This window comes from Belnapia moabensis DSM 16746 (assembly GCF_000745835.1).
Taxonomy (GTDB): domain Bacteria; phylum Pseudomonadota; class Alphaproteobacteria; order Acetobacterales; family Acetobacteraceae; genus Belnapia; species Belnapia moabensis.
Genome location: NZ_JQKB01000005.1, coordinates 1 through 196,201, shown reverse-complemented (window position 1 = coordinate 196,201; position 196,201 = coordinate 1). Strand labels below are relative to the sequence as shown.

The window sequence follows — 196,201 nt, the reverse complement described above, 5'->3', positions numbered from 1 at the left end:
AAGGCCGGTCAGCCGCAGGAGGCTCTCGACGAAGCCAGTCGTCTGGCGCAGCGCCATGCCGAACAGCACCTTCATGGTCAGGCAGGTCTGGACAGCAGCATCGCTATAGAGGGGCTGTCGGCCCCGTTTACCGGTCGGCGCGGCTTCCCAGGTCATCTCGAGATCGAGCCAGATCGTTAGCGAGCCGCGTCGCTTGAGCCCGTCGCTGTAGGCAGGCCAGTTCCTGGTCTTGTAAGTCGGCGGTGTCGGTCTGCTCATGCCGTCCAGCTATCACGCTGGATTCACGAGATGAATCCCCCTCAGGCCATTTGTGCAACAGAGCCGTCTGGATGCGGACCTCGCCGGCATGGCGGGCCTTGGCCTCCAGGATGCCCTCAAGCATGGAGAGGCCGAAGGTGGGCGTGATGTCGGCATGGGTGCGGATCAGCGCCGTGCCGTGGGCGACGCAGCGGCGGATGAGGTTGCTCGCGCGCTCGGCGGGGGGCAGCGGCAGGTGGGGCATCAGGCGCTGGTCGGTCTCGATGCGGCTGGCGCGGGTGGGGCCGGCGGCATGGGGCATCCAGGGCAGGCCCATCAGCGTCTTGTCGAGGTGGAGGTGCCCGTCGGTCAATCCCGAGAGGAGGAGCTGGCCGCCGAGCGCATGGGTCGCCGCGGCCGGGGGCAGCGGGATGCCGGGGGACAGGATAGCGGCGATGCGGCCGCCGGCGCAGGCGACGGCCATGCCGGTGCGGCCATCCGGCAGGCGGGCTTCGGTCAGGAGGGTATCGACGGGATCCATGCCGGGCATGGGAGGCGAAAGCCACCCGCCCGGCAAGGTCCGTGGTTCAGCGCCCGGCGCAGACGGCGCGGATGGCGTCGGCGAGGGCCGAGAGGGCGCGGGAGGTATGGCCGGCGGCCAGCTCTTCCTGCGCGGCGCGGAGGCCGCTGGTCGCGGCTTCGAGCGGCGGGGTCAGCCCCTTCTCGGCGATGAGGCGGCGGAGATGCGCCTCGGCCAACGACAGGTTGACGGCGCCGGCCTTGGCGTGGTCGTCGCGCAGGTCATGGTCGGCGCCGAGCAGCAGGTCGCGCACATGCTCCGCCTCGGGCGAGCCGGGCGGCAGGGGCAGCAGGTTTGGGGCCGGCGGGTCCTTCATGTGGTCGAGCGCCGTCCGGCGCGGCACCAGGCTGGCGATGAAGGCGTCGAGATAGGGGTGTGGCTTGTTGGTTTGCATGGGCGGATGCCTTGCTGGGCGGCGTTGTCCGCCGCCTCCTGAATCTAGGCATTCATCGCGGCGAAGGATCAGCACGGCTGCGTGACGGCGCTGAAGCTTCGGTCACCCAAGGCTCATTCCTTGTAGTCGGACTCGCGCCGGTCGAGGATCCGCTTCAGCGCGGAGAAGTGCCAGTCGGCGTTGGAGCGGCCGCCATACTTGGTGGAGTTCTCGCGGAAGGCGGCGATGGTGCCGTCGATGACGGGCTGCGGCAGGTGGCGGAGCGGCTTGCCCGTCCACATGGCGTAGAGCTGCACCTGCGCCACGCGCTCGATGTAGTAGAGCCGGTCGTAGGCCTCGGCGACGGTGCGGCCGACGGTGGCGACGCCGTGGTTGGCCATGATGAGGATGGTCTTGTCGCCGACGACGCCGGCCAGCCGCTCGCCCTCGGCCGGGTCGTAGGCGAGGCCGGTATAGGTCAGGTCGTAGGCGGTGTTCAGCATGGTGCCGAGTTCGGTTTGGCCGATCGGCAGGATGCTCGGGTCCTCGAGGCGCGACAGGGCGCTGGCGAAGGGCATGTGGGTGTGGAAGACGGCGGCGGCATTCGGCAGCAGCCGGTGCATCGGCGCATGGATGCAATAGGCGGAGCGCTCGATCTCGCCCTCGCCTGAGAGGCGCGTGCCGTCATAGGCGATCTCCATGAAACAGCTCGCCGTCACCTCGGACCAATGGAGGCCGAAGGGGATCTGATAGTAGCGGTCGTCGGTGCCGGGCACACGGAGGGTGAGGTGGTTGAAGATGCCTTCGTTGAAGCCGTGCATGACGGCGAGGCGATGCGCGGCGGCGAGGTCGACGCGCGCCTGCCAGCGCTGGTCGGCGAGCGAGAGGTCCTCGGCGGGGAGGGATTCCAGCGGCATCGGCCTGCTCCTTCGACGGTGAAGCGCGGATGGTAGGCTTCTCCCGCCCGAGGGCAAGCGTTCAGAGCGCCGCCGCTGCCGCTTGCTGCCGCCGGCGCTCTGCCATCCAGACGATGGCCATCACCAGCAGCGCCCCGCCGCCAACCAGCGGCAGGTCGAGCCAGGGGACAGCGCTGGGGAAGGCGCGGAACAGGCTCGCCGCCGCATAGGAGAAGAAGAGGTCGAGGCAGAGGACGTTGAGGCTGTTCCGGCCCGCCGCCAGGTGAGCTTGTACTGCTCGAACCAGAGGAATTAGCCGGCGGTCCAGAGCGCGGCGGCCCAGACGAAGAGGCGGAGGACGAGAAGTTTCGACACGGCGGACGGCTCCGGCCGGTTGCGCCGGTGTCTTCGCCGCGCGGGAGCCCAAGGTTACCCGCTTCCGTCACGATCCCCGATCCTGTGACCGGGGATCATGGCTACCGCAGCCTAGTCGCAGCCGGGCGCGGCGATGCGATCGGCGGGGCCGACGATCTCGAAGCGATAGGGCTCGCTCGCCGCCGGGTCGATCGTCACCACGACAGCGCGGGTGTCGCCGTCGCCGGGAACCATGACTCGGGTGAGGTTCGGCGCCTCCGGCATCGGGTTGTCACGCAGCCAGAAGTGGCCGTCGCCATGCAGCAGGAGCACCGGCCGGCCGAAGTCGCGCGCCGCCGCCGCGAGGGCGTTGCGCGTGTCCACATGGCCGGCGACGGCGCCGCGGCCGCAGCGGTCACGGAAGTACATGTCAGCCTGCATGGCGACGACGACGGCGCGGCTGCCAGACGCCCGCGCGGCGGCGAAGCCCTGGCGCAGCCAGGCGAGATTGGCCGCGTTGCGCGCCGGGTACTCCTGTGCGGCACCGGGCGGCGTGCCGGGCCGGCCGTCCTGCGGCCGGTTGTTGTCGGAGCCAGGCACATGCAGGGTCAGGAAGGTGATGCCGTCCCGCTCCCACCGGGCATTCTCGGGATAGGCGCGGAAGCCGGGATCGAGATCGGACTGGCGGCGCAGCGGCATCGGCGCCTGGCCGAGGCTCACCGGCGCGCTGAAGAAGCGGGCGCGCAGCAGGCCCAGCCGCTCGACCGGGTCGAAGCCGCCGGCGCGCGGCTGCCAGCAATCGGTCCATTCGTTGTCGCCCGGCGTATAGACCAGCGGGCCGCGGATGCGGTTGAACCAGGCGGCGGTGCGATCGAGGATGATCGCATCCGAGCAGGCCTCGCCGCCCGCCTTGGTGTCGCCGAGGAAGATGCTGAAGGCGGGGCGCGCGGCGTTGATCGCCTCCGTCAGCTGTTCCACCCGCGCCAGTTCGGCCGCGCAAGCCTCGGCGCCGCCGCGGTTGCAATAGGGCATGTCACCGAAGGCGGCGAAGCGGAGCGGCTCGGCCGCGGCGGGGGCGGCGGCCGGGAGGAGAAGCGACAGGAGGAGCGGAATGAAAAGGCGCATGGCCGGACTCCTAGCCGAGGAGCCGCGGGCGGAACAGTGACGAAAGCCCTCCGGCTCACGCAGACGGGAAGGTTGGCTCCCCCGTTCGGGGGAGGCTGCACGGGCCATGGTGGCGCTGTCATGCCGACGCACCTCGGAGGGACCCCGATGCGCCATCTCGCCAGGCTTGCCGCCGCCGCACTGCTGTCCGCCCCGCTGCTCGAGGGTGATCCGGCGGTGGCTCAGCCGATGACCGACAGTTTCGACATGATGATCGCCATGCCGCACGGACGGGACCATCGGATTGCCCTCATGCTGGTGACGCCGCAGCCTGGGCGTGCCCTGCCGGCCGTGATCGTCCTGCCGGACGAGCTTGGGCTCGACGGCCGTACCGCGCGCCTCGCCGAGGCGATGCTGATGCGCGGCTGGGTCGGCATCGAGGTTGATCCCGAGCCGCTCTCTCCCGATGGCGCCGCGGTGCCGCCGCCGCCTTCGCCGCTCCGCCTCGGCCGGATGATGCGGGCGCTGCACGAGGCGTTGCAGACGGATGAGCGGATCGACCCGCGCCGCATCGCCGTCGTTGGCCTCGGGCCGGGCGGGCGGGCGGCGGTGCATGCGGCGCTCGGCGACGGCAGGCCGGGCTTCGCCGCCCACGCCGCGCTCTACCCGGATTGCGCCGCGCTCGCCGCCGAGCAGGAAATGCCGCCTGAGGCCCCTGCCCTGCTGGTGCTGCCCGGGGCGGAGGAACGGGAGGGCGCCTGCGACGGGCTCGGCGCCAAGGTGCAAAGGATGCCAGGCGCGACCTATGGCTGGGACCATATGATCGCCGGGGGAATGCGGCGCTGGACCAAGGCGGGCGGTACGCCCATCCATCCGGACTGGCCGACCACGCAGGCCGCCGAGGAGGTGCTGACCGGCTTCCTGGCGGAGGCCTTCAGCCGGGTCCGCTGACCCGCGGCAGGCGGGCGACCAGGGCGGCAAGCGCCGCCTGGCTGCGGGCACCCGTCGCGTCGAAGCAGCGGGCGAGATGGCTCCGTACCGTCTCGGGGGAGAGGCCGAGCGCGGCGGCCGTCGCCGGCACACCGGCCCCGGTGGCGATGCCGTGCAGCACCCGCGCCTCGGCCTGGGTGAGGCCGAAGGTGGCGCGCAGCATCTCGGGCCCCGGCGGGGTATCGGGGCCGCCGGCCAGCAGGGCGACGGCCGGATGGCCGGGTTCGTCCGTCAAGGGCGTCACCAGCACCGGCCAGCCCGGCTCGCCCGTAGGGCGGCTGATGCGCATCCGCCCGCCGAGGCCGGTCGCCATGGCGCGGCCAATGAGCTTGTGCAGCCGGCCTGTTTCGCCCGGCAGCGCAGCCAGAATCCGGCCTGGGCCGCCTGATTCGGGCAATAGCCGGAGGCCATCGGCTAGCCGCAGCAGCGCCTCGCCGGCGGCATTGGCATGGCGGAGGCGTGCGCCGGCATCGAGCATCAGCACGGCATGCGGCGCGGCATCGAGCGCGGCGGCAAGGCGTCGCTCGGCGCCGCGGCTAGCCTGAAGCGCGCCGGCCAGATCGAGCGCCTGCCGGAGATGCGGGGCGAGGCGGGTGACACGCCGCAGCGCCTCGTCCGGCGCATCCGCCGTCCGCGCATCAAGGCAGAAGGCGAAACCGCCGCCGCCGCTCCCGCCGCCCCAGGCGGCGTAGTTCAGCATGACATGGTCCTCGATACGCTGCGGCAGCAGGATCTCGGCATAGAGTGCGCTGCGCCGGACCTCGGCCACGGGCCACAGGGCGCTGGCCAGCAGCGGGTCGCCTTCCGGGAGCCACAGGATGCGGCGGGCATAGCCGTCGTCGAGATGCCGCTCGAGATAGAGCTTGCCGAGATCGGTATCGAGCCGACCGGTGATCATGAACGCCTCACCCTGATCGTAGCCGTGGCGGGTGACCATGCCGCCGATCGCGCCGACATGATCGGCTGCGCGGGTCAGGGCGGCAGGCCATAGCGCCGGGTCGAGCACCGCCTGGTTCACCGCCAGGAGCACCTCGTCGAAGCTGGCGCGCCGCATCGCCCTGCCTCCCATTTGCGAGAGGAAGAGACTGCCTGAAACGATGCGCAATCTTCATCACAAGCCCGGAAACCGTTGCGCAGTGCAGCATCACGAGTAGCGGAAGGCGGCGCGGTTGCCATTGGCGCGCCGCCGGGCTACCGCCCCCGCCCATGCGCACCGAGGATTTCGACTTCGACCTGCCCGAGCGGCTGATCGCCCAGGCGCCGGCCCGGCCGCGCGACGCGGCGCGGCTGCTGGTCGTTGGGCCCGAAGGGTTAGCGGATGGGGTAATGCGCGAGTTGCCTGGCCTGCTGCGCGCGGGCGACATCCTGGTCGTCAACGATACGCGGGTGATCCCGGCCCGGCTCCGCGGGAAACGCGGGGACGCCGCCCTCGAGATCATGTTGAACCGCGCTGAAGGCGGCGGCCTCTGGGAGGCGCTGGTGCGCAATGCCCGGCGGCTGCGGCCGGGGGATGCGGTCGCCATCGAGAGCGCGCCCGGCCTCGCCCCGCGCGTCGTCGAGCGGCGCGAGGGCGGCATGGTGCTCCTCGATTTCGGCCCGGACCAGGCGGCGCTGGCGGCGGCGCTCGAGGCCGCCGGCGAGGTGCCGCTGCCGCCCTATATCGCTCGGCCGGAAGGGCCGCGGCCGGAGGACCGGGAGGATTACCAGACCGTCTTCGCCGCCCGCCCCGGCGCGGTCGCCGCCCCGACCGCAAGCCTGCATTTCACCCCTGCGCTGCTGGAGGCGATCGCAGCGCGCGGGGTCGGCCGGGCGGTGGTGACGCTGCATGTCGGCGCCGGGACCTTCCTGCCGATGCGGGCCGAGGACCCGCGCGAGCACAAGCTCCACCCCGAATGGGGCGAGGTGACGGAGGAGGCCGCGGCCGCCATCAACGCCGCACGGGCGGCGGGCGGGCGCGTGGTCGCCATCGGCACGACGGCGCTGCGGCTGCTGGAAACGGCGGTCGGCGAGGATGGCGTGGTCCGGCCGTTCCGCGGGCTCACCGACATCTACCTGCTGCCTGGCCATCGCTTCCGCGGCGCCGACCTGCTGCTGACGAACTTCCACCTGCCGCGAAGCACGCTCTTCATGCTGGTTGCGGCCTTCGCCGGCACGGGGCGGATGCGGGCGGCCTATGAGCATGCGATCGCGGCTAGCTACCGTTTCTACAGCTATGGCGATGGCAGCCTGCTGACGCGCGAGGAGGCCCCATGACCCTGCACTGGACCCCCCTCGCCCACGACGGCGCCGCGCGCGCCGGGGTGCTGCACACCGCACATGGCACGGTCGAGACACCGGTCTTCATGCCGGTCGGCACCGCCGGCACCGTCAAGGCGATGACCGCCGATGCGGTGCGGGCGACCGGCGCGCGGATGGTGCTCGGCAATACCTACCACCTGATGCTGCGTCCCGGGGCAGAGCGGGTGGCGAGGCTCGGCGGCTTGCATCGTTTCATGGACTGGCGCGGCCCGATCCTCACCGATAGCGGCGGCTTCCAGGTGATGAGCCTGGCGGGTCTGCGCACCATGGACGAGGAGGGCGTTACCTTCCGCAGCCATGTCGATGGGGCGAAGCACCGGCTGACGCCGGAGCGGAGCGTCGAGATCCAGCGGCTGCTCGGCGCCGACGTGACCATGTGCTTCGATGAATGCACGCCGTTCCCAGCGACGGAGGAGCAGGTGGCCACCTCGATGCGCCTGTCCATGCGTTGGGCGAAGCGGTCGCGCGCAGCCTATGAGGCGCGGGAGGGACATGGGCTGTTCGGCATCGTCCAGGGCGGGGTGCACCCGGCGCTTCGGGCCGAGAGCGTCGCCGCACTGACGGAAATTGGCTTCGAGGGCTATGCGGTGGGCGGACTCGCGGTCGGCGAGGGGCAGGCGGCGATGTTTGCGACGCTCGATTGCACCACGCCGCTGCTGCCGCAGGAGGCGCCGCGCTACCTGATGGGCGTCGGCACCCCGGCCGACATCCTCGGCGCGGTCCGGCGCGGCATCGACATGTTCGACTGCGTGATCCCGACCCGCTCCGGGCGGACCGCACGGGCCTATACCAGCCGCGGCATGCTGAACCTGCGCAATGCCCGCCACGCCGAGGACCCCTCGCCGCTCGACCCGGCCTGCGGCTGCCCGGCCTGTACGCGGCATTCCAGGGCCTACCTGCACCACCTCATCAAGGCCGAGGAGATGCTCGGGCCCATGCTGCTGACTTGGCATAACATCCAGTACTACCAGGATTTGATGCGCGGGCTCCGCATCGCCATATGCGAGGGGCGCCTCGACGAGCATGCGGCGGCGCTGGAGGCGGGCTGGGCCCCGCTGCGCGAGGAGAATGATGGCTGAGGCGACCACCGACACCACCGGGCTGACCCTGCTCGGCCGCAATGCTGGCCTGCCGGTGAGCCCGGAGGAGGCACGGCTCGAGCGCGTGCCGAACCCGCATCCGGGGCTGCGCTATGTCGTGCGCTTCGCGGCGCCTGAATTCACCTCGCTCTGCCCGCTGACCGGGCAGCCGGATTTCGCGCATCTGGTGATCGACTACGTGCCGCGCGGCTGGCTGGTGGAGAGCAAGTCGCTGAAGCTCTATCTCGGCGCCTTCCGCAACCATGGCGCCTTCCACGAGGCCTGCACCGTCGCCATCGCCCGGCGGCTGGTTGAGGAGCTGGAGCCGGAATGGCTGCGCATCGGCGGCTACTGGTATCCGCGCGGCGGCATCCCGATCGATGTCTTCTACGCGACGGGGCCGGCGCCGGAGGGCGTCTGGGTGCCGGACCAGGGCGTGCCGGGGTATCGGGGGCGGGGCTGAAGTTCCGCCGCGAATTTCCTCGGCGCGCAGGAAGGGGAAGCGCGGCGTGACCATCGATCTGATCCGCGCCGAGGCCGGGCGCCTCGGCTTCGACGCCCTGGGCGTCACCACCGCCACCCTGCCGGAGGAGGCCCGCGCTCGGCTGAACCGCTTCCTCACCGAGGGCATGCACGGCACGATGGGCTGGATGGAGGCGCGCGCTGAACAACGGGCGCATCCGCGCGCGCTCTGGCCCGAGGCGGTGAGCGTCGTCTCGCTCGGCATGAGCTATGCGCCGGCGGAGGACCCGCTGGCGGTGCTCGCACGGCGCGACCGTGGCGCCATCAGCGTCTACGCGCAGAACCGCGACTACCATGACGTAGTGAAGTCCCGCCTCAAGGCCCTCGCCCGCTGGATGGTGGCGCGCTGGCCGGAGGCGCTGGTGAAGGTCTTCGTCGACACCGCGCCGGTGATGGAGAAGCCGCTGGCGCAGCAGGCCGGGCTCGGCTGGCAGGGCAAGCACACCAACCTTGTGAGCCGGCAGCACGGCTCCTGGCTTTTCCTCGGCGAGATCTACACGACGCTCGACCTGCCGCCCGATCCGCCCGGACAGGATCGCTGCGGGAGTTGCAGCGCCTGCCTCGAAATCTGCCCGACCCGCGCCTTCCCTGCCCCGCGGCGGCTCGATGCGCGGCGCTGCATCAGCTACCTCACCATCGAGCATCGCGGGCCGATCCCTGAGGAGCATCGCGCGCCAATGGGCAACCGCATCTACGGCTGCGACGACTGCCTCGCCGTTTGTCCCTGGAACAAATTCGCCCGCGCCCATAGCGAGCCGGCCTTCGCCCCGCGCGCCTCGCTCGATGCGCCGCGCCTGGCCGAGCTGGCGATGCTGGACGATGCCGGCTTCCGCGCGCTCTTCACCGCGAGCCCGGTGAAGCGCATCGGGCGGGACCGTTTCGTTCGCAACGTGCTTGTGGCGATCGGCAATTCCGGCGAGCCTGGCTTGCGCGCGACGGCCCAGGCTCTCACCGAAGATGCCGACCCGGTGGTGGCGGAGGCGGCGCGCTGGGCGGCCACGCGATTGGAGGCGGCATGATGCGGGAGGATGCGGCGCTCGTCCTGTTCAGTGGCGGGCAGGACAGCGCCACCTGCCTCGCCTGGGCGCTGGAGCGCTTCGCCCATGTCGAGACCATCGGCTTCGACTATGGGCAGCGGCACCGGGTGGAGCTGGAGGTGCGGGAGGGATTCCGCGTCCGCTTGCTGCGCGAGAATGCGGGCCGGGCGGCGAGGCTCGGCGAGGACCATCTGCTGGCGCTCGACGCGCTGCGCGCCGTCTCTGACACCGCGCTGACGCGGGATACCGAGATCGCCATGCAGGCGGATGGGCTGCCGAACACCTTCGTCCCCGGCCGCAACCTTCTCTTCCTCACCTTCGCCGCGGCGCTCGCCTATCGGCGCGGGCTGAAGCACCTGGTCGCCGGCATGTGCGAGACGGACTACTCCGGCTACCCGGATTGTCGCGACGACACGCTGAAGGCGCTTCAGGTGGCGATCAATCTCGGCATGGAGCGGCGATTCGTGCTGCACACGCCGCTGATGTGGCGCGACAAGGCGGCGACATGGGGGCTGGCGGCGCGGCTCGGCGGCGCGGCGCTGGTCGAGGCGATCCGCGAGGATACGCATAGCTGCTATCTCGGCGACCGCAGCAAGCTGCACGACTGGGGCTATGGCTGCGGCAGCTGCCCGGCCTGTGAGCTGCGGCGCAATGGCTGGGAGCGCTGGCGGCTTACGACGGGCTGACCGGGGCAGCGGGCGACGCCGGCCGGATCGTCGCGGTGGAGCAAAGCCGCTCCCGATCCTCGTCGCCCGCGGCCTGCTGCAACCGGCGAGCGGCCTACCGACCTGCGACAAGGACGACTTTAGGCGGCAGCAACAGTGGGCCGTGGCGACTCAGCGCTTCAGTTCGGTCTCGCTTTCCTCCGCTGGCGGCACCACCGTGACCTGGCCGCCACGGGCGTAGAATTCGGCCAACATGCGAGCCGCTTCGTCCTCGCTCGGCTTGCCGCCAGCCTGCTCGCTGCGGGCGCGCTGCTCGGCGACGCGGAAGCGCGTTCGTTGCATCTCCGCGCGACGGGTGGCTGCGGACACCACCTTGTCCTCGGAGGTCGGATCGGGTCGTTCGGGAGGGGAGGAGGCCATGCGGGCAAACTAACGAGCATGGCCACGGCGGGCCAGCGCCCGGGCGTCACGTCGCCGTCAGCCGCTGTCGATGGGGCCGGTGGAGCCGCTTCCTTTCCGGTCGAGGTTGCCCTGCCCGCTGCTCTAGCGATTCACCTGCCGCCGCGCCTCGGCGAGGCTGGCGAGGCAGCCGGCCTCGTCGCCGCGCCCGGCCTGGTCGCGGGCCTCGTTGAGCTTCGCCCTGGCCTGCACCACGCCATCGCCGCCTGCGCCGGCCTCGGCGGCGCGTTGCGTCGCCTGAGCTTCTCGCGGCGCAGACTGGAAAGGTCCGCTCGGCGGCGCGGGCTGGTTCGCCGGGGGCGGCTGCACCGCCTGGCTCTCGCGGGCTGCGGCGACGCCCTGCCCACCCGAGGAGGCGGCGGCCGCCTCAGCCCCGGCGCCGGAAACCTGCCGCTCCAGCGCCGCGATCTGGTCCGTGCAGGGCGAGGCGAGGGCCGGCCCGGCGAGCATCGCCAGGCCAAGAAAGGTCAGTACCGGCCTCATGTCGTCACCTGATCCCGGATCGGCAGCTGTCGTATCCGCTTGCCCGAAGCGGCGAAGACGGCATTGGCGATGGCCGGCGCAACCGGCGGCACCCCCGGCTCGCCGACGCCGCCGAGCGGCTGGTTGTAGTCGCGCGAGGGCAGCAGATGGACATGGATCTCGCGCGGCGCGCTGTCGATGCGCGTCAGCTCATAGGCGTCGAAATTGTTCTGCTGCACACGCCCGTCCTTGAAGCTGACCTCGGCCGAGAGAGCGAGGCCGGTACCCATGACGACGGCGCCTTCCATCTGCGAGCGGATGCGCTCCGGGTTCACCTGCGGCCCGCAATCGATGGCGATGTCAACCCGTGGGAAGCTCAGCTCGCCCCGGCTGCCGAGCTTCACCTCGACAGCGGCGGCAACATAGGAGACGAAGCTGTAATGCCCGGCGATGCCGAGGCCGCTGCCTTGCGGCATCGCCCTGCCCCAGCCAATGCCCTCGGCTGCCGTCTCGATCACCCGGCGCAGACGGCCGGTGTCGATCGGGTAGCGCTTCGGGTCCTCGCCATGGTTCCAGACATCGCCGAGCGTGGTCGGGTCGACGACGCGTGGTGCGCCGATCAGTTCCAGCAGGTAGTCCTTTGGATCCTTGCCCGCGGCATGCGCCAGCTCGGCGACGAAGGACTGGATGGCGAAGGCATGCGGGATGTTGGAAACGGATCGGAACCAGCCGATCCGCGCATGCGCCTGCGCCTCGGGGTTCTCGATCCGGATGTTGGGGAGGAGGAAAGGCGTGTTGACCAGCCCCATGCCGAGTTCGAGCGGCAGCTCATGCTTCGGGTCGGGCGCGAAGATGGAGCCGATGGTCGGCGCCACGCTCCGATGCAGCCAGGCGACCGGCTTGCCGGCGGCATCCAGCCCCGCCTCGATCCGCTCAACCGAGACCGTGTGGTAGTAGCCGTGATGCAGGTCGTCCTCGCGGGTCCATGTCAGCTTGACCGGGGCGCCGTCCATGGCCTGGCTGCACAGCCCCGCCTCAAGCACGAAGTCGGGCTTCGACTTCCGCCCGAAGCCGCCGCCGAGCAGCGTCACATGCACCGTGACCTTGTCCTCCGGCATCTTCAGCCGCTCGGCGAGGCGTGTCCGCGTCGCCTGCGGCGCCTGGGTGCAGGCCCAGGCCTCGCAGCGTCCGTCGACAATGCGCACCAGGGCGGCGGGCGGCTCCAGCGGCGTCTGGGCGAGGTGAGGGATGTAGTATTCCGCCTCGACGCGCTTCGCCGCGCCGGCCATCGCGCGGTCCACGTCGCCGGCGGTGCGGACGACCTTGCCCGGCTTGCGCGCCGCCTCCTGCAGCTGAGCGCGGTAGGTGTCGGAGGAATAGACGGCATGCGGCCCGTCATCCCAGGCGATCTTCAGCTTGTCGCGTCCCTGCATTGCCGCCCAGGTGTTGCGGGCGATGACGGCGATGCCGCCGAGCGGCTGGAACTCCGAGGGGATCGCCGGCGGGTCGATGGCCACAACCTTGACGACGCCCGGCACTTTCATGGTCTCGGCCGCGTCGAAGGAGGTCACCTTGCCGCCGAAGACCGGCGGGCGGGCGACGACGGCGTAGAGCATGCCTTCCGCCCGCGCATCGATGCCGTAGATGGCCTTTCCGGTGGTGATGTCGCGGTTGTCGAGAAGCTCCGTGCCTTCCTTGCCGATCAGGCGGAAATTGGCCGGGTCCTTCAGCCGGACGGTCGCGCGGTCCGGCACCGGCATGTCGGCCGCCGCCTTCGTCAGCGCGCCGTATCCGAGCGAGCGGCCGGACTTCTCGTGCAGCACCTGATGGTTCGCCGCCCGAACCTCGCCAACGGGCACGCCCCATTGCTTTGCCGCCGCCGCCTCCAGCATCGTCCGCGCCGCGGCACCGGCCCGGCGCATGGGCATGAAGAAGTGCCGCAGGCTGCGTGAGCCGTCGGTGTCTTGATTGCCGAACCGGCCCTCGTCGCCATCCGCCTGGGTGACGCGGACCTTCGACCAGTCGGCCTCCAGCTCCTCGGCGACGACCATGGGGATGGAGGTCCGCACCCCCTGCCCCATCTCCTGCCGGTGGCAGGTGACGGTGACGATGCCGTCCTCGGCGACGGCAATGAAGAGGCGCGGGTCGTCACGCCAGCCATTCGGCATGCCGTCGGCACCGAAGCCCGCCTGTTGCGCCTCGGAGCGTGGCAGGCCGATACCAAGGACGAGGCCGCCGGCGGCGAGCCCGCCCAGAAGGCCGCGCCGGCTGAGATTGACGATCATGGCCGCCCCCCCTTCGCCGCCTGCTTGATCGCCGCGCGGATGCGCGGGTAGGTGCCGCAGCGGCAGAGATTGCCGCTCATCGCCGTGTCGATGTCGTCGTCGCTCGGGTCCGGGATGTCCTTCAGCAGCGAGGCCGCCTGCATGATCTGTCCGGTCTGGCAATAGCCGCATTGCGCCACGTTGAGCGTCCGCCATGCAACCTGGACCGGGTGCTCACCATCGGGCGAGAGTCCCTCGATGGTCGTCACCTTGGCGCCGTCGATGGAGGAGACCGGCGTCTGGCAGGCGCGCACGGCATTGCCGTCGACATGCACGGTGCAGGCGCCGCAGAGCGCCTGGCCGCAGCCGAATTTGGTGCCGGTGAGGCCGAGCTCGTCACGCAGGAACCAGAGCAGGGGCATGTCGGGGTCGCCCTCGAAGCGCCGCTCCGTGCCGTTGATGGTCAGGGTCGTCATTGGGATCGATCCTCCCGTATCCGTGCGGTGGATCAAACCATCTACGGGCCAAGTGACGGCATGCCGTTGTCGCGATGGCTCAGCCCAGGCGCACCAACCCGTCCAGCGCCACGACCCCGCCCTCTGTCTCGGCGCGTATCAGCAGCGGATTGATCTCCGCCTCCTGCACCTCGGGCAGCGCGGCGAGCGCGGAGAAGCTGGCGACGGCCCGCGCCAGCGCGCCGAGATCGCCACGCGGCAGGTTGCGCCAGCCGGCGAGCGGCTTCAGCTCGGTCAGGTCCTCGATCATCTCCTGCGCTTCGGCCGGGGTGACCGGAGCGAGGCGGAGGGTGAAGCTGCGGCGCAGCTCCGCCATCACGCCGCCCATGCCGAGCACCACGACCGGCCCCACCTCGGGGTCGCGGCGGAAGCCGAGGATGACCTCGGCGAGGCCCTGCTGCATCGGCGCCGCCAGCACGCCGCGCAGCCGCGCCGCGGGGAAATGGCCGCGGGCGCGGTCCAGTAGCTCGGCCGCTGCCGCGCGCACCGCCGCTTCACCCTCGAGACCCAGACGAACCAAGCCGGCATCGGTCTTGTGGGCGATGTCGGGCGAGAGGATCTTCACGGCGTAGCGGCCCTCGCCGGTGAACTCCCCGGGCGATTGCAGCAATTGCAACTTCGGCACTTCAATGCCGAGGGCGGCGAAGAGGGTGCAGGATTCCGCCTCGTCCAGCACCCCGGCGGTGCGTCCGGCAAGCACCGCCCGCGGGCCTTTTACCGACTGCGCCGGCGCCGGCGGGCGGCAGCGCGGCGCCCGCCAGGCAAGGAAGGCATGCAGCGCATCGGCGCAGCTCTCGGGCGTGCGGAAGCCGGCGATGCCGGCCCGGTCGAGCACGGCCAGCGCGCCATCCGCCTGCGGCGCGCAGAAGACAGCGAGCGGCTTCGGCCCCGGTCCGGCGGCGAGGATGAACTCCTCCACATGGCTCTCCGGCTTCAGCCGCGCGGTGCTGCCGAGCACGGCGAGGACCGCATCGCAATGCCCGGAGCGCAGCAGCGCCCGCAGCGCCGCCGGGTACTGGCCCCTGGTGCCGCCCATCGGCAGGTCGATCAGCGGCGAGTCGGAGACGGGCACGCCCTCCGCGGCGAGGGCGGCGCGGAAGGACTCCGGTGGCACCGGCACCTCGTCGCCGAGCAGGCCGAGCCGGTCGACGATCATCCCCGCCCCGCCGCCGGTGCCGGTCAGCGCCGCGACGCGCCGCCGCGCGCCGGTGCCGGGCTTGTGGCCGAGCACAAGCCTCGGCAGCTCGACCAGCCCCTCCAGCGTCTCGACGCGGAGGATGCCGTGGTCGCGGAAGAAGGCTGCCGCCAGCTCATCGCCGCCGACCATCGCACCGGTATGCGAGACGGCGATGCGCCGCCCGAGCTCCGACCGACCGAGCTTGTAGGCGATGACAGGCTTGCCGAGCGCATGGGCGCGATGGGCGGCGCGGGCCAGCGCCTCCGCATCGCGGAAGGTCTCGAGGAACAGGAGGATGGCCCGGGTCGCCTCGTCCTCGACCAGGATCTCGGCGATCTCGCCGACGCCGAGGTCGCATTCGTTGCCGACCGAGGCGAGCTTCGAAAAGCCGAGACCGCGCGCGGCGCAGCGCGAAAGCAGCGCGCCCATCATGCTGCCGCTCTGCGAGACCATGCCGAGCCAGCCGGGCAGCAGCGGCTCCGCCTCCACCGCCGCGTTGACGGTGATGGGAATGGCATCCGTGACATTCAGCAAGCCGAGGCAGTTCGGCCCGACCAGCCGCATCCCGCCCGCCCGCGCGATGCCTACGATGCGGTCCTGCAAGGCACGCCCTTCCTCGCCGATCTCGGCGAAGCCGGCGCTGTAGATGGTGGCGGCGGGGATGCCGGCAGCGACGCAATCCTCGATGGCGTCCGGCACGGCGGCGGCCGGGAGCATGATCAGGGCATGATCGACCGGCCCCGGCGCGTCGCGCACTGAAGGATAGGCCGGCAGCCCGCCGATCTCGCGGCGCGAGGGGTTGATCGGCAGGATGCGCCCGGCATAGCCCGCCTTGGCGAGGATGCGCTGCGGGCGCGAGTTCGTCTTGGCCGAGTCCGGGCTGGCGCCGATCAGGGCGATGGAGCGCGGGTGGAACAGCGCTTCGGCGAGGCTGGCCGTGGTCATGCGCTCTCTCCCAGCGTGCTCGGGTGGAACAGTGCCTCGGGCGCGATGGGCTTCGCCGCCAGTCCGTCGGCGACGGCGAAGCGGATCATCGCCGCGACCTCCTCGCGGTTGCGGGCGAAGCCATAAGGCCATGGATCACCGCCCATGATCGCCGCCTGCTCCTCATAGGCGGCGGCGATCCAGGGCAGCGAGGCGCGCAGCACGTTGACCAGCTGCAGCTCGCCGAGCGCCAGGTCGCGGGCTTTGGCGAAGGCGCGATGAAGCTCCAGCGGCAGCCAAGGATGCCGCTCCGCCAGCTCCCGCCGCAGGGCGATGCAATGCATGATGGGGAAGAAGCCGGTAGCGCGGTGCCAGGCGATCTCCTCTGTCTTGTAGTCCGGGTAGAGCCGGGCGATGCCGGGACCGCTCGGCGGGCGTGGGGCGATGAGCGCGTCGATGGCGCCCTCGGCCAGCGCCAGGGCAGGGTCACGCCCGAGCGGCCGCACGTCGAATCCGTGTGGCAGGGTGATGGCGATGCGCTCGCCTCCCGTTCGCCAGGCGATACCGCGCGTATCGACGCCGTAATGCTCGCGCAGGATGCCGCGCACCCAGAGCGCCGCGGTCTGCTGGTATTCCGGCAGGCCGATGCTGCGGCCGGCGAGGTCGGCGGCGCTGCGGATGCCACGATCTGTGCGGATGTAGATTGCCGAGTGGCGGAAGGCCCGGCTCGGGAAGACCGGCACTCCGACATAGGCGCTGTCGCCCCGCGCCGTGGTGACGATGTGCGAGCCCATCGACAGCTCGGTGATGTCGAAGGCCCTGTCGCGCAGGGCACGGCGGAAGATGTCCTCCGGCTCGCCCACCAGCGGTACGAGATCGACGCCGGGGATGGTGACGCGCCCGTCCAGGAGAGGCCGCGTGCGGTCGGAGGCGTGGCAGGCGAGGCTGAGGGTCAATCGGCTCATGCGCGGGCCAGGGTCTCAGGGGTGAAGGGAAGCTGGCGCGGCCGGATGCCGAGCGCCTCGGTGATGCCGCCGGCGATGGCGGCGATGGTTGGCGCCATGCTGGCCTCCCCGGCACCGAGGAAGGCCTCCTCCGGCCGGTCGATTAGGGCGAGGTCCACCTTCGGCACCTCGGAGAAGCGGAGGATCGGGTAGCCCTCCCAATGGTCACTGGTGACGCTGCGGCGGTCGAAGCGCACCTCCTCCAGCAGCGCTACGGAGGCGCCGTGGATGGCGCCGCCCTCGAGCTGGTTCAGCACGCCGTCGGGGTTCACCGCCTCGCCCACATCCCCGGCGATCCAGAGGCGGCGGCAGAGGATGCGGTCCAACGCTTCCACCTCGGCGATGACGGCGGCCCAGGCTCCGGTGTTCTTGTAACGGGCGAAGCCGATACCCATGCCAAAGCCCTCGCGTCGCACCCGCCCGGCCCAACCTGCGAGGTCGGCCACCCGCCGCAGCACGGCGATGGCGCGCGGGTCGTCGAGATGGCGCAGGCGGTAGTCGAGCGGGTCGGCGCCGGCCAGCGCCGCCGCTTCGTCCATCACGCTCTCGATCGACCAAACATTGAGCGTGGCGCCGAGGCCGCGCAGCGCGGAAGTGCGGATCGGCATGTCCAGCAGCCGCGTCGTCTCCACGCCCATCACCGGGATGCGGTAGAGCGGCACCCCGTTGCGCGGCGCCCCGCCGCCCGCCGCCATGGCCGGGTTGATGCTCGGCTTCACCGGAAAGGGTGCGGCGAGCATGGAGGCCGAGAGCAGCGTCGGCTCCGGGTCGCGCCCCGGCCGGCTGGAATGGCCGTTGCTGACGATGTGGCTGCGCCAACCGACGAGGTTGCCCGCAGCATCGAGATCGGCCTCCACATCGGCCAGCATGGCCGGGGAGAAGGGCGCCCAGCCCAGTTCCTCCGCGCGCGACCAGAGCAGGCGGACGGGCGTGCCGGGCGCGGCGCGGGCCGCAAGTACCGCATCGAGCGCCACGTCATCGGCACCGTTATGGCCGTAGCAGCCAGCGCCCTCGCGGTGGCGGACGGTAATCAACGCCGGGTCGCAGCGCAGCGTCTTCGCCAGGTCGGCACGGAGGTTGTAGGGGCCTTGGCTGTGGGTGAAGACCTCGACGGCATCGCCATCCCATCGTGCAACGGCGCAGGAGGGGGCGATGGAGGCATGGGCCAGATAGGGCCGGTGGAAACTCCGGCGCAGCGTCTGCGCGGCGGGCGGCGCCGGCTCGGCGCGGCTGGCGACGCTGCTGCGCTCGCCGCGTGCCGCGGCCTCGCGCAGCCAGTCGATGAGAAGGGCCTGCTCGGGCAGCGTGTCCTCGGCTTCCCACCCGGCGCGGGCGGCGAGACGGGTGGCGGCGGCCTCGGCCTGCCATTCCGTGGCAGCGAGGACGGCCAGGAAGCTGCCATCCCGCACCACCCGCGCGTCGTCCGGCAAGGGACCGTCGCGCAACGCTACGAGCCGCGCTCCCCGCGCTGGCGGCCGCACCACCCGCGCATGCAGCATTCCCGGCAGGCGCAGATCATGGACGTAGCGCGCGGCGCCGAAAACCTTGTCCGGCAGGTCGAGCCGCGGGACGGAGCGGCCGACGATCCGCCGCTCGCCCGGCGCGCGGGGTCGCGCTTCGGCCGGCGCCTCGCAATCCAGCAGCGCCTGGTCGGCGAGCGACCAGTAGCTGCCGATCGGGCCGGCCGGGCCGTGGAAGATGCCATCCTCGATGCGGATCGCCTCCGGCGGCACGCCGACACGCTGCGCGATGACGCCGAGGAAGATCGCCCGCGCCGCCGCGCAGGCATGGCGCAGCGCGCCGCCGCTGTCCTGCGTCGAGAGCGAGCCGGAGGTGACGCCCTCATCGGGGCTGTCGGGCGTCGCGGCCGGCCGCGCCTCGATGCGGGCGAGGTCGACCTCCAGCTCCTCCGCCGCGATCTGGCTGAGGGTGGTGAGGATTCCTTGTCCCAGCTCCACCTTGCCGGGCGTAATGGTGACGCGCCCCTCGGGATGGATCGCCAGCCATTGGGAGAGGCGGCGGTTGGTGTTCAGGTTGCCTGGAAGACGATGCATCACGCCATTTCCCGCGCGGCCTGTGCCACGGCGCGGAGGATGCGATTGTGGCTGCCGCAGCGGCAGAGATGCGGCTCGAGCGCCGCGCGGATCGCGGATTCCTCGGGCATCGGATTGCGCGCCAGCAACGCCGCAGCGCTGACGAGGATGCCGGAGAGGCAATAGCCGCATTGGCCCGCCTGTTCGGCGAGGAAGGCCGCCTGCAGCGGATGCGGTGCTTCCGGCGTGCCGAGCCCCTCGACCGTCACCACCACCTTGCCAGCGACGGCGGCGGCGGGCACCGTGCAGGCGCAACGCGGCTCGCCGTCCACCAGCACCATGCAGGCGCCGCATTGCTCGTTGCCGCAGCCGAAGCGGGGGCCGGAGAGGCCGAGCGGACCGCGCAGCACATGCAGCAGGGCGACATCGTCAGGCATGTCGAGCGTGACGGCCGCGCCGTTCAGGGTGAAGGAGAGCATCGGTCTCAACCCATCTCGATCTTCGCCATGCGGATCCACTCCCGCTGCCGCTCGATGTCACGGCGAAGGAAGGCCTCGAACTCGGTGACCGTCATCGGCATCGGCTCTGCTCCGCCCTTCGCCATCACATCCCGTACCGCGGGCGAGGCGAGGACCTTGCCGACCTCCCCGTGCAGCCGCGCCGCGATGGGCGTCGGCAACCCGGCCGGCGCCATCAGCCCGAGCCATATCGAGGCCTCGAAGCCCGGCAACGTCTCCGCCACAGCCGGCAGATCCACCAGCAGAGGGCTGCGCGCGGGGCCGGTGGTGCCGAGGCCGATGACGCGGCCATTGACGATCTGCTCCCGCATGGTCGGGATGGCGTCGAACATGATCGGCACCTGGCCCGCGATCAGCGCCGTCCGCGCCTCGTTGCTGCCACGGAAGGGGATGTGGTTGAGCCGGATGCCGGCCATCGCCGCGAATACCTCGGAGGCGATGTGATACGGCGTCCCCGGCCCGGAGGAGGCGTAGTCGAGCTTGCCCGGCGCCGCGCGCGCCCTGGCGATCAACTCGGGCACCGTCTGGATGCCGAGCGAGGCATGCACCGCCAGGACGTGATAGGCGATGTTGATGGCGGCGACGGGTACCAGGTCGCGCATCAGCGCATAGGGCCGGTTCTGCAACAGCGTCTCGTTGGCAGTATGGGTGTTCGACATCAGCAGCAAGGTGTGGCCGTCGGGCGGCGACTTCGCCACCACATCCGTGCCGATGACAGCCCCCGCCCCCGGCCGGTTCTCGACGACGACCGGCTGGCCGAGCGCCGCACTTAGCGGATCGGCAAGGAGGCGAGCGGCGATATCGGCCGAGCCGCCGAGGCCGAAGGGCACGACGATGCGTACCGGGCGGCTCGGCCAGGGCTGCGCGGCACCAGGGCGCGGCTGGGCAAGGAGGCACGGCGCGGCAAGCAGCATGCGGCGGCGCATGGACGTTCCCTCAAGACCATTCTTGCCGCCGAGGCTACTCCCCCGCTGCAGCCTCCGCCAGCCAGTCCGGCCGCGGCAGGGCCATATAGGCGTTGCGCAGCGCACCGGACCAACCCTCCGAGACCGCCCGGAAATACGCGTCCTCCTCGGTGATCCGCCGCCTGAGCGTTACGCGGAAGCTGTCCGTTCCATAGAGCAGCAGGTCCACGGGCATGCCAACGGTGAGGTTGGAGCGCAGCGTGCTGTCCATGCTGATGAGCACCAGCTTCACGCCATCCATCAGCGGCGTGTCGAATCCGACGACGCGGTCGAGGATCGGCTTGCCATACTTGTGCTCGCCGATCTGGAGGAAGGGCGTGTCGGTCGTCGCCTCGATGAAATTCCCAGCCGCATAAACGAGGAAGAGCCGTGGCGGCCCGCCGGCGATCTGCCCGCCGAGCATCAGCGAGATGTCGAAGCGCACGCCTTGCGCCGAGAGCGCAGGGCCGTCAGCGGCATAGACCTCGCGCACCGCCTGGCCAACCAGCTGTGCCGCGCGGAACATGCTGGGCGCGCTGCGCAGGGTCAAGATCTCGCCGCCGAGGGAAACGCCTTCCTGCAGCCGGTTCCATACCGCCTGGGTGATGGCGAGGTTGCCGGCCGAGAGCATCGCCAGCACCCGCTCGCCAGGGCTCTCCTCGACCTGCATCTTGCCGAAGGTCGAGATGTTGTCGACGCCTGCATTGGTCCGCGTGTCGGAGAGCAGGACCAGCCCCTCACGCAGATGCAGGCCGACGCAGTAGGTCATCTCGTGCTCAATGCCGGATGTAGAAGGCGTCGATCTCGCCGCCGAGCGCCGCGACACGTTCGATCATCGTCGTGAGGAAGGCATGCAGCCCCTCCTCCATGATGGCGTCGATCCGCCCGTAGCGCAGCTGCGCCTGCAGAGTGCCGGCAAGGCGATGGCACTCGCCACGCCGCCCACCATGGCCGAGCGCGATCGCTTCCAGCGTCTCCGCCACCTCGGCGAAGCAGGCCATCAGGCTGCGCGGCAGCTCGGGGCGGAGGATCATCAGCTCCGCGATGCGTCGCGGGTTCAGCCGGTCGCGGTAGATCCACTGGTAGGAGCGCAGCGCCGAGACGGACCGCAGCACCGCCTGCCACTGCACGTAATCGACCGCGCCCTCCGCCTCCGCCGTCAACAGGTGGTGCTTCACGTCGAGCAGCCGCGCGGTGTTGTCGGCGCGTTCCAGCATGGTGCCGAGATGGACGAAGCGCCAGGCCTCGTCGCGCAGCATGGTGTCATGTGCCGCGCCGTTGAAGAGCGTGACGCGCTCGCGCACCCAGCTGAGGAAATCGGCGAGCTTCTCGCCTTCCATAGCTTCGGGCGGCAAGGCGCGGAGGTGGTTCCAGGTGTCGTTCAGCGCCTCCCACATGTCGACGGTCAGCGCCGTCCGCACCGCCCGCGCGTTGCGCCGCGCCGCCTCGATGGAGGGAAGGATGCCGGAGGGGTTCTCTGGGTCGAAGACCAGCCAGTGGACGACCGCCTCCGCCGTCGGCGCCTCGTATTTCCGGTAGAAGCTGGCATCGCTGCCCGAGGCGGTGACGAGCGAACGCCATTCATCCGCCTCCGCACCGAGCCGCGCGGTGAGCGCCGCCATGCGTGATGCGACGCCGAGGCCGCGGGCGACATTGCCGGCCCGCTCCGTGTAGCGCGCCAGCCAGAACAGGTTGTCGGCCGTGCGGCTGAGCATCAGCCGCCCACCGATTGCGATTGAGACTGGGATTGCGATTGAGACTGGGATTGCGATTGAGACTGGGATTGCGATTGAGACTGGGACTGCGATTGAATCGCGGCCTCGCCAGGCCCCTCGTCCTCAAGGATCCAAGTATCCTTCGTCCCGCCGCCCTGCGAGGAATTGACGACGAGCGAGCCCTCGCGGATGGCAACACGCGTCAGCCCGCCGGGGACGATTCGGATTTCCTTGCCCGAGAGTATGAAGGGCCTGAGGTCCACATGGCGCGGCGCGATGCCCTGCTCGACGACCGTCGGGCATGTGGAGAGCGCCAGCGTCGGCTGCGCGATGTAGTCACCGGGCTTTGCCAGGATGCGGGCACGGAATTCCTCCCGCACGTCCCGCGTGGCATGCGGGCCGATCATCATTCCGTAGCCGCCGGAGCCCTTGGCCAGCTTCACCACCAGCTTGTCGAGATTGGCGAGGACATACCTGCGGTCCTCCTCCCGGTCGCAGAGGAAGGTGGGCACATTGGCGAGCAGCGGCTCCTCGCCGAGATAGAAGCGCACCATCTCCGGCACGTAGGGATAGATCGCCTTGTCGTCGGCGATGCCGGCGCCGGGCGCGTTGGCGAGCGCGACATTGCCGGCGCGATAGGCCGACATCAGCCCCGGCACGCCGACCAGGCTGTCGGCGCGGAAGACCTTCGGGTCGAGGAACTCGTCGTCGATGCGGCGGTAGATGACATCGACGCGCCGCGGCCCCGCCGTGGTCCGCATGTAGACGATGTCGTCATCGACGCAGAGATCGGCGCCCTCCACCACTTCGACGCCCATCTCGTCGGCGAGGAAGCAGTGCTCGTAATAGGCGCTGTTGTAGGGTCCGGGCGTCAGCAGCACGACACAGGGGTCGGCGCCGGCGCGGGCCGGGGCGACGGCCTTCAGCGTCTCCAGCAGTTCCTCCGGGTAGCGGCCGACCGGGGCGACGCGGTGCTGGGCGCAGAGCTTGGGGAAGAGCCGCAGCATCGCCTCGCGGTTCTCCAGCATGTAGGAGACGCCGGAGGGCGTGCGGCAATTATCCTCGAGCACGTAGAACTCGTCCGGTCCGGTGCGCACCATGTCGATGCCAGCGACATGGGTGTAGACCCCACCGGGCGGCGCGATGCCGACCATCTCCGCGCGGTAGCCCTCGTTCTCCAGGATCAGGGCGGCCGGCATGCGGCCGGCGCGCAGGATCTCCTGCTTGCCGTAGACATCGGCAAGGAAGGCGTTCAGCGCACGCACCCGCTGGCGCAGGCCGAGCGCCAGCCGTTCCCATTCCGAGCGCGCGATGATGCGTGGTATGATGTCGAAGGGGATCAGCCGCTCCGGGTCGCCACCCTCGCCATAGACGGCGAAGGTGATGCCGATGCGGCGGAATAGCAGCTCCGCTTCCCGCCGCTTGGCGTCGAGCTGCTCCCGTGGAGTGGCGCGGAGCCAGCGGTCGATGTCGGCATAGGCGGCGCGGACGCCGTCCTCTGCCCGCATTTCGTCGAAAGCGGCGATTCTAGCCTGCGGCACGGACGATGCGGCCCCCATTCTGCATTCTCGTCTAAGCAAAGCAGCACGGACCGTGGTTCCGCCGCAAGCGTCCCGCCACGAGGTTTTGGCCATGCCGGCACCGCTCTGCCCAACCCATGGCCAGCCCCGCCCCGATCGCGGCGATTTTGGCGCCAGCCGTGAGCCGCCCTAGGATCGGCGTCGTTCCGGGAGGAGTGACACGATGACGGGTGCGGATGCAGTGGCCGCAGCTCTGGCGGCGGCAGGGGTGGAGCGCATCCATGGCGTGCCCGGCGGCGGATCGAGCCTGGCGCTGATCGAGGCGGCGGCAGCACGCGGCATCCGCTTCATCCTGGCGCGGCAGGAGAGCGCCGCCGTCATCATGGCGGCGACCGAGGCGGAGCTGACCGGCCGGCCCGGCGTCGCCCTGGTGACGCGTGGCCCAGGCGTCTCCAACGCCGCCAACGGCATGGCCCAGGCGAGCCTCGACCGCGCCCCGGTGCTGCTGCTGGCCGATGGCTTCACCGGCGCCGAGCGCGGCTTCGCCAACCACCAGTACTTCGACCATGCGGCGCTGCTGGCGCCGGTGACCAAGGGCGCCGCCCGCGCTGTCGAGCCCGGCGCCGCCGCCGGGGTGATGGCGGCGAGCCTGCTTGCCCTGGCGATGCAGGCGCCGCGCGGCCCGGTGCTGCTGGAGCTCTCTGCCGCCGCCGCCCGCGCCCCTGCCCTGCCCCCGCCGCTCGCCGAGGCCGCCCCGCCCGGCTTCGCCCCCGGCCCCGCCCTGGCCGAAGCGCGCCGCATCCTCGCCGCTGCCCGCCGGCCCGTGCTTATCGCCGGGCTGGAGGCAACGGAGCCTGCCGCTTGCGCCGCGCTGCGCGGGCTGATCGCGCGGCTCGGCTGCCCGGCCCTTGTGACCTACAAGGCCAAGGGCGTTGTGCCAGATGCCGACTCGCTCTTCGCCGGCGTCTTCACCGGCGGCGCGGCCGAGGCGCCGGTGCTTGCCGAGGCGGATTGCATCATCCTCGCCGGCGCCGACCCGGTGGAGTTCATCCCGCAGCCTTGGCGCTACGGCGCGCCTGTCATAGAGCTGGCCACGGCGCCGCGCCCCATCGCCTATCGCGTACCGGAGGTGGCGCTGCACGGCCCCATCGCCCCTGCGCTCGCCGCATTGGAGGCGCCGCGCAGCGCCTGGAAGGCGGAGGAGATCGCTGCGCATCGCCGCCGCTGGCGCGACGCGCTCGGCAACGGACCGAGCGGCAATCGCGGCCTCTCGCCGCAGGCGGTGGTGGAACTCGCTCAGGCCACCTGCCGCGAGGCCGGGGCCGAGCCGCGCATCGCCGTCGATGCCGGGGCGCATATGTTCCCTTGCACCAGCTTCTGGCAGGCCAGCCATCCGGGCGACCTGCTGATCTCGAACGGCCTCGCCACCATGGGCTTTGCGCTTCCCGCCGGCATCGCCGCAGCGATGCAGGACCCGGCTCGCGGCGCCATCGCCTTCACCGGGGACGGCGGCTTGCTGATGGCGCTCGGCGAGCTGGCGACGGCGGCGGTGCTTGGCGTGCGGCTCACCATCATCGTCTTCAACGACGCAACGCTCTCGCTAATCGACATCAAGAAGGACGGCCGTCGCATCCCCGAGGCGGCGCTCGGCTGGCCGGAGGCCGATTTCGCCGCGGCCTTCGCGGCCCTCGGCGGCACTGGCCTACGGGTAGGCAATGAAGCGGAATACCGTGAGGCGCTTGCTAACGCCCTCGCCGCGCCTGGCCCCGTGCTGCTCGACGTCCGGGTCGATCCAGCCAGTTATCCGAGCCAGATCAAAGTCTTGCGTGGCTAAACCTTGGCATTCTAAATCTCTGGGTTGATTGGCCCGTGCGGCTTCTCTCAACCCAAGAGCGAATTAATGTGCAAATGTCCGTGAATACGATATACCGTTCCTCACGGCGCCGTGAGGGTTTGGCGCCCGGAACATTCCCGGGAGCCTGAGGGCTCCTTCCACAGGGCCCTCCGTGGGCCGCCCCGAGTTCATCGGGGCAGAACGGACGGAACGATGACGACCGACGTGAACATCCTGATCCGGGGCCAGAGCAACGCGCTCCTTTTCGTCGCCAATGGCGGCGCGCGCGAACTCGAAAAGGATCTTGAGGCCAGCCTGCCGGGCGTCAACGTCAACATCATCCAGCATTACGGCGACAAGAATTCGACGATCCATTCCGGCACCGCCTTCCTGAAATGGGATACCGACGGCCAGCAGCAGGGCCTGTTGAACTACGTGAAGGCCCAGTCGACGGACATCAAGGACAACCCCACCGTTACGCTGTGGATGCACAACGAGTATGACGGCAACACCGGTGGCGTCACGACCGCCCACTGGATTTCCGAGGTGAAGACCGATGCCGCGCTGGTGCGCGACGTCCTCGACCAGTCCGCGGCGACGACGCCCTACGTGTTCACCTATGTCCCCTACAACTACGCCCAGGGCAACAGCCCGGCGAACATCCAGGCTGGCATGCGCCAGCTCTCGGCCGATCCGGCTTTCAACGCCATCTTCGACAGCACGGCGATGAACGGCCTGAGGATGGACGGCGACGGCTATGCCAATAGCAGCCATATGGGCCAGGGCGATGCGATCCTGGTCGCGGACCGCCTCGCCGTCGACATGAAGGGCATCGTCTCCAACCTCGCCAAGGGCGCGACATCCTCTCCGCCGTCGCCCCCGGTGACACCGCCGGTCAGCCCGCTGCCGCCGGGCGGCAACACCATGAAGGTCATCGGCTCCGGCCCCGACAGCCTGGTGCTGAAGATCAGCGAGGATGCCTACAAAGGCCATGCGCAGTACACCATAAGCGTCGACGGCAAGCAGATCGGCGGCACGCTGACTGCCAGCGCCTCGCACGCCGCAGGCCAGGCCGACATCATCACCGTGAAGGGCGACTGGGCTGCCGGTGCACACAAGGTGACGGTCAACTTTCTCAACGACGCCTGGGACGGCACCGCGGCGACCGATCGCAACCTGCATGTCGACAGCATCACCTATAACGGCAAGGCGCTCGCCAAGGGTTCGGCCGACCTGCTGAAGAACGGCCCTGTCGACTTCGCCTTCACCGACGGAAGCGTCCCCTCGGCCCCCACTCCGCCGCCAGCCGCCGGCAGCGCGGTGGTGAAGACCATCGGCACCGGCGCCGACAGCCTTGTGCTCAAGGTCAGCCAGGATGCCTGGCAGGGCAATGCGCAGTACAGCCTCTTCGTCGACGGCAAGCAGGTCGGCGGCACGCTGAGCGCCGGCGCGCTGCACGGCTCGGGCAACGAGGACACGATCACCATTAAGGGCGATTGGGGTGCGGGCGACCACAAGCTGACCGTGCGCTTCCTGAACGACGCCTCGGGCCCGGGCGGTGACCGCAACCTCTATGTCGATGACGCCAGCTACAACGGCTCCGCCCTCAGCAAGCATTCCGCGGTCTTCAAGATCAACGGCCCGAACGACTTCCGCTTCACCGAGACGGCGGACGGCCTCGGCGCCACCTTCAGCGGCACCGCGGGCAAGGATGTCTTCGCCGTTCAGCATGGCGACGGCGACATGGTGATCGCCAACTTCACCGCCGGCACCGACAAGCTGCAGTTCGAGGGCTTCGACAAGGCGACGATGCACATCATCGCGGCGAGCGAGGGCGGCGTCTCCGGCACGCTCGTCATCTTCGACGCAACGGCGGAGAACGTCTTCCTCCCGCACGTCAACAACCTGACCACGGCCGACACGCTCTTCGTCTGAGCCGGTCACGACAGCCCTGCCCCTTCCGGGGCAGGGCCCTCCTGCTTACAGGGCCGGTGCCTTACGGTGCCAGCCCGTCTCCTGCTGAAAGGCATCCGCCGCGCGCAGCACCGTCGCCTCGCCGAAGGGCCGGCCGGCGAGCTGCAACCCGACCGGCAGGCCGCGATCGTCGAAGCCGCATGGCACGCTGACCGTCGGCAGCCCAAGGTAGTTGAACGGGCGCGTATTCGCCGACACCGCCATGAAGCGCGACCAGTTCGACGGATCGGCGTCGATATCCGTCTCGGCCAGCGTCGGCACGCGAGTGCGCAGCGTCGGCGTCGCCACCAGGTCGTGGCCGGTCAGCGCCTCAGCAACGAATTGTCGCAGCAAGGGCCCGCGCCGCGACAGCGCCTCGACATAGAGATGCCCGGGGAAGGCATAGCCGCCATAGATCCGCGCGCTCAGATGGATGGCGTAGTCGTCCGGATGCTCGCGCATCCAGTTGGCATGGATCGCCGCTCCTTCCACGCGGCTGACCAGTGCCGTATAGGCGGCGATGGCACGAAGCGACGGCGCGGCGATGCGCGTGACGACCGCGCCCCGCGTCCGCAGCGCCTGGAGCGCCGCCTCGAAAGCCGCGACCACCGGCGCATCGGCGCCCTCGAGGAACCAGTTTTCGCAGACCGCAATGCGCATCCCGCGGATGTCGCCCGTCAGCGCCGCCTCGTAGTCCGGCACCGCCTCGCGCGCGCTGGTCGGATCGCGCGGATCATGCCCCGCCGTCACGCCGAGGAAGCGCGCTGCGTCGCGCGCCGTTCGCACAAGGGGCCCGACATTGTCGCAGGAGAAGGAGAGCGGCATCACCCCCGCCCGCGAGACGCGCGTCTGCGTCGCCTTCAGCCCTGTCACGCCGCAGAGCGTCGCTGGCAGGCGGATCGACCCGCCGGTATCCGAGCCGAGCGCCGCGTAGAAGAACCGCGCCGCCACACCCGCGCCGGAGCCGGAGGAGGAGCCGCCTGTGCAATAGGCCGGGTTCCATGGATTGTGGCAGTCGCCGAAATGCCGATTGTGGCCGGTCGGGTTCTGCGCGAACTCGGCCATGTTCAGGGTGCCCATGTCGATGGCGCCGGCGGCGTCCAGCCGCTCCAGCACCGTCGCCGTCGCCGCCGGCTTGTAGTCGCGGCGGATGTGGGAGCCGCAGCTGCTCACCTTTCCGGCACGGTAGTACATGTCCTTGTGCATCATCGGCACCCCGGCCAGCCTGCCGAGTGGCCGGCCGGCGGCGCGCGCCGCATCCGCCGCGGCGGCGGCCTCCAAGGCGGCGTCCCGGTCGAGGCGGATGACGCTGTTCACCACGCCGTCATGCGCCGCAATCCGCGCGAGGCAAGCCTCGGTGAGCGCGGTGGCGGTCACCTCGCCTGCGGCGAAGGCATCCGCCGCTTCGGTCATGGAGAGGGAGGCAAGGTCGGCGGCGGCGACGGGGGCGTTCACTGGCCAGGCTCCTTGCAGTCGCGCAGCGCGGCCTCGAAGCCGCTCGGCTCTTCCTCGAAGCCCATCCCGCCCCGCAGCGCCTCCAGCTCGGCGATCAACGCCGCATTGTCGGCGAGGCCGATGCGCGCCGCCTCGTTCGGCAAGGCAATCCCGCTCCAGCGGCCGATCGCCTCCATGGTCACCCGGTCCGGCTCCATCGCATCCCTCCTTCGCGTGATCGTGGGGTGAGATTAGCAAGCTGCATGCCTGTCCTTCCGCTCGCGGCCTTTCGCGAGATGGTGAGTCCAAGGGGTTTACCCGTTTCGGCGACGATCAGCGGGGCCGAAAAAGTCATCATGGCGGAGAGGCTGACCCTCTATTTCGTCAACAAGGCATGTTTGACGAAGCCAGGCGGCGGGCCTGCGCCACTGCCTTGCAGGGCTACTCCGCCAGCATCCTCAATGCGTCGCTGTCTTCGATGGCGTCACAGTCACCTGGCACGGCAAGGCCAGCTAGCCAAAGCCGCGCGACTGTGTCGGCCATCTGCCGCCAAAAGTAAGGAGAGCATCGTCGCCGCCAGGGCGACGAAGGAGCCGACGCCCGGTTTCTCCGGCTCCACGATGTTCAGCCCTGCGGAGCAGGCAGTGGCTTGCGAGATTTACATGCGGCGGATCGTCCAGGGCGGCATCAAGCGCGGCAGTCCTTCCCCCGATGCCGAATGGGTGGTGGCCAACTGCATCGTGCATGAGCCCGCCCATGCCTTGCTCAAAGCCAAGCCGCCCACCCTTGCCGAGGGCCACAAGCTGAAGGACGGCACCATCCGCAGCGACGCCGGCAGCAAGCCCCTCACGAAGCGGGATCGCCCTCCTGTGCCAGCAGTTGCGCCTTCCGAACAGGCCTCAGCGGCCTGGGCGCCGCGGCAGAACCCTATGCCGGTGCCAGGCCCGCCTGATTTTCCCGTTGAATCCGGCCGCCGGACATGGCACGCACCGCATTTCGTTACGGAGACGACGCGATGCGCTGGCTGGCCTTGACCCTTGCTCTCACCCTGACGCCTGGCCTCGCCGAGGCCGCCGCTCAACAACGCGAGCCGAGCCCCGCTCAGCGTGCCCAGCAGGCGAAAATGCGAAGCTGCTCCACACAGGCCGCTGGCCAGCAGTTGCGCGGCCAGCCGCGGCGCGACTTCATGAAGACCTGCCTGTCCGGTCGCGCCACGTCCTGACGAAGCTTGATCGGCGATCCGGTGGTCGCGGATCAGGCGCTACCCGGCGCGGCGCGTCAGCCGCTCGCAGCGATTGTTCTCGCCAACGCCGAGCTGGATGGTCGGCAGCAGGGCGAGCGGCGGGAAGATGAGGCCGAGCCCCACCGCCGCCCCGCCGCGCGCCGCCAATTCGCCGATCTCCGGCATGATCGAAGGGTTCTTGAAGGTTCCGCCGATGCCGATCGGTGTCGGCAGCGAGCCGATGGTAAAATGCTTGCTGTTGGTGCGAAGCCAGAGATCCAGTACCTCCCGGCCGAGGCTAGCCCTGCCGCCGCCGGTCAACACATAGCTGTCGGTGTCCAGCATCAGCGTCCGCGTCTCGAGCATGCCGCGCTGTAGGCCGAAATCCGCGATCAGGCATTCGATCTCGGTCCGTGCCGGGACGCCGAGCGCCGAGAGCAGCGCATTGCCGAATTGCAGGCCGGAGAGGTCGACCAGCAGCGCGGAGAGGTTGCCGCCGACCGTCACCAGCGTCAGCTCGCCATTGGCATTGCCGAGGAGTTCCGAGACCGAGCGCCCGGTGCCGTCGATCTTGCCGACGCCGCCCAAAGTCCCCGCCCCGCCTGCCCCCGCCGCCTGCATCAGGCGGGAGATGTCGACCCGTCGCAGGTCGATCTGCCCCTTCGCCCGCAGCGCGCCGTTCTCCTGCGGGGTCAGGGTGAAATCGCCTGAGAGGCGCCCTTGGCCGATGCCGAATTGCACCGGATGCAGGCGGATATTGCCGTCCTCGATATCGGCGGTGACGGCAAGGCTGTCGAAGGGCATCCCGCGTCCCTGGATCGCCGCCGCCCGGTAGCGCAAATGGATGTCCGCCGCCCGCAACCGGGGGATGCTGATCGGCTGGGTCGGCAGCAGGCGCGGGTTGGCCTCGGCCCGGGCGAGCGCCTGACGCTGCTGTGCCGTCTGCCCCGGCGTGCCGACGCGACCCGGCGTCGAGCCGACGAAGCCGCCGAGATCGGCCAAATCCACCTTGCGCGAAAACACGTCTGCATCCAGCACCGGCCGGTCCTTGCCAGGAGTGATGCTGAAGCGGCCATTGAGATCGCTGCTGCCGAGCCGCCCCTCGACATCGGTGAACCGGAAGGCCCGGTCGGCATAGTCGAGCTTACCGGTGACGCGGAACGGCGTCGTCGCCGGGATGGCGACGCCGGTGAGCGGCGCGAGCAGCGCCATGTCCGGCCCGTTGATGTCGAGCCGGATATCCGCGCCGGCCAGCGCCAGCGGGTCCTGCACCGTGCCGCGCAGCGTCACCTTGGTCGGCCCGTTGGCGAGGTCGAGACCGATCGGCCAGGGCCGCTCCGTGTCCCGCAGGTTGAGGATGGCGCCACCGCGCAACTCGGCGGTGATCGGCTGCGCAGCGTAGGTGCCCCTGGCGCGGGCGACGAGCCGCGACTCCTCGCCCGGCGGATCCTCAGTGGCGGCGGTGACGCGGAAGTCCGAGCGCAGCTTGGCAATGGCGACATGCGCCTCGCCATCGATCAGCCGCAGCGCGCCGATGCGCGGCCCCGGAGCATCACCGGTGGATGCGCCGCCGCCGAGATCGAAGCTATAGTTGTTCTGGCCGTCCGGCTTGCCGAGGACTTCGAGTTGCGGCCGTTCCAGCGTCACCGAGGGGATGACGATGGCGCGGCTCTCGATATAGGCGCCGACGTCGAGGTCGATGCTGGCGCGCCGCACATCGGCGAAGGGCGGTGCGTCCTCGAAGCCGGGCGGGTTGCCGATCTTCAACCCCTCCGCGCTGATGGTGCTGACACGGCCGAGCGAGACGTGCAGATGCTCGATCGTCACCTTCCGGCCGAGCTTGGCGCTCGCCTGCGCCTCGACAATCGGAATTAGCCAGTCCCAGCGGAACAGCGCAACGAAGACGCCGATCGCCAGTAACGGCAAGCCCAGTCCCAATGCCCAACGGCGCAAACGCATCCCACCAACCTCCGCAAGGACAGCGCGGCAGGCTGGTGGGAGTTCATCCCCTCAGGCGGCGCGGACGCCGTCGAGGAAGCGGACGGCCTCGCTGCGAAGGCGCAGGGCCTGTTGCGAAAGGTTCTCCGCAGTTGTCAGCACTTGCAGGAAGCGCCGCCGACCGTCTCGGTCGCCTGCGCGACGCCCTGGAAGTTGGCAACGACCTCCTCTGCGCAGTGCGGTCTGGGCAAGCTGCCGGCGATCTCGCGCGGCGCGGCACCCTGCTGCTCGAATGCGGTGGCGGTCTCGTCCATCTGCCTGGTGGTAACGCCTATCTGGCGCAGCAGCGCCTCCGAGCTGGTTCCGTGCCGCCGAGCTGCTTGCCGCCGAGGCGGAAGCGCAGCAGGGGGGCGGCGCACTGCCCCTGACCGGGCGGTGAGGGTTTCAAGTTCGGTGGCGGAATGCAACAGGACCCCGCAGGCTGCCGAAGCCGATCAATGCCCCGCATGCCGAGAAGATGCGGGTGCGGACGCCAAAGTTGGCCAAATGTAGGAGGGAGAACTCCAGAGGGCGGCCGGAGCTTTGCGGAGGATGGTCAGGGAAGCGGGATGGCGGTGTCCGGCGCGGTCAGGGCGGCGAGCACCATGGCGCGGCTTGCGGCGACCTGGTCGCGCATCCGCGCTGCTGCGGCGGCGGCATCGCCGGCGGCAAGCGCCTCGATCAGTGCACGGTGCTCATGGGCCATCTCGCCGCTGCGGTCGCGCCGGCGGAGGCCGAGAACGAGCATCCGGGTGCTTTCGTCGAGCAGCCGGCCGATCTGGCGGGCAAGGCGGGCATTGCCGGACAATTCCGCGATGGCGACGTGGAATGCGCGGTTGGCCTCAAGGAAGCCGAGGGCGGTTTCGGCCGCCTCGGGCCGGTAGCCGGCGGCGCATACGGCATCGAGCCGGGCGAGCGCCGCCGCGTCGCCGCGGGCGCGTGGGTCGAGGGCGGCGCGGCGGGCGGCCTCGGGCTCCAGCAGCAGGCGGAGGTCGAAGACCTCGTGGATGTCGCGGATGGTGACGAGCGAGACGACCCAGCCGCGGCGCGGCATCGCCTGGACCAGGCCCTCCTCCGCGAGGCGGGCGAGGGCGGCGCGGATGGGGGCCTTGCCGAGGTTGAGGCGGGCGGCGGTGGCGGCTTCGGACAGGGTCTCGCCCGGGGCGAGGCGCGTGGTGAGGATGTCGTGGCGCAGCAGCTCCAGCGCCCGTGCGGTGAGCGGCGCGGGCATGGGGATGGGTGCGAGGAAGGACATGCGGCGCGCCCCGGTTCTGTGGAGCGGAGATATTATACGGCGATGGATGATGCCGCAAACCATCGCACGATCTTTGTTCGGTATATCCAGAATCGCACCCGGTTTTGGATTTGAGGAATTGAGGCGCCTCAGTCCACGCTCGCGCCCGATCTGCGGATGATTTCGCCCCAGCGGGCGATGTCGCGTTCATGGATGCGGCGGAAGCCTTCCGGCGTCAGGTCGGCGGGGGGGCTGATGCCTTGGGAGTCGACCAGCCACTGGCGGAAATCGGGTGTGGCGATGATGCGGGCGATTTCGGTGCTCATCCGGGCCTGGATGGTGGGCGGCAGGCCGGGCGGGGCGAAGAGGCCGTACCAGGTGCTGGTCTCGAAGCCCGGCAGGTTGCAGGCCTCGGCGATGGTCGGCACGCCCGGCAGCGCCGGCAGCGGGGCCAGGGTGCTGGTGCCGAGGGCGCGCACCTGGCCCTGCTGCACCGGGCCGATGGAGGGGCCGCTCTGGTTGAAGAACAGGTCCACGTCGCCGGCGAGGAGCGCCGACATCGCGCCGGGCTGGCCGCGATAGGGCACATGGGTCAGGTCGATGCCGGTCGCGGCGGCGAATTGAGCGGCGGCGAGATGGGTCGAGGCGCCGTTGCCGGTGGAGGAGTAGTTCAGCGCGCCGGGGCGGGCGCGGGCGGCCGCCAGCAGGTCCTGGCAGCTTCGGTATTGCGGGCGCTTCTCCGGGCTGACCAGCAGGACGTTGGGGACGTCGCCGAGCAGGATGACATGGGTGACGTCGCGCAGCGCGTCGAAGGGGAGGTTGCGGTAGAGGCCGGAATTGATGGCATGCGTACCGGCCGTGCCGAGGAGAAAGAGGTAGCCGTCGGGCCTCGCCTTGGCCACGGCGTCGGAGGCGATATTGCCGCCGGCGCCGGTGCGGTTGTCGACGACGACAGGCTGGCCGAGGGCGCGGGAAAGCGGCTCAGCCAGCTTGCGGGCGTAGATGTCGGTGCCGGCGCCGTTCGGGAAGCCGCCGAGGATGGTAATCGGGCGATTGGGCCAGGCATCGTCGGCCCGGGCGAAGGTGGGGGCGAGGGTAGGCGACAGGGCCAGCAAGGCGGCGGCGATCCAGCGGAGCATCCCGGCTCTCCTTTCGGTTTCGACGCGTGCATGGTGTGGGATAGGCTCGGGGGATGAACAGTCCTTCCGGCCGCATCGCGCGCGGCGGCAAATCCATTTATGGCGCGCCCCTCGGCATCCTGATGCTGGAAGCCCGTTTTCCACGCATTCCGGGCGATATGGGCAATGGCGAGACCTGGCCCTTCCCCGTGCTGTTCCGCGTGGTGCGGGGGGCGACGCCGGAGCGGGTGGTGCTGCGCGGGGCGCGCGGGCTGCTGCCGGATTTCATCGCCGCGGCGCGCGAGCTGGTGGATCTTGGGGCGGAGGCGATTACGACCAATTGCGGGTTCCTGTCGCTGTTCCAGCGCGAGCTGGCGGAGGCGGTGGGCGTGCCGGTCGCCACCTCCTCGCTGATGCAGGTGCCCTGGGTGCAGGCAATGCTGCCGCCGGGGCAGCGGGTCGGCGTCGTGACGGTGAGCAAGGCGTCGCTGACGGAGGCGCATCTGGCGGCGGCGGGGGTGCCGCTGGATACGCCCATCGCCGGGACCGAGGGCGGGCGGGAGTTCTTCCGGGTGCTGATCACGGCAGAGAAGGACGACTTCGATATCGATCTTGCCGAGCGGGATGTCGTCGAGGCCGGGCGGGCGCTGGTGGAGGCGCATCCGGAGGTCGGGGCGATCGTGCTCGAATGCACCAACATGCCGCCCTATGCGGCGGCGCTGCGGGCGGAGGTCGGGCGGCCCGTCTATGACATCTACTCGATGGTGTCGTGGTTCCAGGCGGGGCTCAGGCCGCGGCGCTTCAATTCGCTCAATCGGGTTTAGGCGGCAGGCGGAGTCGGTGAGGCAAGGTGTTGGAATTGCTGGTCGCCGGGTGGAGAAATTGAGGGTTTTAAGGTTTTAAGGGATGGCCGGACGAGGCCCAGGCACAGGGTGGAGGGCATGACCCTTCCGCATCGTCCGATGGTCCTCTCTTTGATTATATTCCTATAATGCGGATCGGCGCAGGGGGCAAGCGCGATGGATGCGGAGGCGGAGTACAACAACCGGGCGCGGGTGCCGGAGAGCGGGGCGATCATCGCCGGCTGGGCGCGGGATGCGGCGGCCTTCCGCGCGTCCTGGGTGGAGAAGGAGCTGGGCGTCGCCTATGGGGCGGGGGAGCGGGAGAGGCTCGACCTGTTCCGGCCGGGGCCGGGCGGGGACTGGCCGGTCGCGATGTTCATCCATGGCGGGTATTGGCAGGCGCTCGACCGGAGCTTCGCCAGCCATTGCGCGCGGGGGTTGCTGGCGCGGGGGGTGGCGGTCGCGGTGCCGTCCTATGACCTGTGCCCGGGGGTCGCGTTGCGGGCCATCGTCGAGCAGATGCGGGAAGCCGTCGCGCTGCTGCACCGGCGGGGAGCCGGGCGGGTTATGGCGATGGGGCATTCGGCCGGCGGGCATCTGGCGGCGATGCTGATGGCGACGGATTGGGTAAAGCGGGGGCTGCCGGCGGGGCTGGTCTCGCGGGGGATGGCGATCTCGGGGGTGTTCGAGCTGTGGCCGCTGATCGGGACGAGCGTCGGGGCCGGGCTGAAGCTGGATGAGGCGGAGGCGCGGGCGCTCTCCCCTGCCCTGTTGGCGCGGCCGGAGGGGGCCGAGATCCATGCCGTGGTCGGCGGGGCGGAGAGCGGGGAGTTCCGGCGGCAGACGCGGGACTTCGCGGCGCATTGGAACGGCACGGCCGCGGAGTTGGCGGGGCTCGACCACTTCACGGTGCTCGAGCCGCTCGCCGATCCGGGCAGCGCGCTAGTGGAGCGCGCTGCCCAACTCGCTAGGTAGCTTAGCGATCGCGGCTCGGGGTGGTGCCGGTGCCCGTGGTCGTACCGGTGGTCGTGCCCGCGCTGCGGGTGCCGACCCGGTCGTCCTCGATCTCGACCTCGGTGCGGCGGACGGTGTCCTGCACCGTGCGGGTCTCGTCATCGGCGGTCTTGCGAATGACGACTTCCTCCGTCACCCGGGCCTCCTTGGCGATGACCGCTTCCTCGGCAGTCTCGGTGGCCTCGATGGTGCGCTCGCGGAAGGCGTCGGCACCGGCCTCCAGCGGGCGGTCGACCGGGCGGCGCTCCACCTGCACATGCTCCTGGTGCAGCGTCACCTGCTCCTGCACCGGGGTCTCGACGACATAGGAGCGGACGCGGACGCGGCCATGCGCGGTCTCGCGCTTGCCGACGCGGAGGCGCTCCTCGACGATGGGGATGCTCTCCTCGCGGCCGGCGCCGAGGCCGGTGCCCATCGTGCCGCCGGTCATGCCGGTGGTGGTGGTGGTGGCGGTCGGGGTGCCGGCATTGGCGGCGAGGTCGGCGCGGCCCATGGTCGCCTGCTGCGGCGTCGCGGGCGCGGTCTCGGTGCTCATGGTGCTGTGCTCGGCGATGTTGTCCTCGCTCCAGCCGGCGCCGCGCCACTCCTGCTCGCGGCTGTCGAGGTCGACGGCGCCAGAGGACTCGATCACGTCGGCGGCGGCCTCGAAGCGGTCCTCGGGGACGGTGGCCGAGAGGACGACGCTGCCGCGGCGCATCGCCTCCTCCAGCACGCTGCGGTCGGGGCCGGCGATGCCGAGCGAGTCGAATTCGCGGCTCTGATTGGCATTGGTGAAGACCGCGGCGCGGACGCCGCCGACCTTGGTGGCGAGGTCGCGGGACGCGGCATCGGCCTCGGCGGCGGAATCGAAGACGGCGGTGATGGTGCGGTTGCTCATGCGTTGGGCTTCCCTGTTTCTTCAGTTGTGCGAGGCGGCAGCCTCTCGATCTCGGCGTGCTGGCGGCGCAGCGTGACCGGCATCTCGACCGGCTCGCTGGCGCTGGTGCGGCGGAGGCGGATTTCCTCGCGCAGCACCAGGCGCTTCTCGACGACAAGCACCTCCTCGAGGACGGGGATGACGAGCACCCTGCCCTCGTCCTCCTCGCGCGGGCCGGGCGGCGCCTCGCCCTCGGCCAGCTGGCGGCCGATGGGGATGCGCTCGACCTCGACCGCCTCGGAGCGAAGATCGGCGTGGAGCTGGGTCTCCTCCGTCTCGGTGCGGAGGCGGACGCGCAGGCGCCCGGTCTCCACCTCGCGGCGGTGGATGCTCAGCCTTTCCTCGAGGACAGGAACCGCTTCAGTATCGTCGGAAGGCGGTATTTCGTTCTTCTCTGACACGTATTGCAATTCCCACGGCGTTTGCCCGCCTCGACTGGGTACACAACAGGACAAAGCTGGATTCGTTCATTGCAGGACTGGCGAGAATACGTCGTTGCCGGCAAGGCTTCTGCTTCGCCGCTTGCTCTGCGAAGCTGCTTGAGTGGCGAAGCGATATGGTTGAGGCTTAAAGCAATCAGCCGGGGGAGTTCGGGATGACGAAGATCGGCAGACGGGGCGTGCTGGGCGCCGCGGGTGCGGTGCTGGCGATGCCGGCGGTGCGGGCGCGGGCGCAAGCGGCGGGCGTGAAGATCGGGCTTGTCGCGGTGCAGACCGGGCCGCAGGCGGCGCTCGGGACCCAGCTCCGCGACGGCTTCCTCCAGGGGCTGAAGCATCTCGACGGCAAGCTCGGCGGGCTGCCGGCCGAGGTGCTGGTCATCGACGACGAGCTGCGGCCGGAGGTGGCCGTCACCAAGGTGCGGGCGGCGATCGAGCGGGACAAGGTGGATTTCGTTGTGGGCGTGGTGTTCTCGAACATCCTCGCCGCCATCGTCCGGCCGGTGACGGAATCCGGGACCTTCCTGATCTCGACCAATGCGGGCCCTTCGACGCTCGCGGGGCGCGGGTGCAACGCGAATTTCTTCACCACCTCCTACAACAACGACCAGGTCCACAGCGTGATGGGCCAGGCGGCGCAGGACAGCGGGTACAAGCGCGTCTTCGTGCTCACGCCGAACTACCAGGCGGGGCGGGATGCGGCGGCGGGGTTCAAATCGCGCTTCAAGGGCGAGGTGGTGGACGAGGTCTACGTCCCGCTGACGCAGCTCGACTTCTCGGCGGAGCTGGCGAAGATCGCGGCGGCGAAGCCCGATGCGGTGTTCACCTTCATGCCAGGCGGGCTGGGGGTGAACCTGGTGCGGCAGTACCGGCAGGCGGGGCTGGCGAACATCCCGTTCCTGTCGACCTTCACCGTGGACGAGGCGACGCTGCCGGCACAGGGCGAAGCGGCGCTCGGCTTCTACTCGGCGGCGTCCTGGGCGCCGAACATGGACAATCCGGCGAACACGAAGTTCGTGAAGGATTTCGAGGCGGGCTACGGCTATGTGCCGGCGACCTACGCGGCGCAGGCCTATGACGGGGCGATGCTGCTCGACAGCGCGGTGCGCAAGGTGGGTGGGCGGCTCGGCGACAAGGATGCCGTCAGGGCGGCGATCAGGGCGGCGCAGTTCTCCTCGGTGCGCGGGCCATTCGAGTTCGGCGGCAATCATTATCCGGTGCAGGATTTCTGGCTCTGCCAGGTGGCGAAGCGGGCGGACGGCAAGTTCCAGACCGAGACGGTGCGGAAGGTGCTGTCGCACGATACCGACCCCTACGCCGCCGAGTGCCGCATGCGATGAGCCTTGGGCTGCTGCTGGTCCAGGGGCTGAACGGGCTGCAATTCGGGGTGCTGCTCTTCCTCGTGGCGGCGGGCCTGACGCTGGTCTTCGGGGTGATGGACTTCATCAACCTGGCGCATGGCGTGCAGTACATGCTGGGCGCCTATCTCGGGGCGAGCCTCGCGGCCTGGACGGGGAGCTTCTGGCTGGGGCTGGTGCTGGCGCTACCGGCCGCGCTGGTCTGCGGGTTGGTGCTGGAGTGGCTGGTGTTCCGGCATCTTTACGAGCGGGATCACCTGAGCCAGGTGCTGGCGACCTTCGGGGTGATCCTGTTCCTCAACGAAGCGGTGCGGGCGATCTGGGGCTCGGCGCCGTTGCAGATGCCGGTGCCTACCCTTCTCGAGGGCGGGGTGCAGCTGATGCCTGGGTTGCAGTATCCGGTCTACCGGATCGCCATCCTCGTGGCGGGGCTGGCCGTCGCCGGGCTGCTCTGGGTACTGGTGGAGCGGACGCGCATCGGGGCGCTGGTGCGGGCCGGCGCTACCCATGCGCCGATGGTGGCGGCGCTCGGGGTCGATATCCGCGGGCTGTTCATGCTCGTGTTCGGCTTCGGGGCGATGCTTGCCGGCTTCGCGGGGGTGATGGCGGCGCCGGTGCTCTCGGTCGACCCGGGGATGGGGGATACGGTGCTGATCCTCGCCTTCGTCGTCATCACCATCGGCGGGATCGGCAGCGTGCGCGGGGCCTTCATCGCGGCACTGCTGGTGGGGGTGATCGAGACGCTCGGGCGGTCGCTGCTGCCGGACCTGCTGCGGCTGGTGATGGCGGCCTCGCCGGCGCGGCAGGCGGGGGCGGCGCTCGGCTCCATGCTGGTCTATATCGCCATGGCGCTGATCCTGGCGGTCAGGCCGCGCGGGCTGTTTCCGGTGCGGGGCTGATGCGCGCGGCGCTGGTCGTGCTGGCGGGGCTCGCGGCGGCGCCCTTCCTCGGGTTTGGCGAGGGGTATTCGCTGACCTTGCTGGCGCGGGCGATGATCCTGGCGATGGCGGCCGTGAGCCTGTGGCTGTTGGTGGGCGGGGCGGGGCTGGTCAGCCTCGGGCACGCGGCGATGCTGGGGGTCGGGGCCTATGCCTTGGTCGTGCTCGATGATGCGCGCATCACCGATGCCGTGGTCGTGGTGCCGGTGGCGATGGGGGCCGCCGCGTTCTTCGCGCTGGTGACGGGGGCGGTGGCGATCCGTACCAGCGGGGTGCATTTCATCATGATCACCCTGGCCTTCGGGCAGATGGCCTTCTTCACCGCGTCGTCGCTGGCGGCCTATGGCGGGGATGACGGGTACACGCTCTATGGGCGGATGACGGTGCTCGGGCATCGCTGGCTGGAGGACCGGCTGGTCTTCCATTACCTCTGCCTCGGGTTGCTGGCGCTGGCGTTGCTGGGGACGCAGATGGTGCTGGGTTCGCGCTTCGGGCGGGTGCTCAGGGCGGCGCGGGAGAATGCGCTGCGGGTCGAGGCGGTGGGATTCTCGCCCTATCCATACCGGCTGGTGGCCTATGCGGCGGCGGGGGCGGTGGCGGGGCTGGCGGGCGTCCTGCTGGCCAATGCGACGGAGTTCGTGGCGCCGTCCTACCTTGCCTGGCAGCGGTCGGGCGACCTGCTGTTCATGGTGATCCTGGGCGGGCTTGGCTCCTTGCAGGGGGCGGTGCTGGGGGCGGTCGGCTTCGTGCTGCTGGAGGAGTGGCTCGGGCATCTCACCGAGCACTGGCGGCTGATCTTCGGGCCGTTGCTGGTGCTGTCGGTGCTGTTCCTGAAGGGCGGGCTGGTGGGGGTGCTGCGGCGTGGCTGAGGCGCTGCTGGAGGTGGCCGGGCTGCGGAAGCGGTTCGGCGGGCTGGCGGTGACGGATGATGTCTCCTTCGATGTCGCGCCGGGCGAAATCCATGCGGTGATCGGGCCGAATGGGGCGGGGAAGACGACGCTGATCCATCAGCTCTCGGGGACGCTCAGGCCGGATGCGGGGAGCATCCGCTTCGGCGGGCGCGAGATTGTCGGGATGGGGCTGGCGCGGCGGGCGAGGCTGGGGCTGGCGCGGAGCTTCCAGATCACCTCGGTGCTGCCGGGGTTCTCGGCGCTGGAGAATGCGGCGCTGGCGGTGCAGGCGCGGAGCGGGTCGTCCTTTCGGTTCCTGCGGGCGGCAGCCACGGAGCGGGGGCTCAACGATGAGGCGATGGCGGCACTCAATGCGGTGGGGCTCGGGGCGCGGGCGGGGGTGATGGCGGGGCGGCTGTCGCATGGGGAGAAGCGGCAGCTCGAACTCGCCGTCGCGCTGGCCATGAGGCCGAGGTTGCTGCTGCTCGATGAGCCGCTGGCGGGCGCGGGACCGGAGGAGACGGAGCGGCTGGTCGGCATCCTGCGAGGATTGCGGGGGCAGTATGCGATCCTGCTGGTCGAGCATGACATGCAGGCGGTGTTCGCGCTCGCCGACCGGATTTCGGTGCTGGTCTATGGACGGGTGATTGCGACCGACCTGCCCGCCGTGATCCGGGCCAATGCGGAGGTCAGGGCGGCGTATCTCGGCGAGGATGAGGCGGCATGAGCCTCGTCGTCGAAGGGCTGCGGGCGGCCTATGGCGAGAGCCAGGTGTTGCAGGGCGTGTCGCTCACCATCGGCGCGGGGGAGGTCGTCACCCTGCTCGGACGCAATGGGATGGGGAAGACGACGACCGTGCGCGCGGTGATGGGGTTGCTGCCGGGGATGGGCGGGCGGGTGACGGGCGGGCGTATCGAGTGGGACGGGGTGGCGCTGCCGGGGCTGGCGCCGTATCGGATCGGGCGCATGGGGCTTGGGCTGGTGCCGGAGGGGCGGCTGGTGTTTCCGCGGCTGACGGTTGAGGAGAACCTGACGGCGACGGCGAGGGCGGGCGGGCGGTGGTCGCTGGACGCCGTGTATCAGTTCTTCCCGAGGCTGGCCGAGCGGCGGCGGAACATGGGCTCGCAGCTCTCGGGCGGCGAGCAGCAGATGCTGGCGATCGGGCGGGCGCTGATGACCAATCCGCGGCTGCTGCTGCTCGACGAGGCAACGGAGGGGCTGGCGCCGCTCATCCGCGCCGAGATCTGGGCGGTGCTGGCGGCGCTGAAGGCGGAGGGGCAGGCGATCCTGCTCATCGACAAGAACCTGGCCGCGGTGATGCGGCTGGCGGACCGGCATGTGGTGGTCGAGAAGGGACGCACCGTATGGTCGGGGACGAGCGAGGGGCTGGCGGCGTCGCCGGAGCTGCGCGAAACCTATCTGCATCTGTGAGGAGGAGGCGAGAATGGTGGGACCGATGACGGCCGGAATCACGCCGGCGGGCGAGGGCGAAGGGGGCGTGGCCTGGAACATCCTCGGCCAGACCTACAAGCCGCTGCAGCATTCGGCGGCGTCCTTCGCCTTCCACACCTATTTTCCGGACGGCACCTTCGTGCCGCCGCATGTGCACCGGGAGCAGGACGAGTTCATCTACATCCTCGATGGGCGCTTCGAGCTGATGCTCGACGGGCAGACGCAGCAGGCCGGCAAGGGCGACCTGATCCGCATGCCGATGGGGCAGCCGCATGGCATCTTCAACAAGTCGGGCAGCCCGGTGACGGCGCTGTTCTGGGTGGCGCCGAGCCATGGGCTCTACGAGCTGTTCAGCCGCATCCACAATCTCGGCGACCCGGCGGAGGTGGTGCGGATCGCGGCGGAGTATGCCGTGGACTTCCTGCCGCCGCCGGGCTGAGGCGCGTCAGGGCGGGGCGGTGACCAGCGTGGATCGCGCCGGCACCGCCTCGAGGACCGAGAGGGTGACGCCGCCGAACAGCAGGGCGGCGAGGCCGGCGGCGATGGCGAGGCGCCGGGTGCGGCGGTGACGGCGGCGGCGGGAGGGGATGGGGACCATCTCTCCCTGCGGGGCGTCGCGCTCCAACACGCGGCGGGCGCAGGTAAGCCAGGCATCGCCGCCGGGCAGGTCGAGCCGTGCCTTCGGGTCGAAGCCGGCCTCCGGCGGCTGGCCGGGGGCGATGCGGACGACCGGCAGGTGGCCGGGGAAGATCGCCGCAAAGCGGGCGCGCTCCAGGCGTTGGCGGAGCAGCGGCACGGCATCGGGCGGGCCGCCCTGGATGGCGATGCCGAAGCGCGGATGCAGCAGCACCAGCGGCAGCAGCTGGCCGCCGACGCGGCAGCGCGGCAGGGCCAGCCAGCCAGTGACGGGATCGGGGGTGGGATCGGGCGACATCGTCTCCTGCGTTCCAACCTTGGCTCATAGGAGGGTAATGGATCGCGAAGGGCGATGTCGCTGCAGCGCACAATCACAGGCGCGGGAGGGTTTACCGCCGGCGATGAGCGAAGGCGCCGAGCATGCGGCGGGGTTCGTCCGTGCGCCATGCGCTGGCGAAGCTTGGGATGCCGGCGGCGATGGCCTCCGTCACCGGCAAGTCCTCCCAGCGGCGGATGAGGGCCTTCTGCAGGCGCAGCGCCTCCCGCCCGGCGGCGCCGAGCATGGCGAGCCATTCGGCCAGCGAGGTGTCGAGGGCTTCGTCCGGGCAGATGCGCTCGACCAAGCCCCAATCGAGGGCTTCGGCCGCTTCGATGGTCTCGCCGAGGAGGAGCAGGCGGCGGGTGCGGCCCCAGCCGATGAGGCCGGGGAGCAGCGCCGCCTCCACCACAGAGGGGATGCCGACGCGGACCTCGGGCATGCCGAAGCGGGCGGATTGCGCGGCGAGGCGGAGGTCGCAGGCGGCGGCGAGTTCGAGGCCGGCGCCGAGGGTCCAGCCATTGATGCGGGCGATCACCGGGGCGGGACAGGCGCGGACGGCGCGGCAGCAGTCGTGGACCTGGGTGATGAAGACCTCCGCCTCGGCCTCGGTGGCGATGGCGGCCATGGTGTTGATGTCGGCGCCGCCGATGAAGGCCTTGGGGCCAGCGCCCGTCACCACCACGGCGTGCAGGCTGTCGTCGCCCGAGAGGCTGGCCATGGCGGCGACGAAATCGGCCATCAGCGCCGGGTTCAGCGTGTTCAGCTTGGCCTGGTTGTCGATCGTCAGATGGGCGACGCGGCCGGTCTCGGGCGCTTCGCTATGGGTGACGTGGATGGTGCCGGGCATCAGCGGGCGACCGCGAAGCCGGCGGTTTGGGCATAGCCACGGGCGATGGCGGCGAGGTCTTCCATGGGGATCACATCCTCGATGCGGGTGAAGCCGCGGGGCGCACGTTCGCAGACCACGTCCACAACGCGCTCCGGCCCGCCGCGGCGGTTGCTGGCGACGAGGGCCGCCGTCTTCGGGAGGCGGTCGGCCTCGTAGGCGGCCAGCGCGGCCGGGATGGGGTGGGCGGCGAGCAGGTCCGCCAGGCAGCGAGCGTCGAGGATCGCCTGCGAGGCGCCGTTGGAGCCGACCGGGTACATCGGGTGGGCGGCGTCGCCGAGCAGGGTGACGCGGCCCTGCGTCCACCAGGGAAGCGGGTCGCGGTCGCACATCGGGTATTCGAGGCGCATGGGCGAGGCGCGGATCATCGCCTCGACGTCGAGGAAGGGCAGCTTCAGGCGGCGGGCGAGCGGGAGGACGTCCTTCAGCCGGCCGGGGCGGGACCAGTCCTCACGGCGGGGCGGCGTGGCCTCACCCGTCGCGGTGCGGGCGTAGATCACCCAGTTGGTCAGGCGGTGGGCGGGCGTGCTGCCGGGGGCGATGGGGTAGAAGACGAGCTTCGCCTTCAGGTCGCCGGCGATGAGCATGACGTCGCCACTCTCGAAGGCGGGCCAGTCGAGGGCGCCGCGCCACATCTGGATGCCCTGCCAGCGGATGCCGCCGTCATCGGGGTGCAGGAGGGCGCGGAGGGCGGAGTGGATGCCGTCGGCGCCGACCAGGGCGGTGCCGCGGAGGGGGCCGCTGGTGAAGTGGGCGGTGACGCCTTCGGCACCTTGCTCGAAGCCGAGCAGGTGCTCACCGGTGCGGAGCGCGCCGGGGGGAAGGCGCTCGGCGGCAGCGCGCCAGAGGAGGCCGTGCAGGCGGCCGCGATGGATTGAGAATTGCGGCGTGGCGTGGCCGGCATGGAGGCCACGGGGTTCCGACCACAGGGTCTGGCCGAGATGGTTGAGGTAGCGAAGCTCGCGGGTGCGGATCGCCACCGCGTCGAGGGCGGGGAGCAGGCCCAGCTCGGCGAGTTCGGCGATGCCGTGCGGCAGGGTGTTGATGCCGACGCCGAGTTCGCGGATCTCCGTCGCCGCCTCGAGGACGGTGCAGGGGATGCCGCGATGGTGGAGCATCAGCGCGAGGGTGAGGCCGCCGACGCCGCCGCCTGCGATGAGGATCATGCCTGCCCCCCTCCCCTGCCCGTTCCGTTGCGCGGCGAGGCTACTCCGCGGCGCGGGCGAGCGGCAATCCGGGAGCGTGACTGCGGGGGCGGGCCTTCAGGCGGAGATCGCGCAGGTCCGACTGCTCGCGGGCGGCGTTACGCAGCAGCGCGTCCTTGCCCCAGCGGTATTGCGGCGGGCAGGCGATGTCGGCGACGCCGTAGCTCGCGGCGGCGCGGAGGGTGAAGCTGGGGTCGGTGAGGTGCGGGCGGGCGAGCGCCACGAGGTCGGCGCGGCCGGCGGCGAGGATGGTGTTCACTTGGTCGGCGGTGGTGATGTTGCCGACGCACATGGTGGCGATGCCGGCTTCCTGGCGGATCATGTCGGACCAAGGAACCTGGAACATGCGGCCATAGACGGGGGCGGCGTCGTGGACCGTTTGCCCCGTGGAGACGTCGATCAGGTCGCAGCCGGCGGCGGCGAAGGCGCGGGCGATGGCGAGCGTGTCCGCGTCGGCGATGCCGCCATCGGCCCAGTCGGTGGCGCTGATGCGGACGGACATGGGCTTGTCGGCAGGCCAGAGGGCGCGGAGGGCGGTGAAGACCTCAAGCGGGTAGCGGAGGCGGTTGGCGATGGGGCCGCCATAGTCGTCGGTGCGGTGGTTGGTCAGCGGGGAGAGGAAGCTGGCGAGCAGGTAGCCATGGGCGCAGTGCAGCTCCAGCATGTCGAAGCCGCAGCGGAGGGCGCGTATGGCGGCGGCCAGGAAATCGGCCTTCACGGCGTCCATGTCGGCGCGCGTCATCGCGCGTGGGGTCTGGTTGTCGGGGCGGTAGGGGATGGGGCTCGCCGAGATGACGGGCCAGGCGCCGTAGTCGAGCGGGCGGTCCATGCCTTCCCACATCAGCTTCGTCGCGCCCTTTCGGCCGGCATGGCCCAATTGCAGGGCGATCTTCGCGGGGCCATGGGCGTGGATGAAGCGGACGATGCGGGTCCAGGCAGCTTCCTGAGCGTCGTTCCAGAGGCCGGTGCAGCCGGGGGTGATGCGCGCCTCGGCGGAGGGGCAGGTCATCTCGGTGAAGATGAGGCCGGCGCCGCCGACGGCGCGGGCGCCGTAATGCATCAGGTGGAAGTCGGTGGGGACACCCTCTTCGGCGCTGTACATGCACATGGGCGAGACGACGGTGCGGTTCGGCAGCTCCATGCCGCGGAGGCGGAGGGGCTGGAACATGGGGGGCTTCGAGGGGTCGCCGCCTTCCTCGGCCGCAAAGACGGCTTGCGTCTCGGCGACGAATTCGGGGGCGCGGAGCGAGAGGTTGTCCCAAGTGATGGCCTTGCTGCGGGTCATCAGGCCGAAGGCGAAGCGGATCGGATGCATGTCCCAGAAGCGGCGGACATGCTCGAACCAGACGAGGGAGACGTCGGCAGCGTGCTGGGTCTTCTCCACATCCTCGCGGCGGCCGTGCTCGAAGCGGGAGAGGGCGTCGGCCACGCTGCCGGTTTGGAGGAAGGCGCGGTGGAGGGCGATGGCGTCCTCCATCGCCAGCTTGGTGCCGGAGCCGATGGAGAAATGCGCGCTGGCCTTGGCGTCGCCGATGAGGACGAGGTTGCCGCGCGTCCAGCGGGCGCATTTCAGTGCGGGGAAGCGGCGCCAGGCGGAGCGGTTGGTGATGAGGCGGTGGCCCTGCAACTCCTCGGCGAAGACCTGTTCCATGAAGCGGGCGCTTTGGGTCTCGTCCATGCTGTCGAGGCCGGCGCGGGTGAAGGTGTCGGGGTCGGTCTCCAAGACCCAGGTGCTGGCATTCGCCTCGTACTGGTAGCAATGGGCGATGAAGATGCCCTCGGGCCGCTCCTTGAAGAAGAAGGTGAAGGCGTCGAAGGGGCGCGTGCTGCCCATCCAGGCGAAGCGATTGGGGCGGAGGGTGACCTCGGGCTGGAAGTGATCCGCGAAGCGGGTGCGGATCGGGCTGTTGATGCCGTCGGCGGCGACGATGAGGTCGGCATCCGGGAAGTCCTCGGGCGTGGCCTCCTCGCCGAAGCGGAGCTCGACGCCGAGCTGGCGGGCGCGTTGTTGCAGCAGCAGCAGGAGGGTGCGGCGGGAGCAGCCGCAGAAGCCGTTGCCGCCGATGCGGTGCTCCGCGCCCTTGGCGTGGATGGCGATGTCGTCCCAGTAGGCGAAGCTCTCGGTGATGGCGCGGTAGCTCGGCGCGTCGGCGGCGGCGAAGGCGTCGAGCGTCGCGTCGCTGAAGACGACACCGAAGCCGAAGGTGTCGTCGGCGCGGTTGCGCTCGGCCACAGTGATGCGCGCCTCGGGGAAGTCGCGCTGCATAAGGATGGCGAAGTAGAGGCCGGCGGGGCCGCCGCCGATGATCGCAATGCGCATGGAGGAACCTCCGCTCGTGCGGATAGTTTAGGCTTCAACTATTTTTCGCCGCAACCGGAATTGGGCGTTGCGGGGCGCGGAGGCGATGTTTTAGGCTTCAAGCATCATGGATCATGGCAGCGCCGCATTGAAGGGTCTGCCTGCGCTCGTCACCGGCGGGGGCAGCGGGATCGGCCTGGCTTGCGCGCGGGCGCTGAGCGCGGCGGGGGCCGAGGTCACGGTGCTCGGGCGGCGGGAGGCGCCGTTGCGGGCGGCCGTCGAAGCGGGAGCGGCGCGGAGGTTCGTCGTGGGGGATGTGGCGGGGGAGATCCCTCCCCTGCCCCGCGTGGCGCTGCTGGTGAATGCGGCCGGCGCCGCAGAGAGCGCGCCGTTTCTCAGAACGGATGAGGCGCTCTGGGGGCGGATGCTGAGGGTGAACCTGCTGGGGGCGGCGGCCGTGATACGGGCGGTGCTGCCGGGGATGCTCGGGGCGGGGCATGGGCGGGTCGTCAATATCGCCTCGACGGCGGCGGTGAAGGGGTATCCCTATGTCAGCGCCTATGCGGCGGCGAAGCATGGGCTGCTCGGGCTGACGCGGGCGCTGGCGCTGGAAGTGGCGGGGCGCGGGGTCACGGTGAACTGCGTGTGTCCGGGGTTCACCGAGACGGAGATCGTTGCCGAGAGCATCGCGCGCATCATGACGAAGACCGGGCGGGGCGAGGCGGAGGCGCGGGCGGAGCTGGTGCGGCACAATCCGCAGGGGCGCCTGGTGCAGCCCGAAGAGGTGGCGGCGGCGGTGCTGTTTCTCTGCTCGCCCGAGGCGGCGGCGGTGAATGGTGTGGCGCTGCCGGTGGCGGGGGGCGAGGCGTGATGCTGCTCGATGCGGAGACGGCCCTCGCCGATGCGCCGCCGGGGCACAAGGACGAGGTGCGGCTGTGGCTGCGCTTGCTCACCTGCACGAATCTCATTGAGGCGGAGATCAGGCGGCGGCTGCGGGCGGAGTTCGACACGACGCTGCCGCGCTTCGACCTGCTGGCGCAGCTGGAGCGGCATCCGGGCGGGCTGACACTCGGCGAGATCTCGCGGCGGATGATGGTGAGCAACGGCAATGTCACGGGTCTCGCCGCGCGGCTGGAGGAGGAGGGGCTGGTCGAGCGGCGGGTCAGCGCGACGGATCGCAGGGCGCAGAGCCTTCGGTTGACGGCGCGCGGCCGCAAGGAATTCGCACGGCAGTCGGCGGCGCATGAGGGCTGGGTGGCGGAGCTGCTGGGCGGGCTGAGCCTCGTCGAGCGGGAGGCGCTGCAACGGCTGCTCGGGCGGGCGAAGGCGAGCGTGCGCGCGGGCTTGCAGGAGGGTGGGGCATGATTCCGCTGGCGGGGTATCGGGCGGAGCATTTCCGGCTCGGCGTCGAGGGCGCGGTGGCGACGATCACGCTCGATCGGCCGGAGCGGAAGAATCCGCTGACCTTCGAGAGCTATGCCGAACTCGGTGCGCTGTTCCGGGCGGCGGCGCGGGAGGAGCAGGTGAAGGTATTCGTCCTCGCCGGCGCGGGGGGGAATTTCTGCTCGGGTGGCGACGTGCATGAGATCATCGGGCCGCTCATCGAGCGCGATGCCAAGGGGCTGATGCAATTCACCGCGATGACGGGGGAGCTGGTGAAGGCGATGCGGGCCTGCCCGCAGCCGATCATCGCGGCGGTCGATGGCGTGGCGGCCGGCGCGGGGGCGATCCTTGCCATGAGCGCCGACCTGCGGCTGGCGACGCCGCGAGCGAAGGTGGCCTTCCTGTTCAACCGCGTGGGGCTCGCGGGTTGCGACATGGGCGCCTGCGCGATCCTGCCGCGGATCATCGGCCAAGGGCGGGCGAGCGAGTTGCTCTATCTCGGGCGCAGCATGGTCGCCGAGGAGGGGCTCGCCTGGGGGTTCTTCAACGCGGTGCATGCGGCGGAGGAGCTGGCCGGCCGCGCGGCGGCGCTGGCGCGGGAGATCGCGGAGGGGCCGAGCTTCGGGCATGCGATGACCAAGCGCATGCTGCAGATGGAATGGGCGATGAGCGTCGAGCAGGCGATCGAGGCCGAGGCCGTCGCGCAGGCGCTCTGCATGACCACAGGGGATTTTCGCCGCGCCTATGAGGCATTCGCGGCCAAGCAGCGCCCGGTCTTCAAGGGCGATTAGGGAAGCCAGCACAGCCGGCCGACTGCACTCCGGGATGGGAGGTAGCGATGGATGGCATGATGATGGAGACCGTCTCGGCGCATGTCGATGGCTTCGCGCGGGAGCGGTTGCCGCCGCGGGAGATGTGGCCGGAGTTCCGATTCACCTTGCCGCAGCTGCGCTACCCGGCGCGGGTCAATTGCGCGAGCGTTCTGCTGGATGGGAAGCTCGCCGCGCGGGCCGATCATCCGGCGCTGGTGACGCCTGCGGAGACGCTGACCTATGCGCAGCTTGCGGAGCGGGTGAACCGGATCGCCAATGTGCTGGTGCATCGCACGGGGCTGGTGCCGGGCAACAGGGTGCTGCTGCGGGGGGCGAATACCGCCTGGATGGTGGCGGCCTATTTCGCGGTGCTGAAGGCGGGCGGAATCGTCGTCGCCACCATGCCGCTGCTGCGCGCCAAGGAACTGGGGCAGATGCTGCGGAAGGCGCGGATCACCCATGCGCTGTGCGATTCCAGGTTGCGCGAGGCGCTGGCCGAGGCGGAAGCGCCGGACCTCGCGCATGTGCTGCATTGGGGGGATGGGGAGCTGGAGGGGCTCTGCGCCGGGGAAAGCCCCGAATTTGCCGCCTGCGATACGACAGCCGACGACATATGCCTGATCGGCTTCACCTCGGGCACCACGGGGGAGCCGAAGGGGACGCTGCATTTCCATCGCGACATGCTGGCGATCTGTGACGCCTATGGGCGGGAGGTGCTGCGGCCGGAGCCCGCCGACGTGTTCATCGGTTCGCCGCCTCTGGCCTTCACCTTCGGGCTCGGGGGGCTGGTGCTGTTTCCTTTCAGCGTCGGGGCGACGGCGGTGCTGCTGGAGCGGGCGTCGCCGGACGATCTGTTGCCGGCGATTGCGCGGCATCGGGCGACGGTGTGCTTCACCGCGCCGACTGCCTATCGGGCGATGGCGGCGAAAGCCAGCGAGCACGACCTGTCGTCGCTGAGGAAGTGCGTGTCGGCGGGAGAGGTCTTGCCGAAGCCGATCTTCGAGGCATGGCGGGCGGCGACGGGCCTGCCGCTGATGGATGGGATCGGGGCGACGGAGATGCTGCACATCTTCATCGCCGCGCGGGAGGAGGAGATCCGGCCCGGCGCGACCGGGCTGCCAGTGCCGGGCTACGAGGCGAAGGTCGTCGATGCGGATGGCGAGGAGGTGCCGCGCGGCGTCGCGGGGCGGCTCGCGGTGAGGGGGCCGACGGGTTGCCGCTACCTCGATGACCCGAGGCAGGCGCGCTATGTCGAGCGCGGCTGGAACATCACCGGGGATACCTACATCCAGGATGAGGACGGCTATTTCTGGTACCAGGCGCGGAGCGACGACATGATCGTCTCCGCCGGCTACAACATCGCCGGGCCCGAGGTGGAGGCGGCGCTGCTGACGCATCCGCTGGTGCGGGAATGCGGGGTGGTCGGCGTGCCCGACGATGAGCGGGGGATGGTGGTGAAGGCCTTCGTCGTGCTCGAGGACGGCGCTGTCGGCGATGCGGCGACTGTGCGGGCCTTGCAGGAGCATGTGAAGGCGGAGATCGCGCCCTACAAGTATCCGCGCCGGATGGAGTTCGTGGCGGGCCTGCCGCGGACGGAGACCGGCAAGCTGCAACGCTTCGCCTTGCGTCAGGGAGAGGTCGCGTGAGTCTCGAGAGCCTTCAGCCGCCGAGCTGGCCGCAGCCGAAGGGCTATGCGAACGGCATGGCGGGACGCGGCAAGACCGTGCTGCTCGGCGGGCAGATCGGGTGGGATGCCGAAGGGCGTTTCGCCGGTGCCTTCATCGGGCAGGTGGAACAGGCGCTGCGGAACATCCTCGCCGTGCTGGCCGAGGCGGGGGGCGGGCCGGAGCATATCGGGCGGATGACCTGGTACGTCACCGACATGGCGGAGTACCGGGACAGCCTGAGGGCGCTGGGGCTGGTCTACCGCGCCGTCATGGGGCGGCATTTTCCGGCGATGACGCTGGTGCAGGTGGTGGCGCTGGTGGAGCCGGAGGCGCGGGTCGAGATCGAGGCGACGGCGCTCATTCCGGAGTGAGCGGCACCAGCGTCTCGATGATGCGGCAATCGGCGACGGTATTTTGGCGGCAGCGGCCGATCACCTCCGTCAGCTCGTCGCGGAGCGCGGTGAGGTCGGCGATCTTCCGCTCGACCTCGGCGAGGTGCTCGCGGGCGATGGCGTCGACGGCGTCGCAGGGCCGGTCCCGCTCGTCGGCGAGGTGGAGCAGGGTGCGGACCTGGTCGAGCGGGAAGCCGAGGTCGCGGGCGCGGCGGATTAAGCTCAGCCGGCCGAGTTGAGCAGGATCGTAGCTGCGGTAATTGCCCGTGGTGCGGGCGGGCGCGGGCAGCAGGCCGATCCGCTCGTAGTAGCGGATGGTCTCCACCTGCGTGCCCGTGGCCCGTGCGAGCGCGCCGATCGACAAGCCTTCCATCGCCTTGACCCTGTAGCCGCTACAGACCCTATCTAGGCGGCCATATCGGACGGGACGAGGTGATGCCATGGCGGGATGTTGCGGGCCGGAGGGCTGCTCCTCCACGCCGTCGCCGAATACGCCGCAATGGCGGCGGGCGCTCTGGATCGCGCTGGCGGTGAATGCGGGGATGTTCCTGGCCGAGATCGGCGCGGGCGTGGCGGCGGGCTCCGCGTCCTTGCAGGCGGATGCGATCGACTTCCTCGGCGATGCGGCGAATTACGGCATCAGCCTCGGCGTGGCCGGCATGGCGCTGGCTTGGCGGGCGCGGGCGGCGCTGGTGAAGGGCTGGTCGCTCGGGCTGCTCGGGGCCGGGGTGCTGGCCTCGACCGCGTGGCATGCCTATGCGGGTAGCCTGCCGGGTGCGGGAACGATGGGTGTGGTTGGGCTGCTGGCGCTCGTCGCCAATGCGGGGGTGGCGCTGATGCTGTACCGCTACCGCGAGGGCGATGCGAATATGCGCTCGGTCTGGATCTGCTCGCGCAATGACGCCCTCGGCAACATCGCAGTGCTGGCGGCGGCGGCGGGGGTCTTCGGCACGGGCACGGCCTGGCCGGACCTGATCGTCGCCACGGTCATGGCCGCGCTCGGGATCAGCGGTGGGTGGCAGATCGTGCGGCAGGCCCGGGCGGAGCTGCGGGTACCGCAGGGCGTTGCGGCACCGGCCTGAGGGGCCATGCCCCGAGCGGGCTCCGCCCGGGGCGACCGCCGGTCAGATGGGGTTAGCGCCGGGCATGGGCTCGCCCTCGTCCGGCATCGGATCGGTGACGGGCATGCTGGTGGTGTCGTCCTTCCAGCTGTTGCGGCGCTTCATCGCCTGGCGGGCGAGGCAGGCGCCACCCACGGCGGCCGCGCCGAGGCCGAGGCCGGTGAGGAAGGCGAAGCTGGCGACGACCATGCCGGTGGTCGTGGCAGCGGCGGCGGTGGTGGCGGCGGCGCGCATGAACATGCTGGTGTCTCCCGGGTTCAGGCTAGAGGTGGGGCCGGTACAGGCTGAGGCAAGCGGCCGGGCTCGCGGCCAGGCTCGCGATAGGTGAAGGCCTCCCCGGCCCGGTCGGAGGCTTCCAGCGCCAGGGCGAGCAGCGCGTGGTGGGGCGAGAGCGAGCAGGCGGGGTCGGTCGCGGCGGCGTCGCCGGTGAGGGCGAAGGCCTGGCAGCGGCAGCCGCCCCAGTCCTGCTCGGCGCGGGCGCAGCCCTGGCAGGGCTCGGGCATCCAGCCGGTGCCGCGGAAGCGGTTGAAGGCCTCCGAAGTGTCCCAGGCGGCGCGGAGGGTGGTGGTGCGGGCGTTGGGGAAGTCGAAGCCGGGAAGGCTCTCCGCCGCGTGGCAGGGGAGGATGCGGCCGGCGGGGGAGACGGCGAGGAAGCGCTGGCCCCAGCCGCCCATGCAGGATTTCGGGCGGGTCGCGTAGTAGTCGGGGACCACGTAGTCGATGACGAGGCGGCCGCGATGGGTGGCGCGGGCGGCCTCCACCGTTGCCGTCGCGGCGTCGAGCTGGGCGCGGGTCGGCATCAGGGCGTCGCGGTTGGCGAGCGCCCAGCCGTAGTACTGGACATGGGCGACCTCCAGCCGGCCGGCGCCGAGGGCGAGGGCGAGGTCGATCATCGCCGGGAGGCGGTCGAGGTTCTGGCGGTGGACGACGGCGTTCAGCGTCAGCGGCAGGCCGGCTTCGGTGACCAGATGGGCGAAGGCGAGCTTCTTCGCATGGCCGCCGCGATAGCCGCCGATGCGGTCGGCGGAGGTCGGCTCGGCGTCCTGGATGGAGAGCTGGACGTGGTCGAGGCCGGCCTCGGCCAGCGCGTCGAGGCGGGTGCCGTTCAGCAGGACGCCGGAGGTGATGAGGTTGGTGTAGAGGCCGGCTTCGCTGGCGGCGCGGACGAGGTCGAGGATGTCGCGGCGGGCAGTGGGTTCGCCGCCGGAGAGGTGGATCTGCAGGCAGCCGAGATCGGCGGCCTCGGCGAAGATGCGGGACCAGGTGGCGGTGTCCAGCTCCTCGCCCGGGCGGGTGAGCGCGGTCGGGTTGGAGCAGTAGGGGCAGCGCAAGGGGCAGCGATGGGTGAGCTCGGCCAGGAGGGCGAGCGGGGGGGCGGTCATGTCGTCACAACGCCCTTGGCGGCCAAATCGTCCAGCATGGTGGTGATGTCGGCGAGGATTTCCTCGCGCGGGGCCGAGTAGCGGGCGGCGAGGGTGTCGGCGATGGCGGCGAGGCTGCTGGTGCCGTCGAGCAGGCGGATGACCTCGAGGGCGATCTCGTCGGGAACGAACATGCGCTCGGGGCCGAGGACGACCCATTGGGCGCGGGCCTTGTCCTCGCGGAGCTTCATGCCGCGGGCGAGCTTCGGGATCGACTCCGGACTCATGGGCGGAAGGCGCCGGGAGGCGGCAGGGCGGGCTCGACATAGGCGAAGTGGAGGGCGTCGAGCTGGGCCCAGAGCAGGTCGCATTTGAAGCGGAGGGCGGCGAGCACCTGCTCCTGCTCGGCGCGGGTGCGGGCCTCGCGCTTCACGTAGCCGAGGGCGAAATCGACGTCCTGCGGCGCCTGGGTGAGGCGGGGGGTGAAATAGGCCAGCGTCTCCTCGGAGACGAAGTCGTAGTTGCGGAGCATGCCGGAGACGCGCTCGGAGATGATGGCGGGGGAGAACATCTCGGTCAGGGAGGAGGCGATGGCTTCGAGGATGGAGCGGGATTTCACGAAGTTCACGTAGGCGTCGACGGCGAAGCGGGTGCCGGGGAGCAGGCCTTCGAGCGAGACGACGTAGGCGCGGTCGAGGCCGAGGCCGTCGGTGAGCTTCAGCCAGCGCTCGATGCCGCCGGGATGGGTGCCGTCGCCATCGTGGTCGACGATGCGGCGGCGCCATTCGCGGCGCAGCTCGGGCGTCGGCAGGCGTGCGACGAGCGAGGCGTCCTTCGCAGGGATGCTGGCCTGGTAGTAGTAGCGGTTCAGCGCCCAGGCCTGGACCTGGGCCTTGGTCAACTTCCCGTTGTGCAGCAGGCGGTGGAAGGCGTGGTGGACGTGGTAGCGCTCGGCGCCGATCGCCTCCAGGCGGGCGTGGAGCTCGTCGGGGCTCAGCAGTTCGGTGTCGGTCATGGGGTGACCTCCATGCCGTCCTCGGCGACTTCCCAGCCGGCGGCATGGACCGCTGCGCGCTCGGGGCTGTCGTCCAGCAGAACGGGGTTGGTGTTGTTCAGGTGGATGAGGATGCGGCGGCGGATGCCAAGGCCCTCGCAGGCGGCGAGCACGCCCTCGGGGCCGGAGATGCTCATATGGCCCATGCGGGCGCCGGTCTTGGGGCCGGCGCCGGCGCGGATCATCTCGTCGTCGCGCCAGAGGGTGCCGTCGATGAAGAGGCAGTCGGAGTCGCGGAGGCGGGCGGCCAAGGCCGGGGTCATGGCGGCGCAGCCGGGAATGAAGTGGAGGCTGCGGCCATGGGCGGAGAGGCGGAGGCCGATGGTCTCGCCCTCGTCGGCGCGGCCGGGGTCCCTGCCCTGCTCGGCGAAGAGCGGGATCTTGCCGGGGACGGCGTAGGCCTCGACCGTGAGGCCGAGGGGGGTGCCGCCGGCATCCGTCAGCGGCAGGGGCGCATCGAGCGGCAGCGGGCGACGGGGGACGAGGTCGGGGTTCACCGCGAGGAAGATGGGATTGGCGGCCAACACATCGAGGGATTGCGGGGCGCCGTAGAGGGCGAAGGGATGGCCTTCGCGGAGCGTGAGCAGGCCGGTGATGGTGTCCACCTCGGCGCCGGTGAGGACTACGGCGGCGATGGGGGAGTGGCGGATGGCGCCGTCGCGCGGCTTCGGGTGGAGGGCGGGGGTCGCCTGGAGCTGGGCGCGGAGGTCGGGCGAGGCGTTGAGCAGGACCCAGCGCTCGCCATCGGCCGTCACAGCGAGGGAGGCCTGGGTGCGGGGGCGCGCGGCAGGGTCGCCGGCGCGGGCGCGGAGGCAACCGGGGCCGGCGGAATTCCATTGGGGGAAGCCGCCGCCGGCCGCGGCGCCGAGGACGATGGCGTGGAGCATGCGGGGAGACTAGCGCCCCGGGGGCGTGGCCGTCACCTCGATGGCAGCGTACCAGGCGGCGAGGTTGGCGATGTCGGCCTCGCTCAGCGCGGCGGCCATGAGGTTCATCTGCTCGTGGACGCGGAGCTTGTCGCGGAAGGCGCGGAGCTGGGCGGCCAGGTAGGTGGGATTCTGGCCGGCGAGGTTGGGGGCATCGGGCTGCACGGCGATGCCGTCATTGCCGTGGCAGACGGCGCAGCGGCCGCCGGCGAGGCGGCGGCCGGCGCGGGCGTCGCCGTCCTGCGCGAGAGCGGGGCTGGCCAGGAGAAAGGCCAGCCCGAGATACGCGAGCCGCATCAGCGGCGGCGGTCGTAGGAGATGCGGTAGACGGCGCCGGCCATGTCGTCGGAGACCAGCAGGGAGCCGTCGCGCAGCGTCGCCACGTCGACCGGGCGGCCGAGATACTCGTTGGTCTCGGAATCGAGCCAACCTTCGGCGAAGGGCTTGTGCTCGCGCACCGTGCCGTCCTGGTTGAGGAAGGTGACCATGATGCGGGCGCCGATGGGCGTCGTGCGGTTCCAGGAGCCGTGCTGCGCGTTGAAGATGGCGCCGCGGTACTCCTCGGGGAACATGCGGCCCTCATAGAAGGTGAGGCCGAGATCGGCGGCGTGGGGGGCGGTCTCGACCACGGGGGGAACGGCCTCGGCCGGGGGCTGGGCGGTGCGGTACTCGTTGGTGCGGACGGTGCCGCCGCCATACCAGGGGAAGCCGAAATTCTGGTTCGCCGCGGTGATGCGGTTCAGCTCGCCGGGCGGGGTGTCGTCGCCCATGCCGTCGACCTGGTTGTCGGTGAACCAGAGCTCGCTGGTGCCCGGGCGGAAGGCGATGCCGACGCTGTTGCGGATGCCGCGCGCATAGACCTCGCGGTTCTGGCCGTTGCGGTCCATCCGCACGATGCCGCCGATGCCGACGCGGTTGTAGGTCTCCATCTTGGCCGGTGCCGGCACGTTGAAGGGCTGGCCGAGCGAGATGTAGAGCTTGTTGTCCGGGCCGATGCGGCAGACGCGGGCGCCGTGGTTGAAGCTCTCCTCCGCCGCGGGGATGAGCCCTCCTTGCGGAACGACCACCTCGGCGGCGACGTCGGGCGTCTCGTAGAAGAACTCGGCCGCGGGGAAGGCGATGACGCGGTTGTGCTCGACGATGTGCAGGATGCCGTCGGGCGAGAAGCAGAGGCCGTTGGGGACGCTGAACTGCACCGAGGGGGCGAAGACCTTCACCTCGTCGGCGACGCGGTCGCGGTCGCGGTCGGTGATGGCCCAGACGCGCTGCTTGCGGGTGCCGACGAAGACGACGCCGGAGGAGGGGCCGACCGCGATGTGACGCGCGTCGGGGACGACGGCGTAGAGCTCGATGCGGAAGCCTTCGGGCAGGCGGATGGATTCGAGGTTGCGGCGGATCGCGTCGGCGCGGCGGCCGTCCTGCGGCACCGTCTCGATCTGCATCGAGGTGCCGGTGGTGCGGAATTGGCCGAGGCGGTCGAGGTTGTTCTGGCTGGCCCCGGCATTGGGCACGGGGCCGGGTGGGGGCGGGCGGACGGCGGGGCTGGTCTCGCCGGGGACGGCGCCGCCCGTGTTGGTGGGGGCGCGGCCCGGTTGGGCCTGGTTCTGGGCCTGATTCTGGGCGACGGCCGGCGCGGCCACGGCAATGGCGGCGCCGAGCAGGATGGCGAAATGCTTCATGGGTCCCTCCCCGCTTCCGCCTTCACGGCGGTTCGCCCGGGAGCATGCGCAGGCAAGCGGCGGCGGCGGGATGACATCGCCGTGAGGAAAAGGACCGGTCGCGACAGCGCCGCGCCGAAGGGGTGCCCCGGCGCGGCGCTGCGTTAGCCTAGATCGGCGGTCAGCCGATTTCGGCGCAGGCGTAGCTGTTGATTTCGAGGGCGAGCGAAACTTCGGTCACCCGCGGCTTCTTCCAGGCCATGATATCCTCCATCGGAGTTGGTGGCCGCTTGATAGTGGGGCCGGGATCGGCGATGGGCAAGCATTCGCTGAGGCCGGACGCGCCGAAGCGGAAGGATGCAAGGAGCAGGGCATGAGCTACAGGGTCGCGGTCGTCGGCGCCACCGGAGCGGTGGGGCGCGAGATCTTGAAGACCCTGGCGGAGCGGGACTTCCCCGTCCGCGAGGTGGTGGCGCTGGCCTCGGCGCGCTCGGTGGGGGCGGAGGTGTCCTTCGGCGAGAAGTCGGTGCTGAAGGTCAGGAGCCTCGAGAGCTTCGACTTCAAAGGGACGGATATCGCGCTGTTCTCGCCAGGCGCGGCGATCTCGGCGGTGCATGCGCCAAGGGCCGCCGCCGCGGAGTGCCTGGTGATCGACAATACCAGCCGGTTCCGGATGGAGCACGACGTGCCGCTGGTGGTGCCGGAGGTCAATCCGCAGGCGCTCAAGCGCCTAGGAAAGCGCGGCATCATCGCCAACCCGAATTGCTCGACGATCCAGATGGTGGTGGCGCTGAAGCCGCTGCACGACATCGCGCGCATCAAGCGCGTCGTCGTCTCGACCTACCAGTCCGTCAGCGGCGCGGGGAAGGAGGGGATGGACGAGCTGTTCAACCAGACCCGCGCCATCTACGTGAACGATGCGACGGTGCCGGAGCAGTTCACCAAGCCGATCGCCTTCAACGTCATCCCGCATATCGACGTCTTCCAGGAGGACGGGGAGACGAAGGAGGAGTGGAAGATGGCGGTGGAGACGCGGAAGATCCTCGACCCGGACATCGCCGTCATCGCCACCTGCGTCCGGGTGCCGGTCTTCGTCGGGCATGCCGAGGCGGTGCATGTGGAGTTCGAGGTGCCGATCAGCGTCGAGCAGGCGACCGAGGCGCTGCGGGACGCGCCGGGGGTCCAGCTCGTCGACAAGCGGGAGGATGGCGGCTACGTCACGCCGATCGACGCGGCGGGCGAGGATGCGGTCTTCGTCAGCCGGCTGCGGCGCGACCCGACGGTGCCGCATGGCCTCGCCTTCTGGTGCGTCAGCGACAACCTGCGGAAGGGGGCGGCGCTGAACGCGGTACAGATCGCCGAGCTGGTGGTCGAGCAGGGGATCGTGGAAGGGAGGCGCTAGGCGCCTCCCCGTCGGTTACGAGACAGGGTCGAGCATGACGACGGGGATCTCGCGGTCGGTCTTCTTCTCGTAGTCGGCATAGGGCGGCCAGAATTCGAGGGCCTGCTTCCAGAGGCGGGCGCGCTCCTCGCCGGAGACGGTGCGAGCGCGGACGCGGCGGTGCTCGGTGCCGACCTGCACCTCGGCATCCGGGTTGGCGACGAGGTTCTTGTACCAGCCGGGATGGTCGGGCGCGCCGCCCTTTGAGGCCACGATGACGTAGCCGTCGCCGACCTTGCCGTAGAAGAGCGGGAAGATGAAGCGCTCGCCCGACTTGCGGCCGGTGGTCGTCAGCAGCAGGGCGGGGACCACCATCTCGGCATAGCCGGGGGGCGTGACCTTGTACATGTGGCCGTCGGTGCCGCCGCTCGAGAGGTAGCGTTGGATGTGGTCCAGCATCCATTGCGGCAGGTTGGGGGCGATCTTGGCGTCGGGCATGGTCTCGGCTCCTCGCTGCGGGTCCGCCAAGGCTAATGCGCGTTGAGGGCGCGGACCAGGGCGGGCTTGTCCATGCGCGAGCGGCCGGGGATGCCGCGGCGGCGGGCCTCCTCCATCAGCTCCGCCTTGGTCTGGGCGCTGTCCTGCTCACGCGCCTTGGTGCGGTGGAGGTTACGGCGGTTGCGGGCGAGGGTTTCATCGCGCGAGGCGCCGGCCTCGTGGAGCGCGATGGCAACGGCCTGGCGCTGGTTGCGGACGGGGGCGCCGCGGCTGGTCTCGAGGTCGCCTTCCTTGAACTCGCGCATGACGCGCTCGATGGTCTCGCGCTGGGGCTTGGATTGCTTCGCCATGGCATAGGCCTCCTATTTCATGGCATCGAGAAGGGACTGGCAAGCCTCGGCGCAGGCGTCGCAGGCCTCGGCGCAGATACGGCAATGGGCGTGCATCTCGGCATGCTCACGGCACTCGTCGGCGCAGGCGCCGCAGGCGATGATGCAGGCCTCGAGCGCGGCCTCGGTCAGGGCGCGGTTCGGCTTCGTCATGCGGGAGACGATGCGCCCCGTGGCGGCGCAGAGGTCGGTGCAGTCAAGGTCGAGGCGGATGCAGTAGAGCAGCATCGCCGGGTCGCGCTCCGCCATGCAGGCGTCGGCGCAGCTGGTGCAGCTCTGGGCGCAGTCGTTGCAGGCGGCGATGCAGGCCTCGATCGCCGCCAGCGCCGAGGGCTGATGGGGCTGGTTGCGGAGCATCTCGGAGAGATGGGTCATGCTGGCGCGCCTCGGTCTGATGATGCGGGGACAACGCAGGCGGGCAGCGCGGCGTTCACTTCAGGCTGGCGCAGGCTGGGTGGCATCAGGCAAGCTGGCCTTGGTACGGAAACGCAAGAACACGAGGTCGGCCATGGATGGATCGGCGCGGCGGAGCTTCCAGCCTCTGGTTCCGGAGCCGCCGGACCTGATGGCGCTGCAGCGGCACGGGCTGGAGGTGGTGGTGGCGGCGAACCGGCTGGCGCTCGGCTGGCTGCGGAGCGCGGCCGAGCAGCAGGCGGCGGCCAGCCGGCGGACCTTCGAGGAGATGAGCGAGGCGGCGCGGCGGGTGGCGGCGGCCGGGGTCGGGCCGGATCAGGCCGAGGCGATGCTCGCCATGCTGGACCAGGCGCGGCGGCTCGGGCTGGAGACGGCGGAGGAGCTGGCCCGGCTGATGGAGCGGGTGCAGGGCGAGGCGCTGGAGCTGATGGACCGGGCGATGCGGGTGGAGGGGGAGTAGGCGCCGGAGGCGCCTACCCTGGTCAGCGGCCGGTGAAGGTGGGCTTGCGCTTCTCCAGCATGGCGTTGACGGCTTCCTTGTGGTCCTCGGTCGTGTGCGCGAGGGCCTGGAAGGCGGCGGACATCTCGAGCAGCGTCGAGAGGCGGGTGTGCTGGCCCTCGCGCAGCAGCTTCTTCGTCATGCGCACCATCTCGGGAGGGTTGGCGGCGATGCGGGCGGCGAGCGCGCCGGCGGCGGCCATCAGCTCCTCGTGGGGGACGACCTTGGAGACGAGGCGGACTTCCTTGGCCTCCTGCGGGCTCAGCAGGTCTCCGGTAAAGCTCATCTCGGCGGCGACGGACATGCCGACGACGCGCGGCAGCAGCCAGGCGCCGCCATCGCCCGGGACGATGCCGACCTTGACGAAGCTCTCGGCGAAGCTCGCCTTATCGGAGGCGATGCGGATGTCGCACATGCAGGCGACGTCGAGGCCGAGGCCGATGGCGGGGCCGTTCACCGCGGCGATGGTGGGGGCGTCGCAGTCGTAGAGGGCGTTGGCCATGGCCTGAACGCCGCGGCGGTAATTCTCGCGCACATCGGCATGGCTGCCCTCGAGGATGCCCTTTCGGTCGCGCATGGCCTTGAGGTCGCCGCCGGCGCAGAAGGCGGTGCCGGCGCCGGTGAGGATGACGGCGCGGACCGAGCGGTCGCGGTTGATGCGATGGACGGCGGCGACGACGTCGTCGCAATCGGCGAAAGTGGAGATGGCGTTGCGCTTCTCCGGCGCGTTGAGGGTCAGGGTGACGATCGGGCCATCCTGCTCGTACTTCACGTAGTCGGTCATGCGGCGGGTTCCTCGTCGCGGCTGGTGAGGTCGGCCCAGAGATGCGCGCCGCCGCGGGCGAGCGCGGCATCGCCGATGCGGCGGGCCCAGAGCCGCTCCGGCTCGGCGCCGTCGCGCCAAGCCCAGATGCGGCGGGTGAAGAGGTGCAGCGGGTGCTCGTCGGTGAAGCCGATGGCGGCGTGGACCTGGTGGACGATCTCGGCGCCGGTGCCGCCCGCTTCGCCGGCGACGATCTTGGCGGCGGCGATCTCGAACTCGGCGCCGGCGAGGCCGCGGCGGTCGGCGGCGCGGCCGGCATTGGCGACGGCGACGCCGGCCGCCGCCACTTCGCCGGCGCAGCGGGCGAGGAGCTGCTGTACGGCCTGGAAGCCGCCGATGGGGCGGCCGAATTGCTTGCGGGTGTTGGCGTAGTCCACCGTCATGTCGAGCACGGCCTCCAGGGCGCCGGCGATGCGGGCGGCGTTCAGCAGGGCGCCGGCGAGCAGGGCGGCGTCGGGGCCGTAGGCGGCGGGGAGGCGGCCTTCGGCCAGGGGCGTGCCGAGGACTGGCTGGTCGGCGGGTTCGCGGGCGATGAGGCCCCTGCCCTGCTGCCAGTCCGTGGGGGCGTGAAGGGTGGCCTCGCCGCCGGGCGCGAGGGCGAGGTGGCCGGCGCGGCGGCCCCAGGCGACGGCCTCGCCCGGCAGGGCGAGGGCGATGAAGCCGGTGGGGGGCGAGATGCCGGCGGCCGCCAGGAGGCCGGCGGCGGCCATGCTCTCGCCGAGGGGGATGGGCGCGGCGTGGCGGCCCATCACCTGCCAGAGCGCCGCGGCATCGCCCCAGCCGAGGCCAACGCCGCCTTGCTCCTCGGGGACGAGGGCGAGCGGGAGGCCGAGGGCTTCGGCTTCGGACCAGAGCGCCTCGGGCCAGGTGCCGGCCTCGGCGGCGCGGAGGGTGGCGGGGTCGGAGCGGTCGGCGAGCAGGCGGCTGACCTGCTCGACCACCATGTCGCGGATGTCGCTCATTAGCGGAGCCCCAGCTGGCGGGCGATGATGCCGCGCAGGATTTCGCGGGTGCCGCCGCGCAGGCTGTAGCTGCGGGCGACCATGGTCATCAGGCCGAGCATCTCGATCACCTGCGGCGGGGTGCGGGCGGGGTCGACCAGGCGGCGGATGGTCTCGGGCAGGGCCTGCTCGAAGTCGTTGCCGGCATCCTTCACCAGGGCGGCCTCACGGGCGGGGGTATGGCCCTCCTGCAGCATGCCGGCGACGGAGAGGGACATCTGGCGGAGGGTGGCGGCGCGGGCCAGCAGGCGGCCGACGGCCTCGGGGGCGGCGGGCTCGGCGCGGAGGTCGTCCAGCGCCTCGGTCAGCAGGGGGAGTGAGGAGAGGTAGCGTTCGGGGCCGGCGCGCTCGAAGGCGAGCTCGGCAGTCGCCTGTTCCCATCCGTTGCCTTCCTGGCCGACCAGCATGCTGTCCGGGACGAAGACGTCGTCGAAGGTGATCTCGTTGAAGCCGTCCTGTCCGACGAGGTCGAGGATCGGGCGGATGGTGAGGCCGGAGCTGCGGAGGTCGACTAGGAACTGGCTGAGGCCCTGGTGCTTCGCCTTCGGGTCCGGTGCCGGGGCGGTGCGGAGGAGCGCGATCATGAAGTCGCAGCGATGGGCGCTGCTGGTCCAGACCTTACGGCCGTTCACCTTCCAGCCGCCGGGGACCTTCTCCGCCTTGGTGCGGAGGCTGGCGAGGTCGGAGCCGCTGTCGGGCTCGGAGAGGCCGATGGCGAAGGCCATCTCGCCGCGGATGATGCGGGGGAGGAATTCGCGGCGCTGCTCTTCGGTGCCGAGGCGGAGGATGAGGGGGCCGGACTGGCGGTCGCCGATCCAGTGGGCGCCGACGGGGGCGCCGACGGCGAGCATTTCCTCGAGCACCACGTAGCGCTCGAGGGCGGTGCGCTCGCCGCCGCCATAGGCCATCGGCCAGGTCATGCCGATCCAGCCGCGCTTCCCGACCTCGCGGGAGAATTCGCGGTCGAAGCCCATCCAGGAATAGGCGGGGACCATCGGGGGCCAGTCGCGGCCGGCCTCGGCGAGGAAGGCGCGCAGCTCGGCGCGGAGGGCGGGCGCCTCGGCGGGCGTGTCCCGGAGCGGGAATTGAAGGCTGGGCATGGACGTTCTCCCTTGCCTCGATTGGTGCCCCGGATCGGGCGCGGGCGCTACCCCCCTTCCCTGCTCCCCCTCGACAGGCGGGGATGGCGGGGGTTTGCTGGCAGATCAGGAGGGCGCGCATCCATGGAGAAGTTCGGGATCGGGCAGCCGGTGCGGCGGAAGGAAGACGTGCGGCTGCTGACCGGACGGGGGACCTATACGGCCGATATCGACCGGCCGGGGCAGGTCCATTCCTATGTCCTGCGCTCGCCGCATGCGCATGCGCGGGTCGTCTCGATCGATACGGTGGAGGCGATGGCGGCGCCGGGGGTGCTCGCGGTGCTGACCGGGCTGGATGCGGCGAAGGACGGCATCGGGCACTTCCCGGCGATGGTCGAGGTGCCGGGCAAGGGCGGCACGAAGCTCTTCTCGACGCCGAGGGAGATTTTGCAGACGCGGAAGGTGCGCTTCGTCGGCGACCCGGTAGCGCTGGTGGTCGCGGAGACGCGGGCGCAGGCGCAGGATGCGGCGGAGCTAGTGGAGGTCGAATACGAGATCCTGCCGAGCGTCACCGAGACGGGCGCGGCGCTGGAGCCGGGGGCGCCGGTGATCTGGGAGGAGAATGGCGGCAATCTCTGCGTGCTCTGGGACAGCGGGCGCGAGGCGGAGGCCGAGGCGGGGCTGGCGCGGGCGGCGCGGACCGTCTCGATCGAACTGGTGAACAATCGTCTGGTGGGCAATCCGATGGAGCCGCGGGTCGCCATCGGCGAGTACGATGCGGCGACGGGGCGATACACGCTGCACTCGCCGACCCAGGGCGTGATGCGGGTGCAGGACGGGCTGGCGCGGCTGGTCCTGAAGGTGCCGAAGGATCGGGTGCGCGTCGTCTCGCCGGATGTGGGCGGGGGGTTCGGGCTCCGGGGGAAGATCCACCCGGAAAGCGGGATGGTGCTTTGGGCCGCCAGGCGGGTCGGGCGGCCGGTGAAATGGGTCAGCGACCGGAGCGAGACCTTCCTCTGCGACCCGCACGGGCGGGACCATGTGACGCGGGCGCGGATGGGCTTCGACGCCGAGGGGCGGATCACGGGAGTCGCCATCCGCACCTTCGCGGCGATGGGGGCCTATCTGCAGGATTTCGGGCCAAGGGTGCCGACCGTCGCGGGCGGGCGGATCATGGGCACGGTCTATGACATCCAGGCGCTGAATGCGCAGGTGAGCTGCGTCTTCACCAATACCTCGCCAACGGATGCCTATCGCGGGGCGGGGCGGCCGGAGCAGGCCTATGTGCTGGAGCGGCTGCTCGACCTAGGGGCGGCGGAGCTGGGCATCGGGCGGGAGGAGATCAGGCGCAGGAACTACATCCGGCCGGAGCAGATCCCCTATGTGAACGTCGTCGGCAATGCAATCGACAGCGGGTTCTTCGCGGAGACGCAGGCAAGGGCGATGGCGCTGGCGGACTGGGATGGGTTCGCGGCGCGGAGGGCCGAAGCGCAGGCGCGGGGGAAGCTGCGGGGGATCGGGCTCGGCTACTTCATCGAGGCTTCGGGCGGGCAGCCGAGCGAGTGGGCACGGGTGCGCTTCGAGCAGGATGGGACGGTCTCGGTCACCGTGGGAACCTTCAGCCATGGGCAGGGGCATGAGACGACGTTCGCGCAGGTGCTGCACGAGAAGCTCGGAATCGATTTCGACAAGGTGAGGCTGGTGCAGGGCGACACGGACGTCGTCGAGGCGGGGAACGGCACGGGCGGGTCGCGCAGCTCGCAGATGGGCGGCGTCGCCGTCGCGCGGGCCTCGGAGCTGGTGATCGCCAAGGGGCGGCGGCTGGCGGCGCATCTGTTGGAGGCCGCGGTCGATGACGTGGAGTTCGAGCGGGGCGTGTTCCGGGTGGCGGGGACGGATCTGAGGGTTGGGTGGGATCGCGTCTATCAACTGGCGCAGGAGCCACCGGAGGGCGAGGCGGCGGGGCTCGACGAGGCGCTGCTCTATACGCGGAACACCGAGTGCAACTTCCCCAATGGCTGCCATGTGGCGGAGGTGGAGATCGACCCGGAGACGGGGCAGGTTTCGCTCGCGCGCTATGCGGCCGTCGATGATGTGGGGAATGTCATCAACCCGATGCTGGTGCATGGGCAGTCGCATGGCGGGATCATGAGCGGGATCGGCCAGGCGTTGCTGGAGCATGCGGTCTATGACCGGGAGAGCGGGCAGTTCCTCAGCGCGAGCTTCCAGGACTACTGCATGCCGCGGGCGAGCGATGCGCCCGACTTCGAGCTTGGGTTCCATGTGGTGCCGTGCCCGAACAACGACCTCGGGGTGAAGGGCGCGGGCGAAGGCGGTTCCTGCGGGGCACCGCCGGCGATCGTCTCGGCGGTGTGCGATGCGCTGGGCGTCGCGCATATCGACATGCCGGTGACGGCGGAGAAGGTGTGGCGGGTGTTGCAGTCCAGGCGGCAGGTGGCGGCATGACTCAGCGATTCATCCCGGCGGCCTTCATTCGCGGCGGGTCGTCGAAGGGCGTGTTCTTCCATGCGCGGGATCTGCCGCGTGACAGGGGAGAGATCGATCCGGTGCTGCTCGCGGTGCTGGGGAGCCCGGACCCGTATGGGCGGCAGCTCGACGGGATGGGGGGCGGGATTTCCTCGCTCTCCAAGGCGGTGATCATCGGGCCGCCGACGCATCCGGATGCGGATGTCGACTACACCTTCGCGCAGGTGGCGGTGGACAGGCCGATCGTCGATTGGAAGGGGAATTGCGGGAATCTCTCGGCTGCGGTCGGGCCGTTCGCCGTCGACGAGGGGCTGGTGCGGGTGGCGGATGGGGAGGCGCTGGTGCGCATCCATCAGGTCAACACGCGGAAGATCATCCATGCGCGGTTTCCGGTGCGGGATGGCAGGGCCGAGGTGCGGGGGGATTTCGCCATCGCCGGCGTGGCCGGGACGGGGGCGCGGATCAGGCTCGACTTCCTGGCGCCGGGGGGGACGCAGACTTCGGGGCTGTTGCCGACGGGGCGCGTCGCCGATGTGCTGGAGGTGGAGGGGTTCGGCTCGGTGCGGGCGACGCTGGTGGATGCGGGGAATCCGGCGGCCTTCATCGATGCGCGGGATGTCGGGATGACGGGCGGGGAGAGCCCGGAGGAGATCGAGGCGCGGGGCGAGCTGATGGCGCTGCTGGACCGCATCCGGCGGGTGGCGGGGGTTGCCATGGGGCTGGCCGATGCGCCCGAGAGGGTGGGGTTGGCAGCGCCGCGGATCGCGCTAGTGGCGGGACCGCTGGCGGCGCGGACGCTGGATGGGGCGGTGCTCGATCCCCTCTCGCATGAGGTGACGGTGCGGATGCTGTCGATGGAGCGGCCGCATCGGGCGGTGCCGATGACGGGGGCGATGGGGCTGGCCGTCGCCTGCCGGGTGGAGGGGAGCATCCCACATGCGCTGGCGGGACGCGGGGTGCGGCCGGAGGAGATCCGGGTGGCGCATCCTTCGGGGATGCTGACGGTGGGTGCCGAGGTGGAGTGGCGGGCGGAGGGGTGGCATGCGGAGAGTGCCGTGGTGTTCCGCACCCAGCGGCGGCTGATGCAGGGGGCGGTGGCCGTACCAGCTTGACTAAGGGGGTTTAGGGGCCTCTCGGCCTTTGGCGGGAGGAGTTTGAGGAGGGCGGCGCCCTCCTCAACCGAGCAGCTTCGGCAGGCTCGATGCCAGGAGCGCAGCACCGGAGGCCGCCAGCAGCGCCAGCACCACGCGCTGGAAGCCGACATCGCCGAGGCGCCGGTAAGCGGCGGCGCCGAGCAGCGCGGTGGCGATGACGATGGGGAGCATCACCGGGAAGAGCCAGGCGGCGCGGGCGGAGACGGTGCCGGTCAGCAGGTAGCCGGCCATGGTCGTCGTGTGCATGGTCAGGAAGACGAGTTGGAAGACGCTGCGTTGGGTCGCGCGGTCCCAGCCGCGGAGGACGCACCAGAGGGTCGGGATCGGGCCCGGCAGGCCGCCGAGGCCGCCCATGATGCCGCCGAGGAAGCCGGCCACGCCATCCGCCACCGGGCCGCCGAAGGTGATGCGCGGCAGGCGCGCGGCGAGCAACATCGCCGGGCACCAGAGGATCAGCAGGGCGCCGAGCCCGGCCTGGAAGAGGCGCGGGTCGACCATCGGCAGCAGCCAGACGCCGACCGGCACGCCGGGCAGGCCGCCGAGGATGAAGGGGATGGCGCGGGGGATGGCGGAGATCTTCAGCATCCGCATGCCCATCGCCTGCCCGATGAGCGAGCAGAAGACGACCAGCGGGCCGGCGATGGCGGGCTCCAGCGCCCAGGACCAGAAGGCCATCGCCACCAGGCCGAAGGCGAAGCCGGAGACGCCCTGGATGAAGCCGGCCAGCGCGCCGCCGAGCACCACGATGGTCATCGCCAATGTCACGCCGGCGGTCCTTGAAATGTCAGGCTGCGGGTTTTCGCGCGGGGCGGCGGGGGATACAACCGGGGCAAGCAACATCGAGGGGAAGGTCATGCGCCGCTTTCGTGTCGGCTACCTGTCGCATCTGCCGCATCGGGCCTTCCTCGACACCGCCGCCGGGTGCGCGGCGCTGGAGGTGGTGCGGATTCCGCTCGACCAGCCGGAGGAGGCCGTGCTGGCGGCGCTGCGGGAGGTGGACGGGTATTACTGCATGGCCTCGCGGGACGAGCTGCCGCGGCGGTTCCATGTGAACGACGCGTTGCTGGAGGCGCTGCCGGGGCTGCTGATGGTGGGCAGCACCGGGGCGGGCTACGACACTGTCGATCCCATCGCCTGCACGCGGGCGGGGGTGCTGCTGGTCAACCAGGCGGGCGGCAATGCGGAGGGCGTCGCCGAGCACGCGGTCGGCATGATGCTCTCGCTGCTGAAGCGCATGCCGGAGGCGCAGGCGGCGATGCGGGCCGGGCGGGCGCAGAGCCGCGAGGCGCTGATGGGGCGGGAGCTTAGGGGGCGCACGGTCGGGCTCGTCGGCATCGGGCATGTGGGGACGCGCGTCGCCGAGATCGTGCGGCTGGCCTTCGGCTGCACGGTGCTGGCCTGCGATCCGTATCTGGATGCCGCGACCATCGCGGCGCGGGGGGCGCGGAAGGTGGAGATGGACGAGTTGCTGGCGGAGAGCGATGTCGTCAGCCTGCACCTGCCGCTCTCGCCCGAGAGCCGCGGGATGATGGGCGCGGCGAGCTTCGCGCGGATGAAGCAGGGCGCCATCTTCGTCACCACGGCGCGGGGGCATATCCATGACGAGCCGGCGCTGGCGGAGGCGCTGGCCTCCGGGCATCTGGCGGGAGCCGGGCTCGATGTCTGGGCGCAGGAGCCGCCGCCGCCCTCGCATCCGCTGCTGCAGTTGGACAACGTGATCATAACCCAGCACACGGCGGGGGTGACGCAGGAGAGCCGGGCGAACATCACCCGCATCGCGGCGCTGGCCTTCGCTGATGCGGCGGAGGGCAGGCTGCCGCCGCGGGTCATCAACCCGGATGTGCTGCCGCGCTACCAGGAGCGGCGGGCGGCCGCCTTTGGGGGGACAGGGGCATGATCGATCTCATCGTCAGCGGGGATTGCGTCGTCACGCCGCATGCGATCGGACCGGCGGATGTGGCGATCGGGGGCGGCAAGGTGGTGGCCGTCGCCGAGCGAGGCGGCTTCCCGGTGCCCGAGGGGGCGCGGCATGTCGATGCGACGGGGAAAATCGTCATGCCGGGCGGCATCGACCCGCATACGCATTGCCTTTGGCCCGTCGTCGTGCCGGATGGGACGCCGACGCTGACGCAGGGGCCGTCGGTCGTCGGCCGCGCGGCGCTGTTCGGGGGGACGACGACGATCATCGACTTCACCCGCTGGACGCATGGGCAGAGCGTGCAGGGCGCGATCGAGGCGCGCATGGCCGACTGGCGGGCGGATGGCTGCGCCTGCGACTGGGCGCTGCACACCATGGTGGAAGGTGATTTGCCGCCGGAGGTGCCGGGGCAGCTCGGCGAGGCGATCGAGGCGGGGCATGCTTCGGTGAAGATCTTCACCACCGACATCACCCCGAGCCGCAAAGGGCGGATGGTGGATTTCGGCGACATCTGGGAGGTGTTCCAGGTGCTGTCGCGCAAGGGTGGGCTCGGCGTCATCCATGCCGAGGACAACGACATCGTCATGCACATGTACGCCAAGCTGTTCCGCGAGGGGCGGGCGGGCTTCGAGAACATGGCGGAGGTGCACAACACGCTGTCCGAGGACCTCTCCTTCCGCCGCGTGCTGCGGCTGGCGGAGAAGGTGCCGGGGACGGCGCTCTACATGCTGCATGTCTCGGCGGCCGATGGCGTAAGGGCGATCCGCGAGGCGCGGGCGCGCAACCAGCCGGCCTATGGCGAGAGCCTGCATCAATACATGCTCTACACCTCGGACGACTACAAGCGGCCGAACGGGCAGATGTATCACACCTATCCCTCGCTGAAGTCGCAGGCGGATCAGGACGAGCTGTGGCGGGGCGCGATGGACGGGACGATCAACTGCGTCGCCACGGACGAGCTGTGCTGTTCCCTGGCGGTGAAGACGCAGGGGAAGCGGATCGACGACACCACGGGGGGAAATTCCGGCGTCGAGCCGCGGGTGGCGGTGATGTATTCGGAGATGGTGGGGAAACGGGGCTTCTCGTTGCGGCAATTCGTCGATGCAGTCTCGACCAATGCGGCGCGGATCATGGGAATGTATCCGCGGAAGGGCTGCATCGCGCCGGGGGCGGATGCGGACATCTGTATCCTCGACCCGGCGCTGCGGCGCGAGGTGCGGGCCGAGGCGATGCATGAGAGCGACTACTCGCCCTGGGAAGGACGTCAGGTGGATGCTTGGCCGGCAATGACGATCCTGCGTGGGAAGGTCGTCGTCGAGGGTGATCGCTGGGTCGGGGACGAGCGAGGGGGCGAGTGGATTTCGCGCAGCATCCCCGACGAGATCAGGGCCGGCGCGGCGCCGTGACGCCGCCGGAGCTGCGCGACCTGCTTTCCGATGCGCTGGCGCTGTGGGAGGTGCCGGGGCGCGTCGCCGTCTTCGAGGGGGGCGTGGAACTGGGCGGGCTGCGGGTGACGGCGGCCGCTCGGGATGATTTGCCGATCCGCTGGTGGATCGAGCGGGCGGGGCAGAGGCGGCCCTGCACCTCCGTCTCCGGGTTGCTGCGGGGGGTGCGCAATGCGGTCGGCGCCGGCGAGGGTGAGGCGCGCCGACTCAGGGTGGCGGGGGCGTGATTCCCGTCTCCGTCGTCACCGGCTTTCTCGGGGCGGGGAAGACGACGCTGCTGCGGCGGGTACTCGCCGATCCGGACTGGGCGGATAGCGCCGTCATCGTCAACGAATTCGGCGAGGTGGCGCTCGACCATGAGCTGCTGGCGGCGAGCGAGGAGGTGCTGGTCAATGTCTCGACCGGCTGCCTCTGCTGCCTGGTGCGGACGGATCTCGGCACGACGCTGATGGAGCTGGCGCGGAAGCGGGCGGCGGGGGAGGTGCCGGCCTATCGGCGGGTGCTGGTGGAGACGTCGGGCCTGGCCGATCCGGCGCCGATCCTGCATGCGCTGATGACGGAGGCACTGGTGATTGAGACGCATCGGCTGATATCGGTGGTGACGCTGGTGGATGCGGTGGTGGGGACGGCAGTGCTGGAGCGGCATCCGGAGGCGCGGCGGCAGGTGATGCTGGCGGACCGGGTGCTGGTGACCAAGCCCGATCTCGGCGATGCGGCGGCGGCGGAAGCCGCGGTGCGGGGGTTGCAGGCGGGGCTCGCTGTCAGGGCGGCCGTGCGGGGGGCGGTGGAGCCGGAATGGCTCTTCGCGCCGGGCGATCCGGTGGTGCCGGTAGAGGCGGTGGCGCGGCACAGCGAGGGCGTCGGGAGCATCGTCATCGAGCGGGAGGCGCCGGTGGCGGCGCTGGCGCTCACCCTCTGGATGCAGGCGCTGGCGGAGCATGCGGGGGCGAAGCTGCTGCGGCTGAAGGGCTTGGTGGCGCTGGCCGAAGAACCAATGCGGCCGATGGTGGTGCATGCGGTGCAGCATCTGGTGCATCCGCCGGAGTGGCTCGCGGAATGGCCGGGGGGCGAGCGGCGGACACGGATCGTGCTGATCGGCCAGGGGATTCCGCAGCACTTCCCGGCACGGCTGCTGGCAGCGATCGAGGCGGAGGTCGCTGCGGCCTGAGGCGGCGGCTTGCCCCCTGCCCTTCCGCGATGGTCAAGTATGGGGAAGCGGGAGGAACGGGATGGTCGATCCGCAAGGGTTGTTCGGGCTCACGGGCTCGGTCGCGCTGGTGACGGGCGCCTCGGGGGCGCTCGGGGCGCATTTCGCCCGGGTGCTGCATGGGGCGGGCGCCCGGGTGGTGCTGGCGGCGCGCAGGACAGAGGCGCTGGAGGCGCTGGCGGGGGAGCTTGGTGCGGGGGCCGTTGCGGTGCCGCTCGATGTGGCGCGGCCGGAGAGCATTGCCGCCTGTTTCGATGCTGCCGAGCAGGCCTTCGGCGTGGCGCCGGATGTGCTCGTCAACAATGCGGGGATCGCGGTCTCGAAGCCCGCCTTGCAGCAGACGGCCGAGGATTGGGACGGCGTGGTCGCGGTCAACCTGCGCGGCTGCTTCCTTGTCGCCACGGAGGCGGGGCGGCGGCTCGTTGCGGCGAAGCGCGGGGGGGCTTTCATCAATATCGCCTCGATCGGCGGCTTGCGCATCCTGCAGGGGGTCGCGGGCTACACGGCCTCGAAGGCGGGGCTGGTGCAGCTGACGAAGCAGCTCGCCGTCGAGTGGGCGCGGTATGGCATCCGGGTGAATGCGCTCTGTCCGGGCTATGTCGAGACGCCGATCAACCGGGAATTCTTCGCCTCCGAGGCGGGCCAGGCGGTGGTGAAGCGGGTGCCGCAGCGAAGGCTCGGCGCGCCCGATGATCTCACCGGGCCGCTTCTCCTGCTCGCCTCGAAGGCGGGGGCCCATATGACGGGCGCCGCGCTGGTGGTCGATGGCGGGCATTCGGTCAACGCTCTGTAGGATCAGCCAAGATGGATTTCAGCCTGTCTCCCGAGGTCGAGGCGACCCGCTCGCGCATCCGCGAATTCGTGGAGCAAAGGATCATCCCGCTGGAGAGTGATCCGGCGAGCTATGACGAGCATGAGAACATCAACAAGCTGCTTCTGGAGCGGCTGCGGGCGGAGGCGAAGGCCGAAGGGCTCTGGGCGCTCAACATGCCGAAGGAGCGCGGGGGCGGCGGCTTCCCGATGACGGCCATCGCCGCCTTCTACGAGGAGATGAATCGCAGCATCTTCGGGCCGGTCGTCTTCCATGGCGCGGCGCCGGATGACGGCAATATGCGCGTGCTCAACATGGTCGGCACCGAGGCGCAGAAGGAGCGGTGGCTGCAGCCGATCATCGAGGGCCGCGTGCAGTCGAGCTTCGCCATGACGGAGCCGGATGGCTGCGGCAGCGATCCGTCGATGACCTATACCAAGGCGGAGCGGCGGGGGAATGACCGCTGGGTCATCACCGGGCGGAAGCACTACATCACCGGTGCGGAGACCTCGAAGCATTTCATCCTTATGGCGCGGACCTCGGATGACGACAGGACGGGGCTCACCGCCTTCCTGTTCCATGCCGACCAGCCGGGGTGGAAGATCGTGCGGCGCATTCCGATCATGGGACCGGAGGAGCATGGCGGGCATTGCGAGCTGGAATTCGACGGGCTCGAGGTGCTGGACGAGAATGTGCTGATGGGGGTGGGCGACGGGCTGCGCGTCACTCAGATCAGGCTTGGGCCGGCGCGGCTGACGCATTGCATGCGCTGGACCGGGATGGGGCGGCGGGCGCTTGAGATCGCCATGGCGCATATCGAGCAGCGGAGCAGCTTCGGTTCGAAGCTCGTGGAGAAGGAGGCGGTGCAGCAGCTCGTCGGGCAGGCGGCGATGGAGCTCGATATCGGGCGGCTGCTGACCATGCGCGCGGCCTGGCTGCTCGACCAAGGGAGCTTGGCGCGCAAGGAGATCTCCATGGCGAAGGTCGTCGTCGCCGATGCGCTGCACAAGGCGGTGGATACCTCGCTGCAGCTGCTCGGGGCGCGGGGGTATTCGAAGGATACGCCCGTCGAGTGGATGTACCGCTATGCGCGGCAGGCGCGGCTCGTCGACGGGGCGAGCGAGGTGCATCGCATGGTGCTGGCGAATTTCCTGAGGCGGCAGGGGAAGGACTTCTTTAAGTGGGGGGCGGATCATGGATGACCATGATCTGCCGAGGCTGGCGGCCAATCACGTCCCGCTCTCGCCCGTCTCCTTCTTACTGCGGGCGGCAAGGATCTATCCGGGCCGGGTCGCCGTCATTCATGGGGCGAGGCGGACCACCTACGCCGAGATGGCGGAGCGGTGCCGGCGGCTGGCTTCGGCGCTGAAGCGGAAGGGCGTCGGCACGGGCGATGTCGTCGCGGTGCTGGCGCCGAATACGCCGGAGATGCTGGAGGCGCATTACGGTGTGCCGATGGCGGGCGCTGTGCTGCTGACGATCAACATCCGGCTGGATGCGGCGGCGATCGGCTTCATCCTGCGGCATTCCGGCGCGAAGCTGCTGATGGTGGACCGGGAGTTCACCAAGGTCGCGCGCGGGGCGGTGCCGGAAGGCATGACCGTCGTCGATATCGTCGACAGTGAGGCGCCGGAGGGCGTGGCGCTGGGGGATGTCGAGTACGAGGAGTTCCTCTCGACGGGTGATGCGGCGGAGCCGATCCGGATGCCGGAGGATGAGTGGGAGGCGATCAGCCTCTCCTACACCTCGGGCACGACGGGCAATCCGAAGGGCGTCGTTGCGCATCATCGCGGCGCCTATTTGAATGCGACGGCGAATGCGCTGGCTTTCGAGCTGACGCCGCGCAGCGTCTATCTCTGGACGTTGCCGATGTTCCACTGCAATGGCTGGACCTATACCTGGGCCGTCACCTTGCAGGGCGGGACGCATGTCTGCCTGCGCAAGGTGGAGCCGGGGGCGATCTTCGCCGCCATCGCGGAGCATGGGGTGACGCATATGTGCGCCGCGCCCGTCGTGCTGACGATGCTGATCCATGCGCCGGAGGCGGTGAAGCGAGCCTTGCCGGGCAAGGTCGCCATCGCCACGGGCGGGGCGGCGCCGCCCTCGCCCGTCATCGCGGGGATGGAGGGGATGGGGTTTGCCGTCACGCATCTCTATGGGCTGACGGAGTGCTACGGGCCGGCGACGATCTGCCTGTGGCAGCCGGGGCTGGAGGAGATGCCGCTCGGCGAGAAGGCCGCATTCATGGCGAGGCAGGGGGTCAACCACCCGATGCTGGAGGAGGCGGCGGTGATCGATCCAGCCAGCATGGCGCCGGTGCCGGCGGATGGGCGGACGCTCGGCGAGGTGATGCTGCGCGGCAATACGGTGATGAAGGGATATCTGCGGAATCCGGAGGCCAATCGCGAGGCCTTCGCCGGGGGGTGGTTCCATACCGGCGATCTCGGGGTGATGCACGGGGACGGCTATATCGAGGTGAAGGACCGGGCGAAGGACATCGTCATCTCGGGCGGGGAGAATATCTCGACGCTGGAGGTGGAGGAGGTGCTCTACGCGCATCCGGCGATCATGGAAGCGGCCGTCGTCGCGGCGCCTGACGCCAAATGGGGCGAGGTGCCGCATGCCTTCGTGACGCCGCGGCCGGGGGTAGCGCCGCCGAGCGAGGCGGAGGTGATTGCCTGGTGCCGCGAAAGGCTCGCGCATTTCAAATGTCCGAAGCGGGTGAGCTTCGGGCCGCTGCCGAAGACCTCGACGGGCAAGATCCAGAAATTCGAACTGCGGGAGCGGCTGCGGGGGGTGTAGCCTTTCCGGATAAACCGGGAGGGAACAACGATGACCATCCTGCGGAGGGGGCTGCTGGCGGCTCCTGCCCTGCTTGCCGTTCGCGCGCGGGCGGAGAGCTGGCCGGACCGGCCGGTGCGCATCCTGGTGCCCTATACGCCGGGCGCCATCAACGACACGCTGGCAAGGCTGGTCGGCGAGAAGATGGGCGATGCGGTCGGGCAACTCGGGGTGGTCGAGAACCGGCCGGGGGCGAGCGGCTCGCTCGCCATCGCGGCGACCGCGCAGGCGACGGACAACCACACGATCTGCGTCGCCAATACTGCCAACCTGACGATGAACCCCTTCCTCTTCGCCAATACCGGCTACGATTCGACGAAGGACATCGCGCCGCTCTGCGTGACGACGCGGCTGATGAACTGCCTCGCGGTCAGGAGCGATGGCGAGATCGGCAGCCTGCGGGAGCTGATCGCCAGGGCGAAGGCGCAGCCGGGCAAGCTCAGCTATGCCAGCTCGGGCGCGGGGAGCAGCCCGCATCTGGCGGCCGAGCTGTTCCGCGTGCAGGCGGGGATCGAGCTGACGCATGTGCCCTATCGCGGCAGCGCGCCGGGCATCGCCGACCTGCTCGGCGGGCGCGTGGACATGACCATCGACAACCTGCCGAACGTGCTGCCGCATGTGCAGGGCGGGCGGCTGAAGGCGCTCGCCGTGACGGGGAGCGAGCGGGATCCGACGATGCCGGATGTGCCGACCTTCGCCGAGGCGGGGCTGGCGGGCTACGAGGTCTATGTCTGGTTCGGCTTCATCGGCGGGGCGGCGATGCCGCAGGCGGTGCGGGACCGGCTTTCGGCGGCGATCATCGGCATCGTGCAGGGAGCGGAGACGGCGGAGAAGATCCGGCGGGCGGGGGCGACGGTCTGGGTGCAGGACCAGGCGCAGATGGCGGCGCTGATCCGCAGCGAGCTGGAGAAGTGGGGCGGGGTGATCCGGGCGGCGAACCTTCGCCTGGAATAGTCAGGCGATCTCGCGGATCAGCTTGGCGCGGAGGGCGCGGGCGATGTCGCGGCGGTCCTCGGCCGTCGCCACGAAGGCGCCGGGGCCGCCGATGACCTCGCGGCGGTAGGTCTCGGCCAGGGGCTCGCCGGCGCGGGTGACCTGGCCGGCGGCGGCGACGGCAAGCGCGTTCACGGTGATGCCGGCGGCGACCGCCACGTCGCGGGCGGTGGCAGCCGGGATGTGGGAGCGGAGGTCGGGGCCGTCGCCGGAAAGGTCGATGACGCGCTCGGCGGCGCGGAAGGGCGAGGCGCCGATCAGGCTGGTGCAGTGGTCGAGGGCGTCGCCGATGGCGTTCCAGCTCTGCGGGCTGCGGGGGGCGCGGAGGATGGCCTCCGCCAGGGCGGTGGCGGAGGTGGCGTCGGCGAGGCGCATCCACTCTACCACCGTCGCAGCACCGGCGGGCGAGCCCCATTCGACCATAGCGACGGCGATGGCGCCGCGCGGCTTGCCGCGGATGGCGGCCAGGACCGCCGGGTGGGTCAGTGCCTCGGCATAGCCCTCGCGCTGGAGCTGGAATTCGTCCGGGTCGATGGAGCCGGAGGCATCGACGGCGAGCGCCAGGAGGAGGTCGACCTCGGCGGGCTGCGCTGTGGCGGAGGCGGCGGCGAGGCTGGCGAGGAGGTGGCGGCGGCGCATCGGGGCTCCTTGCGGGGGCGGGTCGGGGGCCGCATCCTCCCCGGGACATATGGGAAGGGAAGCGAATGCCAAGCCTCGAGGTCAACGGGTACGAGATGCATTATGCGGAGGCCGGGAGCGGCGCGCCGGTGGTGCTGGTGCATGGCTCGCTCAACGACCAGCGCTACTGGGCGCCGCAGATGGAGCCGCTCGGGGCGCGCTTCCGCGTGCTGGCGCCGAGCCTCCGGCATTACTGGCCGGAGCGGTGGGATGGCGCGGGCGAGACCTTCAAGATCGACCAGCATGTGGAGGATGTGGCGGGGTTCGTCGCGGCGCTCGGGGTGGGGAAGGTCGATCTCGTCGGGCATTCGCGGGGCGGGCATATCGCCTTTCGCGTAGCGGAGCGGCATCCGGGGCTGATCCGGCGGCTGGTGCTGGCGGAGCCGGGGGGCGAGCTGGATGAGAGCCTCGGCGGCGTGCCGGGCGGGGCGGGGAAGCAGGCGGGGGCCTTCGCCGCGGCGGCGGAGCTGCTGAAGGCGGGCGATACCGAGGGGGCGATGCGGCGCTTCGCCGAGCATACCGGCGGGCCCGGCGCCTGGGAGAAGCGGAGCGCGGCGCGTAAGGCGATCAACCTAGACAATGCGCATACGCTGCTGGGGCAGATCGACGAGCGGCGGCGGCCCTATGGGCGGGCGGCGGCGGAAGCGATCCGGGTGCCGACCCTGTTGGTGAACGGCGTGCAGACCCAGCCGCAATTCATCGCCATCATCGAGGCGCTGGAGCGGGTGATGGCGGATGTGCGGCGGGTGGTCATCCCGAATGCGGCGCATGGGATGAGCAGCGACAATCCAGCGGATTTCAATGCGGCGGTGCTGGCGTTTCTCGGCTGACGGGTTTCGCGTCTCGGCGGAACCGACTTCTGCCGATGTCCTTCCGCGGCTTTTGCTGCGGAAGGACGTATGAGGCGGCGGAGCGCTTTCGTGAGGGTTTCTAGATCCGGAATTCGTCGCGGCTGCGGCCTTCCGCCTCCATGGCATGAAGCCATTTCGGCAGCCTGCCGCGGCCGGTCCATTCCTCGCCGTTCGGGCCGCGGAATTTCGCGGCGACCTGGCCGCCTCCCGTGGCGGCCTTCTTTGAAGCGCGGGGGGACGGCTCCGGGGAACGGCCTGGCCAGGCGGTCTCGAAGGCAAGGCCGAGCTGGGCGAGTTTCTCCTTGGCTTCCGCCAGGATGGCGTCCCGGGCGCCATCGAGCTTTTCCAGGCGTTTCGCCTCAGCGGCGTCGCGCAGGGCGGTCAATTCCTGGACGCTCATGTTTTCGAGATCAAATTTGCCTTTTTCCACGACTCGGTTTCTCCGCTTCAATTCCGGCGCTTCCTATAACATCGGAAAAAGCCCGGCAAGCGAGCCAAAGCAAAAATGCCCTGCCGTTCCCGGCAGGGCATTTCTCACGCCGAAACCGTTGGTGACGGGTGGGGCTTAACCCTGGGCGCGCACCAGCCGCCCGGGCCGCGCGCCCGTCTCCTCGCCGCGCTCGAAGATCGGTACGCCGCTGCAGATCGTCATGTCGTAGCCGTCGACATGCTGGACGAGGCGGCGGCCGCCGGCGGGGAGATCGAAGATCATCTCCGGGTGGTGCGGGCGCAGCGCGGCGAAGTCGATGACGTTGACATCGGCCTTCTTGCCGACCGCCAGGCGGCCGCGGTCGTGGAAGCCGAAGAAGTCCGCGGTCTCGCTGGTCTGGCGCTTGATGACGAATTCCAGCGGCAGACGGGGACCGCGGCTGCGGTCGCGGACCCAGTGGGTCAGCATGGTGGTGTTGAGCGAGGCGTCGCAGATGACGCCGCAATGGGCGCCGCCATCCGAGAGGCCGAGGATGGTGTTCGGGTCCTCGATCATCTCGCGCACCACCTCGAGGTCGCCATGGACGTAGTTGGTGATGGGGAAGTAGAGCATGCGGCCGCCATCACCGCCGGTCAGGTAGTCGTAGCAGTACTCCTGCGGGGGCTGGCCGGCCGCGGCGGCGAGGGCGGCGATGCTGCGCTCGGGCGGCGGCTCGTAATCCGGGTTGTCGCCGAGGACGTACATGCGGTCCCAGCGGGTGGCGACCTGGCGGGAGAGCGGCGGCAGGATCTCCATCAGCCGTGGCGAGGCTTCCTGCGCCAGTATGCCGGCGCGGACCTGCGGGTCGCGCAGGCGAGCGAGCTGCTCGGCGGGGCTTAGGCGGGCGAGCTCGGCGAAGCCTTCCCTGAGCGCAAAGGGGTTGAGGCTGGTGGCGAGGCCGAGGATCAGCCCGACCGGGCGCCCGGCGACCTGGGCGGAGAGGGCCAGGCCCTCGGTGCGGGCGGCGCGGACGCCGTCCATCAGCCGGCGCCAGCGCTGCGGGTCGTAGCTTCGGTCGGTCAGCAGGAACCAGACGGGACGGCGGCTGTCGGCGGCGACCTGGCGGAGCCAGCCGAATTCGGCCGCCTCGTCCTCGAAGTCGGAGAGCATGCCGAAGGTGCCGCGGCCGGCGCGGCCCATGGCCTTTCCGATCGCTATCAGCTCCTCATGCTCGGCGTAGCGGCCGGGGACCAGCTCGCCGGCCGGGGTCTTGTGCTGGTCGGTGCGGCTGGTGGTGAAGCCGAAGGCGCCTGCCCTCAGGGCCTCCTCGGTGAGGCGGGCCATCAGCTCGATGTCCTCAGCCGTCGCCATCTCGCGGGCGATGGCGCGCTCGCCCATGGCGTAGACGCGCAAGGGATGGTGGGCGAGCTGGGCGGCGACGTCGATGGTGCGGGGCAGGCGGGCGAGCGCGTCGAGATAGTCGGGGAAGCTCTCCCAGTCCCATTTCAACCCTTCGGCGAGGGCGATGCCGGGGATGTCCTCGACGCCTTCCATGAGGTCGATCAGCGCCTGGTGGTGGGCCGGGCGGACCGGGGCGAAGCCGACGCCGCAATTGCCGAAAAGGATGGTGGTCGCGCCGTGCCAGGAGGAAGGGGCGAGCACCGGGTCCCAGGTGGCCTGGCCGTCGTAATGGGTGTGGACATCGACCCAGCCGGGGGTGACGAGGCGGCCATCGGCCTGGACCTCGCGGCGGCCGGGGCCAGCCTTGCCACCGACCTGGGAGATGCGGTCGCCGTCGATGGCGAGGTCGCCGGTGAAGCCGGGGGCGCCGGTGCCGTCGACGAGGGTTCCGCCACGGATCACGATGTCATGCATGGGAGCCTCCTTGGTCGTTCGACCAAGTTTGGCTCCGGCGGGCGGTGGGGGCAATGGGCCGGGTTCAGCCGGCGATGGCGTAGGCCGGGCGGCGCGGGTCGGCGCCGGCAGCGATGAGGCCGGTATGGGGATCGGAGCGGACCACCTCCACGGCGCCGGCGAGCCAGGTGCGGTGGGGCCAGTCCCTCACCTCATGGCCGCGGGCGGCGAGGGCGTCGCGGGTGGATTGCGAAATGCCGTCCTCGACCGCGAGGCGGGCTGGGAAGTAGTCGAAGGGGGCGAAGGAGGAGGGGAAGGCGTAGCTGGCGATGCGGGGGGCCTCGATTGCCTCCTGCAGCTCCATGCCGAAATGCAGGATGTTCACCATGACCTGCAGCATGGCCTGGATCTGCACGTCCCCGCCGGGGGTGCCGAGGGGCATGAGGCCGCCATCCGCCGTCACCACTAGGGCCGGGTTGGGGGTGAGGCGGGGGCGCTTGCCGGGTGCGACGCCGCAGGGGTGTGCCGGATCCGGCCGGCTCTGGCTGCCGCGATTGGAGGGGATGAGGCCGAGGCCGGGGATGACGGGCGAGTTCCAGGAGCCGTCGGAGGGGGTGGCGCTGAAGGCGTTGCCCCAGCGGTCGATGACGGCGCAGTAGGAGGTGTCGGCCTCGATCGTCGGCAGGGCGCGGGGGGCCGGGGCGGGTTCGGCTGCTTCGGCGCCGAGGATGGCGGGGAACATGCCGGGCTCGGCGCGGGACGGGTCGATGGCGGCGAGGCGGGCGGCAAGATGGGCGTCCGAGAGCAGGCGGTCGATGGGGACGTCGAGGAAGGCGGGGTCGCAGAAATGGTATTCGCGGTCGGCCATCGCGGCCTTGATGCATTCCGTCATCAGATGGAGGTAGTCGGGGCCGTTATGGGCCATGGAGGCGAAGCCGCCGCGCTCGAAAAGCAGCAGGGCTTCCAGCAGGGCGGGGCCCTGGCACCAGGGGCCGCAGGTGATGACCTCGTGGCCGCGCCAGCTTCGGCTCACGGCCGGCTCGATGCGCGAGCGGTAGGAAGCGAGGTCGGTCATGGTCAGGTAGCCGCCTTCCTCGGCCATGAAGCGGGCGATCTGGCGGGCGATGTCGCCGCGGTAGAAGGCGGCATGCGCGGCGGCGAGGCCGGCCGCCCTCCCCTGCCCTGCCGCCGCGGCCTCCTCGTCCACCATGTATTGCAGGCTGCGGACGAGGTCGGATTGGACGAATTTCTCGCCGACCTCGGGGCGGCGCCCGTTGGGGAGGAAGATGGCGGCGTTGGATGGCCAGCGCGCGTAGTCGGCCTCGTGCGTGCGGATATTCTCGGCGAGAAGCGGGTTGACGGCGAAGCCGTCGCGGGCGTGGCGGATGGCGTAGCGCGCGACCTCGCCGAAGGAGAAGGTGCCGTGCCGCTCGAGGGCGGTGATCCAGGCATCGGGCGCGGCGGGGACGACGGTGCGGAGCACGCCGTTCGGGATGCGGCCGCCATGCTCGCGCTGGAAGAGGTCGGCCGGGATGGAGGCGGGCCAGGGGCCTAGGCCAGCGATGGTCTCGGTGCGGCCATCGGCCAGGCGGATCAGGATGGGAGCGACGCCGGCGACGTTCACCAGGTCCGGCAGGAGGACGCCGAGGGCGATTCCGGCGGCGCAGCCGGCATCGATGGCGTTGCCCCCGGCCTCGAGCACGGCGAAGCCGGCGGCGGCGGCGAGGTAGTGGCCGGCGGAGACGGCGTGGCGGGCGCCATAGAGGGTCGGGCGGGTGGCGTGCATGGGATATGGGCCTCGGCCATGGACGGGGCGGGCCGGCGGCGACACCATCCGGCGCGAAGGAAGCTCGGCCCTGGCCTGAGCCGCTGTCAATGGAGGAAGCACCATGGAAGACGGGCCCGTCCTGGTCGGCCGCGATGCGCGGGGCATCGTCACCGCCACGCTGAACCGGCCGCATCGCGGCAATGCCTACAATGCCGCGCTGCTGGCCGGGCTGACCGAGGCGCTGGAGGCGCTGGCCGGGGATGCCTCGGTGCGGGCGCTGGTGCTGCGCGGCGCGGGGCGGCATTTCGCCGCCGGGGCGGATATCAACTGGCTGGCCGAGGTCGCGGGCTATCCGCCGGAAGCGGCCTACGAGGCCTCGCTGGCGACAACGCGGGCGATGCAGCTGCTCAACGAATTCCCGCGCCCGACCCTCGCCCTGGTTCAGGGGGCGGCGTTCGGTGGGGGATGCGGCCTCGTCTGCTGCGTCGATGTGGCGCTGGCGGTGCCGGAGGCGGTGTTCGGCCTGACCGAGGTGCGGGTCGGGGTGGCACCGACGCCGATCTCGCCGCAGATGGTCCAGGCCATGGGGCTGCGGCAGGCGCGGCGTTATGCCGTGACCGGAGAGCGGTTCGATGCGGCGGAAGCGCTGCGCATCGGCCTGGTGCACGAGGTCGTGGCGGCGGAGGCGATCGAGGCGCGGCTGGAGGCCATCCTCGGCGAGGTGCTGCTGGCGGCGCCCGGGGCGGCGGCGGTGTCGAAGGACAGCCTGCTCGGCGCCAATGGGGCGAAGCTCGATGCCAGGGCGATGGCGCTGCTGGCGCATGAGGGCTGGGTGCAACGGGCCTCGGCCGAGGGGCGGGAGGGGATCGCGGCATTCCGCGAGAAGCGTCTCCCGGCCTGGGCGCCGGGCACGAAGGCCGCATAGGAAATACCGGATGACCGGGGCAGTCGTCGGATGACTGTCATCGAAGCTTCATCGAGATGCAACCTCTCCGTCTTATGGCGGCTCTAGGAAGGCGCCGCATCCGGGGCCTTGGAGTCCCGGCCAGGACAAACGCGGAGACACACACGTGCATCGTCGCCAATTGCTGGCCAGCGCCAGCCTGCTCGCCGCCGGCACCGCCTTCGGAGGCCGCGCCTTGGCCCAGGGTGGCCAGATCACCGGCGCCGGCGCCACCTTCCCCAATCCGGTCTATCAGAAGTGGGCCGAGGCCGGGCGCAGCGCGACCGGCATCACGGTGAACTACCAATCGGTCGGCTCGGGCGCAGGCATCAACCAGATCCGCAACCGCACCGTGGATTTCGGCGCTTCCGACGCGCCGCTGACCCAGCAACAGCTGACCGAGGCGAACCTGCTGCAGTTCCCGTCGGTGATGGGCAGCCTGGTCGCCATCGTGAACATCCCCGGCATCGAGGACGGGCAGCTGAAGCTGACCGGCGAGCTGCTGGCTGAGATCTATCTCGGCAAGATCACCAAGTGGAACGACCCGAAGCTGGTCGAGCTGAACCGCGGGCTGACGCTGCCGAACCTCGCCATCGCCCCGGCCTACCGGGCGGACGGCTCCGGCACCACCTTCGTCTGGGTGTCCTACCTCTCGGCGGTGTCGCCGGAGTGGAAGGAGAAGGTCGGCGTCGGCACCTCGGTCCGCTTCCCGGCCGGGACCGGTGCGCGCGGCAACGAGGGCGTGGCCGGGACGGTGAAGAACATCCGCGGCGCCATCGGCTATGTCGAGAATGCCTATGCGGTCTCGAACAAGCTGGTCACCACCCAGCTCCGCAACAAGGCCGGCCAGTTCGTGAAGCCGACGCATGAGAGCTTCATCGCCGCGGCGCAGAGTGCCGACTGGAACGCGCCAGGCATGGCCGCCAGCCTGATCGACCAGCAGGGTGCGACCTCCTGGCCGATCGTCTCGCCGACCTTCATCCTGCTGCCGAAGAACCCGACCGATGCGGAGCGCAGCCGCAACGTTATGAAGTTCTTCGACTGGGCCTTCAACAACGGTGAGCAGCTGGCGACGCAGCTGGACTACATCCCGCTGCCGAAGCCGGTGCAGGACCAGATCCGCGCCGCCTGGAAGGCCGAGGTGAAGGCCAACGGCCAGCCGGTGTGGAACGGCTGACCGCCTAACGGATAAGGAGCCCGCCGCGTGTCGCAGGCCACCACCATGACCACGGGCGCGCGGCCGGTCGCGCCGCGCCGCACCGGCAGCCTCGGCGATGCGCTCTTCGCCGGGGCCTGCCAGGCGGCGGGCGCCTTCGTGCTGCTGCTGCTCGGCGGCATCATCGTCGAGCTTTTCATCGGCGGGCTGCCTGCCTTCCGGGCCTTCGGTCTCTCCTTCCTCTGGTCCACGGAATGGGACCCGGTGGCCGAGGTCTTCGGTGCCGGCGTCTCCATCTACGGCACCATCGTAACGGCGGTGCTGGCGATCATCTTCGCCGTGCCGCTGGCCTTCGGCGTCGCCTTCACGCTCACCGAGCTGGCGCCGCCCTGGCTGCGGCGGCCGGTCGGCACGGCGGTGGAGCTGCTGGCGGCCGTCCCTTCCATCATCTACGGCATGTGGGGCTTCTTCCTCATCGCGCCGCTGATGGCGCAGTATGTGCAGCCGACGCTGATCGACAGCCTGGGCGAGCTGCCGGGCATCGGCTTCCTGTTCCAGGGGCCGCCCTTCGGCACCGGCATCCTGACCGCGGCGCTGATCCTCGCCATCATGATCTTGCCCTTCATCGCTGCCACCATGCGCGATGTCTTCGAGCAGGTGCCGCCCGTATACAAGGAGAGCGCCTACGGGCTCGGCTGCACCACCTGGGAGGTGATGCGCGGCGTGGTGCTGCCCTATACGCGGATCTCGGTCGCGGGCGGCGTCATGCTGGGGCTCGGGCGGGCGCTGGGGGAGACCATGGCGGTGACCTTCGTCATCGGTAATGCCAACCGCATCACGACGACGCTGTTCGGGCCGGGCAACACCATCGCCTCGGTCGTGGCGCTGGAGTTCGGCGAGAGCGAGACGGGGAGCCTGAAGCTCTCCTCGCTGCTGGCGCTCGGCTTCATCCTCTTCGTCATCTCCTTCGTCGTGCTCGCGACCTCGCGCTACCTGCTGCGCTCCAGGCTGAAGGGCTGATCCGATGAGTGCCACGACTCAGCCGGCGCTGACGCCGGTGAAGGACCTCAAGGTCGCGGCGCGGCTCGGCCGCGGGCGTAAGCGGACGGATCTCATCATCCGCTCGCTGTCGCTGGCGGCGACGGGGATCGGCCTCGTCTTCCTGGCCTCGATCCTCGTCACCCTCTTCGTGAAGGGCTTCGGGGCGATGGACCTCGCGGTCTTCACGGAAGTGACCAAGCCGCCGGGCTCCGAAGGCGGGCTGCTCAACGCCATCGTCGGCAGCCTGATCCAGGTGGCGCTGGCCACGCTGATCGGCACGCCGATCGGCATGCTGGTCGGGACCTATCTGGCCGAGTATGCGCGGGGCTCGCGCTTCGGCGATGTGGTGCGCTTCGTCTCCGACATCCTGCTCTCGGCGCCCTCGATCCTGATCGGCCTCTTCGTCTACCAGCTGCTGGTGCTGCCTTTCGGCGGCTTCTCCGGCTGGGCAGGCGTCGCGGCGCTGGCCATCATCATCATCCCGATCGTGGTGCGGACGACGGAGGACATGCTCAGCCTCGTTCCCAACACGCTGCGCGAGGCGGTGATCGGGCTCGGCGCGCCGAAGTGGAAGATGATCGTGTTGGTGAGCTGGCGCTCGGCGATCTCGGGCATCATCACCGGCGTGCTGCTCGGCATCGCCCGCATCGCCGGCGAGACGGCGCCGCTGCTCTTCACCAGCCTCGGCAACAATGCCTGGTCGACCGACCTCTCGGCGCCGATGCCGAGCCTGCCGATCACCATCTACTCCTATGCCGGCTCGCCCTTCCAGGACTGGATCGAACTGGCCTGGGCCGGTGCCCTCCTCATCACCCTCGCCGTGCTGCTGCTGAATATCGGCGCGCGCAGCCTCCTCGGCCGCGGCAAGTGAAGGACAAGACCCCCATGAGCGACCAAGCGACCACTTCCGCCCGGCCCTCCCTCGGCACGATGCAGGCGCGATCCGGCGCCGCGCTGAATGAGGCGAAGCTGGCGATCCGCAACCTCGACTTCTTCTACGGCGCGCACAAGGCGCTGAAGGGGATCGGGCTCGACATCCCGGCCCGGCAAGTGACCGGCATGATCGGCCCTTCGGGCTGCGGCAAGTCGACGCTGCTGCGCGTGCTGAACCGCATGTACAGCCTCTATCCCGGCCAGCGGGCCGAGGGGCAGGTGCTGCTCGACGGCGAGAACATCATCGAGGAGGGCGTCGATCTCAACGCGCTGCGTTCGAAGGTCGGCATGGTCTTCCAGAAGCCCACCCCCTTCCCCATGACCATCTACGAGAACATCGCCTTCGGCGTCAGGCTGCATGAGCAGCTCAGCAAGGCGCAGATGGACGAGCGGGTGGAGTGGGCGCTGACCCGCGCCGCACTCTGGTCGGAGGCGAAGGACCGGCTGAACACCTCGGCGATGGGGATGTCGGGCGGGCAGCAGCAGCGGCTCTGCATCGCGCGCACCATTGCGGTGCGGCCGGAGGTGATCCTGTTCGATGAGCCGACCTCGGCGCTCGACCCGATCTCGACGCTGAAGATCGAGGAGCTGATCGACGAGCTGAAGCGGGACTTCACCATCGCCATCGTGACGCACAACATGCAGCAGGCGGCGCGCTGCGCCGATCAGGTGGCCTTCTTCTATCTGGGCGAGCTGATCGAGGTGGCGCCGGCGGGGCAGCTCTTCACCGCGCCGAAGCACCCGAAGACGCAGGAATACATCACCGGCCGGTTCGGCTGAGGCGGGAGGCCAGGACGATGGAACAGATGGCCGAGCATACCGTGCGCTCCTATGCCGAGGAGCTGCGGCGGCTGCGCGACATGATCGCCCGCATGGGCGGTCTCGCTGAGCGGCAGGTGGCGGATGCCGTCGCCTCGCTGATTCGGCGGGACACCGACCTCGCCACCGAGGTGGTCGGGCGCGATGCCGCGATCGACGCGCTGGAGCGGGAGATCGAGAATTTCTGCATCCGCATCCTGGCACTGCGGCAGCCGGTGGGGCAGGACCTGCGGCTGGTCATCGCCTGCCTCAAGATCAGCCATGGGATCGAGCGGATCGGCGATTACGCGCGCAACGCGGCGAAGCGGAGCATCGTGCTGGCCCAGCAGCCGGCGATCGGCAGCCTCAACGGCTTCAACCGGATGGCGGTGCTGGTGCAGGAGAACCTGAAGGGGGCGATCGACGCGCTGGTCAATGACGACGTCGCCCGGGCCGACGAGGTCTGGGAGGCGGACGAGCCGGTCGACCAGGTCTATAACGGCATCTTCCGCGAGATGCTGACCTTCATGATGGAGGATCCGCGCAACATCACCGCGGCGACGCATCTGCTGTTCGTCGCCAAGAATCTCGAACGCATCGGGGATCATGCGACGAATATCGCCGAGACGGTGCATTATGCCGTGCGCGGCGAGAACCTGCCGGATGAACGACCGAAAGGCGACGGCTCCGCCTATGCCGTGGTCCGGCCGCCGGGCTGAGGAAGGGATCTCGTACATGCCGGACATGGTCCAGGGCCATGCCAAGCCGACCATCCTGGTCGTCGAGGACGAGGCGCCGCTGATCACGCTGCTGCGCTACAACCTCGAGAAGCAGGGCTTCCGCGTGGAGGAGGCGGCGGATGGGCAGGAAGCCCTGCTGCGCGTCGCCGAGGCGAGGCCCGACCTCGTGCTGCTCGACTGGATGCTGCCGGCGCTCTCGGGCATCGAGGTCTGCCGGCAGCTCCGGCGCAAGCCGGCGACGCGGGACCTGCCGATCATCATGGTGACGGCGCGGACCGAGGATCAGGATGCCGTCAGGGCGCTTGATACTGGCGCCGACGACTACATCGCCAAGCCCTTCGCCATGGATAGCCTGTTGGCGCGCATACGGGCGCTGCTGCGGCGCTCGGGAAGCATCGCTACCAAGGGGACGCTCGCCTATCTCGACATCACCATGGACCAGGATGCGCACCGGGTGACGCGGGCCGGCAAGGCGTTGCATCTCGGACCGACCGAGTACCGGATGCTGGAATTCTTCCTGCAGAATCCGGGGCGGGTGTTCAGCCGGGAGCAGCTGCTGGATGCGGTTTGGGGGCGCGACATCCATGTCGAGCCGCGGACGGTCGACGTCCATATCAGGCGGCTGCGCAAGGCGATCAATGTCGATGGCGGGGCGGATGTGATCCGCACCGTGCGCTCGGCGGGCTACGCGCTGGATCAGGAAGGGGATTGAGCCTCAGCCGTCGCGGCGGATGATGAAGCCGTTGGCGACGGGCTCCATGCCGAGCTTCGGATACCAGGTCATCGGGTCCGGCGCGGAGAGCAGCAGCAGCATGCAGCCGGGGCCGATGATGCGCTTGGTCTCGGCGATGAGTGCGCGGCCGATGCCCCTGCCCTGCCCCGCCGGGTCGACGCAGAGGTCGGACAGGTAGCAGCCATAGGCGAAGTCGGTGAAGCTGCGGGCGGCGCCGACCAGCCGGCCGGCCTCGTCGCGTGCGGTGACGATGAGGTTGGAGCCAGCGACCATCGCTGCCATCCGGGCGGCGTCGTCGACCGGGCGGACGAGGCCGGAGGCGCGGACGACGGCGGTGTATTCGGCCGGGTCGAGGCGGCCTTCCTCGCGGGCCAAGGCGATGCCGGGCGGCGGCACGGCGAGGGCGACCCAGGCGGCGTGGCCGGTGACCAATGGGTGGCCGGGCATCGGGGTCAGGCCCAGAGCTTCGGGTTGCGGAGCAGCTCGGCCATGCGGGAGGCGATGGCGTCGAGCAGGCGCGCGCCCTTTTCGGCCGTCGCCAGGCGGGCGTCGCCGATGACGCCGCTTTGCGAGATCGCCCGGAAAGAGCGGCGGAGGGCGAGGCCGGTAGGCTGGCCCTCGACGCGGGTGGAGTGGGGGCCGTGGGCCTCCGGCAGGCGCTCGGTGCGGACGCTGGAGGGGCGGAGGTGGAGCATCAGGCTGGTCTCCGCCTCGCAGGCATGCATGAGGCCGGGCTGGCGCTCGAGGAGCGGAGCGATGACCTCCGGCGCCGCGTGCCAGTAGGTGGCGGCGGCGACGCGGATATCGAATTCGATGGAAAACTCGCCGGCGGCGACGGCGACGGCCTCGGCGTTGCCGCCATGGCCGTTCATCAGCATCATTCGCTTGAAGCCGTGGCGGGCGGCGGATTTCACGATGCCACGGAGGACGGCGGCGAAGCTGGCGTAATCGAGCGTCACCGTGCCGCCGAAATCCATATGGTGCTCGGCGAGGCCGGTCCAGACGCAGGGGGTGACGACCACGGGGCCACCGAGGCGGCGCGCTGTTTCCTCGGCGACGGCGGTGCCGAGGACGATGTCGACGCCGGTCGCCATATGCGGGCCGTGCTGCTCGAGCGAGGCGACGGGGATGATGACCAGCGCATCCTCGGCGGCGCGGGCGCGCAGCTCCTCGGCGGTGAGGCGCATCCATTCGATCTCGTCGGCCATGCGATCTCCCGCGGCGTTGCTGGCCGCGATGATGCGCGGCGGCGGGGGCGGGTCAAGCCTCGGGACGCAGCTCCGGCCCGGCCAGGAAGGCGGCGGCCTGGGCGTGGAGGGCGGCGCGCTTTTCCGGGGACATCTTGCGGAGGATCTGTAGGGGCATGGCCATGCGGGGGTTGCCGGCGAAGCGGCGCTCGTGGCGGGCGATGAAGTCCCAGTAGAGGGCGTTCATCGGGCAGGCATCGGGGCCGGTGGCGGCCTTCACGTCATAGGCGCACAGGCGGCAGTAGTCGGACATGCGGTTGATATAGGCGCCGCTCGCCGCATAGGGCTTGCTGGCGATGATGCCGCCATCGGCGTGCAGCGCCATGCCATGGGTGTTGGGGAGTTCCACCCACTCATAGGCATCGGCGTAGACGGCCATGTACCATTCGTTCACCTGCGCCGGGTCGAGGCCGGCGATGAGGGCGAAGTTGCCGGTGACCATCAGCCGCTGGATATGGTGGGCATAGGCGAAGTCACGGGTCTGGCGGACGACCTGCCTGATGCAGTTCATCCGCGTCTCGCCGCCCCACCAGGACCAGGGGAGCGGGCGCGTCGCCTGCAGCGCGTTGAAGCGGGCGTAGTCGGGCATCTTCAGCCAGTAGAGGCCGCGGACATATTCGCGCCAGCCGAGGATCTGGCGGATGAAGCCCTCGACGGCGTTCAGCGGGGCGCGGCCGGCGCGGTACGCCGCTTCGGCGGCCTCGCAGCAGGCGCGAGGGGAGAGCAGGCCGAGATTGAGGCTGGTCGAGACCAGGGCGTGGAAGAGGAAAGGCTCGCCGCTCGCCATGGCGTCCTGGTGATCGCCGAAGCGGACCAGGCGGGCGGCGATGAAGTCGCCGAGGGCGGCCTCGGCCTCGGCGGCGGTGACGGGCCAGGCGAAGGCGTCGAGCGTGCCGAAATTGGTGGGGAAGCGCGCCTCGACGAGGGCGATCACCTCCTGCGTCACCGCGTCGGGCCGCGTGCGGCGCGGCGGCGGCGCGGTGAGGCCAGAGGCGAAGGGGCGGCGGTTCTCGGCGTCGTAATTCCACTGACCGCCAACGGGGCCGTCCGGGTCCATCAGCAGACCGGTCTCGCGGCGCATCTCGCGGTAGAAGAATTCCATCCGTAGCTGGCGGCGGCCCTGGGCCCAGCGGCGGAAGCGGGGGAGCGGGCAGAGGAAACGGGTATCCTCGCGGATCTCGACGGGGAGAGCGAGGTCATCCTCCCAGGTGCGCATCGCCTCCAGCACGCGCCATTCGCCGGGAAAGGTGGCGATGACGCCTTCGGGCCGGTGGCGGGCGATGGCGCGGGCGATTTCGCCAGTCAGGGTGCCGGCGTTCCCGATGTCGTCGAGGCGGATGTAGTCGACCGTGAGGCCGCGGGCGCGGAGTTCTGCCGCGAAGTGGCGCATGGCGGAGAGCACCAGCACCAGCTTCTGCCTGTGGTGCGGGACATAGGTGCACTCGCCCATGACCTCGGCCATGAGCACCACGTCGCGGGCCGCATCGATCCCCTCGAGGGCGGCAATGTCAGGAGAGAGCTGGTCGCCGAGAACGAGGCGGAGGACGCCCATCAGGCCCTTTCATAGATGACGAGGCTGCCGTCCTCGCCCTTGGTGCGCCAGGCGAGCCAGGTGCCGTCGGCGGCGTACTGGCCCTCGCCTTCCTCGTCGCCGGTGGCGCGCCAGGTGGTGGCGGCGCCGGGGCCGGGGGTGCGGGTCCATTGCAGGCGGAGCGGCTTGCCGGTCTCGCTGTCGAAGAGCGGTCGATCGAAGCGGCGTGCATCCCACCAGCTCAACGGCGCGGCCTCGGCCGGGAGGCGGAGCGGGCCTTCGGGGCCCTGGACGAGGATGGCACCGCCCTCGGCGCGGGCCGTCATGTCCTTCACCGTGCCGTTCCGGTCATGGTGCGAGGTGACGGAGCGGAGGCGGTCGCCGGCCCAGACCTCGGTGAAATTATGGGTGAGGCGGAAGACGGTGATGCCGACGAGCTTCACCTGGACGGCGACCTCGCTGCGGGCGGTCAGCGCACCGCCGGCCTCGCTCAGCGTCACCGTATGGGTGCCGATGGCGCTGCCCTCGCGCATGATGCGGAAGCGGGTGACGGCGGGGATGGCGCCGGCGGGCCAGCTGAGGATTGGCAGGGCCAGCAGCGGCAGGTGGCGGCGCAGCATCAGCCGCGGCCGCGCAGGCTGGAGCGGCCGCCATCGACGCCGATTACTTGGCCGGTGATCCAGCCCGAAGCGTCGGAGAGGAGGAAATCGGCCAGCGCCGCCGCGTCCTCGGCCTCGCCGAGGCGGGGGATGGGGTGGAGCTTGGCGATGGCGTCCGCCATCTGCGGGTTCTTCGTCATGGGTGTGGCGATGCCTGTGCGGGTGAGGCTGGGGGCGATGCAGTTCACCCGCACGGATGGCGCCAGTTCGGCGGCGAGGGCAAGGGATAATCCCTCGACCGCGGCCTTGGCGGCGCCGATCACCGCATGGCCGGGGAAGCCGGCGCGGGCGGCGACGGAGGAGAAGAGGACGACGCTGCCCTGCCCCGCCGCCAGCGCCGGGGCGGCGGCCTGGACGGCCAGCGCTGCGGCGGTCGCATTGAGGGCGAATGTCTCGGCGAAGTCGGCGGCGTTGGCGCGGGCGAGCGGCTTCATCACGATGGAGCCGATGCAGAAGGCGAGGCCAGCGAGCGGGGTGCCGGCGGCGGCGATGGCGGCCTTGAGCGCGGCCGGGTCGGTGACGTCGCAGGCGGCGGAGGGGGCGTGGAGTTCCTCGGCCAGCGCGGCGAGCCGGGTGGCGTCCCGGCCGATGAGGTGGAGCGGGGCGCCGCGCGCGGCGAGGCGCCGGGCGAGCGCGCCGCCGATGCCGCCGGTGGCGCCCAAGATGGCGATTGGTGCTGGCATGCCTTCTCCTTCCCTTGCGGGACCGAGATGGGGGCGCAGAGCGGGAGCGGAAGGGGCCTCTTGCCGCGGCGGGGCGGCGGGGACAGGCTGCGCGCCTTCCCTTCGACGAGGCCCGCATGAGCACCGAATCCGCCGTCACCGCCTGGCTCGCCACCCAGCAGGAGGCGATGCTCAAGGTGCTGGAAGCCATGGTGAACACCGATGGCGGCAGCTACGACAAGCCGGGGGTCGATGCGGTCGGGCGGATCGTGCAGGACTTCATGGCCGCCGAGGGCATTCCGGTCGAGGTCATCCCGCAGGAGAAGTATGGCGACTGCCTGAAGGTCCGCGTGGCGGGCGGCGAGGCGCTCTCTTCGGGCAACGAGAAGCGGCAGATCGTGCTGATGGGACACCGGGACACGGTATTCCCCAAGGGCGAGCCGGAGCGGCGGCCCTTCCGCATCGAGAACGGGATCGCCACTGGGCCGGGCGTCGCCGACATGAAAGCGGGGCTGGTAATGAACATGTTCGTCCTGGCCGGCTTCCAGCGCTTCGGCGGGGCACCGGGGCCGCTGGTCGGGCTCTTCACCGGCGACGAGGAGATCGGCAGCCCGGAGGGGCGGCAAGTGATCGAGGCGACGGCGCGGGAGGCGCGGGTGGTCTTCAACTCCGAGCCTGGGCGGCCGAATGGCGGCGTGGTGACGGGGCGGAAGGGCGGCGTCTTCTCCATTTTCGACATCGAGGGGAAGGCGGCGCATTCGGGCGGCAATTTCGAGGCGGGCATCAGCGCCATTGGCGAGCTGGCGGCGAAGGTGACGGCGCTGCACGCGCTGACCGACCTCGCACGGGGGATCACGGTGAATGTCGGCCTCGTCTCGGGCGGGCAGAGCGTCAACACCGTCGCGCCCTGGGCGCAGGGACAGATCGACCTGCGCTACAAGGAGCCGGCCGACCGGGACGAGGTCATGGCGAAGATCCACGCCATCGTCGAGCGGGCTTATGTGCCGGGGACGCGTTCGCGCCTGGCAATCCGGGGCGAGTTCCTGCCGCTGACCCAGACGCCGGCGGCGGCGCGGCTCTTCGACATGTACCGGGATGCGGCTGGGGAGAGCGGACTTGCCATCACCGGGGAGTTCAGCGGGGGCTGCGCCGATAGCGGCTTCACCGCGGCGGTTGGGGCGCCGACCATCTGCGCCGTCGGGCCGGTGGGGGGCAAGGCGCACAGTCCGGAGGAGTATCTGGAGGTGGCGAGCCTGGTGCCGCGGGCGCAGGCCATGGCGCGGGCAATCCTGCGGCTCGACCAGACTGGATTGTAACCTTTCTTGAAGATGACGCGGCGTTCATATTCGGCTATCTCGCTGGCGCTTCAAGCCTTTGGGAGATGTCCATGTTCGGCATGTTCAAGTCGCAATCCGCATCACTCGACCTCACGCCGCGCACCTGCCTCGCCGTCTCGCTGATCTATTGCATGGCGGCGGATGGGGAGATGGACGAGGAGGAGGTTGGCCACCTGCTCTCCGCCCTCGGGCGGGGGATGACGCGGCAGGGGCTGGATGCGGCGCTGCGCTATGCGCGGGCGACGAAGCCGGAGCAGTTCCTGGCCGATGCCACGCCGCGGCTGCGGCCGGAGCAGCGGCTCTGCATCCTGCTCAACATGATCGACAGCGCCATGAGCGATGGCGAGGCGGAGCAGGGCGAGCAGGACCTCGTCCGCCGCTTCGCCGAGGCCTGGGGGCTGCCGGAGGAGGCGCTGGCGCCGCATTTCCGCACCCTGGTCGCCAAGAACCAGCGCAGCGTCCTTGATGCGTGAAAGCCCGCGCCCCTTTGCGGGAGGCGCTGTTTCGCCTAGGTAGCCCCTGAATTCAGGGAGGTTGGCATGGCGGAGCGGGTTGAGGTCGCGGGGCTCGGCGTCGAACGGGCCCTTAAGGAGTTCATGGAGCGGGAGGCGCTGCCGGGCACCGGCGTCGCGCCGGAGCGGTTCTGGTCCGCCTATGCCGCCATCCTCCGCGATCTCGGCCCGCGCAATGCCACGCTGCTGGCCAGGCGGGATGAGTTGCAGGCGAAGATTGACGAGTGGCACCGGGCGAACCCGGCGCGGCCGGTCGATCAGGCGGCCTATACCGCTTTCCTCAAGGAGATCGGCTACCTCGTCCCCGAGGGGCCGGCCTTCCAGGTTTCCACCACCAATGTCGATGCCGAATTTGGCACCGTCGCCGGGCCGCAGCTGGTCGTGCCCGTCTCCAATGCTCGCTATGCGCTGAACGCCGCCAATGCGCGCTGGGGCAGCCTCTATGATGCGCTCTATGGCACGGATGCCATCCCCGAGACGGATGGAGCGGAGCGCGGGCGGGGCTTCAACCCGAAGCGGGGCGAGAAGGTGATCGCCTTCGCGCGGGCGACGCTGGACAGGATCGCGCCGCTGGCGGGCGGGGCCTCCCATGCGGAGGCGAAGTCCTATGCGATCGCAGCCGGGGCGCTGGCGGTCGGGCTGAAGGACGGGCGGAGCGTCGGGCTCGCCCAGCCGGGGCAGTGCGTCGGCTATCTGGGCGAGCCGGCGGCGCCTTCGGCCATCCTCTTCGTCCATCACGGGCTGCATGCGGAGCTGGTGATCGACCGCGACCACCCGATCGGCAGGGACGACCCGGCGGGCGTCGCCGATCTGGTGCTGGAGGCGGCCGTCACCACCATCATCGATTGCGAGGACAGCGTCGCCACGGTGGATGCCGAGGACAAGGTCGTCGTCTACCGCAACTGGCTCGGGCTGATGAACGGCACGCTGGAGGCGAGTTTCGAGAAGGGCGGGAAGACGCTCATTCGCAAGCTCAACGCCGACCGGACCTATCTGAAGCCGGGCGGCGGGGCGATGACGCTGCATGGGCGCTCGGTGATGCTGGTGCGCAATGTCGGGCATCACATGATGACCGATGTGGTGACGCTCGACGGCCAGGAGACGCCGGAGACGATCCTCGACGCCATGTGCACCGTGGCGATCGCGCTGCACGACCTGCGTGGGCAGGGCAAGGGCCGCAACAGCCGGGCGGGCAGCGTCTACATCGTCAAGCCGAAGATGCACGGACCGGAGGAAGTGGCCTGGGCGAACGAGCTGTTCGGCCGCGTGGAGGATGCCTTCGGCCTGCCGCGGGCGACGCTGAAGATGGGCATCATGGATGAGGAGCGCCGCACGACGGTGAACCTCATGGAATGCATCCGCGCGGCGAAGGACCGCGTCGCCTTCATCAACACCGGCTTCCTCGACCGCACCGGCGACGAGATTCATACCTCGATGGCGGCCGGCGCGGTGCTGCGCAAGAACGACATGCGCGGCACGGCCTGGATCAAGGGCTATGAGGAATGGAATGTCGAGGTCGGCTTGGCCTGCGGGCTGCGCGGGCGGGCGCAGATCGGCAAGGGAATGTGGGCCGCGCCGGATGCGATGGCGGAGATGCTGAAGCAGAAGGTCGGGCACCCGAAGGCGGGCGCGAATACCGCCTGGGTCCCCTCCCCCACCGCCGCGACGCTGCATGCGCTGCACTATCACGAGGTCGATGTGGCGGCGCGGCAGGAGGAGCTGGCGCAGGGCGGCCGCAGGGCGAAGCTGGAGGAGATCCTCAGCATCCCGCTCGCCACCGACACCAACTGGCCGGCGGATGCTGTGCAGGCGGAGCTCGACAACAATTGCCAGGGCATCCTCGGCTATGTGGTGCGCTGGATCGACCAGGGCGTCGGCTGCTCCAAGGTGCCGGACATCCACGATGTCGGGCTGATGGAGGACCGCGCGACTCTGCGCATCAGCGCGCAGCACATCGCCAACTGGCTGCAGCACGGCATCACCACCGAGGCGCAGGTGATGGAGACGCTGAAGCGGATGGCGAAGGTCGTCGATGGGCAGAATGCGGGCGACCCGCTCTATACGCCGATGGCGCCGGGCTATGAGGGTGTGGCCTTCAAGGCGGCTTGCGACCTGATCTTCAAGGGCGCGGCGCAGCCGAATGGCTACACCGAGTTCATCCTGACGGCCCGCCGCCGCGAGGCGAAGGCCGCAGCCTAGAACTCGAGGGGTCCAGGGGCTCTTCGGCCCTTGGCGGGTGGAGTTTGAGGAGGGCAGCGCCCTCCTCAACCTTGCTTCCGAGACTCCCGCCGCGCGATCCAGCTCGTGCTGGCGAAGATGACGAGGCCGCCGATCCAGGTGGCCGTCCCCGGCACGTCGCCCCAGACGGCGAGGCCGAAGAGCGAGGCCCAGACCAGTTCGAGAAATTTGATCGGCTGCGTCACCGACATGTCGGCCAGCTTGAAGGCGCGCGTCAGGCAGATATGCCCCGCCGTGCCGATGACGCCGCAGAAGGCGAAGGCGGCCCATTGCGCAGGTGTCGGCCAGTCCCAATGCGGCAGAGCGAAGGGCAGGCTGAACAGCGCGACGGCAAGCGACTGCCACACGACGATGACATGCGGCGCGTCCCGCCGCGTCAGCGCCTTGGTGATGAGGAAGGAGGCGGCGAAGAGCGGCGAGGAGGCCAGCATCACGAAGCCATAGGCCCCTGCCCCGCCCGAGAGGTTGGGCGAGACGACGATCAGCACGCCGCAGAAGCCGATCAGTGCCGCGACCCAGCGGGCGGCGACCATCCGCTCGCGCAGGAAGACGACGGCGCCGAGCATGATGAAGAGCGGCGTGGTGAAGCCGAGCGCCGTCATATCGGCCAGCGGTACATGCGGCACGGCGATGAACCAGAGCAGCAGGCCGGAGGTGTGGATGGCGCCACGCCAGATCTGGCCCGAGAGATTGGCCGGGCGGTAGGCGGCCCAGCCGGCGCGCAGGATGAAGGGCAGCATCACCAGCACGCCGAAGCTGTAGCGCAGGAAGCCTGCGACGAAGGGGTCGAGCTGCTGCGCCAGCAGGCGGAGGGTGCCGTTCAGCAGGATGAAGAGCACGCCGGAGGCCAGCATCCAGAGGATGGCGCGGGCGGTGTCGCCCATCGCGGCGAGGCGGGGCAGCGCCTGGCTCATGCGGCGAGGAAGTCGAGGGCGGTCAGCGCATGGACCTGGGCGACCTGGAGAAGTTCATCGACGAGGACGTACTCGTCGGCGCCGCCCATGTTGTGCGGGGTCGGGCCGTAGACGATGGTCGGCAGGCCGGCCATGCGGAACCAGCGGGCATCGGAGCCGCCGACGCGCATGTTGACGACGCAGGGGGAGCCAAGCACTTCGCTGGCGGCCGCGGCGGCACGGCGGACCAGCTCGTGCTGCGGGTCGGTGTGGTTCGGCTCGAAGCGGCGGAGGATGCGCCAGGCGATGCCGTCGCGGCCATTCAGCGTCGCTGCCAGGGCGGCTTCGGCGGTGGCGCAGGGAAGGCCGACGGGGAGGCGGATGTCGATGCCGGCGCGGGCGCTGGCGGGGACGAGGTTGGTCGAGGTGCCCCCCTCCATGCGGCCGATATTCACCGTGACGCTGCCGAGAACCTCGGCCTCGCCGGGGCCGGAGAGGGGTTCCGAGATGGGGCGGGCGGCGGCGATGGCGGCGGTGACGGCGGGTGGGGCTTCGGGACGCAGGTCGCGGAGGGTGCGGACGGCATCGAGCGCGGCGCAGAGGCGGTCGAGGGCGTTGATGCCGAGATGGACATGGGCGCCGTGGCTGGCGCGGCCCGTGGCCTCGAGCTCGATCCAGAGGAAGCCCTTCTCGCCGAAGCGGAGCACGCGGGGGCTGCCGGCATCGCCGATGATGACGGCATCGCCGGTGGCCTCGGGGATGGTGTCCATCAGCCATTTCGTGCCGAGGGGACCCATGGATTCCTCGTCGCCCGCCAGGGTCAGCACGGCCTCGCCGCGCCAGAGCGTGGGGTGGGCGGCGAGTAGCGACAGCGCCGTGATGGAGGCGGCGATGCCGCCCTTCATGTCGGCGGTGCCGCGGCCGTAGAGGCGGCCCTCGCGCAGCAGGCCGCCGAGGGGTGGGACGGTCCAGGGCAGGGATTCGTTCACCGGGTAGGTGTCGAGATGGCCGTTGAAGACCAGGCGGCGGCCTGGGGCATGGCCCCTCACTCGGGCGACGAAGTTGGTGACCTGGTCGGAGGTGGGGTGGAGGGCGATCTCGGCGGAGGGGATGAGATCCTGGATGAGGCGGGCGGCGGTCTCGGCGCAGGCGCGGACATCGCCGGGCGGGTTGGGGGACGGGATGGCGACCAAGGCCCGGGTCAGCGCGATGACGCGATCGGCGCTGGCGGCGGCCTCGGCGGCGAAGAGGGTGCGGTTCATCGGCCGAGCGTAGCGGATAACGCCTCGGCTGCCGCCATGCCGCTCGCCCAGGCGCCGCCGACGGTGCCGGCATAGCGGGTGTGGCATGCCTCGCCGGCGAAGCGGATGCGGCCATCGGCGGGGCGGGCCTCCGCGAGGGCGGCGCGGGCACCGGCGGCGCCGGGACGGGCATAGGTGTAGGCGCCGAGGAAGAGCGGGTTCTCGCCCCAGTCGGTGGCGATAGCTGGATGCGGGAAGGCGCGGGCGACCTCGGCCTTGCCGACATAGCGGGCGAGGTCGGCGCGGGCGTATGCCTCGGCGGCGGCGGGGCCTTCGCGGGCCAGCGCCCAGGCGGACTCGCCGCCGAGGAAGCCGATGGCGTGGTCGCGGCCGAAGGGGCCGACGACCCATGACATCGGCCTGTCCCCCTCCCCCTCGACGCGGCGGCCGAGGCGGGCGAAGGGGGCGAGGCCCAAGGTGCCACGGAGCGCGATCTTGGAGAGCAGGGCCATCGGCAGGCCGGCGATGGCGGTATCGACCTCGGCGGGGAGGCCGGGGGAGAAGCGGAGCGCGCCGGAGGCGAGCGCGCCGGTCGAGAGTGTCACGATGCAGCCGCGGGCACGGATGGTGCCGCGCGGACCCTCGAGGGTGATGTGACGGTCGGCGCGGACGGCATGGATGGGCGTCACCAGATGGATCGGCAGGCCCTCGGCGAGGCGGGCGACGAGGGTGCCGAAACCCTCCTTCACTTGCGGGTTCTCGCCGTCGAGGCCGGTGTCGATGTAGTCGCGCAGACTGTTCCGCTCGGGCTCCACGCCGCAGATGGTGGTGCCGAGCCAGTGGGAGGCGGTGGCATCCCAATAACCGCCATGGGGGACGGCATCGGCGATCGGGATGTCGGGACCGTCTTGGGCGGCGCGAGCCTCGGCGGCCTCCTCCCAGGCGTCGCAGGCGGCGTCGTGGGCGGCCTTCTCCTCGGGCGTGGCATGGCGGTCGCCGATGAGGAGGATGTCGCGGCGGCGGCGCTCGCCTTCATACAGGGTGAAGCCGAGGCGGCGGGCGATGGGGGTCAGCGGGTTGTGCTCGGCAACATGGAGCCAGGAGGCGCCGCGGTCGAAGGGGGTGCCGAGGCTGGCGGTGTCGGTATGGGCGCGGCCGCCGGGGCGGGTGCCGGCTTCCAGCACCAAGCAGGACCGGCCGAGCTCGGCCAGGCGGGTGGCGGCGGCGATGCCGGCGGCGCCGGCGCCGATGATGGCGATCTCGGTTTCGGTGGGCATCAGATGGTCCGGAAGCGGGCAACCTCGCCTGGCTCGACGCGCAGCCGGCCCTGGCGTTCCAGGCGGCGGAGATGCGCCAGCGTCTCGCCGACGGTGAAGCTCACCTGCCCTATCTCCTGCGCGGCGCGGGGGAAGAGGAATTGCGCGGCCTCATAGGCGGTGAGCGGCTCGCGGCAGGCCTCGGCCAGGGCGTCGAGGCGCTCGGCATGGTGGGCAGCCAGCATGTCGAGGCGGCGGTGCAGCGTGGTGAAGGGCTCGCCATGGCTGGGGAGGACGAGCGTGTCCTCCGGCAGGGCGCGGAAGCGGTCGTTGCTGCCGAGGAAGTCGCCGAGCGGGTCGGCCGCCGGCTCGCCGGGATGGAGGCCGACATAGGGGGAGATGCGGGGCAGGATCTGGTCGGCCGAGATCAGGATGCCGCGCTCGGGGCTGTAGAGCGTCGCCATGTCGGGGGCGTGGCCGGCGCCGGTCTGCACTCGCCATTCGGTGCCGCCGATGGTGGTGCTGCGGCCGTCCTTCAGCGCGTGGAAGCTGCGGGGGAGTTCGCCGACGGCGCGCTGGTAGAGGGCGCCGCGGCCCTCGACGAAGGCGATGAATTCGGGCGGGCAGCCGGCGCGGGCATAGTGCTCGATCTGCTGGGCCATCATGTCCGGGCCGCTGTCGTACCAAAGGGCGCGGGCCATCAGCCATTCGATCCGCGTCATCATCGGCAGAATGCCGAAGCGCTCGCAGAGCCAGCCGGCAAGGCCGATATGGTCCGGGTGGAAATGGGTGACGAGCAGCGCCGTCAGCGGCCGGCCGCCGAGCGCAGGCTGGGCGAGAAGCTGGTCCCAATGGCCGCGGGTGGTGCGGCTGGCGATGGCGGTGTCGATGGCGAGCCAGCCGCCTTCATGCTCGAGGAACCAGATGTTCACATGGCCGGGCGCGAAGGGCAGCGGCATGCGGGCGCGAAGCAGGCCGGGCTGGATGGTGCGGATCTCGCCGGGCGGCGGGGCGTCGGGCGGCAGCGGGGCCGGGACATAGGCGGGGGGGTTGGTCTGGTCGGGTGGCATCCGGCTCTCCCGTTGGATGGGAAGGATAGGGCGCTACCGGTTGCTGTGTCGATGCAGCGCTTGCATCACGGGGGTGCGGGGTGGGTATGCTCGCACGGTTCCGAGGAGGTGGTATGGATGGCGCCGGAAGTCTTCGTCCTGCTCAGCGGCGGCCTCAGCTTCGGGGTGCCGCTGGTCCTCGCCATCCGCGAGTTGCGGAACCTGAAGCGCAGCGATGGCGGCGGCTGGCGGCCGGATTCGACGCCGCCCTCGCCCAAGCCTCGGCCCACCGCGGGGAGCGGGAAGCCGCTGCCGGATTGCCTCATTCCGAAGCCGGTGCCGGCAAGTCTGCGGGAGCTGGAGACGGTTTGATCACAGCTGCACGCCGCGGGTGAGCGCACCGTCGATCACCAGGTTGGTGCCGGTGGTGAAGGAGGAGGCGGGGCTCGCCGGGAAGACGACGCCGCGGGCGATCTCTTCGGGCGTCGCCATGCGCCCGGTGGGGTTGGGCGCCAGCGCCTCGGCGAAGAGCGTGGGGTTGTTCCGCTCGATCCATTGCCAGATGCCGCCCGCGAAATAAGTGTTGCCGGGGGAGACGGTGTTGGCGCGGATACCCTTCCCCGCGAGGCGGTGTGCGAGGCCCTGGGCGTAGTGGACCAGCGCGGCCTTGAAGGCGCCGTAGGCCGGGCCGGTGAAGTCGAGCTCGCGGCCGGAGACCGAGGAGATGATGGTGATGGAGGCTGACTTCGACGCCTCCAGGTACGGGAGCGCGGCGCCCACCGTGTGGATCGTGTGCATCAGGTCGGTCTCGAAGCCGCGGCGCCAGGCTTCCTCGCCGTCATCGACCGCCAGCGCCGAGACATTGGAGACGACGATGTCGATGCCACCGAGGGCGGCGGCGCTGGCGGCGACCCAGGCTTTCAGCGCGGATTTGTCGGTGACATCGACGGGTTAGCCGAAGGCGGTGACGCCTTGCGCCTGAAGTGCGGCGACGGTGGCCTCGACCTCCGCCGCGTCGCGGGCGCAGAGGGCCACATGGGCACCCTCGGCCGCGAAGAGCTCGGCGCAGCGGCGGCCGATGCCCTTGCTGCCGCCGGTGACGATGGCCCTGAGGCCTTTGAGACCGAGATCCATGCCCCCTCTCCTCTTGCTGTATCCGAGGAGGTTCGGTCAGCGCATCGGCCGGCGCAATGCCCAGAAGGCCACCGAGCCCGCCGCATAAGCCGCGATCGAGAGCAGGAAGGCCACGCGGTAGCTGGCGGTGACGTCGAAGATCCAGCCGGCGGCCCAGGAGCCGATGGCGGCGCCGAGGCCGGAGCCGATGGTGATGACGCCGAGGATGGTGCCGAGCCGGGGGCCGGGGAAAAGGTCGGCCGTTTTCGCCGTGATGGCGGGGCCGCGGGCGCCCCAGGTCAGGCCGAAGGCGCAGCCATGCAGCCAGAGCAGCAGGTGCTGGTCGGGCGAGGTGATCAGCAGCGCGCAGACGACGCCGAGGATGGAGATGCCGTAGGTCAGCAGCGCCGAGGCCTCGCGGCCGATATAGTCGGAGAGCGTGCCGGTGAGGATCACCCCGGGGAAGGCGAGGAAGGCCCCCATGCCGAGCACGCCGGCAGCATAGAGCGGGTCGAAGCCGATATCGACGGCGAAGGCGATCTGGTGCAGCGAGACCAGGAAGCTGCCGATGCTGGTGCACATGTAGACGAGGAAGAGCAGCCAGAAGGCGCGGGTGCGGATGGCCTCGGCCAGCGTCCAGTGACGCGGTGCGGTGGTGGCGGCGCCGTCGCCCATGGCAGGGATGGCGGGGCTGCGGCGGAAGATGGCGGCCAGCGGCAGGATCAGCACGGCCATGCTGGCCGCCGCCGCGAGATAGGCGCCGCGCCAGCCGAGGCCGGTGATCAGCATCTGGCTAGTCGGGGCCGAGAAGGCGCGGCCGAAGGCATTGGCCGATTGCAGGATGGAGACGGCCATGCCGCGCTGGCGGTGAAAGATGCGCGAGACGAGCGGGACGAAGACCAGCAGGCCGAGGCAGTTGGCGCCGACCGTCATCACCACGCCGTAGAGGAAGACCACCTGCCACAGCTCGGTGGCGAAGGCGCTGCCGAGCAGGCCGAGCGTCAGCAGGCAGCCGCCGAGCAGGACGCAGCGGCGGGCGCCGATGCGGTCCACCAGGCCGCCGACCAAAGGCGAGCTGGCGCCGCCGACGAGTTGACCGACCGAATAGGCGAGCGAGCTTTCCGCCCGGGACCAGCCGAATTCGGCGACGAAGGCGAGCAGGAAGACGGTGTAGGAATGCATCAGGCTGGCGCCAACCGTGAAGGCGGCGAAGGCGCCGGCGAGCATCAGCCAGGCCTGGCGGGAGGGTCTTTCGGCGGTCCCGGCTCTGGCTGGCATGGCGCCATGCTGCGGGCGGCGGGCGGGGCGGTCAATCGGCAGCGGCTAGGCCCGGAGCATGGCCCTGGGCACGGGGGCGGAACATGCGCGGCAAACGGTAGGCTTGGAGCGGGCGGCAGGGTAGAGCGTCGGCACTGACCTTCCAGAGGATGCGCATGTATCGTCGGTTGCTGGCCCTCGTCTCGGCCTCGGTCCTCCTGGCTCCCATGGCGCGCGCGGCGGAGCTGGAGGTGATGAGCGCCGGGGCGATGGAGCCGGGGCTGGCGCAGGCGGTGCAGGCCTTCCGCAACGCCTCGGACCATTCGGTGCAGATCCGCTATGCGACCGCGCCGGCCCTGCAGCAGGCGCTGGCGGATGGCGATGCGCCACAGCTGCTGATCGGGCCGGACTCGCTGATGGTGGGGCTGGCGCAGGCGGGGCGGCTGGCGGGGCAGCCGGTGACGCTCGGGCGGGTCGGGGTCGGGATGGTGGTGCGGCCGGATGTCGCCATCGGCCCGGTAACGGATGCCGAGGGGTTGCGGCGCGCGGTGGTCGGGGCGCAGTCGGTGGTCTTCAACCGGGCCTCGACGGGGCTCTACATGGAACGGCTGTTCGAGCGGATGGGGCTCACCGCGGCGGTAGCGCCCAAGGCACGGCGCTACCGGACCGGCGCGGAGGTCATGGCGCACCTGCTGCACGGGCGGGGGCAGGAGATCGGCTTCGGCGCCATCACGGAAATCCGCAAGGTGCGCGAGCTGCGCTATCTGGGACCGCTGCCGGCGGAGCTGCAGTCCTACACGACCTACAGCGCGGCGCTGGCGCCCGGGGCGCCGGTGGCGGCGGAGGCGCTGCTGCGCTGGCTGACCGGGCCCGAGGCGCGCTCCGCCTACGAGGCGGCAGGGATCGAGACGGATCCTCCGGCCCGTTGACCGGGTCGGGAAGTTCGAGGGGGACGATGTCCCCCTCGATGACGGCTCAGAGGCCGGCCTGGCTGACGAACTTCGTGTTCAGGTAGGCCTCGATGGCCTCCGAACCGCCCTCGGAGCCGTAGCCGCTGTCCTTGATGCCGCCGAAGGGCACCTCGGGCAGGGCGAGGCCCAGATGGTTGATCGTCATCATGCCGCTCTCGACCTTGGCGGCGATGGCGTTCGCCGTCTTGGCCGAGCGGGTGAAGGCGTAGGAGGCGAGGCCGTAGGGCAGGCGGTTGGCCTCCTCCACCACCTCGTCGAACTCGCGGAAGGGCGCGATCATGGCGAGCGGGCCGAAGGGCTCCTCGTTCATCATCCGCGCCTCCTTGGTGACGCCGGTCAGCACCGTCGGCTGGAAGAAGTAGCCCTTGTTGCCGATGCGCTCGCCGCCGGTGCGGACCTCGGCGCCGCGCTGGCGGGCATCGGCGATGAGGCCCTCCATCCAGGGGATGCGGCGCTCATGGACGAGCGGGCCCATCTGGACGCCCTGCTCCATGCCGTTGCCGACCTTCACCGCCTTGGCCGCCGCGACGAATTTCTCGACGAAGGGCTCGTAGTGCTTTTCCTGCACGAGGAAGCGCGTCGGGCTGACGCAGACCTGGCCGGCATTGCGGAATTTGGCGCCGGCGAGCGTCTTCACTGCGAGGTCGAGATCGGCGTCGTCGAAGACGATGGCCGGGGCATGGCCGCCGAGCTCCATCGTCACCCGCTTCATGTGCTGGCCGGCGAGGGCCGCGAGCTGCTTGCCGACCGGGGTGGAGCCGGTAAAGGTCACCTTCTTGATGGTCGGATGCGGGATCAGATACTCGCTGATCTCGGCCGGGATGCCGTAGACGAGGCCGACGACGCCCGCGGGCAGGCCGGCATCGACGAAGCAGCGGATCAGCGCGGCCGGGGAGGCCGGTGTCTCCTCCGGGGCCTTCACGATGATCGAGCAGCCGGTGGCGACGGCGGCGGAGAGCTTGCGGACGACCTGGTTGATCGGGAAGTTCCAGGGCGTGAAGGCGGCGACGGGGCCGATTGGCTCCTTCACCACGAGCTGGTAGACGCCCTCGGCGCGGGCCGGGATGACGCGGCCATAGGCGCGGCGGGCTTCCTCGGCGAACCAGTCGATGATGTCGGCGCCGGCGAGCGTCTCCATCTTCGCCTCGGGGAGCGGCTTGCCCTGCTCGGCCGTCATCAGCGCGGCGATCTCGTCGGCGCGGGAGCGGAGGATGTCGGCGGCCTTGCGCATCAGCTTGGCGCGCTCGAAGGCGGAGACCTTCTTCCAGGTGGCGAAGCCGCGCTCGGCGGCGTCCAGCGCCTCGTCCAGGTCGTCGGTCCCGGCATGGGCGACCTCGCCGATCACCTCCTCCGTCGCCGGGTTGATGACCTGGAGCATCTTTCCGGAGCGGCTGTTGCGCCACTCGCCGTTGATGTGCAGCTGGACGGTCGGATAGGCCATGGGGGTCTCCTTGGCTATTTGGGCGGGGCAGGCCCCGCCAGGCTCGGGGCGCAATGTGGGCCTGTCGTGGAGCGGGGGCAACCCAGGCCGTTATAGTCCATCATTTATAGCGTGACGAAACGCCCCTGCCCTGCCCCGCGCAGCAGCGCCTCGATCAGCCGCTGCACCGCGAGCGCGCTGGCGCCGGAATTGGAGGGCGGGCGGGCGGCGGCGATGGCATCCAGCATCTCGGTCAGCAGGGCGCGGTGGGGGCCATGGTCGAAGGCCATGGGGTCGGCGCCGCCACCGCCGGCGCTACCGTGGTCGATGATCTCGGGCGGCGCGCCCTCGGGGTGAAGTTCCAGCCGTTCGGCGACAAGCATGGCGCTGCCGCGCGTGCCGGCGATTTCGATCCGCTCGGGGAAGCCGGGGCGGGCGACGGTGGTGGCATCCAGTGTGCCGATGGCGCCGCCCGCGAAACGGAGGGCGGCGGCGACGATGTCCTCGGTGTCGATGGCGCGGAGCGGGCTGGTACGGGCGAAGGCGGCGGCCTCGGCGACGGGACCCATCAGATGCAGCAGCAGGTCGATGCTGTGGATCGCCTGGGTCAGCAGCACGCCGCCGCCGTCGCGCGCCTTCATCCCCCTCCCGGCTTGCGCGAAATAGGCGGCGTCGCGCCACCAGCGGATGGTGGCGGAGGCGGAGAGCGGGGTGCCGAGCAGCCCGTCCTCCAGCGCCGATTTCAGGCGGAGGGCGGCGGGGCGGAAGCGGTGCTGGAAGACGGTGCCGAGGGTGACGCCGGCGCGTTCCGCCATCGTCACCAAGGACTCGGCGCGGGCAAGGTCGAATTCGAGGGGCTTCTCCACGAGCAGGTGCTTTCCGGCGGCGGCGGCGGCCTCGGCGACAGGGAGATGGGCGGCGGGCGGCGTCAGGACCAGGACGAGATCGAGGCCGGGGGCGGCAAGCAGGGCGTCGAGGCTGTCGAAGGCCGGCGCGCCCCAGCGGGCGGCGAAGCCGGCGCGGCGCTCGGCGGAGGGGCTGAAGCCGCCGAGGAGGCGGGCGCGGCCGGCGGCCTCGAGATCGCGGAGCGCGAGGGCATGCGGAGCGACGGCCATGCCGAGGCCGACCATCCCGACGCCGATCATTCCTGGCATGGCTTCCCTTCCCCCTCGTTCGGCTCCTATCGTGCCGTATCAGCCGGCGCGGGCAAACCGCGCGGCCAGCCCTGGGAGGGGTCCGATGGAGCTGGACGAGACCGCGCGGCCGATCGCGCGCCGGGATGTGCTGCAGTTGATGGGGCTGGCGGCGGGCTCGGCGCTGCTGCCGGCGGGCCAGGCCTATGCGCAGACGCGCGGCGCGACCCTGGTGATCGGCATCGACATCAGCGACACCATCACCCTCGATCCGGTCAAGCAGGCGCAATACACGCCGCCGATGACGCTGGCGGCGACCTATGATCCGTTGGTGACGCTGATGCCCGGCGACTACATCGAGCCGAAGCCGGCGCTCGCCACCGCCTGGGCGCGGACGCCGGACGGCAAGGGCTGGCGCTTTACCTTGCGCGAGGGGGTGAAATTCGCCTCCGGCGCGCCGGTGACGGCGGAGGACGTGCAGTTCACCTTCGAGCGGCTGATCCGGATGAAGGAGCAGACGCAGCAATATGTGAAGGCGATCGACCGCTGCGAGATCGTCGATGCGAGGACCATCGACCTCGTCATGAACGACCCGGCCGCGCCGCTGCTCAACATCCTCTGCGCGCCGAGCTTCGGCATCACCGAGAAGAAGCTGGTGACGCAGCATGGCGGGAGCATGGGGCCGGATGCCAAGGAGGCGGATAAGGCGACGGACTGGCTGAACCAGAACAGCGCCGGGACCGGGCCGTACCGGCTCGTCAGGTGGGAGCGGAACCAGCAGATCCAGCTCGTGCGCAACCCGCATCACTGGCGCGGGGCGCCGGCCTATGAGCGGGTGGTGATCCGGCATTTCAGTGACAGCGCGGCGCAGCTGCTGGCGATCCGCCGCGGCGACATCCAGGCGGCCTTCAACCTCATTCCCGAGCAGATCGCCACGCTGAAGGACGAGCCGCAGGTGCGGGCGGAGCGGCTGCCGAGCCTCGACTTCGTCTACATGGCGCTGACGCAGAATGCCGAGTTCAACCGGGCGCTGGCGCAGAAGGCGTGCCGGCAAGCGATCGGCCATGCCATCGACTATGACGGTATCGTCAACAGCATGCTGGGCGGCGCGGCGCTCAGGCCGGCGCATTTCCTGCCGATCGGGGTGAATGGCAGCACGGAGACGGTGGCGCGGGAGGTCGGGTTCAAGCAGGATTTGGATAAGGCGAAGCAGTTACTGCGAGAGGGCGGCTTCGCGGAGGGGTTCGAGTTCGAGATCGCCTATGGCAATGCGGCGGTGGCGGGCGTCTCGTACCAGTTGCTGGCGCAGAAGATCCAGGCGGATCTCGGCCGCGTCGGCATCCGGGTGAAGCTGGCTCCGATGGATCAGGTCAACCTGCGCACCAGCTTCACCACCGGGCGGGCGCAGGGTGGGGTGCTGACCTTCTGGAACCCGCCGGCGGTGGAGAACGAGCTTTGGGCCGCTGCCGTCGTCGAGCGGGTGGCGAGGCGCGTCCACTGGACCGTGCCGCCGGAGATGACCGGCCTCGTCAAGCGCGCGGCGCAGGAGACGGACAAGGCGAAGGCCGCGGCGCTCTGGGTGGAGTGGCAGCGGGCGATGGTGGACCAGGCCAACCACATCATCCTGTTCCAGCCCGTCTACCAGATCGCGGTGCGCAATACGGTGAAGGAGTTCCCGCTGACGGCGGCGGGTTGGCAGCTGGAGATTGGCCAAGCCAGGCCGGTTTAAGGTCGGATGCCGAGGCGCGAGAGGCGATGCGCGCGGTCGGCATTCACGGCATGGTCCGGCAGGCGGCCTTCGGCGAGAGCCGTGACCTGACGCACCGTATCGAAGGCCTGATGCTCAATCGCCGCCGGGGTGAGGCCGCCGACATGCGGCGTGGCGATGACCTTCGGATGGGCGGCGAGGTCGGGCGTCGGCATCTGGTCCGGCGCGCGGCCGACATCCATGGCGCAGCCGGCGAGCTGGCCGCTGTCGAGCGCGGCGCGCAGGGCGGCCTCGTCCACCAGGTTGCCGCGCGAAGGGTTTAGGAAGAAGGCGCCACGCTTCATCCGGGCGAAGGCGGCCTCGTTCAGCAGGTTCTCGGTCTGCTCGTTGGCGATGGCGAGGCAGACCACGAAGTCGCTCTCGGCCAGCAGCCGGTCCTGCTCCACCTGCTCGATGCGGGCATCCTCGACGCGGGCATGGGGGTCCGTCACCAGCACCCGCATGCCGAGGGCGAGGCCGATCGGGGCGAGGTGACGGGCGATGGCGCCGTAGCCGATGATGCCGAGGGTGCTGCCGCTGAGCTGAGCGCCCATCCGCGCCGTGGGCACCTCGCCGCGATGGTAGCTGGCGGCGGCGGCGCCAATGCCGCGGGCGAGATCGACCATCTGGCCGAGAACGAGCTCGGCGACCGAGGGAATGAAGCCGGGCGTCGCCTGCGTCACGAGGATGCCGGCGGCGCTGGCCGCTTTGACATCGACGTTGCGGATGTCGACAGCGCAGCGGAGGAAGGCGACGAGGTCGGGGGCATGCTCGAAGGTCGCGGCCTCGCCGGGCGACTGACGGTAGCTGACGATGGCCTGGCAGCCGGCGGCGGCCTCGGCCAGTTCGCGCCCGGCGAGGTGGCGGCCGGTCTCGTTGAGGCGGACCTCGGCCACCTGGCGGAGCGCAGCGAGGGCGCGGGGGCCGTAGTAGTTCTCCAGCGCATCGGTCGTATGCGTGAGATAGACCTGCATGCTTCACTCCCCTTCGTTCGGGGCTAGACTACAGGGAACGAGGCGAGGGAGAAGCGGGGCGAATGCTGCGGACCGTGGTCACGCGACTGGCAGGCGCCGCCGTCATGGCCGTGCTGGCGACGCTGGTGATCTTCCTCATCGCCAATACCGTGCCGGGGGACCCGGTGCTGGCTCAGCTCGGCGACATCGCCGCGAGCAACCCGGCGACCGTCGCGGAATGGCGGGCGAAATGGGGGCTCGACCTGCCGCTCTGGGAGCAATACCTGATCTTCCTGCGCGGGCTGGCGCAGGGCGACCTCGGCACCTCCATCGCCTCGCAAAGGCCGGTGCTGGAGGATATCGCGCAATATGCGCCGGCGACGGTGGAGCTGGCCAGCATCGCCTTCCTTCTTGCGCTCGGCATCGGCATCCCACTCGGCATCGCGGCGGCAGTGTGGCGGGATAGCTGGGTGGATGCGGCGGCGCGGGTGGTCTCGCTGATCGGCGTCTCGTCGCCGACCTTCTGGCTCGCCTTCATCATGCTGGCGATCTTCTATGGCGGGTTGCAGATCGCGCCGGGGCCGGGGCGGCTCGACCCGATCGCCTTCCCGCCCGATGAGGTGACGGGGTTCTTCCTCGTCGATACGCTGCTGGCGGGGGATTGGGAGGGGTTCCGCGATGCGGCGGCGCATCTGGTGCTGCCCTCCATCGTGCTGGCGGCGGCGACGATCGGGCTCATCACCCGGACGACACGGGCGGCGATGCTGGAGGCGATGGGGCAGGACTATGTGCGCGTCTCCCGCGCCAAGGGGATGCGGGAGCGCTACACCATCCTCCGCCACGTCCTGCCGAATGCGCTGATCCCGGTGGTGACGCTGGGGGGCCTCGCCTATGCGAACCTGCTGGCCGGGGCGGTGATGACGGAGACGGTGTTCTCCTGGCCGGGGCTGGGGCGCTACACCTTCCGAAGTGCGGCGGCGCTCGACTTCCCGGCGATCATGGGGATCACGCTGGTGGTCTCGGTGACCTACCTGCTGGTGAACCTTCTCGTCGATCTGTCCTATGCGATGCTAGACCCGCGGGTGCGGCGGTGAGCGCGAGCATCGCCCTCCCCGCGCCGCGCTCGCGGCGGGCACGGCTGTGGCGGCGCTATGGGCTGGCGGGGATCGGGGCGGGGATCGTGCTCGCCTGGGTGCTCATTGCCGTCTTCGCGCCGTGGGTGGCGCCTTATCCGCCGGATTTCGTCGATGTGGCGAACCGGCTGAAGCCGCCTTCGGCGCTGCATTGGCTGGGGACCGATGCGCTGGGGCGGGATTGCTTCTCGCGGCTGCTCTTCGGCGCGCGGATTTCGTTGCTGGCAGGGATTTCCGTCGTCGCGCTGGGGGCTGCCTTCGGCACGCTGGTCGGCATGGTCGGTGCCTATGCGCGGGGCTTCGTCGATGCGGCGCTGATGCGGCTCACCGATCTCGTGCTGTGCTTTCCGCCAATCATCCTGGCGCTCGCCATCGCCGCAGCGCTGGGGATCGGGACGACCAACACAATCATCGCCATGCTGGTGGTGTGGTGGCCGAAATTCGCGCGGCTTGCGCGGGCGCTGGCGCTGGTGCAGCGAAGCCAAGATTATGTGGAGGCCGCCGTCGTGCTCGGGCTGAAGCCGGCGCGCATCCTCGGGCGGCATATCGTGCCGAATGCCGTCGGGCCGCTGGTGGTGCTGGTGACGCTCGATATCGGCAACGCGATCATCACCTTCGCCGGCCTGTCCTTCCTTGGCCTCGGCGTGGTGCCGCCAACGGCGGAATGGGGGGCGATGGTCGCCGAGGGGCGGGAGCTGGTTGAGCAGTGGTGGGTGGCGACCTTCCCGGGGCTGGCCATCCTCTCGATCGTGCTCGGGTTCAACTTCCTGGGCGATGGGATAAGGGATTGGCTCGATCCGAAGGCGCGGAGCCGGTGAGCACGCCTACGCTGGAGGTGGAGGATCTTCGCACCGTCTTCCTCACCGATGCGGGGGCGGTGCGGGCGGTGGACGGTGTCTCCTTCACCGTCGGCGCGGGGGAGACGCTCGGCATCGTCGGCGAGAGCGGCAGCGGGAAGAGCGTCACAGCGCTCTCGCTGATGCGGCTGCTGGAGGAACCGGCGCGGATCGCGGGCGGCAGCATCCGCTTCCAGGGACGCGACCTGCTGGCGATGCGGCCGGAGGAGCTGCGTGCGCTGCGCGGCGACCGGATGGCGATGGTGTTCCAGGACCCGATGACGGGGCTCAACCCGGTCATCCGCATCCTGCGGCAACTCACCGAGCCGATGGTGGGGCATGGACGCTTCGCGGCGCCGGAGGCCAGGCGGCGCGCGGTCGGGCTGCTGGTGCGGATGGGGATCACGGCGCCGGAGCGGAGCATCTTGCGCTTCCCGCATGAATTCTCGGGCGGAATGCGGCAGCGGGTGATGCTGGCGATGGGTTTCGCCAATGATCCGGCGCTGCTGATCGCCGATGAGCCGACGACGGCGCTCGACGTGACGATCCAGGCGCAGATCCTCGATCTGCTGCGGCAGCTCAATGCCGAGTTCGGCACGGCGATCCTGCTGATCAGCCATGATCTGAGCGTGATCGGCAGCGTCTGCCGCCGTGTCGCGGTGATGTATGCGGGCGAGGTGGTGGAGGAGGCGGTGACGGAGGCGGTGCTGGCCGATCCGCGCCACCCCTATGCCTGGGCGCTGGTGAATGCGGTGCCGCGGATCGACCAGCCGCTCGGCGCGGACCGGCGGCTCGTCAGCATCGAGGGGGCGCCGCCGGATGCGCTGAACCTGCCGCAGGGGTGCCGGTTCGCGCCGCGCTGCCCCTTCAAGGTCGAGCGCTGCGAGCGAGAGCATCCGCCGCTGGCCGAGGTGGCGCCGGGGCGGCTGGCGCGGTGCTGGGTAACGCAGGCGGGACAGGTGCTGCCGAAGGCGGGCGGCGCGGGGCTTGGCGGGGTGCGGCCCCCCCCTCCCCCAGCGGCCGAGCCGCTGCTCGCAGTGCGCGGGCTGGTGAAGCATTTCCCGCTGCCGCGCGAGAGCTTCTTCGCGCCGCGGCGGGTGGTGCATGCGGTCAACGGCATCGACCTCGACGTAGCGCGTGGGGAGACGCTCGGCATCGTCGGGGAGAGCGGCTGCGGCAAGTCGACGCTGGCGCGGCTCGTGACGCGCATCCATGCGCCGACGGCCGGCAGTATCGTCTTTGGCGGGCAGGAGATCGCCGGTGCCAGCCCGGCGGCGATCCGTCCGTTGCGGCGGCGGATGCAGATGGTCTTCCAGGACCCCTATGCCTCGCTCAATCCGCGCATGACCATCGGCGACACGCTGGCGGAGCCGCTGGTCGCGCATGGGCTGGCGCGGCGTGGGGTGGAGGTGCGCGACCGCGTCGGCGGGCTGCTGGAGATGGTCGGGCTCAACCCGGCCTGGGTCTCGCGCTTCCCCCACGAGTTCAGCGGTGGGCAGCGGCAGCGCATCTCCATCGCGCGGGCGCTGGCGCTGGAGCCGGAGATGATCGTCGCCGACGAGCCGATCAGCGCGCTCGACGTCAATATCCAGGCGCAGATCCTGAACCTGATGCTCGACCTGCAGCAGCGGATGGGGCTGACCTACCTCTTCATCGCGCATGACTTGGCGGTGGTGCGGCATCTCTGCGACCGCGTCGTCGTGCTCTATCTCGGCAAGGTCATGGAGAGCGCGCCGGCGGAGGCGCTCTTCGCGCGGCCGCTGCATCCCTACACCGGCGTGCTTATCTCAGCTGTGCCGGAGCCGGGGCGGCAGCGCGTGCTGCTGCAGGGAGAGCCGCCAAGCACGCTGGCGCCGCCGCGGGGCTGCCCGTTCCGCGGGCGATGCCCAATCGCGCAGCCGGTCTGCGAAACGATGCCGCCGCTGGCCGAGGCCGAAGCCGGGCGGTGGGTTGCCTGCCACTTCCCGGGCGGGTTCTCCCATGCTGGATTAGGAGCATGAAGGCCAATCTCACCGACATCCTCGCCCGTCTCGATGCCGATGCCCCCGCGGCGGAGGCACGGCTCATCGAATGGCTCCGCATCCCGAGCATCAGCGCTCAGCCGGCGCATGCGGGGGACTGCCTGCGCGCCGCCGAATGGGTGCGCGACCAGTTGGCCGGCATGGGGTTCGATGCGAGCATCCGGCCAACGGCGGGACATCCTGCCGTCGTCGCGCATCATCCGGGGCCGGGCGGCGATGCGCCGCATCTGCTGTTCTACGGGCATTACGACGTGCAGCCGGCCGATCCGCTGGCGCTCTGGACCTCGCCGCCTTTCGAGCCGCTGGTGGTCGAGGGGCCGCATGGGCGACGCGTCGTCGCGCGTGGCGCGGTGGACGACAAGGGCCAGACGGCGATGTGGCTGGAGGCGCTCAGGGCCTGGCACGAGATCGCCGGCGGGCCGCCCTGCCGCGTCTCGGTGCTTATCGAGGGCGAGGAGGAGGTGGGCTCGCCGAGCCTCGATGCGTTCCTCGCCGCCAACAAGGGCGAGCTTGCGGCCGATGTCGCGGTCATCAGCGATACGGCGATGTGGGATATCGACACGCCCGCCATCACCACGCGGCTGCGCGGAATGGTCTATGCGCAGATCGACCTGAAGGCGGCGTCGCGCGACCTGCATTCCGGCATCTATGGCGGGGCGGCGCTCAACCCGATCAACGCGCTCTCGCGCATCATGGGCGGGCTGCATGACGAGAACGGGCGGGTGCAGATCCCGGGCTTCTACGACGGCATCGCCGAGATCACCAATGCGCAGCGCGTGGAGTGGGACAGCCTCGGCTTCGACGAGGGGGCCTTCCTCGGCGATATCGGTCTGGCGACGCCGGCGGGCGAGCGCGGGCGGAGCGGGCTGGAGCGGCTCTGGGCGAGGCCGACCGCCGACCTCAATGGCATCTGGGGCGGCTATACGGGGGATGGCAGCAAGACCGTCATCGCCTCCGAGGCGCATGCGAAGCTGTCCTGCCGGCTGGTGCCGGGGCAGGATCCGGCGAAGGTGGCGGAGGGCATCCGCCGCTTCGTCGAGGAGCGGCTGCCGCCGGATGCCAAGGCAGAGGTGCAGATCTTCACCACGACGCCGGGGATTGAGGTGCCGGCCGACAGCCGCTGGGTCGGTGCGGCGCGCGGGGCGCTGGCGGAGGAATATGGACGGCCGGCGGTGCTGATCGGCAGCGGCGGGTCGATCCCCGTGGTGGAGAGCATGCGGCGGCTGCTCGGGCTCGACAGCCTGCTGGTCGGCTTCGGGCTGAACGACGATCAGGTGCACAGCCCGAACGAGAAATTCGAGCTGCGCTGCCTGCACAAGGGCGCCCGCAGCCATGCGCGGATGCTGGCGGCCTTCGCCCGCGGCTAGTTTGAGGGGAGCACCTTCCCCGGATTCATGATGCCCTGCGGATCGAGCGTCGCCTTGATCCGCCGCATCAGCTCCAGCGCCAGCGGGTCCTTCAGCGCCTGCATCGCGTGCAGCTTGCTGGTGCCGATGCCGTGCTCGGCGCTGAAGCTGCCGCCGAGCGAGGTGGCGATCTCGTTCACCAGCATGTCGGCGCCGGCGGCGCGGGCGGCCCAGTCGGCATGGGTCATGCCGGGCGGGGCCTTCAGGCTGACATGGATGTTGCCGTCGCCGGCATGGCCGATGGCGAACATCCGGCCTTCCGGCCAGCGCTCGGCGAGCGCGGCTTCGGTTCGGGCCAGGAATTCCGGCACGGCGGAGACGGGCACGGCGGTGTCGGTCGGGATGGAGGGGCCGTCCATGCGGCCGAATTCGGGGAAATCCTCGCGGATGCGCCAGAAGGCGAGGCGCTGGGCCTCGCTCTCGGCGGGGACGGCGTCGGTGCATTCGCCGGATTCGAGCGCGGCCTCCAGCGCCGTCTCCAGCATGGCGCGCACGGGCACGGCGGGGTGGGGTGCCGCGAGTTCGACCATGACGTACCAGGGGCTCTCGAGCGGCAGCGGCAGGCGGAGCTGCGGGCCGTGGCGGGCGACCATCTCCAGGCAGAGGCGGTTCATCAGCTCGAAGGCGATCAGCTCCGCCCCCGCACCCTGCATGCGGCCGAGCAGGGAGAGCGCGGCATCCGGCGAGGGGACGGCGAGGAAGGCGGTCTCGACGGCGCGCATGGGCGGCACCAGGCGGAGCGCGGCGGCGGTGATGACGCCGAGCGTGCCCTCGGCGCCGATAAAGAGGTGGCGCAGCGCGTAGCCGCTGTTGTCCTTGCGGACGCGGCGGAGGTCGTTCAGCACGCGGCCATCGGCGAGGACGACTTCGAGGCCGAGCACCAGCTCCCGCGCATTGCCCCAGCGGATGGTGCGGATCCCGCCCGCGTTCGTCCCGAGCATTCCGCCAATCTGCGCCGTGCCCTGGGCGCCCCAGGCGATGGGGAAGAGCCGGTCCACCTCGAGTGCAGCCTGCTGCACCTGCTGGATGACGCAGCCGGCCTCGGCGACGAGGGAGAAGTCGCGCGCATCGACGTCGCGGATGCGGTTCAGCCGCTCGAGGCTGAGGACCAGGGATGGCGGGCCGCCGGGTCGCGCCACGGCGGCGCCGGCTAGGCCGGTCCGGCCGCCGGCGGGCACCACGGGGATGCCGGCCTCGCTGGCGAGGCGCATCGCGGCCGAGACCTCGTCCACCGTACTGGGCTTGAGCACGGCGAGCGGCATGGCGCGGGAGGTGCCGCGCCAGTCGACCGCATAGGCGGCCATCTCCTCTGGGGTGGTCAGGCAGTTTCTTGGGCCGAGGGCGTCGGCCAGGGCGTCGATCATGGACATGGCGGACAGTCTCCCGCCGGGGATTCCGCTCGGCAAGCCCCTTGGCGCGCGGGTGCAACACGGCTTCACTAGCGTGATTGCGGGAGGAAGACGATGAGCGATGGCGTGCCGGTGAGCGCGGATTACGTGGTGGTGGGCGCCGGCTCGGCCGGATGTGCGGTGGCGGCGCGGCTCTCGGAGGACCCCTCGGTGCGCGTCGTCCTGCTGGAGGCGGGGGCGCGGGATTGGAACCCCTGGCTGCATGTGCCGATCGGCTATGCCAAGACGATGTACCACCCGACCCTGTCCTGGAACCTGACGACCGAGCCGGAGCCGGAGCTGGAAGGCCGCCGCGTGCCCTGGCCGCGCGGGAGGGTGCTCGGCGGCTCCTCGGCCATCAACGGGCTGCTCTATGTCCGCGGGCAGCACGAGGATTACGACCACTGGCGGCAGCTCGGCTGCACCGGCTGGTCCTTCGAGGATGTGCTGCCCTATTTCCGCCGGGCCGAGGACCAGGAGCGCGGCGAGAGCCGGCTGCATGGCACGGGCGGGCCGCTCGCCGTCAGCGACCTGCGCGACCGGAATCCGCTGGCGCAGGCCTTCGTTGAGGCGGCGGTGGAGCTCGGCTTCCCGCGCAACGACGACTTCAACGGCGAGGCGCAGGAAGGGGCGGGCTTCTACCAGACGACCTCGCGCCGCGGCTGGCGGGTGAGCGCGGCGACGGCCTATCTGAAGCCGGCGCGTGGGCGGCCGAATCTCAGCGTCGTCGCCGATGCGCATACCACGGGGTTGCTGATGGAGGGGCGGCGCGCGGCGGGGGTGACCTATCGCCGGCATGGGGCGCGACTGACGGTGCGGGCGACGCGGGAGGTGATCCTCTGCGGCGGCGCCATCGCCTCGCCGCACCTGCTGCTGCTCTCGGGGATAGGGCCGGCGGCGCATCTGCAGGAGATGGGCATCCCGGTCGTGCACGACCTGCCGGCGGTGGGGGGCAATCTGCAGGATCACTTTCAGGCAAGGCTGGCTTATCGGGTCAACAAGCCGGTCAGCATGAACACCCGGGCGCGGAGCCTGTGGGGCCAGTTCCTCATGGGGGCCGAGTTCGCAATACGGCGCACCGGGCCGCTGACGGTGAGCGCGGGCACGGCCGGGTTCTTCGCGCGCGTTCTGCCGAGCAGTGCGACGCCGGATGTGCAGTACCACTTCCTACCCTTCAGCACCTCGAAGACCATGCTGGAGCTGCACGACTTCCCAGGCATGACGATCAGCGCCTGCCAGCTGCGGCCGGAGAGCCGCGGGACGATCAGCCTCGCCAGCCCTGACCCGGAAGCGAAGGCGCGGATCCAGGCGAACTACCTTGCCACCGAAACCGACCGGCGCTGCATGATCGAGGGCATCAAGCTCGGGCGACGGCTGGCGCAGACAGCGGCGCTCGGGCGATGGGTGGAGGAGGAGGTCGTGCCCGGCGCGGCGGCAGCGAGCGACGAAGAGATCCTCGGCTTCATCCGGCGCACCGGCGGCACGATCTATCACCCGAGCGGCACCTGCCGCATGGGCGGCGACGAGGCGAGCGTCGTCGATCCGGAGCTGCGGGTGCGCGGGATCGAGGGGCTGCGCGTCGCCGATGCCTCGATCATGCCGACGGTGGTGTCGGGCAATACCAATGCGCCGGCCATCATGATCGGCGAGAAATGCGCCGACATGGTGAAGGCGGCGGCGCGTGTGCGGGTGGCGGCCTAGCCTTCGTCCCCCAGGCGGAGGATGCGGCTGTGCAGGCGCTGGCCGAGCGCCTGCTCGGCGGCGCGGCCGGCGCGGTGCAGCGCCGCCGGATCGAGGCCGGTGCCGAGGCCCATGGCGGCGAGCGCCGCGGCCAGGTCCTCGGCGCAGCAGAAGCCGCCGGCGCCGCCGAGTGTGGCATCGGCCTCCGCCAGCCCCGACTCGATGGCGGCGAGGGTATTGGCCAGGCCGGTGCCGCGACGGTCGGCGAAGCGGGCGACGAAGCTGGCGGTCGGCAGGCCGCCATGCAGCCAACCGATCAGGTCGCGGACGCGGGGCGGCGTCGCCAGGCCGGTATCGTCGACGATGGTGATGCGGGTGATGCCGAGCCCGGCGAGGCGTTCGGCATCGGCCAGCACGCCGGCCGGCTCGGTGCCCTCGGCGAAGGCGGCGGCGATGCTGCCGCAGAGGGCGAAGCTGCCCTGGGCCTGGGCAGCCATAGCGGCAAGGCTGGCCCAGCGGGCAGCGCGGTCCTCGCCGAACAGGGCAAGGGAGGCGGCGTCGGTGGCGGCGATGGGCAGCAGCACCTCCTCTGGGGGCCAGCCGCCGTCGCGGGCAACCAGGGCGCGGCGGACGGCCATGAGGTCGGGGCAGTGCACCTGCCAGGCGAGGCCGGGGCGACGGGGCGCGGCGCGCAGCAGCGCCTCGGCATCGGCGAAGGCCGGGAAGCGGGCGGGATCGCGGAGGCTGGTGAGGCCGATGCGGCGGAAGCCGGCCTCGGCCAGGGCGGTGGCGAGCGAGAGGCGGACCTCGGCTGGCAGCGGCATGTCGAGGGCTTCGCTGAGCAGGCAGTCGCCGAGCGCGATATCGGCGGCGGTGGGGGCGGCCGCGCCGGTGATCTCCTCCAGCTCGGCGGCACTGGGCAGATCACTCATCGGGCGCGTCCTCCGCGGGCGGAGGATGCTGCGGGCTCCGCCAGGCCGCCAAGACTGCGGCCCGGCCCGCCTGCTGGCAAGGTATGCCTGCCCTCCCAAGGGAAGGCAGGCGGAACGGTATCAGGCCTGGCCAATGCCAAGGGCGGCGGGGGCGAGCTTGTAGCCGCCCGCTTCAGTCAGCAGCAGCCGCGCCTGGGAGGGATCGGGCTCGATCTTCTGGCGCAGGCGATAGACATGCGTCTCGAGCGTATGAGTGGTGACGGCGCTGTTGTAGCCCCAGACCTCGTTCAGCAGAATGTGGCGCGAGACCGGCTTGCCGCCGGCGCGGTAGAGGAATTTCAGGATCGCGCATTCCTTGTCGGTCAGGCGGATCTTGCGGTTGCGCGAGGGCTCCGTCAGCAGGCGGACGCTCGGGCGGAACAGGTAGGGTCCGACGGAGAAGGTGGCGTCCTCGCTGTTGTCGAAGATGCGCAGCTGCGCGCGGACGCGGGCGAGCAGCTCCGGCAGGCGGAAGGGCTTGGCGATGTAGTCGTTGGCGCCCGAGTCGAGGCCGCGGACGACATCCTGCTCGCCATCGGCGCCGGTCAGCATGATGACCGGCATGCGGCGGCCGTCGCGGCGCAGCTTGGCGCAGAAGTCGCGGCCATCCGCATCCGGCAGGCCGATATCGAGGAGGATGGCGTCATAGCGGGCATTGGCATCGGCGAGCTTCGCTTCCGCCGCGCTGACGCTGTCGGCTTCGTCGGCCGTGAAGTCGCCGTCGAGGGTGAGTTGCTCAGCGAGCGTGGCACGCAGGGCGGCGTCGTCCTCGATGATCAGGATGGGGCGAGGCGCAGGCATCAAAACCTCCGGTTGCGGATCGGCATGAAGTCTCTCATTTTGGCCCAGGGCCAAGGCTGATTTTCAACCTATTGGATTGAATACTGCATTTCGCAGATGCACAACGGAGTGTTTGATCATTTTCGGACACGATGCTGTCAGACAACGAATATAGGCATGGACCAATACAGGACGCCGTTTGGCCGGCTCGTGATGACAGGCCGATGCCGCAACGTCACACTTGCGATACGTGCCGCGAGGCCAAGGGATGCGCGAAGTTCGTTGACGCACAGGAAGTTGATCCCAGGGCGCAGCCGGCTCGACACGAAGCCCATGACCGGCATGATGCGGGCCGTACGATCGAAGGGAAAACAACCAATGACACTCGGCTTCCGCATCCGGCCAGTGACCAGCCGTGTCGATCCGGCGCTCTGCGCCCGCGCCGCCGCCGTCCCGTCGGCCAATATCGGCGATGTGGTGAACCGCATGCAGACGATGCGCGGCGGCTTCCGCGCCTTCGGCGGCAGACTTGCCGTGGCGGGGCCGGCCTTCACCGTGCGTGCGCGATCGGGCGACAACTTGATGCTTCACCGGGCGATCGACATGGCGCAGGCGGGCGATGTCATCGTCGTCGATGCCGGCGGCGATCTCGACATCGCCATCACCGGCGAGCTGATGATGGGCTGGGCAGCGCGGCGGGGGATTGCCGCCGTCATCGTCGATGGTGCGGTGCGCGATGCGGCGCAGCTCGGCGAACTGCCGCTCGGCATCTGGGCGCGGGGCATCACGCCGTCCGGGCCCTACAAGGACGGGCCAGGCGAGATCGGCTATCCGGTCGCCTGTGGCGGGCAGGTGGTGATGCCGGGCGACCTCATCATGGCTGATGAGGACGGCGTCGTCGTGCTGCCGGCGGCGGATGCGGCGGAGGCGGTCGCCGCGGCCGAGGGGCATCAGGCAAAGGAAGCCAAGGCGCAGCAGGCGATCGATCGCGGGACCTGGGAACGCGAGTGGGTGGTTGCATCGCTGCGGGCGAAGGGGTGTGGCGGGGTCTAGCGGTGCGCCACGAACCCCTTGTCTGCCCGGACGGCACTTAACCGGATCGCAACATGAGAGGGTATAGCCTGCTCCTGGCTACAAGGAGCAGGCCCGTGCGCGCCCGTACCGTCTTTCTACTCGGCTTCGCCGTTGTCTCGCTCCCTGGGCTGATCGGGTCGGCCTGGGTCGCCGGCACGGCCTGGAGCCGTTGGAGCGAGGCGCGCTCCGCTGCAGAGGGCACTCGGGTGATCAGCGCGGTGCAGCGCGCGCAGACCGCGGTGGTTAATGAGGCCGGGCAGTTCCTGGCTGCGAGCCTCGCCGCCCAGCCGGACCGCGAGGCGCTGGCGCGGAGCAGGCAGGCAACCGAAGGCTTGCTTGAGGCGGCGCAGCGAAGCCTCATGGAGTTGGGCAGCGATGCACGGGCGCCGGCCGAGGCGCGATCGGCCATGGCCGATCTCCGCAAGCGGCTCGACACTGTCCTGGCCCAGCCGCCGGCGGAGCGGGATCCGGCCTATGCGCAGGAGGTCATGGCCAAGCGCACGGTCTTCAACAATCAGCTGGCGGAGCTGGCGGAAGCCGCCGCCAAGCGGACGGTGATCGGGGCGCCGTCGCTCGCTACGGGAATCGACATCGCCATGCTGGCCATGTCGATGCGCGATGCGACGGGGCGCCGGAACCTGATGATGAACAACTGGGTCGCCGGCCAGCCCATCCCGCTTTCGGACTACGCCGCCGCCGAGCGCCTGGTCGGCCGGACCGAGGAAGTCTGGAACGACATCGGACACAAGCTTGCCATGCTACCGGATGCGCCGCGCCTGCAGGCTGCCGCGGCGCGGCTGCGCGAGAGCTATGAAGGCCGGAACGCACCACGTTGGGAACAGCTGATGCAATGGGGGCGGGAGCGGGCGGTCGGCGCCCCGGTGCAACCATGGCCCGAGAACGTGGCCGCCTTCCGCTCCTGGAGCGTGCCGGCCCTGGCGGAGATCATCCTGCTGCGGGACGCGGCGCTGGATCATGTGCTGGCGGAGAGCGCGAGCCGGGCCGATGCCGGCCGCACCGGGTTACTGCTGGCTTTCGCGCTCGTGACGAGCGCCCTGGGGGCCATGCTCGGCTCAGCCTGGATGCTGTTCCGGCGAGTGGTGCGGCCGATCCAGAGCATCACCAGCACGGTCGAGCGCATCGCCTCCGGCGACCTGCACCTTACCGTGCCGGGGCTTGGGCGGCAGGACGAGTTGGGCACGATGGCAGGAGCGGTCGAGACATTGCGGGCCGCCTCGATCGAGCGCGAAGCCGCCGCCGCGGCTCGCTTGGCGGAGCGCGCGGTGAAGGCAGAGCAGGCGGAGCGGGTGGATGCGCTGGTGAAGGGGTTCGAGGCGGAGGCGGCCGAGATGCTCGGCACCGTGGCCTCGGCCGCGACCGAGCTCGACCAGACGGCGGGCGAGATGACGGCCATGGCGCAGGACGGAACGGTGCGCGCCACGGCCGTCGCCGGCGCCACCGGGCTGGCCAGTACCCATGTTCAGGGCGTCGCCGCCTCGGTCGAGGAGCTGTCCTCCTCCATCGCCGAGGTTGCCCGGCAGGTCGGCGCCGGCGCCACGGTGGCGCGGCGCGCAGCGGATCAGGCGCGGGAGACCGATGCGACGGTGCAGGGGCTGGCCCAGGCGGCGCAGCGCATCGGCGAGGTGGTGCGGCTGATCAGCGACATCGCGGGGCAGACCAATCTGCTCGCACTGAACGCGACGATCGAGGCGGCGCGGGCGGGTGAGGCCGGCAAGGGCTTTGCCGTGGTGGCCTCGGAAGTGAAGGCGCTCGCCGGGCAGACGGCGCGGGCGACGGAGGAGATCGGCGCGCAGATCGCCGCCATGCAGGGCGAGACGGTGCGCACGGTGGAAGCCATCGCCAGCATCGCCCGGATCATTGAGGCGATCGACCCCACCAGCGCGGCGGTCGCGGCGGCGACCGAGCAGCAGTCGGCCGCGACGCGCGAGATCGGCCGCGCGGTTGCGGAGGCGGCTGCGGGCACTGGTGAGGCGGCAGCTCATGCGGCGGGCATGCAAGAGGAGGCGGAGCGGACCGGGGCCTCGGCCGGCCATCTGCGCCAGGCTTCGGGCGATCTGTCACGGCAGGCGGAGCTGATGAGCCACCGGGTCAGCGACTTCCTGGAACGCCTGCGGGCGGCGTGACGGAACTCCGGTCAGGCAGGGCTGCGAGGGTCGAGCCAGCCCATGCTGGCTGCCGGCTCGGCATCGACCGTCGGCAGATAAGGCTTGATATCGAGCAGCGGCGTACCGCTGGCGCAGTCGAGGTTGCGAACAAGCAGCACGCCGGGTTCGGCGAAACCCTCGAATTGCACGACGGAAAGGGCGATGGGGTTGGGCCGTACCGGGGCGCGGGTGGCGAAGACGCCGCGTGGGCCGGCAGCGAAGCGGGGAGTGATGCTCAACGGCGCCGGCTCCGCGAGGTGCATCCAGTAGAGCAGGATCAGGTGGGAGAAGCTGTCGAGCTGATCGAGGCCCTCGCGGTAGGGCTCGGCGATGACGGCGCGGCAAAGCGGGCGCGGCTCAAGCAGACGGCCGTTGCGGGGGCAATCGGCGGGGCTCGGCCAGGGCGTCTCGAGATGGCCGATGGAGGTGAGGGTGAAGCCAGGCACGCGGGCATCTTAGGTATCGCCGCCTGCCGCGGCGAGTCAGCGGGCCTGAATCGAGGGGTTGGGCAGGATGACGGGCGTCGTCGTCGGGCTTCGATTGGACAGAGGCGCACGGATGCCGGGGTCGACGCCGGCCTCGGGGCGGAGCAGGCCGGTATTGGCCGGGGCCGCCTCGTTGCGGATGAGGCCGCCGGGGCGGTCCTTGTGCGGCGTGCAGGCGGCGAGCAAGGACAAGGCGAGGATCAGCGGGATGCGCATGCGGCGGTAACGTCCGGCGCGCTTGCCGGTTCGGCGGCGCGGACGGCGCCGCTTGCCAGCATGGCGGCGATCTCTGGCTCGGCATAGCCGGCTTCGTGCAGGATGGCTGCGCTGTGCTCGCCGAGCCTCGGGGCCGGAGCGCGCTCGCCGGCCGGGTTGGCGGAGAAGGTGAAGGGCACCGCCATACGGGTGAGCGGGCCCTCGGTCGGGTGTTCCTCACGGTCGAAGAAGCCGGTGGCCAGGAGATGCGGATCCTCGAAGATGCTCTCCAGCGTGTGGACGGGCGTGACCGGCAGGTCGGCGGCGGCCAGGAGCTCCATCCATTCGGCGGTGGTGCGGGTCAGGAATTCCTCGGCGAGCATCGCCAGCACCTCGTCGATGTGGCGGGTGCGCGTCGCGTGGCTGGCGAAGCGGGGGTCGGCCGCCACCAGGTCGGGCCAGCCGACGGCGGCGCAGAAGCTGCGCCATTGCCGGTCGTTGTAGATCATCGTGCAGACATGGCCGTCGCGGGTGCGGTAGGGGCGGCGGTCGGGCGAGAGGAGGCGGCCATAGCCGCCGGCATCGAGCGGCGGGTCGAAGACCTTGCCGCCGAGATGGTCGCCGAGGACGAAATTCACCATCGTCTCGAACATCGGCACCTCGACCAGCTGCCCCTCCCCGCCCCGCTCGCGGTGGACCAGGGCGGCGTTGATGGCGCCCATGGCAACGAGGCCGGTGATTCGGTCCGCCATGGCGAGCGGCGCGTAGCGCGGGGTTCCGTCGCCGGTGCGGGATTGCAGATGGGCGATGCCGGCGGCGCCCTGCATCAGGTCGTCATAGGCAGGGCGCGGGGCGTAGGGGCCGGACTGGGCGTAGCCGAGCACGGCGGCATAGACGAGGCGCGGGTTGACCGCGCGCAGCGCCGGGTAATCGAGACCGAGGCGGGCCATGGCCGCGGGGCGGATGTTGGTCACCAGGACGTCGGCGGTACGCGCGAGGCGCAGCAGCACCTCGCGCGCCTCGGGGCGCTTCAGGTCGAGGGCGATGCTGCGCTTGCCGCGGTTGATGGTGAGGAACATGCTGCCCATGCCCGGGCTGCGGCCGGGGCCGATGAGGCGGACCATGTCGCCCTCGGGCGCCTCCACCTTGGTGACCTCGGCGCCCATCTCGGCGAGGAGCTGGGTGCAGTAGGGGCCGACGAGAACGGTGGTCAGGTCGAGCACGCGGATGCCCGCGAGTGGTCCGGGCATGCGGCCGGTTCCTCCGAGTTGTGTCAGGCCAGGCCGTACACGGCGCGGGCGTTACCGGCCAGGATCGCCCGGCGCTCCGGCTCGCTCAAGGGCAGCTTGAAGGCGTAGCGCGGGTCGTCGCTGTCCCAATGCGGGTAGTCGGTGGCGAAGAGCAGGCGGTCGCGGCCGATCCAGTCGATCAACCTGCGGAGATGCTCGGGGCGCTCGGGCTCCTCGACCGGCTGGGTGGTGAACCAAAGGTGGGACTTCAGGTAGTCGGAGGGCTTGCGCTGCAGGTGCGGCACCTCCGAGCGCAGGCTCCGCCACAGCCCGTCCATGCGCCAGCCGAGCGAGGGCACCCAGCCGAAGCCGCCTTCGATGATGACGATCTTCAGCCGCGGGAAGCGGTCGAAGACACCTTCCAAGATGAAGCTGGCGCAGAGCGCGGCCATGCTCATGGCGACGGCCTGGTGCTCCTCGAAATAGAAGCTCGGCCAGCCGCCGCCCGTCACCGGATGGCCGCTGGTGCCGAGGCTGTGCAGGCCGAGTGGCAGGCCGTGATGCTCGGCGGCCTCGTAGATCGGCCAGTAGCGCTGGCGGCCGAGCGGCTCGAGCGCACGGCTCACCATGGCGATCTGGACGAAGTCGCGCTGGCCCGCCCAGCGCTCGATCTCGCGGACCGAGGCGGCGGCGTCCTCCCCTGGGATGGCGATGGTGGCCTTGAGGCGGGGCTCGCGGGCGGTCCAGTCCTCGCGCATCCAGTCGTTGACGGCGCTGCTCAGCGCGGCGGCGAAACCGGGGTTGCGCTCGTCCATGCCGCGGGCGGCGAGCGGCTGGAGCATGCCGTATTCGATGTCGAGCAGGTCGAGATGCTGCTGCCGCATGAATTCGAGGTCGGAGCCGGGCGGGCCGCCACCGGGTGGCCATGAATCGTAGCGCGAGAGGGCTGGCGTAGCCTTCGGGTAGGGGTGGCCTGTGGCGAAGGGCTGGCGCAGGCGGAGGCCGTATTCCTGCCGGTGGCGGCGCCAGCGCTCCGGCAGCCAGCGGTCGAGCACGGCGAGGTCGCGAGGCGCCGGATGGATGTCGCAATCGATCAGGCGGAGGCGGGAGGCGGCGGGCGCCTCCGGGCGGGGCAGCGTGCTGGTGCTCATGCAACGCACTCCTTCAGCCGGGGATAGATCGCCAGTGCATTCTCCCGCAGCACCTTGCGGTGCAGCCGGGCGGGCAGGCCAGGGGGCATCGCTGCCCCGCCTTCGAAACGCGCATGCGGGTAGTCGGTGGCGAAGAGCAGCATCTCGTCGCAGTCGATCATCTCGAGCAGCGCTGCCATCTCGCCCGGGTCCTCCGGCGCATCAGCGGGCTGGATGGAGATGCGGATGCTCTCGCGCAGGATCTCGGCCGGGGAGCGGTCCACCCAGGGAATTTCCTGGCGCATGGCGCGCCACATCTTCACCCCCCGCCAAAGGAAATTCGGCACCCAGCCGAAGCCGCTCTCCAGCAGCACCACCTTCAGGGCCGGATACTTGGTGAAAGCCCCCTCCCCTATCAGGCTGAGCAATTGGCTCTGGAAGGTCTGGGCGAAGACGGTGTGGTCCTCGATCAGATAGGTCGGCCAGCCATTCGCCGTCGGCGCGTGGCGGGCGGCGCTGCCGGCATGGATGGCGATGGGCAGGCCATGGCGCTCTGCGGCGGCGAGGATCGGCCAGTTGATGCGGCGGCCGATCAGCGTCTCGGCGCTGCCGAAGAGCAGCACATGGACGAAGCGCGGATCGGCGGCGCGGCGCTCGATCTCCTCCACCGCCAGCACCGGGTCCTCAGCGGGGACGAGGATGCCGGCGCGGAGGCGCGGCTCGGCGTCGAGCCAGTGGGCGGCGACCCAATCATTGGCTGCGCGGCAGAGGGCGGCGGCGAGGTCGGCATTGTGCAGCGCGGGCGCGCCGAAAAGCGGGTTGCAGATGCCGATCGCGGTGCCGAAGGGGTCGAGCGCCTCGCGCCGCATCGCCTCAAGCGTGGCGCCGGCGAGGCCTTGGGCATCGCGCCAGTCGGCGCGGGCGGTAAGCGGGGCGCCGCGCGGATAGAGAGCGAAGTCGAGATCGTCGATGCCGCGGCTGGCGATCACCTCGCGCCAGAAGGGTTCGAGATGCGGCAGCAGGGCTTGGCATCCGGGCAAGGCCGGGTGCAGGTCGACATCGATGGCGCCGTCCATGCCGTCGCTTCCTCTCCCTTTGGAAGGATGCTGCACCCCGGTAGGAAGCGCGGTCAACGACCGGGATCGGCGCGGCGCAACGGGCGGTTAACCTTCCTCAGGCAATTTCACCGAAGCGCGAGGTCGCGCATCGAGAAAGCCGGAACGATGACTCTGCCCTTCCCCTCCACGCCCGCCCTGCTCCTGCTGGCGGCCGTCCTGACGCTGCTGTTGCTGCCGTTATCGATAACGCTGGCGTTCGGGCTGATTCTCGCGCTTGGCTTCGCTATCGATGTCGCAGCGCAACGCCGGGAGGTGGCGCCGACGCTGCTGCACATCCGCATGCGGTAGGAGGACAGCCTTACGCCCAAGGCACGGCCCGGCCTAGGATCGCTCCCAAGGTGGGGAGGATGCGATGGCCGAGGCAGCACCGGGCAACCTGGGCGAGTATGGGCTGGTGGGGAAGGCCGCCGTCGTCACCGGCGGCAGCAGCGGCATCGGCGCCGCTACCGTCCGGCGGCTGGCTGCGGCGGGCGCGACCGTGGCCGTTGGCTACAATGCCGGGGCGGAGCGGGCGGCCAGCCTCATCGCCGAATTGCCGGGCCAGGGGCACATCGCCTTGCCCATGCCGATGGAGGACAGCGCCGCCCTGCGCGCCGCCGCCGGTGCGGTGGAGGCGAGGCTCGGCCGTTGCGACGTGCTGGTGAACTCGGCCGGCGCCACCCGCGCCGTGCCGCATGCCGATCTCGAGGGGCTGGACGACGCGCTGATCGACCGCGTGCTGGTGACCAATGTGCGCGGGCCCTTCGCCACCATCCGCGCCTTCGCACCGCTGCTGAAGCGGAGCGGGGATGGGGTGATCGTCAACATCTCCTCCCTCGCGGCGCAGAAGGGCTCGGGCAGCAGCATCATCTACGGCGCCTCCAAGGCGGCGCTCGACACGATGGGGATGGCCCTGGCGCGGGTGCTGGGCCCGGAGGTGCGGGTGCTGACCATCTCGCCCGCCGCCGTTGCCACGGATTTCGTGCCGGGACGCAGCCGGGCGGCGGTGGAGAAGCAGGCCGCCGGCTCGCCGCTGCGGCGGGTGACGGAGGCGGATGACGTGGCGCTCGCCGTGATGGGCGCCATAACCCATCTGCGCCTTAGCACCGGCACCGCCATCCTGGTGGATGGCGGGGTGCATCTCTGATCAGCCGCCGGCGCCGGCCAACCCGCTATCCTTCTGCCCTGTCGCCGCCCGCAGCTTCGGCCGCAGCACGACCAGGGCGACGAAGAGGCTGAGCCAGAGCAGGCGAGCCTGGTAGCGGTCGGCGGGGCCGGAGAGGCCGCCCGTGATGGCGGCGTTGCCCACCAGTGCGGCGAGCATCAGCGTGGCCAGGCCAAGCTCCGACAGGGTCCAGCCGCGACGGAAGGCGAGCACCAGAAGCCCGACCAAGCCAAGGCAGAAGGCGCCGATATGCAGCGGCGTCAGCCGGTGGACGAAGGGGTAGAGCTCGCCCGTCTGCTGGCGAGAGGCGAGATAGGCGGCGTGCTCATGCGGGAGGTAACGGGCAATCACCGGGCCCGGCCCCGGCTGGCTGCGCCAGGGCTCCAGCCCGTCGCCGCTCGCGGTGGTGACGAGTTGGTGCAGCGTGTTGCGTACCGTGCCGGCCAGCACGCCGAGCGGATCTTCGGCGAGGACGCCACGGATGATGGCACGGGCTTCCGATGTCCAGGCCTTCGGACCGCCGAGATCGGTATAAAGCGGCCCGTCGAGCGTCCAGAGGAAGAGGTTGTGCTCGGTGCCGATGCGGTCGAGCGCGCCACAGATGCGGTAGCCGATCTCCGGACAGTTGCGCTCGAGATAGGCGCGGCCGCTGCCGTCGAAGATCAGCCGGGTCGCCAGGAAAACCGAGCCGAATGGCGAGACGGAGATCACCCGGTGCGCTGCCACGTTCACCGCGAGCAGGGCAACAACCGCCAGCGCAGTCGGCGCCACCATGCGGCCGAAGCCGCGCATCGCCTGCACCGGCCCGCGGCCGAAGCCGAGCAGCAGCGCCGCCACGGCAGCGAGGCCGATGGCGAGCGGGACGTGGCTCTGGTGGACCACCACGGCGAGGGTGGTCAGCACGATCAGGTAGCGCCGCTCCCATCGCCCCTGCGTCCGCCAGTGGAAGCCGAGCAGCCAGATGCAGAGCACCACGACGCCGGTAAGAAAGTCCGGCATGACCTGGGCGGTGACGAAGGGCAGGCCGGTCAGCATCGCCAGCGCGGCAGCGGCGAGGACCAGCGGCACCGGCCCCGGCTGGCGCTGGGCGCGCAGCACAAGGTGCAACAGATGCGCGACCATCAGCCCCTGGCCGAGGACCACCGGCCAAAGCGAGATGCGCCAGTGCAGCGCATGGATGAACAGGCTGTAGAAGGGCGGCCGGTCCCAGCCGACATAGCCCATCAGCGCCTGGCCAAGATAGGTGCCGGTATCCGCGAAGACCAGCGGATAGCCGTTCCAGATCACCGGCCAGATTAGCAGTACGGCGGCAAGTCCGATCGCCCAGGGCGGAGTCGCCTCCGCACAAGACTGGCTGTCCATTTTCAGCGCCAACGGAACTGCTGGCGGGTTCGGTGGTTGCAATGCGTTGAGCATCGTGCCGGTACTTCGGAAGGTGGAATGTCTCGATTAATCCTGCATCCACCGGGAGTCATTTGTAGGGTTGTTGATGAACAGCAACGTGATATGCGTTAACTGGCATATCATGTGCTTCAGGCTGGACGAACAGGCTTCCGAGGTTCGTCCATGCCCCGCACCGTCCAACTCGCTGCCCGACCCGAGCCGATCACCGTCATGCCGGAGGAGACGGCGCTGATCGTCGTCGACATGCAGAACGCCTATCTCTCGCCCGGCGGCTATATCGACCTGATAGGCTTCGACGTCAGCGGCTCACCGCCCATGATTGAGGAGACGGCCCGGGTGACCGCCGCTTGCCGGGCCGCCGGCATCCCAGTCATCTACCTGCAGAACGGCTTCTCCGAGGACCAGCAGGAGGTGGGCGGTCCCGCGGCGCCGGTCTGGCACAAGTCGAATGCGCTGAAATTCATGCGGGCGAACGAAGCCTATGCCGGCATGTCATCACCCACGGCACTTGGGACCACGCGATCGTCGACCCGCTGACGCCGCAGCCGGGGGATATCGTCGTGCCGAAGTCGCGCTACACCGGCTTCGCGGGAACGGGGCTGGAGCAGATCCTCGCCTCGCGGCGGATCAGGACGGTGCTGGTGGCGGGCGTTGCGACCAATGTCTGCGTCGAGAGCACCATCCGTGATGCGTACCACCAGGAGTTCTTCCCGGTGATGGTGACCGACGCGACCATGGCCGCCGGGCCGGGGGCGCAGGAGGCCACCGAATTCAACGTCGAGACGTTCTTCGGCTGGCTGACGACGGGAGCCGAGTTGCGAGCCGCCTTGCTCAACAACCAATAAAAAAGGCCGGGGAGAAGGTATTCTCCCCGGACCCCTCATCTATTTTTGCAAGTTTCTCAGTCGCGCTGGAGGGCTTGGACAATCTCCTGCGTGACCTTCTTGGCGTCGCCGAAGAGCATCATCGTGTTAGGACGGAAGAAGAGCTCGTTGTCGACGCCGGCATAGCCGCTGGCCATGCCGCGCTTAATGAAGAACACAGTCTTAGCCCGCTCTACATCGAGGATCGGCATGCCGTAGATCGGGCTGGACTTGTCGGTCTTCGCCGCCGGGTTTGTAACGTCATTGGCGCCGATGACGAAGGCCACATCGGCCTCGGCGAACTCCGGATTGATCTCCTCCAGCTCCTTCACGTCCTCATAAGGGACGTTCGCCTCGGCCAGCAGCACATTCATATGCCCGGGCATGCGGCCGGCGACGGGGTGGATGGCGTATTCCACCTGCGCGCCTTCCTTCTTCAGCAGGTCGCCCATCTCGCGCAGCACCTGCTGGGCCTGCGCCACCGCCATGCCATAGCCGGGCACGACGATGATCTTCTGGGCATTCTTCATGATGTAGGCGGCATCCTCGGGGCTGCCGGCCTTCACCGGGGCCCGCTCGGCCCCACCGCCGCCACCGGCCGCGGCCCCGCCCGCATCCGTGCCGAAGCCGCCCAGCAGCACGTTGATGATGCTGCGGTTCATGCCCTTGCACATGATGTAAGAGAGGATGGCACCCGAGGCGCCGACCAGCGCGCCGGTCACGATCAGCAGCAGGTTGCTGAGGGTGAAGCCGATGCCCGCCGCCGCCCAGCCGGAATAGCTGTTCAACATCGAGACGACGACCGGCATGTCGGCGCCGCCGATCGGGATGATCAGCAGGAAGCCGAGGGCGAAGGCGAGGATGGCGATCAGCCAGAACAGCGCCGCGCTGCCCGAGGCGACGAAGGCGATGATCAGCACCAGCAGCAGGATGCCGAGGCCCAGGTTCAGCCAGTGCTGGCCCTTGAAGGTGATCGGCGCACCCGACATCAGCGCCTGCAGCTTGGCGAAGGCAATGACCGAGCCGGAGAAGGTGATGGCGCCGATGGCAAGGCCGAGCGACATCTCGACCAGCGAGCCGCCATGGATCTCGCCGGCATGGCCGATGCCGAAGCTTTCCGGGGCGTAGAAGGCCGCCGCCGCGACGAAGACCGCGGAAAGGCCGACCAGCGAGTGGAAGGCGGCGACGAGCTGCGGCAGCGCCGTCATCTGGATGCGCGAGGCGATATAGGCCCCTGCCCCGCCGCCGATGGCCAGCGCCAGGATGATCAGCCCGATCCCGCCGCCGCCCATCCCCGGGCGAAGCAGGGTGGCGACGATTGCGATGCCCATGCCGACCATGCCGTACAGGTTGCCCTGCCGCGAGGTGGTCGGGTGGGAGAGGCCGCGCAGCGCCAGGATGAAGAGGACGGCGGCGACGAGATAGGCGAGCGTCGAGAGGGTTGCGGCCACGGTCTCAGCCCTTCTTCTTCGACTGGAACATGGCCAGCATCCGGCGCGTCACGATGAAGCCGCCGAAGATGTTCACCGCCGCCAGCGCCGCGGCAAGGAAGCCGAAGACCTGGGCGGCGATGCTCTCGCCGAGGCCGGTTGCCAGGATGGCGCCGACGACGATGACGGAGGAGATGGCGTTAGTCACGCCCATCAGCGGGCTGTGCAGCGCCGGCGTGACATTCCAAACCACATAGTAGCCGACGAAGCAGGCAAGCAGGAAGATCGTCAGCAGGTAGAGAAAGGGGTCGGCCGCGGCGGCCACGGGCGCGACATGCGTCTCGGCCAGGACGCGGGCCTGCTGCGCCAGCTCCAGGGCGCGCTGTGCCGTGGCGCTGGCCTGGTTGGCCAGGTCGGTGGGATTCATCGCTCGGGTCTCCTCAGGCGGCCTGGGCGGGGGCGAGGCTCGGATGGATGACGGCGCCGCCGCGGGTCAGCAGCACGCCCTTCACGATCTCGTCGCTCTCCGGCAGCTTCGGCGCCTTGGCTTCCTTGTCCCAGAAGGTGGTCAGGAAGGTCAGCAGGTTGCGCGCGTAGAGGGCGGAGGCGGCAGCCGGGATGCGGCCGGGCCAGTTGGAATGGCCGAGGATGGTCACGCCGCCCTCGGTGGTGACCACCTCGCCGGGCTTGGTCAGCGCGACATTGCCGCCGGCATCCGAGGCGATGTCGACGATGACGCTGCCGGGCTTCATGCTGCGGACCATCTCCGCCGTCACCAGGGTCGGCGCCTTGCGGCCCTGCACCAGCGCGGTGGTGATGACGATGTCCTGCTTGGCGATATGGGTCGCCACCACCTCGGCCTGCTTGGCGTAGAAATTGGCCGAGAGCTGCTTGGCATAGCCACCGGCGGTCTGGGCAGCCTTGCTTTCCTCGTCCTCGTAGCCGACGAAGCTGGCGCCGAGGGACTTGATCTCCTCCTTCGCCGCCGGGCGCACATCGGTCGCCGAGACGCGGCCGCCGAGGCGGCGGGCGGTGGCGATGGCCTGTAGCCCTGCGACGCCGGCGCCCATGACGAAGACATTGGCGGCGGGAATGGTGCCGGCTGCCGTCATCAGCATGGGGAAGCCGCGGTCGAAGGCGGCGGCGGCCTCGATGACGGCACGGTAGCCGGCGAGGTTCGCCTGGGAGGAAAGGATGTCCATGCTTTGCGCGCGGGTGATGCGGGGCAGCATCTCCATCGCCCCGGCCTCAATGCCGAGCTGGGCATAGGTCGCCGCCATCTCGGGCGTCGCTTGGAGCTGGCCAAGCATCAGCGCACCGCGCGGGATGAGAGAGAGCTCGTCGACCGAACCCTCACCGGTGCCGAGCGGGGCACGGACCTTGAGCAGGATGCCGGCGCCTTGGAGGGCCGCAGCGGCATCCGGGGCAAGTTCGGCCCCGGCCGTGGCGTACTCGGCGTCGGGGATGCCGGCGGAGAGCCCTGCCCCGGCCTCGACCGTAACGGTGAGGCCAAGCGCGATGAATTTCTTCACCGTCTCGGGTGTGGCGGCGACCCGGGTCTCGGCCGGGCGGCGTTCCTTGAGCACTGCAAGTCGCATGCGGGTCTCCCCCTTCGGGCGCGGAACATGCGCATGTGATCGCGGGGAGGCAAGATGGAATGTCCGAGGCGTGGCCACGGATTTGGGCAAACCTACGCCCAAGCCCGTGGAATGGGTGGCCTGCCTATTTGGCGACGGCGCCCGCCGCTGCGGCAGGCACCCCGGCTTCGCTCAGCCCGGACGCCTGCCGCTCGGTCAGTTCCGCCTCGGAGAAGTCCTGGGCCAGCTCCATGAACATCTGGTGCCAGTTGATCTGCGCCCGCAACCGCAGGAAGACGCTGCCGAGGCCGATCGCGGCGCGATCCATCAGCGGGAATTCGCGCGGGATGCGGACGCCGCCGGTGCGCTTCAGCCCCTCATGCACCTTGGCCGCCATCTTGCGGCCATAGGACATGTCGTCGACCTCTTGGATCGGGCGGACGCGGTCCTGCACCAGCGGCTCATAGAGGAACTTCGCCCAAAGGCTCAGCACTTCCATCGTTTCCTTGGAAAGGTTGCGGAAGCCCCAGATGCGATAGGCCTCGGCCGCCTTCTCGTCGTCGGCGTCGCGCACCGCCTCGTAGAGCAGGATCACGCCGCCGACGAAGCTCGGCGGGAAGACGCGGATGGTGCCGAAATCGAGAAGGTTGATGCCCTCGCGGTCCGGCCGCACCTGGTAGTTGCCGAGATGCGGATCGCCATGGATGACGCCGTACTGGTAGAAGGGCTTGTACCATGCGCGGAACAGCGCCCGCGCATAGGCATTGCGCTCCTCGAGCGGCGGATCCTCCTCCAGCCGCTTGATGATGGCGCGGCCGTCGAGCCAGCTCATGGTCAGCAGGCGCCTGGTGCAGAGATCCTCGACCGGGGTCGGGATGGAGACGTCGGGCGTGTCCCGCATCATGATGCCGTAGAGGCGCATCTGCGAGGCCTCGCGGAGGTAGTCGAGCTCCTCGCGCAGCCGGTCGCACATCTCCTGGTAGACCTCGCCATTGTCGAGGGCGCTGTCCATCCGGCGGTAGAGGCTGACGGCGAGCTTCAGCTGTCGGAGGTCGGCCTCCACCACGCTCGGCATGTCCGGGTATTGCAGCTTGCAGGCGACCTGCCGTCCGTCCGGCAGGGTGGCGCGGTGGACCTGGCCGAGGCTCGCCGCCGCTGCGGCCTCGCGGCCGAAGCTGGCGAAGCGCCGTTCCCAGGTGGGGCCGAGCTCGGAGGCCATGCGGCGGCGGACGAAGGGCCAGCCCATCGGCGGGGCATTGGACTGGAGCGTCGCCAGTTCCTGCGCGTATTCCTCGGGCAGGGCGTCGGGCACGGTCGAGAGGAACTGCGCGACCTTCATCAGCGGGCCCTTGAGGCCGCCCAGGATGGCCTTCAGGTCCTCGGCATGGGCCGACTTGTCGGTCTTGACGCCGAAGAAGCGCTCCCCGGCGACGCGGGCGGCGATGCCGCCGACGGCGCCGGAGGTGCGCGCCATGCGGCGCAACTCGCCGAAAATGGTGCTGTCGGGGCTGCGCTCAGACATCCTGTTCCAACTCGTCGATGAAGCCGGCGATGACGTCGAGGCCACGCTGCCAGAAGGCGGGGTCGGAGGCGTCGAGGCCGAAGGGGGCCAGCAGCTCCTTATGGCGCAGCGTGCCGCCGGCGCGCAGCAGGTCGAGATACTTGCGTTCGAAATCGGGAACGCGGCCATCGCGGTAGACGCCGTAGAGCGCGTTCACCAGGCAATCCCCGAAGGCATAGGCGTAGACGTAGAAGGGCGAATGGATGAAGTGCGGGATATAGGCCCAGTAGACGCCGTAATTCTCGGTGAACTCGAAGGCGGGGCCGAGGCTCTCGCGCTGCACCTGCATCCAGAGCCCGGCGATGCGCTCGGCGGACAGCTCGCCGCGGCGGCGCTCGTCATGCAGCAGGGTCTCGAAGCGGTAGAAGGCGATCTGCCGCACCACCGTGTTCAGCATGTCCTCGACCTTGCCGGCGAGCATCAGCCGGCGGCGCTTCGGGTCCTGCTCGGCATCGAGCAGGCCGCGGAAGGTCAGCATCTCGCCGAAGACCGAGGCGGTTTCGGCCAGCGTCAGCGGCGTGCCGGAGAGCAGGTAGCCCTGGTCGCCGGCGAGCACCTGATGGACGCCGTGGCCAAGCTCATGGGCCAGCGTCATCACGTCGCGCGACTTGCCGTGATAGTTGAGCAACAGATAGGGATGCGCGCTCGGCACGGTCGGGTGGGCGAAGGCGCCGCTCGCCTTGCCGGGGCGAAGCGCGGCGTCGATCCAGGGCTTGTCGAAGAAGCGGCCGCCGATCTCGGCCAATTCTGGGCTGAAGGCGCGGTAGCTGTCGAGCACCGTCCGCACCGCATCGGGCCAGGGGATGCTGCGGTCCTGCTCCTCGGGCAGAGGCGCGTTGCGGTCCCAGTGCTGGAGCTTGGGCAGGCCGAGCCACTTCGCCTTCATGGCGTAGTAGCGATGCGAGAGGCGGGGGAAGCTGTCGCGGACCGCCGTCACCAGCGCGTCCACCACCTCGTCCTCGACCATGTTGGCGCGGTTGCGCGAGGAGCCGGGGCGCGGATAGCGGCGCCAGTTGTCGATGATCTCCTTGTCCTTGGCCAAGGTATTGGTGATCAGCGAGAACAGGCGGACCTGGCCGCCGAAGGCCGCGGAGACGCCCTCGGCGGCGGCGGCGCGCACCGAGCGGTCGCGGTCGGAAAGGCGGTTGAGGGCGGCGGAGACGGTCAGTTCCTCGTCACCGATCCGCACCTGCATGTTGGCGATGGTCTCGTCGAACAGCCGGTTCCAGGCAGAGCGGCCGGTGACCTCCTTCTCGTGCAGCAGCTTTTCGATCTCGTCGGAGAGCTGGTGCGGGCGGAAGACGCGAAGATCGCGCAGCCAGGGCCGCCAGCGGGCGAGTGCCGGGCTGCCGGCGAGCTTGCGCTCGATCTCGGCATCCTCAAGGCGGTTCAGCTCGAGCGTGAAGAACAGCAGGTGGCTGCTGATCGCCGTCACCCGTTCCTGGAGGGTCTGGTAGAAGCGGCCATTCGCGGGGTCGGTGGCGTCGCCGGCGAAGATCAGCTGGCCGTAGCTCATCGCCCGGCCGAGCACCTCCTCGATGCGCTCGTACTCGGCGATGGCCTCGGCGAGCGCGTCGCCCGAGAGCCCGGCGAGCTTGCCGGAGAGGCGGCCGGCAAAACCCTTGCCCTGCTCCTCTGCGCGGTCGAGATCGGCGGCGAGGCGCGGATCCTCCGGCGAGGCGTAGAGGTCGGAGAGGTCCCAGACCGGAAGGGGCGGGCCCACCTCGCCGCCAGCATCGAGCGGCGAGAAGGCCGGTCCGCGCAGGGCGAGGACGGGAGTCCCGGCGGCGGCGGAATCCGCGGCGGCCAGGGGCAAGGTCGATTGGGGCTCGGCTCGGGTCACGGCATTGCATATATGGCGAAGGCAGGCCGGGCCAAGCGGTCAGACAGGGAGGAAGGGCAAGGAATGCCGGATATCGGTCCGAGCCAGGAGGGCGCCTTCGCGGCCAGCCATGGGGAGACGCCTTGGGGCAGCCTGCCCTGGATGCTGCTCGACATCGCCCGCACGCGGCCGGACCGGCCGATGCTGCGCCACTGGCGGAAGGGCGCTGGCTGGCAACGCCTGAGCTGGGGCGACTTCGCCCTCGGCGTCGCCAGCGCGGCGGCCTGGCTGCGCGGCGCCGGCGTCATGCCGGGCGACCGGGTGCTGCTGGTCAGCGAGAGCCGGCCGGAATTCAACATCGCCGATACGGCGCTGATGGCGATCGGCGCCGTCACCGTGCCGACCTACGTTACCAATACCGAGGCGGATCACGCGCATATCCTGCGCGACTCCGGGGCGCGAATCGCCATCGTCTCCTCCCCTGCCCTGGCGGCGCGGGTGGCGAAGGCAGCACCGGACGGGCTCGATCTGCTGATCGGTCTCGACGAAGCGCCGCCGGAGGGGATCGCCACGCGCGTGGCCCATTGGCCGGCGCTGATGGCGGAGCCGTGCGACCTGCCGCTGCTGATGGCGGAGGTGGAGCAGATCCCGCCTGGCCGCCTCGCCTGCCTCATCTATACCTCCGGCACCGGCGGCACGCCGCGTGGGGTGATGTTGCCGCACCGCGCGATGCTGGCAAACCGCGACGGCGTGGCGGCGCTGGCCAAGCGCCTCCGGCTGGACGGGACGGTCTATCTCTCCTTCCTGCCGCTCTCGCACAGCTACGAGCATACGGTCGGCGTGTTCCTGCTGCCCTCGCTTGGGGTGGAGGTGGTCTATTCGCGCGGGGCCGACCGGCTCTCGGCCGAATTCCAGGAATTCCGGCCGAGCATCATCACCGCCGTGCCGCGGCTCTTCGAGGTGCTGCGGACGCGGATGCTGGCGCAGCTGGAGAAGGAGACGCCCTTCCGCCAGCGGCTTTTCCACCGGGCGCTGGAACTCGGGCTGAAGCGGGTGGATGGCGGGCGGCTCTCCCCGCTGGAGCGGGTGCAGGACGCGGTGCTGGAGCGGCTGGTGCGGGGGAAGGTGCGGGCGCGCTTCGGCGGCAATCTGCAGGCGATGGTCTGCGGCGGTGCGCGGCTGGATCCGGATCTCTCTGGCTTCTTCATCGCCTTCGGCCTGCCGCTGATCCAGGGCTATGGCCAGACCGAGGCGGGGCCGGTGATCGCGGTCAACCCGCCTTGGGACAATGAGCGGCGGACCGTTGGCTACCCCTTGCCTGGGGTGGAGGCGCGGCTCGCCGAGGATGGCGAGCTGCTGGTGCGGGGGCCGCTGGTGATGGACGGCTACTGGGGCAACCCGGAGGCGACGGCGGCGGCGGTCCGCACCGTCGAGCCCGGCGAGGCGCCCTGGCTGCACACAGGGGACGTGGCGCGGATCGAGGCGGGCCGGATCACCATCACCGACCGCAAGCGCGACTTCATCAAGACCTTCGGCGGCGACATGGTGAGCCCGGCCAAGCTCGAATCCCTGCTGATGGCGGAGCCCGAGATCGTCCAGGCGGTCGTCGCCGGCGAGGGGCAGCCGGGGGTCGTCGCGCTGCTCGTGCCGGCCGAGGGGCAGGAGGCGGGGCTAGGCCAGGCGGTCGCGCGGGTGAATGCGCGGCTTTCCAATATCGAGCGCATCCGCCGCTGGGGCGTGGCGCCTGACACTTTCTCGGTGGAGAACGGGCTGCTGACGCCGACCATGAAGGTGAAGCGCCGGGCGGTGCTGGAGCGCCACGCGGCGGCCATCGAGGCACTGTACAAGTAGCGGATGCCGGACATGCCGAGCGAGGGTCCGAACGCGCCGCAGGCTGCTTATTGGAACGGGCCGGCGACCCGCGCCTGGGCGCGGGAGCATGAGCGGATCGATGCCCGCTTCGCGCCGATCCTCGAGCTACTGCTGGCGCGGGCGGCACCGCGGCCCGGCGAGCGGGTGCTCGATATCGGCTGCGGCAGCGGCACCTCGACCCTCGCCCTGGCGGAGCGGGTCGGGCCGGGCGGGCGGGTGCTGGGCGTCGATATCGCGGTGGACTCGGTAGAGGTGGCGCGGCGGCGGATCGTAAAGGCGGGGCTTGCCCAGGCCGAGGTGCTGCTGGCGGATGCGGCGGCGCATCCCTTCTCGACCGGCAGCTTCGACCTGCTGGCCTCGCGCTTTGGGGTGATGTTCTTCCTTCAGCCGATCGAGGCCTTCGACCATTTGCGGAAGGCGCTGGCGCCGGGGGCGCGGGTGGTGCTGGCGGCCTTCCGTGCGGCAGCCGAGAATCGCTGGACGAGTGGCGCCGTAGCGGCGGTGCGGGACCTGATCCCGCCGCAGCCGACGCCCGGGCCGGAGGAGCCCGGGCAATTCGCCTTCGCCGATCCGGCGCGGGTGGAGCGCATCCTGCGCGGCGCGGGCTTCGCCGAGGTGGCGCTGGCGCCGGAGGATGTGCCGATGCGGCTCGGTGCCGATGCGGAGGAGGCGACGGGTTTCGCCATGGCGCTCGGCCAGGTCAGCCGGGCGCTGCAGAATGCGCCGGATGGGTTGCGGGAGGCGGTGCGGGGCCGCCTCCTCGATTTCTACCGGGCCGCCGAGGGGCCCGGCGGGGTGGTGATGCCGGCGGCCATCTGGCTGGTGACGGCGCGGAGCTGACCTCCGGTTACCGCGGCTGGCGCGCCGGCATGGGCGCCAGGGCTTCCGGCTCGGCGGTCAGTGCTTCGGCGGAGGCCACGGCGCGGTCGATGGCATCAACCGCCTGCTCCGTGCTCAGCCAGCGATGCAGCAGCCCGCCGAGGATGCCGCCGAGCACGAAGGCTGGGCCAGTGCTGCGGGCCGGGTTCACGCTGGTATTGGTGACCGGGATGCTGATCAGGTGGATCAGCGTCAGGCCGAGGCCGATGGCGATGGGGGCGAAGCCGGGCGGGGCGCGCATCGAGGTGGCGCCAAGGATGATGATCAGGAAAAAGAAGGTCATCACCACCTCGGTGACGAAGCCCGAGACCATGTCGAACTTGCCCGGAAAGGCATCGCCGAAGCCATTGGCCGCGAGGCCCTCCACCGCCAGGTCGAAGCCCGGCTGGCCGGAGGCGACGGCGTAGAGCAGGAAGGCGCCGGCCAGCCGCCGATCACCTGGGCGGCGATGTAGGCAGCGCCTCCGAGGCCTGGAAGCGGCCGGCGGCGACCAGGCCGGAGGTGACGGCCGGGTTCAGGTGGCAGCCGGAGATATGGCCTATCGCGAAGGCCATGGTCAGGACCGTCAGCCCGAAGGCGAAGGAAACGCCGAGCAAGCGATGCCGACATCCGGAAAGGCCGCGGCAAGCACGGCACTTCCGCATCCCCCGAGCACGAGCCAGAGCGTGCCCAGGAATTCCGCGGCGAGTTTGCGAGACATGGAACGTCCCCCCGCTAGAGCCGCAGGGGATACAGGGAAGCGCGGGCCGGATTTGTATACGAATGACCGATTGGTAAGCCAGAAATCGCGAAAATCTGTTCTTGGTTTTTGGCAAACTTCGGCTGTCCGCGAAGCCGCCGCTTGGCAGGTCGCGGCACATGGCGCGACTAGTTCGATAGGATCTCCGCGACATCGCTAGCCTTGGCCAACGCAACCGGATGCAAAGGGGCGTTGGCTGGCGAAGCTGCCCTGCCCGGTTCTGCGGCTGAATGCGGCGCGGTCAGTGGAGGCGTCGTGCAAGGCCTTGATCGCTACTCCGGCAGGACCTCCAGCCTGAGCGGCAGCATCGCACCCATCCAGAGCGCATGGTCCGAGTGGTCGGCGCGGGCGCGGCCGGTCTCGGGATGAACCAGGATGGCGAGGCCGGCGCGGTGCAGCGCGAGGAAGGGCAGCAGGTCCGGCAGCAGCTCCGGCGTGAAGGCGACCTGGTACATGGCGCCCGGATGCGGGCCGACCGGGACATCATGCCAGCGGCCGAGCACCGCCGCCGGGAAGCGGGCGGCGATTGCCTCGCGCAGCGCCGCGGCGGTGCTGCGGGTGGTCGCCGAATCGTAGTACACATGGGCATGCCAGCCGGTGATCGTCTCGCTCATCGCCCCTCCCCTTCATGCCGGGGCAATGCTCGGATGGCTGCCGAAGGCCCGCATCGTCATCCTGATGCCAGCAGCGACGACGAGGACCGACCGATGCTCGACCAGGATGCCCTGCGCTGGGAAGCCCTTCTGGCCCGTGACCCGGCGCCCGATTGCGGCGCTTTCCTCTACGCCGTCACCACCCAAGGGGTCTATTGCCGGCCCGGCTGCCCCTCACGCCCGCCGCTCCAGCAGAATGTGCGCTTCTATGCCGACGCGCCGGCGGCGGAGGCGGATGGCTTCCGCGCCTGCAAGCGCTGCGACCCGAAGGGTGAGCGGGCCGCCATCCATGCCGCGGCCATCCGCGCCGCCTGCGACCTGATCGAGGCGAGCGAGGCAACGCCCTCGCTGGTGACGCTCGCCGACCGAGCCGGCTATGCGCGGCACCATTTCCTTCGGCTGTTCAAGGAGATCACCGGCGTGACGCCGCATTCCTTTGCCGCTTCGGTCAGGGCGCGGCGGTTGCAGGCCTCGCTGGCGGCGGGCGACCGGGTGGCGGAGGCCGTCGCCGGCGCCGGCTATGGCAGCGAGAGTCGGGTCTATGGGGCGCCGGGGCGGGTGCTGGGGATGACGCCGGGTGCCGCGCGGCGCGGCGGCGAAGGCGAGACGATCCGCATCGCCACCGCGACGAGCGCACTCGGGCCGCTGATGGTCGGGGCGACAGAGAGCGGCGTCTGCTTCATTGGCTTCGCCGAGGATTTCGACGCGCTGGAGGGGGATGTGCGGCAACGTTTCCCCAGGGCGCGGATCGAGCCGGCGCCGGAGGCGCTGGCGGAGACGGTGCGGCAGGTGGTGGAGTTCCTCAAGGAGCCGAAGGCCGCCCTCGCCCTGCCGCTCGACCTGCGGGGTACCGCCTTCCAGCGTCGGGTCTGGGAGGCCTTGCAGACCATCCCCTTCGGCGAGACGCGGACCTATGGGCAGATGGCCGTTGCCATCGGCGCACCGCGGGCGATCCGCGCGGTGGCGCGGGCCTGCGCACAGAACCATGTCTCGCTAGCGGTGCCTTGCCACCGCGTGGTGGGGGCGGATGGCGACCTCACCGGCTATCGCTGGGGCGTGCCGCGGAAGCGGGCGCTGCTGGCGAAAGAGCGAGCGGGGGCGAAGGGCTAGACGGCTTCGACATCCGCGACGCCGGGCAGAACCTTCATCGCCTGCATCAGCCGGGGCGAGACGTTGAACTTGCCCGGCAGGGCGAGTTCCACCTCCTGCCCCTCGCCGGTGCGGGCGACGACGACGACGCGGCCGCGGCCCCTGCCCTCGCGCTCCAGCAGGGTGCGGATCGGGTCGACGGCGGCGGGGCCTTCCAGCCAGAGGCGAATGCCCTGGCCGACGCCCTGGCTGGCCTTCTCCAGGCTCTCCACCTCGCTCGCCGTGAGGCGCAGCGCGTCGTTGTCGAGGCGCGCTTCGGCCTTGACCAGCAACGCATTGCCCTCGGTCAGCAGGTCACGGACGCGGTTCAACACCTCGCTGAACAGCGTCACCTCGAAGCTGCCGGTCTGGTCGGAGAGGGTCAGCCAGCACATGCGGCTGCCGGTGCGAGTCGGCCGCTCCTTGGTGGCGACGACGGTGCCGGCCAGGGTCAGCTTGGCGGAGCCGCCCTTGGCACGGTCGGCGACCGCGACGAAGGGCGTGGCGCCGAGGCGACGCAGCACCTCCCTGTAGGTGTCCAGCGGATGGGCGGAGAGGTGGAAGCCAACTGCCTCCGCCTCATAGGAGAGCTTCTCGAGCTGCGGCCAGTCGGGGATGTCCTTGAGGCGCAGCGGCACGGGGCCGCCGCTGCTGCCGAACATGTCGGCCGTCGGGTCCTCGCGGCGCTCGGCGGCTTCCTGGGCGGCGCGCAGCACCACCTCGGCACCGGCGACGAGCCGAGCGCGGTTGCGCTCCATCGCGTCGAAGGCGCCGGCCTTGGCCAGGTTCTCAATCTGCATCTTGTTGAGCAGCTTCGGGTCAACGCGATGGGCGAAGTCGGCGACCGAGGCGAAGGGGCCGGATGCATCGCGGGCCGCAACCAGCGCCTGCATCGCCGCCGCGCCAACGCGCTTCACCGCCGCGAGTGCGAAGCGGATGGCCGGCTTGCCGTCCTCCTGCTGCTCCACGAGGAAGAACGCGCCGGAGCGATTGATGTCGGGCGGCAGCACGGGGATGCCAAGGCGCGAGCATTCCTGCATGTGCCCGGCCAGCTTCTCCGTCTTGTCGAGGTCGAGCGTCATGGAGGCGGCGAGGAAGGCGACGGTGTGGTTCGCCTTCAGCCAGGCGGTCTGGTAGCTGACGAGAGCGTATGCAGCAGCGTGCGACTTGTTGAAGCCGTATTCCGCGAACTTCGCCATCATGTCGAAGATCTCGGTCGCCTTGGCCGGCTCGATGCCGTTCTTGACCGCGCCCTCGGTGAAGATGGCGCGCTGCTGCTCCATCTCCTTAGCGATCTTCTTTCCCATGGCGCGGCGCAGCAGGTCGGCGCCGCCGAGCGAATAGCCCGCCAGCTCCTGGCTGATCTGCATCACCTGCTCCTGGTAGACCATGATGCCAAAGGTCTCCTCCAGGATGGGGTGGATCTTCGGGTGCGGGCTCTCCCAGGGCTCGCCGGCCTTGCGCTGGCAATAGGCGGGGATGTTCGCCATCGGACCAGGGCGATAGAGCGAGACGGCAGCGACCAGATCCTCGAAGCGGTCGACCCGCATCTGCCGGAGGCAGTCCCGCATGCCCTGGCCTTCGAACTGGAACACCCCTGCGGCATCGCCCTTCCGCAGCATCTCGAAGGTCTTGGCATCGTCGAGCGGGATGGCGCTGATGTCGATCTCGACCCCCTGCCCCTTCAGGATCTCCAGCGCCTGCTCGATGACGGTCAGCGTCTTCAGGCCGAGGAAGTCGAACTTCACCAGGCTCGCCTGCTCAACATACTTCATCGAGTACTGGGTGATGAGCATGTCGCTGCGCGGGTCGCGGTAGAGGGGGACGATGTCGATCAGCGGCTTTCGGCCGATGACGACGCCAGCCGCGTGCGTCGAGGCGTTGCGGTAGAGGCCCTCCAGCTGGTTGGCGATCTCGAGCAGGCGCGCCACCTGCTCATCAGCGTCGCGCATCTGCTGCAGCCGCGGTTCGCCGTCGATGGCCTGGGCGAGCGTCACCGGCTTCGCCGGGTTGAAGGGGATCAGCGAGGCAATGCGGTCCACCTGGCCATAGGGCATGCCGAGGACGCGGCCGACATCGCGCACGGCCGCCTTCGCCTGAAGCTTGCCGAAGGTGATGATCTGCGCGACCCGGTCCTCGCCATATTCGCGGCGGACATAGGCGATGACTTCATCGCGCCGGTCCTGGCAGAAGTCGATGTCGAAATCCGGCATCGAGACGCGCTCGGGGTTGAGGAAGCGCTCGAAGAGCAGGCCGAAGCGGAGCGGATCGAGATCGGTGATCTGCAAGGCCCAGGCGGCGACGGAGCCGGCGCCCGAGCCGCGGCCGGGACCGACCGGGATCGGCGGGGTCTGCGCCTTCGCCCATTGGATGAAGTCGGCGACGATGAGGAAGTAGCCGGCAAAGCCCATGCTCTCGATGACACCGAGCTCGTAGTCCAGACGCGTCGTGTAGACCGGGCGCTTGTCGCCCTCGATGCCGGCCGCGTCGAGCCGGGCGACGAGGCCGCGATGGGCCATGTCGCGCACCGTCTCCGCCTCGGTCATGCCGGGCTGGACCTTGGGGCAAATCGGCAGTTCCGGCTTCTTCGTCTCCGCCATCACCGCGCAGCGGCGGGCGATGGCGAGGGTGTTGTCGCAGGCATCCGGCAGGTCGGCGAAAAGCGCGCGCATGGCGGCGGCCGGCTTGAACCAGTGCTCGGGCGTGACGCGGCGGCGGTCCTTCTCGGCCAGCACGCGGCTCTCGGCGATGCAGAGCAAGGCGTCATGCGCCTCGTACATCGCGGGCACGGCGAAGTAGACGTCGTTGGCGGCGACGATGGGCAGCGCCAGCTCATCGGCCAGGGCCAGCAGGGCGGGCTCGATCGCCTTCTCCACCTCGAGCCCATGGCGATGCAGCTCCACTGCCAGCCGGTCGGGGAAGGTGGCGGCGAGGCGGCGGAGCAGCTCCTCGGCGGGCTCGCGGCGGCCTTCCGCAAGGAGGCGGCTGACCGGGCCGAGCGTGCCGCCGGTCAGGAGGAAGATGCCCTCGGCATGCTCCTCCAGCGTCGCGTAGGAAAGGCAGGGCTTGCCCGAGGCATCGGAGCCAAGGAAGGAGCGCGAGGAAAGGCGCTGGAGGTTGTCGTAGCCCCGGGCGTTCATCGCCAAGGCGACGATCGGGTCGGGCGGCAGGCGCTCCGCCTCGGGGCGTGGGTCGGAGGCGGCGCGGGAGAGCCAGAGCTGGCAGCCCATGATCGGCTGGATGCCCTTGCCCTGGCAGCTCTGCGCGAATTCCAGCGCGCCGAAGAGGTTGGCCGAATCGGTGAGCGCCACCGCCGGCATCCCCGCATCCTTGGCGAGCGCGGCGAGCTTCTCCGCCTTGATGGCGCCTTCCGAGAGCGAATAGCTCGAATGGACGTGGAGATGGACGAAGCCGGCGGTCGAGTCGTCGCGCATGCCTCGGAGACTAGCACGATGCCGCCAGCCCCGGCATGCTTCGCGGGATGCCGAAACAACCAAGCCGCGCCGTGGTCGCCGCCGGCGTCCTCTCCATGATCATGTTCAGCGCCAATTTCGCCGCCTCCGGCCATGCGCTGGCGGCGGGGCTCTCGGTGGCGGACTTGGTGCTGATCCGCTATGGCGTGGCTGGGCCGCTCTTCCTTCTGCTGCTGCTGCGGATCGGGCTCGGCGGGCTCGCCTGGTGGCGGGCCGTGGTGCTGGCCGCGCTCGGCGGGGCGCCGTATTTCCTGCTGACGGCGGTGGCGCTGCGCTTCGCGCCGGCGGTGCATGCCTCCATCCTCAATCCGGGCGGGACGATGGTCTTCGCCCCGCTGCTCGCCTGGTGGCTGCTGCGGACGCCGCCGGAGACGGGCGTGCGGATCGGGCTGCCAGTGATCGCGGCGGGGCTGCTGCTGATCGGCGGGGCGGGGCTCGGCGAGGGCGGCGGCCGGGCCTGGATCGGCGACCTGATGGTGCTGGCGAGCGGCTTCAACTGGGCGCTCTACGGCGTGTTGATGCGGCGCTGGGACGTCAGCGGCCTGCGCACGGCGGCGATCATCGGCGCCTTCTCGCTGGCCTGGGTGCCGGTGCACCTGCTGCTCTTCGGCGTCGAGGGCGTCGCCGCGCATCCCGTCGAGGCGCTGTGGCAAGCCGCCTATCAAGGGCTGATCGCGGGCGGGCTCGCCATCGTGCTCTACAGCCGGGCTGTGGTGGCGATGGGGCCGGCGCGGGCGGCGCTGCTGCCGCCCCTGGTGCCGGCGCTCGGCGTGCTCTGGGCCTGGCTGCTGCTCGGCGAGCATGTCACGCCGATGCAAATCGCCGGCATGGTGACGGTCATCGCCGGGATGCTCTGCGGCGCGCTCTGGCCGCGCGACAGACGCGACAAACAAGCGGCGCCGGCGGGATGATCGAGCGACGTGGTGTTGGCACATCCCCGCGCTTGAATAGGAGGAAACGCCAATGTCCCGCCTGCCCGCCCTCTTCCTCTTCGCTGCCGGCTGCTGCCTCGTGGTCGGCACCGGCCTCGGCATCGCCATGGGGATGGCGCATGACTTCCATCTGGCGCCGGTGCATGCGCATCTCAACCTGGTCGGCTGGACGACGCTGGCGCTGATGGGGCTGACTTACCGGGCCTGGCCGCAGCTGGCCGAGGCGCGGGTGCTGGCGCCGCTGCAATTCACACTCTCGGCCGGCTCGGCGGTTGCCTTCCCGGCGGGCATCTATGTCTCGATCGAGCATGAGGCACCGGGCCTCGCCATCGGTGCGGCGCTGGTCTTCCTCGCCGGCGCCCTGCTCTTCCTGGCGCGCCTGTTGCCGCTGGTGCTGGCTCGGCGGCCGGCGATGGCGCTGGCCGCCGCGGAGTAGCGGCTCAGCCGGGGACGATGCGGCCGTCGCGCAGCGTCACCACCCGGTCCATCCGCGCCGCGAGCGCCGGATTGTGAGTGGCGATCAGGGCCGCGACGCCCTGGCCGCGCACGGCCGCAAGCAGCTCGCCGAAGACGAGGTCGGAGGTGGCGGTATCGAGATTGCCCGTGGGCTCGTCGGCCAGCAGCACTTTCGGCGCATTGGCGAGCGCTCGGGCGATGGCGACGCGCTGCTGCTCGCCGCCGGACAGCCGGCCAGGACGGTGATGCTCCCGCCCCTTGAGGCCGAAGCTCGCCAGCAACTGCCGTGCGCGCTCCTGCGCCGCGGCGCGCGGGGTGCGGTTCGCCATCTGCGGCAGCACCACATTCTCCTCGGCGGTGAACTCCGGCAGCAGATGGTGGAACTGGTAGACGAAGCCGATCTCGGTGCGGCGGATCGCGGTGCGGGCATCGTCGGATAGCGTGCCGGCGGCGCGGCCGGCGACGAAGACCTCGCCGGCATCCGGCCGCTCCAACAGCCCGGCCAGGTGCAGCAGCGTGGACTTTCCGGTGCCGGAAGGGGCAACGAGCGCCACGATCTCGCCGGCGGCGAGGGTGAGCTCGGCGCCGTTCAGCACCGGCAGCTCGCCCGCCTCGGTGCGGAAGCGGCGGGCGACGGAATCGAGTCGGAGCGGCGCGTCACTCATTGCGCAGCGCCTCCACCGGGTCGAGCCGCGCCGCGCGCCAGCTCGGATAGACCGTCGCCAGCAGCGAGAGGCCGAGGCCCATCAGCACCACCTGCACCACCTCGTTCGGGTCCACCACGGCCGGGAGTTGGGAGAGGAAGTAGACCTCCGGGCTGAACAGCTCCGTCCCGGTGAGGGATTGCAGCGCCTCGCGGATGCTCTCGATGTTCAGGCAGAAGACGAGGCCGATGCCGAAGCCAATCATCGTGCCCATGACGCCGACCGAGGCGCCGCAGAGCAGGAAGATGCGGAGGATGGCCCCGCTCGTCGCCCCCATGGTGCGGAGGATGGCGATGTCCCGTCCCTTGTCCTTCACCAGCATGATGAGCGAGCTGACGATGTTGAAGGCGGCGACGATGATGATAAGCGTCAGGATGAGGAACATCACGTTCCGCTCGACCTGGACGGCGTTGAAGAAGCTGCTATTGGAATCCTGCCAGTCGATGATCCGGACGGGCCGGTCCTGGCCCAGCGCGCGGCGGATCTCGAGATTGGCGCTGCGGACGCGCGTCGGGTCGTCGACGAAAACTTCGATCTGCGTGGCCGCATTGCCGGTCTGGAAGAAGAGCTGGGCGGCCTGCATCGGCAGGTAGACGAAGCTGGTGTCGTACTCGTTCATGCCGATGTTGAAGAGCGCCACCACACGGTAGGCGCGGACCCGCGGCAGGGTGCCGAGCACGGTGGTGCGGCCTTGGGGGGAAACCAGCGTGACCCGGTCGCCGAGGCCGACGCGGAGCTTGCTGGCGAGGCCGGTGCCGATGACGATGCTGTCCTCGCCGCCGAACTCCGCCAGCGATCCGCGACGGATATTGTTGGCGACAATCGCCTTGGCGCGCAGGTCCTCCGGGGTGATTCCCCGTGCGAGGCCGCCCGAGGCGCCGCCCTGCTCGCTGGTCAGCAACACCTGCCCCTCGATGATCGGCGTCGCGGCGGTGATGCCCTGGATGCGGCGGATGGCCTCGGTCAGCGGGTCGTAGTCGCGCAGGTTGCCGCCATCGGCGGAGTAGACGCCCAAATGGCCGTTGAGGCCGAGGATGCGTCCGAGCAGTTCCTGGCGGAAGCCGTTCATCACGCTCATCACGATGATCAGCGTGGCGACGCCGAGGGCGATGCCGACCAGGGAGAAGATGGCGATGACGGAGACGAAGCGCTCGCCCTTCCGGGCGCGCAGGTAGCGGAAGGCGACGGCGCGCTCGAAAGCGTTGAACATGCTCAGGCCTTGATGCGGGTGATCGCATCCTCCAGGGACAATTCCAGCCGTTCGCCCGTGACCCGGCGCTTCAGTTCGACCTTGCCGGCGGCGGCGCCGCGCGGGCCGACGATCGCTTGCCACGGGTAGCCCATGAGATCGGCGTCGGCGAACTTCACGCCGGCGCGCTCGGATCGGTCGTCATAGATGGCGTCGGGGGCGAATGCGGCATAGAGCTGGTCGCAGAGGGCATCGGTCGCGGCGTCGCCCTGCTTGAGGTTCAGCACGGCGAGGCGGAAGGGCGCCACCGCATCCGGCCAGATGATGCCGGTCTCGTCATGGCTGGCCTCGATGATGGCGCCGACCAGGCGGGAGACGCCGATGCCGTAGCTTCCCATCTCCGGCGTCACCGGCTTGCCGTCCGGGCCCTGGACCTGGAGGCCCATCGCGGCGCTGTACTTGGTGCCGAAGTAGAAGATGTGGCCGATCTCGATGCCGCGCGCCGAGACCTGGCGCTCGGCGGGGATGGCGTTCCAGGCGGCCTCGTCGTGCTTCTCATCGGTCGCGGCGTAGCGGCTGGTCCAGAAGTCGACGATGGGAGAGAGATCGCCTTCATAATCCGGCGCCTGGCCGAGGACGTCGAAATCGAGCAGGTCGCGGTGGAGATAGACCTGGCTCTCGCCGGTCTCGGCGAGGATCAGGAATTCATGGGAGAGGTTGCCGCCGATCGGGCCGGTATCGGCCTGCATCGGGATGGCCTTCAACCCCATGCGGGCGAAGGTGCGCAGATAGGCGACGAACATCTGGCGGTAGCTGCGCTGCGCACCGGCATAGTCGAGGTCGAAGCTGTAGGCGTCCTTCATCAAGAATTCGCGGCCGCGCATGACGCCGAAGCGGGGGCGCACCTCGTCCCGGAACTTCCACTGAATGTGGTAGAGGTTGCGCGGCAGGTCGCGGTAGCTCTTCGCATAGGTGCGGAAGATCTCCGTCACCATCTCCTCGTTGGTCGGGCCGTAGAGCATCTCCCGGTCGTGGCGGTCCTTGAGGCGCAGCATCTCCGGCCCATAGGCGTCGTAGCGGCCGGACTGGCGCCAGAGATCGGCGGTCTGGATGGTCGGCATCAGGATTTCCTGGGCGCCGGCGCGGTCCTGCTCCTCGCGGACGATCTGCTCGACCTTCTGCAGCACCCGCCAGCCGAGCGGCAGCCAGGCATAAATTCCGGCACTGGTCTGCCGGACCATGCCCGCGCGCAGCATCAGCCGGTGCGAGGCGATCTGCGCATCGGCCGGGGTTTCCTTGAGGGTCGGCAGAAAGGCGCGGGACAGGCGCAAGGCGGGCTCCAGGGGCTTGATCGGCGGCGGAGACTAGTGGGGCGGGGCCTACTCCGCCAGTGGTCCGGCGTCATGCCGCTTTGCAGCAATTTTCTTTCGATGTTGCGGTGCGACACGAACAATCCAGAAAGAAAGTTGTGCTTTGCCTTTAGTTTTGTCTTGCGGCGCCGCTGCCGCTGCTATAGACGAAAAAAGGGCCGCACCCATTGGGTACGGCCCGAGTTTAGGGAGGAAACGCCAGTCACACGGCAGAAAGAGGACCAACCCTCTTCCTGTCAGTATGTTGGCGCGGGGGACCAACGCGGCACAATGCCAATCGGTGCCGCGAAAGCTGAAAAAAACGGCTCCTAGACACGAAACGCAAAAATAAGAAGCGACACTGGCCCAAATGCCTCAAAGTCGCCTATTTATCAGGCATTGCCCACCAACCGCTGCGGAAGCTCATTATGTCGCTTGTGATGAGCGCATAGGCACCAAGCCAGAAAACAACCGAGACCAATGTGGTGATCAGCACCTTCCGCCAGATTCGCGGGTTGGCCGGAGTGCCGCGCCAGCCGCTCTCGGCATCGCCCTCCGCCACCGGCTGGGTGCCGATGGGGAGGACGGCGAAGAGCACCACCCACCAGATCAGGACATAAACGGCAATCCCGCTGACCCAGCCCATGGGTTCGGCCCTCACACCCGCAGCAGGTGGATTTCGACATTCGGGCGCTTGCGCACCCGTCGGCCGATCGCCTTGCGCAGGGCGCTGCGGGCGGCCTCGCGCAGGGCATCGTCCTCGCGCTTGAGCTGCATCGGCAGGTCGGTCACCGCCCGGGCCAGCTCGGCGGCGATCTGCACCGCATCATGGTCGCCGCTCTCGAACAGGCCGGGGGCCGAAACCTGCGGCGTCCCGAGCACCCGTCCGCCGCCATCGACCGCCAGCGAGGCGACGACGACGCCGTTGAAGAGCATCCGCTTGCGTGCCGCCAGCACGCCGCCGGAGAGCGGCAGCAGGCGGCCATTATCGACGGCGAGGCGGCCGGTCGGTACGCCCTCCACCACATCCGGCCGGCCGGGCGAGAGGCGGAGGACATCGCCATCCTCGACGAGGATGGGGTTGGCGCCGAGGTCCCGCGCGAGGGCGGCATGTTCGGACAGGTGGCGCCACTCGCCATGCACCGGCACGGCGTAGCGCGGCTTCACCAGGGCGTAGAGGCGCCGCAGCTCGTCGCGCGCAGGGTGGCCGGAGACATGGACCATATGGTCATCCGCCGTCATGACCCGGCAGCCGCGGCGGGCGAGCTGGTCCTGCATCTGCAGGATGCCGCGCTCGTTGCCAGGGATCATGCGGGAGGAGAAGATCACCGTATCCCCCTCTCCCAGCGCGATCGCCGGGTGGGTATCGGCGCCGATCTTGGCCAGGGCCGAGCGGGGCTCGCCCTGGCTGCCGGTGCAGATGATCAGGAGGTTGTCGTCCGGGATGTAGCCGGCCTCGTCCTCCGGGACGAAAGGCTCGACGGTTTTCAGGTAGCCGCATTCCCGCGCTGCCGCCTCGGCATTGCGCAAAGACCGGCCGAACAGCGCCACCTGCCGCCCGGCGGCTTGGGCGGCGAGCGAGATGCTCTCAACCCGCGCGAGGTTGGTGGCGAAACAGGTGACGGCAACGCGGCCGCGGAGGCCGCGGATCAGTGCCTCCATGGTCCGCCGCACCTCGGCCTCGGAGCCGCTATGGCCTTCGACCAGGGCATTGGTCGAATCGCAGACCATGGCGAGCACACCCTCCTCGCCGAGGCGGGCGAAGCCGGCCTCGTCGGTCGGCGGGCCCAGCAGCGGCTCGGGGTCCAGCTTCCAGTCGCCGGTATGGAGGACGAGGCCGTGCCGGGTGCGGATGGCAACGGCCTGGGACTCCGGGACGGAGTGCGAGACGCGGAGGAATTCGAGGTCGAAAGGCTTCAGTTCGACCCGGCCGCTGAGCGGCAGGGTTGTGACCCGTGCCTCGCTGCCGAGCCCGGCCTCGTTCAGCTTCCGCCGCAGCACGGCCGAGGCGAAGGGGCCGGCATAGAGCGGGCACCGCAGCATCGGCCAGAGATGCGCGACGGCGCCGATATGGTCCTCATGCGCATGGGTGATGACCATGCCGACCAGCCGGTCCCGCCGCTCCGCCAGCCAGGCGGGGTCGGGGACCATGACCTCGACCTCCGGCATCTCCGGCCCGCCGAAGCCGATACCGCAATCGATCGCCAGCAGCCTTCCGTCGCACCGATAGACGTTGAGGTTCATGCCGATCTCGCCGGTGCCACCCAGCGGTATGAAGGCGAAGTCGTCGTTCGCGTCAGGGAGGGCCGAAGCCTGGAAATCGTTCATCACCACCTTCTAGGGCAATGCGGCATGCAGCGCGCGCCCTTAGCCTTTCATGCCATCGCGATCCCGTGGGCGATCCCGCTCGGTGCTTGAGAGATGGGAGCCGAAGGGCATTCAGCCAAGCCGGTGGATTTCACCGCTGCGAATGGAATGGAGTGCGCCGTCGCGCTCCAACAGAAGGGCGCCATCCTCGGCGAGGCCAGCGAAAAGTCCTCCCTCGACCGGCCCCTCGCGCAAAGTAATCGGCGTCCCGGGCGGCGGGCCGAGCGCCAGCCAGGCGACACGGATGGGGCCGAAGCCCTCGACGGCATGGCGGTGGGCCCAATGATCCAGTCGGCCGATCAGCCGGGCGGCGAAGGTGTCCGGTGGCTCGGCGGCGCCGAGGCAGGTGGTCCGGTGGTCCGGCAAGGCGGGGGCGTGGGCGAGGTTCACCCCGATGCCGAGGCTCAGCCAGGCGAGCCGCCCCTCCGGATCGAGAGCCGATTCGGCGAGGATGCCGGCGCATTTGGCGCCATGGCGAAGCAGGTCATTCGGCCATTTCAGGCGAAGTGCGGCAGGCTCCGGGTCGATCTCGGCCGCCGCCTCGGCCAGGGCAACGCCGGCGAGGAGGGACCATTGCGCCGCCTCGCGCGCCGGCCCGCCCGGGCGCAGCAGCATCGAGCAGTAGAGGTTGCCGGGAGGCGAGGACCAGGCACGGCCGGAACGGCCACGTCCGGCAGTCTGCTCTAGGGCAAGCACGGCAAGGCCGGCCGGCTCGCCCGCCTCCGCCGCGGCTGCGATGCGGTCCGAGGTGCTTGGCAGGGCCGCATGCACCTCGAGCCGCCAGCCCGGAGGCAGCATCACCCCAGCAGCGCGGCGGCGGCAGCCTGGGCCGCTGCCAGCATCGGGGCCGGCCAGAGGCAGAAGAGGAGGGTGAAGAGGCCGGTGCCCGCCATGACGATGGTCAGGCTGGCCGGGGCGCGGTCGAGCGCACCCACCGCCTGGTCGAAATACATCACCTTTACGATCCGGAGGTAGTAGTAGGCCGACACCACGCTGGTCAGCACGCCAATGACGGCAAGCGTCCAGTAGCCGCCCTGCACCGCTGCAAGGAAGACATAAAGCTTGCCGAAGAAGCCGGCTAGCGGAGGGATGCCGGCCATGGAGAACATGAAGACCGCCATCCAGAGCGCCATCGTCGGATCGGTGCGGCCAAGGCCGGCTAAATCCTCGACGCGCTCCACCGCCCTGCCCTGCCGCCGCATGGCGACCAGCACGGCGAAGCTGCCCATGTTCATGAAGACATAGATCGCCATGTAAACCAGCAAGCCACGCAGCCCGATGTCGCTGCCGACCGCGAGGCCCATCAGCGCATAGCCAACATGGCCGATGGAGGAATAGGCCATCAGCCGCTTGAGGTTGGTCTGGCCGATGGCGGCGAAACTGCCGAGGATCATGGAACCGATGGAAACCAGCAGGATGACCTGCTGCCACTGCGCGGCGAGGTCACCGAAGGGGCCGAGCAGCACGCGTGCGAGCAGCGCGATGGCGGCGACCTTGGGCGCGGAGGCGAAATAGGCCGTCACCGGCGTCGGCGCGCCCTCATAGACATCGGGCGTCCACATATGGAAGGGCACGGCCGAGACCTTGAAGGCGAGGCCGGCGATGACGAAGACCACGCCGACCACGACGCCTGCCGAGCCGCTCTGCGTCGTCGAGAAGGCATCCGCCAGCCGGTCGAAGTTCGTGGTGCCGGCGAAGCCGTAGACCAGCGAGCTGCCATAGAGCAGCAGGCCCGAGGCGAGTGCGCCGAGCACGAAATACTTGAGGCCGGCTTCCGCCGAGCGGGCATTGTCGCGGTTGAAGGCGGCGATGACGTAGAGCGGCAGCGAGAGCAGCTCGAGACCCAGGTAAAGCGCCATCAGGTCGTTCGCCGAGATCATCACCATGGCGCCGAGGCTGGCGAAGACGACGAGGACCGGGAACTCGAAACGGGCCAGCCCTTCCTTCTCATTGAAGTCGAGGGAGACCAGCAGGGAGACTGCCGCAGCGCCGAGCGAAAGGATTTTCATGAAGCTGCTGAAGCTGTCGGCGACATAATGGCCGCCGAGCGCTGTCCCCTCGCCCTGGCCGAGCACCAGAACGGCGGTGAGAAGCAGCGCGCCGATGGCGCCCATGGTGATGGGGAAAAAGGTCTCCGTCTTCGGGATCACACCGGCCAGCAGCAGCACGAGGCCACTGCAGCCGAGCACGAGTTCCGGCAGGGCAAGGATCCAGGACATCGGCTTACATTCCCGCCAGACGGCTGATGTTCAGCGCGGCTTCGTGTCGCGCGACCAGCGCGGCGACGCTGGCCTCGAAGAAGGAGAGGAAAGGCTGCGGATAGATGCCCATCCAGAGCGTGAGCGCGATCAGCGGCGCGAAGACGACATACTCGCGCGGGCTGAGGTCGAGCAGCGCCTTCAGATCCTCGCGCGTGATCTTCCCGAAGGAGACGCGGCGGTAGAGGTAGAGCATATAGGCCGCGCCGAGGATCATGCCGAGCGCTGCGCCGAGGGCGACCCAGGGGTTCACCCGCCAGGCTCCGACGATCACCAGGAACTCGCCGACGAAATTGGCCAGACCCGGCAGGCCGATCGAGGCCATGGTGAAGAGCATGAAGACCAGCGCATAGGCCGGCATGATCTTGGCGACGCCGCCATAACGCAGGATCTCGCGGCTGTGGACGCGGTCGTAGAGCACGCCGACGCAAAGGAAGAGCGCGCCGGAGACGACGCCATGGGCGAGCATGGTGAAGAGCGCGCCCGACAATCCCTGCTGGTTGAAGGTGAAGATGCCGATCGTGACGATGCCCATATGGGCGACCGAGCTGTAGGCGATCAGTTTCTTCATGTCCTCCTGCGCCAGCGCCACGAGCGAGGTGTAGACCACGGCGATGACGGAAAGGGCGAATATCAGCGGCGCGAAGGTCGCGCTCGCCTCCGGCAGCAGCGGAAGTGTGAAGCGCAGGAAACCATAGGCCCCCATCTTCAGCAGCACGCCGGCGAGGATGACGGAGCCCGCGGTCGGCGCCTCCACATGCGCGTCCGGCAGCCAGGTATGCACCGGCCACATCGGCACCTTCACCGCGAAGCTGGCGAAGAAGGCGAAGAAGATCCAGGTCTGGGCCGCACGTGGCACCTGGTACTGGAACAGTGCCGGGATGTCAGTCGTACCGGCATTGTACCAGAGATACAGGATCGCCAGCAGCATCAGCACGCTGCCGAGCAGCGTGTAGAGGAAGAACTTGAAGGCCGCGTAGACCCGCCGCGCGCCGCCCCAGACGCCGATGATCAGGAACATCGGGATCAGCACGGCCTCGAAGAAGACGTAGAAGACGATGAAGTCGAGGGCGCAGAACATGCCGACCATCATCGTCTCAAGGACGAGGAAGGCGACCATGTACTCGCGCACGCGCGACGTCACCGACTCCCAGGAGGCGAGGATGCAAAGCGGCGTCAGCGCCGTCGAGAGCAGGACGAAGAGCACCGAGATGCCGTCCACACCCATATGGTAGCCGACGCCGAATTCCGGCAGCCATTCCAGCTTCTCCTCAAACTGGAAAGCCGCGGAGGCGGTGTCGAAGCGGGCCCAGAGGATGAGGCTGAGCAGGAAGACGATCAGGCTGGTCCAGAGTGCGGTCCAGCGGGCATTGCGGGCGATGACCTCGTCATCGCCGCGCACGGACATGATGATGGCCACCCCCGCCAGCGGCAGGAAGGTCAGGAGCGAGAGCAGCGGGAAGCCGGCGGCGTTCATACTCAGCGCCCGATCAGGAAGAGGGTGACGAAGAGGACGAGGCCGATGATCATGGCGAAGGCGTAGTTCGCCACGCGCCCAGTCTGGATGCGGACCGCGCCGCGCGACCCGGCGACGGCGAGGCTCGCCGCACCGTTCGGCATGCCGTCGATGATCTGCGCATCGCCGGTCTTCCAGAGCCGCATCGCCAGGCGACGCGCCGGCCGGACGAAAAGGAAGTCGTAGAGCTCGTCGAAATACCACTTCTTCAGCAGGAAGCCGTAAAGGCCGCCAGGGTTCGGCTCGGTCTGCTGCTCGGCGCCCTCCTGCGGGATAAGCGGCAGGCGGCGAACGAGCTGCGGCCGGGCGCTGAACATCTGCGCCAGCCGCGTCGGCAGGCCCGGCATCGCCATGTACATCAGGTAGGCCAGCGCGATGCCGGCGATGCCCATGACGGTCGGCGCCAGCGGCACCCATTCCGGCACCTCGTGCATCGCGTGCATGATGTGGTTGTGCTCGCCGTTGAAGATCGCGCCATGCCAGAACGCATGCTCGTGCTCGCCGATGAAGAAGGGCGCGAAAATGGCGCCGGTGAGGATGGCACCGGCCGCGAGGACCAGCAGCGGGATCAGCATCACCGCCGGGCTCTCATGCACATGCTCCATGGTGTGGTGATCCGCCCGCGGCTTGCCGTGGAAGGTGAGGATCAGCAGGCGCCAGGAGTAGAAGGCGGTGAGGAAGGCGGCCAGCATGCCACAAACGAAGGCATAGATGCCGACGCCGCTATGCGCCGCGTAGGCCGCCTCGAGGATGGCATCCTTCGAATAATAGCCCGCGAAGAAGGGGATTCCGGCCAGCGCCAGGTTACCGACCCACATCACCGCATAAGTGACCGGGATCTTGGTCCAGATGCCCCCCATCCGGCGGATGTCCTGCTCGTCGGACATGGCATGGATCACGCTGCCGGCGCCGAGAAAGAGCAGGGCTTTGAAGAAGGCGTGGGTGAAGAGGTGAAAGACCGAGACCTGGTAGGCGCCCACGCCGACCGCGAAGAACATGTAGCCGAGCTGCGAGCAGGTGGAGTAGGCGATGATGCGCTTGATGTCGTTCTGCACGCAGCCGATCGTGGCAGCGAAGAGCGCCGTCGAGGCGCCGACCACGGTGACGATGGCGAGCGCCGTCGGAGCGTACTCCATCACCGGCGACATGCGCGCCATGAGGAAGACGCCGGCCGTCACCATCGTCGCCGCATGGATGAGGGCAGAGACGGGCGTCGGCCCCTCCATCGCATCCGGCAGCCAGGTATGGAGGCCGAGTTGCGCCGACTTGCCGCAGGCGCCGAGGAAGAGCAGCACGCCGATCAGCTCGATCGAGGGCAGGCCGCCGAAGCGGTCATTCGCATGCGCCGCGACCGAGGAGAAAATCGTGTCGAACTCGATGCTGCCGAAGGTGTAAAAGGTCAGCGCCAAGCCGAGCATGAAGAAGACGTCGCCGACACGGTTGACGATGAAGGCCTTCATCGCCGCGCGGTTGGCGCTCTCACGGTCGTACCAGTAGCCGATCAGCAGGTAGGAGGCGAGGCCAACGCCCTCCCAGCCGAAGAAGAGCTGCGCCAGGTTGTCCGCCGTCACCAGCATCAGCATCATGAAGGTGAAGAGGCTGAGATAGGCGAAGAAGCGCGTCGGCGTCGCGTCATGCGACATGTAGCCGACCGAGTAGAGATGGATCAGCGTCGAGATGAAGGTGACCATGGCCACCATCATCACGCTCAGCGTGTCGTAGCGGAGCGCCCAGGACACTTCGAGCCCGCCGACATCCATCCAGGTCAGCAGTGGCACCGTCGTGGGCTGGCTGTCGAAGGCCACCTGGCCGAAGGCGAGGCTGCCGCAGACGGCGGCAAGCGCCATGCAGATGACCGTCGCCCATTGCGCCGGCTTGTCGCCGAGCCAGCGGCCGAGGAAGCCGCTGAGGCAGGACCCCAGCAGGGGAAAGAAGATCGCGCCGACGAACATGGGTTCAGCCCTTCAGCGTCGAGATACCCTCGACCTCGATGCTGCCGCGGTTGCGGAAGTAGATGACGACGATGGCCAGCCCGATGGCTGCTTCCGCCGCCGCCACGGTGAGAACGAACATGGCGAAGATCTGCCCGTTCAGGTCCTGCAACGAGGCGGAGAAGGCGACGAAATTTAGGTTCACCGAGAGCAGGATCAGCTCCACGCTCATTAGGATGACGATGACATTCTTCCGGTTCAGGAAAATGCCGAAGATGCCGAGCACCAGCAGGATGGCGCTGACGGTCAAGTAATGGGCAAGGCCAATGGTCATCTCAGTGGTGCCCCCCATGGCCATGCCCGGTGTCATGCGTGACCTTCGGCGCCTCGGGTTCCGGCTCCGGCGGGCGGCGGATGCCGAGTGTGGCGATGCCGGCGCCGCTAGGCACCTTCTCAAGCGCCACGGAGCCGGTGCGATAGACCTGGGCTGCGATGTTCTGCCGCTTAGTGCCCTCGCGCTGGCGGTGCGTCAGCACGATCGCGCCGATCATCGCCACCAGCAGCACGAGGCCCGAAGCCTGAAAGAGGTAGACATAGTCCGTATAGAGAATGCGCCCGATCGCCTCGGCGTTGGTAACGTCGGCGCCCGGGTTCGGCGCGAGGCGCAACTCGTTCGCCTGGCTGGAGAAACCCCAGCTTCCGACGACGAGAACCAGCTCAAGGAACAGGATGCCGCCGATGATCGCGCCGATCGGGGCGTAGCGCTGGAAGCCCTCGCGCAGGCGGGCGAAGTCGATGTCCAGCATCATCACCACGAAGAGGAACAGCACGGCGACCGCGCCGACATAGACGATGACCAAAATCATCGCCAGGAACTCGGCCCCGGCGATCAGGAACAGCGCCGCCGCGTTGAAGAAGGCAAGGATCAGGAAGAGCACGCTGTGGACCGGGTTGCGTGCCGTGACCACCATGACCGCCGAGGCGATCAGGATGGCCGCGAAGAGGTAGAAGGCGAGCGCGGCGATCATCGGGACATCCGATTCAGCGATAGGGTGCGTCGAGTTCGAGCCGCTTGGCCAGCTCCGGCTCCCAACGGTCGCCATTCGCCAGCAGCCGTGCCTTGTCGTACATCAGCTCCTCGCGGGTCTCGACGCTGAACTCGAAATTCGGCCCCTCGACGATGGCATCCACAGGGCAGGCTTCCTCGCACATGCCGCAATAGATGCATTTGGTCATGTCGATGTCGTAGCGCGTCGTGCGGCGGCTGCCGTCCTCGCGCGGCTCGGCCTCGATGGTGATGGCCAGGGCAGGGCAGACCGCCTCACAGAGCTTGCAGGCGATGCACCGCTCCTCGCCATTCGGGTAGCGGCGCAGCGCATGCTCGCCTTTGAAGCGGGGGCTGAGCGGCCCCTTCTCATAGGGGTAGTTGATGGTGACCTTGGGCTTGAAGAAATACTTCAAGGTCAACGCCATGCCCGAGACCAGCTCGGAAAGCAGCAGGCTGCGGGCGGCGCGATCGAGGCTTGCCATGGTGGGTATCCTTAGGCTGGGAGCCAGCCGGCGAGCTTCAGCACTGCCGCCGTCAGGACCAGCCAGACCAGGCTGAAAGGCAGGAAGACCTTCCAGCCCAGCCGCATCAGCTGGTCGTAGCGGTAGCGCGGGAAGGTCGCCCGCACCCAGATGAAGACGAAGAGCAGCAGCGCGATCTTCAGCGCGAACCAGACGAAGCCCGGGACCCAGATGAAGGGCTCCACATGCATCGGCGGATGCCAGCCCCCCAGGAAGAGGATGGTGGTCAGCGCCGACATCAGGATCATGTTCGCGTATTCGCCGAGGAAGAACAGCGCGAAGGACATGCTGCTGTATTCGACGAAGAAGCCGGCCACCAGCTCGCTCTCGCCCTCCGGCAGATCGAAGGGCGCACGGTTGGTCTCGGCCAGCGCGCTGATGAAGAAGATGATGAACATGGGGAAGAGCGGGATGAAGAACCACACCCGCTCCTGCGCCCGCACCACATCGGTCAGGTTCAGCGAGCCGACGCAGAGCAGCACGGTGACGATGACGAAGCCGATGGAGACCTCGTAGCTCACCATCTGCGCCGCCGACCGCAGCGCGCCGAGGAAAGCGTATTTCGAATTGCTGGCCCAGCCGGCGATGATAACGCCGTAGACGCCCAGCGAGCTGACCGCGAAGAGGTAGAGAATGCCGACATTGATGTCGGCGATCGCCCAGCCATCCTGCACCGGGATCACCGCCCAGGCGATCATTGCCAGCATGAAAAGCAAAATCGGCGCCAGGATGAAGAGAAAGCGATTGGCCCCGGACGGGACGATCGTCTCCTTCATCAGCATCTTCAACGCATCGGCGAAAGGCTGCAGCAGGCCGAAGGGGCCGACGACATTCGGCCCGCGGCGCAGCTGCATCGCCGCCAGTACCTTGCGCTCGGCGAGCGTCAGGTAGGCGACGGCGATCAGCACCGGCACCAGCAGCGCCAGCGTCTGCGCCACGGTTATGGCGAGGATGCCGATGGGCGAGGCGAGGAAACCATCCATGCCCGCTTACTCCGCCGCCTGGGGCAGGTAGGTGCGTGCGCATTCCGCCATCGTGGCGGAAGCGCGGCTGATCACGTCAGCCTGCCAATAGTTGTGTATCGAGGAGGCGAAGGCCGCCTCGGCGACGCCACCGACATCGCCCACCGGCCCGGCAAGGTCGGTGCAACCATGCGGCGCGAAGCCCGGTCCGCCGAAGACCGGATTGGCTTCGACCAGCCGCGCCCTCACGCCGTCCATCGAGTCATAGGGCAGACGGATGCCGAGCACCTCGCTCGCGGCGCGCAGGATCTTCCAATCCTCCCGCGCCTCACCCGGGGGATAGACGGCCAGTCGCCCACGCTGCACCCGGCCTTCGGTGTTGACCCAGGTCGCGTCCTTTTCCGTATAGGCCGCGCCGGGGAGGATGACATCCGCCCGCGCCGCGCCGGCCTCGCCGTGATGGCCCTGGTAGATGACAAAGGCACCCTCCGGCACCGCCGCCGGCACCTCGGCGCCGAGCAGCCACAGCGCCTCGATGTCCGCCGGGATGCCGGTGGTGAAGCCGAGGTCGAGCGGCGCCACTTGGCCACCGAACTGGTGCAACAGGTTGAAACCGTGCCAGTCGGCCTGCAACATGCCGTTCTGCGCCGCCACCTGCCAGGCGGCCGCGAGCACCGCCGCACCATCCGGCCGCGCCAGCGCGCCACGGCCGAGGATCAGCATCGGCCGCTTCGCCGCACGCAGCACCTCGTTGAAGCGATGCTGGCCGCCGACCAAGGCAGAGAGGGTCGCCCCCCCCTCCCCCAGCCAGTCCTGCGCATAGGTCAGGTTCAGCCCGCGCGGGCCGATAAAGCCGACCGGGATGCCGCCCGTCGCCACCCGCTTGCGGATGCGCGCATTGATCACCGGCGCTTCGAGCCGCGGGTTGCTGCCGATGATCAGCAGCGCATCCGCCTCCTCGATGCCGGCGATGCCGGTGTTGAAGGTGTAGAAGTCGCGCCGGGAGGCGTCGATCGCCGCGCCGTCCGTCCGGCATTCGAGGTGGTTGCTGCCGAGCGCCGCCATCAGGTCGCGCAGCGCGACGGTCGCCTCGGCATCCGCCAACTCGCCTGCGACGGCACCGATCTTCCGCCCCTTGATGCCGGCCGCGATGGCGGTGAAGGCCTCAGCCCAGCTTGCCGGCTTCAGCTTGCCGTTCTGCCGTACCCAAGGCCGGTCCAGCCGGCGGCGCTTCAACCCGTCGAAGGCGAAGCGGCCGCGATCGGCCATCCATTCCTCGTTCACGTCGTCATTGGTGCGCGGTAGGATGCGCAGCACCTCTCCGGCGCGGGCATCGACCCGGATATTGGTGCCGGTCGCATCCAGCACGTCGACGCTGTCGGTCTTCCGCAGCTCCCAGGGCCGGCTGACATAGGCATAGGGACGCGAGGTGAGCGCTCCGACCGGGCAAATATCGATCAGGTTGCCGCTGAGCTCGGTCGTCAGCGCCTTCTCGACATAGGTGCCGATCTCCATGTTCTCGCCGCGGTTCGTCGCGCCGAGTTCCGGCACGCCGGCGACCTCGGTGGCGAAGCGCACGCACCGGGTGCACTGGATGCACCGGTTCATGATCGTCTTGACCAGCGGGCCAAGATACTTGTCCTTCACCGCGCGCTTCTCTTCGCGGTAGCGGCTGGCATCGCCGCCGAAGGCCACGGCTTGATCCTGCAGGTCGCACTCGCCGCCCTGGTCGCAGATCGGGCAGTCCAGCGGGTGGTTGATCAGCAGGAATTCCATGACGCCGCGGCGGCCGTTGCGGACCATCGGGCTGTCGGTGAAGACCTTCATCCCGTCCGCGACCGGATAGGCGCAGGAGGCGATGGGCTTCGGCGCCTTCTCGACTTCGACCAGGCACATCCGGCAATTGCCGGCGACGCTCAGTCGCTCATGATAACAGAAGCGGGGAATCTCCTTCCCTGCTGCCTCGCAGGCCTGGAGGACGGAGACGCCGTTCGGCACTTCCACCTCGATCCCGTCGACGGTGACCTTCGCCATAGTCCTACTCCGCCGCCAGCGCCATGGGCGCGGCCTTGCCCGCCTTGTAGGCGGCAATACGCTCTTCCATCATCGGCCGGAAGTGCCGGATCAGCCCCTGCACCGGCCAGACGCCGCCATCGGCGAGCGCGCAGATCGTGTGTCCCTCGATCTGCCGCGTCACCTGCTCCAGCACGTCGATCTCGGCCACCTCGGCGCGGCCCTCGACCATGCGGTCCATCATGCGCTTCACCCAGCCCATGCCCTCGCGGCAGGGGGTGCACTGGCCGCAACTCTCATGCTTGTAGAAGGTCGAGAGCCGGGCGATCGCCTTGATGAGATCGGTGGACTTGTCCATCACGATCACGCCCGCCGTGCCGAGGCCGGTCTTGTGCTCGCGCAGCGCGTCGAAATCCATCAGCACGTCGTCGCAGACGGCCTTAGGAATCATCGGCGTCGAGCTGCCGCCCGGGATGACGGCCAGCAGGTTGTCCCAGCCGCCGCGCACGCCGCCGGCATGCCGCTCGATGAGCTCCCGCAGCGGGATCGACATCTCTTCCTCCACATTGCAGGGCTTGTTCACATGGCCCTGGATGCAGAAGATCTTGGTACCGCTGTTCTTCGGCCGGCCGAACCCGGCAAACCATGGCGCCCCGCGGCGAAGGATCGTCGGCACCACGGCGATGGTCTCGACATTGTTCACCGTCGAGGGGCAGCCATAAAGTCCGACGGCCGCCGGGAATGGCGGCTTCAGCCGCGGCATCCCCTTCTTGCCCTCGAGGCTCTCGATGAGCGCCGTCTCCTCGCCGCAGATATAGGCGCCGGCACCGCGATGAACGTAGAGGTCGAAATCCCAGCCGGCGCCGCAGGCATTCGGCCCGAGCAGACCTGCCGCATAGGCTTCGTCGATCGCCGCCTGCAGGACGAGATGCTCGTTATAGTATTCGCCGCGGACATAGATGTAGCCGGCATGCGCGCCCATGGCGACGCCGGCGACCAGGCAGCCTTCGATCAGCGTATGCGGATCGTGGCGCAGGATGTCCCGGTCCTTGCAGGTGCCGGGCTCGGACTCATCGGCATTCACCACGAGGTAGTGCGGCCGGTCGCCCGGCTGCTTCGGCATGAAGGACCATTTGAGGCCGGTCGGAAATCCCGCTCCGCCCCGTCCGCGGAGGCCGGAATTCTTCACCTCCTCGATGATCCAGTCGCGCCCCTTCTCGATGAGCGCCTTGGTGCCGTCCCATTGGCCACGTTTGCGCGCAGCCGGAAGGCGCCAGTCCTGCAACCCGTACAGGTTGGTGAAGATGCGGTCCTTGTCGCTCAGCGCCATGGCGTCATTCCCCCGGCACGTCCAGCAGCGTCTGCGGCCCGCCCTCCGGCGCGCTCGTTTGGCGGCCGATGACGGAGCCGGGCGCCGGCCGCTCGCCGCGTCGCAGCGCTTCGATCAGCCTGACCGTGCTCTCGTAATCCATGTCTTCGTAGTAGTCGTCGTCGACCTGCAGGATCGGCGCGTTCACGCAGCCGCCGAGGCATTCCACCTCGGACAAGGTGAACATCTTGTCCTCGCTGGTCTGTCCCCAGCCGCCGAGCTTGCCGGCGTCACGACAGGCGCGGGACACCTCATCGGAACCACGCAGCCAGCAAGGCGTCGTGGCGCAGACCTGGAGGTGATGCTTCCCGATCGGCTTCATGTTGAACATGAAGTAGAAGGTGGCAACTTCGTAGACGCGGATGGGCGCCATGCCGAGCCGCTCCGCCACCGCATCCATGCCCTTGTTCGGCACCCAGGCGCTGCCGGTGCTGCGCTTCATCTGCCGCTGCACGACATAGAGCAGCGGGATGACAGCGCTCGCCTGCTTGCCGGGCGGGTAGCGCTTCACGATGGTCTCGATGGCCTTCAGGCTTTCCTCGTCGAAGGAGAAGCTTTCGGGCTGCGGAAACTCGGTGGCGGTGGAGAGTTCGGCGTCCATCAGCGATCGATCTCCCCGAAGACGATGTCGAGCGACCCAATGATCGCCACCGCATCGGCCAGCATGTGCCCCTTGGAGAGCACTTCCATGGCCTGCAGATGGGCGAAGCCCGGCGCCCGGACCTTGCAACGGTACGGTTTGTTGGTGCCGTCGGCGACCAGATACATGCCGAATTCGCCCTTCGGCGCCTCGGTCACGGTGTAGGTCGCGCCTTCCGGCACATGGAAACCCTCGGTGTAGAGCTTGAAGTGATGGATCAGCGATTCCATCGACCGCTTCATCTCGCCGCGCTTCGGCGGGACGATCTTGTTGTCGAGGATCTTGATCGGCCCCGGCTTCAGCCGCCCGAGGCACTGCTTCACCATGCTGAGGCTCTGCCGCATCTCCATCATGCGGACGAGGTAGCGGTCGTAGCAGTCACCTTGGCGGCCGACCGGGATCCCGAAATCGAGCTGGTCGTAGATCTCGTAAGGCTGCGACTTGCGCAGGTCCCAGGGGACGCCGGAGGCGCGCAGGCAGGGACCGGAGAAGCCCCATTCCATCGCCATCTCGGCCGTCATGATGCCGATATCGACGGTGCGCTGCTTGAAGATGCGGTTGTTGGTCAGCAGCCCCTCGAGATCGTCGAGGAATTTCGGGAACTGGTCGCACCAGCCGGCGATCCGGTCCGTCAGCCCCGCCGGCAGGTCGCGGGAGACGCCACCCGGGCGGAAGTAGTTGACATGGTAATGGCTGCCGCCCGCCGCTTCGTAGAATTCCAGCAGATGCTCGCGCTGTTCGAAACCCCAGAGCGCCGGCGTGATGGCGCCGCAGTCGAGCGCATAAGTGGTGACGTTCAGCAGGTGGTTCAGGATGCGCGTCAGCTCGGCGAACATGGTGCGGATGACGCGGGCGCGCTCCGGCACGTCGTTCTCGATATGCAGCAGCCGTTCCACCGCCAGCACCCAGCTGTGCTCCATGCACATCGGGCTGACGTAGTCCAGGCGGTCCATATAGGGCATCGCCTGGAGATAGGTCTTGTACTCGATCAGCTTCTCGGTGCCGCGATGCAGCAGGCCGATATGCGGGTCGGCGCGCTCCACCATCTCGCCCTTCATCTCGAGGATGAGGCGCAGCACGCCATGCGCCGCCGGGTGCTGCGGGCCGAAATTGATCGTGTGGCTGTCGACCTCGACCGTCCTCGCCTCGTTGGAGAGGCCGGTCGCGGACGGCATGGTGGCCGGATCGGCGGCGGAGGTCAGCGGCCCCGCCTCCGAGGCCATGGCGGAACTGCCGCTCATGCCTTGCCTCCCTCGATACGGTTGAGATGGACCTTCTCGTCGCCGGGCAGGGTGGTCATGCCTTCCCAGGGCGAGAGGAAATCGAAATTCCGCCAATCCTGCTGGAGCTTCACCGGCTCATAGACCACCTGCTTCCGCTCCTCGTCGTAGCGGACCTCGACATGGCCGGTGAGCGGGAAGTCCTTGCGCAGCGGATGACCCTCGAAGCCGTAATCGGTCAGCAACCGGCGCAGGTCGGTCTGGCCTTCGAAGACGACGCCGTACATGTCCCAGGCTTCGCGCTCGTACCAAGTGGCGCAGGGCCAGACGGAAGCGATGCTCGGCACCGGCGTGGCCGCATCGGTGGCGACGACGACACGGATGCGACGGTTCTGCGTGAGGCTTAGCAGGTTGTAGACCACCTCGAAGCGAAGGGGCCGATTCGGCCAGTCCGTCCCGCAGAGATCCATGAGCTGCTCAAAATGGAACTCGTCGCGCAGCCGGCGCATGGCTTCGACCAGCCCCTCGCGCAGCAGGGTCACCACGAGCTCGGCGCCGCGTTCGATGGCGGTGCGGCTGCCGGGCAGCGCCGCCTGCACGGCCTCGCCCAGCTCGGCCAGGATTGCGTTCTCAACCACGAAGGATCGTCCCCGAGCGCCGGATCTTCTTCTGCAGCTGCAGGATGCCGTAGATCAGCCCCTCGGCCGTCGGCGGGCAGCCCGGCACATAGACGTCGACCGGCACGATCCGGTCGCAGCCGCGCACCACGCTGTAGCTGTAATGGTAGTAGCCGCCGCCATTGGCGCAGCTGCCCATGCTGATGACCCAGCGCGGCTCGCTCATCTGGTCGTAGACCTTGCGCAGCGCGGGGGCCATCTTGTTGGTCAACGTGCCGGCGACGATCATCACGTCCGACTGCCGCGGCGAGCCGCGCGGGATGATGCCGAGGCGGTCGAGGTCATAGCGGGCCATGTAGGCGTGGATCATCGGCACCGCGCAGCAGGCCAGGCCGAAGGTCATCGGCCAGAGGCTGCCGGTGCGGGCCCAATTCACCACCTTGTCGAGGTTGGCGACGACGAAGCCCTTATCCTCGATCTCGCCGGTGATGCCCTTCACCACGGCGTCCTGCGCCGCGCCGGGCGCCAGGTGATCGCGGTTCCAGGCGATGGTGTCCGTGTTCTCGTTCATGCGGGTCTCCGGTGGGGACGGCCGTGCCGTCACTCCCAGTCCAGCGCGCCCTTGCGCCATTCGTAGACGAAGCCGACCGTCAGGACGCCGAGGAAGGCGACCATGGACAGGAAGCCGAACCAGCCGATGCCGCCCAGCGCCACCGCCCAAGGGAAGAGGAAGGCGACTTCCAGGTCGAAGATGATGAAGAGGATGGCCACCAGGTAGAAGCGGACATCGAAGCGACGGCGCGTGTCGTCGAAGGGCTCGAAGCCGCACTCATAGGCGGAGAGCTTCTCCGGGTTCGGCTTCTGCCGCGCCACGAGGAGGCTGCCGCCCACCATGGCGACGGCGATGGCCCCCGCGATGGCCAGGAAGACCAGGATCGGAAAATAATCGGCCAGCAGCGGCTGGGTCATGTTTGCTCCGCCCACAGACGCGCCGGGGCAGCCTTTCAGGGTCAGGATCGAGGCTCGGTCCCGCCTTGCCGCAGCGCAGCGCGGCGGGACATTAGCCCTGCCCCGCTTGCTCCGCCATAGGGGGAACGCTCTTCTCTGCGCCAGATTTGGCGACGGAAGCCCGGAACGAAAAGGGGTCAAAATGCGGCAACGGCGCCGCTCCCTTGGGGGCGGCGCCGTCGTTGCAATCCGTCGCGTGGCGCGAGTGACGGGGCTCGAACCCGCGACCTCCGGCGTGACAGGCCGGCGCTCTAACCAACTGAGCTACACCCGCCCGCGACAGGAGGCGGGGTGTATGGCCCCTCGCCTTCCGTGTCAAGCGCCCTCAGTACATCACCACCGTGACCGGCGGCGGCGACAGCGCGGCCGCCAGCGCAACCGAGGCCCAGAGCGCCTGCGTCTGCTGCGCCTGCATCGCCAGGCTGCGCTGGTAATCACGCTCGGCGCGCTCCGCCTGCTCGATCTGTTGCAGCCAGCGCCGCGATTCGGCATCGCCGCGGCTGGCCGCGAGTGAGAGCCAGCTCTTCGCCTCGCCAAGATCCTGGCCCATTTCCTCGAGCCCGGTCATGTAGAGGCTCCCGACTGCCTTCTGCGCCGGCAGGAAGCCATTCTGCGCTGAGCGCCGCATCCATTGCAGCGCATCATAAGGTCGACGGGAGACACCCTCGCCGCGAAAATACATCAGGCCGAGATTGTACTGGCTCTCAGCGACACCCTTCTCGGCCGCCTGGGAGAACCAGCGCGCGGCCTCACCCATGTCGCGTAGCACGCCCCTCCCCTCCAGATAGAGGAAGCCGAGATTATGCGCCCCCTGCGCCACGCCACCCTGGGCCGCGCCGGTGTAGAGCTGGATGGCCCGGGCCCGGCCGCCCGGCGCTGCCCCCTGCTCCACTAGGCGCCCGAGGCGGAACATGGCGAAGGGCATTCCGGCATTGGCCGCAACCTCGTATTGCCGCGCCGCCTGCCCCGCGCTGCGCGGCAGGCCGCCTGCACCGAACTCATAGGCCTGGCCAAGCCGGTAGGCCGCGCCGAAATCGCCACCGGCCGCGGCTGAGCGCAGCTCGGCGATCGGCTCGCCACGATAGAGGTCCGGATCGACCTGGCGCTGCAGCCTTTCATCCTCGCCGGTAACGAGGGTTTGCGCCTCGCGCGGCTGCACGCGGCAGCCGGATTCGTCGCAGACCTGGACGGCAGAGCCGAAACCGCTGCGGCTGCCCATGCGCGGTTGGCAGCCGGCGAGCAGCAGCGCGAGGGCGGCAAGCCCCGCCGCGCTAGCGGGAGCGCAGCGCACCGCCGCCCGTCCCCAGCCCGCCGCGGACATCCTGCGCCCGATAATTGCGCACGGCGACGACCAGCTTGTTATAGGCATCGACGAAGGCCGCGACCGTCGCCTGCCCCGCTGGCGTACGCTGGTAACCGCCGAGCACGCCACCCGCCGTCGCTCCGAAACCGCCTACCAGCGCGCCGAAATTCGTCGCGGTGGAGGAGCCCTCCGAGGCCGCCACCTGCACGCCGCTGCGCATGTCGAAGACGGAGAGGGTGACGGAGGTCGCCGAGGTCGACATCGCCGCCCCGGCAAGGCCGAGCGCCACGCCGCCCCAGCCACCGACACCGCCGCCGATGCCGCCGAGATCCTGGTTGGCGAAGAGAATTGCCGGCTCGATAAACAGATCCGCCGCGACGCGCTGGCCGCGCTGCATGTTGGAGCCGGCGCGGAATTCGCCGCTGTTCCGCATGTCGCCGACCATACCGCGCATCCGGCTCTCGAGCCGGTTGTTGCCCATGGCGGTGATGACGAAGCAGTTGGACTGCTGGACGACGAGGCGGACCATCGGCTCGATCGTGGTGATCTGGGTGCGGGCGCTGAAGGGTCCCCACCAGCTCTGCTCACGGCCGTCATCGATCGCTACGGTGCCGAGCGGCTCAGCGCAGCGCTGCAAACTTGAGGCGGCGCCGACGCTCGCGCTGCCGCCGGCGGCGCCCGTCACTGGACCACTCGCGCCGCCCTGCTGGACACAGCCAGCGAGTGCGATCGCCGCACAGGCTACGAAACCGATAGTGAGAATACCCTGCCGCAAACGAGCCTCCGCCAAGCTGACGCCAACCATGATTGGACGTTACTACGGCAGAATTCTACATGAACGGTGAAGGTAATAAAACTCACGCCGGGGTGGCGAATGGGCGCTGACGGGATCGAACCGCCGACCACCTGTGTGTAAGACAGGCGCTCTACCGCTGAGCTAAGCGCCCAGAGAGGCTCAGTTCAGGGCGTCTTTCAACCCCTTGCCGGCCTTGAAGCGAACCGTGGTGCTGGCAGGGATCTTGATCTCCTCACCGGTGCGCGGGTTGCGGCCCTTGCCGGCCTTGCGCTTGGAGACTGAGAAAGTCCCGAACCCAACCAGCCGCACATCCGTCTGCTTAGTAAGTGATTGGGTAATGGCTTCGAAGACCGCATCCAGGACATCGCCGGCCTTGGCTTTGGGCAGATCACCGACCTCGGCCACGATCGAGATGAGATCCTGCTTATTCATACACCAACCCCCCTGAAAGGCGGCATGCCTTTGCCAGCCGGACGATTCCGGCCCGAAGCCCGGCGGGACTGTAGGAGCCTCGATTCTGAAGCGTCAATCGAAGGGTCCAGGTGCAAGGACGAAACCCGCGGTTTTCCACGTGACCGTGGCGCAAAGACAGCGCGGAAGGCGAGTAGCCCTCTCCTTCCGCGCCGCTATGCCGTCAATGCGGCAGCGCCGGGGCGCTGCCATCAGCCTCGGCGCCACGCGGCGGCGGCTCGGCCGGTTCCTCCCAGGAGATCGCCTCGGGCTTGCGCACCAAGGCAGTCGAGATGACCTCGTCGACGTGAGAGACGGCTTTGATCGTCAGGCCCTTCTTCACGTTGTCAGGGATGTCTGCGAGATCCTTCTCATTGTCCTTCGGGATGAAGACATGCGTGATGCCGGCACGCAATGCTGCCAGCAGCTTCTCCTTCAACCCGCCGATCGGCAGCACGCGACCGCGCAGCGTGATCTCGCCCGTCATCGCCACATCCTTGCGGACGGGAATGCCGGTGAGCACGGAGACGATGCTCGTCGCCATCGCGATGCCCGCGCTCGGCCCATCCTTCGGCGTCGCGCCTTCGGGCACATGCACATGGATGTCGCGCCGCTCGAACAGCGTCGGCTTCAGGCCGAAGCTGGGCGCGCGGGAGCGGACATAAGACATGGCCGCCGACACGCTCTCCTGCATGACGTCGCCGAGCTTGCCAGTGGTCTGCACCTTGCCCTTGCCCGGCACGGTGACCGACTCGATCGTCAGAATCTCGCCGCCCACCTCGGTCCAGGCGAGGCCGGTGACGACACCCACCATGTCCTCCGCCTCGGCCTCGCCGTAGCGGAACTTCCGCACGCCCGCGAATTTGTCGAGGTTCTTCGCGGTGATGGCGACCTTCTTCGCCTTCTTGGAGACGATCTCCTTCACCGCCTTGCGGGCAAGCCCGCCCACCTCGCGCTCCAGGCTGCGCACGCCGGCCTCGCGCGTGTAGTAACGAACGAGGTCGCGCAACGCCTCCTCGGAGACGGACCACTCGCCCGGCTTCAGCCCGTTCGCCTCGGACTGCTTCGGAATCAGGTGGCGGCGGGCGATCTCGACCTTCTCGTCCTCGGTGTAGCCAGGGATGCGGATGATCTCCATGCGGTCCATCAGCGGCTGCGGCATGCGCAGGCTGTTGGCGGTCGTCACGAACATTACGTCCGACAGGTCGTAATCGACCTCCAGGTAGTGGTCGGCGAAGGTCCCGTTCTGCTCCGGGTCCAGCACCTCCAGCAGCGCCGAGGACGGGTCGCCGCGCCAGTCGGCGCCGAGCTTGTCGATCTCGTCGAGCAGGAAAAGCGGGTTGGAGGTCTTCGCCTTCTTCATGCCTTGGATGACCTTGCCTGGCATGGAGCCGATATAGGTCCGCCGGTGGCCGCGCACCTCCGCCTCGTCCCGCACGCCGCCGAGCGACATACGAACGAAATTACGGCCGGTGGCCTTGGCGATCGACTTGCCGAGCGAGGTCTTGCCAACGCCGGGCGGACCGACGAGGCAGAGGATCGGGCCACGGATCTTCGGCGAGCGCGACTGCACCGCCAGATACTCGATGATCCGCTCCTTCACCTTCTCGAGCCCGTAGTGATCGGCATCGAGCACCTTCTCGGCCGCGACGATGTCACGCCTCACCCGGGACTTCTTCTTCCAGGGGATGGAAAGCATCCAGTCGAGGTAGTTGCGCACCACCGTCGCCTCGGCGCTCATCGCCGACATGGTGCGGAGCTTCTTCAGCTCCGCCATCGCCTTCTCGCGCGCTTCCTTGCTGAAGGCAGTGGCCTTGATGCGGGCCTCGAGCTCGGCGACCTCGTCCTTGCCGTCCTCGCCCTCGCCCAGCTCCTTCTGGATCGCCTTCAGCTGCTCGTTCAGGTAGTACTCGCGCTGCGTCTTCTCCATCTGCCGCTTGACGCGGTTGCGGATGCGCTTCTCGACCTGAAGAACGCCGATCTCCGATTCCATATGGCCGAAGACGCGCTCCAGCCGCGCGGCGGTGCCGGCGGTCTCAAGCAGTTCCTGCTTCTCCGGAATCTTCAGCGAGAGATGGCTGGCGACCGTGTCGGCGAGCTTCGCCGGATCGTCGATCTGGTTGATCGAGACCAAGACCTCGGGCGCGATCTTCTTGTTGAGCTTGATATACTGCTCGAACTGCCCGACCACGGTGCGGGCCAGCGCCTCGGTCTCCGGAGGCTCGGCCGGCGATTCGGCGAGCGGCGCGGCATAGGCCTCGAAATGGGTCTTGGTTTCCTTGAAGCCGGTGATCTGGGCGCGCTTGCCGCCCTCGACCAGAACCTTCACCGTGCCGTCCGGCAGCTTCAGCAGCTGCAGCACCGTGGAGACGGTACCAACCGTGTAGAGGTCCTCGGCCTCGGGATCGTCCTGCGCCGCATTCTTCTGCGCGACGAGGAGGATCTGCTTGTCCTCCCGCATCACCGCTTCCAGCGCGCGGACGGATTTTTCGCGGCCGACGAAGAGCGGCACGATCATATGCGGGAACACCACGATGTCCCGCAGGGGCAGGACAGGCAGCAATTCGCCGCGCAACAATTCTGGGGTCTTATCCGCCATTATGGACCTCACTGAAGGACAGTCGGCCCACGGGTCACCCCCAGCTTCGGCTGGTTGGCGGCGTGACCCGCGGCGCCACGGGGATGTCATGCAGATGGTCCGCCCGACACCCCACCGCAAGCCCGATAGGCCGGATGGCGGGGGTCATCCCCGCCTCCGGCCGGCGCCAGGACTCAGGCCGAGCTCTGCTCGGCCGCCCGCTCGCCATAGATGAAGAGCGGGCTGGCCCGGCTCTCCGCCACTTCCCGGTTCACCACCACCTCGTCGACATCGTCGAGGCCGGGCAAATCGAACATGGTGGTCAGTAGAATCTGCTCCATAATGGAACGAAGCCCACGGGCACCCGTCTTCCGCTGGATCGCCCGCGTCGCCACGGAGCGCAGCGCATCCTCGGTGAAGGTGAGCTTGGTCCCCTCCATCTCGAACAGGCGCTGATACTGCTTGACGATAGCGTTCTTCGGCTTGGTCAGGATCTCGATCAGGGCCTTCTCGTCGAGATCCTCAAGGGTGGCGATGACCGGGAGACGGCCGATGAATTCCGGGATCAGGCCGAACTTCAGCAGATCCTCGGGCTCCACCTCACGCAGAACGGCACCGGTACGGCGGTCATCCGGCGAGCGAACCTCGGCACCGAAGCCGATGCCCGAGCCCTTGCCGCGCGCCCCAATGATCCGCTCGAGACCCGCGAAGGCGCCGCCGCAGATGAAAAGGATGTTCGCGGTATCGACCTGAAGGAATTCCTGCTGCGGATGCTTCCGGCCACCCTGGGGCGGGACGGAGGCAACCGTGCCCTCCATGATCTTCAGCAGCGCCTGCTGGACGCCCTCGCCCGAGACGTCCCGGGTGATGGAGGGGTTGTCCGACTTGCGGCTGATCTTGTCGACCTCGTCGATATAGACGATGCCGCGCTGCGCCCGCTCGACGTTATAGTCGGCCGCCTGGAGCAGCTTGAGAATGATGTTTTCGACATCCTCACCGACATAGCCGGCCTCAGTCAGGGTCGTCGCATCCGCCATGGTGAAGGGGACGTCGAGGATCCGCGCCAGGGTCTGCGCCAGCAGCGTCTTGCCCGAACCGGTCGGGCCGAGCAGCAGGATGTTCGACTTGGCGATCTCGACATCGTTGTTCTTCGCGCCATGCGCCAACCGCTTGTAGTGGTTGTGCACCGCAACGGAGAGCACCTTCTTCGCATGATCCTGGCCGATGACGTAATCATCGAGGACCTTGCAGATCTCCTTGGGCGTCGGCACCCCGTCCCGCGACTTCACCAGATGAGTCTTGTGCTCCTCACGGATGATATCCATGCAGAGTTCGACGCATTCATCGCAGATGAAGACGGTGGGCCCGGCGATAAGCTTGCGGACCTCGTGCTGCGACTTGCCGCAAAACGAACAGTAGAGAGTATTCTTCGAGTCGCCGGACTTGCTCATGGGCACTCCGCCTGAAAGGGCCGGCTGGGGATCGCACGCAGCGCGCGGGCCACCGGCTGGCCGCGCCCTCCCTTCCAAACCGGGGAGAGGGCTTTCCATTGGACTGTAGCCCCCCTGTCATCGGGGGAAAAGCTTCGTGGCGTCACACTGAGCGGCGGCATGACCAAACGCGACAGGCGAACCGGCCGTCGCCGCCCAATTGAGGGACGCTGCAGCCTCAGACCTTCGGCGCCTCGGAAGCGCCCGGGGCCGCCGGCCGGGTCTCGACCACCTGATCCACCAGGCCGAAATCCCGAGCCTCCTCGGCCGACATATAGGTGTCGCGCTCCAGCTTCCGCTCGATCGCCTCGATCGGCTGGCCGGTATGCTTCACATAAATCTCGTTCAGCCGCTGGCGCAGCTTGAGGATCTCGCGCGCTTGGATCTCGATATCGGTCGCCTGGCCTTGGGCACCGCCGGAGGGCTGATGGACCATGATGCGGCTGTTCGGCAAGGCGAAGCGCTTGTCCTTGGCGCCGGCCGTCAGCAGCAGCGAACCCATGGAAGCCGCCTGGCCGATGCAGACCGTGCTGACCGGGGCACGAATATACTGCATCGTATCATACATCGCGAGGCCGGCCGAAACGACGCCGCCCGGGCTGTTGATGTAGAAGGCGATGTCCTTGTTCGGGTTCTCGCTCTCCAGGAAAAGCAGCTGGGCGCAGATCGAGGAGGAGACCTGGTCGAAAACCGGGCCGGTGAGGAAGATGATCCGCTCCTTCAGCAGGCGCGAATAGATATCCCAGGCGCGCTCGCCGCGGGCCGACTGCTCCACGACCATAGGGACCAGGGTATTGTTGTAGACCTCGACAGGATCACGGTCCCGCATGATAACGCCTTTCAGACAGGTGGCAGGCGAGCCCAGCCTAGCCCGCAACCCTTAATGTGGTGCAACCGAAGCCGCGCCGGAAGGCCCCGCCGAATGGCGGGGGTCCGGCCCGGTCACGATCCGGTTCCGTGAAACTCGTATATCAGATTCACGCGGCTGCGGCAGCGGAAAGCTCGTCCGGGGCGACATTCCGGTCGCTGACCTTGGCCAGCTCGAGCATGAAATCGACCACCTTCTCCTCGAAGATCGGGGAGCGGAGGTTCTCGGCCGCCTGCGGGTTCTTGCGGAAGAATTCCATCACCTGCTGCTCCTGGCCCGGATAGCGGGCGGCCTCCTGCCGCATCGCCCGGGACAGCTCATCGGCGCTGACCGAGATGTTGTTGGTCCGGCCGATCTCGGAGAGCAGCAGACCGAGGCGGATGCGACGCTCGGCGATGGCCCGGTAGTCGGCCTTCAGCGTCTCCTCGTCCTTGCCCTTGTCGTCCTCGTCCAGCCGCCCGGCCTTCATGTCGGCCTCGATCCGCTGCCAGATCTGGGCGAATTCGGCCTCCACCATGCCTTCCGGCACGGGGAAGCTGGCCCGCTCGGCAAGGCCGTCGAGGAGGGAGCGCTTCACCTTGAGGCGGGAGAGGTTGTCGTACTCCTGCTGGAGCGAGCCGCGCACGGCCTCTTGCAGCTTCGCCAGGTCCTCGAAACCCATGCTCTTGGCGAGCTCGTCGTCGATCGCCGGGCTGACCGGGGCCTTCAGCGACTTGCAGGTCACGGTGAAGGCGGCCGCCTTGCCGGCCAGCTCCTTCGCCCCGTACTCCTCGGGGAAGCTGACATTGATCGTGCGGGTCTCGCCGGCCTTGATGCCCTCGAGCTGCTCGGTGAAGCCGGGGATGAAGCCGGCGCCCGCGACCTCGATCTGCATGTCGGTCGCGCTGCCGCCCGGGAAAGGCTCGCTCTCGCCCTCCAGCGTGCCGGTGAAGTCGCAGACCGCGATCTCGCCCTTGGCCGCGCCGCGATCCTCGGTGATGTCCTCGAGCTTACGGTTGCGGGCGGCGATCGTCTCGATCGTCGTCGTCACCTGCTCTTCGGAGGGCTCGGCCTTCAGCCGCTCGACCTCGATCCCGGCGAAGTCCGGCATCGGAATCTCGGGCAGCAGCTCCAGCTCGACCTTGAACTCCAGGTCGGCGCCGTCGGCGAAATTCACCAGCTCGATCTTCGGCTGCAGCGCCGGGCGTAAGCCGCGATCGGTCACCACCTGCTGCGTCGCCTTGTTGACCGACTGCTCCAGCACCTCGCTCATCACCGCCTGGCCGTAGCGGGCCTTCACCACGCTGGCCGGGATCTTGCCGGGGCGGAAGCCGGGCAGGCGCAGCTCGCGGCCCAGCTCATCGAGCCGGCGCGTGCGCTCGGCCGCGATATCGGCCGCCGGGACCGACACCGTATAGGCCCGCTTCAGCCCGTCATTCGCGACCTCGGTCACCTGCATCGTCGTCACTTTCTTCCCAAACCCTGTAAGCGGCGCCGATGGTGCGGGCGGAGGGATTTGAACCCCCAAGGCTTGCGCCACCGGAACCTAAATCCGGCGTGTCTGCCAATTCCACCACGCCCGCCCAAGGCCGGAGATGAAGCCAGGACGACGCCGGATTGGGGCGTTTAGCGCAGGCCATGCCGCTTTCCAAGGCTCGACGCTCGGATTCTCGCCGCATGGACCTGCGATGGCGGTTCAGGCGATACCCCTGGCCATGCTGCCTCACCGTCCTTCCCGCTTCCGCTGGCTCCGCCGCCTGGGCCTGCTGCTGCTCGCCCTGGTGCTGACGAGCGCCGCGGGCCTGGCCGGCGCGCTGTGGTGGAGCTTGCCGGCCGAGCAGGGCGAGCTGCGCCTCGCCGGCCTCAGCGGCCCGGTCGAGGTGACACTCGACGCCCAAGGCATTCCCCGCATCGCCGCGGCGGATGAGCGGGATGCGGCGATGGCGCTCGGCTGGCTACATGCGCGGGATCGGATGTTCCAGATGGAGCTGATGCGCCGCGGCGCGGCCGGCCGCCTCGCCGAGCTGGTCGGCCCGCCGGCACTCAGGCTCGACCGCTTTACCCGCACCCTCGGGCTCGCCCGCCGAGCCGAGGCCGACCTGTCCGCCCAACCGCCCGAGACTCGGGCGGTGCTGGACGCCTATGCCGACGGGGTGAATGCCTGGATCGCTGCCCGCGGCCGCTTTGCCGCCCCGGAATTCATCGCCCTCGGACCGCCGGAGCCCTGGCGGCCGGAACACAGCCTGCTCTGGGGCAAGGTGATGGGGCTTTGGCTTTCCGGCAACTGGCGGGCCGAGCTGGAGCGGGCGCGGCTCGCTGCCCTGCTGCCGCCGGAGCGGCTGCGCGAGCTCTTCCCCGCCGAGGCGAGCGCCGGGCGGCCGGACCAGCCGCAGGCGGCGCTCGACCCCGCCTGGCTCGGCCGGCTCGCCGCCGCCCTGCCCCGCTTCCCGGAGCCGGGTACCCTGCCCGGCTCGGCGAGCAATGCCTGGGCGGTCGCCGGCCGCCATTCCGCCTCGGGCGCGCCGCTGCTGGCGTCCGATCCGCATCTCGGCTTCCAGGCGCCGATCCTCTGGTACTTGGCACGGATCGATCTGAAGGACGGGCGGATGCTCGCCGGCGCCACCTCGCCTGGCGTACCCTTCATGGTGATCGGGCGGAATGCTCGGCTCGCCTGGGGCTTCACCACTACCCACTCGGATACCCAAGACTTCTTCATCGAGCGCCTGGCAGGGCCGGATGCCTACGAGACACCGGAAGGCCCTCGTCCCTTCACCGTCGTCGAGGAGCGCATCGCCGTGCGCGGCGCCGCGCCGGAGATCCTGCGGGTGCGGGAGACGCGGCACGGGCCGATCATTTCCGACCTCGACGAGACGCAACGCGCGGATAGGACGGTGCTCGCCCTCGCCGCCGCCAACCTCGCCCCGGGCGACACCGCGGCAACCGGCCTGCATGCGCTGAACCGCGCGGGCTCGGTCTCCGAGGCGCGCGGCGCGGCGGCACTCATCACCAGCCCCTCGCAGAACCTGATGGCGGCCGATGCCGGGGGCGGAATCGGACTGCTGCTCACCGGGCGGACGCCGGTGCGGAAGGCGGGAGACGGCACGGTGCCCGTCCCCGGCTGGGACGGGGCGCATGACTGGCTTGCCTGGGCGCCCTTCGATGCCCTGCCGCATGTTCTAGATCCGCCGAGCGGGATGCTCGCCAATGCCAACAACCGCGTGGCGCCGCCCGACTACCCGGTCTTCCTCGGGGCGGACTGGATCGCCGACTGGCGCTTCCGCCGGATCGGCGCGCTGCTGGCGGCGCGGCCGCGGCACGATGCGGCGGGCTTCGCCGCCATGCAGCGCGACACGGTCTCGCCCTTCGCCCTCTCGCTGATCGGGCCCGGCTCGCTGCTGCGTGGCCTCCCCATGGCGGAGGGCGCCGCGGGCCGGGCGCAGGCGCTGCTGCTCGATTGGGATGGCGATGTCGCCGCCGGCCGGCCGGAGCCGCTCATCTTCAATGCGTGGCTGAAGCGGCTCGGGCGGCTGGCCCTGGCGGCGGGCGGCGTGCCGGAGGGGGCGGCAGGGGCCCATGCCGCTTTCCTCGGCTTCGTCCTCTCGCCCGACAACCGCGGCGCCGCCTGGTGCGGCGGCGACTGCCGGGCGCTGGCCGCCCGTGCCCTTGCCGGAGCGGTCGCCGAGTTGCAGCCGAGCCAGGGCGAGGATTTGGCCTCCTGGCGATGGGGCGCCGTCCACCGCGCCGTATTCGAACACCAGCTGCTCCGCGCCATCCCCGGCCTCGGCGGCTTGGTGCGGCTGGAGGCGGTGACGGGCGGCGATGAGTGGACCGTCGCACGCGGCGGGCTGCGTGGCGGCCGCGGGCCCGAGGCCTGGCAGCACGTCCATGGCGCCGGGCTGCGGCTGGTCACCGACCTCGCCGACCCCGACTCGACGCTGGCCATCATCGCCACCGGCCAGTCCGGCCATCCATTGTCATCGCACTGGGGAAACCTTCTTCCGGCTTGGCGGGAAGGCGGAACGATCCGGCTTGGCCGGGCAGCCACCGGGCCCGCCTCGCGGTTGCGACTGTTGCCCTGACAAATCGTCAGGCAATTCCTTGAGGCTTGCGGTTGATTCCCGCGGCGGACGCGCCGACAGTGGCGGAAGCGATGCTGCACCGCCCCAACCGACGTCCGCAATTCTTCTACACGACCGCTCCCTTGCCCTGCCCTTACCTGGCGGGCCGGACGGAGCGGAAGATCGTGACCGAGCTGACCGGGCCGGATGCGGAGGCCCTGCACGACCGGCTCTCCCGCGCTGGTTTCCGGCGCAGCCACAACATCGCCTATTCGCCGGTCTGCCCCGGTTGCTCGGCCTGCATCCCGATCCGCATCCTGGCCGGCCCCTTCGAGCCCAACCGGGCCCAGCGGAAGCTGCAGAAGATCAATGCCGACATCGCCGGCTTCGAGATGCCGGCGCGGGCCACGGCGGAGCAGTTCGCCCTCTTCCAGCGCTACCAGCAGGCGCGGCATGGCGAGGGCGACATGGCGGCGATGGGCTTCTATGATTATCGCGCCATGGTCGAGGACACGCCGATCACGACCGGAATGGTCGAGTTCCGCGACTCGCAGGACCGTCTGGTCGGGGCCTGCCTGACTGACTGGCTCTCCGATGGCCTCTCCGCCGTCTATTCCTTCTACGACCCGGCGGCGAATCGCCGTTCGCTCGGCAGCTGGGCGATCCTCTGGCTGGTGACGCGCGCCCAGGCGCTCGGCCTGCCCTTCGTCTATCTCGGCTATTGGGTGCCCGAGAGCCGGAAGATGTCCTATAAAAGCCGCTTCCGCCCGAGCGAGGTCCTGATCGGCGGCGTCTGGCGCGTGCTCGAGGAGCAGGCGGCTGCCGATGTGGCGGATGTTGTGCCGGTTCTCTCAGAGTAATGGCCGCGACCCCGCGCCTTCTCCCTTGAGCCTGCCCGGTCCCTTGCAATTTCGGTCCAACTGGGCGGGAGGTCGGCGACGGTGATTGCGACATGGTCTGAGAATCTGATCAGGGCCATGTGCTCGTCCCTCTGCCTTCGGGATGCCCTGGCCCGCCGTGAGGACGGCCCGCGCCGGGCCGGATGAGTGTGACGCCGCAGCGGCCCGGCGCCGTCCGGAGCCCTCGTCCCGGACAGGCTCTCTTCACCCGTCCCGTCTGGCGCAGGCTGACCATTCTCGCCCTCTATGGCTACCAGGGGCTGGCTGCAGGCTTCGCGGTCACGGCGCTGCCGAACCACTTGGCCGCCGCTGGCGCAGCGCCCGAGGCCATCGGCGCGATGCTGGCGCTCATCGGCCTGCCCTGGGTGCTGCAGCCGCTCTGGGGCCCACTGGTCGACCGCTTCGGTGATTTCCGCATGGGCCGCCGCCGGACCTGGATCCTGCTCGGCCTCTCGGGTGCGCTCGCCTGCCTCGCCGCTTTGCCGCTCGCCGGCGACGGTGCCGGCGCGCTGCACGGCATCGGCCTCATCCTGCTGCTGCACAACGCCTGCGCCTCGCTGCTCGACACCGCGGTCGATGCGATGATCATCGACCGCGTCCCCGGCGACCGCCTGGGCGAGACGACAGCCCTGACGCGGACCGGCTTCGTCGGCGGCTCGGCCCTCGGTGCAGCGGTTTTTTCGACGCTTGCCGCGACTCATGGTCTGCCGTTCGCGGAGCAGCTGCTCCTGCTCCTCGGCGCGCTCGCCGCCGCGATCCCCCTCCTCGTCCGCGAGGACCAGGGCGACGCTCTCCTCTCGCTGCGGCGACGCGGACAGCGGGAGCGCGGCACCGCCTCCTACCTCGCCGTGCTGAAGGAGCTGGCGGATTTCGCCCGCAGGCGGGACATCCTCGCCCTGTTGGCGGTCTGCGTGGTGGAGGAATTCGCGACCGCCGCCTTCGGAGTGCACTTCGGCCTCGATCTCGTGGCGACGGGCCGGTGGGATGCAACCTCGCTCTCGCAACTCCAGGGTGGGCTGACGCTTGCCAGCGGCACCGTCGGCGCGCTGTCGATCGGCCTATGGCTGGACCGGGTCGGGCCACGTCATGCGCTCAGTCTGCTGCTCGGCGCCTGCGTCGCAGCCTATGTCGCGACCGCGCTGCTGCTGCTGCTCGGGCCGCGCAGCTACGCGCTTGAAGCCTGCGCCATGGCGCTGTCGAGTGTCGTGCCGGCGCTCGTCTTCGTCTCGCTTGCGCCCACCGTTATGCAGATCATCCGGGGCAGCGGCGCCGCCACCCAGTTCGCTCTCGTCATGGCAGCGTTGAACGGCGGCGGCGTGCTGGGCTCGGCCGCCTCCGGTCATATCGGCGCGCTGCTTCCCTCCTGGCTGGTGGCGCTTGGGGGCGCCGGCCTCTTTGCGCTCTGCACCCTGGCGGCCGCGAAGCCGGAACGGCTTTTCGGTGAAACCGTGCAATCATCTCCGAAGAACGAGTAACCAACGCAGTTGCTCTTGTCTCTGCTTACACTGCCTCCGGTATACGTGATCGCCCTTTCGCCTAGCGTATTCGATCACAGTCCCGATCTCCCGGTGCGAAACAAGGGCGGAGACGGAGCGGGATGGTGAATGCGTCGAGGCGCCGTCGCGTCGGTGTAGCGGTCGTGGGTCTGGGTGGCGCCGTGGCGACCACTGCCGTGGCCGGAGTCGAACTGATGCGCCGCGGCGGCAACAGCATGAGCGGGCTGCCCCTCGCCGATATCGCCGTGCCCGGCCTCGCCGGCTATGAGGACCTCGTCTTCGGCGGTTGGGACGTAAACGCGCAGAGCCTCGCCGCTGCCGCTGCTGAACATCACGTCCTGAACGACAACCAGCTTGCTGAAACGGAAGCTGCGTTGTCCAGCATCACGCCCTGGAAGGCCGTGGCGAGCAGCGCCTTCTGCCGGCGGATCGGCGGCGGCAACATGCGCGAGATGCGCGGCCATCGCGCCGCGATCGACGCCATCATCAGCGACATCCAGCAGTTCAAGGCGGCGAACGACCTCGACGACGTCGTTATGATCAACCTCGCCTCCACCGAGCGCACACCGGCCGAAGGTGAGGCGTTGCGCACGGCGGACGGCTTCCAGCGCGCCCTCGACCAGGATGACCCGGATATCGGCCCGGCCATGCTCTACGCCGCCGCGGCGATCGAGGCCGGCGTCGCCTATGGCAACTTCACCCCCTCCGTCGCGGCCGACATCCCCGGCCTCACCGAGCTTGCCGAGCGGCGCGGCGTGCCTGTCGCCGGCAAGGACGGCAAAACCGGCCAGACCCTGTTGAAGACCGTGCTGGCACCGGCGTTCCGCGCCCGTGCGTTGCATGTCGATGGCTGGTTCTCTACCAACATCCTCGGCAACCGCGACGGCCAGGCGCTCGAGGACCCGGACAGCCTGAAGTCGAAGCTCGGCACCAAGGGCAACGTGCTCGACAGCATCCTCGGCTACAAGGTCGAGGACCATCTCGTCGACATCCGCTACTACCGACCGCGCGGCGACGACAAGGAAGCCTGGGACAATATCGACGTCACCGGGTTCCTCGGCCACAAGATGCAGATCAAGGTGAACTTCCTCTGCAAGGATAGCGTTCTCGCCGCACCACTGGTGTTGGAGATTGCCCGCGTGCTCGATCTCGCGCGCCAGCGGGGCGAGCGCGGCCCGCAGGAGCAGCTTTCGCTCTTCTTCAAGGCGCCGATGACGGCTGGCAAGCGCGCGCCGGAGCACGCTTTCCACCGGCAGGAACGCATGCTTGCCGACTGGCTCGGGGACAAAGCCGGCCGATGAGGCCGGAGCAGGAGGGCGGGCTTGCTCCGCCCGCCCTGATGCCCCTGCTGCGCGGCCTTGAGGATCTGAAGCGCATCCGCTCCGCGCATCTCGCCGGTTCGGTGGCAGAACGCCTCTTCGCCGCCGCCTGGTCGGCCCTCATGGCCGGCGCGCATCCAGCCGATGTCGCCCGCCACACGATCCGCCAGGCGCTGGCGGCAACCGTGTTGGGCGATCTCGATGCCGATGTGCTGCGCACCGCCGGCGTGCCGGACGCGCCGGCACGTGCCATCGTGCAGTCCACCGTGGAGGCGGCCTCGGCGCCGCTCGCGCCCGACCTGCGCGCCTGGCTGCTCGACACGAACGCCCCGTTGCCAGCCGCCGATCCGCCGCACTTCGTCGCACGCCTAGCCGCCCAGCCTCGCGCTGGCGCCACGGCCCCGGGCCGTGGACGGCTGATCCTCGATCCGCCAGAAAGCCATGCCGAGCACTGCGCCCTGGCCGCCGTCTTTGGCGTCCTCCTAGCCCCGAGCTGGGGCGCGCGACGGGAGACGGTCTTCCTCGCTGCCCTTGCACATCACCTGCACAACGCGCTGTTGCCTGACTCCGGCTTCGCAGGCGAAATGGCGCTCGGTGAGTGGCTGGCGCCCGTCATGGCACGCGCGACCGGCCTCGCGCTCGACGAACTGCCTCCCACCCTCCGTGCCGCAACCGAGGCCGCCTGCCGCATCCTGCCCGATGCCACGACGCCCGAGGGCCGCGCCTTCCACGCCGCCGACACGCTCGACCGCGTCTTGCAGGTTGAGGCCCAGCTCCGCGCCGCAGGCACCAGCATGGGTTTCGTTCTGCGCGAGATGGAGCTGGTGCATGCCGGCCCGGTGAAGTCCTTCCAGGATGCGGTGCTCGCCCGCATGGGCCTCGCTCCATGATCGCCGACACCGCCCATTCGGTGCGGGATGCGGCGGGGCTGCGCTGGCCTGCGCCGGATGGCATCCCCTTCCTCCGCGCCGGGCGTCGCCCACTGGCCGAGGCTGCGCTCTATCACTGCGACGCCGGCGACATCGAAGCCGCGCTCGTCCTGCTTCTCGCCGATCAGGACGACTGGTGGCGCGGCCCCACCGCCGACCCAGCCGGGCTGCGCCGGCTGATCCGCGAGCGCGCGACGCTTACATTGCGCGAGGCGATGCGCCTGCTCGCCTGGGGACCCGTTGCCGACTACTTCGCGCATCGCTGGTCGGACCCGACCTTCCTCGCCGGGCTGGCGCTGACCGAGGCGCATTGGAACGCCCCGGAGAGCGCCTTTGAACTCGCCTGCGGCATCGGCCACCACTTGCGGGAGCTGGCGCAGCGCGGCGTCACCGTCACCGGGGTCGATGTGGTCTTCGCCAAGCTCTGGGTTGCGCGGCATTGGGTGGTGCCGCAGGCGCGGCTGCTCTGCCTCGACGCCGCGCAACCCTGGCCGCTGGAGGGCCCCTTCGACCTCGTCGCCTGCCACGACGCCTTCTATTTCCTGGAGCCGAAGCGGCCGATCCTCGACGCGCTGCGCGGGCTGCTCGACCCGGCGCGGGGCATGCTGCTCATCGGCCATGTCCACAACCGCGATTGGCCCAACCTGTCGGCCGGCGCCGCCCTTTCCGCCGGGGAAATGGCCGGCCTGCTGCCCGACGCCCGGCTCTACGAGGATGCCGAGCTGACCCGCGCCCTCGCCGCCGGCCGCGCGCCGCAATCGGCCTCTGCCGAGGCTCTGCGCGGCGCCGAGGCCTTCGCCGCCGCCGCAGGGCCCGGCCTGCGGGCGGCACAGCCGGTGACCGGGCTGGTCGCCCTGCCGCCACCGGGCGCGCTGCTGCGCCGCAATCCGCTCTATGACGAGGCGGGCCGCATCGCTTGGCCTTCGGAGCGCTACGCCCACGAATACGGCCCGCTCGCCACCTATCCCCCCGAGACTGCCCAGCCTCCCGCCGCGCCCCTCTCTCCTGCCACCGCCGAAGCGGCCCGGCGGCGCGAACTGGTCGATCTGCCGGAGGGCTGGTGACCATGCTCGACGCCGCGCAGCACGCCATGACGGGCGCATTGGGCTGGGGCGTGATCGGCTTCGGCTGGGTGGCGCGCGATTACGCCGTGCCCGGCCTCCTGGGCGCCGGCGGCCGGCTTGTGGCGGTGGCGGACCCGGATGTCGGCGCGCGCCGTCACGCCCGCACCCTCGGCGCCGAAGCCCATGCCGATGCCGACCGCCTGCTCGCCGACCCCGCCGTGCAGGCTGTCTATGTCGCCACGCCCAACCACCTGCACCGCGCCGCCGTCGAGCGCGCCGCGGCCGCCGGCAAGCCGGTGCTCTGCGAGAAGCCGATGGCCGCCAGCCTCGCCGAGGCCGAGGCCATGGCCGCCACCATCCGCGCTGCCGGCATCCGCTACGGCACCGCTTTCGACCAGCGCCACCACCCCGCCCATGCCGCTATCCGTGCCGCCATCGCCGCGGGCGCGATCGGCCGGGTCACCGCCATCCGCATCGCCTATGCCTGCTGGGTCGATGCCGGCTGGGCCTCAGACAACTGGCGCGCCGATGCCTCCCGTGCCGGCGGCGGCGCCCTCATAGACCTCGCCCCCCACGGGCTCGACCTGGTGGACTACCTGCTGGGCGAGCCGGTCGAGGAGGTCGCGGCGCTGACGCAGCAGCGCGTGCAGCGCTACGCGGTCGATGACGGCGCCATGCTGGTTGGCCGCACCGCCTCCGGCGTGCTGGTGCAACTCCACGTCGCCTACAACTGCCCGGAAGGGCTGCCGCGCCGCCAGCTCGAGGTGCTCGGCACCACCGGCCAGCTCCTCGCCGAGCGCACCATGGGCCAGGCGCCGGGCGGCAAGGTCTGGCGCATCGACGGCCGGCTCGGCCTGCGCGCCCTGCTGCCGGTGCCGGAGGCGGAGGCCTCGCCCTTCCTGCGGCAGATGGATGCCTTCGCCCGCTGGCTGCGCGGCGAGGCCGAGCCGGATTCTTTCTCGCTCGCGCGGGACCTCCACACCATGCGCCTCGTCGAGCGCGCCTATGCCGCCGCGGGAGAGCGTCGATGCCGCTGAAACCCTATGCCTGCGCCAATTGCGGCCACTGGCAGCGCTACTTCGCCCCGCCGCCTGACTGCCCGGTCTGCACCGACACGCGCAACGACCTGCCCGAGGACGGCTGGCGCTTCCTCACCGTGGAGGAGGTCCGGCCGATGCTGCGCGGTCACTGGCGCCGGCTGGAGCGCGACCTTGTCGCCTTCTCCGTCTCGCCGCCGCTCGGCCTGAATGGCACCGGCTGGCTGCTGCTCCATCCGGAGGGCAACATCGCCTTCGAAGCGGCGCCCTTCTACACCGACGAGATGCTGGCCGAGATTGAGCGGCTGGGCGGCATCCGCTTCCTCGCCGCCTCGCATGTGCATGGCTACGGCGCGCTCTGGCAACTGCAGGACGTCTTCCGCCCCGAGGTCCTGGCAATCCAGAAGGAGGATCTCCGCCTTACCAAGGCCTTCCGCGTCACCTGGCCCTATGACGAGGCGCTGGAGATCCGGCCCGGTCAGGTGCTGCACCATGTCGGCGGCCATTACGAGGGCCAGGCCGTGCTGCACGATGCCGGGCGGCGCATCCTCTTCTGCGGCGACGCATTCAAGGTGGACCAGGACGAGGCGGGCAACAGCACCGCTGTCTCAACGCACAAGGCCTTCCACAAGTCGATCCCGCTGACGCCGGGCGAGATTCGCCGCTACCGTGAGGTGATCGCCGGCCTCGACTTCGACACGGTCTGCACCCCCTTCGAGCACGCACCCGGCATCGGCCGCGAGATCGCGCTCGCGGTGCTCGACGACCAGCTGCGCGGCCCACCGGGCGTGCGGCACATCCCTGTGGACGAGCTGCGCAGGAGCGCGACGCGATGAGCCAGACCACTGACCTGCACGAGGTCGCCCGCGCCTTCCGCGAGTCCATGCCAGCGGACGGCCATGTCACCGTCTTCCGCATCGACATGCTGGACCGCATCGGCATCCCCGTGGTGCAAGCCAACCTAATCGTGGCGAAGGAGCCGGCGACCACCGGCTATGGCTACGGCTTCGAGGCGATCGAGGCCGAGGTCGGCGCACTCGGCGAGCTTTGCGAGGAAGTCCATATCGGCGCCTGGGTGAAGCAGGCCGAGCGCTTCGGTGGCTCCTACGCGGAGATGGTGCGGCAACGCGGCGCCGCCGGTGTCGCCGACCCGCTGACGCTCTGCCTGCCGGCCGGCAGCCCCTACACGGCGGAGATGCCACTCTCCTGGGTCGAGGCGCGGCGCTGGTCGAGCGGCGAGCCGGTGCTGGTGCCCCGCGACTGGGTCGCTGCCTATCCCTACCAGCTCGGCGAGAAGCCCCGGCTGATCACCCCGATCACCAACGGCCTCGGCGCCGGCTTCGACCTGCCGCATGCCGTGGCGCACGGGTTGATGGAGCTGCTGCAGCGCGACGGCAACGCCGTCACCTACCGCGCGCTCGACCAGGGCGTCGTGGTCGATGTCGACACCGAGGAGGAGCCGGAGGTCGCCGGGCTGATGGCGCATCTCCGCTCCCTCGGCATCGACGTCACCGTCAAGCTGGCCTGCACCGATTTCGGCATCGCCAACCTCTACGTCGTCGGCAACGACCGCGGCCAGCCGACGGTGCCGGTGCAGGTGACCTCCTGCGGCGAGGCCTCCCACCCGGACCGGTCACGCACGCTGCGCAAGGCGCTGCTGGAATTCTGCGGCTCCCGCTCGCGCAAGGCGGCGACGCACGGGCCGATCGACCTCGTCCAGGCCGCGCTGCCGCGCGACTATGTCGACCGCCAGATCGGCGTCGCCATGTTGGAGGAGGAGGAAAGCCGCGCCCTGCACGCTATGGCTGAATGGGTTGGCCAGGAGGCGGGCGAGCTGCGCCGCCGCCTCGCCGGCAGCGTCTTCTCCGAGCGGCGCCGCGTCCGCCTCTCGGACCTGCCGACCGTTCCGGCTTCGGCGGTCGCGGACTCTGAGGCGCGGCTACGGCTGTTGCTCGACCGCCTGGCGACCGAGGGGCTGGAGCCGCTGGTGATCGACTGCTCGCCGGCCGACGGTCCGGTGAAGGCGGTGAAGACCATCGTCCCCGGCCTCGAGAGCGAGACGATGAGCTACCACCGCATCGGCTGGCGCGGCGTCCGCCGCCTGCGCGAGCGGGCCGACCCGCTGCTGCTCGATGCCGCGCGGGAAGGCGCGGCGCGCATCCTGCTGCGGCCCGAGGACGAGGCGCGGGCCGGCGGCCCCGCCTGGTTCGACGCGCGGCGGGCGGACGAGACGGTCGGCCGGCTCTACCCGCTCTACCGCGAGTGCGGCACCTTCTCCGCCCAGCTCTACCGCCGGCGGCAGGCGGCCTGACCATGGCGCTGCGCTTCGCCTACAACACCAACGGCGCCGCCAACCACCGCCTCGCCGACGCCGTCGCGCTGATCGCCGAGGCCGGCTATGACGGCATCGCCCTCACCCTCGACTTCCAGCACCTCGACCCGCTGGAAGAGGGCTGGGTGGCCCGCACGGAGGCGCTCGCGCGCGAGCTGCGCAGCCGCCGCCTTGGCTGCGTCATCGAGACAGGCGCGCGCTTCCTGCTCGACCCGCGCCAGAAGCACGAGCCGACCCTGCTGACGCCGAACGCCGAGGGTCGCGCGCGGCGCGTCGCCTTCCTCCAGCGCGCCATCGACATCGGCAACATCCTCCAGGCCGAGGCGGTCTCCTTCTGGGCCGGCGTGCCCCGTCCGGGCGTCGATCGCGGCGAGGCCGGCGAATGGCTGCTGGAAGGCCTGGCGCAGGTGACGGACTACGCCACCCGCCACGGCGTCACCCCGGCGTTGGAGCCGGAACCGGGGATGCTGGTCGAGACGCTGGACGACTGGGCCAGGCTGCAGCCGCACCTGCCCGGCCTCACCCTCGCCCTCGATCTCGGCCATTGCCTGGTGACGCAGGAGCGCGAGCCGCCAGCAGCCGTGCGCGAATTCGCCGCGCAGATCGGCACCGTGGCAATCGAGGACATGCGCCGCGGCGACCACACCCACCTGCCCTTCGGCGAGGGTGACATGGACATTCCCGCCTGCCTCGACGCTCTGGAGGAGATCGGCTTCGCCCGCCTCGTCTGCGTCGAGCTGTCGCGCGAGAGCCACCGCGCCGACCGGATGATCCCGCATTCCCTCGACTGGCTGCGCCACTGCCGGGAAGGAGACGCCCGATGAGGATCCTGTTCTGCAGCCGCCGCTTCTTCCCGGCGATCAGCGGCATGAGCGTCTATGCGGTCAACCTCCTGCGCCAGCTCGTCGCGGCCGGGCATGACGTGACGATGGTCAGCCAGTACCGCGGCGATGCCGCCGGCACCCGCGTCTATGGCGGCGGCCCGCCGCCCGAGGTACCCGGCGTCACCGTCATCGGCCGCCAGTCCCTCGGCGAGGAGGCCTTCGCCGAGCCGGGCGGCGCCGATTTCGAGCGCGACGTAGACGACATGGTCTCCGTCATCCTCGCCGAGCACCGGAAGAAACCCTTCGACATCCTGCACGCGCAATACGGCTACCCGAATGGCTGGGCGGTGCTGCTGGCGGCGCGCGAGCTCGGCATCCCGACCGTCGTCTCCATCCAGGGCGGCGACGGCCACTGGGTCGGCTCCTGCTGCGAGACGCACCGGCTCGGCATGCTGAACGTGTTGAACCACGCCAATGCGCTGCTGATCGGCTGCGAAAGCTTCGCGCAGGAGGTGGTCGAGCGCCTCGGCGTGGCGCGGGAACGCTTCACCATCGTCCCCGGCGCCGTCGATACGGAGCGCTTCCACCCCGCCGCCGGCTTTGTTCCCGGCGAGGCCGCTGACCCCGTTCGCCTGCTCTACCACGGCCGCGTCGACCGGCGGAAAGGCGCACTCGACATGATCGAGGCGCTGGCCCTGTTGCAGGCCGAAGGCCTACGCTTCGCCGCCACCATATCCGGCATCGGCCCCGACTACGACAGCTCGCAGGCGCTCGCCGCCGAGCGCGGCGTGCCCATCCGCTTCACTGGCTATGCCGATTACGACGCGGCGCCCGCGCTCTACCGCGAGGCTGATGTCTTCGTCAGCCCGACCTATGCCGAGGGCTTCAGCAACACCATCCTCGAAGCCATGGCGAACGGCCTCGCCAGCGTCTCCTGCTACGCCGTCGGCGTGGTGGACTGCCTGCGCGACGGCGAGAACGGCCTGCTGGTGCAGCCGGGCGATATCCTGGCCCTCGCCGGAGCGCTGCGGCGGATCATCGAGGACGCGCCGCTCCGCCGCCGCCTCGCTGCGGCCGCGCTCGAGGAATGCCGCCGCACCTATTCCTGGGAGGCAGTCGGCCGCCAGATCATGGACGTCTATACCGAGGTCGCTGGCCGCAAACCCGACACCGCTTTCGACCCCGTCCTGCCGCGTGACCTGGATTGCCGGTTCCGCGCCGCGCCGCATCTTCTCTGATGCCACGCGCCCTCGCCCTCTCGCCGCATCTCGACGATGCCGCCTTCTCCTGCGGCGGCACGCTCGCGGCACTGGCACAGGCCGGATGGGAGGTGACCATCGCCACGGCCTTCACCCGCTCCGTGTCGAACCCGAGCGGCTTCGCCCTGGCCTGCCAGCTCGACAAGGGCCTGCCGGCGGAGGTGGACTACATGGCGCTCCGCCGCGCCGAGGATACCGAGGCCTGCGCCCGCCTCGGGGCACAGCCGCTCTGGCTGGATTTTCCCGAAGCGCCGCATCGCGGCTATGCGGATGCGCGCGCCCTGTTCGGCCCGCCGCAGGAGGCGGATGCGATCCTGCCGCCGCTGTCGCACGCCGTGGCGGCACTGATGGCCAATCCGCCCGACCTCCTGCTCGCCTCGCAGGCGATCGGCGGCCATGTCGACCATGTCCGGCTCGTCGAGGCGGTGCAGGCGGTGCTGCCGGCCGCGCTACCGGTGCTGTGGTGGACCGACTTCCCCTATTCCGCCCGGCCGCTGCGGGAGTCGGTGCAGCCTTTCGCCGCGGCGATGGAAGCATGGCCGGAGCGCAGCATCCCCGGCGACGCGGCAGCACGGCTGGCCGCCTGTGCCGCCTATGCGACGCAGCTCGGCTTCCAATTCGGCGGCGAGGACGGGTTGCGCCGCGCGTTGGAGGCCGCAGGACCAGCCGAGCGCTTCCGCGAAAGGGGCGCGATGCCGCCGCTCCGGGTGGCGGCATGACGGACGGCTCGACCATCCTCGTCACGGGCGGAGCCGGCTACATCGGCAGCCATGTCGTCTTTGCCCTGCTCGATGCCGGCCTGCGCGTCGCGATCCTCGACGACCTGTCCACCGGCTGCCGCGAGGCCATCCCCGCCGGGGTGCCGCTGGTGCAGACGAGCACCGGCGATGCGGCAGCGGTGCGGGCGGCGCTTCGCGGCTTCGGCGTCGGCGCCGTGGTGCACATGGCCGGGTCGCTGATCGCACCCGAGAGGGTCGTCGATCCCATCCGCTATTGGCGGAACAACCTGGCCAATACTCTCACCTTGGCGGAGGCCTGCGTCGCCGAGGGCGTCTCGCGGCTCGTCTTCTCCTCCACCGCCGCCGTCTACGGCATCCCGGACCGCCTGCCGGTCGACGAGGATACGCCCTGCCGCCCGATCAATCCCTACGGTGCCTCGAAGCACGCGGCGGAGCAGCTGCTGCAGGCCGTCTCCGCCGCGCATGGGCTTGATGTCGTCGCGCTGCGCTACTTCAACGTGGCAGGCGCCGACCCGGCCGGGCGCGCCGGCCAGCGCGTCGCGGGCGCCACGCATCTGATCAAGGTGGCCTGCGAGGCCGCACTCGGGCAGCGCCCCGAGGTGGCGATCTATGGCGAGGACTACGACACGCCGGACGGCACCGGCATCCGCGACTACATCCATGTCACCGACCTCGCGCGCGCCCATGTCGAGGCCCTACGGCACCTCGCCATGGGCGGCGGGACCGCCGTGCTCAACTGCGGCTATGGGCGGGGGCATTCGGTGCGCGCCGTGCTCAGGGCCGTCGAGCGCGCAACGGGGGTGACGCTGCCGGTCCGGATCGCGCCGAGGCGCCCCGGCGACCCGCCCGCTGTCGTCGCGGCGGCAGAGCGCATCCGGAGCGTGCTCGCCTGGCGCCCGGCCTTCGACGATCTCGATGTCATCATCGCCGATGCCGTCACCTGGGAGCGGCGCATGGCGGGCAAGAACCGGCGGCAACTCTGGAGCTGACCTCCGCGACTCTGGAGGGCGAGCGACGCACGCTGCGCGTCCGGCGCGCCGCGATGGCGGCGCTGGTGGCCGGTATTGCCTCGGCCCTTGTGGCGCTCGGGTGGCACGTGCTCTCCGCCGGCGGCTGGACAGTATGGGAATGGCTGATCCTCGCCTGCCTCACCGTCAACGCACCCTGGCTGGCGCTGGCCGGGGCGACGGGGCTGGTCGGCTTCGCCATCCGGATGCTGACGCCCGATCCACTGGCAGCCGTGCTGCCCGTAATGCGTCAATCCGGCTGGCAGGACGCCGCTGTCGAAGCCCGCACCGTCATCGCCGTCTGCGTCAGGCTAGAGGACATGGCGTCGGTCCTGCCGCCCCTGGGTCGCCTATTGGAGGAACTACACGCTCCGGCCGCCGAAGCGGGCCGCTTTCGCCTCGCCATCCTGTCCGATACTCCGGACGGCGGGATTGCTCTCGACGAGGCGGCTGAAGTCGCACGCTTCGCGGCGCGGTTTCCGGCGGACGCGGTCCACTACCGGCGGCGGAGCCGGAACAGCGGCTACAAGGCCGGCAACCTGATGGATTTCCTCGACCGGGACGCGGATGACGATTTCCTCCTGCTGATGGATGCGGATTCCGTCCTGTCCGCTACGACGGTCAGGCGCCTCGTCCGCCTGATGCAGGCCGACCGGCGCCTAGCGGTCCTGCAGCCGACGATCCGCGGGCATGGCGAGGCCACCCGCTTCGCTAGGTGCTTCAGCCTCGGCCAGCGGCACGGCATGCGAATCTGGGCGACCGGTCAGGCCTGGTGGCAGGGGCCGGAGGGCGCATTCTGGGGCCACAACGCCCTTATCCGCATCGCCCCGTTCCGGGCCCATGCACGCCTGCCCTCGCTGCCTGGCGGCGAGGCGATCCTCAGCCATGACCATGTCGAGGCCGCCTTGCTGCACGCCGCTGGCTGGGCCGTGCGGGTTTTGCCGGACGATGCCGGCTCCTTCGAGCGCCATCCACCGGACCTGCTGGCCTGCCTCGACCGCGACATCCGCTGGGCGCGCGGCAATCTGCAATATCGTCACCTGCTGCGCCGCCCCGATCTCGGCCGGCTGGGCCGGTTTCAGATGCTGCAGGCGATCCTGCATTACACGCTGACGCCCTTCTGGTTCGCCCTGCTGCCGCTCGCCGCACTCAACGCCGCAACCGGCGGCGGCGAGGGCACCTCGCGTGCTGGCCTTCTCCTGCTGCTCGCGGCTGGCTTCCTGACGCTGAACCTGCCGAAGCTTGCGGGCCATGCCGAGGCCTTGCTGAACCCGGGGCCAAAGCTGCCGCGCCTGAGCCCGTTCCTGAGAGAGATCGGCTTCTCAGTGGCCACTGATGCGGTCATGGCGGCGGAGAGGACATGGCTCATCCTGGTTTCCGCAGCGGGACAGACCGCCGGCTGGGAGCAGCAGCAGCGCGATGGCCGCAGTCTCCGTTGGAGCACTACAGTGCAACGGCTGCGCTTCAGCTTGGCGATGGGCGTAGGCAGTTTGGTACTGCTATCCTACGGGGGGCTGTTTCCGGTCGTGATCGCCTCCCCCATCTGGCTATCCTTGCTGCTAGGGGTGCCTATCGTGGTGTGGACGGCCCGTCCCGCGGGAAAGCATCACGGCTCGGCGACAGGCCAGCATCGCGAACCGGTTCCATTGGGCGGCGTTCCAGATTCGAAGCCATAAGCAGGAAGACGCCGATGCGCATTCTGGCAATCGGTCCACGGGTTTACCTCGGCGACATCTACCTGGCCTTGAGGCGCGAAGGGCATGACGTACGGGTCCATGCCGAGGACCGGCCCGAGGAACGCGCCTTCGATGGCCTGATAGAAACCGTTTCCGACTGGCGGCAGGAACTCCCTTGGGTCGGCCGCGACGGCATCATCCTGTTCGAGCGGGCTGATCGTGGCGAGATCGCCGATAGGCTCCGCCGCGATGGCTACCGGGTCATCGGCGGGAGCGCCTTCGGCGACAGGCTGGAGAACGATCGAGCCTTCGGGCAGGCGGTATTGCAGCGGCTCGGCCTACCGGTTGCACGGAATCGGGCATTCGATAGCCCTGCCGAAGCTCTGACATGGCTCGCCCAGGCGCCAGGCCGCCAAGTGTTGAAGTTCGACGACAGTCGCCTACCAACCTTCGTCGGCGAACATCCTGCCGGCCACGACCTTGCCTTCATGCTTCGCCGCGCCGGTCCCGGAAGAGTATTCCTACAGGAGCGGCTGGATGGCGTGGAAGTTGGTGTCGGCGCCTATTTCAACGGGCGACGCTTCCTTCGTCCGGCTTGCATCGACTTCGAGCATAAACGCTTCTTTCCGAGCGATATGGGCGAGATGACGGGCGAGATGGGTACGCTCGCCAGCTATGAGAATGCGGAGCGGCTGTTCGAGGCGACGCTCGGTCGCATTGCACCGCTGCTCGCCGACGCCGGCCATGTCGGCTACGTCAATCTCAACCTCATGGTGGATGACCGTGGGCCGCTGCCGCTGGAGTTCACCTGCCGCTTCGGCAATCCTGGTTTTGCCGTACTCGCGGCGATGCAGCGCGATGGTTGGGGCGACCTATTCGGCCGCATGGTTGCGGGAGCGTCGGAGACCTTCCGAACGGTGCCGGGATGGTCAATCGCTGTGGTGCTGACCGTGCCCCCGTTTCCGGCAGTGGACCACAAAGCAACGCCCACGGATGACGTGCCGATCTTCTACCGCCAACCGCCTCAAGGCAGGGAACTGGGTCACTACCACCCCGTCGACATCCGTTGTGATCCGGACGGGCAGCTCTTGGTTCGTCGGCGGTCGGGTCATGCCATGATCGTCACCGGGACCGGTGGGACGGTGCAGAATGCGCGTGAAGCCGCGCATACCCGCGCCCGCAACGTCATCGTCCCTGAGCTGCGTTGGCGGACGGATATCGGCGTTCGCTTTTTGGAGGGTGAAGCTTCCCGGCTACGTGCCTTGGGTTGGCTCACCTAAGTCAGGTTACGCCTGCTCATCGGATTTGTTGTTCCGATGCGGCTGTGCGGGGATGATTTGTGTGTAGGGGGGATGCGGGGACAGGATTTGAACCTGTGACCTTCAGGTTATGAGCCTGACGAGCTACCGGGCTGCTCCACCCCGCGGTGGTATGGTTGGTATCCTGGGATCCTGTTGGGTGGCCCGGCGGCGACCGACTCTCCCGCAGCTTGAGCTGCAGTACCATGGGCGCTGGGGTGTTTCACGTCCGAGTTCGGGATGGGATCGGGTGTATCATCCCCGCGATGACCACCGGGCCACCGAACAGGATCCTGGGATTGGGATGGGATGGTTGGTTTGGGGTGTTGGGTTGTGTGTGTGGTGTGCGCGGCTTGGTGCTGCGTGCGGTGCTGGTCGCCTTTTGAGGGGTGACCGGCTGCTGTGGTGTTGGTGTGGTGGAGATCTATCGGGCGATTAGGACCGCTCGGCTGCATGCATTGCTGCACTTCCA

Annotated in this window: 189 protein-coding genes, 4 tRNA genes, 1 rRNA gene and 1 pseudogene; 81 read left to right on the top strand and 114 right to left on the bottom strand. The window is 69.8% G+C overall.

The features are described 5' to 3' along the window. The 5 genes from EP26_RS32940 to EP26_RS05010 form a co-directional block, all read right to left on the bottom strand. The coding region (locus EP26_RS32940; RefSeq protein WP_043336566.1) for an IS5/IS1182 family transposase at nt 1-258 on the bottom strand (258 nt) is incomplete at its 3' end. A 566-nt stretch (nt 259-824) separates the two neighbouring features. After that, on the bottom strand, nt 825-1,211 hold the full coding sequence (locus tag EP26_RS05025; protein ID WP_043336471.1) for a hypothetical protein: 387 nt from the start codon (nt 1,209-1,211) through the stop codon (nt 825-827). Between the two features lie 113 nt (nt 1,212-1,324). Beyond that, complete coding sequence (locus EP26_RS05020; RefSeq protein ID WP_043336469.1) at nt 1,325-2,107, bottom strand: class II aldolase/adducin family protein; 783 nt, start codon at nt 2,105-2,107, stop codon at nt 1,325-1,327. 61 nt (nt 2,108-2,168) lie between these two features. Beyond that, entirely contained in the window at nt 2,169-2,513 is a 345-nt protein-coding gene (locus tag EP26_RS05015; RefSeq protein WP_043336468.1) for a hypothetical protein, read from the bottom strand. 59 nt (nt 2,514-2,572) lie between these two features. Further along, nucleotides 2,573-3,565 (bottom strand): hypothetical protein, encoded by a 993-nt coding sequence (locus tag EP26_RS05010; protein ID WP_052388808.1) that lies wholly within the window; start codon nt 3,563-3,565, stop codon nt 2,573-2,575. Nucleotides 3,566-3,712: 147 nt separating this feature from the next. Between EP26_RS05010 and EP26_RS05005 the strand changes: the two genes are divergently transcribed. Continuing rightward, on the top strand, nt 3,713-4,495 hold the full coding sequence (locus EP26_RS05005) for a dienelactone hydrolase family protein (protein ID WP_043336467.1): 783 nt from the start codon (nt 3,713-3,715) through the stop codon (nt 4,493-4,495). Here EP26_RS05005 and EP26_RS31650 read toward each other — a convergent pair. Next, on the bottom strand, nt 4,479-5,588 hold the full coding sequence (locus EP26_RS31650) for a helix-turn-helix transcriptional regulator (protein WP_052388807.1): 1,110 nt from the start codon (nt 5,586-5,588) through the stop codon (nt 4,479-4,481). The two genes, EP26_RS05005 and EP26_RS31650, sit on opposite strands and share 17 nt — an antisense overlap. A 152-nt stretch (nt 5,589-5,740) precedes the next feature. Between EP26_RS31650 and queA the strand changes: the two genes are divergently transcribed. The 5 genes from queA to queC are packed head-to-tail and all read left to right on the top strand — an operon-like array spanning nt 5,741 to nt 10,156. Continuing rightward, nucleotides 5,741-6,787, top strand: a complete 1,047-nt coding sequence (gene queA, locus EP26_RS04985; RefSeq protein ID WP_043336458.1) for a tRNA preQ1(34) S-adenosylmethionine ribosyltransferase-isomerase QueA — start codon at nt 5,741-5,743, stop codon at nt 6,785-6,787. After that, complete coding sequence (gene tgt, locus EP26_RS04980; RefSeq protein ID WP_043336455.1) at nt 6,784-7,911, top strand: tRNA guanosine(34) transglycosylase Tgt; 1,128 nt, start codon at nt 6,784-6,786, stop codon at nt 7,909-7,911. The genes queA and tgt overlap by 4 nt, the downstream gene beginning before the upstream one ends. Beyond that, a complete protein-coding gene (gene queF / locus EP26_RS04975) occupies nt 7,904-8,374 on the top strand; it encodes a preQ(1) synthase (protein WP_043336453.1) in 471 nt (156 codons plus the stop codon). Before tgt ends, queF begins: the two co-directional genes overlap by 8 nt. A gap of 46 nt (nt 8,375-8,420) precedes the next feature. Beyond that, the gene (gene queG, locus EP26_RS04970) at nt 8,421-9,452 is read left to right on the top strand and encodes a tRNA epoxyqueuosine(34) reductase QueG (RefSeq protein WP_043336452.1); all 1,032 of its coding nucleotides are present in this window, start codon (nt 8,421-8,423) and stop codon (nt 9,450-9,452) included. After that, nucleotides 9,452-10,156, top strand: a complete 705-nt coding sequence (gene queC, locus EP26_RS04965) for a 7-cyano-7-deazaguanine synthase QueC (protein ID WP_043336449.1) — start codon at nt 9,452-9,454, stop codon at nt 10,154-10,156. The genes queG and queC overlap by 1 nt, the downstream gene beginning before the upstream one ends. A gap of 150 nt (nt 10,157-10,306) precedes the next feature. Here queC and EP26_RS34640 read toward each other — a convergent pair whose 3' ends face one another. The 12 genes from EP26_RS34640 to EP26_RS04910 form a co-directional block, all read right to left on the bottom strand. Beyond that, the gene (locus EP26_RS34640) at nt 10,307-10,504 is read right to left on the bottom strand and encodes a hypothetical protein (RefSeq protein WP_157033404.1); all 198 of its coding nucleotides are present in this window, start codon (nt 10,502-10,504) and stop codon (nt 10,307-10,309) included. Nucleotides 10,505-10,678: 174 nt separating this feature from the next. Then, nucleotides 10,679-11,077 carry a hypothetical protein gene (locus EP26_RS04960; protein ID WP_043336447.1) on the bottom strand — a complete coding sequence of 133 codons (399 nt, stop codon included), beginning with the start codon at nt 11,075-11,077 and terminating at the stop codon, nt 10,679-10,681. Continuing rightward, nucleotides 11,074-13,341 carry a xanthine dehydrogenase family protein molybdopterin-binding subunit gene (locus EP26_RS04955; RefSeq protein WP_052388805.1) on the bottom strand — a complete coding sequence of 756 codons (2,268 nt, stop codon included), beginning with the start codon at nt 13,339-13,341 and terminating at the stop codon, nt 11,074-11,076. The genes EP26_RS04960 and EP26_RS04955 overlap by 4 nt, the downstream gene beginning before the upstream one ends. After that, nucleotides 13,338-13,796, bottom strand: a complete 459-nt coding sequence (locus tag EP26_RS04950) for a (2Fe-2S)-binding protein (RefSeq protein WP_043336559.1) — start codon at nt 13,794-13,796, stop codon at nt 13,338-13,340. The genes EP26_RS04955 and EP26_RS04950 overlap by 4 nt, the downstream gene beginning before the upstream one ends. Nucleotides 13,797-13,875: 79 nt before the next feature. Then, on the bottom strand, nt 13,876-15,957 hold the full coding sequence (locus EP26_RS04945) for an acetate--CoA ligase family protein (RefSeq protein WP_043336445.1): 2,082 nt from the start codon (nt 15,955-15,957) through the stop codon (nt 13,876-13,878). Continuing rightward, a complete protein-coding gene (locus EP26_RS04940) occupies nt 15,954-16,901 on the bottom strand; it encodes a substrate-binding domain-containing protein (protein ID WP_043336442.1) in 948 nt (315 codons plus the stop codon). Before EP26_RS04940 ends, EP26_RS04945 begins: the two co-directional genes overlap by 4 nt. Continuing rightward, nucleotides 16,898-18,994 (bottom strand): xanthine dehydrogenase family protein molybdopterin-binding subunit, encoded by a 2,097-nt coding sequence (locus EP26_RS04935; RefSeq protein ID WP_043336441.1) that lies wholly within the window; start codon nt 18,992-18,994, stop codon nt 16,898-16,900. The genes EP26_RS04940 and EP26_RS04935 overlap by 4 nt, the downstream gene beginning before the upstream one ends. Next, complete coding sequence (locus EP26_RS04930; RefSeq protein WP_043336439.1) at nt 18,994-19,452, bottom strand: (2Fe-2S)-binding protein; 459 nt, start codon at nt 19,450-19,452, stop codon at nt 18,994-18,996. Before EP26_RS04930 ends, EP26_RS04935 begins: the two co-directional genes overlap by 1 nt. 5 nt (nt 19,453-19,457) lie before the next feature. Beyond that, a complete protein-coding gene (locus EP26_RS04925; RefSeq protein ID WP_043336438.1) occupies nt 19,458-20,417 on the bottom strand; it encodes a Bug family tripartite tricarboxylate transporter substrate binding protein in 960 nt (319 codons plus the stop codon). Between the two features lie 34 nt (nt 20,418-20,451). Then, nucleotides 20,452-21,204: a proteasome-type protease gene (locus EP26_RS04920; protein ID WP_043336435.1), complete on the bottom strand. Its 753-nt coding sequence runs from the start codon at nt 21,202-21,204 to the stop codon at nt 20,452-20,454. A 7-nt stretch (nt 21,205-21,211) separates the two neighbouring features. Then, nucleotides 21,212-22,150 (bottom strand): alpha-E domain-containing protein, encoded by a 939-nt coding sequence (locus EP26_RS04915; protein ID WP_043336434.1) that lies wholly within the window; start codon nt 22,148-22,150, stop codon nt 21,212-21,214. Further along, nucleotides 22,150-23,709 carry a circularly permuted type 2 ATP-grasp protein gene (locus tag EP26_RS04910; protein ID WP_052388804.1) on the bottom strand — a complete coding sequence of 520 codons (1,560 nt, stop codon included), beginning with the start codon at nt 23,707-23,709 and terminating at the stop codon, nt 22,150-22,152. The genes EP26_RS04915 and EP26_RS04910 overlap by 1 nt, the downstream gene beginning before the upstream one ends. Before the next feature lie 184 nt (nt 23,710-23,893). Here EP26_RS04910 and EP26_RS04905 point away from each other — a divergent pair, with 184 nt between their 5' ends. Together EP26_RS04905 and EP26_RS31645 are read left to right on the top strand one after the other, a co-directional pair. Then, nucleotides 23,894-25,504, top strand: coding sequence for a thiamine pyrophosphate-binding protein (locus EP26_RS04905; protein WP_043336429.1), 1,611 nt, complete (start codon nt 23,894-23,896; stop codon nt 25,502-25,504). A gap of 213 nt (nt 25,505-25,717) precedes the next feature. Beyond that, nucleotides 25,718-27,439, top strand: a complete 1,722-nt coding sequence (locus tag EP26_RS31645) for a carbohydrate-binding domain-containing protein (protein ID WP_052388803.1) — start codon at nt 25,718-25,720, stop codon at nt 27,437-27,439. A 45-nt stretch (nt 27,440-27,484) separates the two neighbouring features. On the opposite strand, the gene EP26_RS04895 is transcribed toward EP26_RS31645, so the two are convergent. Next, on the bottom strand, nt 27,485-28,912 hold the full coding sequence (locus EP26_RS04895; RefSeq protein WP_245624292.1) for an amidase: 1,428 nt from the start codon (nt 28,910-28,912) through the stop codon (nt 27,485-27,487). Continuing rightward, nucleotides 28,909-29,109, bottom strand: coding sequence for a hypothetical protein (locus EP26_RS04890; protein ID WP_052388802.1), 201 nt, complete (start codon nt 29,107-29,109; stop codon nt 28,909-28,911). The genes EP26_RS04895 and EP26_RS04890 overlap by 4 nt, the downstream gene beginning before the upstream one ends. Before the next feature lie 444 nt (nt 29,110-29,553). Between EP26_RS04890 and EP26_RS34635 the strand changes: the two genes are divergently transcribed. After that, nucleotides 29,554-29,925, top strand: a complete 372-nt coding sequence (locus EP26_RS34635) for a hypothetical protein (protein ID WP_157033403.1) — start codon at nt 29,554-29,556, stop codon at nt 29,923-29,925. After that, nucleotides 29,907-30,113 (top strand): PsiF family protein, encoded by a 207-nt coding sequence (locus EP26_RS04880; protein WP_052388801.1) that lies wholly within the window; start codon nt 29,907-29,909, stop codon nt 30,111-30,113. Before EP26_RS34635 ends, EP26_RS04880 begins: the two co-directional genes overlap by 19 nt. A 39-nt stretch (nt 30,114-30,152) precedes the next feature. On the opposite strand, the gene EP26_RS04875 is transcribed toward EP26_RS04880, so the two are convergent. From EP26_RS04875 to EP26_RS04865, 4 genes are all read right to left on the bottom strand, one after another. Then, nucleotides 30,153-32,072 (bottom strand): AsmA family protein, encoded by a 1,920-nt coding sequence (locus EP26_RS04875; RefSeq protein WP_043336426.1) that lies wholly within the window; start codon nt 32,070-32,072, stop codon nt 30,153-30,155. A 134-nt stretch (nt 32,073-32,206) separates the two neighbouring features. Further along, nucleotides 32,207-32,365 carry a hypothetical protein gene (locus EP26_RS34630; protein WP_157033402.1) on the bottom strand — a complete coding sequence of 53 codons (159 nt, stop codon included), beginning with the start codon at nt 32,363-32,365 and terminating at the stop codon, nt 32,207-32,209. 281 nt (nt 32,366-32,646) lie between these two features. Next, on the bottom strand, nt 32,647-33,345 hold the full coding sequence (locus EP26_RS04870) for a GntR family transcriptional regulator (RefSeq protein WP_043336425.1): 699 nt from the start codon (nt 33,343-33,345) through the stop codon (nt 32,647-32,649). A gap of 128 nt (nt 33,346-33,473) precedes the next feature. Next, on the bottom strand, nt 33,474-34,463 hold the full coding sequence (locus EP26_RS04865) for a Bug family tripartite tricarboxylate transporter substrate binding protein (protein ID WP_043336424.1): 990 nt from the start codon (nt 34,461-34,463) through the stop codon (nt 33,474-33,476). A 53-nt stretch (nt 34,464-34,516) separates the two neighbouring features. Here EP26_RS04865 and EP26_RS04860 point away from each other — a divergent pair, with 53 nt between their 5' ends. Both EP26_RS04860 and EP26_RS04855 read left to right on the top strand, forming a co-directional pair. Then, nucleotides 34,517-35,266: an aspartate/glutamate racemase family protein gene (locus tag EP26_RS04860; protein ID WP_043336422.1), complete on the top strand. Its 750-nt coding sequence runs from the start codon at nt 34,517-34,519 to the stop codon at nt 35,264-35,266. A gap of 195 nt (nt 35,267-35,461) precedes the next feature. Further along, a complete protein-coding gene (locus EP26_RS04855; RefSeq protein ID WP_043336421.1) occupies nt 35,462-36,259 on the top strand; it encodes an alpha/beta hydrolase in 798 nt (265 codons plus the stop codon). A gap of 1 nt (nt 36,260) precedes the next feature. Here EP26_RS04855 and EP26_RS04850 read toward each other — a convergent pair whose 3' ends face one another. Beyond that, nucleotides 36,261-37,175 carry a YsnF/AvaK domain-containing protein gene (locus tag EP26_RS04850; protein WP_043336419.1) on the bottom strand — a complete coding sequence of 305 codons (915 nt, stop codon included), beginning with the start codon at nt 37,173-37,175 and terminating at the stop codon, nt 36,261-36,263. Next, entirely contained in the window at nt 37,172-37,615 is a 444-nt protein-coding gene (locus EP26_RS04845; protein ID WP_052388800.1) for a YsnF/AvaK domain-containing protein, read from the bottom strand. The genes EP26_RS04850 and EP26_RS04845 overlap by 4 nt, the downstream gene beginning before the upstream one ends. Nucleotides 37,616-37,809: 194 nt before the next feature. On the opposite strand from EP26_RS04845, the gene EP26_RS04840 reads away from it, so the two are divergent. The 6 genes from EP26_RS04840 to EP26_RS04815 are packed head-to-tail and all read left to right on the top strand — an operon-like array spanning nt 37,810 to nt 42,728. Beyond that, nucleotides 37,810-38,991: an ABC transporter substrate-binding protein gene (locus EP26_RS04840; RefSeq protein WP_043336417.1), complete on the top strand. Its 1,182-nt coding sequence runs from the start codon at nt 37,810-37,812 to the stop codon at nt 38,989-38,991. Then, nucleotides 38,988-39,908: a branched-chain amino acid ABC transporter permease gene (locus EP26_RS04835; protein ID WP_043336415.1), complete on the top strand. Its 921-nt coding sequence runs from the start codon at nt 38,988-38,990 to the stop codon at nt 39,906-39,908. Before EP26_RS04840 ends, EP26_RS04835 begins: the two co-directional genes overlap by 4 nt. Then, nucleotides 39,908-40,816 carry a branched-chain amino acid ABC transporter permease gene (locus EP26_RS04830; RefSeq protein WP_043336414.1) on the top strand — a complete coding sequence of 303 codons (909 nt, stop codon included), beginning with the start codon at nt 39,908-39,910 and terminating at the stop codon, nt 40,814-40,816. The genes EP26_RS04835 and EP26_RS04830 overlap by 1 nt, the downstream gene beginning before the upstream one ends. Then, nucleotides 40,809-41,564, top strand: coding sequence for an ABC transporter ATP-binding protein (locus EP26_RS04825; RefSeq protein WP_043336412.1), 756 nt, complete (start codon nt 40,809-40,811; stop codon nt 41,562-41,564). The genes EP26_RS04830 and EP26_RS04825 overlap by 8 nt, the downstream gene beginning before the upstream one ends. After that, entirely contained in the window at nt 41,561-42,268 is a 708-nt protein-coding gene (locus tag EP26_RS04820; RefSeq protein WP_043336410.1) for an ABC transporter ATP-binding protein, read from the top strand. The genes EP26_RS04825 and EP26_RS04820 overlap by 4 nt, the downstream gene beginning before the upstream one ends. Nucleotides 42,269-42,293: 25 nt before the next feature. Beyond that, nucleotides 42,294-42,728, top strand: coding sequence for a cupin domain-containing protein (locus tag EP26_RS04815; protein WP_211259376.1), 435 nt, complete (start codon nt 42,294-42,296; stop codon nt 42,726-42,728). A 6-nt stretch (nt 42,729-42,734) separates the two neighbouring features. On the opposite strand, the gene EP26_RS04810 is transcribed toward EP26_RS04815, so the two are convergent. The 4 genes from EP26_RS04810 to EP26_RS04795 all read right to left on the bottom strand — a co-directional run bounded on the left by EP26_RS04810 (nt 42,735) and on the right by EP26_RS04795 (nt 47,655). Further along, the gene (locus EP26_RS04810; RefSeq protein ID WP_043336406.1) at nt 42,735-43,223 is read right to left on the bottom strand and encodes a hypothetical protein; all 489 of its coding nucleotides are present in this window, start codon (nt 43,221-43,223) and stop codon (nt 42,735-42,737) included. Between the two features lie 91 nt (nt 43,224-43,314). After that, on the bottom strand, nt 43,315-44,091 hold the full coding sequence (locus EP26_RS04805; RefSeq protein ID WP_052388799.1) for an enoyl-CoA hydratase: 777 nt from the start codon (nt 44,089-44,091) through the stop codon (nt 43,315-43,317). After that, nucleotides 44,091-45,296 carry a flavin-dependent oxidoreductase gene (locus tag EP26_RS04800; protein ID WP_043336404.1) on the bottom strand — a complete coding sequence of 402 codons (1,206 nt, stop codon included), beginning with the start codon at nt 45,294-45,296 and terminating at the stop codon, nt 44,091-44,093. The genes EP26_RS04805 and EP26_RS04800 overlap by 1 nt, the downstream gene beginning before the upstream one ends. Before the next feature lie 40 nt (nt 45,297-45,336). Beyond that, nucleotides 45,337-47,655, bottom strand: a complete 2,319-nt coding sequence (locus EP26_RS04795) for a bifunctional salicylyl-CoA 5-hydroxylase/oxidoreductase (protein ID WP_043336403.1) — start codon at nt 47,653-47,655, stop codon at nt 45,337-45,339. Nucleotides 47,656-47,761: 106 nt separating this feature from the next. Between EP26_RS04795 and EP26_RS04790 the strand changes: the two genes are divergently transcribed. The 5 genes from EP26_RS04790 to EP26_RS04770 are packed head-to-tail and all read left to right on the top strand — an operon-like array spanning nt 47,762 to nt 51,867. Next, nucleotides 47,762-48,505 carry an SDR family NAD(P)-dependent oxidoreductase gene (locus EP26_RS04790; RefSeq protein ID WP_043336402.1) on the top strand — a complete coding sequence of 248 codons (744 nt, stop codon included), beginning with the start codon at nt 47,762-47,764 and terminating at the stop codon, nt 48,503-48,505. Continuing rightward, on the top strand, nt 48,505-48,999 hold the full coding sequence (locus tag EP26_RS04785; protein WP_043336399.1) for a MarR family winged helix-turn-helix transcriptional regulator: 495 nt from the start codon (nt 48,505-48,507) through the stop codon (nt 48,997-48,999). Before EP26_RS04790 ends, EP26_RS04785 begins: the two co-directional genes overlap by 1 nt. After that, nucleotides 48,996-49,808 carry an enoyl-CoA hydratase family protein gene (locus tag EP26_RS04780; protein WP_043336396.1) on the top strand — a complete coding sequence of 271 codons (813 nt, stop codon included), beginning with the start codon at nt 48,996-48,998 and terminating at the stop codon, nt 49,806-49,808. The genes EP26_RS04785 and EP26_RS04780 overlap by 4 nt, the downstream gene beginning before the upstream one ends. Before the next feature lie 47 nt (nt 49,809-49,855). Then, nucleotides 49,856-51,475, top strand: a complete 1,620-nt coding sequence (locus EP26_RS04775; protein WP_043336393.1) for a benzoate-CoA ligase family protein — start codon at nt 49,856-49,858, stop codon at nt 51,473-51,475. After that, a complete protein-coding gene (locus EP26_RS04770; protein ID WP_043336391.1) occupies nt 51,472-51,867 on the top strand; it encodes a RidA family protein in 396 nt (131 codons plus the stop codon). Before EP26_RS04775 ends, EP26_RS04770 begins: the two co-directional genes overlap by 4 nt. Here the strand turns inward: EP26_RS04770 and EP26_RS04765 are convergent. Continuing rightward, on the bottom strand, nt 51,854-52,261 hold the full coding sequence (locus EP26_RS04765) for a MerR family transcriptional regulator (RefSeq protein ID WP_043336387.1): 408 nt from the start codon (nt 52,259-52,261) through the stop codon (nt 51,854-51,856). The genes EP26_RS04770 and EP26_RS04765 overlap by 14 nt on opposite strands. Nucleotides 52,262-52,328: 67 nt before the next feature. Here EP26_RS04765 and EP26_RS04760 point away from each other — a divergent pair, with 67 nt between their 5' ends. Further along, nucleotides 52,329-52,970: a cation transporter gene (locus EP26_RS04760; RefSeq protein WP_043336384.1), complete on the top strand. Its 642-nt coding sequence runs from the start codon at nt 52,329-52,331 to the stop codon at nt 52,968-52,970. Between the two features lie 42 nt (nt 52,971-53,012). Here the strand turns inward: EP26_RS04760 and EP26_RS04755 are convergent, their stop codons facing one another. From EP26_RS04755 to pqqA, 8 genes are all read right to left on the bottom strand, one after another. Beyond that, nucleotides 53,013-53,249, bottom strand: coding sequence for a hypothetical protein (locus EP26_RS04755; RefSeq protein WP_043336382.1), 237 nt, complete (start codon nt 53,247-53,249; stop codon nt 53,013-53,015). 17 nt (nt 53,250-53,266) lie between these two features. Further along, nucleotides 53,267-54,391 carry a pyrroloquinoline quinone biosynthesis protein PqqE gene (gene pqqE, locus EP26_RS04750; RefSeq protein WP_052388798.1) on the bottom strand — a complete coding sequence of 375 codons (1,125 nt, stop codon included), beginning with the start codon at nt 54,389-54,391 and terminating at the stop codon, nt 53,267-53,269. Continuing rightward, on the bottom strand, nt 54,388-54,657 hold the full coding sequence (gene pqqD, locus EP26_RS04745; protein WP_043336379.1) for a pyrroloquinoline quinone biosynthesis peptide chaperone PqqD: 270 nt from the start codon (nt 54,655-54,657) through the stop codon (nt 54,388-54,390). Before pqqD ends, pqqE begins: the two co-directional genes overlap by 4 nt. Next, nucleotides 54,654-55,385, bottom strand: a complete 732-nt coding sequence (gene pqqC, locus EP26_RS04740; protein ID WP_043336376.1) for a pyrroloquinoline-quinone synthase PqqC — start codon at nt 55,383-55,385, stop codon at nt 54,654-54,656. The genes pqqD and pqqC overlap by 4 nt, the downstream gene beginning before the upstream one ends. Then, nucleotides 55,382-56,311, bottom strand: a complete 930-nt coding sequence (pqqB, locus tag EP26_RS04735) for a pyrroloquinoline quinone biosynthesis protein PqqB (protein ID WP_043336368.1) — start codon at nt 56,309-56,311, stop codon at nt 55,382-55,384. Before pqqB ends, pqqC begins: the two co-directional genes overlap by 4 nt. Before the next feature lie 9 nt (nt 56,312-56,320). After that, nucleotides 56,321-56,647, bottom strand: coding sequence for a c-type cytochrome (locus EP26_RS04730; RefSeq protein ID WP_052388797.1), 327 nt, complete (start codon nt 56,645-56,647; stop codon nt 56,321-56,323). Beyond that, a complete protein-coding gene (locus EP26_RS04725; protein ID WP_245624291.1) occupies nt 56,647-58,029 on the bottom strand; it encodes a PQQ-dependent sugar dehydrogenase in 1,383 nt (460 codons plus the stop codon). Before EP26_RS04725 ends, EP26_RS04730 begins: the two co-directional genes overlap by 1 nt. Nucleotides 58,030-58,189: 160 nt before the next feature. Beyond that, entirely contained in the window at nt 58,190-58,330 is a 141-nt protein-coding gene (gene pqqA, locus EP26_RS36725) for a pyrroloquinoline quinone precursor peptide PqqA (protein WP_211259374.1), read from the bottom strand. A gap of 51 nt (nt 58,331-58,381) precedes the next feature. Between pqqA and EP26_RS04715 the strand changes: the two genes are divergently transcribed. Continuing rightward, nucleotides 58,382-59,410: an aspartate-semialdehyde dehydrogenase gene (locus EP26_RS04715; RefSeq protein WP_043336366.1), complete on the top strand. Its 1,029-nt coding sequence runs from the start codon at nt 58,382-58,384 to the stop codon at nt 59,408-59,410. A gap of 15 nt (nt 59,411-59,425) precedes the next feature. Here the strand turns inward: EP26_RS04715 and EP26_RS04710 are convergent, their stop codons facing one another. Genes EP26_RS04710 through EP26_RS04700 form a run of 3 tightly spaced genes read right to left on the bottom strand, consistent with a single transcriptional unit; the run spans nt 59,426 to nt 60,651 of the window. After that, nucleotides 59,426-59,887, bottom strand: coding sequence for a nitroreductase family deazaflavin-dependent oxidoreductase (locus EP26_RS04710; RefSeq protein WP_211259373.1), 462 nt, complete (start codon nt 59,885-59,887; stop codon nt 59,426-59,428). 32 nt (nt 59,888-59,919) lie between these two features. Continuing rightward, nucleotides 59,920-60,237, bottom strand: coding sequence for a DUF6496 domain-containing protein (locus EP26_RS04705; RefSeq protein ID WP_043336365.1), 318 nt, complete (start codon nt 60,235-60,237; stop codon nt 59,920-59,922). Between the two features lie 12 nt (nt 60,238-60,249). Next, nucleotides 60,250-60,651: a ferredoxin gene (locus EP26_RS04700; protein WP_043336364.1), complete on the bottom strand. Its 402-nt coding sequence runs from the start codon at nt 60,649-60,651 to the stop codon at nt 60,250-60,252. A 133-nt stretch (nt 60,652-60,784) separates the two neighbouring features. Here EP26_RS04700 and EP26_RS04695 point away from each other — a divergent pair, with 133 nt between their 5' ends. Beyond that, nucleotides 60,785-61,150 (top strand): phasin family protein, encoded by a 366-nt coding sequence (locus EP26_RS04695; protein WP_043336363.1) that lies wholly within the window; start codon nt 60,785-60,787, stop codon nt 61,148-61,150. Nucleotides 61,151-61,172: 22 nt separating this feature from the next. On the opposite strand, the gene EP26_RS04690 is transcribed toward EP26_RS04695, so the two are convergent. The 3 genes from EP26_RS04690 to EP26_RS04680 are packed head-to-tail and all read right to left on the bottom strand — an operon-like array spanning nt 61,173 to nt 64,113. After that, a complete protein-coding gene (locus EP26_RS04690) occupies nt 61,173-61,973 on the bottom strand; it encodes a crotonase/enoyl-CoA hydratase family protein (protein WP_043336361.1) in 801 nt (266 codons plus the stop codon). Beyond that, nucleotides 61,970-62,974 carry an acyl-CoA dehydrogenase family protein gene (locus EP26_RS04685; RefSeq protein WP_084112322.1) on the bottom strand — a complete coding sequence of 335 codons (1,005 nt, stop codon included), beginning with the start codon at nt 62,972-62,974 and terminating at the stop codon, nt 61,970-61,972. The genes EP26_RS04690 and EP26_RS04685 overlap by 4 nt, the downstream gene beginning before the upstream one ends. Further along, entirely contained in the window at nt 62,974-64,113 is a 1,140-nt protein-coding gene (locus EP26_RS04680; RefSeq protein WP_043336359.1) for an acyl-CoA dehydrogenase family protein, read from the bottom strand. The genes EP26_RS04685 and EP26_RS04680 overlap by 1 nt, the downstream gene beginning before the upstream one ends. Before the next feature lie 123 nt (nt 64,114-64,236). Here EP26_RS04680 and EP26_RS04675 point away from each other — a divergent pair, with 123 nt between their 5' ends. Further along, nucleotides 64,237-66,558: a xanthine dehydrogenase family protein molybdopterin-binding subunit gene (locus EP26_RS04675; protein WP_043336358.1), complete on the top strand. Its 2,322-nt coding sequence runs from the start codon at nt 64,237-64,239 to the stop codon at nt 66,556-66,558. After that, nucleotides 66,555-67,691 carry a 2-methylaconitate cis-trans isomerase PrpF family protein gene (locus tag EP26_RS04670; protein ID WP_043336534.1) on the top strand — a complete coding sequence of 379 codons (1,137 nt, stop codon included), beginning with the start codon at nt 66,555-66,557 and terminating at the stop codon, nt 67,689-67,691. The genes EP26_RS04675 and EP26_RS04670 overlap by 4 nt, the downstream gene beginning before the upstream one ends. A 63-nt stretch (nt 67,692-67,754) precedes the next feature. Here the strand turns inward: EP26_RS04670 and EP26_RS04665 are convergent, their stop codons facing one another. Beyond that, nucleotides 67,755-68,498: a sulfite exporter TauE/SafE family protein gene (locus EP26_RS04665; RefSeq protein WP_211259372.1), complete on the bottom strand. Its 744-nt coding sequence runs from the start codon at nt 68,496-68,498 to the stop codon at nt 67,755-67,757. Nucleotides 68,499-68,586: 88 nt separating this feature from the next. On the opposite strand from EP26_RS04665, the gene EP26_RS04660 reads away from it, so the two are divergent. From EP26_RS04660 to EP26_RS04625, 8 genes are all read left to right on the top strand, one after another. After that, nucleotides 68,587-69,630, top strand: coding sequence for a hydroxyacid dehydrogenase (locus EP26_RS04660; RefSeq protein WP_043336532.1), 1,044 nt, complete (start codon nt 68,587-68,589; stop codon nt 69,628-69,630). Next, a complete protein-coding gene (locus EP26_RS04655; RefSeq protein ID WP_043336354.1) occupies nt 69,627-71,057 on the top strand; it encodes an amidohydrolase family protein in 1,431 nt (476 codons plus the stop codon). Before EP26_RS04660 ends, EP26_RS04655 begins: the two co-directional genes overlap by 4 nt. Beyond that, nucleotides 71,054-71,323: a hypothetical protein gene (locus tag EP26_RS04650; RefSeq protein WP_043336353.1), complete on the top strand. Its 270-nt coding sequence runs from the start codon at nt 71,054-71,056 to the stop codon at nt 71,321-71,323. Before EP26_RS04655 ends, EP26_RS04650 begins: the two co-directional genes overlap by 4 nt. Further along, complete coding sequence (locus EP26_RS04645; RefSeq protein WP_052388796.1) at nt 71,320-72,264, top strand: CobW family GTP-binding protein; 945 nt, start codon at nt 71,320-71,322, stop codon at nt 72,262-72,264. Before EP26_RS04650 ends, EP26_RS04645 begins: the two co-directional genes overlap by 4 nt. A gap of 61 nt (nt 72,265-72,325) precedes the next feature. Next, the gene (locus tag EP26_RS04640) at nt 72,326-73,096 is read left to right on the top strand and encodes an SDR family NAD(P)-dependent oxidoreductase (protein WP_043336352.1); all 771 of its coding nucleotides are present in this window, start codon (nt 72,326-72,328) and stop codon (nt 73,094-73,096) included. 11 nt (nt 73,097-73,107) lie between these two features. Continuing rightward, nucleotides 73,108-74,316 (top strand): acyl-CoA dehydrogenase family protein, encoded by a 1,209-nt coding sequence (locus EP26_RS04635; RefSeq protein WP_043336351.1) that lies wholly within the window; start codon nt 73,108-73,110, stop codon nt 74,314-74,316. Next, a complete protein-coding gene (locus EP26_RS04630) occupies nt 74,309-75,916 on the top strand; it encodes an acyl-CoA synthetase (protein ID WP_043336350.1) in 1,608 nt (535 codons plus the stop codon). The genes EP26_RS04635 and EP26_RS04630 overlap by 8 nt, the downstream gene beginning before the upstream one ends. A 30-nt stretch (nt 75,917-75,946) precedes the next feature. Beyond that, nucleotides 75,947-76,909 (top strand): Bug family tripartite tricarboxylate transporter substrate binding protein, encoded by a 963-nt coding sequence (locus EP26_RS04625; protein WP_043336349.1) that lies wholly within the window; start codon nt 75,947-75,949, stop codon nt 76,907-76,909. On the opposite strand, the gene EP26_RS04620 is transcribed toward EP26_RS04625, so the two are convergent. Next, nucleotides 76,910-77,587 carry a DUF1194 domain-containing protein gene (locus EP26_RS04620; RefSeq protein WP_043336346.1) on the bottom strand — a complete coding sequence of 226 codons (678 nt, stop codon included), beginning with the start codon at nt 77,585-77,587 and terminating at the stop codon, nt 76,910-76,912. It abuts the gene before it with no gap. A 65-nt stretch (nt 77,588-77,652) separates the two neighbouring features. Between EP26_RS04620 and EP26_RS04615 the strand changes: the two genes are divergently transcribed. Then, entirely contained in the window at nt 77,653-78,456 is an 804-nt protein-coding gene (locus EP26_RS04615; protein ID WP_043336345.1) for an alpha/beta fold hydrolase, read from the top strand. A 100-nt stretch (nt 78,457-78,556) separates the two neighbouring features. Here EP26_RS04615 and EP26_RS04610 read toward each other — a convergent pair whose 3' ends face one another. The 3 genes from EP26_RS04610 to EP26_RS04600 all read right to left on the bottom strand — a co-directional run bounded on the left by EP26_RS04610 (nt 78,557) and on the right by EP26_RS04600 (nt 82,526). Next, nucleotides 78,557-78,907 (bottom strand): H-NS histone family protein, encoded by a 351-nt coding sequence (locus EP26_RS04610; protein WP_043336344.1) that lies wholly within the window; start codon nt 78,905-78,907, stop codon nt 78,557-78,559. A 135-nt stretch (nt 78,908-79,042) separates the two neighbouring features. Further along, on the bottom strand, nt 79,043-80,761 hold the full coding sequence (locus tag EP26_RS04605) for an N-acyl-D-amino-acid deacylase family protein (RefSeq protein ID WP_043336343.1): 1,719 nt from the start codon (nt 80,759-80,761) through the stop codon (nt 79,043-79,045). Nucleotides 80,762-80,825: 64 nt separating this feature from the next. Further along, complete coding sequence (locus EP26_RS04600; protein WP_043336341.1) at nt 80,826-82,526, bottom strand: gamma-glutamyltransferase family protein; 1,701 nt, start codon at nt 82,524-82,526, stop codon at nt 80,826-80,828. A gap of 103 nt (nt 82,527-82,629) precedes the next feature. Here EP26_RS04600 and EP26_RS04595 point away from each other — a divergent pair, with 103 nt between their 5' ends. The 7 genes from EP26_RS04595 to phoB all read left to right on the top strand — a co-directional run bounded on the left by EP26_RS04595 (nt 82,630) and on the right by phoB (nt 88,831). Further along, the gene (locus EP26_RS04595; protein WP_043336336.1) at nt 82,630-83,433 is read left to right on the top strand and encodes an enoyl-CoA hydratase-related protein; all 804 of its coding nucleotides are present in this window, start codon (nt 82,630-82,632) and stop codon (nt 83,431-83,433) included. A gap of 145 nt (nt 83,434-83,578) precedes the next feature. Then, nucleotides 83,579-84,628: a phosphate ABC transporter substrate-binding protein PstS gene (pstS, locus tag EP26_RS04590; RefSeq protein ID WP_084112320.1), complete on the top strand. Its 1,050-nt coding sequence runs from the start codon at nt 83,579-83,581 to the stop codon at nt 84,626-84,628. A 45-nt stretch (nt 84,629-84,673) separates the two neighbouring features. Next, nucleotides 84,674-85,627 (top strand): phosphate ABC transporter permease subunit PstC, encoded by a 954-nt coding sequence (gene pstC / locus EP26_RS04585; protein WP_043336527.1) that lies wholly within the window; start codon nt 84,674-84,676, stop codon nt 85,625-85,627. A gap of 4 nt (nt 85,628-85,631) precedes the next feature. Next, nucleotides 85,632-86,519 carry a phosphate ABC transporter permease PstA gene (gene pstA / locus EP26_RS04580; RefSeq protein WP_052388795.1) on the top strand — a complete coding sequence of 296 codons (888 nt, stop codon included), beginning with the start codon at nt 85,632-85,634 and terminating at the stop codon, nt 86,517-86,519. 59 nt (nt 86,520-86,578) lie between these two features. After that, on the top strand, nt 86,579-87,361 hold the full coding sequence (pstB, locus tag EP26_RS04575) for a phosphate ABC transporter ATP-binding protein PstB (RefSeq protein WP_052388811.1): 783 nt from the start codon (nt 86,579-86,581) through the stop codon (nt 87,359-87,361). A 17-nt stretch (nt 87,362-87,378) separates the two neighbouring features. Further along, nucleotides 87,379-88,098, top strand: coding sequence for a phosphate signaling complex protein PhoU (gene phoU / locus EP26_RS04570; RefSeq protein WP_043336330.1), 720 nt, complete (start codon nt 87,379-87,381; stop codon nt 88,096-88,098). Nucleotides 88,099-88,114: 16 nt separating this feature from the next. Further along, complete coding sequence (gene phoB / locus EP26_RS04565; RefSeq protein WP_052388794.1) at nt 88,115-88,831, top strand: phosphate regulon transcriptional regulator PhoB; 717 nt, start codon at nt 88,115-88,117, stop codon at nt 88,829-88,831. Between the two features lie 3 nt (nt 88,832-88,834). Here phoB and EP26_RS04560 read toward each other — a convergent pair whose 3' ends face one another. The 5 genes from EP26_RS04560 to EP26_RS04540 are packed head-to-tail and all read right to left on the bottom strand — an operon-like array spanning nt 88,835 to nt 92,972. Then, nucleotides 88,835-89,299: a GNAT family N-acetyltransferase gene (locus tag EP26_RS04560; protein ID WP_084112319.1), complete on the bottom strand. Its 465-nt coding sequence runs from the start codon at nt 89,297-89,299 to the stop codon at nt 88,835-88,837. Nucleotides 89,300-89,304: 5 nt separating this feature from the next. Next, entirely contained in the window at nt 89,305-90,060 is a 756-nt protein-coding gene (locus tag EP26_RS04555) for a creatininase family protein (RefSeq protein WP_043336327.1), read from the bottom strand. A 52-nt stretch (nt 90,061-90,112) separates the two neighbouring features. Continuing rightward, nucleotides 90,113-91,651, bottom strand: coding sequence for a cryptochrome/photolyase family protein (locus EP26_RS04550; RefSeq protein ID WP_043336326.1), 1,539 nt, complete (start codon nt 91,649-91,651; stop codon nt 90,113-90,115). After that, nucleotides 91,651-92,250, bottom strand: a complete 600-nt coding sequence (locus EP26_RS04545) for a DUF6134 family protein (protein WP_043336325.1) — start codon at nt 92,248-92,250, stop codon at nt 91,651-91,653. Before EP26_RS04545 ends, EP26_RS04550 begins: the two co-directional genes overlap by 1 nt. Next, nucleotides 92,250-92,972: an SDR family NAD(P)-dependent oxidoreductase gene (locus EP26_RS04540; RefSeq protein WP_043336324.1), complete on the bottom strand. Its 723-nt coding sequence runs from the start codon at nt 92,970-92,972 to the stop codon at nt 92,250-92,252. The genes EP26_RS04545 and EP26_RS04540 overlap by 1 nt, the downstream gene beginning before the upstream one ends. A 116-nt stretch (nt 92,973-93,088) precedes the next feature. On the opposite strand from EP26_RS04540, the gene EP26_RS04535 reads away from it, so the two are divergent. The 3 genes from EP26_RS04535 (at nt 93,089) to EP26_RS04525 (ending at nt 96,999) form a co-directional block, all read left to right on the top strand. Further along, nucleotides 93,089-94,267, top strand: a complete 1,179-nt coding sequence (locus tag EP26_RS04535; protein WP_043336323.1) for a M20 family metallopeptidase — start codon at nt 93,089-93,091, stop codon at nt 94,265-94,267. Nucleotides 94,268-94,338: 71 nt separating this feature from the next. Continuing rightward, nucleotides 94,339-94,761 (top strand): tellurite resistance TerB family protein, encoded by a 423-nt coding sequence (locus EP26_RS04530; protein ID WP_043336322.1) that lies wholly within the window; start codon nt 94,339-94,341, stop codon nt 94,759-94,761. A gap of 66 nt (nt 94,762-94,827) precedes the next feature. Beyond that, nucleotides 94,828-96,999 (top strand): malate synthase G, encoded by a 2,172-nt coding sequence (locus EP26_RS04525; protein ID WP_043336321.1) that lies wholly within the window; start codon nt 94,828-94,830, stop codon nt 96,997-96,999. A gap of 65 nt (nt 97,000-97,064) precedes the next feature. On the opposite strand, the gene EP26_RS04520 is transcribed toward EP26_RS04525, so the two are convergent. From EP26_RS04520 to EP26_RS04505, 4 genes are read right to left on the bottom strand one after another with little or no spacing between them, the layout of a single operon-like run. Then, nucleotides 97,065-97,952 carry a DMT family transporter gene (locus tag EP26_RS04520; protein WP_084112318.1) on the bottom strand — a complete coding sequence of 296 codons (888 nt, stop codon included), beginning with the start codon at nt 97,950-97,952 and terminating at the stop codon, nt 97,065-97,067. Beyond that, a complete protein-coding gene (locus EP26_RS04515; RefSeq protein ID WP_043336320.1) occupies nt 97,949-99,193 on the bottom strand; it encodes a M20/M25/M40 family metallo-hydrolase in 1,245 nt (414 codons plus the stop codon). The genes EP26_RS04520 and EP26_RS04515 overlap by 4 nt, the downstream gene beginning before the upstream one ends. Beyond that, on the bottom strand, nt 99,190-100,449 hold the full coding sequence (locus EP26_RS04510) for a flavin monoamine oxidase family protein (RefSeq protein ID WP_043336317.1): 1,260 nt from the start codon (nt 100,447-100,449) through the stop codon (nt 99,190-99,192). The genes EP26_RS04515 and EP26_RS04510 overlap by 4 nt, the downstream gene beginning before the upstream one ends. Further along, nucleotides 100,449-101,498: an MBL fold metallo-hydrolase gene (locus EP26_RS04505; protein WP_052388792.1), complete on the bottom strand. Its 1,050-nt coding sequence runs from the start codon at nt 101,496-101,498 to the stop codon at nt 100,449-100,451. The genes EP26_RS04510 and EP26_RS04505 overlap by 1 nt, the downstream gene beginning before the upstream one ends. A gap of 117 nt (nt 101,499-101,615) precedes the next feature. Here EP26_RS04505 and EP26_RS04500 point away from each other — a divergent pair, with 117 nt between their 5' ends. Next, a complete protein-coding gene (locus tag EP26_RS04500; RefSeq protein ID WP_043336314.1) occupies nt 101,616-101,849 on the top strand; it encodes a hypothetical protein in 234 nt (77 codons plus the stop codon). On the opposite strand, the pseudogene EP26_RS04495 reads toward EP26_RS04500, so the two are convergent. Together EP26_RS04495 and EP26_RS04490 are read right to left on the bottom strand one after the other, a co-directional pair. Continuing rightward, a pseudogene (locus EP26_RS04495) lies at nt 101,850-102,611 on the bottom strand (SDR family NAD(P)-dependent oxidoreductase). It abuts the gene before it with no gap. Nucleotides 102,612-102,647: 36 nt separating this feature from the next. Then, nucleotides 102,648-103,868: an MFS transporter gene (locus EP26_RS04490; RefSeq protein ID WP_043336311.1), complete on the bottom strand. Its 1,221-nt coding sequence runs from the start codon at nt 103,866-103,868 to the stop codon at nt 102,648-102,650. Between the two features lie 155 nt (nt 103,869-104,023). Here EP26_RS04490 and EP26_RS04485 point away from each other — a divergent pair, with 155 nt between their 5' ends. Then, nucleotides 104,024-104,776: a molybdate ABC transporter substrate-binding protein gene (locus tag EP26_RS04485; RefSeq protein ID WP_043336309.1), complete on the top strand. Its 753-nt coding sequence runs from the start codon at nt 104,024-104,026 to the stop codon at nt 104,774-104,776. A 46-nt stretch (nt 104,777-104,822) separates the two neighbouring features. On the opposite strand, the gene EP26_RS04480 is transcribed toward EP26_RS04485, so the two are convergent. Continuing rightward, nucleotides 104,823-106,259, bottom strand: coding sequence for an NAD-dependent succinate-semialdehyde dehydrogenase (locus EP26_RS04480; protein WP_043336307.1), 1,437 nt, complete (start codon nt 106,257-106,259; stop codon nt 104,823-104,825). A gap of 104 nt (nt 106,260-106,363) precedes the next feature. Then, the gene (locus EP26_RS04475) at nt 106,364-107,392 is read right to left on the bottom strand and encodes a Gfo/Idh/MocA family protein (protein WP_043336306.1); all 1,029 of its coding nucleotides are present in this window, start codon (nt 107,390-107,392) and stop codon (nt 106,364-106,366) included. Nucleotides 107,393-107,477: 85 nt separating this feature from the next. Between EP26_RS04475 and EP26_RS04470 the strand changes: the two genes are divergently transcribed. Continuing rightward, on the top strand, nt 107,478-109,100 hold the full coding sequence (locus tag EP26_RS04470) for an ABC transporter substrate-binding protein (RefSeq protein WP_043336298.1): 1,623 nt from the start codon (nt 107,478-107,480) through the stop codon (nt 109,098-109,100). Here the strand turns inward: EP26_RS04470 and EP26_RS04465 are convergent. Next, entirely contained in the window at nt 109,097-110,092 is a 996-nt protein-coding gene (locus EP26_RS04465; RefSeq protein ID WP_043336296.1) for an NAD(P)-dependent oxidoreductase, read from the bottom strand. The genes EP26_RS04470 and EP26_RS04465 overlap by 4 nt on opposite strands. 62 nt (nt 110,093-110,154) lie before the next feature. On the opposite strand from EP26_RS04465, the gene EP26_RS04460 reads away from it, so the two are divergent. Genes EP26_RS04460 through EP26_RS04445 form a run of 4 tightly spaced genes read left to right on the top strand, consistent with a single transcriptional unit; the run spans nt 110,155 to nt 115,428 of the window. Further along, on the top strand, nt 110,155-111,165 hold the full coding sequence (locus EP26_RS04460; RefSeq protein WP_043336293.1) for an ABC transporter permease: 1,011 nt from the start codon (nt 110,155-110,157) through the stop codon (nt 111,163-111,165). Beyond that, nucleotides 111,162-112,022, top strand: a complete 861-nt coding sequence (locus tag EP26_RS04455) for an ABC transporter permease (RefSeq protein WP_052388790.1) — start codon at nt 111,162-111,164, stop codon at nt 112,020-112,022. Before EP26_RS04460 ends, EP26_RS04455 begins: the two co-directional genes overlap by 4 nt. Then, nucleotides 111,992-114,040, top strand: a complete 2,049-nt coding sequence (locus EP26_RS37250) for an ABC transporter ATP-binding protein (RefSeq protein ID WP_052388789.1) — start codon at nt 111,992-111,994, stop codon at nt 114,038-114,040. Before EP26_RS04455 ends, EP26_RS37250 begins: the two co-directional genes overlap by 31 nt. Beyond that, entirely contained in the window at nt 114,037-115,428 is a 1,392-nt protein-coding gene (locus EP26_RS04445) for a dipeptidase (protein ID WP_043336292.1), read from the top strand. The genes EP26_RS37250 and EP26_RS04445 overlap by 4 nt, the downstream gene beginning before the upstream one ends. Here EP26_RS04445 and EP26_RS04440 read toward each other — a convergent pair. Further along, on the bottom strand, nt 115,425-116,837 hold the full coding sequence (locus tag EP26_RS04440) for an FAD-binding oxidoreductase (protein ID WP_052388788.1): 1,413 nt from the start codon (nt 116,835-116,837) through the stop codon (nt 115,425-115,427). The two genes, EP26_RS04445 and EP26_RS04440, sit on opposite strands and share 4 nt — an antisense overlap. Before the next feature lie 93 nt (nt 116,838-116,930). Here EP26_RS04440 and EP26_RS04435 point away from each other — a divergent pair, with 93 nt between their 5' ends. Then, the gene (locus EP26_RS04435) at nt 116,931-118,556 is read left to right on the top strand and encodes a GMC family oxidoreductase (protein ID WP_043336290.1); all 1,626 of its coding nucleotides are present in this window, start codon (nt 116,931-116,933) and stop codon (nt 118,554-118,556) included. Here the strand turns inward: EP26_RS04435 and EP26_RS04430 are convergent. Together EP26_RS04430 and EP26_RS04425 are read right to left on the bottom strand one after the other, a co-directional pair. Further along, nucleotides 118,553-119,467 carry a beta/alpha barrel domain-containing protein gene (locus EP26_RS04430; RefSeq protein ID WP_052388787.1) on the bottom strand — a complete coding sequence of 305 codons (915 nt, stop codon included), beginning with the start codon at nt 119,465-119,467 and terminating at the stop codon, nt 118,553-118,555. The two genes, EP26_RS04435 and EP26_RS04430, sit on opposite strands and share 4 nt — an antisense overlap. 120 nt (nt 119,468-119,587) lie before the next feature. Further along, the gene (locus EP26_RS04425) at nt 119,588-120,307 is read right to left on the bottom strand and encodes a response regulator transcription factor (RefSeq protein ID WP_043336288.1); all 720 of its coding nucleotides are present in this window, start codon (nt 120,305-120,307) and stop codon (nt 119,588-119,590) included. Nucleotides 120,308-120,664: 357 nt separating this feature from the next. Here EP26_RS04425 and EP26_RS04420 point away from each other — a divergent pair, with 357 nt between their 5' ends. Further along, nucleotides 120,665-121,339: an RraA family protein gene (locus EP26_RS04420; RefSeq protein ID WP_043336285.1), complete on the top strand. Its 675-nt coding sequence runs from the start codon at nt 120,665-120,667 to the stop codon at nt 121,337-121,339. Nucleotides 121,340-121,434: 95 nt separating this feature from the next. Further along, nucleotides 121,435-123,504: a methyl-accepting chemotaxis protein gene (locus EP26_RS04415; protein WP_043336283.1), complete on the top strand. Its 2,070-nt coding sequence runs from the start codon at nt 121,435-121,437 to the stop codon at nt 123,502-123,504. 11 nt (nt 123,505-123,515) lie between these two features. On the opposite strand, the gene tsaA is transcribed toward EP26_RS04415, so the two are convergent. The 5 genes from tsaA to EP26_RS04390 are packed head-to-tail and all read right to left on the bottom strand — an operon-like array spanning nt 123,516 to nt 127,640. Next, nucleotides 123,516-123,971 (bottom strand): tRNA (N6-threonylcarbamoyladenosine(37)-N6)-methyltransferase TrmO, encoded by a 456-nt coding sequence (tsaA, locus tag EP26_RS04410; protein WP_052388786.1) that lies wholly within the window; start codon nt 123,969-123,971, stop codon nt 123,516-123,518. A gap of 36 nt (nt 123,972-124,007) precedes the next feature. After that, complete coding sequence (locus EP26_RS04405; protein WP_043336282.1) at nt 124,008-124,226, bottom strand: hypothetical protein; 219 nt, start codon at nt 124,224-124,226, stop codon at nt 124,008-124,010. Continuing rightward, nucleotides 124,211-125,455, bottom strand: coding sequence for a CaiB/BaiF CoA transferase family protein (locus EP26_RS04400; RefSeq protein WP_052388785.1), 1,245 nt, complete (start codon nt 125,453-125,455; stop codon nt 124,211-124,213). The genes EP26_RS04405 and EP26_RS04400 overlap by 16 nt, the downstream gene beginning before the upstream one ends. A gap of 23 nt (nt 125,456-125,478) precedes the next feature. After that, nucleotides 125,479-126,585 carry an amidohydrolase family protein gene (locus EP26_RS04395; protein ID WP_043336280.1) on the bottom strand — a complete coding sequence of 369 codons (1,107 nt, stop codon included), beginning with the start codon at nt 126,583-126,585 and terminating at the stop codon, nt 125,479-125,481. Then, a complete protein-coding gene (locus EP26_RS04390) occupies nt 126,582-127,640 on the bottom strand; it encodes an amidohydrolase family protein (protein WP_043336278.1) in 1,059 nt (352 codons plus the stop codon). The genes EP26_RS04395 and EP26_RS04390 overlap by 4 nt, the downstream gene beginning before the upstream one ends. A 147-nt stretch (nt 127,641-127,787) precedes the next feature. Between EP26_RS04390 and EP26_RS04385 the strand changes: the two genes are divergently transcribed. Together EP26_RS04385 and EP26_RS04380 are read left to right on the top strand one after the other, a co-directional pair. Next, nucleotides 127,788-127,970: a hypothetical protein gene (locus EP26_RS04385; RefSeq protein ID WP_043336276.1), complete on the top strand. Its 183-nt coding sequence runs from the start codon at nt 127,788-127,790 to the stop codon at nt 127,968-127,970. 64 nt (nt 127,971-128,034) lie between these two features. Beyond that, nucleotides 128,035-128,808, top strand: a complete 774-nt coding sequence (locus tag EP26_RS04380; protein ID WP_043336273.1) for an SDR family NAD(P)-dependent oxidoreductase — start codon at nt 128,035-128,037, stop codon at nt 128,806-128,808. Here EP26_RS04380 and EP26_RS04375 read toward each other — a convergent pair whose 3' ends face one another. Beyond that, nucleotides 128,809-130,188 carry a hypothetical protein gene (locus EP26_RS04375; RefSeq protein WP_043336271.1) on the bottom strand — a complete coding sequence of 460 codons (1,380 nt, stop codon included), beginning with the start codon at nt 130,186-130,188 and terminating at the stop codon, nt 128,809-128,811. Nucleotides 130,189-130,392: 204 nt separating this feature from the next. On the opposite strand from EP26_RS04375, the gene EP26_RS38045 reads away from it, so the two are divergent. Both EP26_RS38045 and EP26_RS04370 read left to right on the top strand, forming a co-directional pair. After that, nucleotides 130,393-130,767 (top strand): cysteine hydrolase family protein, encoded by a 375-nt coding sequence (locus EP26_RS38045; protein ID WP_281177067.1) that lies wholly within the window; start codon nt 130,393-130,395, stop codon nt 130,765-130,767. Further along, the gene (locus EP26_RS04370; RefSeq protein WP_281177069.1) at nt 130,665-131,075 is read left to right on the top strand and encodes a cysteine hydrolase family protein; all 411 of its coding nucleotides are present in this window, start codon (nt 130,665-130,667) and stop codon (nt 131,073-131,075) included. The genes EP26_RS38045 and EP26_RS04370 overlap by 103 nt, the downstream gene beginning before the upstream one ends. A gap of 56 nt (nt 131,076-131,131) precedes the next feature. On the opposite strand, the gene EP26_RS04365 is transcribed toward EP26_RS04370, so the two are convergent. The 5 genes from EP26_RS04365 to EP26_RS04345 form a co-directional block, all read right to left on the bottom strand. Then, the gene (locus EP26_RS04365; RefSeq protein WP_043336269.1) at nt 131,132-132,544 is read right to left on the bottom strand and encodes an NAD(P)(+) transhydrogenase (Re/Si-specific) subunit beta; all 1,413 of its coding nucleotides are present in this window, start codon (nt 132,542-132,544) and stop codon (nt 131,132-131,134) included. Between the two features lie 4 nt (nt 132,545-132,548). Then, nucleotides 132,549-132,950, bottom strand: a complete 402-nt coding sequence (locus EP26_RS04360; RefSeq protein ID WP_043336267.1) for an NAD(P) transhydrogenase subunit alpha — start codon at nt 132,948-132,950, stop codon at nt 132,549-132,551. Between the two features lie 13 nt (nt 132,951-132,963). Then, a complete protein-coding gene (locus EP26_RS04355) occupies nt 132,964-134,121 on the bottom strand; it encodes a Re/Si-specific NAD(P)(+) transhydrogenase subunit alpha (RefSeq protein WP_043336265.1) in 1,158 nt (385 codons plus the stop codon). A gap of 124 nt (nt 134,122-134,245) precedes the next feature. After that, nucleotides 134,246-135,622 carry an ABC1 kinase family protein gene (locus EP26_RS04350; RefSeq protein WP_043336263.1) on the bottom strand — a complete coding sequence of 459 codons (1,377 nt, stop codon included), beginning with the start codon at nt 135,620-135,622 and terminating at the stop codon, nt 134,246-134,248. Continuing rightward, nucleotides 135,615-137,426, bottom strand: a complete 1,812-nt coding sequence (locus EP26_RS04345; protein WP_043336500.1) for a M3 family oligoendopeptidase — start codon at nt 137,424-137,426, stop codon at nt 135,615-135,617. The genes EP26_RS04350 and EP26_RS04345 overlap by 8 nt, the downstream gene beginning before the upstream one ends. A gap of 141 nt (nt 137,427-137,567) precedes the next feature. On the opposite strand from EP26_RS04345, the gene EP26_RS04340 reads away from it, so the two are divergent. Together EP26_RS04340 and EP26_RS04335 are read left to right on the top strand one after the other, a co-directional pair. Further along, the gene (locus EP26_RS04340) at nt 137,568-139,334 is read left to right on the top strand and encodes an AMP-dependent synthetase/ligase (protein WP_052388784.1); all 1,767 of its coding nucleotides are present in this window, start codon (nt 137,568-137,570) and stop codon (nt 139,332-139,334) included. A gap of 12 nt (nt 139,335-139,346) precedes the next feature. Continuing rightward, nucleotides 139,347-140,195, top strand: coding sequence for a class I SAM-dependent methyltransferase (locus EP26_RS04335; protein ID WP_052388783.1), 849 nt, complete (start codon nt 139,347-139,349; stop codon nt 140,193-140,195). 7 nt (nt 140,196-140,202) lie between these two features. Here EP26_RS04335 and EP26_RS04330 read toward each other — a convergent pair whose 3' ends face one another. From EP26_RS04330 to EP26_RS04325, 3 genes are all read right to left on the bottom strand, one after another. Further along, on the bottom strand, nt 140,203-140,646 hold the full coding sequence (locus EP26_RS04330; protein ID WP_281177068.1) for an aquaporin: 444 nt from the start codon (nt 140,644-140,646) through the stop codon (nt 140,203-140,205). A 22-nt stretch (nt 140,647-140,668) separates the two neighbouring features. Beyond that, the gene (locus tag EP26_RS38040) at nt 140,669-140,830 is read right to left on the bottom strand and encodes an aquaporin (protein ID WP_281177066.1); all 162 of its coding nucleotides are present in this window, start codon (nt 140,828-140,830) and stop codon (nt 140,669-140,671) included. A gap of 415 nt (nt 140,831-141,245) precedes the next feature. Further along, nucleotides 141,246-141,587: a DOPA 4,5-dioxygenase family protein gene (locus EP26_RS04325; RefSeq protein WP_043336260.1), complete on the bottom strand. Its 342-nt coding sequence runs from the start codon at nt 141,585-141,587 to the stop codon at nt 141,246-141,248. Nucleotides 141,588-141,680: 93 nt separating this feature from the next. On the opposite strand from EP26_RS04325, the gene ada reads away from it, so the two are divergent. Beyond that, nucleotides 141,681-142,736 carry a bifunctional DNA-binding transcriptional regulator/O6-methylguanine-DNA methyltransferase Ada gene (ada, locus tag EP26_RS04320; protein WP_043336498.1) on the top strand — a complete coding sequence of 352 codons (1,056 nt, stop codon included), beginning with the start codon at nt 141,681-141,683 and terminating at the stop codon, nt 142,734-142,736. Here ada and dnaE read toward each other — a convergent pair. After that, the gene (dnaE, locus tag EP26_RS04315) at nt 142,733-146,188 is read right to left on the bottom strand and encodes a DNA polymerase III subunit alpha (RefSeq protein WP_043336256.1); all 3,456 of its coding nucleotides are present in this window, start codon (nt 146,186-146,188) and stop codon (nt 142,733-142,735) included. The genes ada and dnaE overlap by 4 nt on opposite strands. 47 nt (nt 146,189-146,235) lie before the next feature. Between dnaE and EP26_RS04310 the strand changes: the two genes are divergently transcribed. Both EP26_RS04310 and EP26_RS04305 read left to right on the top strand, forming a co-directional pair. Next, nucleotides 146,236-147,138, top strand: coding sequence for a DMT family transporter (locus EP26_RS04310; RefSeq protein ID WP_169747361.1), 903 nt, complete (start codon nt 146,236-146,238; stop codon nt 147,136-147,138). A gap of 52 nt (nt 147,139-147,190) precedes the next feature. Then, nucleotides 147,191-147,595: a hypothetical protein gene (locus EP26_RS04305; protein WP_052388782.1), complete on the top strand. Its 405-nt coding sequence runs from the start codon at nt 147,191-147,193 to the stop codon at nt 147,593-147,595. A gap of 4 nt (nt 147,596-147,599) precedes the next feature. Here EP26_RS04305 and EP26_RS04300 read toward each other — a convergent pair whose 3' ends face one another. From EP26_RS04300 to EP26_RS04155, 30 genes are all read right to left on the bottom strand, one after another. Further along, on the bottom strand, nt 147,600-148,280 hold the full coding sequence (locus EP26_RS04300; RefSeq protein WP_043336251.1) for an ABC transporter ATP-binding protein: 681 nt from the start codon (nt 148,278-148,280) through the stop codon (nt 147,600-147,602). After that, on the bottom strand, nt 148,273-149,529 hold the full coding sequence (locus EP26_RS04295; protein ID WP_043336249.1) for a lipoprotein-releasing ABC transporter permease subunit: 1,257 nt from the start codon (nt 149,527-149,529) through the stop codon (nt 148,273-148,275). The genes EP26_RS04300 and EP26_RS04295 overlap by 8 nt, the downstream gene beginning before the upstream one ends. A gap of 2 nt (nt 149,530-149,531) precedes the next feature. Then, nucleotides 149,532-150,839: a proline--tRNA ligase gene (gene proS / locus EP26_RS04290; RefSeq protein WP_043336247.1), complete on the bottom strand. Its 1,308-nt coding sequence runs from the start codon at nt 150,837-150,839 to the stop codon at nt 149,532-149,534. Nucleotides 150,840-151,242: 403 nt separating this feature from the next. Continuing rightward, nucleotides 151,243-151,503, bottom strand: coding sequence for a DUF1467 family protein (locus EP26_RS04285; RefSeq protein ID WP_043336245.1), 261 nt, complete (start codon nt 151,501-151,503; stop codon nt 151,243-151,245). Nucleotides 151,504-151,514: 11 nt separating this feature from the next. Then, on the bottom strand, nt 151,515-153,185 hold the full coding sequence (locus EP26_RS04280; protein ID WP_052388781.1) for a ribonuclease J: 1,671 nt from the start codon (nt 153,183-153,185) through the stop codon (nt 151,515-151,517). 111 nt (nt 153,186-153,296) lie between these two features. Next, nucleotides 153,297-154,022, bottom strand: a complete 726-nt coding sequence (locus EP26_RS04275) for a biotin--[acetyl-CoA-carboxylase] ligase (RefSeq protein ID WP_043336243.1) — start codon at nt 154,020-154,022, stop codon at nt 153,297-153,299. After that, entirely contained in the window at nt 154,022-155,443 is a 1,422-nt protein-coding gene (gene nuoN, locus EP26_RS04270; protein WP_043336241.1) for an NADH-quinone oxidoreductase subunit NuoN, read from the bottom strand. Before nuoN ends, EP26_RS04275 begins: the two co-directional genes overlap by 1 nt. Before the next feature lie 4 nt (nt 155,444-155,447). Further along, nucleotides 155,448-156,959 (bottom strand): NADH-quinone oxidoreductase subunit M, encoded by a 1,512-nt coding sequence (locus EP26_RS04265; RefSeq protein ID WP_043336238.1) that lies wholly within the window; start codon nt 156,957-156,959, stop codon nt 155,448-155,450. A gap of 2 nt (nt 156,960-156,961) precedes the next feature. Further along, nucleotides 156,962-158,950: an NADH-quinone oxidoreductase subunit L gene (nuoL, locus tag EP26_RS04260; protein ID WP_043336235.1), complete on the bottom strand. Its 1,989-nt coding sequence runs from the start codon at nt 158,948-158,950 to the stop codon at nt 156,962-156,964. 4 nt (nt 158,951-158,954) lie between these two features. Next, nucleotides 158,955-159,263 (bottom strand): NADH-quinone oxidoreductase subunit NuoK, encoded by a 309-nt coding sequence (nuoK, locus tag EP26_RS04255; protein ID WP_043336493.1) that lies wholly within the window; start codon nt 159,261-159,263, stop codon nt 158,955-158,957. Nucleotide 159,264: 1 nt separating this feature from the next. Beyond that, nucleotides 159,265-159,957 carry an NADH-quinone oxidoreductase subunit J gene (locus EP26_RS04250; protein ID WP_043336233.1) on the bottom strand — a complete coding sequence of 231 codons (693 nt, stop codon included), beginning with the start codon at nt 159,955-159,957 and terminating at the stop codon, nt 159,265-159,267. 13 nt (nt 159,958-159,970) lie between these two features. Beyond that, nucleotides 159,971-160,459, bottom strand: coding sequence for an NADH-quinone oxidoreductase subunit NuoI (gene nuoI, locus EP26_RS04245; RefSeq protein ID WP_043336231.1), 489 nt, complete (start codon nt 160,457-160,459; stop codon nt 159,971-159,973). Between the two features lie 11 nt (nt 160,460-160,470). Beyond that, entirely contained in the window at nt 160,471-161,481 is a 1,011-nt protein-coding gene (nuoH, locus tag EP26_RS04240; RefSeq protein ID WP_043336229.1) for an NADH-quinone oxidoreductase subunit NuoH, read from the bottom strand. 6 nt (nt 161,482-161,487) lie between these two features. Next, entirely contained in the window at nt 161,488-163,494 is a 2,007-nt protein-coding gene (nuoG, locus tag EP26_RS04235; protein ID WP_043336225.1) for an NADH-quinone oxidoreductase subunit NuoG, read from the bottom strand. Between the two features lie 4 nt (nt 163,495-163,498). Continuing rightward, nucleotides 163,499-164,803, bottom strand: a complete 1,305-nt coding sequence (nuoF, locus tag EP26_RS04230; protein WP_043336222.1) for an NADH-quinone oxidoreductase subunit NuoF — start codon at nt 164,801-164,803, stop codon at nt 163,499-163,501. Nucleotides 164,804-164,807: 4 nt separating this feature from the next. After that, nucleotides 164,808-165,443: a complex I 24 kDa subunit family protein gene (locus EP26_RS04225; RefSeq protein WP_043336219.1), complete on the bottom strand. Its 636-nt coding sequence runs from the start codon at nt 165,441-165,443 to the stop codon at nt 164,808-164,810. Further along, nucleotides 165,443-166,657: an NADH-quinone oxidoreductase subunit D gene (locus EP26_RS04220; protein ID WP_043336492.1), complete on the bottom strand. Its 1,215-nt coding sequence runs from the start codon at nt 166,655-166,657 to the stop codon at nt 165,443-165,445. Before EP26_RS04220 ends, EP26_RS04225 begins: the two co-directional genes overlap by 1 nt. Nucleotides 166,658-166,719: 62 nt before the next feature. Continuing rightward, complete coding sequence (locus EP26_RS04215) at nt 166,720-167,340, bottom strand: NADH-quinone oxidoreductase subunit C (RefSeq protein WP_052388780.1); 621 nt, start codon at nt 167,338-167,340, stop codon at nt 166,720-166,722. Continuing rightward, nucleotides 167,333-167,890 carry a NuoB/complex I 20 kDa subunit family protein gene (locus tag EP26_RS04210; RefSeq protein WP_043336216.1) on the bottom strand — a complete coding sequence of 186 codons (558 nt, stop codon included), beginning with the start codon at nt 167,888-167,890 and terminating at the stop codon, nt 167,333-167,335. The genes EP26_RS04215 and EP26_RS04210 overlap by 8 nt, the downstream gene beginning before the upstream one ends. A 29-nt stretch (nt 167,891-167,919) precedes the next feature. Then, on the bottom strand, nt 167,920-168,288 hold the full coding sequence (locus EP26_RS04205; protein WP_043336213.1) for an NADH-quinone oxidoreductase subunit A: 369 nt from the start codon (nt 168,286-168,288) through the stop codon (nt 167,920-167,922). 236 nt (nt 168,289-168,524) lie between these two features. After that, nucleotides 168,525-168,601, bottom strand: a tRNA-Asp gene (locus tag EP26_RS04200). A gap of 51 nt (nt 168,602-168,652) precedes the next feature. Beyond that, nucleotides 168,653-169,618, bottom strand: coding sequence for a tetratricopeptide repeat protein (locus EP26_RS31640; RefSeq protein WP_169747360.1), 966 nt, complete (start codon nt 169,616-169,618; stop codon nt 168,653-168,655). Beyond that, nucleotides 169,599-170,315, bottom strand: a complete 717-nt coding sequence (locus EP26_RS04190) for a hypothetical protein (protein WP_245624290.1) — start codon at nt 170,313-170,315, stop codon at nt 169,599-169,601. The genes EP26_RS31640 and EP26_RS04190 overlap by 20 nt, the downstream gene beginning before the upstream one ends. Before the next feature lie 190 nt (nt 170,316-170,505). Next, nucleotides 170,506-170,577, bottom strand: a tRNA-Val gene (locus EP26_RS04185). 8 nt (nt 170,578-170,585) lie between these two features. After that, complete coding sequence (locus tag EP26_RS04180; RefSeq protein WP_043336209.1) at nt 170,586-170,858, bottom strand: HU family DNA-binding protein; 273 nt, start codon at nt 170,856-170,858, stop codon at nt 170,586-170,588. Nucleotides 170,859-171,060: 202 nt separating this feature from the next. Further along, a complete protein-coding gene (lon, locus tag EP26_RS04175; RefSeq protein ID WP_043336207.1) occupies nt 171,061-173,475 on the bottom strand; it encodes an endopeptidase La in 2,415 nt (804 codons plus the stop codon). Between the two features lie 173 nt (nt 173,476-173,648). Next, the gene (clpX, locus tag EP26_RS04170; RefSeq protein WP_043336206.1) at nt 173,649-174,905 is read right to left on the bottom strand and encodes an ATP-dependent Clp protease ATP-binding subunit ClpX; all 1,257 of its coding nucleotides are present in this window, start codon (nt 174,903-174,905) and stop codon (nt 173,649-173,651) included. A gap of 217 nt (nt 174,906-175,122) precedes the next feature. Next, on the bottom strand, nt 175,123-175,773 hold the full coding sequence (gene clpP, locus EP26_RS04165; RefSeq protein ID WP_043336204.1) for an ATP-dependent Clp endopeptidase proteolytic subunit ClpP: 651 nt from the start codon (nt 175,771-175,773) through the stop codon (nt 175,123-175,125). Nucleotides 175,774-175,921: 148 nt separating this feature from the next. Beyond that, nucleotides 175,922-177,250, bottom strand: coding sequence for a trigger factor (gene tig / locus EP26_RS04160; RefSeq protein WP_043336202.1), 1,329 nt, complete (start codon nt 177,248-177,250; stop codon nt 175,922-175,924). Between the two features lie 39 nt (nt 177,251-177,289). Next, nucleotides 177,290-177,374, bottom strand: a tRNA-Leu gene (locus EP26_RS04155). 132 nt (nt 177,375-177,506) lie between these two features. Between EP26_RS04155 and EP26_RS04150 the strand changes: the two genes are divergently transcribed. The 15 genes from EP26_RS04150 to EP26_RS04080 all read left to right on the top strand — a co-directional run bounded on the left by EP26_RS04150 (nt 177,507) and on the right by EP26_RS04080 (nt 195,711). Continuing rightward, on the top strand, nt 177,507-179,870 hold the full coding sequence (locus EP26_RS04150; protein ID WP_052388810.1) for a penicillin acylase family protein: 2,364 nt from the start codon (nt 177,507-177,509) through the stop codon (nt 179,868-179,870). Nucleotides 179,871-179,941: 71 nt separating this feature from the next. Beyond that, nucleotides 179,942-180,709 (top strand): arginyltransferase, encoded by a 768-nt coding sequence (locus EP26_RS04145; RefSeq protein ID WP_043336200.1) that lies wholly within the window; start codon nt 179,942-179,944, stop codon nt 180,707-180,709. Nucleotides 180,710-180,891: 182 nt separating this feature from the next. Beyond that, complete coding sequence (locus tag EP26_RS04140; RefSeq protein ID WP_052388778.1) at nt 180,892-182,223, top strand: MFS transporter; 1,332 nt, start codon at nt 180,892-180,894, stop codon at nt 182,221-182,223. Between the two features lie 197 nt (nt 182,224-182,420). Next, on the top strand, nt 182,421-183,545 hold the full coding sequence (locus EP26_RS04135) for an inositol-3-phosphate synthase (RefSeq protein ID WP_211259370.1): 1,125 nt from the start codon (nt 182,421-182,423) through the stop codon (nt 183,543-183,545). Then, complete coding sequence (locus EP26_RS04130; protein WP_043336195.1) at nt 183,542-184,453, top strand: hypothetical protein; 912 nt, start codon at nt 183,542-183,544, stop codon at nt 184,451-184,453. Before EP26_RS04135 ends, EP26_RS04130 begins: the two co-directional genes overlap by 4 nt. Further along, the gene (locus EP26_RS04125; RefSeq protein ID WP_052388777.1) at nt 184,450-185,556 is read left to right on the top strand and encodes a methyltransferase domain-containing protein; all 1,107 of its coding nucleotides are present in this window, start codon (nt 184,450-184,452) and stop codon (nt 185,554-185,556) included. The genes EP26_RS04130 and EP26_RS04125 overlap by 4 nt, the downstream gene beginning before the upstream one ends. A gap of 2 nt (nt 185,557-185,558) precedes the next feature. Next, the gene (locus EP26_RS04120) at nt 185,559-186,593 is read left to right on the top strand and encodes a Gfo/Idh/MocA family protein (RefSeq protein ID WP_245624293.1); all 1,035 of its coding nucleotides are present in this window, start codon (nt 185,559-185,561) and stop codon (nt 186,591-186,593) included. After that, entirely contained in the window at nt 186,584-187,429 is an 846-nt protein-coding gene (locus EP26_RS04115; RefSeq protein WP_043336192.1) for an MBL fold metallo-hydrolase, read from the top strand. Before EP26_RS04120 ends, EP26_RS04115 begins: the two co-directional genes overlap by 10 nt. Next, nucleotides 187,426-188,904 (top strand): YcaO-like family protein, encoded by a 1,479-nt coding sequence (locus EP26_RS04110; protein ID WP_052388776.1) that lies wholly within the window; start codon nt 187,426-187,428, stop codon nt 188,902-188,904. Before EP26_RS04115 ends, EP26_RS04110 begins: the two co-directional genes overlap by 4 nt. Before the next feature lie 2 nt (nt 188,905-188,906). Next, entirely contained in the window at nt 188,907-189,749 is an 843-nt protein-coding gene (locus EP26_RS04105; protein ID WP_043336190.1) for a sugar phosphate isomerase/epimerase family protein, read from the top strand. Next, the gene (locus EP26_RS04100; protein WP_043336188.1) at nt 189,746-190,987 is read left to right on the top strand and encodes a glycosyltransferase family 4 protein; all 1,242 of its coding nucleotides are present in this window, start codon (nt 189,746-189,748) and stop codon (nt 190,985-190,987) included. Before EP26_RS04105 ends, EP26_RS04100 begins: the two co-directional genes overlap by 4 nt. Beyond that, nucleotides 190,987-191,727, top strand: coding sequence for a PIG-L deacetylase family protein (locus EP26_RS04095; protein WP_043336186.1), 741 nt, complete (start codon nt 190,987-190,989; stop codon nt 191,725-191,727). Before EP26_RS04100 ends, EP26_RS04095 begins: the two co-directional genes overlap by 1 nt. Then, a complete protein-coding gene (galE, locus tag EP26_RS04090) occupies nt 191,724-192,737 on the top strand; it encodes a UDP-glucose 4-epimerase GalE (RefSeq protein WP_043336185.1) in 1,014 nt (337 codons plus the stop codon). Before EP26_RS04095 ends, galE begins: the two co-directional genes overlap by 4 nt. Before the next feature lie 53 nt (nt 192,738-192,790). Beyond that, the gene (locus EP26_RS04085; protein ID WP_052388775.1) at nt 192,791-194,431 is read left to right on the top strand and encodes a glycosyltransferase family 2 protein; all 1,641 of its coding nucleotides are present in this window, start codon (nt 192,791-192,793) and stop codon (nt 194,429-194,431) included. A gap of 14 nt (nt 194,432-194,445) precedes the next feature. After that, the gene (locus tag EP26_RS04080; RefSeq protein ID WP_043336183.1) at nt 194,446-195,711 is read left to right on the top strand and encodes a hypothetical protein; all 1,266 of its coding nucleotides are present in this window, start codon (nt 194,446-194,448) and stop codon (nt 195,709-195,711) included. 72 nt (nt 195,712-195,783) lie between these two features. Here EP26_RS04080 and EP26_RS04075 read toward each other — a convergent pair. Beyond that, nucleotides 195,784-195,857, bottom strand: a tRNA-Met gene (locus EP26_RS04075). A 35-nt stretch (nt 195,858-195,892) separates the two neighbouring features. After that, nucleotides 195,893-196,007: ribosomal RNA gene (gene rrf, locus EP26_RS04070) — 5S ribosomal RNA — on the bottom strand. Between the last annotated feature and the right edge of the window lie 194 nt (nt 196,008-196,201).

What these genes read in the sequence shown, in the direction of transcription:
- EP26_RS04405 (WP_043336282.1), bottom strand. Translation starts at nt 124,226, where the DNA reads ATGCGCATCCCGCTGATCCTCGCCTTGTCCTTGCTCGCCGCCTGCACG.
- EP26_RS04355 (WP_043336265.1), bottom strand. Translation starts at nt 134,121, where the DNA reads ATGCGACTTGCAGTGCTCAAGGAACGCCGCCCGGCCGAGACCCGGGTC.
- EP26_RS04835 (WP_043336415.1), top strand. Translation starts at nt 38,988, where the DNA reads ATGAGCCTTGGGCTGCTGCTGGTCCAGGGGCTGAACGGGCTGCAATTC.
- EP26_RS04150 (WP_052388810.1), top strand. Translation starts at nt 177,507, where the DNA reads ATGCTGCCTCACCGTCCTTCCCGCTTCCGCTGGCTCCGCCGCCTGGGC.
- EP26_RS04540 (WP_043336324.1), bottom strand. Translation starts at nt 92,972, where the DNA reads ATGCCAGCACCAATCGCCATCTTGGGCGCCACCGGCGGCATCGGCGGC.
- EP26_RS04385 (WP_043336276.1), top strand. Translation starts at nt 127,788, where the DNA reads ATGACTCTGCCCTTCCCCTCCACGCCCGCCCTGCTCCTGCTGGCGGCC.
- nuoK (WP_043336493.1), bottom strand. Translation starts at nt 159,263, where the DNA reads ATGACCATTGGCCTTGCCCATTACTTGACCGTCAGCGCCATCCTGCTG.
- EP26_RS04485 (WP_043336309.1), top strand. Translation starts at nt 104,024, where the DNA reads ATGTATCGTCGGTTGCTGGCCCTCGTCTCGGCCTCGGTCCTCCTGGCT.
- EP26_RS04910 (WP_052388804.1), bottom strand. Translation starts at nt 23,709, where the DNA reads ATGGGGGCCGCATCGTCCGTGCCGCAGGCTAGAATCGCCGCTTTCGAC.
- EP26_RS04705 (WP_043336365.1), bottom strand. Translation starts at nt 60,237, where the DNA reads ATGGCGAAGCAATCCAAGCCCCAGCGCGAGACCATCGAGCGCGTCATG.
- EP26_RS04180 (WP_043336209.1), bottom strand. Translation starts at nt 170,858, where the DNA reads ATGAATAAGCAGGATCTCATCTCGATCGTGGCCGAGGTCGGTGATCTG.
- EP26_RS34630 (WP_157033402.1), bottom strand. Translation starts at nt 32,365, where the DNA reads ATGGACGAGACCGCCACCGCATTCGAGCAGCAGGGTGCCGCGCCGCGC.
- EP26_RS04080 (WP_043336183.1), top strand. Translation starts at nt 194,446, where the DNA reads ATGCGCATTCTGGCAATCGGTCCACGGGTTTACCTCGGCGACATCTAC.
- EP26_RS04280 (WP_052388781.1), bottom strand. Translation starts at nt 153,185, where the DNA reads ATGAACGATTTCCAGGCTTCGGCCCTCCCTGACGCGAACGACGACTTC.
- pqqB (WP_043336368.1), bottom strand. Translation starts at nt 56,311, where the DNA reads ATGCTCCACGCCATCGTCCTCGGCGCCGCGGCCGGCGGCGGCTTCCCC.
- EP26_RS04420 (WP_043336285.1), top strand. Translation starts at nt 120,665, where the DNA reads ATGACACTCGGCTTCCGCATCCGGCCAGTGACCAGCCGTGTCGATCCG.
- EP26_RS05020 (WP_043336469.1), bottom strand. Translation starts at nt 2,107, where the DNA reads ATGCCGCTGGAATCCCTCCCCGCCGAGGACCTCTCGCTCGCCGACCAG.
- EP26_RS04095 (WP_043336186.1), top strand. Translation starts at nt 190,987, where the DNA reads ATGCCACGCGCCCTCGCCCTCTCGCCGCATCTCGACGATGCCGCCTTC.
- EP26_RS04145 (WP_043336200.1), top strand. Translation starts at nt 179,942, where the DNA reads ATGCTGCACCGCCCCAACCGACGTCCGCAATTCTTCTACACGACCGCT.
- EP26_RS04125 (WP_052388777.1), top strand. Translation starts at nt 184,450, where the DNA reads ATGATCGCCGACACCGCCCATTCGGTGCGGGATGCGGCGGGGCTGCGC.
- EP26_RS04115 (WP_043336192.1), top strand. Translation starts at nt 186,584, where the DNA reads ATGCCGCTGAAACCCTATGCCTGCGCCAATTGCGGCCACTGGCAGCGC.
- EP26_RS04655 (WP_043336354.1), top strand. Translation starts at nt 69,627, where the DNA reads ATGATCGATCTCATCGTCAGCGGGGATTGCGTCGTCACGCCGCATGCG.
- EP26_RS04500 (WP_043336314.1), top strand. Translation starts at nt 101,616, where the DNA reads ATGGCGCCGGAAGTCTTCGTCCTGCTCAGCGGCGGCCTCAGCTTCGGG.
- EP26_RS04400 (WP_052388785.1), bottom strand. Translation starts at nt 125,455, where the DNA reads ATGCCCGGACCACTCGCGGGCATCCGCGTGCTCGACCTGACCACCGTT.
- EP26_RS04690 (WP_043336361.1), bottom strand. Translation starts at nt 61,973, where the DNA reads ATGACCGACTACGTGAAGTACGAGCAGGATGGCCCGATCGTCACCCTG.
- nuoI (WP_043336231.1), bottom strand. Translation starts at nt 160,459, where the DNA reads ATGGCAAGCCTCGATCGCGCCGCCCGCAGCCTGCTGCTTTCCGAGCTG.
- EP26_RS04305 (WP_052388782.1), top strand. Translation starts at nt 147,191, where the DNA reads ATGTCCCGCCTGCCCGCCCTCTTCCTCTTCGCTGCCGGCTGCTGCCTC.
- EP26_RS04775 (WP_043336393.1), top strand. Translation starts at nt 49,856, where the DNA reads ATGGATGGCATGATGATGGAGACCGTCTCGGCGCATGTCGATGGCTTC.
- EP26_RS04815 (WP_211259376.1), top strand. Translation starts at nt 42,294, where the DNA reads ATGACGGCCGGAATCACGCCGGCGGGCGAGGGCGAAGGGGGCGTGGCC.
- pstB (WP_052388811.1), top strand. Translation starts at nt 86,579, where the DNA reads ATGCAGGCGCGATCCGGCGCCGCGCTGAATGAGGCGAAGCTGGCGATC.
- queA (WP_043336458.1), top strand. Translation starts at nt 5,741, where the DNA reads ATGCGCACCGAGGATTTCGACTTCGACCTGCCCGAGCGGCTGATCGCC.
- EP26_RS04780 (WP_043336396.1), top strand. Translation starts at nt 48,996, where the DNA reads ATGATTCCGCTGGCGGGGTATCGGGCGGAGCATTTCCGGCTCGGCGTC.
- EP26_RS04940 (WP_043336442.1), bottom strand. Translation starts at nt 16,901, where the DNA reads ATGAGCCGATTGACCCTCAGCCTCGCCTGCCACGCCTCCGACCGCACG.
- EP26_RS05025 (WP_043336471.1), bottom strand. Translation starts at nt 1,211, where the DNA reads ATGCAAACCAACAAGCCACACCCCTATCTCGACGCCTTCATCGCCAGC.
- EP26_RS04850 (WP_043336419.1), bottom strand. Translation starts at nt 37,175, where the DNA reads ATGAGCAACCGCACCATCACCGCCGTCTTCGATTCCGCCGCCGAGGCC.
- EP26_RS04265 (WP_043336238.1), bottom strand. Translation starts at nt 156,959, where the DNA reads ATGAACGCCGCCGGCTTCCCGCTGCTCTCGCTCCTGACCTTCCTGCCG.
- EP26_RS04935 (WP_043336441.1), bottom strand. Translation starts at nt 18,994, where the DNA reads ATGCATCGTCTTCCAGGCAACCTGAACACCAACCGCCGCCTCTCCCAA.
- EP26_RS04325 (WP_043336260.1), bottom strand. Translation starts at nt 141,587, where the DNA reads ATGAGCGAGACGATCACCGGCTGGCATGCCCATGTGTACTACGATTCG.
- EP26_RS31645 (WP_052388803.1), top strand. Translation starts at nt 25,718, where the DNA reads ATGACGACCGACGTGAACATCCTGATCCGGGGCCAGAGCAACGCGCTC.
- EP26_RS04130 (WP_043336195.1), top strand. Translation starts at nt 183,542, where the DNA reads ATGAGGCCGGAGCAGGAGGGCGGGCTTGCTCCGCCCGCCCTGATGCCC.
- EP26_RS04875 (WP_043336426.1), bottom strand. Translation starts at nt 32,072, where the DNA reads ATGCGTTTGCGCCGTTGGGCATTGGGACTGGGCTTGCCGTTACTGGCG.
- EP26_RS04550 (WP_043336326.1), bottom strand. Translation starts at nt 91,651, where the DNA reads ATGGGCGTCCTCCGCCTCGTTCTCGGCGACCAGCTCTCTCCTGACATT.
- EP26_RS04380 (WP_043336273.1), top strand. Translation starts at nt 128,035, where the DNA reads ATGGCCGAGGCAGCACCGGGCAACCTGGGCGAGTATGGGCTGGTGGGG.
- EP26_RS04675 (WP_043336358.1), top strand. Translation starts at nt 64,237, where the DNA reads ATGGAGAAGTTCGGGATCGGGCAGCCGGTGCGGCGGAAGGAAGACGTG.
- clpP (WP_043336204.1), bottom strand. Translation starts at nt 175,773, where the DNA reads ATGCGGGACCGTGATCCTGTCGAGGTCTACAACAATACCCTGGTCCCT.
- EP26_RS04630 (WP_043336350.1), top strand. Translation starts at nt 74,309, where the DNA reads ATGGATGACCATGATCTGCCGAGGCTGGCGGCCAATCACGTCCCGCTC.
- EP26_RS04820 (WP_043336410.1), top strand. Translation starts at nt 41,561, where the DNA reads ATGAGCCTCGTCGTCGAAGGGCTGCGGGCGGCCTATGGCGAGAGCCAG.
- EP26_RS04810 (WP_043336406.1), bottom strand. Translation starts at nt 43,223, where the DNA reads ATGTCGCCCGATCCCACCCCCGATCCCGTCACTGGCTGGCTGGCCCTG.
- EP26_RS04140 (WP_052388778.1), top strand. Translation starts at nt 180,892, where the DNA reads ATGAGTGTGACGCCGCAGCGGCCCGGCGCCGTCCGGAGCCCTCGTCCC.
- EP26_RS04085 (WP_052388775.1), top strand. Translation starts at nt 192,791, where the DNA reads ATGGCGGCGCTGGTGGCCGGTATTGCCTCGGCCCTTGTGGCGCTCGGG.
- EP26_RS04205 (WP_043336213.1), bottom strand. Translation starts at nt 168,288, where the DNA reads ATGACCCAGCCGCTGCTGGCCGATTATTTTCCGATCCTGGTCTTCCTG.
- ada (WP_043336498.1), top strand. Translation starts at nt 141,681, where the DNA reads ATGCTCGACCAGGATGCCCTGCGCTGGGAAGCCCTTCTGGCCCGTGAC.
- EP26_RS31650 (WP_052388807.1), bottom strand. Translation starts at nt 5,588, where the DNA reads ATGCGGCGCGCCAGCTTCGACGAGGTGCTCCTGGCGGTGAACCAGGCG.
- nuoG (WP_043336225.1), bottom strand. Translation starts at nt 163,494, where the DNA reads ATGGCGAAGGTCACCGTCGACGGGATCGAGGTGGAAGTGCCGAACGGC.
- EP26_RS04445 (WP_043336292.1), top strand. Translation starts at nt 114,037, where the DNA reads ATGAAGGCCAATCTCACCGACATCCTCGCCCGTCTCGATGCCGATGCC.
- EP26_RS04840 (WP_043336417.1), top strand. Translation starts at nt 37,810, where the DNA reads ATGACGAAGATCGGCAGACGGGGCGTGCTGGGCGCCGCGGGTGCGGTG.
- EP26_RS04685 (WP_084112322.1), bottom strand. Translation starts at nt 62,974, where the DNA reads ATGAGCGACATCCGCGACATGGTGGTCGAGCAGGTCAGCCGCCTGCTC.
- EP26_RS04785 (WP_043336399.1), top strand. Translation starts at nt 48,505, where the DNA reads ATGCTGCTCGATGCGGAGACGGCCCTCGCCGATGCGCCGCCGGGGCAC.
- EP26_RS04670 (WP_043336534.1), top strand. Translation starts at nt 66,555, where the DNA reads ATGACTCAGCGATTCATCCCGGCGGCCTTCATTCGCGGCGGGTCGTCG.
- EP26_RS04395 (WP_043336280.1), bottom strand. Translation starts at nt 126,585, where the DNA reads ATGAGCACCAGCACGCTGCCCCGCCCGGAGGCGCCCGCCGCCTCCCGC.
- EP26_RS04525 (WP_043336321.1), top strand. Translation starts at nt 94,828, where the DNA reads ATGGCGGAGCGGGTTGAGGTCGCGGGGCTCGGCGTCGAACGGGCCCTT.
- EP26_RS04855 (WP_043336421.1), top strand. Translation starts at nt 35,462, where the DNA reads ATGGATGCGGAGGCGGAGTACAACAACCGGGCGCGGGTGCCGGAGAGC.
- EP26_RS04765 (WP_043336387.1), bottom strand. Translation starts at nt 52,261, where the DNA reads ATGGAAGGCTTGTCGATCGGCGCGCTCGCACGGGCCACGGGCACGCAG.
- EP26_RS04880 (WP_052388801.1), top strand. Translation starts at nt 29,907, where the DNA reads ATGCGCTGGCTGGCCTTGACCCTTGCTCTCACCCTGACGCCTGGCCTC.
- EP26_RS05005 (WP_043336467.1), top strand. Translation starts at nt 3,713, where the DNA reads ATGCGCCATCTCGCCAGGCTTGCCGCCGCCGCACTGCTGTCCGCCCCG.
- pqqE (WP_052388798.1), bottom strand. Translation starts at nt 54,391, where the DNA reads ATGACCGCCCCCCCGCTCGCCCTCCTGGCCGAGCTCACCCATCGCTGC.
- EP26_RS04680 (WP_043336359.1), bottom strand. Translation starts at nt 64,113, where the DNA reads ATGCCCAGCCTTCAATTCCCGCTCCGGGACACGCCCGCCGAGGCGCCC.
- EP26_RS04660 (WP_043336532.1), top strand. Translation starts at nt 68,587, where the DNA reads ATGCGCCGCTTTCGTGTCGGCTACCTGTCGCATCTGCCGCATCGGGCC.
- EP26_RS04715 (WP_043336366.1), top strand. Translation starts at nt 58,382, where the DNA reads ATGAGCTACAGGGTCGCGGTCGTCGGCGCCACCGGAGCGGTGGGGCGC.
- EP26_RS04945 (WP_043336445.1), bottom strand. Translation starts at nt 15,957, where the DNA reads ATGACCACGGCCAGCCTCGCCGAAGCGCTGTTCCACCCGCGCTCCATC.
- EP26_RS05010 (WP_052388808.1), bottom strand. Translation starts at nt 3,565, where the DNA reads ATGCGCCTTTTCATTCCGCTCCTCCTGTCGCTTCTCCTCCCGGCCGCC.
- EP26_RS04865 (WP_043336424.1), bottom strand. Translation starts at nt 34,463, where the DNA reads ATGCTCCGCTGGATCGCCGCCGCCTTGCTGGCCCTGTCGCCTACCCTC.
- EP26_RS34635 (WP_157033403.1), top strand. Translation starts at nt 29,554, where the DNA reads ATGCGGCGGATCGTCCAGGGCGGCATCAAGCGCGGCAGTCCTTCCCCC.
- EP26_RS04930 (WP_043336439.1), bottom strand. Translation starts at nt 19,452, where the DNA reads ATGCTCTCCTTCACCCTGAACGGCGCGGCCGTCACGCTCGACATGCCT.
- EP26_RS04510 (WP_043336317.1), bottom strand. Translation starts at nt 100,449, where the DNA reads ATGCCCACCGAAACCGAGATCGCCATCATCGGCGCCGGCGCCGCCGGC.
- EP26_RS04225 (WP_043336219.1), bottom strand. Translation starts at nt 165,443, where the DNA reads ATGGACGCCGAACTCTCCACCGCCACCGAGTTTCCGCAGCCCGAAAGC.
- nuoF (WP_043336222.1), bottom strand. Translation starts at nt 164,803, where the DNA reads ATGGCGCTGAGCGACAAGGACCGCATCTTCACCAACCTGTACGGGTTG.
- EP26_RS04830 (WP_043336414.1), top strand. Translation starts at nt 39,908, where the DNA reads ATGCGCGCGGCGCTGGTCGTGCTGGCGGGGCTCGCGGCGGCGCCCTTC.
- EP26_RS04375 (WP_043336271.1), bottom strand. Translation starts at nt 130,188, where the DNA reads ATGGACAGCCAGTCTTGTGCGGAGGCGACTCCGCCCTGGGCGATCGGA.
- EP26_RS04350 (WP_043336263.1), bottom strand. Translation starts at nt 135,622, where the DNA reads ATGTCTGAGCGCAGCCCCGACAGCACCATTTTCGGCGAGTTGCGCCGC.
- dnaE (WP_043336256.1), bottom strand. Translation starts at nt 146,188, where the DNA reads ATGCGCGACGACTCGACCGCCGGCTTCGTCCATCTCCACGTCCATTCG.
- pstA (WP_052388795.1), top strand. Translation starts at nt 85,632, where the DNA reads ATGAGTGCCACGACTCAGCCGGCGCTGACGCCGGTGAAGGACCTCAAG.
- phoB (WP_052388794.1), top strand. Translation starts at nt 88,115, where the DNA reads ATGCCGGACATGGTCCAGGGCCATGCCAAGCCGACCATCCTGGTCGTC.
- EP26_RS04870 (WP_043336425.1), bottom strand. Translation starts at nt 33,345, where the DNA reads ATGTCCTTCCTCGCACCCATCCCCATGCCCGCGCCGCTCACCGCACGG.
- EP26_RS04955 (WP_052388805.1), bottom strand. Translation starts at nt 13,341, where the DNA reads ATGATCGTCAATCTCAGCCGGCGCGGCCTTCTGGGCGGGCTCGCCGCC.
- queF (WP_043336453.1), top strand. Translation starts at nt 7,904, where the DNA reads ATGGCTGAGGCGACCACCGACACCACCGGGCTGACCCTGCTCGGCCGC.
- EP26_RS04595 (WP_043336336.1), top strand. Translation starts at nt 82,630, where the DNA reads ATGGAAGACGGGCCCGTCCTGGTCGGCCGCGATGCGCGGGGCATCGTC.
- EP26_RS04730 (WP_052388797.1), bottom strand. Translation starts at nt 56,647, where the DNA reads ATGCGGCTCGCGTATCTCGGGCTGGCCTTTCTCCTGGCCAGCCCCGCT.
- EP26_RS04950 (WP_043336559.1), bottom strand. Translation starts at nt 13,796, where the DNA reads ATGACGACCCTGACCATCAACGGCACGGAGCGGCGCTTCGAGGGCGAC.
- EP26_RS04285 (WP_043336245.1), bottom strand. Translation starts at nt 151,503, where the DNA reads ATGGGCTGGGTCAGCGGGATTGCCGTTTATGTCCTGATCTGGTGGGTG.
- EP26_RS04625 (WP_043336349.1), top strand. Translation starts at nt 75,947, where the DNA reads ATGACCATCCTGCGGAGGGGGCTGCTGGCGGCTCCTGCCCTGCTTGCC.
- EP26_RS04295 (WP_043336249.1), bottom strand. Translation starts at nt 149,529, where the DNA reads ATGTTCAACGCTTTCGAGCGCGCCGTCGCCTTCCGCTACCTGCGCGCC.
- phoU (WP_043336330.1), top strand. Translation starts at nt 87,379, where the DNA reads ATGGAACAGATGGCCGAGCATACCGTGCGCTCCTATGCCGAGGAGCTG.
- EP26_RS04490 (WP_043336311.1), bottom strand. Translation starts at nt 103,868, where the DNA reads ATGCCAGCCAGAGCCGGGACCGCCGAAAGACCCTCCCGCCAGGCCTGG.
- EP26_RS04605 (WP_043336343.1), bottom strand. Translation starts at nt 80,761, where the DNA reads ATGCATGACATCGTGATCCGTGGCGGAACCCTCGTCGACGGCACCGGC.
- EP26_RS04430 (WP_052388787.1), bottom strand. Translation starts at nt 119,467, where the DNA reads ATGAGTGATCTGCCCAGTGCCGCCGAGCTGGAGGAGATCACCGGCGCG.
- EP26_RS04340 (WP_052388784.1), top strand. Translation starts at nt 137,568, where the DNA reads ATGCCGGATATCGGTCCGAGCCAGGAGGGCGCCTTCGCGGCCAGCCAT.
- pstC (WP_043336527.1), top strand. Translation starts at nt 84,674, where the DNA reads ATGACCACGGGCGCGCGGCCGGTCGCGCCGCGCCGCACCGGCAGCCTC.
- EP26_RS04860 (WP_043336422.1), top strand. Translation starts at nt 34,517, where the DNA reads ATGAACAGTCCTTCCGGCCGCATCGCGCGCGGCGGCAAATCCATTTAT.
- EP26_RS04110 (WP_052388776.1), top strand. Translation starts at nt 187,426, where the DNA reads ATGAGCCAGACCACTGACCTGCACGAGGTCGCCCGCGCCTTCCGCGAG.
- EP26_RS04120 (WP_245624293.1), top strand. Translation starts at nt 185,559, where the DNA reads ATGCTCGACGCCGCGCAGCACGCCATGACGGGCGCATTGGGCTGGGGC.
- EP26_RS04530 (WP_043336322.1), top strand. Translation starts at nt 94,339, where the DNA reads ATGTTCGGCATGTTCAAGTCGCAATCCGCATCACTCGACCTCACGCCG.
- EP26_RS04470 (WP_043336298.1), top strand. Translation starts at nt 107,478, where the DNA reads ATGGAGCTGGACGAGACCGCGCGGCCGATCGCGCGCCGGGATGTGCTG.
- EP26_RS04925 (WP_043336438.1), bottom strand. Translation starts at nt 20,417, where the DNA reads ATGCGCCGCCGCATGCTGCTTGCCGCGCCGTGCCTCCTTGCCCAGCCG.
- EP26_RS04795 (WP_043336403.1), bottom strand. Translation starts at nt 47,655, where the DNA reads ATGCGCATTGCGATCATCGGCGGCGGCCCCGCCGGCCTCTACTTCGCC.
- tgt (WP_043336455.1), top strand. Translation starts at nt 6,784, where the DNA reads ATGACCCTGCACTGGACCCCCCTCGCCCACGACGGCGCCGCGCGCGCC.
- EP26_RS04725 (WP_245624291.1), bottom strand. Translation starts at nt 58,029, where the DNA reads ATGAAGCATTTCGCCATCCTGCTCGGCGCCGCCATTGCCGTGGCCGCG.
- clpX (WP_043336206.1), bottom strand. Translation starts at nt 174,905, where the DNA reads ATGAGCAAGTCCGGCGACTCGAAGAATACTCTCTACTGTTCGTTTTGC.
- EP26_RS04790 (WP_043336402.1), top strand. Translation starts at nt 47,762, where the DNA reads ATGGATCATGGCAGCGCCGCATTGAAGGGTCTGCCTGCGCTCGTCACC.
- EP26_RS04435 (WP_043336290.1), top strand. Translation starts at nt 116,931, where the DNA reads ATGAGCGATGGCGTGCCGGTGAGCGCGGATTACGTGGTGGTGGGCGCC.
- EP26_RS04755 (WP_043336382.1), bottom strand. Translation starts at nt 53,249, where the DNA reads ATGTTCATGCGCGCCGCCGCCACCACCGCCGCCGCTGCCACGACCACC.
- EP26_RS04915 (WP_043336434.1), bottom strand. Translation starts at nt 22,150, where the DNA reads ATGCTCAGCCGCACGGCCGACAACCTGTTCTGGCTGGCGCGCTACACG.
- EP26_RS04700 (WP_043336364.1), bottom strand. Translation starts at nt 60,651, where the DNA reads ATGACCCATCTCTCCGAGATGCTCCGCAACCAGCCCCATCAGCCCTCG.
- nuoH (WP_043336229.1), bottom strand. Translation starts at nt 161,481, where the DNA reads ATGGATGGTTTCCTCGCCTCGCCCATCGGCATCCTCGCCATAACCGTG.
- EP26_RS04475 (WP_043336306.1), bottom strand. Translation starts at nt 107,392, where the DNA reads ATGCCAGGAATGATCGGCGTCGGGATGGTCGGCCTCGGCATGGCCGTC.
- EP26_RS04535 (WP_043336323.1), top strand. Translation starts at nt 93,089, where the DNA reads ATGAGCACCGAATCCGCCGTCACCGCCTGGCTCGCCACCCAGCAGGAG.
- EP26_RS04805 (WP_052388799.1), bottom strand. Translation starts at nt 44,091, where the DNA reads ATGCCCGGCACCATCCACGTCACCCATAGCGAAGCGCCCGAGACCGGC.
- EP26_RS04615 (WP_043336345.1), top strand. Translation starts at nt 77,653, where the DNA reads ATGCCAAGCCTCGAGGTCAACGGGTACGAGATGCATTATGCGGAGGCC.
- EP26_RS04440 (WP_052388788.1), bottom strand. Translation starts at nt 116,837, where the DNA reads ATGTCCATGATCGACGCCCTGGCCGACGCCCTCGGCCCAAGAAACTGC.
- EP26_RS04220 (WP_043336492.1), bottom strand. Translation starts at nt 166,657, where the DNA reads ATGCCGTCCGCGACCGGCCTCTCCAACGAGGCGAGGACGGTCGAGGTC.
- galE (WP_043336185.1), top strand. Translation starts at nt 191,724, where the DNA reads ATGACGGACGGCTCGACCATCCTCGTCACGGGCGGAGCCGGCTACATC.
- EP26_RS04760 (WP_043336384.1), top strand. Translation starts at nt 52,329, where the DNA reads ATGGCGGGATGTTGCGGGCCGGAGGGCTGCTCCTCCACGCCGTCGCCG.
- nuoN (WP_043336241.1), bottom strand. Translation starts at nt 155,443, where the DNA reads ATGTCCTGGATCCTTGCCCTGCCGGAACTCGTGCTCGGCTGCAGTGGC.
- EP26_RS04275 (WP_043336243.1), bottom strand. Translation starts at nt 154,022, where the DNA reads ATGCTGCCTCCGGGCTGGCGGCTCGAGGTGCATGCGGCCCTGCCAAGC.
- EP26_RS04335 (WP_052388783.1), top strand. Translation starts at nt 139,347, where the DNA reads ATGCCGAGCGAGGGTCCGAACGCGCCGCAGGCTGCTTATTGGAACGGG.
- EP26_RS04300 (WP_043336251.1), bottom strand. Translation starts at nt 148,280, where the DNA reads ATGAGTGACGCGCCGCTCCGACTCGATTCCGTCGCCCGCCGCTTCCGC.
- EP26_RS38045 (WP_281177067.1), top strand. Translation starts at nt 130,393, where the DNA reads ATGCCCCGCACCGTCCAACTCGCTGCCCGACCCGAGCCGATCACCGTC.
- EP26_RS04545 (WP_043336325.1), bottom strand. Translation starts at nt 92,250, where the DNA reads ATGCTGCGCCGCCACCTGCCGCTGCTGGCCCTGCCAATCCTCAGCTGG.
- pqqC (WP_043336376.1), bottom strand. Translation starts at nt 55,385, where the DNA reads ATGACCGACACCGAACTGCTGAGCCCCGACGAGCTCCACGCCCGCCTG.
- EP26_RS04250 (WP_043336233.1), bottom strand. Translation starts at nt 159,957, where the DNA reads ATGATCGCCGCGCTCGCCTTCTACCTCTTCGCGGCCATCCTGATCGCC.
- EP26_RS04480 (WP_043336307.1), bottom strand. Translation starts at nt 106,259, where the DNA reads ATGGCCTATCCGACCGTCCAGCTGCACATCAACGGCGAGTGGCGCAAC.
- nuoL (WP_043336235.1), bottom strand. Translation starts at nt 158,950, where the DNA reads ATGTTCGTCGGCGCGATCTTCTTTCCCCTGCTGGGGTCCTGCCTCAGC.
- EP26_RS04800 (WP_043336404.1), bottom strand. Translation starts at nt 45,296, where the DNA reads ATGATCCTCATCGCAGGCGGCGGCGTCGGCGGCCTCACCCTCGCGCTG.
- lon (WP_043336207.1), bottom strand. Translation starts at nt 173,475, where the DNA reads ATGGCGGATAAGACCCCAGAATTGTTGCGCGGCGAATTGCTGCCTGTC.
- EP26_RS04360 (WP_043336267.1), bottom strand. Translation starts at nt 132,950, where the DNA reads ATGAATCCCACCGACCTGGCCAACCAGGCCAGCGCCACGGCACAGCGC.
- EP26_RS04600 (WP_043336341.1), bottom strand. Translation starts at nt 82,526, where the DNA reads ATGCACGCCACCCGCCCGACCCTCTATGGCGCCCGCCACGCCGTCTCC.
- EP26_RS04890 (WP_052388802.1), bottom strand. Translation starts at nt 29,109, where the DNA reads ATGGAGCCGGACCGGGTGACCATGGAGGCGATCGGCCGCTGGAGCGGG.
- EP26_RS04960 (WP_043336447.1), bottom strand. Translation starts at nt 11,077, where the DNA reads ATGAGGCCGGTACTGACCTTTCTTGGCCTGGCGATGCTCGCCGGGCCG.
- EP26_RS04560 (WP_084112319.1), bottom strand. Translation starts at nt 89,299, where the DNA reads ATGCCCGGCCACCCATTGGTCACCGGCCACGCCGCCTGGGTCGCCCTC.
- EP26_RS04635 (WP_043336351.1), top strand. Translation starts at nt 73,108, where the DNA reads ATGGATTTCAGCCTGTCTCCCGAGGTCGAGGCGACCCGCTCGCGCATC.
- EP26_RS04460 (WP_043336293.1), top strand. Translation starts at nt 110,155, where the DNA reads ATGCTGCGGACCGTGGTCACGCGACTGGCAGGCGCCGCCGTCATGGCC.
- EP26_RS04555 (WP_043336327.1), bottom strand. Translation starts at nt 90,060, where the DNA reads ATGGCCGACGAGATCGAATGGATGCGCCTCACCGCCGAGGAGCTGCGC.
- EP26_RS04310 (WP_169747361.1), top strand. Translation starts at nt 146,236, where the DNA reads ATGCCGAAACAACCAAGCCGCGCCGTGGTCGCCGCCGGCGTCCTCTCC.
- EP26_RS04425 (WP_043336288.1), bottom strand. Translation starts at nt 120,307, where the DNA reads ATGCCTGCGCCTCGCCCCATCCTGATCATCGAGGACGACGCCGCCCTG.
- queC (WP_043336449.1), top strand. Translation starts at nt 9,452, where the DNA reads ATGCGGGAGGATGCGGCGCTCGTCCTGTTCAGTGGCGGGCAGGACAGC.
- EP26_RS04505 (WP_052388792.1), bottom strand. Translation starts at nt 101,498, where the DNA reads ATGCCACCCGACCAGACCAACCCCCCCGCCTATGTCCCGGCCCCGCTG.
- EP26_RS04620 (WP_043336346.1), bottom strand. Translation starts at nt 77,587, where the DNA reads ATGCGCCGCCGCCACCTCCTCGCCAGCCTCGCCGCCGCCTCCGCCACA.
- tig (WP_043336202.1), bottom strand. Translation starts at nt 177,250, where the DNA reads ATGCAGGTGACCGAGGTCGCGAATGACGGGCTGAAGCGGGCCTATACG.
- EP26_RS04100 (WP_043336188.1), top strand. Translation starts at nt 189,746, where the DNA reads ATGAGGATCCTGTTCTGCAGCCGCCGCTTCTTCCCGGCGATCAGCGGC.
- EP26_RS04390 (WP_043336278.1), bottom strand. Translation starts at nt 127,640, where the DNA reads ATGGACGGCGCCATCGATGTCGACCTGCACCCGGCCTTGCCCGGATGC.
- EP26_RS04520 (WP_084112318.1), bottom strand. Translation starts at nt 97,952, where the DNA reads ATGAGCCAGGCGCTGCCCCGCCTCGCCGCGATGGGCGACACCGCCCGC.
- pqqD (WP_043336379.1), bottom strand. Translation starts at nt 54,657, where the DNA reads ATGAGTCCGGAGTCGATCCCGAAGCTCGCCCGCGGCATGAAGCTCCGC.
- EP26_RS04515 (WP_043336320.1), bottom strand. Translation starts at nt 99,193, where the DNA reads ATGAACCGCACCCTCTTCGCCGCCGAGGCCGCCGCCAGCGCCGATCGC.
- EP26_RS04465 (WP_043336296.1), bottom strand. Translation starts at nt 110,092, where the DNA reads ATGCAGGTCTATCTCACGCATACGACCGATGCGCTGGAGAACTACTAC.
- EP26_RS04920 (WP_043336435.1), bottom strand. Translation starts at nt 21,204, where the DNA reads ATGACCTACTGCGTCGGCCTGCATCTGCGTGAGGGGCTGGTCCTGCTC.
- EP26_RS04640 (WP_043336352.1), top strand. Translation starts at nt 72,326, where the DNA reads ATGGTCGATCCGCAAGGGTTGTTCGGGCTCACGGGCTCGGTCGCGCTG.
- EP26_RS04905 (WP_043336429.1), top strand. Translation starts at nt 23,894, where the DNA reads ATGACGGGTGCGGATGCAGTGGCCGCAGCTCTGGCGGCGGCAGGGGTG.
- EP26_RS04210 (WP_043336216.1), bottom strand. Translation starts at nt 167,890, where the DNA reads ATGAACGAGAACACGGACACCATCGCCTGGAACCGCGATCACCTGGCG.
- EP26_RS04710 (WP_211259373.1), bottom strand. Translation starts at nt 59,887, where the DNA reads ATGCCCGACGCCAAGATCGCCCCCAACCTGCCGCAATGGATGCTGGAC.
- EP26_RS04105 (WP_043336190.1), top strand. Translation starts at nt 188,907, where the DNA reads ATGGCGCTGCGCTTCGCCTACAACACCAACGGCGCCGCCAACCACCGC.
- EP26_RS04695 (WP_043336363.1), top strand. Translation starts at nt 60,785, where the DNA reads ATGGATGGATCGGCGCGGCGGAGCTTCCAGCCTCTGGTTCCGGAGCCG.